General features: G+C 65.2%; 211 protein-coding genes, 1 pseudogene and 1 riboswitch (2 of these 213 cut by a window edge). Of the genes and pseudogenes, 115 read left to right on the top strand and 97 right to left on the bottom strand.

Going from position 1 to position 229053, the window contains the following annotated elements; all coding sequences use genetic code 11:
• On the bottom strand, positions 1 to 324 hold the beginning of the coding sequence (gene uvrA, locus CAL28_RS28775) for an excinuclease ABC subunit UvrA (protein ID WP_094844380.1). The gene continues 2574 nt to the left of window position 1, outside the view; only the first 324 of its 2898 coding nucleotides appear in the window; its start codon is at positions 322 to 324; its stop codon lies beyond the left edge, outside the window.
• A gap of 110 nt (positions 325 to 434) precedes the next feature.
• Between uvrA and CAL28_RS28770 the strand changes: the two genes are divergently transcribed.
• The 4 genes from CAL28_RS28770 (at position 435) to dbpA (ending at position 5978) form a co-directional block, all read left to right on the top strand.
• Positions 435 to 1619, top strand: a complete 1185-nt coding sequence (locus CAL28_RS28770; protein ID WP_094844379.1) for an MFS transporter — start codon at positions 435 to 437, stop codon at positions 1617 to 1619.
• Positions 1620 to 1855: 236 nt separating this feature from the next.
• Positions 1856 to 2368, top strand: a complete 513-nt coding sequence (gene ssb / locus CAL28_RS28765; RefSeq protein ID WP_094844378.1) for a single-stranded DNA-binding protein — start codon at positions 1856 to 1858, stop codon at positions 2366 to 2368.
• A gap of 152 nt (positions 2369 to 2520) precedes the next feature.
• On the top strand, positions 2521 to 4434 hold the full coding sequence (locus tag CAL28_RS28760) for a B12-binding domain-containing radical SAM protein (protein ID WP_254926263.1): 1914 nt from the start codon (positions 2521 to 2523) through the stop codon (positions 4432 to 4434).
• Between the two features lie 155 nt (positions 4435 to 4589).
• Complete coding sequence (gene dbpA, locus CAL28_RS28755; protein ID WP_094844377.1) at positions 4590 to 5978, top strand: ATP-dependent RNA helicase DbpA; 1389 nt, start codon at positions 4590 to 4592, stop codon at positions 5976 to 5978.
• A 72-nt stretch (positions 5979 to 6050) separates the two neighbouring features.
• On the opposite strand, the gene CAL28_RS28750 is transcribed toward dbpA, so the two are convergent.
• From CAL28_RS28750 to CAL28_RS28740, 3 genes are read right to left on the bottom strand one after another with little or no spacing between them, the layout of a single operon-like run.
• Positions 6051 to 7013, bottom strand: coding sequence for a Bug family tripartite tricarboxylate transporter substrate binding protein (locus CAL28_RS28750; RefSeq protein ID WP_176464130.1), 963 nt, complete (start codon positions 7011 to 7013; stop codon positions 6051 to 6053).
• 32 nt (positions 7014 to 7045) lie between these two features.
• On the bottom strand, positions 7046 to 7981 hold the full coding sequence (locus CAL28_RS28745; protein ID WP_094844375.1) for an NAD(P)-dependent oxidoreductase: 936 nt from the start codon (positions 7979 to 7981) through the stop codon (positions 7046 to 7048).
• A gap of 4 nt (positions 7982 to 7985) precedes the next feature.
• The gene (locus tag CAL28_RS28740; RefSeq protein WP_094844916.1) at positions 7986 to 9134 is read right to left on the bottom strand and encodes a mandelate racemase/muconate lactonizing enzyme family protein; all 1149 of its coding nucleotides are present in this window, start codon (positions 9132 to 9134) and stop codon (positions 7986 to 7988) included.
• A gap of 139 nt (positions 9135 to 9273) precedes the next feature.
• On the opposite strand from CAL28_RS28740, the gene CAL28_RS28735 reads away from it, so the two are divergent.
• A complete protein-coding gene (locus CAL28_RS28735; protein WP_094844374.1) occupies positions 9274 to 9999 on the top strand; it encodes a GntR family transcriptional regulator in 726 nt (241 codons plus the stop codon).
• A gap of 210 nt (positions 10000 to 10209) precedes the next feature.
• Complete coding sequence (locus tag CAL28_RS28730) at positions 10210 to 10881, top strand: YrbL family protein (protein WP_094844373.1); 672 nt, start codon at positions 10210 to 10212, stop codon at positions 10879 to 10881.
• On the opposite strand, the gene CAL28_RS28725 is transcribed toward CAL28_RS28730, so the two are convergent.
• Positions 10843 to 12099 (bottom strand): hypothetical protein, encoded by a 1257-nt coding sequence (locus CAL28_RS28725; RefSeq protein ID WP_094844372.1) that lies wholly within the window; start codon positions 12097 to 12099, stop codon positions 10843 to 10845. The two genes, CAL28_RS28730 and CAL28_RS28725, sit on opposite strands and share 39 nt — an antisense overlap.
• 232 nt (positions 12100 to 12331) lie before the next feature.
• Positions 12332 to 12670: a four-helix bundle copper-binding protein gene (locus CAL28_RS28720; RefSeq protein WP_094844371.1), complete on the bottom strand. Its 339-nt coding sequence runs from the start codon at positions 12668 to 12670 to the stop codon at positions 12332 to 12334.
• Positions 12671 to 12881: 211 nt separating this feature from the next.
• On the opposite strand from CAL28_RS28720, the gene CAL28_RS28715 reads away from it, so the two are divergent.
• The 4 genes from CAL28_RS28715 to CAL28_RS28700 all read left to right on the top strand — a co-directional run bounded on the left by CAL28_RS28715 (position 12882) and on the right by CAL28_RS28700 (position 15274).
• Entirely contained in the window at positions 12882 to 13307 is a 426-nt protein-coding gene (locus CAL28_RS28715; protein WP_094844370.1) for a hypothetical protein, read from the top strand.
• A 121-nt stretch (positions 13308 to 13428) separates the two neighbouring features.
• Positions 13429 to 13935, top strand: a complete 507-nt coding sequence (locus CAL28_RS28710) for an AidA/PixA family protein (RefSeq protein WP_094844369.1) — start codon at positions 13429 to 13431, stop codon at positions 13933 to 13935.
• 77 nt (positions 13936 to 14012) lie between these two features.
• Complete coding sequence (locus CAL28_RS28705) at positions 14013 to 14594, top strand: papain-like cysteine protease family protein (protein WP_094844368.1); 582 nt, start codon at positions 14013 to 14015, stop codon at positions 14592 to 14594.
• Between the two features lie 113 nt (positions 14595 to 14707).
• The gene (locus CAL28_RS28700) at positions 14708 to 15274 is read left to right on the top strand and encodes a papain-like cysteine protease family protein (protein WP_094844367.1); all 567 of its coding nucleotides are present in this window, start codon (positions 14708 to 14710) and stop codon (positions 15272 to 15274) included.
• 1 nt (position 15275) lies between these two features.
• Here CAL28_RS28700 and CAL28_RS28695 read toward each other — a convergent pair whose 3' ends face one another.
• From CAL28_RS28695 to gspG, 12 genes are all read right to left on the bottom strand, one after another.
• Positions 15276 to 15686: a GFA family protein gene (locus tag CAL28_RS28695; RefSeq protein ID WP_094844366.1), complete on the bottom strand. Its 411-nt coding sequence runs from the start codon at positions 15684 to 15686 to the stop codon at positions 15276 to 15278.
• A 71-nt stretch (positions 15687 to 15757) separates the two neighbouring features.
• The gene (gene gspF / locus CAL28_RS28690) at positions 15758 to 16969 is read right to left on the bottom strand and encodes a type II secretion system inner membrane protein GspF (RefSeq protein ID WP_094844365.1); all 1212 of its coding nucleotides are present in this window, start codon (positions 16967 to 16969) and stop codon (positions 15758 to 15760) included.
• A 32-nt stretch (positions 16970 to 17001) separates the two neighbouring features.
• On the bottom strand, positions 17002 to 18426 hold the full coding sequence (gene gspE, locus CAL28_RS28685; RefSeq protein ID WP_094844364.1) for a type II secretion system ATPase GspE: 1425 nt from the start codon (positions 18424 to 18426) through the stop codon (positions 17002 to 17004).
• 23 nt (positions 18427 to 18449) lie between these two features.
• The gene (gene gspD / locus CAL28_RS28680) at positions 18450 to 21272 is read right to left on the bottom strand and encodes a type II secretion system secretin GspD (protein WP_094844363.1); all 2823 of its coding nucleotides are present in this window, start codon (positions 21270 to 21272) and stop codon (positions 18450 to 18452) included.
• A gap of 18 nt (positions 21273 to 21290) precedes the next feature.
• A complete protein-coding gene (gspN, locus tag CAL28_RS28675) occupies positions 21291 to 22040 on the bottom strand; it encodes a type II secretion system protein N (RefSeq protein WP_094844362.1) in 750 nt (249 codons plus the stop codon).
• Positions 22037 to 22630, bottom strand: coding sequence for a type II secretion system protein GspM (gene gspM / locus CAL28_RS28670; protein ID WP_176464129.1), 594 nt, complete (start codon positions 22628 to 22630; stop codon positions 22037 to 22039). The genes gspN and gspM overlap by 4 nt, the downstream gene beginning before the upstream one ends.
• The gene (locus CAL28_RS28665) at positions 22627 to 23676 is read right to left on the bottom strand and encodes a GspL/Epsl periplasmic domain-containing protein (RefSeq protein WP_094844361.1); all 1050 of its coding nucleotides are present in this window, start codon (positions 23674 to 23676) and stop codon (positions 22627 to 22629) included. The genes gspM and CAL28_RS28665 overlap by 4 nt, the downstream gene beginning before the upstream one ends.
• Positions 23673 to 24623, bottom strand: a complete 951-nt coding sequence (gene gspK / locus CAL28_RS29875) for a type II secretion system minor pseudopilin GspK (RefSeq protein ID WP_176464128.1) — start codon at positions 24621 to 24623, stop codon at positions 23673 to 23675. The genes CAL28_RS28665 and gspK overlap by 4 nt, the downstream gene beginning before the upstream one ends.
• Positions 24620 to 25288: a PulJ/GspJ family protein gene (locus tag CAL28_RS29870; protein ID WP_094844359.1), complete on the bottom strand. Its 669-nt coding sequence runs from the start codon at positions 25286 to 25288 to the stop codon at positions 24620 to 24622. Before CAL28_RS29870 ends, gspK begins: the two co-directional genes overlap by 4 nt.
• Positions 25285 to 25659: a type II secretion system minor pseudopilin GspI gene (gspI, locus tag CAL28_RS28650; protein WP_094844358.1), complete on the bottom strand. Its 375-nt coding sequence runs from the start codon at positions 25657 to 25659 to the stop codon at positions 25285 to 25287. Before gspI ends, CAL28_RS29870 begins: the two co-directional genes overlap by 4 nt.
• On the bottom strand, positions 25656 to 26192 hold the full coding sequence (gene gspH, locus CAL28_RS28645) for a type II secretion system minor pseudopilin GspH (protein ID WP_176464127.1): 537 nt from the start codon (positions 26190 to 26192) through the stop codon (positions 25656 to 25658). Before gspH ends, gspI begins: the two co-directional genes overlap by 4 nt.
• Positions 26164 to 26622 (bottom strand): type II secretion system major pseudopilin GspG, encoded by a 459-nt coding sequence (gene gspG / locus CAL28_RS28640; RefSeq protein WP_094844914.1) that lies wholly within the window; start codon positions 26620 to 26622, stop codon positions 26164 to 26166. Before gspG ends, gspH begins: the two co-directional genes overlap by 29 nt.
• Positions 26623 to 26789: 167 nt before the next feature.
• Between gspG and CAL28_RS28635 the strand changes: the two genes are divergently transcribed.
• Positions 26790 to 27221, top strand: a complete 432-nt coding sequence (locus CAL28_RS28635; protein ID WP_094844913.1) for a type II secretion system protein N — start codon at positions 26790 to 26792, stop codon at positions 27219 to 27221.
• An 82-nt stretch (positions 27222 to 27303) separates the two neighbouring features.
• On the opposite strand, the gene CAL28_RS28630 is transcribed toward CAL28_RS28635, so the two are convergent.
• On the bottom strand, positions 27304 to 29475 hold the full coding sequence (locus CAL28_RS28630; RefSeq protein ID WP_094844912.1) for a phosphocholine-specific phospholipase C: 2172 nt from the start codon (positions 29473 to 29475) through the stop codon (positions 27304 to 27306).
• 226 nt (positions 29476 to 29701) lie between these two features.
• Between CAL28_RS28630 and CAL28_RS28625 the strand changes: the two genes are divergently transcribed.
• Complete coding sequence (locus CAL28_RS28625) at positions 29702 to 30562, top strand: HAD-IIA family hydrolase (protein WP_094844356.1); 861 nt, start codon at positions 29702 to 29704, stop codon at positions 30560 to 30562.
• Positions 30563 to 30582: 20 nt separating this feature from the next.
• Here the strand turns inward: CAL28_RS28625 and CAL28_RS28620 are convergent, their stop codons facing one another.
• The 4 genes from CAL28_RS28620 to CAL28_RS28605 form a co-directional block, all read right to left on the bottom strand.
• Positions 30583 to 31494, bottom strand: a complete 912-nt coding sequence (locus CAL28_RS28620; RefSeq protein WP_254926262.1) for a MurR/RpiR family transcriptional regulator — start codon at positions 31492 to 31494, stop codon at positions 30583 to 30585.
• A 115-nt stretch (positions 31495 to 31609) separates the two neighbouring features.
• Positions 31610 to 32566 carry a hypothetical protein gene (locus CAL28_RS28615; RefSeq protein ID WP_094844355.1) on the bottom strand — a complete coding sequence of 319 codons (957 nt, stop codon included), beginning with the start codon at positions 32564 to 32566 and terminating at the stop codon, positions 31610 to 31612.
• Positions 32567 to 32701: 135 nt separating this feature from the next.
• Positions 32702 to 33268 (bottom strand): helix-turn-helix domain-containing protein, encoded by a 567-nt coding sequence (locus CAL28_RS28610; RefSeq protein WP_094844354.1) that lies wholly within the window; start codon positions 33266 to 33268, stop codon positions 32702 to 32704.
• A gap of 103 nt (positions 33269 to 33371) precedes the next feature.
• On the bottom strand, positions 33372 to 34325 hold the full coding sequence (locus CAL28_RS28605; RefSeq protein WP_094844910.1) for a LysR family transcriptional regulator: 954 nt from the start codon (positions 34323 to 34325) through the stop codon (positions 33372 to 33374).
• A 183-nt stretch (positions 34326 to 34508) separates the two neighbouring features.
• Here CAL28_RS28605 and CAL28_RS28600 point away from each other — a divergent pair, with 183 nt between their 5' ends.
• From CAL28_RS28600 to CAL28_RS28560, 9 genes are all read left to right on the top strand, one after another.
• The gene (locus CAL28_RS28600) at positions 34509 to 35819 is read left to right on the top strand and encodes a serine hydrolase domain-containing protein (protein WP_094844909.1); all 1311 of its coding nucleotides are present in this window, start codon (positions 34509 to 34511) and stop codon (positions 35817 to 35819) included.
• Positions 35820 to 35887: 68 nt separating this feature from the next.
• Entirely contained in the window at positions 35888 to 36754 is an 867-nt protein-coding gene (locus CAL28_RS28595; protein ID WP_094844353.1) for an NmrA family NAD(P)-binding protein, read from the top strand.
• Positions 36755 to 36983: 229 nt separating this feature from the next.
• Positions 36984 to 38381 (top strand): LLM class flavin-dependent oxidoreductase, encoded by a 1398-nt coding sequence (locus CAL28_RS28590; RefSeq protein WP_094844352.1) that lies wholly within the window; start codon positions 36984 to 36986, stop codon positions 38379 to 38381.
• Entirely contained in the window at positions 38371 to 38874 is a 504-nt protein-coding gene (locus tag CAL28_RS28585) for a flavin reductase (RefSeq protein WP_094844908.1), read from the top strand. The genes CAL28_RS28590 and CAL28_RS28585 overlap by 11 nt, the downstream gene beginning before the upstream one ends.
• Before the next feature lie 4 nt (positions 38875 to 38878).
• Positions 38879 to 40114, top strand: a complete 1236-nt coding sequence (locus tag CAL28_RS28580) for an MFS transporter (protein ID WP_094844351.1) — start codon at positions 38879 to 38881, stop codon at positions 40112 to 40114.
• 100 nt (positions 40115 to 40214) lie between these two features.
• Positions 40215 to 41684: an NAD-dependent succinate-semialdehyde dehydrogenase gene (locus tag CAL28_RS28575; protein ID WP_094844350.1), complete on the top strand. Its 1470-nt coding sequence runs from the start codon at positions 40215 to 40217 to the stop codon at positions 41682 to 41684.
• A gap of 69 nt (positions 41685 to 41753) precedes the next feature.
• Entirely contained in the window at positions 41754 to 42773 is a 1020-nt protein-coding gene (locus tag CAL28_RS28570; RefSeq protein WP_094844349.1) for a methionine ABC transporter ATP-binding protein, read from the top strand.
• Entirely contained in the window at positions 42770 to 43444 is a 675-nt protein-coding gene (locus tag CAL28_RS28565; RefSeq protein ID WP_094844348.1) for a methionine ABC transporter permease, read from the top strand. Before CAL28_RS28570 ends, CAL28_RS28565 begins: the two co-directional genes overlap by 4 nt.
• 105 nt (positions 43445 to 43549) lie before the next feature.
• On the top strand, positions 43550 to 44344 hold the full coding sequence (locus tag CAL28_RS28560) for a MetQ/NlpA family ABC transporter substrate-binding protein (protein ID WP_094844347.1): 795 nt from the start codon (positions 43550 to 43552) through the stop codon (positions 44342 to 44344).
• Between the two features lie 12 nt (positions 44345 to 44356).
• Here the strand turns inward: CAL28_RS28560 and CAL28_RS28555 are convergent, their stop codons facing one another.
• The 9 genes from CAL28_RS28555 to CAL28_RS28510 form a co-directional block, all read right to left on the bottom strand.
• A complete protein-coding gene (locus tag CAL28_RS28555) occupies positions 44357 to 45850 on the bottom strand; it encodes a glucosyltransferase domain-containing protein (RefSeq protein WP_176464126.1) in 1494 nt (497 codons plus the stop codon).
• Positions 45851 to 47115: 1265 nt separating this feature from the next.
• Positions 47116 to 48348, bottom strand: coding sequence for an ABC transporter substrate-binding protein (locus CAL28_RS28550; RefSeq protein WP_094844345.1), 1233 nt, complete (start codon positions 48346 to 48348; stop codon positions 47116 to 47118).
• A gap of 95 nt (positions 48349 to 48443) precedes the next feature.
• Positions 48444 to 49151, bottom strand: coding sequence for an ABC transporter ATP-binding protein (locus CAL28_RS28545; RefSeq protein WP_094844344.1), 708 nt, complete (start codon positions 49149 to 49151; stop codon positions 48444 to 48446).
• The gene (locus CAL28_RS30140) at positions 49144 to 51177 is read right to left on the bottom strand and encodes a branched-chain amino acid ABC transporter ATP-binding protein/permease (RefSeq protein ID WP_254926261.1); all 2034 of its coding nucleotides are present in this window, start codon (positions 51175 to 51177) and stop codon (positions 49144 to 49146) included. Before CAL28_RS30140 ends, CAL28_RS28545 begins: the two co-directional genes overlap by 8 nt.
• On the bottom strand, positions 51174 to 52136 hold the full coding sequence (locus CAL28_RS28530) for a branched-chain amino acid ABC transporter permease (protein WP_176464125.1): 963 nt from the start codon (positions 52134 to 52136) through the stop codon (positions 51174 to 51176). Before CAL28_RS28530 ends, CAL28_RS30140 begins: the two co-directional genes overlap by 4 nt.
• A 123-nt stretch (positions 52137 to 52259) precedes the next feature.
• Complete coding sequence (locus CAL28_RS28525; protein WP_094844343.1) at positions 52260 to 53003, bottom strand: SDR family NAD(P)-dependent oxidoreductase; 744 nt, start codon at positions 53001 to 53003, stop codon at positions 52260 to 52262.
• 182 nt (positions 53004 to 53185) lie between these two features.
• Entirely contained in the window at positions 53186 to 53908 is a 723-nt protein-coding gene (locus tag CAL28_RS28520) for a GntR family transcriptional regulator (protein WP_094844342.1), read from the bottom strand.
• A 114-nt stretch (positions 53909 to 54022) separates the two neighbouring features.
• Positions 54023 to 55501, bottom strand: a complete 1479-nt coding sequence (locus CAL28_RS28515; RefSeq protein ID WP_094844341.1) for an aldehyde dehydrogenase — start codon at positions 55499 to 55501, stop codon at positions 54023 to 54025.
• Positions 55502 to 55564: 63 nt separating this feature from the next.
• Positions 55565 to 56524, bottom strand: a complete 960-nt coding sequence (locus CAL28_RS28510) for a Bug family tripartite tricarboxylate transporter substrate binding protein (protein ID WP_094844340.1) — start codon at positions 56522 to 56524, stop codon at positions 55565 to 55567.
• A gap of 295 nt (positions 56525 to 56819) precedes the next feature.
• Between CAL28_RS28510 and CAL28_RS28505 the strand changes: the two genes are divergently transcribed.
• The 3 genes from CAL28_RS28505 to CAL28_RS28495 all read left to right on the top strand — a co-directional run bounded on the left by CAL28_RS28505 (position 56820) and on the right by CAL28_RS28495 (position 58683).
• Positions 56820 to 57215, top strand: coding sequence for a carboxymuconolactone decarboxylase family protein (locus tag CAL28_RS28505; protein WP_094844905.1), 396 nt, complete (start codon positions 56820 to 56822; stop codon positions 57213 to 57215).
• 86 nt (positions 57216 to 57301) lie between these two features.
• Positions 57302 to 57697: a cupin domain-containing protein gene (locus CAL28_RS28500; RefSeq protein WP_094844339.1), complete on the top strand. Its 396-nt coding sequence runs from the start codon at positions 57302 to 57304 to the stop codon at positions 57695 to 57697.
• A gap of 44 nt (positions 57698 to 57741) precedes the next feature.
• Entirely contained in the window at positions 57742 to 58683 is a 942-nt protein-coding gene (locus CAL28_RS28495; protein ID WP_094844338.1) for a LysR family transcriptional regulator, read from the top strand.
• A gap of 30 nt (positions 58684 to 58713) precedes the next feature.
• Here the strand turns inward: CAL28_RS28495 and CAL28_RS28490 are convergent, their stop codons facing one another.
• From CAL28_RS28490 to CAL28_RS28475, 4 genes are all read right to left on the bottom strand, one after another.
• Positions 58714 to 59625 carry an NAD(P)-dependent oxidoreductase gene (locus CAL28_RS28490; protein WP_094844337.1) on the bottom strand — a complete coding sequence of 304 codons (912 nt, stop codon included), beginning with the start codon at positions 59623 to 59625 and terminating at the stop codon, positions 58714 to 58716.
• Positions 59626 to 59678: 53 nt separating this feature from the next.
• Positions 59679 to 60653: a Bug family tripartite tricarboxylate transporter substrate binding protein gene (locus CAL28_RS28485; protein ID WP_094844336.1), complete on the bottom strand. Its 975-nt coding sequence runs from the start codon at positions 60651 to 60653 to the stop codon at positions 59679 to 59681.
• Positions 60654 to 60886: 233 nt separating this feature from the next.
• Positions 60887 to 62296, bottom strand: coding sequence for an MmgE/PrpD family protein (locus CAL28_RS28480; protein WP_176464124.1), 1410 nt, complete (start codon positions 62294 to 62296; stop codon positions 60887 to 60889).
• Positions 62293 to 63288, bottom strand: a complete 996-nt coding sequence (locus CAL28_RS28475) for a Bug family tripartite tricarboxylate transporter substrate binding protein (RefSeq protein ID WP_094844334.1) — start codon at positions 63286 to 63288, stop codon at positions 62293 to 62295. Before CAL28_RS28475 ends, CAL28_RS28480 begins: the two co-directional genes overlap by 4 nt.
• 143 nt (positions 63289 to 63431) lie before the next feature.
• Here CAL28_RS28475 and CAL28_RS28470 point away from each other — a divergent pair, with 143 nt between their 5' ends.
• Complete coding sequence (locus CAL28_RS28470) at positions 63432 to 64301, top strand: LysR substrate-binding domain-containing protein (RefSeq protein WP_176464123.1); 870 nt, start codon at positions 63432 to 63434, stop codon at positions 64299 to 64301.
• 111 nt (positions 64302 to 64412) lie between these two features.
• On the opposite strand, the gene CAL28_RS28465 is transcribed toward CAL28_RS28470, so the two are convergent.
• From CAL28_RS28465 to CAL28_RS28430, 8 genes are all read right to left on the bottom strand, one after another.
• Entirely contained in the window at positions 64413 to 65405 is a 993-nt protein-coding gene (locus CAL28_RS28465) for a tripartite tricarboxylate transporter substrate binding protein (RefSeq protein ID WP_094844332.1), read from the bottom strand.
• Between the two features lie 123 nt (positions 65406 to 65528).
• Complete coding sequence (locus CAL28_RS28460) at positions 65529 to 66464, bottom strand: SMP-30/gluconolactonase/LRE family protein (protein ID WP_094844331.1); 936 nt, start codon at positions 66462 to 66464, stop codon at positions 65529 to 65531.
• Between the two features lie 55 nt (positions 66465 to 66519).
• Positions 66520 to 67488, bottom strand: coding sequence for a Bug family tripartite tricarboxylate transporter substrate binding protein (locus CAL28_RS28455; RefSeq protein ID WP_094844330.1), 969 nt, complete (start codon positions 67486 to 67488; stop codon positions 66520 to 66522).
• A 108-nt stretch (positions 67489 to 67596) separates the two neighbouring features.
• Positions 67597 to 68667 carry a cyclase family protein gene (locus tag CAL28_RS28450; RefSeq protein ID WP_094844329.1) on the bottom strand — a complete coding sequence of 357 codons (1071 nt, stop codon included), beginning with the start codon at positions 68665 to 68667 and terminating at the stop codon, positions 67597 to 67599.
• 15 nt (positions 68668 to 68682) lie between these two features.
• Positions 68683 to 69639 carry a hydroxyacid dehydrogenase gene (locus CAL28_RS28445; RefSeq protein ID WP_254926260.1) on the bottom strand — a complete coding sequence of 319 codons (957 nt, stop codon included), beginning with the start codon at positions 69637 to 69639 and terminating at the stop codon, positions 68683 to 68685.
• The gene (locus CAL28_RS28440; RefSeq protein WP_176464122.1) at positions 69636 to 70319 is read right to left on the bottom strand and encodes an RraA family protein; all 684 of its coding nucleotides are present in this window, start codon (positions 70317 to 70319) and stop codon (positions 69636 to 69638) included. The genes CAL28_RS28445 and CAL28_RS28440 overlap by 4 nt, the downstream gene beginning before the upstream one ends.
• Positions 70320 to 70375: 56 nt before the next feature.
• Positions 70376 to 71389: a Bug family tripartite tricarboxylate transporter substrate binding protein gene (locus tag CAL28_RS28435; protein ID WP_440588424.1), complete on the bottom strand. Its 1014-nt coding sequence runs from the start codon at positions 71387 to 71389 to the stop codon at positions 70376 to 70378.
• A gap of 13 nt (positions 71390 to 71402) precedes the next feature.
• On the bottom strand, positions 71403 to 72374 hold the full coding sequence (locus CAL28_RS28430) for a Bug family tripartite tricarboxylate transporter substrate binding protein (protein ID WP_254926259.1): 972 nt from the start codon (positions 72372 to 72374) through the stop codon (positions 71403 to 71405).
• Positions 72375 to 72469: 95 nt separating this feature from the next.
• Between CAL28_RS28430 and CAL28_RS28425 the strand changes: the two genes are divergently transcribed.
• On the top strand, positions 72470 to 73216 hold the full coding sequence (locus tag CAL28_RS28425) for an IclR family transcriptional regulator (protein ID WP_094844326.1): 747 nt from the start codon (positions 72470 to 72472) through the stop codon (positions 73214 to 73216).
• An 81-nt stretch (positions 73217 to 73297) separates the two neighbouring features.
• On the opposite strand, the gene CAL28_RS28420 is transcribed toward CAL28_RS28425, so the two are convergent.
• The 4 genes from CAL28_RS28420 to CAL28_RS28405 are packed head-to-tail and all read right to left on the bottom strand — an operon-like array spanning position 73298 to position 77976.
• Positions 73298 to 74218, bottom strand: coding sequence for a 2-hydroxyacid dehydrogenase (locus CAL28_RS28420; protein ID WP_094844325.1), 921 nt, complete (start codon positions 74216 to 74218; stop codon positions 73298 to 73300).
• 14 nt (positions 74219 to 74232) lie between these two features.
• A complete protein-coding gene (locus CAL28_RS28415; RefSeq protein WP_094844324.1) occupies positions 74233 to 75705 on the bottom strand; it encodes an FAD-dependent oxidoreductase in 1473 nt (490 codons plus the stop codon).
• A gap of 22 nt (positions 75706 to 75727) precedes the next feature.
• Complete coding sequence (locus CAL28_RS28410; protein ID WP_094844323.1) at positions 75728 to 77296, bottom strand: ABC transporter substrate-binding protein; 1569 nt, start codon at positions 77294 to 77296, stop codon at positions 75728 to 75730.
• Between the two features lie 44 nt (positions 77297 to 77340).
• Positions 77341 to 77976, bottom strand: coding sequence for a helix-turn-helix domain-containing protein (locus tag CAL28_RS28405; RefSeq protein WP_094844322.1), 636 nt, complete (start codon positions 77974 to 77976; stop codon positions 77341 to 77343).
• Positions 77977 to 78174: 198 nt separating this feature from the next.
• On the opposite strand from CAL28_RS28405, the gene CAL28_RS28400 reads away from it, so the two are divergent.
• Genes CAL28_RS28400 through CAL28_RS28385 form a run of 4 tightly spaced genes read left to right on the top strand, consistent with a single transcriptional unit; the run spans position 78175 to position 81986 of the window.
• Complete coding sequence (locus CAL28_RS28400) at positions 78175 to 79116, top strand: ABC transporter permease (protein ID WP_094844321.1); 942 nt, start codon at positions 78175 to 78177, stop codon at positions 79114 to 79116.
• Positions 79113 to 79979, top strand: coding sequence for an ABC transporter permease (locus CAL28_RS28395; RefSeq protein WP_094844320.1), 867 nt, complete (start codon positions 79113 to 79115; stop codon positions 79977 to 79979). Before CAL28_RS28400 ends, CAL28_RS28395 begins: the two co-directional genes overlap by 4 nt.
• Positions 79972 to 80994 carry an ABC transporter ATP-binding protein gene (locus CAL28_RS28390; RefSeq protein ID WP_094844319.1) on the top strand — a complete coding sequence of 341 codons (1023 nt, stop codon included), beginning with the start codon at positions 79972 to 79974 and terminating at the stop codon, positions 80992 to 80994. Before CAL28_RS28395 ends, CAL28_RS28390 begins: the two co-directional genes overlap by 8 nt.
• Positions 80991 to 81986 (top strand): ABC transporter ATP-binding protein, encoded by a 996-nt coding sequence (locus tag CAL28_RS28385; RefSeq protein ID WP_254926258.1) that lies wholly within the window; start codon positions 80991 to 80993, stop codon positions 81984 to 81986. Before CAL28_RS28390 ends, CAL28_RS28385 begins: the two co-directional genes overlap by 4 nt.
• 13 nt (positions 81987 to 81999) lie before the next feature.
• Here the strand turns inward: CAL28_RS28385 and CAL28_RS28380 are convergent, their stop codons facing one another.
• The 3 genes from CAL28_RS28380 to CAL28_RS28370 form a co-directional block, all read right to left on the bottom strand.
• The gene (locus CAL28_RS28380; protein ID WP_094844317.1) at positions 82000 to 83340 is read right to left on the bottom strand and encodes a type II toxin-antitoxin system HipA family toxin; all 1341 of its coding nucleotides are present in this window, start codon (positions 83338 to 83340) and stop codon (positions 82000 to 82002) included.
• Position 83341: 1 nt separating this feature from the next.
• Positions 83342 to 83593, bottom strand: coding sequence for a helix-turn-helix domain-containing protein (locus tag CAL28_RS28375; protein WP_094844316.1), 252 nt, complete (start codon positions 83591 to 83593; stop codon positions 83342 to 83344).
• A 117-nt stretch (positions 83594 to 83710) separates the two neighbouring features.
• On the bottom strand, positions 83711 to 84574 hold the full coding sequence (locus CAL28_RS28370) for an IclR family transcriptional regulator (protein WP_094844315.1): 864 nt from the start codon (positions 84572 to 84574) through the stop codon (positions 83711 to 83713).
• A 200-nt stretch (positions 84575 to 84774) separates the two neighbouring features.
• Here CAL28_RS28370 and CAL28_RS28365 point away from each other — a divergent pair, with 200 nt between their 5' ends.
• The 8 genes from CAL28_RS28365 (at position 84775) to CAL28_RS28330 (ending at position 92476) form a co-directional block, all read left to right on the top strand.
• Entirely contained in the window at positions 84775 to 85839 is a 1065-nt protein-coding gene (locus CAL28_RS28365) for an ABC transporter ATP-binding protein (protein ID WP_094844314.1), read from the top strand.
• On the top strand, positions 85836 to 86732 hold the full coding sequence (locus tag CAL28_RS28360; RefSeq protein ID WP_094844313.1) for an ABC transporter permease: 897 nt from the start codon (positions 85836 to 85838) through the stop codon (positions 86730 to 86732). Before CAL28_RS28365 ends, CAL28_RS28360 begins: the two co-directional genes overlap by 4 nt.
• A 90-nt stretch (positions 86733 to 86822) precedes the next feature.
• Positions 86823 to 87617, top strand: a complete 795-nt coding sequence (locus tag CAL28_RS28355) for an ABC transporter permease (protein WP_094844312.1) — start codon at positions 86823 to 86825, stop codon at positions 87615 to 87617.
• Entirely contained in the window at positions 87614 to 87931 is a 318-nt protein-coding gene (locus CAL28_RS28350) for a (2Fe-2S)-binding protein (RefSeq protein WP_094844311.1), read from the top strand. Before CAL28_RS28355 ends, CAL28_RS28350 begins: the two co-directional genes overlap by 4 nt.
• On the top strand, positions 87924 to 89384 hold the full coding sequence (locus CAL28_RS28345) for an NAD(P)/FAD-dependent oxidoreductase (protein WP_094844310.1): 1461 nt from the start codon (positions 87924 to 87926) through the stop codon (positions 89382 to 89384). The genes CAL28_RS28350 and CAL28_RS28345 overlap by 8 nt, the downstream gene beginning before the upstream one ends.
• On the top strand, positions 89381 to 90553 hold the full coding sequence (locus CAL28_RS28340) for an NAD(P)/FAD-dependent oxidoreductase (protein ID WP_094844902.1): 1173 nt from the start codon (positions 89381 to 89383) through the stop codon (positions 90551 to 90553). Before CAL28_RS28345 ends, CAL28_RS28340 begins: the two co-directional genes overlap by 4 nt.
• Entirely contained in the window at positions 90550 to 91623 is a 1074-nt protein-coding gene (locus CAL28_RS28335) for an ABC transporter substrate-binding protein (protein ID WP_094844309.1), read from the top strand. The genes CAL28_RS28340 and CAL28_RS28335 overlap by 4 nt, the downstream gene beginning before the upstream one ends.
• Before the next feature lie 73 nt (positions 91624 to 91696).
• Positions 91697 to 92476 (top strand): SDR family NAD(P)-dependent oxidoreductase, encoded by a 780-nt coding sequence (locus CAL28_RS28330; RefSeq protein ID WP_094844308.1) that lies wholly within the window; start codon positions 91697 to 91699, stop codon positions 92474 to 92476.
• Positions 92477 to 92589: 113 nt separating this feature from the next.
• Here the strand turns inward: CAL28_RS28330 and panB are convergent, their stop codons facing one another.
• Positions 92590 to 93432 carry a 3-methyl-2-oxobutanoate hydroxymethyltransferase gene (gene panB, locus CAL28_RS28325; protein ID WP_094844307.1) on the bottom strand — a complete coding sequence of 281 codons (843 nt, stop codon included), beginning with the start codon at positions 93430 to 93432 and terminating at the stop codon, positions 92590 to 92592.
• A gap of 273 nt (positions 93433 to 93705) precedes the next feature.
• Here panB and CAL28_RS28320 point away from each other — a divergent pair, with 273 nt between their 5' ends.
• Positions 93706 to 95115 carry a DUF1254 domain-containing protein gene (locus CAL28_RS28320; RefSeq protein WP_094844306.1) on the top strand — a complete coding sequence of 470 codons (1410 nt, stop codon included), beginning with the start codon at positions 93706 to 93708 and terminating at the stop codon, positions 95113 to 95115.
• Between the two features lie 19 nt (positions 95116 to 95134).
• On the opposite strand, the gene ubiA is transcribed toward CAL28_RS28320, so the two are convergent.
• Positions 95135 to 96064: a 4-hydroxybenzoate octaprenyltransferase gene (gene ubiA, locus CAL28_RS28315; protein WP_094844305.1), complete on the bottom strand. Its 930-nt coding sequence runs from the start codon at positions 96062 to 96064 to the stop codon at positions 95135 to 95137.
• 10 nt (positions 96065 to 96074) lie between these two features.
• A complete protein-coding gene (locus tag CAL28_RS28310) occupies positions 96075 to 97280 on the bottom strand; it encodes an aminotransferase-like domain-containing protein (protein WP_094844304.1) in 1206 nt (401 codons plus the stop codon).
• Positions 97281 to 97558: 278 nt separating this feature from the next.
• On the opposite strand from CAL28_RS28310, the gene CAL28_RS28305 reads away from it, so the two are divergent.
• From CAL28_RS28305 to CAL28_RS28265, 7 genes are all read left to right on the top strand, one after another.
• Positions 97559 to 98047 (top strand): GAF domain-containing protein, encoded by a 489-nt coding sequence (locus CAL28_RS28305; RefSeq protein ID WP_094844303.1) that lies wholly within the window; start codon positions 97559 to 97561, stop codon positions 98045 to 98047.
• Positions 98048 to 98453: 406 nt separating this feature from the next.
• Positions 98454 to 99347 (top strand): 4-hydroxy-tetrahydrodipicolinate synthase, encoded by an 894-nt coding sequence (gene dapA / locus CAL28_RS28300; protein ID WP_176464173.1) that lies wholly within the window; start codon positions 98454 to 98456, stop codon positions 99345 to 99347.
• A gap of 78 nt (positions 99348 to 99425) precedes the next feature.
• Positions 99426 to 101273, top strand: coding sequence for a GMC family oxidoreductase (locus CAL28_RS28295; protein WP_440588423.1), 1848 nt, complete (start codon positions 99426 to 99428; stop codon positions 101271 to 101273).
• Positions 101274 to 101548: 275 nt separating this feature from the next.
• Complete coding sequence (locus tag CAL28_RS28285) at positions 101549 to 103639, top strand: hypothetical protein (protein ID WP_141218259.1); 2091 nt, start codon at positions 101549 to 101551, stop codon at positions 103637 to 103639.
• A gap of 256 nt (positions 103640 to 103895) precedes the next feature.
• Positions 103896 to 104267, top strand: coding sequence for a YciI family protein (locus tag CAL28_RS28275; protein ID WP_094844297.1), 372 nt, complete (start codon positions 103896 to 103898; stop codon positions 104265 to 104267).
• A gap of 204 nt (positions 104268 to 104471) precedes the next feature.
• Positions 104472 to 104606, top strand: coding sequence for a hypothetical protein (locus tag CAL28_RS30135; RefSeq protein WP_254926257.1), 135 nt, complete (start codon positions 104472 to 104474; stop codon positions 104604 to 104606).
• 290 nt (positions 104607 to 104896) lie between these two features.
• The gene (locus CAL28_RS28265) at positions 104897 to 105685 is read left to right on the top strand and encodes a hypothetical protein (RefSeq protein ID WP_094844296.1); all 789 of its coding nucleotides are present in this window, start codon (positions 104897 to 104899) and stop codon (positions 105683 to 105685) included.
• Positions 105686 to 105703: 18 nt separating this feature from the next.
• Here the strand turns inward: CAL28_RS28265 and CAL28_RS28260 are convergent, their stop codons facing one another.
• Genes CAL28_RS28260 through CAL28_RS28250 form a run of 3 tightly spaced genes read right to left on the bottom strand, consistent with a single transcriptional unit; the run spans position 105704 to position 107432 of the window.
• Entirely contained in the window at positions 105704 to 106537 is an 834-nt protein-coding gene (locus CAL28_RS28260) for an MBL fold metallo-hydrolase (RefSeq protein WP_094844295.1), read from the bottom strand.
• 18 nt (positions 106538 to 106555) lie between these two features.
• A complete protein-coding gene (locus CAL28_RS28255; RefSeq protein WP_094844294.1) occupies positions 106556 to 106882 on the bottom strand; it encodes a hypothetical protein in 327 nt (108 codons plus the stop codon).
• Between the two features lie 7 nt (positions 106883 to 106889).
• On the bottom strand, positions 106890 to 107432 hold the full coding sequence (locus tag CAL28_RS28250) for a sugar ABC transporter (protein ID WP_094844901.1): 543 nt from the start codon (positions 107430 to 107432) through the stop codon (positions 106890 to 106892).
• Positions 107433 to 107595: 163 nt separating this feature from the next.
• Between CAL28_RS28250 and CAL28_RS28245 the strand changes: the two genes are divergently transcribed.
• Complete coding sequence (locus CAL28_RS28245) at positions 107596 to 108501, top strand: LysR substrate-binding domain-containing protein (RefSeq protein WP_094844293.1); 906 nt, start codon at positions 107596 to 107598, stop codon at positions 108499 to 108501.
• A gap of 80 nt (positions 108502 to 108581) precedes the next feature.
• Here CAL28_RS28245 and CAL28_RS28240 read toward each other — a convergent pair whose 3' ends face one another.
• A complete protein-coding gene (locus tag CAL28_RS28240; RefSeq protein ID WP_094844292.1) occupies positions 108582 to 109358 on the bottom strand; it encodes an SDR family NAD(P)-dependent oxidoreductase in 777 nt (258 codons plus the stop codon).
• 139 nt (positions 109359 to 109497) lie between these two features.
• Between CAL28_RS28240 and CAL28_RS28235 the strand changes: the two genes are divergently transcribed.
• Positions 109498 to 110394, top strand: a complete 897-nt coding sequence (locus tag CAL28_RS28235; protein WP_094844291.1) for an AraC family transcriptional regulator — start codon at positions 109498 to 109500, stop codon at positions 110392 to 110394.
• On the opposite strand, the gene CAL28_RS28230 is transcribed toward CAL28_RS28235, so the two are convergent.
• The gene (locus CAL28_RS28230; RefSeq protein ID WP_094844900.1) at positions 110391 to 111284 is read right to left on the bottom strand and encodes an AraC family transcriptional regulator; all 894 of its coding nucleotides are present in this window, start codon (positions 111282 to 111284) and stop codon (positions 110391 to 110393) included. The genes CAL28_RS28235 and CAL28_RS28230 overlap by 4 nt on opposite strands.
• Positions 111285 to 111565: 281 nt before the next feature.
• Between CAL28_RS28230 and CAL28_RS28225 the strand changes: the two genes are divergently transcribed.
• The 6 genes and pseudogenes from CAL28_RS28225 (at position 111566) to CAL28_RS28200 (ending at position 122236) form a co-directional block, all read left to right on the top strand.
• A complete protein-coding gene (locus CAL28_RS28225; RefSeq protein WP_094844290.1) occupies positions 111566 to 112306 on the top strand; it encodes an SDR family oxidoreductase in 741 nt (246 codons plus the stop codon).
• 53 nt (positions 112307 to 112359) lie between these two features.
• On the top strand, positions 112360 to 113121 hold the full coding sequence (locus CAL28_RS28220; RefSeq protein ID WP_094844289.1) for an SDR family NAD(P)-dependent oxidoreductase: 762 nt from the start codon (positions 112360 to 112362) through the stop codon (positions 113119 to 113121).
• A 49-nt stretch (positions 113122 to 113170) separates the two neighbouring features.
• The gene (locus CAL28_RS28215; RefSeq protein ID WP_094844288.1) at positions 113171 to 114019 is read left to right on the top strand and encodes an SDR family oxidoreductase; all 849 of its coding nucleotides are present in this window, start codon (positions 113171 to 113173) and stop codon (positions 114017 to 114019) included.
• 306 nt (positions 114020 to 114325) lie between these two features.
• A complete protein-coding gene (locus CAL28_RS28210) occupies positions 114326 to 116521 on the top strand; it encodes a TonB-dependent receptor (RefSeq protein ID WP_254926256.1) in 2196 nt (731 codons plus the stop codon).
• Positions 116518 to 116655, top strand: a pseudogene (locus CAL28_RS28205) (PepSY domain-containing protein); the annotation flags it as partial. The gene CAL28_RS28210 and the pseudogene CAL28_RS28205, both read left to right, overlap by 4 nt.
• Before the next feature lie 379 nt (positions 116656 to 117034).
• On the top strand, positions 117035 to 122236 hold the full coding sequence (locus CAL28_RS28200) for an autotransporter outer membrane beta-barrel domain-containing protein (RefSeq protein ID WP_094844287.1): 5202 nt from the start codon (positions 117035 to 117037) through the stop codon (positions 122234 to 122236).
• Between the two features lie 15 nt (positions 122237 to 122251).
• Here CAL28_RS28200 and CAL28_RS28195 read toward each other — a convergent pair whose 3' ends face one another.
• From CAL28_RS28195 to CAL28_RS28155, 9 genes are all read right to left on the bottom strand, one after another.
• Positions 122252 to 123259 (bottom strand): HpcH/HpaI aldolase/citrate lyase family protein, encoded by a 1008-nt coding sequence (locus CAL28_RS28195; protein ID WP_094844286.1) that lies wholly within the window; start codon positions 123257 to 123259, stop codon positions 122252 to 122254.
• Positions 123256 to 124257, bottom strand: a complete 1002-nt coding sequence (locus CAL28_RS28190; RefSeq protein WP_094844285.1) for an HpcH/HpaI aldolase/citrate lyase family protein — start codon at positions 124255 to 124257, stop codon at positions 123256 to 123258. Before CAL28_RS28190 ends, CAL28_RS28195 begins: the two co-directional genes overlap by 4 nt.
• Positions 124250 to 125038, bottom strand: coding sequence for an ABC transporter ATP-binding protein (locus tag CAL28_RS28185; protein ID WP_094844284.1), 789 nt, complete (start codon positions 125036 to 125038; stop codon positions 124250 to 124252). The genes CAL28_RS28190 and CAL28_RS28185 overlap by 8 nt, the downstream gene beginning before the upstream one ends.
• 53 nt (positions 125039 to 125091) lie before the next feature.
• Positions 125092 to 126330, bottom strand: a complete 1239-nt coding sequence (locus tag CAL28_RS28180; RefSeq protein ID WP_094844283.1) for an amino acid ABC transporter substrate-binding protein — start codon at positions 126328 to 126330, stop codon at positions 125092 to 125094.
• Between the two features lie 78 nt (positions 126331 to 126408).
• Positions 126409 to 127116 carry an ABC transporter ATP-binding protein gene (locus tag CAL28_RS28175; protein ID WP_094844282.1) on the bottom strand — a complete coding sequence of 236 codons (708 nt, stop codon included), beginning with the start codon at positions 127114 to 127116 and terminating at the stop codon, positions 126409 to 126411.
• Positions 127117 to 127144: 28 nt separating this feature from the next.
• Positions 127145 to 128158: a branched-chain amino acid ABC transporter permease gene (locus CAL28_RS28170; RefSeq protein ID WP_094844281.1), complete on the bottom strand. Its 1014-nt coding sequence runs from the start codon at positions 128156 to 128158 to the stop codon at positions 127145 to 127147.
• Positions 128155 to 129018, bottom strand: coding sequence for a branched-chain amino acid ABC transporter permease (locus CAL28_RS28165; protein ID WP_094844280.1), 864 nt, complete (start codon positions 129016 to 129018; stop codon positions 128155 to 128157). The genes CAL28_RS28170 and CAL28_RS28165 overlap by 4 nt, the downstream gene beginning before the upstream one ends.
• Before the next feature lie 134 nt (positions 129019 to 129152).
• Complete coding sequence (locus CAL28_RS28160) at positions 129153 to 130367, bottom strand: CaiB/BaiF CoA transferase family protein (protein ID WP_217906604.1); 1215 nt, start codon at positions 130365 to 130367, stop codon at positions 129153 to 129155.
• A gap of 125 nt (positions 130368 to 130492) precedes the next feature.
• Positions 130493 to 131362 (bottom strand): HpcH/HpaI aldolase/citrate lyase family protein, encoded by an 870-nt coding sequence (locus tag CAL28_RS28155; protein ID WP_094844278.1) that lies wholly within the window; start codon positions 131360 to 131362, stop codon positions 130493 to 130495.
• 128 nt (positions 131363 to 131490) lie between these two features.
• Between CAL28_RS28155 and CAL28_RS28150 the strand changes: the two genes are divergently transcribed.
• Positions 131491 to 132279 carry a GntR family transcriptional regulator gene (locus CAL28_RS28150; protein ID WP_176464121.1) on the top strand — a complete coding sequence of 263 codons (789 nt, stop codon included), beginning with the start codon at positions 131491 to 131493 and terminating at the stop codon, positions 132277 to 132279.
• Positions 132280 to 132355: 76 nt separating this feature from the next.
• Here CAL28_RS28150 and CAL28_RS28145 read toward each other — a convergent pair whose 3' ends face one another.
• Entirely contained in the window at positions 132356 to 133309 is a 954-nt protein-coding gene (locus CAL28_RS28145; protein WP_094844276.1) for a hydroxymethylglutaryl-CoA lyase, read from the bottom strand.
• Positions 133296 to 134588, bottom strand: coding sequence for a CaiB/BaiF CoA transferase family protein (locus CAL28_RS28140; protein ID WP_217906603.1), 1293 nt, complete (start codon positions 134586 to 134588; stop codon positions 133296 to 133298). Before CAL28_RS28140 ends, CAL28_RS28145 begins: the two co-directional genes overlap by 14 nt.
• A 129-nt stretch (positions 134589 to 134717) precedes the next feature.
• Here CAL28_RS28140 and CAL28_RS28135 point away from each other — a divergent pair, with 129 nt between their 5' ends.
• Positions 134718 to 135410: a GntR family transcriptional regulator gene (locus tag CAL28_RS28135; RefSeq protein WP_094844274.1), complete on the top strand. Its 693-nt coding sequence runs from the start codon at positions 134718 to 134720 to the stop codon at positions 135408 to 135410.
• 15 nt (positions 135411 to 135425) lie between these two features.
• Here CAL28_RS28135 and CAL28_RS28130 read toward each other — a convergent pair whose 3' ends face one another.
• Positions 135426 to 136424: a Bug family tripartite tricarboxylate transporter substrate binding protein gene (locus CAL28_RS28130; protein WP_094844273.1), complete on the bottom strand. Its 999-nt coding sequence runs from the start codon at positions 136422 to 136424 to the stop codon at positions 135426 to 135428.
• Positions 136425 to 136491: 67 nt separating this feature from the next.
• Positions 136492 to 137376, bottom strand: a complete 885-nt coding sequence (locus CAL28_RS28125) for an NAD(P)-binding domain-containing protein (protein WP_094844898.1) — start codon at positions 137374 to 137376, stop codon at positions 136492 to 136494.
• A 318-nt stretch (positions 137377 to 137694) separates the two neighbouring features.
• Between CAL28_RS28125 and CAL28_RS28120 the strand changes: the two genes are divergently transcribed.
• From CAL28_RS28120 to CAL28_RS28090, 7 genes are all read left to right on the top strand, one after another.
• Positions 137695 to 138960 (top strand): putative Na+/H+ antiporter, encoded by a 1266-nt coding sequence (locus CAL28_RS28120; RefSeq protein ID WP_094844272.1) that lies wholly within the window; start codon positions 137695 to 137697, stop codon positions 138958 to 138960.
• 193 nt (positions 138961 to 139153) lie between these two features.
• Positions 139154 to 139495 carry an FmdB family zinc ribbon protein gene (locus CAL28_RS28115; RefSeq protein WP_094844271.1) on the top strand — a complete coding sequence of 114 codons (342 nt, stop codon included), beginning with the start codon at positions 139154 to 139156 and terminating at the stop codon, positions 139493 to 139495.
• A 16-nt stretch (positions 139496 to 139511) separates the two neighbouring features.
• Positions 139512 to 140174 (top strand): DUF502 domain-containing protein, encoded by a 663-nt coding sequence (locus CAL28_RS28110; RefSeq protein ID WP_176464172.1) that lies wholly within the window; start codon positions 139512 to 139514, stop codon positions 140172 to 140174.
• Between the two features lie 94 nt (positions 140175 to 140268).
• The gene (gene aspS, locus CAL28_RS28105) at positions 140269 to 142056 is read left to right on the top strand and encodes an aspartate--tRNA ligase (RefSeq protein ID WP_094844269.1); all 1788 of its coding nucleotides are present in this window, start codon (positions 140269 to 140271) and stop codon (positions 142054 to 142056) included.
• Between the two features lie 20 nt (positions 142057 to 142076).
• Entirely contained in the window at positions 142077 to 142937 is an 861-nt protein-coding gene (locus CAL28_RS28100) for an endonuclease/exonuclease/phosphatase family protein (RefSeq protein WP_094844268.1), read from the top strand.
• Positions 142934 to 144151 (top strand): cardiolipin synthase ClsB, encoded by a 1218-nt coding sequence (clsB, locus tag CAL28_RS28095; protein WP_094844267.1) that lies wholly within the window; start codon positions 142934 to 142936, stop codon positions 144149 to 144151. Before CAL28_RS28100 ends, clsB begins: the two co-directional genes overlap by 4 nt.
• Positions 144152 to 144370: 219 nt before the next feature.
• The gene (locus CAL28_RS28090; protein WP_094844266.1) at positions 144371 to 146839 is read left to right on the top strand and encodes a 3-hydroxyacyl-CoA dehydrogenase/enoyl-CoA hydratase family protein; all 2469 of its coding nucleotides are present in this window, start codon (positions 144371 to 144373) and stop codon (positions 146837 to 146839) included.
• A 108-nt stretch (positions 146840 to 146947) separates the two neighbouring features.
• Here the strand turns inward: CAL28_RS28090 and CAL28_RS28085 are convergent, their stop codons facing one another.
• The gene (locus CAL28_RS28085; protein ID WP_094844265.1) at positions 146948 to 147997 is read right to left on the bottom strand and encodes a hypothetical protein; all 1050 of its coding nucleotides are present in this window, start codon (positions 147995 to 147997) and stop codon (positions 146948 to 146950) included.
• Between the two features lie 227 nt (positions 147998 to 148224).
• Between CAL28_RS28085 and CAL28_RS28080 the strand changes: the two genes are divergently transcribed.
• Positions 148225 to 149424 (top strand): acetyl-CoA C-acyltransferase, encoded by a 1200-nt coding sequence (locus CAL28_RS28080; protein WP_094844264.1) that lies wholly within the window; start codon positions 148225 to 148227, stop codon positions 149422 to 149424.
• Between the two features lie 178 nt (positions 149425 to 149602).
• Here CAL28_RS28080 and CAL28_RS28075 read toward each other — a convergent pair whose 3' ends face one another.
• Positions 149603 to 150484, bottom strand: coding sequence for a DMT family transporter (locus CAL28_RS28075; RefSeq protein WP_094844263.1), 882 nt, complete (start codon positions 150482 to 150484; stop codon positions 149603 to 149605).
• A 115-nt stretch (positions 150485 to 150599) separates the two neighbouring features.
• Complete coding sequence (locus CAL28_RS28070; protein ID WP_094844262.1) at positions 150600 to 151169, bottom strand: SRPBCC family protein; 570 nt, start codon at positions 151167 to 151169, stop codon at positions 150600 to 150602.
• A gap of 447 nt (positions 151170 to 151616) precedes the next feature.
• Here CAL28_RS28070 and CAL28_RS28065 point away from each other — a divergent pair, with 447 nt between their 5' ends.
• The 21 genes from CAL28_RS28065 (at position 151617) to CAL28_RS27965 (ending at position 177647) form a co-directional block, all read left to right on the top strand.
• Positions 151617 to 152723, top strand: a complete 1107-nt coding sequence (locus CAL28_RS28065; protein ID WP_094844261.1) for an MraY family glycosyltransferase — start codon at positions 151617 to 151619, stop codon at positions 152721 to 152723.
• Between the two features lie 44 nt (positions 152724 to 152767).
• On the top strand, positions 152768 to 153694 hold the full coding sequence (locus tag CAL28_RS28060) for a glycosyltransferase family 2 protein (protein WP_094844260.1): 927 nt from the start codon (positions 152768 to 152770) through the stop codon (positions 153692 to 153694).
• A 2-nt stretch (positions 153695 to 153696) separates the two neighbouring features.
• Positions 153697 to 154770: a dTDP-glucose 4,6-dehydratase gene (gene rfbB / locus CAL28_RS28055; protein ID WP_094844259.1), complete on the top strand. Its 1074-nt coding sequence runs from the start codon at positions 153697 to 153699 to the stop codon at positions 154768 to 154770.
• On the top strand, positions 154767 to 155666 hold the full coding sequence (gene rfbD, locus CAL28_RS28050; protein WP_094844258.1) for a dTDP-4-dehydrorhamnose reductase: 900 nt from the start codon (positions 154767 to 154769) through the stop codon (positions 155664 to 155666). The genes rfbB and rfbD overlap by 4 nt, the downstream gene beginning before the upstream one ends.
• An 8-nt stretch (positions 155667 to 155674) precedes the next feature.
• Positions 155675 to 156562 (top strand): glucose-1-phosphate thymidylyltransferase RfbA, encoded by an 888-nt coding sequence (gene rfbA / locus CAL28_RS28045; protein WP_094844897.1) that lies wholly within the window; start codon positions 155675 to 155677, stop codon positions 156560 to 156562.
• 1 nt (position 156563) lies between these two features.
• Positions 156564 to 157109 carry a dTDP-4-dehydrorhamnose 3,5-epimerase gene (rfbC, locus tag CAL28_RS28040; protein ID WP_094844257.1) on the top strand — a complete coding sequence of 182 codons (546 nt, stop codon included), beginning with the start codon at positions 156564 to 156566 and terminating at the stop codon, positions 157107 to 157109.
• Positions 157106 to 158104, top strand: coding sequence for a glycosyltransferase family 2 protein (locus tag CAL28_RS28035; protein ID WP_094844256.1), 999 nt, complete (start codon positions 157106 to 157108; stop codon positions 158102 to 158104). Before rfbC ends, CAL28_RS28035 begins: the two co-directional genes overlap by 4 nt.
• Positions 158101 to 159381 carry a glycosyltransferase family 4 protein gene (locus CAL28_RS28030; RefSeq protein ID WP_094844255.1) on the top strand — a complete coding sequence of 427 codons (1281 nt, stop codon included), beginning with the start codon at positions 158101 to 158103 and terminating at the stop codon, positions 159379 to 159381. Before CAL28_RS28035 ends, CAL28_RS28030 begins: the two co-directional genes overlap by 4 nt.
• Complete coding sequence (locus CAL28_RS28025) at positions 159374 to 160312, top strand: NAD-dependent epimerase/dehydratase family protein (RefSeq protein WP_094844254.1); 939 nt, start codon at positions 159374 to 159376, stop codon at positions 160310 to 160312. Before CAL28_RS28030 ends, CAL28_RS28025 begins: the two co-directional genes overlap by 8 nt.
• Positions 160313 to 160458: 146 nt before the next feature.
• Positions 160459 to 161292, top strand: a complete 834-nt coding sequence (locus tag CAL28_RS28020; protein WP_094844253.1) for an ABC transporter permease — start codon at positions 160459 to 160461, stop codon at positions 161290 to 161292.
• A gap of 136 nt (positions 161293 to 161428) precedes the next feature.
• Complete coding sequence (locus tag CAL28_RS28015) at positions 161429 to 162784, top strand: ABC transporter ATP-binding protein (protein WP_254926254.1); 1356 nt, start codon at positions 161429 to 161431, stop codon at positions 162782 to 162784.
• A complete protein-coding gene (locus CAL28_RS28010; RefSeq protein WP_141218257.1) occupies positions 162777 to 167354 on the top strand; it encodes a glycoside hydrolase family 99-like domain-containing protein in 4578 nt (1525 codons plus the stop codon). The genes CAL28_RS28015 and CAL28_RS28010 overlap by 8 nt, the downstream gene beginning before the upstream one ends.
• A gap of 37 nt (positions 167355 to 167391) precedes the next feature.
• On the top strand, positions 167392 to 168825 hold the full coding sequence (locus tag CAL28_RS28005; protein WP_094844250.1) for a UbiA family prenyltransferase: 1434 nt from the start codon (positions 167392 to 167394) through the stop codon (positions 168823 to 168825).
• Positions 168825 to 170132, top strand: a complete 1308-nt coding sequence (locus CAL28_RS28000; protein ID WP_094844249.1) for an FAD-binding oxidoreductase — start codon at positions 168825 to 168827, stop codon at positions 170130 to 170132. The genes CAL28_RS28005 and CAL28_RS28000 overlap by 1 nt, the downstream gene beginning before the upstream one ends.
• Complete coding sequence (locus CAL28_RS27995) at positions 170129 to 170872, top strand: SDR family oxidoreductase (RefSeq protein WP_094844248.1); 744 nt, start codon at positions 170129 to 170131, stop codon at positions 170870 to 170872. The genes CAL28_RS28000 and CAL28_RS27995 overlap by 4 nt, the downstream gene beginning before the upstream one ends.
• A 66-nt stretch (positions 170873 to 170938) precedes the next feature.
• Positions 170939 to 171877 carry an NAD-dependent epimerase/dehydratase family protein gene (locus CAL28_RS27990; protein ID WP_094844247.1) on the top strand — a complete coding sequence of 313 codons (939 nt, stop codon included), beginning with the start codon at positions 170939 to 170941 and terminating at the stop codon, positions 171875 to 171877.
• Position 171878: 1 nt separating this feature from the next.
• Entirely contained in the window at positions 171879 to 173189 is a 1311-nt protein-coding gene (locus CAL28_RS27985) for an NAD(P)/FAD-dependent oxidoreductase (protein WP_094844246.1), read from the top strand.
• Between the two features lie 47 nt (positions 173190 to 173236).
• On the top strand, positions 173237 to 175528 hold the full coding sequence (locus CAL28_RS27980; protein WP_141218256.1) for a hypothetical protein: 2292 nt from the start codon (positions 173237 to 173239) through the stop codon (positions 175526 to 175528).
• A 61-nt stretch (positions 175529 to 175589) separates the two neighbouring features.
• Complete coding sequence (locus CAL28_RS27975; protein WP_176464120.1) at positions 175590 to 175994, top strand: GtrA family protein; 405 nt, start codon at positions 175590 to 175592, stop codon at positions 175992 to 175994.
• 1 nt (position 175995) lies between these two features.
• Positions 175996 to 176664: a class I SAM-dependent methyltransferase gene (locus CAL28_RS27970; protein ID WP_094844243.1), complete on the top strand. Its 669-nt coding sequence runs from the start codon at positions 175996 to 175998 to the stop codon at positions 176662 to 176664.
• A 146-nt stretch (positions 176665 to 176810) separates the two neighbouring features.
• Positions 176811 to 177647, top strand: a complete 837-nt coding sequence (locus CAL28_RS27965) for a class I SAM-dependent methyltransferase (RefSeq protein ID WP_094844242.1) — start codon at positions 176811 to 176813, stop codon at positions 177645 to 177647.
• A 97-nt stretch (positions 177648 to 177744) separates the two neighbouring features.
• Here the strand turns inward: CAL28_RS27965 and CAL28_RS27960 are convergent, their stop codons facing one another.
• Both CAL28_RS27960 and CAL28_RS27955 read right to left on the bottom strand, forming a co-directional pair.
• Positions 177745 to 179649, bottom strand: a complete 1905-nt coding sequence (locus CAL28_RS27960) for a hypothetical protein (RefSeq protein ID WP_141218255.1) — start codon at positions 179647 to 179649, stop codon at positions 177745 to 177747.
• A 287-nt stretch (positions 179650 to 179936) separates the two neighbouring features.
• Positions 179937 to 180788, bottom strand: coding sequence for a class I SAM-dependent methyltransferase (locus tag CAL28_RS27955; protein WP_094844240.1), 852 nt, complete (start codon positions 180786 to 180788; stop codon positions 179937 to 179939).
• 279 nt (positions 180789 to 181067) lie between these two features.
• Here CAL28_RS27955 and CAL28_RS27950 point away from each other — a divergent pair, with 279 nt between their 5' ends.
• Positions 181068 to 182756: an ArnT family glycosyltransferase gene (locus CAL28_RS27950; protein ID WP_094844239.1), complete on the top strand. Its 1689-nt coding sequence runs from the start codon at positions 181068 to 181070 to the stop codon at positions 182754 to 182756.
• 14 nt (positions 182757 to 182770) lie between these two features.
• On the opposite strand, the gene CAL28_RS27945 is transcribed toward CAL28_RS27950, so the two are convergent.
• On the bottom strand, positions 182771 to 184249 hold the full coding sequence (locus tag CAL28_RS27945) for an FAD/NAD(P)-binding protein (protein WP_094844238.1): 1479 nt from the start codon (positions 184247 to 184249) through the stop codon (positions 182771 to 182773).
• A 9-nt stretch (positions 184250 to 184258) separates the two neighbouring features.
• The gene (gene cysQ, locus CAL28_RS27940; protein ID WP_094844237.1) at positions 184259 to 185044 is read right to left on the bottom strand and encodes a 3'(2'),5'-bisphosphate nucleotidase CysQ; all 786 of its coding nucleotides are present in this window, start codon (positions 185042 to 185044) and stop codon (positions 184259 to 184261) included.
• A gap of 550 nt (positions 185045 to 185594) precedes the next feature.
• Between cysQ and cysD the strand changes: the two genes are divergently transcribed.
• From cysD to CAL28_RS27920, 4 genes are all read left to right on the top strand, one after another.
• Positions 185595 to 186590, top strand: coding sequence for a sulfate adenylyltransferase subunit CysD (gene cysD / locus CAL28_RS27935; protein ID WP_217906634.1), 996 nt, complete (start codon positions 185595 to 185597; stop codon positions 186588 to 186590).
• Positions 186591 to 186631: 41 nt separating this feature from the next.
• Positions 186632 to 188509: a sulfate adenylyltransferase subunit CysN gene (gene cysN, locus CAL28_RS27930; RefSeq protein WP_094844896.1), complete on the top strand. Its 1878-nt coding sequence runs from the start codon at positions 186632 to 186634 to the stop codon at positions 188507 to 188509.
• Between the two features lie 148 nt (positions 188510 to 188657).
• The gene (waaC, locus tag CAL28_RS27925; RefSeq protein ID WP_094844235.1) at positions 188658 to 189593 is read left to right on the top strand and encodes a lipopolysaccharide heptosyltransferase I; all 936 of its coding nucleotides are present in this window, start codon (positions 188658 to 188660) and stop codon (positions 189591 to 189593) included.
• 40 nt (positions 189594 to 189633) lie between these two features.
• Entirely contained in the window at positions 189634 to 190962 is a 1329-nt protein-coding gene (locus CAL28_RS27920; protein WP_094844234.1) for a 3-deoxy-D-manno-octulosonic acid transferase, read from the top strand.
• A 10-nt stretch (positions 190963 to 190972) separates the two neighbouring features.
• Here the strand turns inward: CAL28_RS27920 and CAL28_RS29865 are convergent, their stop codons facing one another.
• Genes CAL28_RS29865 through CAL28_RS27905 form a run of 3 tightly spaced genes read right to left on the bottom strand, consistent with a single transcriptional unit; the run spans position 190973 to position 192899 of the window.
• Positions 190973 to 191125, bottom strand: a complete 153-nt coding sequence (locus tag CAL28_RS29865; protein WP_094844233.1) for a hypothetical protein — start codon at positions 191123 to 191125, stop codon at positions 190973 to 190975.
• Complete coding sequence (locus CAL28_RS27910) at positions 191125 to 192033, bottom strand: type III pantothenate kinase (RefSeq protein WP_094844232.1); 909 nt, start codon at positions 192031 to 192033, stop codon at positions 191125 to 191127. The genes CAL28_RS29865 and CAL28_RS27910 overlap by 1 nt, the downstream gene beginning before the upstream one ends.
• On the bottom strand, positions 192030 to 192899 hold the full coding sequence (locus CAL28_RS27905; RefSeq protein ID WP_094844231.1) for a biotin--[acetyl-CoA-carboxylase] ligase: 870 nt from the start codon (positions 192897 to 192899) through the stop codon (positions 192030 to 192032). Before CAL28_RS27905 ends, CAL28_RS27910 begins: the two co-directional genes overlap by 4 nt.
• Positions 192900 to 193216: 317 nt before the next feature.
• Here CAL28_RS27905 and CAL28_RS27900 point away from each other — a divergent pair, with 317 nt between their 5' ends.
• From CAL28_RS27900 to CAL28_RS27880, 5 genes are read left to right on the top strand one after another with little or no spacing between them, the layout of a single operon-like run.
• Positions 193217 to 194353, top strand: coding sequence for an MlaE family ABC transporter permease (locus CAL28_RS27900; protein WP_094844230.1), 1137 nt, complete (start codon positions 193217 to 193219; stop codon positions 194351 to 194353).
• Positions 194350 to 195195, top strand: a complete 846-nt coding sequence (locus CAL28_RS27895) for an ABC transporter ATP-binding protein (protein WP_094844229.1) — start codon at positions 194350 to 194352, stop codon at positions 195193 to 195195. Before CAL28_RS27900 ends, CAL28_RS27895 begins: the two co-directional genes overlap by 4 nt.
• Positions 195182 to 196135 carry an MlaD family protein gene (locus CAL28_RS27890; protein ID WP_094844228.1) on the top strand — a complete coding sequence of 318 codons (954 nt, stop codon included), beginning with the start codon at positions 195182 to 195184 and terminating at the stop codon, positions 196133 to 196135. Before CAL28_RS27895 ends, CAL28_RS27890 begins: the two co-directional genes overlap by 14 nt.
• Before the next feature lie 8 nt (positions 196136 to 196143).
• On the top strand, positions 196144 to 196923 hold the full coding sequence (locus CAL28_RS27885) for an ABC-type transport auxiliary lipoprotein family protein (RefSeq protein ID WP_094844895.1): 780 nt from the start codon (positions 196144 to 196146) through the stop codon (positions 196921 to 196923).
• A 13-nt stretch (positions 196924 to 196936) separates the two neighbouring features.
• Positions 196937 to 197587: an alpha/beta hydrolase gene (locus CAL28_RS27880; RefSeq protein ID WP_094844227.1), complete on the top strand. Its 651-nt coding sequence runs from the start codon at positions 196937 to 196939 to the stop codon at positions 197585 to 197587.
• Here CAL28_RS27880 and CAL28_RS27875 read toward each other — a convergent pair.
• Positions 197543 to 198904, bottom strand: coding sequence for an aminotransferase class III-fold pyridoxal phosphate-dependent enzyme (locus tag CAL28_RS27875; RefSeq protein ID WP_094844226.1), 1362 nt, complete (start codon positions 198902 to 198904; stop codon positions 197543 to 197545). The genes CAL28_RS27880 and CAL28_RS27875 overlap by 45 nt on opposite strands.
• Positions 198905 to 199048: 144 nt before the next feature.
• Complete coding sequence (locus CAL28_RS27870) at positions 199049 to 200542, bottom strand: putative bifunctional diguanylate cyclase/phosphodiesterase (protein WP_094844225.1); 1494 nt, start codon at positions 200540 to 200542, stop codon at positions 199049 to 199051.
• A 363-nt stretch (positions 200543 to 200905) separates the two neighbouring features.
• On the opposite strand from CAL28_RS27870, the gene CAL28_RS27865 reads away from it, so the two are divergent.
• The 7 genes from CAL28_RS27865 (at position 200906) to CAL28_RS27835 (ending at position 206799) form a co-directional block, all read left to right on the top strand.
• Positions 200906 to 202225 carry a D-alanyl-D-alanine carboxypeptidase family protein gene (locus tag CAL28_RS27865; RefSeq protein ID WP_094844224.1) on the top strand — a complete coding sequence of 440 codons (1320 nt, stop codon included), beginning with the start codon at positions 200906 to 200908 and terminating at the stop codon, positions 202223 to 202225.
• Positions 202226 to 202372: 147 nt separating this feature from the next.
• Positions 202373 to 203266 (top strand): D-amino acid aminotransferase, encoded by an 894-nt coding sequence (locus CAL28_RS27860; RefSeq protein ID WP_094844223.1) that lies wholly within the window; start codon positions 202373 to 202375, stop codon positions 203264 to 203266.
• 5 nt (positions 203267 to 203271) lie between these two features.
• Complete coding sequence (locus tag CAL28_RS27855) at positions 203272 to 203547, top strand: YbeD family protein (RefSeq protein WP_094844222.1); 276 nt, start codon at positions 203272 to 203274, stop codon at positions 203545 to 203547.
• 90 nt (positions 203548 to 203637) lie between these two features.
• Complete coding sequence (lipB, locus tag CAL28_RS27850; RefSeq protein ID WP_094844221.1) at positions 203638 to 204276, top strand: lipoyl(octanoyl) transferase LipB; 639 nt, start codon at positions 203638 to 203640, stop codon at positions 204274 to 204276.
• A gap of 172 nt (positions 204277 to 204448) precedes the next feature.
• Positions 204449 to 204892, top strand: coding sequence for a cupin domain-containing protein (locus CAL28_RS27845; RefSeq protein ID WP_094844894.1), 444 nt, complete (start codon positions 204449 to 204451; stop codon positions 204890 to 204892).
• Positions 204893 to 205068: 176 nt separating this feature from the next.
• Positions 205069 to 206118, top strand: a complete 1050-nt coding sequence (gene lipA / locus CAL28_RS27840; RefSeq protein ID WP_176464119.1) for a lipoyl synthase — start codon at positions 205069 to 205071, stop codon at positions 206116 to 206118.
• A 15-nt stretch (positions 206119 to 206133) separates the two neighbouring features.
• A complete protein-coding gene (locus tag CAL28_RS27835) occupies positions 206134 to 206799 on the top strand; it encodes a YoaK family protein (RefSeq protein WP_094844220.1) in 666 nt (221 codons plus the stop codon).
• A gap of 72 nt (positions 206800 to 206871) precedes the next feature.
• On the opposite strand, the gene CAL28_RS27830 is transcribed toward CAL28_RS27835, so the two are convergent.
• The 3 genes from CAL28_RS27830 to CAL28_RS27820 all read right to left on the bottom strand — a co-directional run bounded on the left by CAL28_RS27830 (position 206872) and on the right by CAL28_RS27820 (position 208647).
• On the bottom strand, positions 206872 to 207456 hold the full coding sequence (locus tag CAL28_RS27830; RefSeq protein WP_094844892.1) for a DUF4142 domain-containing protein: 585 nt from the start codon (positions 207454 to 207456) through the stop codon (positions 206872 to 206874).
• 158 nt (positions 207457 to 207614) lie between these two features.
• Positions 207615 to 208184 (bottom strand): cob(I)yrinic acid a,c-diamide adenosyltransferase, encoded by a 570-nt coding sequence (locus CAL28_RS27825; protein WP_094844219.1) that lies wholly within the window; start codon positions 208182 to 208184, stop codon positions 207615 to 207617.
• On the bottom strand, positions 208177 to 208647 hold the full coding sequence (locus CAL28_RS27820) for a GNAT family N-acetyltransferase (protein WP_094844891.1): 471 nt from the start codon (positions 208645 to 208647) through the stop codon (positions 208177 to 208179). Before CAL28_RS27820 ends, CAL28_RS27825 begins: the two co-directional genes overlap by 8 nt.
• 189 nt (positions 208648 to 208836) lie before the next feature.
• Between CAL28_RS27820 and CAL28_RS27815 the strand changes: the two genes are divergently transcribed.
• Positions 208837 to 209166, top strand: coding sequence for a copper-binding protein (locus tag CAL28_RS27815; RefSeq protein ID WP_440588450.1), 330 nt, complete (start codon positions 208837 to 208839; stop codon positions 209164 to 209166).
• A gap of 139 nt (positions 209167 to 209305) precedes the next feature.
• On the opposite strand, the gene hslU is transcribed toward CAL28_RS27815, so the two are convergent.
• From hslU to CAL28_RS27790, 5 genes are all read right to left on the bottom strand, one after another.
• On the bottom strand, positions 209306 to 210640 hold the full coding sequence (hslU, locus tag CAL28_RS27810; protein WP_094844218.1) for an ATP-dependent protease ATPase subunit HslU: 1335 nt from the start codon (positions 210638 to 210640) through the stop codon (positions 209306 to 209308).
• A gap of 62 nt (positions 210641 to 210702) precedes the next feature.
• A complete protein-coding gene (gene hslV / locus CAL28_RS27805) occupies positions 210703 to 211242 on the bottom strand; it encodes an ATP-dependent protease subunit HslV (RefSeq protein ID WP_094844217.1) in 540 nt (179 codons plus the stop codon).
• A 255-nt stretch (positions 211243 to 211497) separates the two neighbouring features.
• Positions 211498 to 211962: an RNA polymerase-binding protein DksA gene (gene dksA / locus CAL28_RS27800; RefSeq protein ID WP_066356861.1), complete on the bottom strand. Its 465-nt coding sequence runs from the start codon at positions 211960 to 211962 to the stop codon at positions 211498 to 211500.
• A gap of 48 nt (positions 211963 to 212010) precedes the next feature.
• Positions 212011 to 213108 carry a CobW family GTP-binding protein gene (locus CAL28_RS27795; protein WP_094844216.1) on the bottom strand — a complete coding sequence of 366 codons (1098 nt, stop codon included), beginning with the start codon at positions 213106 to 213108 and terminating at the stop codon, positions 212011 to 212013.
• A 251-nt stretch (positions 213109 to 213359) separates the two neighbouring features.
• Positions 213360 to 213884 (bottom strand): Fur family transcriptional regulator, encoded by a 525-nt coding sequence (locus tag CAL28_RS27790; protein ID WP_094844215.1) that lies wholly within the window; start codon positions 213882 to 213884, stop codon positions 213360 to 213362.
• A gap of 253 nt (positions 213885 to 214137) precedes the next feature.
• Between CAL28_RS27790 and CAL28_RS27785 the strand changes: the two genes are divergently transcribed.
• The 4 genes from CAL28_RS27785 to CAL28_RS27770 are packed head-to-tail and all read left to right on the top strand — an operon-like array spanning position 214138 to position 217036.
• Positions 214138 to 214365 carry a hypothetical protein gene (locus CAL28_RS27785; protein ID WP_141218254.1) on the top strand — a complete coding sequence of 76 codons (228 nt, stop codon included), beginning with the start codon at positions 214138 to 214140 and terminating at the stop codon, positions 214363 to 214365.
• Complete coding sequence (locus tag CAL28_RS27780) at positions 214356 to 215090, top strand: metal ABC transporter ATP-binding protein (protein ID WP_094844213.1); 735 nt, start codon at positions 214356 to 214358, stop codon at positions 215088 to 215090. Before CAL28_RS27785 ends, CAL28_RS27780 begins: the two co-directional genes overlap by 10 nt.
• A 40-nt stretch (positions 215091 to 215130) precedes the next feature.
• A complete protein-coding gene (locus tag CAL28_RS27775) occupies positions 215131 to 216003 on the top strand; it encodes a metal ABC transporter permease (RefSeq protein ID WP_094844212.1) in 873 nt (290 codons plus the stop codon).
• A 19-nt stretch (positions 216004 to 216022) separates the two neighbouring features.
• Positions 216023 to 217036, top strand: a complete 1014-nt coding sequence (locus CAL28_RS27770) for a metal ABC transporter substrate-binding protein (RefSeq protein ID WP_094844211.1) — start codon at positions 216023 to 216025, stop codon at positions 217034 to 217036.
• Positions 217037 to 217132: 96 nt separating this feature from the next.
• Here the strand turns inward: CAL28_RS27770 and xerC are convergent, their stop codons facing one another.
• The 5 genes from xerC to CAL28_RS27745 form a co-directional block, all read right to left on the bottom strand.
• On the bottom strand, positions 217133 to 218086 hold the full coding sequence (xerC, locus tag CAL28_RS27765; protein ID WP_094844210.1) for a tyrosine recombinase XerC: 954 nt from the start codon (positions 218084 to 218086) through the stop codon (positions 217133 to 217135).
• Between the two features lie 20 nt (positions 218087 to 218106).
• Entirely contained in the window at positions 218107 to 218766 is a 660-nt protein-coding gene (locus CAL28_RS27760) for a DUF484 family protein (protein WP_094844209.1), read from the bottom strand.
• 18 nt (positions 218767 to 218784) lie between these two features.
• A complete protein-coding gene (gene dapF / locus CAL28_RS27755) occupies positions 218785 to 219708 on the bottom strand; it encodes a diaminopimelate epimerase (RefSeq protein ID WP_094844208.1) in 924 nt (307 codons plus the stop codon).
• A 68-nt stretch (positions 219709 to 219776) separates the two neighbouring features.
• Complete coding sequence (locus tag CAL28_RS27750) at positions 219777 to 220667, bottom strand: lysophospholipid acyltransferase family protein (protein WP_094844207.1); 891 nt, start codon at positions 220665 to 220667, stop codon at positions 219777 to 219779.
• The gene (locus CAL28_RS27745) at positions 220664 to 221605 is read right to left on the bottom strand and encodes a lysophospholipid acyltransferase family protein (RefSeq protein ID WP_094844889.1); all 942 of its coding nucleotides are present in this window, start codon (positions 221603 to 221605) and stop codon (positions 220664 to 220666) included. The genes CAL28_RS27750 and CAL28_RS27745 overlap by 4 nt, the downstream gene beginning before the upstream one ends.
• 253 nt (positions 221606 to 221858) lie before the next feature.
• On the opposite strand from CAL28_RS27745, the gene metK reads away from it, so the two are divergent.
• The 8 genes from metK to CAL28_RS27705 all read left to right on the top strand — a co-directional run.
• Positions 221859 to 223022, top strand: a complete 1164-nt coding sequence (gene metK / locus CAL28_RS27740; protein ID WP_094844206.1) for a methionine adenosyltransferase — start codon at positions 221859 to 221861, stop codon at positions 223020 to 223022.
• 239 nt (positions 223023 to 223261) lie between these two features.
• Positions 223262 to 224143 carry an alpha/beta fold hydrolase gene (locus tag CAL28_RS27735; protein ID WP_094844205.1) on the top strand — a complete coding sequence of 294 codons (882 nt, stop codon included), beginning with the start codon at positions 223262 to 223264 and terminating at the stop codon, positions 224141 to 224143.
• 54 nt (positions 224144 to 224197) lie between these two features.
• Positions 224198 to 224425: a DUF1289 domain-containing protein gene (locus CAL28_RS27730; protein ID WP_094844204.1), complete on the top strand. Its 228-nt coding sequence runs from the start codon at positions 224198 to 224200 to the stop codon at positions 224423 to 224425.
• A gap of 145 nt (positions 224426 to 224570) precedes the next feature.
• Complete coding sequence (locus tag CAL28_RS27725) at positions 224571 to 225602, top strand: glycosyltransferase family 4 protein (RefSeq protein WP_094844203.1); 1032 nt, start codon at positions 224571 to 224573, stop codon at positions 225600 to 225602.
• A riboswitch (S-adenosyl-L-homocysteine riboswitch) is annotated at positions 225595 to 225725 on the top strand. (Overlaps the previous gene by 8 nt.)
• A gap of 125 nt (positions 225726 to 225850) precedes the next feature.
• Positions 225851 to 227269, top strand: a complete 1419-nt coding sequence (ahcY, locus tag CAL28_RS27720; RefSeq protein ID WP_094844202.1) for an adenosylhomocysteinase — start codon at positions 225851 to 225853, stop codon at positions 227267 to 227269.
• 72 nt (positions 227270 to 227341) lie between these two features.
• On the top strand, positions 227342 to 227680 hold the full coding sequence (locus CAL28_RS27715) for a phage holin family protein (protein WP_094844201.1): 339 nt from the start codon (positions 227342 to 227344) through the stop codon (positions 227678 to 227680).
• On the top strand, positions 227677 to 228522 hold the full coding sequence (gene metF, locus CAL28_RS27710) for a methylenetetrahydrofolate reductase [NAD(P)H] (RefSeq protein ID WP_094844200.1): 846 nt from the start codon (positions 227677 to 227679) through the stop codon (positions 228520 to 228522). The genes CAL28_RS27715 and metF overlap by 4 nt, the downstream gene beginning before the upstream one ends.
• 120 nt (positions 228523 to 228642) lie before the next feature.
• Positions 228643 to 229053, top strand: partial view of a CDP-diacylglycerol diphosphatase gene (locus CAL28_RS27705; protein WP_094844199.1) — the 5' end (the start) only. Its footprint extends 591 nt past the window's final position; the window shows 411 of its 1002 coding nt (coding positions 1-411); its start codon is at positions 228643 to 228645; its stop codon lies beyond the right edge, outside the window.

Genomic DNA, 229053 nt, shown 5'->3' with positions numbered 1-229053 from the left:
CAGGTAATCGTGGATTTCCGTGATGGTGCCGACCGTCGAGCGCGGGTTGTGGCCCGCCGCCTTTTGCTCGATGGAAATCGCCGGGGACAGGCCCTCGATCAGATCGACATCCGGCTTGTCCATGAGTTGCAGGAACTGCCGCGCGTAGGCCGAAAGGCTTTCAACGTATCGCCGCTGGCCCTCCGCGTATAGTGTGTCGAACGCGAGCGAAGATTTGCCCGAACCGGACAGACCCGTCATCACCACCAGTTTCTGCCGAGGCAGATCCAGCGAGACATTCTTCAGGTTATGGGTGCGTGCACCCCGAATGCGTATCGCGTCCATCGGGTTTAAGCAGTTTCAAAGGCCAACTTGGTACTATAGCGCGCCGAACTCATCCTTGTTCGGGGTCGTGCCAGGCCATTGGCGAACCCCGCCATCCCACGACTCCTCGAATGCCGTCACGTCCCCGACTTCAGCTGACCCCTTCCGAACGACGTACCAGCATCGCCCTGGCCGGGCTTTTTGCCTGTCGTATGTTGGGCCTGTTCCTGCTTTTGCCAGTGTTCGCCGTCGCCGCGCGCGGCTTGCCGGGCGGTACGGACCCGGCCAAGGTCGGCCTGGCGATGGGCATCTACGGGCTGACGCAGGCGATCCTGCAGATCCCCTTCGGCCTGGCTTCCGACCGCTGGGGCCGCCGTCCCGTGGTGTTGCTGGGCCTGGCGCTGTTCGTGGTCGGCAGCGTGATGTGCGCCCTGTCCCCCAATGTTTTCTGGATCACCATCGGCCGTGCCGTCCAGGGCGCGGGGGCGATTTCCGCCGCCATTACGGCCTGGATTGCCGATGCCACCCGCGATGAGGTGCGCACCCGCGCCATGGCGATGGTGGGGGCCTCCATCGGCGTTTCCTTCGCGGTATCCCTGATCGCCGCGCCGCTGCTGGTGGGCTGGTGGGGCTTGCCGGGGCTGTTCTGGACGATCACCTGCCTGGGCGTGCTCAGTTTCGCCGTGGCGCGCTGGTGGGTGCCGGTGGTGCCCTTGAGCAGCAACCGCACCATGCGCGGGGCCAAACCGTCGCAGGTCTTCCTGCACGGCGACCTGCTGCGGCTGAATTTCGGCGTGTTCTGCCTGCACCTTATCCAGGTGTCGCTGTTCGTCGTCGTTCCCTCCCTGCTGGCCAGGCTGGACGGACTGGATGTGCACGACCTTTGGGAGGTCTATCTGCCGGTCATCCTGGTGTCGTTCGTGCTGATGGTGCCGGTGGTCTTCCTGGCCGAAAGGTACCGGGCGCACCGCGCGGCGCTGATCGGCGCGGTGGCAGGGTTGGTCGTGGTGCTGGGGCTGATGGACTGGGGCAAGGGCAGTTTCCACGCCATGCTGGCGCTGCTGACCTTGTTTTTCGTGATGTTCAACGTGCTGGAAGCCCTGCAGCCGTCGCTGGTGTCGCGTGTCGCGCCGGCCGCGTACAAGGGGCTGGCGCTGGGGTTCTACAACACCTCGCAGGCCGCGGGCCTGTTCTGCGGCGGCGCCGTGGGGGGCATACTGGCGTCCCACTCGGGGCCGGGCGCGGTTTTCCTGGCGGTGGCCGGGTTGTCCGTGGCCTGGCTGGCGGTCAGCTGGGGATTGAAGCCGCTGGCCTGAGGGCCCGGGGCACCGCGTCGTTTTTGTCAGCCATCAGTAAAATTCCGGCCCGCAGGTGCGGTAAGCTTGCCGTATCGCAGCCAAGGCCGGACAGCGCGTCCTTTCCGACGTTCCGATCCCGGCCCGCCACGGCGGCGCGCGGGATGGTCCTGATCCTATCCGGCGCTGCGCGCATTCAAACGAAGTCATCTTGCCAGGGACCAATCCGAGTCCCGGCAGCTTAGGGAAATCAGCACATGGCATCTGTCAACAAAGTCATCCTCGTCGGCAACCTCGGGCGCGATCCCGAAGTGCGCTACAGCCCCGAAGGCAGCGCCATCTGCAACCTGTCCGTCGCCACCACGTCGCAGTGGAAGGACAAGAATTCCGGCGAGAAGCGGGAAGAAACCGAATGGCACCGCGTCGTGATGTACAACCGCCTGGCCGAGATCGCCGGCGAATACCTGAAGAAGGGCCGCTCGGTCTACATCGAAGGCCGCCTGAAGACGCGCAAGTGGCAGGACAAGGACACCGGCGCTGACCGCTACAGCACCGAAATCGTCGCCGACCAGATGCAGATGCTGGGCGGCCGCGAAGGCGGTGGCGAGGGTGGCGGCTATGGCGGTGGCGGCGGCGGTTACGAAGACGCGCCGCAACAGCGCCAGCCGCGCCAGCAGGCCCAGCGCCCCGCACCGCAACGCCCGGCCAGCCAGCCGGCGGGCGGTGGGGCCGCGAATCTGACGGATATGGACGACGATATTCCGTTCTAGGCCCGGCCTTATGTGTTTGTAAGAACCCCCAGCAAGCCTGGCGCTTGCTGGGGGTTTGTCATTGTGCCCATCGGCAGGCGCGCGGGCAGGGGGTATGACCGGCTCCCTATAATCACCCTCTCGTTCTCTCGCCGGCCAACCCGCCACGGCCCATGTCCTTTCCGTCCCCACGCGTGCTGTCCGTCATCCCGCCGATGACGCAGCTGAATACGCCTTATCCGTCCACTGCCTACCTGACCGGTTTTCTGCGGTCGCGCGGGGTGGCGTCGTTCCAGGAGGACCTGGCGCTGGCGCTGGTGTTGCGGCTGTTGTCTGTCGACGGCCTGCGTGCGATCGGCGCGCGCGTCGACGCGATGCCGGCGCCCGAGCATAGTCCGGCGATCCAGGCCTTCGTGGCGCAGCGGGCGCGCTATCTGGCGACGATAGGGCCGGTGATTGCCTTTCTGCAGGGACGCGATTCGACGCTGGCGCACCGTATCGTGGGCCGCAGTTTCCTGCCCGAGGGGCCGCGTTTCAGCTCCCTGGATGTGTATGTGGACGAAGAGGGCGGCGATCCGCTGGGTTGGGCGTTCGGCGCACTGGGCTTGCATGATCGCGCCAAGCATCTGGCGACCCTGTACCTGAACGATCTGGCCGATGTGGTGCGCGACGCCGTCGACGCGCGGTTCGAGTTCGTGCGCTATGCGGAGTCGCTGGCCGGCAGCCAGCCTACCTTCGATCCCCTGGCTCAGGCGCTGGCGGCGCCGCCCAACCTGGTGGACGATACGCTGCGCGAGCTGACGCTGGAAGCGCTGGCGCGCCACGCGCCGACGATGGTGCTGTTGTCGGTGCCATTCCCCGGCGCGGTGTACGCGGCCTTCCGTATCGCGCAAACCATCAAGGCGCGGGATCCGCGCATCGTCACGGTGCTGGGCGGCGGCTTCGTCAATACCGAACTGCGCGAGCTGCAGGACCCGCGCGTGTTCGATTACTTCGACTACGTTACGCTGGATGCCGGCGAGCGCCCCTTGCTGGCCTTGCTGGAGCATGTGCAGGGCAAGCGTTCGCGCCAGCGCCTGGTGCGTACCTTCGTGCGCGATGCCGATACGGGCGCGGTGCGGTACGTGAACATGGTGGAGCCCGACATCGCCTTCGCGGAGGTGGGAACGCCCACGTGGGACGGGCTGCCGCTGGATCGCTATCTGTCGCTGCTGGACATGCTGAACCCGATGCACCGGCTGTGGAGCGACGGGCGCTGGAACAAGCTGACGGTGGCGCACGGCTGCTATTGGAAGAAGTGCAGTTTCTGCGATGTCAGCCTGGACTATATCGGCCGTTACGAAGGCGCATCGGCCGCCGTGCTGGCCGATCGCATCGAGGCCATCGTGCGCGAGACGGGGCAGACGGGGTTTCACTTCGTGGACGAGGCCGCGCCCCCCAAATCGCTGAAGGCATTGGCGACCGAACTGATCGAGCGCAACACCGGTATTTCGTGGTGGGGCAACATCCGCTTCGAAAAAACGTTCACGCCGGAGTTGTGCGAGCTGCTGGCCGATAGCGGTTGCATCGCGGTGTCGGGCGGGCTGGAGGTGGCGTCGGACCGCCTGTTGAACCTGATGAAGAAGGGCGTGTCCGTCGACCAGGTGGCGCGGGTGACGCGCGCGTTCACGGATGCCGGCATCCTGGTGCATGCCTATCTGATGTACGGCTTTCCCACGCAGACCGTGCAGGATACCGTCGATGCCCTGGAGTACGTGCGACAGTTGTTCGAGAACGACTGCATTCAGAGCGGCTTTTTCCACCGCTTTGCCTGTACGGTGCATTCGCCGGTCGGGAAGAACCCCGAGGAATACGGCGTGACGCTGCAGCCCCTGCCGCCGGTTTCGTTCGCGAAGAACGATATCGGGTTTCATGACCCGACGGGCGTGGATCACGACAGCCTGGGCAAAGGGTTGAAGAAGGCGATCTACAACTACATGCACGGCATCGGGCTGGATGAGGACGTACGCGGCTGGTTTCCGTTCAAGGTGCCGCGCACGACGGTGGCGCCGAATCGGATCCGGCGCGCCCTGAGCCGGCGCGACTAGCGCGGGCCGGTGGATGGTCCGGTCCCCGCCGCTTGGGTTGCGTGTGGGTTCGTCGGGCCCGTGCGGGGCTTTCGAGGAAACGTCGCATGGCGTAACAACGCGAAGGCATACACTGTCGGTCTAGCCTGTCCACGGCCTTTCCGCGTACCCCTATTGTGACCAACGCTCCCTTTTCGTCATTGCCCCTTGCCCCCTCCTTGCTGGAGAACCTTCAAGGCCTCGGTTTCACGCAGATGACGCCCATCCAGGCGCAGAGCCTGCCGCTTGTCCTGGAAGGACGCGACCTGATCGCGCAAGCCAAGACAGGTAGCGGCAAGACGGCGGCGTTCGGTTTGGGCGTGCTGCAGAACCTGGACGTCGGCCGCCTGGCGCCGCAAGCGCTGGTGTTGTGCCCTACGCGCGAACTGGCCGACCAGGTCGCGCAGGAACTGCGCCGGCTGGCCCGGCTGATTCCCAATGTGAAGGTGCTGACGCTGTGCGGCGGCGCGGCCGCGCGCCCGCAGGCGGAGTCGCTTGCCCGGGGCGCCCATCTGGTGGTGGGTACGCCGGGCCGCGTCCAGGACCACCTGGAGCGTGGCAGCCTGGATTTGTCCGGCTTGAATACGCTGGTGCTGGACGAGGCCGATCGCATGGTGGATATGGGTTTCTACGACGACATCGTGGCGATCGCCGCGCACTGCCCCGCCAAGCGCCAGACGCTGCTGTTCTCGGCGACCTATCCCGACAACATCCGCAAGCTCAGCGCCCGATTCCTGCGCAACCCGGCGGAAATCAAGGTCGAGTCCCAGCATGATGCCAGCCGCATCGAGCAGGTTTTCTACGAGGTCGATGAAGGCGCAAGGCTGGACGCCGTGGCCGCGTTGCTGGCGCATTTCCAGCCGGTGTCCACGCTGGCATTCTGCAATACCAAGGTCCGCAGCCACGACCTGGTGGAACGCCTGCGGACAAAAGGGATCAGCGCCCAGGCGCTGAACGGTGACCTGGAACAGCGGGATCGCGATGAAATCCTGATCCAGTTCGCCAACCAGAGCTGCGCCGTCCTGGTGGCGACCGATGTGGCGGCTCGCGGGTTGGATATCCAGAACCTGGGCGCCGTCATCAATGTGGACGTGACCAAGGATACCGAGGTTCATGTCCACCGCATCGGCCGTAGCGGCCGTGGCGAGCAGAAGGGGCTGGCGCTGAGCCTGGTATCGCCCGAGGAAATGCGCTGGGCCACCCTGATAGAGCAATACCAGGGCGCGCCGTTGAAATGGGCCGATCTGAAGTCGCTGCGACCGGGATCCGATCGCCCCTTGCACGCGCCCATGGTCACCTTGAACATCCAGGGCGGCAAGAAGGACAAGCTGCGTCCCGGCGACCTGCTGGGCGCGCTAACCGGGGATGGCGGCCTGACGCGCGAGCAGGTTGGCAAGATCAACATCACCGAGTTCAACGCCTATGTGGCCCTGGACCGGCGGATCGCCAAGCAGGCGTTCGGGCGCATCTCGAACAGCAATATCAAGGGCCGCCGGTTCCGCATGCGGTTTCTGGAAGAGTTCTGACTGCGCGCCGGTACCGCATGAAGAGCGCAACCGAACCCCGGTCGGAAGCGCCCAGGATAGGCGTCGGAACGCCTACAGATTGCCCGCCTTCACGATATCCGCGAATTTCTTGCGTTCCTTTTCCACGAAGGCGCGGAATTCCGCGGTAGGCATGCCGCTGGGTTCCGCGCCCTGGGCGACCAGTACCTTGCGCACGTCCGGCATCTGCAGAACCGCGGCGACGTCCTGCTGGATGCGCTGGACGACGTCATCCGGCGTGCCCGCCGGCACGAACACGCCAAACCATTGGGTCAGGTCGAATTTTTCCAGTCCCTGTGTCTGGGCAACGGGGGGAATGCTCGGCGCCGCGGCCGCCGCTGTGGCGCCCGATACCGCCAAAGCCTTCAACTGGCCGGATTGGATGTGCGGCAGGCCGGTGGGCAAACCGACGAAACCGATGTTCACTTCGCCGGCCAGCAGCGCGCTGATGGAAGGCGCGACGCCCTTGTAGGGGATATGCGTCAGCTTCACGCCGCCCAGCTGTTCCAGCAGGACCGCGGCAAGATGCTGCGGCGTGCCGTTGCCCGAGGATGCGTAGGTCAGGGTGTTGGGATGCTTTTTGGCGTAAGCCATCAGCTCCGCCACGTTGGAGTAGGGCGCATTGGGTTGCGTTACCAGCACGAACGGCAGACGGACCGCCAAGGTGACCGGAACCAGATCCTTTTCCGGGTCGTAGGGCATCTGCTGCATGATGTACTGGTTTATCACCACTTCGGCGGTCGCCGACATCATGATGGTCAGCCCATCGGGCTTGGACCGCGCGACATAGGCCGCGCCGATGGAACCGCTGGCGCCAGCCTTGTTCTGCACGATGACGGGCTGGCCCCAGCGTTCGGATAGCTTCTGTCCGATCAGGCGGGCGACAGGATCCACACCGCCGCCAGCCGGGTAGGGCACGATCAGGTTGACCGGCTTATCCGGCCAGTCGGCAGCCTGGGCACCGGAAATCGCGCCCAGGGCCAACAGGCAACTGGCAAACCATGCAGCAATCTTCATTTTGTACATCTCCTCTCAGGATGCCGGTAGGCCTATGCGCGCAGTCTTTGCGCGATGGCGTCCGCGACGGCGTATGACACTCGTACGTTGGACTCGGCCGTGACGCCCGCGATATGGGGCGTCAGGACCAAGTTGGGTATGCCCGCGAAGACGGAGTCCGCGGTCAGGGGTTCGGTTTCGAAAACATCGACGGCTGCGCCGGCGATGCCGCCGCGACGCAGCGTTTCGGCCAGCGCGGCTTCATTGACGACGCCGCCGCGAGCGACGTTGACCAATATGGCGTGGCGCGGCATCAGGGCCAGGCGGCGAGCGTCGATCAGATCGCGCGTCGCATCCATTAGCGGCACGTGCACGGATACGACATCGCTCTCGCGCATCAAGGTGTCGAGGTCGGCATGGCGGATGACGTCCCGCCATGCGTCATGCGCGGCGTCCAGTACGGCATCATGGGCGCATACCTGCATGCCCACCGCGCGCGCCAGCGCGGCGGTGATCCGGCCCACCGAGCCCAGGCCGACGATGCCCAGCGTCTTGCCGGCGATTTCTCGGCCCGCCACCAGGCGTGCGCGAGGCCAGGTCCCCCGGGCGACCTCGTCGGTAGAAAGGTAGGCGTCGCCGCGCAGCAGCATCATGGCGGTGCAGATGACGTATTCGGCGACGGCGCTGGCGTTCGCGCCGACCGCGGGGAATACATCGATGCCCTGTTGTCGGCAATGATTCAGATCGATATTTTCCAAGCCTACGCCCAGGCGGCCGACCGCCTTCAGGCGGGTTTGCCCGGCCAGCAGCGCCGCATTGACCTGCGTACGGTTGCGGACGATCAGCGCGTCGGCATCCGCGAGCAGCGCGGCCAGTTCGTCCGGCCGCTCGCACAGGTCGGGCTGATAGGTGGTGTGGAACGTGGCGGACAGGCGCTTTACGGCGCCTTCATCCATGAATTCCGAAATGACGATCTTTTGCGCGGTCATGGTGTCAGGCCCCGTACGCCGCGACGACGTAGGGCGCCAGCCGATCCAGCGGCGGCGCGACTCCCAGTCCGGGGGTGTCCGGCAATGTCACCTTGCCGTTCTTCACGCCATGTCCTTCCGGCATCAGCAGATCGCGCAACGGGTTGGTGTTGGAGTCCACTTCCACATAGCCCGGCCCGCCGACCGCGGCCTTCAGATGCATGGAGGCGGTCAAGCCGATGCCTCCGCCCAGCCAATGCGGGCAGAACCAGCGATCCTGTTCCAGGACGGCGCGGGCCACGGGCAGGCAGGCGCTGAAGCCTCCCCATTTGCCGAGGTCCGGCTGGATGACCGCCAATCCCCCTTGCTTTATGCCCGCATCGAATGCATCGGCGCCGCGCAGGTTCTCGCCGGCGGCGATGCGCAGGGGCGCCTTATCGGTCAAGGCACGCCAGGTGTCCCAAGGCGTATCCGCGGGCAGGGGTTCTTCCAGCCATTCCAGGCGATAGGCGGCCAGCTTTTGCGCCATCGTTTCGGCTTGCGGCTGCGTCCATGCCTGGTTGGCGTCGACCATCAGGGTGGCATCCGGCCCCATGGCATCGCGCAGTGCGCGAACATTGTCTTCATCGCGCCGATCGCCAAAACCCACCTTCAATTTGAACGCGGTATAGCCTTCACGCGCCTTGGCCTCGGCGACCCGCTCCGGATGTTCCGGATTGATGCCGGAGGTGTACACCGAAATCGTCGCGCCGCCCTGCGGATCGAGCAGCTTCCATAAGGGTAGCCCCGCGCGGCGCGCCGCCATGTCCCAGATCGCCGTGTCGACGCCCGCGATGGCATGAGCGAGCGGGCCCGGTTCGCCGGACTGGATCGCTAAAATGCGCACGCTGTCGCTCAGCGACTGGAAGCATTCGAGCGGCGTCGACCAAGTACGGCCGCACAGCAGGGGGCGTATGCAGGTGTCGACCAGACGCGCGCGGTGTTCGGCGCCGACGGCCGGGAAATTGCACCATACTTCGCCCCAGCCATGATGTCCTTCCGTATCGGTGACGCGCACCAGGACCGCGGGGCGATCGTGCATGATGCCGAAAGAGGTACGCACCGGAGGCTCCGCGGGCGCGCGCAGAACGAAGGTTTCCAGCTTGGCGACTTGGAAGGGACGGTCTTGAATCATGTGCGGCGGATTGATCCTGGATGAAGCGCGGTCGATGGGCGGGCGATTGAAACAATCCGTGCCGGCAGACATCGACCGAAGAAAAATGGCGCAAAATCATTGCCATTAAATCTAAAAGTACATAATACTAGACTTATATATGTCTGTACACCGTCAAACCCTCCCGGCCGGCCCGATTCCACGCTATGTTGCCGTCGCGGACCAATTGCGCCGCCGCATCGAAAAAGGCGAGTGGCCCGCGGGGCACGCCTTACCTTCGCTACAGCAGTTGGCGGAGACTTTCGATGTGGCCCGGCTTACTGCCCGGCAGGCCGTGCAACTGCTGGTCGCCGAAGGGTTGCTGGCCAGCCATCGTGGCCAGGGGACATTTGTGGCCGAGACCGTACGACCCATCCGGACCGCGCCGCTGGAAAGCTCTTTGCGTGAATTGGGGGATACCTACCGCAGCCTGGCGCCGGTGATCCTGGCCATCGATGAAACCCCACGTCCCCTGCCGGTGGGCGGTGGCCGGGAAGAGGGCTACGCCTACATGCGCCGTCTGCACATGAACGATGGCCGTGCGTACTGCGTGATCGCCCTGTATGTGGCGCAATCGGTTTTCACCCTGGCGCCGGAGAAATTCCGCTCGCGTGCAGTGATACCGGTCATGTTGGAGCTGCCGGGCGTGCAAATCGCGCGTGCGCACCAGACCTTGACCATCGGCACGGCGGACGCCGAGACCGCGTCGCTGTTGCACATCGCCAAGGATGCTCCGGTGGCGCATGTGGCTCGCATCTTCCACGACGCGGCGGGCGAGGTCATCTATTACGCGGAGGTGATCTATCGCGGCGACGCGATCCGGCTCGAGATCGATCTGAAGGCTTGAGGTCCCCGCCGACGCGAAGCGTCCCCATATCAGGCTGCCCGTCGAAATTTCGTCGAACCTGAGACGCCGAAAGTGCTTTTTCAGGTAAGTCTTTGATCTGTATGGGTTTTAGTCTCTTGCCGTTGCCATGCTGCGACGGCATACTGAAAGACTATTGTCATATAACGCCGAACGCCGTCAAAATTATCAGATCAATTTGACGAAAATTACATGAGCACACTTCCTTCGGGGTGTCTGGCAGACGCGCCCTCCTTGCAGGATGTCGTCCTCGTTCTCACCGAAAAGATCGGCGCCGGCCATGATCGTGAAGTCTGGCGGCATCCTTTGAATCGCGCGCTGGGCGTCAAGGTTTCCAAGCCGGAGCACGAGCGGGCACAGAACGACATCGACCTGCACTACAGCACGCACCTGGAACGCCTGGGTGTGGCGGGGCCTCATATCCCGCGCGTGCATGGCTGGGTCCAGACGGATCGTGGCCGGGGCCTGGTGGTCGACCTGGTCCAACGGCCGGATGGCACGCCCTGTCCGACCTTGTCGCGGGCCTTGCGCAGCGGCATGATCACTGAACTGGAAGCGGTTGGGCTGATCTACGAAGCCGCCGACTGGCTGGCGCGCGCAGGCGTGATCCTGGCCGACTATGGCGTCGATAACTTCCTGGTGCGGGAAGCGGGCGCCCCCGCGCGCGCGCATCTGGTTTTCGTCGATGGGCTGGGCACGCGGCACTTCGACTTCAAGTACTGGGCCCGGTGCACGTTCACGCCGCTGGAGCACTGGACGGCCAGGCAAAAGGCACAGGCTTTCCGCGACAGAACGCTGGGCTTGCTGCGCGATCGTTCAAGCCGGCTATGGGTTCCCAAGGAAATGCAGCACCTGACGGCCTGATAGCTCGGGTCGGGCGCCCGTATAGCAGAACAAGGTCGATGGGACGCGGCTGCGCCGCACCTGGTCCAGGTACATCTCGTACAGCGCCGCGATGGCCTCCTGCGACATCTCCTGCTTGCGCTGGTGGATGATGGCCGGGGTGCAGGATGCGACGATCAGGCGCCGCGGGCGCGGCGCCAGCGCGGTGCACAGGTCGTAGGCCGCGATACGGCGGAAATCGCCCTGGCTGTTCAGGCGGACGTTGCGTACGAAATAGTCGTAGAAGTAGCGATCGAGGATGAGCGGGCGGCGCCAGCCCGTGAAGAGCTGCATGAGCGAAAAAGCCGCCCACGCGACGGGCAATATCAGCCAAAGCCGTTTTTCGTCGCGCACGTTGCGCGGTTCGCTGCCCCAGTAGAACAGCGGTTTGCGGAAAAGGCGCTTGAAGCGCCTGAAGCGGAATCGCTTGCCCAGGGGGCTGGATTCGATGCCGTCCATCAATGCGGTTTTGCCGCTGCCGTCCGGACCGATCACGGCGGTGGTGTCGCCGGCGGGCCAGTGCAGCACGCGGCGCGCGCGCCACGCCAGGCGCTTGAGCGCGATGGCGGTGGGCGACGTAATCGGTATGCCGCGGGCACGCAGGAAGGCCGTGGCCGCCTGGTGCGCGGCATCCATTTCCATGGTGCCCGCCAACAAACCGTTCATGGCATCGCGCAGCCCCGGTACGGCGCCGACGCGGTCGGCGAAGTAGGCCAGCCTGTCTCTTACCAGGGCGTCACGCAAGTCCTTGCCCTTGTGGTGGAGGTGCAGCAGGAATAACGCCGCCAGCAATTCCTCGCGTCCCCGGGCGTCCAATCGCTCGTAGGCGGTATAGGCGACACCGGCGCGGCTGAGGCGGCCGCGTTCGCCGCGCGTGCGCAATTCCGCGTGCGGCCACATTTCTATCGTTACGCGGCGGCCGCTGTCGTCCAGCAGCTCGACCTGGCGCTTGAAAGGCGCCGACTGGCGCAGGACGAAGCTGACGCCGGCTGCCTGGCATAGCGAAAACACCGCACGCAATATTTCGTCGAAACGGGCTTCATCGATGAGAAAGTCGAAGTCGCCCTGGAATATCCCGTCGCCGGCAGTGTCGCGCGGCCGCAGCATGACGCAGGGGATACGGCCGGCCTGGCCCAGCTCGATGAACTCGCGCAGCGCGCGCGCGCAAGCGGATGAATCGAAAACGGGAGGGGAATCCATCAGTGGGCGCTCATGACGAGGCGCCATAAGAGGCGCGGCGGGCGTTCAAGCGCATATCGATTTGGCGAGAGTAAAGTGCAGCGCCGCAGTGTCGGCGGGCCAGCGTGAAATTTCCATCAAATTGTACGGTAGATACCCCCCTTCGCGATGGTGTTGCCCGCCGCAGGCCGGCGCCTGTCGATGCTGACGGCGACCGGCAACGGCGGCAGCGGCGGTCTATGACGCGCATCTCCTAGGCGGGGCCGGCCATTCGCTCGCAGGCGTCGGCGCAGCGCCGGCACATCGTGGCGCAGTCGTCCATGCCGTCCAGCGCATCGCAGCTGTCCGCGCATTGGCGGCAAATGGACGCGCAGTCGGCGCAGGTGTGCCGATGATGCGGCACGCCGATCAGCATGAAGTGCGCCGCGGTGCGGCACATTTCCGCGCAGGCCATCATCAGGCGGAAGTGGCCGGGCTCCACGTGCGGGCCGCCTTCTTCCAGGCAGTGGTTCATGGCCATTGCGGTGCAGGTCTGGTAGCAGCGCAGGCATTCGTCGATGCAAAGCTGCGCCTCGGGGGGGATGGGTTTCATGGCTGAGTGTTCCTTGGTGAGGCCGCGGTAGTCGCGAGCGGATGACAGGGGCAGCAACCGCTGTGCCGCGCGCCGCGGCAGCACGCCGATACAAAAGGTTATGGCGCCCGTGCGGTTCAGCCCACGACAGCTTTGATAGTGTGGCGACATCCTGCACAGCAGCGAAATAACCCGCACCTGGAACGGTGCTGCGCCAATTGGGAGAATCGCCATGGCCGCCAACCCACTCACCACCGACTGCGATATCCAGATCCGGATCCTGGTCGACGATAACAATGTCCAGGACGGCACCGCGTCCGGGGTATACATCGTGGATAACCGCGTGTCCCTGGGCAGTTCGCCGCAAGGCAGCGCGACCTTGAATACGATAGCCAGGAAAAACGAAAAGATCTGCTGGAGGGTGGAGCCCCTGAATCCCAACTCCAAGTCCAGCTTTGTGATCCAGACCATCGGCGAAATCCCTGCATGGGGATTCAGCGGCGGTCCCAGGATGTCCCCCGACATGGGGGACGCCGCCTTTACGGGAACGGTCGAAGCCGCTTGCGGCGCGACGGCGTACAACATCGATATCTATGCGTCGCTCGAAGACGGCGACGAAGCGACTTTGAGCGTGAAGCCCAGTCTTGCCGCGTCCTGAAACGGGCGGGTCAGGCCACAGGCCGTTGGCCGAAGCAGGCCGGCAACATCTTCAGTCAAGCGCCGCGCCGTGAAACGGCGTCGGCAACTTTTTCCGCTTACTACCGCACCGGAGTTGACTCATGGACACCACAAAGCCTTCCACATCATCGACCCCGAATCCCGCGCTGGTGACGGGCGAGGCACAGTACGGCATCGACAACCCTCAAACCGTCGTTCGCATTCTCGTGGATACCGAGTATGTGGGCTCGACGGCACCCACCAACAACGGCGTCGTCGGCAACGGCGTCTTCATGATGGATAACCGGGCGTCGAACGGCAGCACCGCCGAAGGGAATCTTGAACTGCACACTTTTGCGATGAACGGAGATTTCATCGGGTTCTACATCGAGACCGTCGATCCGAATTCGCAAAACACGGTGATCATTGAAGGTTTCGAGCCTCTTAGCGGCGATGTCTTCACCAGTGCGGGTATGCCTGTACAGGTGGATACCGACGGCAAGATATTCGTCGGCCAAGCGTGCGTCACGGGCAATGCGACATATCGAATCAAATGCAAGATGGTGAGAAACGGCCTGACCCAGGTAAGCATACCGTTCATGTGGGACCCGTTCCTGACAGTCAACTAATGAATCGCCGGATACGCCGGTTCGTTCCGGCCTTCGCAACAAAGCGGTAAAGCGCCGATCGCGCACAGGGATGTGCCATGACAGATCAGGATCAAGCTCCGGATTCAGATTCGGATACAGACGACGATGACACCAAAACCGGAAAGACCGTCCTCGCGAATTTTCCGAAGTATTTTCAGAGGTGCGGCAAGAACAACAACTGGGGCTGGATCGCCACGGCGGTGATGATAGGCAACTTCTTCGGCACCGGTCCCTTGGAGAGCCGCCAGAACAAGAGCTGGACACAGAGCTTCCTGGCAAACCGGATCTGCAACGGCCAGAACGTATCAGGCAACCCCGACACTGCATTGAACAATGTTTTCGCCGATAACCCTGCGATCACCAACGATCCGGCCGCGCAAACGTACGGGATGGCGCGTGCGATGATCAAGCAAGGTTTGCCTGTGGTCATAGCGTGGCTGGATCCCCGGACCAGCAAGGCGCTTCCCGGTTTTGTCGTGGCGGTCTACGGCTACGCCGGGGCCAGGTGGTACTTCGGGGACCCTTCCCGAGTGGCTGTGTCGGAGAATTCAGCGCTTCCCTCGCCCGCGAAAGGCGTTAAAGCCAACCTGAGGTTCTTCTACAGCAGAAAGCCGCCCATGGGAACGCCGCCGACCTGAGCGTTTATGTGCGGCTCATACCGCCATGTCTTATCAATGGACTTCCGAATTATCCGGGTTCATCCCATCAGCGCGATCGGAACTGCAACCTCGATTGCGCGCAGGAGCATGCAATGACCGACGAGAATCAAGATCCGGACACGAACGACGACGAAGATAAAGCGGCGGGATTCGTCATAAATGGGTTCCCGCAATATCTGCAGAAGGAAGAACGTGACAATTGGGGCTGGATCACCGTGGCGGTGATGGTAGGCAACTACTACAAAAGCGGTCCGATAGAGAACCCGGCGAACTTGATGTGGAGGCAGAGCGCGCTGGCCATCAAGGTCTGCAACGGCCAGGATGTTTCGGGCAATCCCGATAGTTCACTGAACGCCGTTTTCTGCGCCAACCTCGCAAGTACGAACGACATGAATGCGCAGAACTTTACGGCGCTGCGTACCGCGATCAGGCAAGAGAAGCCCGTGGTCGTGGCCTGGGTGAATAACAGGACAAAACAGGCCGTGCCGGGTTACGTCGTCGCTTGCTATGGCTTCGGTGGAGGCAACTGGTACTACTGCAATCCATCGAAGACGTCCATAACGATAGCCTCAACGTTTCCGACGCCTCCGCCACCGCAGCGGGCCGGTTGCTCCTTGACGATGTTCTACTCGAAGACGCCGTCCATGGGGAGACGGTGATTCAGCCGGGCGGCAGCGTGTCGTACCTGGGAAGCGCGTCCGTGATGTCGTGCCAGGGCGCCTTCGAGCCGACAAAGATGTGCATCGAAGGACGAATCGCCGGCGTGTCCACCATCGTCCCCATGGTGACGTGGGCATAGGCGCCGCCGCGCACGATGGAATAGAGCAGGGATCCGCAGGTGCCGCAATGGACATCGTGCTCGGCGTCCGGATTGCCGTGGATCATGGTGACGTCCGCGCCATGTTCGATCCTGAGGCGATCGGCGGCGATGCCGGCGAAGCTCTTGTACGCGGCGCCGGTCGCGCGCCGGCACTGCGAGCAATGGCAGTTCATGGCGTATTCGAAGCGGTCTTCGACGGCATACCGGACGGCGCCGCACAGGCAGCTGCCTTTCACGTCATTCCTTGACATGCGCACTCCTCGATTTGCGACAACCATTTTAGTGCGGCGCCAGCCTGCGCATGAACCGGCGATGGGAACCCTTACTGCACCATTTGATTGATCTCTATGATCGGCATCATGACGGCCAGCACAATGACCAGTACGACGCCTCCCATGATCAGGATCATCAGCGGTTCCAGCAATGCGGTCATGGCCATGGCGCGGCGTTCGAGGTCGGCAGAGAGCGTGGTGGCCGCGCGGTCCAGCATGGGCGCCAGTTCGCCCGTGCGTTCGCCGCTGCCGATCAGGTGTATCAGCAGCGGCGGAAAGGCCTTCTGGGTTTGCAGGGATGCGGCCAGGGCCGCGCCCTGGCGCACGCGGTCGGTGGCATCGGCGACGGCCGCGCGCAGGCGGTCGTTCGTCAAGGTCTGTGCCGCGGCCTGCAGGGCGCGCAGCAGCGATACGCCGCTGCCCGTCAGGATCGCCAGCGTGGATGCGAAGCGCGCGGCGTTCATTTCGAGGATGAAGCGGCCGGCCATGGGCAGGCGCAATGCGCGCGCGTGCCAGCGCAGCCGCGCGGGCGGCGCGCGCAGGCTCCAGCGCCATGCGGCAAAGGCGGCGCCGCCGGCCGCCAGGCCCGCCGCGCCCCAGTCGCGCACGATGTCGCTCATCGCCACCATGATGCGGGTGATCAGCGGCAACTGCTGGTGGGTTTGGTTGAAGGCGCCGATGACCTGCGGCACCACGAAGCCGAGCAGGAAGAAGATGATGCCCACCGATACGACGCCGACGATGGCGGGATAGATGAAGGCCGTCAGCACCTTGCCGCGCAGCGCGTTGCGCTGTTCCACGTAGGTGGCGAGCCTTTCCATGACGAGCGACAGGTCGCCGGATTCCTCGCCCGCCGCGACCAGCGCCCGGTAGATGTCGGGGAAGTCTTTGGGCCGCGAGGCCAGCGCGTCGGCCAGGCGGTGGCCGGCGCGCACGTCGGCGCGTACGGCGGATAAGGCTTGGGCGACATGGCGCTTTTCGGCCTGCTCCAGGGTGGCCGTCAATGCCGCGTCCAGGGGCAGCCGCGCCGCCAGCAGGCTGGCGATCTGCCGCGTCAGCCACGCCAGTTCGGTATCGCCCAGGTGCTTGCCCAGCCAGCGCGCGGAGCCGGCGCGGTGATGGCCGGATGCATCGCGCACGCTCAGCGGCGTGAGGCCGCGTGCGCGCAGGGCATTGCGCGCGCCGCGCGGCGAGTCGGCGTCGATCATGCCGCGTTCCAGGTGGCCCGCGGCGTCGGAGGCTTCGAAGGTGTAGGAAGGCATGGGCGTATGGGGCTTGCGGTGAGTTCGCGGCGTCAATCGTCGCGGGTGACGCGCAGGATTTCCTCCGGCGAGGTTTCCCCCGTTTCCACCCAACGCTGGCCGTCGTGGCGCATGTTGCGCATGCCGGCGGCCTCGGCGGCGCGGCGCATGGCCTGTTCGCCCGCGTCGGTATGCATCAGCCCGCGTATCTCGTCGTCGATGACGAAGAGTTCGTGGATGCCCGTGCGGCCGCTATAACCGGTGTGGCTGCACGCGGAACAGCCGACGGCGCGCCATGCCTGCCGTCCGTCGGCCGTCGTGGCCGGCTGCCTGCAATGCGCGCACAGGCGGCGCACCAGCCGCTGCGCCAATACGCCCAGCAGCGACGAGGAAAGCAGGAAGGGTTCGACGCCCATATCGGTCAGGCGCGTGATCGCCGACACGGAATCGTTGGTATGCAGCGTGGCCAGCACCAGGTGCCCGGTCAGCGAGGCCTGCACGGCGATCTGCGCGGTTTCCAGGTCGCGGATTTCGCCGATCATGACGACGTCCGGATCCTGGCGCAGGATGGCGCGCAGGGCGGTGGCGAAGCTGAGGTCGATGCGCGAATTCACCTGGGTCTGGCCGATGCCGGGCAGGTCGTATTCGATGGGATCTTCGACCGTCAGGATGTTGGTGGTGGCGGCATCCAGGCGCGCCAGCGACGCGTACAGCGTGGTGGTTTTGCCGCTGCCGGTCGGGCCGGTGACCAGCACGATGCCGTGCGGCTGGTGTATCAGGCGGTCCAGGCGCTGCAGGACGGCGGGCGCCATGCCCAGGGTTTCCAGGCGCAGGCGTCCCGCCTCCTTGTCCAGCAGGCGCAGTACGGCGCGTTCGCCATGGCCGGTGGGCAAGGTGGAGACACGCACGTCGATGGGCCGGCCGCCGACGCGCAGCGCGATGCGGCCGTCCTGGGGCAGGCGTTTTTCCGCGATGTCGAGGTTGGCCATGATCTTGATGCGGGAGATCAGCGCGTGGTGCAGGGCGCGCCGCGGGCTGACGACGTCGCGCAGCGTGCCGTCGACGCGGTAGCGCACCATGGAGTGCGTTTCGAAGGCTTCGAGATGGATATCGCTGGCGCCGTCGCGCGCGGCCTGGGTGAACAGGGCATTGATCATGCGGATCACCGGCGCGTCGTCCTGGGTATCGAGCAGGTCTTCGATCTCCGGGATATCCTGCATCAGGCGATCCAGGTCGATTTCGTTTTCCGACGCCGCCACCACGCTGGCCGCATCGCCGGCATGGGCGTAGGCGGCGGCCAGCAGCGTTTCCAGCTCGTCGTCGGCGATCTCGCGTTCCTGCGCCAGCGGATGGTGGCGCCGCGCCTCGGCGCGCGCCCACTGCGGCGTGCGCGGGCTGAAGGTCAGCTGCGCGCCCTCCGGGCGGATCGTCAGCAGGGCGCGCAGCGCGCGGGCCCAGGCGTATGGCAGGGATGTCATCGTGCGGTCTCCGATGCCTTTGTCTACCGTATCGTCTCCGGCTGGTAGCCCAGCTTGGTCAATAGTTCGGCCGCGGCGCCCGCCGTTGCCGGGTCGCGCGCGACGCGCGTGCGGACCAGCACGCCAGCCCCGCCCGGCGCCACCTGCGTATAAGCCCGCAGGCCCGAGCCGGCGACCCGTTGCACGATCTGCTGCGCTTGTGCCTGCGAATCGGCGCGCGCGATCTGCAGGACGAGGGCTTGGCCGCCGTTTTCCTCCCTGCGGGCCTGGCTGGCGATGGCGGGCAGCCCGTCGAGCGACGCGGCGGGTTGGGGCAGGCGCGGCGTCGAGGGGTACACGCGCGTGTCGGTGGTCGTCGGTGGCGGGTCCTGGCTCAAGGTCTGGCCGGCGGCGTTGGGCCGCAGGTCCAGCGGGCGCGAGGACAGCGGCTGCGCATCGGTGCCCAGCGGCGGCAGCTGTGGCGAATCGACGTCGGGTAGCGGCCAGCTGTGCGGCGTCCTCGCGTTGTCCTGCACGCGCCGCATGTAGTCGTAGCGGTCCAGGGTCAGGCGGCGGCTGTCCTGGCTGCTGCGCACGATATGCGGCCGCAGGAAGATCATCAGGTTGGTCTTGGTGCGATGCCGGCTGGTGTAGCGGAACAGCGAGCCGATAAGGGGGAGGTCGCCCAGTATGGGCACCGATTGCGTGCCGTCCGTGCCGGAGTCCTCCAGCAGCCCGCCCAGCACGATGATCTGCCCGTCGTCGACCAGGACGCTGGTATCCAGCGCGCGCTTGCGGGTGATGATGCCCGCCGTGCTGGTGGCGGTATCGTCGATGCTGCTGACTTCCTGGTAAAGGTCCAGCTTGACCGTGCCGCCTTCGGAGATCTGCGGCCGCAACTTCAGCGTCAGGCCGACGTCCTCGCGCTCGATGGTCTGGAATGGGTTGCTGGAGCCGTCGCCCGAGCTGGTCACATAAGAGCCGGTGACGAAGGGCACGGTCTGGCCCACGATGATGCTGGCCTGTTCGTTGTCCAGTGTCAGCAGGTTCGGCGTGGACAGGATGTTGGTGCCCTGTATGCCCTGCATGGCGCGCGCCAGCGCGCCCAGGTTGATGATCTGGTGGCCCAGCGCGTCGACCGTGCCCTTGACGATGCCCAGGTTCAGGCCCGTGCCCAGGGCGTCGATCGAGGTGGCGGTGCTGCTGCTCAGGTTCAGGCCGCTGCCGTTAAGGTTGGTGCCGCCGAACACCGTGGTGCCGTTGCCGTTCAGGCCGTTGCCGCCGAACATCCATTGGATGCCGAATTGCGCGGCATCGTCGCTGGAGACTTCCACGATCAGGCTTTCGACCAGGACTTGCGCGCGGCGCTGGTCCAGCTCGTCGATGACCTCGCGCAGGCTGCGATAGAGCGGTTCGGGCGCGGAGATGATCAGCGTGTTGGTGGTCGGGTCGGCCGTGATGGTGGCGCCATTGGCCGAGAACGCGTTGCCCTGCGCATCGCGGTCCGCATTGTCGGCGCCCTGGCCGAAGCGCTGCGAACCGCTTGCGCCGTTCGCGCCGCCGCCCATGGTGTTCTGCGTCGCGCTCGCCTGCGAGGTGTTCACGGCGGACGTGCCGCCGCGAAAGGGACTGCCGCCGTAGTCGCCGCCGGCCGCGTTGCCGCCCCCGCCGGCACCGGCGCCGCCGGATGCGCCACGGTTGTCGGACTGCCCCGTCAGCGCGCCGCGCAGCACGCCAGCCAGCTTGACCGCCTGGGCGTTGCGCAGATAGACCACGTGCAGATTGCCGGCCGAGGCCTGCGGATTGTCCAGACGCGTGACGAGTTGGCGCGCCAGCTGCGCGCGCGCCGGGTTGGATGCGCGCACCAGCACGCTATTGCTGCGCGGGTCCGCGGCGACGGTGACCTGCTGGCTGGCATCGTTGCCGCCACGCGTGTCCATCATTCCGCCCACCACAGACGCGATATCGCTGGCGATCCCGTAGCGCACGGGAATGACGTCGGCCGATAGCGAATCGGGATTGTCGATATCGGCGATCACCTTGGCGATGCGCGCCATGTTGTCGGCGTAGTCGGTGACGACCAGCGTGTTGTTGTTGGGATAGGCGTTGATCGGGTTGTTGGGCGCGATCATGGGGCGCAGCACGGGCAGCAGATTGGTGGCGTTCTCGTACCGCAGGTGGAAGACCCGCGTGACCAGGCCGCCGGCCGTGGCGCCGCCGCCATCGGTGACGGGGGCGCCCTGCAGCTTCGCGTCCGCTTCGGGCACGACGCGGCTGACGCCGTTGACTTCGACCACCGCGACGCCCTGCATGCGCAGCGCGCCCAGCAGCATGTCGTAGGCGGTGTTCGGGTCCACGGGTTTTTCGGAGACCAGCGTGAGCTTGCCCTTGACGCGCGGATCGACGACGAAGTTGCGGCTGGTGTAGCGCGCCAGCGCGCGCACGACCGAGGGCAGGTCGGCATCGACGAAGTTCAGGTTGACGCTGTCGGCGCCGCTCGCGCCCGCGCCGGCCTGGGTGGCCGCCGCCGCGAGATTGGCGTCGGCCGGATCCACGTCGCGGCCGTCCACCTTGACGCGCACATGCAAAGGGCCGAGGTCGCGCGGGGCCGCGGCGGGTGCCGCGGTGGCGTTGCGGGCGCGCGCGACTTCCGGATCGGACAGGCTGGCGCCGGCGCTGATCAGCGGATTGTCCGGCACGGGCGGCCGCGCGGGACGCTGGGCCGGCGCCGCGCATCCGCCCAGCAACAGCAGGGCGGCGAGCACGGTGGGAACCAGGCGCTGGCCCGCCGCGCCGTGTGACCCGCGAGCGGGGCGCCGGGCGGGGCGGGCGGTGGAGTCGATGCGAAAAGCGCGTGCTGCGTTCATTGAAGCTTTACTCGGTGATCATGGAAATCGCAATTGGGAAACGCCGTTCCGGTAAGCGCCCAGCACGCCGAGCAGCGGCTCCAGGGCGTCGCGGGTAGCGGCATCGGTGTCGGGCGCGGGCCTGGCCTGGCCTTCGAAGCGCCAGCGGCCGTCGCGGTCCTGGCCATGGCCCTCGACGCGCAGGGCGCCGCGCACGGTATGCACTTGCAGGTCCAGGCCGCCGGCGCCGTCCGCGGCCAGGGCCGCCTGGTAGTCGCCCAGGGGCTGCACGCGCACCCGCGCGGACGAGGCGTTCGACCAGGTCAGTTGCAGCAGCGCGCCCTTGGATGGCGGGTCGCCCAGATCCAGCGCGGGCCAGGACAGTGCCAGTTGTCCGCCCGGCTCGATGGTGTTCAGCGGCGCGCCGGCGGCGGCCAGCGTGGCGGCGGGCAGGGTCAATGTGCCCTGGCCCAGCCGTGTGCCGCCCGGGCGGGGAGCGATTTCCAAGGGTCCGCGTAGCCAGGGATGCGTGACGCGCGCGGCGGGGCCGATGCCCGCCAGCCAGTGCCAGCTCCAGCTCACGGGCTGCGGCAGGGTGCGGCGCATGCCGGGCGGGCCCACCGCCAGCCGCGCCTGGCCGTTCCACAGCGTGCCGGATGCGTCCACCGGGACCAGTAGCGCGTTCGCGGGTACCGCGAGCAGCAGCCAGCGCGCCGGCAGGGTTGCGACGGCCGCAACCAGGGCCACCAGGACGGCCGCCAGGGGCAGCGGCCAGCGGCGTAGCATCATGATCGGCCCCCGGCGGGACCATCGTCGGCGTTTCTCAGCTGCAGCGTGCCGGAAGCGCGGGCGGGGATGGGGCGCCCCAGCGAATCGCGCGGCCGGACGATGCGCACCTGGGCGACGCGCAGCCGCAGCAGCGCCGGCGCATGGGCCAGCCAATCGAAGAGCGCGGCTGGCGATGCATCCTCGAAGGCGACGCTCCAGGCCTTGCCGTTGTCCGTCTTTTCGACCTGCTGGGTGCCGCCCAGGCCGGCGCGCGCCAGGCTGGCGCGCAAGGCTTCTTCCATGTCGGCGGCGGGTATCTGCCGCCCCTGCTCGCGCTTCAGTGCCTGCGCTTCCTGGACCAGGGCGTCGACCGCGGCGGCCTGGGCGCGCAATCGCGGCAGCTCGTCCTGCCAGCGTTCGATATCGCGCCAGGCCGGCCGCAAGCCGGCCGCGAAGAAGGCGGCGGCGGCCAGGACCCCGCCCATGACGCGTACCAGCCGGCGTTCGCGCGGGGTGAGCTGTTGCCAGTATTGCGATGCCTGTTCCGCCGCTTTGCGCCAGCGGGCAAGCCACGCCGGCGGCAGCAAGGTCCGTTGCGTGGCGAGTGTCACGGCCGCGACCCCGCGGCGACCTGCGCGCGTTCGGACGCATGGAGCCGATCGGCCAGCCGCGCCGGCGCGACCTTCCAGCCCGTCGCGCTGGATGCCAATACCGGTCCCGGGCCATTCTGCGGCCGCGCGCCGGCCTCGCGCGGGACCGTGCCTGGCGCGTTGTCGCCGCGATCGATGGCAAGCACGCCATCCTGGTAGGCAAGGGCCGACAGCTCGAAGCTGCCGGCCGGCAACATCTGCGCGGCGGCCTGCGCCAGCGGCATGAAGTCGCTGTCGCTGGCCACGCTGCGGGCGGCGCGCAGCGCGTCCACCCGTTGTTGCGCCTGCTTCAGCGGGTCCACGATGAGGGGCAGTTCCGGAAACGCGGCGGCCACGCGATCGTGTACCGATCGCTGCAGCGCTTCGCCTTCGGCGGCCAGTTGCGCGGCGTGGATGTTCAGGCCGGCGACCCAGACGGTCAGGGCGGCCGCCGACCATGCCAGGGGACCGCGCCAGCGCGAGCGGCCTTGCGCGGCCGGGCGCAGATCGGGCAGCGCCAGCGACCATGCCGGGCCGGGATGCTGCCAGCGCGCATCGGCCGGCAGGGACAGCGGCGCGTCGGTATGGCCTGCCTGCGGGCCCAGCATGGCGTTGGTCGGGTAAAGCGCGGCGATCTCCAGCCCGGCCTGGGCCAGCGTCGCCCATCCCCGCTCCAGCGCGGCGCGGCTGGCCCATGCCACATGCGCCTGCCCGTCGCCGTCGCGCGGACCGAAGGCGATGGCGAGGTCGTCGGTGGCCGACAGGGTCAGGGGCTCGACCAAGGCTATCGCCGCCGCGTGCAGGCGTGCGCCGCGCAAAGGTGGCAGCGCGATGCGCGTCTCGACCGTGTCCTGCGGATGCAGGATGGCTTCGACGCGGCTGGCCGGCACCGCGGAGGCGAGCTCATGCAGTGCGAGTTCGCCGCTGCGTAAGACGCGCCGGTCCCGGTCCAGCAGGACGAAGGGGATTTCCAGATCGGGGTTTAGCGCGCGCAAGGGCGGCAGGGCCAGGCGCAGGATGGTCTTCAATTCACTTCCCTTATCCAGACGATGCTCGTGGACTGGTCGTCGCGTTCCAGCAGCGCGCGCATGGCGGCCGTGGCGCGGCCCAGCCGCACGATTCCGGCCAGGCTGAACCATTGGCTGTCGGTGGATACGCTGTCCTTGTCCAGCTTGATCCGCGGGTCGGCCAAACGATTGACGAAGTCCGCGGCGTCGTTGAAGTAGCGGCCGCGGTCCCGCTCGGCCACCAGCGCCACGGCCTGCCCCAGGGGTAGCTGCGTCACGACCGCGTACAGGACTTCGGCCGGCGCGGTATTGACGTTGACCGGACTCTGGTCCGGCAGGATGGTGGCGCAGCAGTCCAGGCGCTGTATCGCCTGTTCGTCCAGGCCGGCGAGGCCGCGCAGGTCCGCCAGCGATTGCAGGCCGGGCGCGCGAGGCGGCGTCACCGCCTTGGCGGCGGTCCCGTCGCCTGGGGATTGCGCCGTGCCGTCGACGGCCATGGGCTGGCCGGCGGCGATGCGGCGCGCGATGTCGGGCGCGATCGAGGGGCGCAGGTTCAAGGCCTGGAGCAGGCGTTCGAAGGCCACCAGCTGGCGCGGGTCCACCTGGCCCTGGAACGCGAGGTTCTGCAGATTGAATTTGCCCTGCTCGTCTTCGATGCGGCCCGACAGCACGGCGGGATCGGGCTCGCCGGGCGGATCGAGACGCAGATCGACGATGGGCATGGCCCAGGGCTGGTCCGCGCGGGTGATCGGACTGTGGCGGGCGTCGTCGCGCAGGATCTGCCTGGCCCAGTCGATGCCGCCCAGCAACAGCCATTGCGCCTGTACGCGCGACCGTTCGCTCATCACGAGCTGCGCGCGCTCGCTTTGTCCACGCAGCATGGTGCTGGCGATGACCGCCGCGGCGGCCACGACCAGCAAGGCCGCGATCACGGCCATGCCTTTCTGGTGCCGCGCAGGGTGCGTCATGGCAGCGCCACCACCCTGCGATAGACCTGCGCCGGGCCGGCCGCCGGCGCGGCAAGCCGCAGCTCGATGGCAAGGCCGGTGGCCGTGGAGCCGGCGTCGCTGTCGGGCAGCGGAACCCAGCCGCGGCCGGGTATCCAGGCCTGCATGCTGAAGCCGACGACGCCATCCAGCAGGTCCACGCCGGCACCCGGGCGCGGCAGGGGAAAGGCGTCGCCGCCGGTGCCGGCGGCGCGGCGCAGCGCATCGCCGTCGCGCCACCAGCGCACGCGCTGCCAGCGTCCGCCCGGCGCGGGGCCACGCACGATATCGAGCGCCGCGCCTGCGCGTTCGCCCTCGTGCGCGGCATCGACGCGCAATGCCGCGGGCAGGACTCGCTTCACGACCGCATCGGCCGCGCCGCCGTCCAGAACGGTGTCGGGCGCGCGCATCTGCATGTCCAGCTGCAATTGCCCCAATACGCGCAACAGGGCATCGTCCCGATCGGCATCGCGCTGCACGTGATCGCGGGTGCGCACCACGCTGTCCAGTCCGCGCCATGCCAGGACGCTGACGATGGCCAGTAGCGCGACGGCGACCAGCACTTCGATCAGCGTGAATCCGGCCTGGCCGCCGGCGCGTCCGTCCGGGCGTCCCGCATGGCGGGGAAAGCGGGTGTGGCGCTTCATGGCCGCGCGCTCAGCAGGCCGCGCAATTGCGCCAGTTGCGGCCCCTGGCCTTGCGCCAAGACGCGCACCGTCACTTGCCGCATTTCCTTGTAGGCGGTGGACTCGATATGGCTGATACAGACGAATGCCGAAGGGCCTTGCGGGCAAGGCGTGCGCAGATCGCCCAGCGGCGGGAATGCGCGCTGGGCGCGCAGTTCCGCCAGCGTGTTTTCCGCGGACACCAGCGCCAGCGCGCGGTCGCGCAGCTGCGCCTGGCCGGTGGCGATCTGGCCCGCCGCCCGCACGCAGGCCGCCAGCGCGATGGCGATGATGGCCAGCGCGATCAGGATCTCCAGCAGGGAAAAGCCCGTCTGCGCGCTGCGGGGATTCATGGCTGCAGCGCATAGCGTCCGGCCGCGTCGCGCACGATGGCGATGCGTTGGAAATCGTCGCTCAGTTCGATACGCATGGGCGCGGCGATCCATTCGGGCGGGAACACGCCGGCCTGGTCCGAGTCCGCCTGGACATGCACATCGGATGCCTCCCAGCGGCGCGGCCGCAGGCTGTCGTCGTCGCGGAAATCATCGGGCGGCGGGGCCTCCTTGACCGCCGCCGCCGCGTTGCCCGGATTCCACTGCGGACGGCGCGTGAAGCGATAGCCCTGGCCGTCGGCGTGCCAGGTGACGGCGCGGCCGCCGGCGCGGGCTTCGGTCTGCGCCAGCGCGAACAATAGCGACAGGCGCCGGGCGTCGCGCGCCAGCGGCTGGTCATCGTCGCGCTTGGGAAAGGACAGGCCGACGGCCGTGGTGACGATGGCGATGATCGTCACCACCACCATCATCTCGATCAGCGTGAAGCCGTCCTGCCGCCTGGCGCCGTTGCCGGACGCGGCCGGTTCACAGGTTCCAGGAGCCGATATCCGCATCACTGTCTTCCCCACCGGGTTTGTTGTCCGCGCCCAGGGAAAACACATCGATTTCGCCTTTTACGCCGGGATTCAGGTATTGGTACGGGTGGCCCCAGGGATCGCTCGGAAGGCGGTCCAGGTAGCTATGCCAGCCGGGCAGCTTTTCGTCGGCGGGCTGCTGCACCAGGGCCTGCAGGCCCTGCGTGGCGCTGGGATAGTGCCCGTTGTCCAGTCGATAGAGCTTGAGCGCCTGCATGATGCTGGAGACGTCCTGGCGTGCCGCCACGGCGCGGGCCTGATCGGGGCGCCGCAGCAGATTGGGCACGACGAGCCCGGCCAGGATCCCCATGATCACGACGACGACCATGATCTCGATCAGGGAAAAGCCGCGTTGGCGCGCCCGCCTGCCCGCGCGCCTGCCGGGGTGTCCGATACCGCAGTGTTTCATGTGCTTCATCCTCGGTTCCGGTCCTCCTGTTGCGGGCCGGCCGGGACGCTGGGCGTCTTGCGATTCGCTGTCACAACAAGTTCGGAGTTCTGTCATATGCGGGCCCTATCATCGTGGGTCCGAATGACAGCGATATGTCGATCATCCACCGGAGCTCCTGCCGTTACATGCCGCAACGTGTCGACCCCGCGCGATTCGCGCACAGCGTTGCCGTCCTTGTCCTCGCCGCCGGCGTAGGGGTCTGGGGCGCGGTACTGCTGGCCCCGCGCGCGCGTGCCCTGCCGCCCATGCTCGACACGCCGCGGCCGGCCGCGGGCGATACGGCGGCGCTGGCAGCCTGGTTCGGAACCTCCGCCGCGCCGGTGAAGGTGAACGTGCTGGGCTTGATCGCCGCGGGCACCCACGGCGCCGCCATCCTGGCGATAGACGGCGGCGAGCCGCGCGCCTACCGGGTCGGCCAATCCATCGTGGACGGCGTGACCCTGGCCAGCGTGGAGGCCGCCGGCGTGGTGCTGGAGCAGGGCGGGCAGCGCATCCGCGTGGCCGCGCCGGCGCAGGCGCCCCTGGTTTCGCCAGGCTTCGTGCCGGTTCATCGATAGGAACATCGGGCAGTGGCCGCGGCGTACCGGCGCGGCCGGATATGCCGCGGCCGCGCCGGCACTCGCGCGCCGGCCGGCCCGTTTACAGGTGAGCCGCCATCGCGGGATCCGAGACGCTATCGCGGCCCGTTTCCATCCGGCCGGCGAAGCGCCGTTCGAAGCCGTCCTGGCCCGTCACGGTGAAGTCGTACCAGTGCCCGCTGGCGCTCAGGTCCCAATCCAGCGTGCCTTCTTCCTTTACCTTGACGACCCAGGGGCCGTCGGCGCGATAGGCGTTGGCCCGCACGGTCAACGTGTAGTCCTCCTTGTTGCCGCCTTTGCCGCCATGGTGTTTGGCCATGTTCTTCAGCTTCATGGTCACGCGGCCGGCCCTGGGCTGGTAATGGAACCTGATCACTTCCGGCTGGAAGCCGGCATCCTGGTACGCGCTGGCGTCGCCCGCGAAGGTGCGCACGAAGCCGTTGGTGCTGTAGACCCACAGGTTGTACTTGCCGCTGTCCGCGCTCGTGTCCCATTGGTCCTGTAGCGACTTGCCGGGTTCGACCGTATAGCGGCGCGGGATGCGGTCCAAGTGATTGCGGTCGTAGACATGGAAAACGGCTGCCTGCGCGCCGCTGTTCTCGAACTTCAGCTGCACCGTGCGGCCGTCCTCTTCCACGGTTCCATGCACTTCCAGTTCATAGGGCAGCGCGCGCGAAGGGCGCACGCCTTTTTCCTGGTAAAGCGCGTCCGGCGTGGCGGGCGGGTTGGCGGTGGGCAGGTTGCTTTGCGCCGCCAGCACGGCCTTGTAATTGCTGGTGTCGGGCAGCGTCGGGAAGCTCGGATCGTTGGGCGACTTGAAATCGAAGCAGCTGGTCAGGTCGCCGCAAACGGCGCGATGCCAGGCGCTGACCGCATCGACCTTGATATCGAAGCGCTGCTCCAGGAACAGGCTGATCGAGGTGTGATCGAAAACCTGCGAATTCACCCAGCCGCCCTTGCTCCAGGGCGAGACCACGTACATCGGCACGCGCGCGCTCAAGCCCCAGGGACGCAGGCTGCCGCTCAGCGTATCGAGCTTGTTGCGATAGGCGCCGGCCGGGTCCGAGAAGTACTCGCCGTCCAGCGGCAGCGTCGCCTTGCCGGCCAGCGTGCCGTCGGCGTTGTAGGACGGCGGCGCGGGCGCGGGCACGTGATCGAAAAGGCCGTCGTTCTCGTCGTAGGTCAGGAAGAAGGCGGTCTTGGCCCACACTTCGGGATTGGCCGTCAGCGCGTCCAGCACTTGCGCGGTGTAGTTCGCGCCGATGGCCGGATTGCTGTTGCCGGAATGTTCCGAGTTGGCAGCGGTGCACAGCAGCCAGGACACCTGCGGCAGCCGGTTCGCCACCACGTCCTGCTTGAGGTCGTCGATGGTGTACAGCTTCAGGCCCTTTTCGTAGAGCGGATCGCCGGGCTTGGCATTGCGGAAATCCTCGAACGCCAGGCCGCCGTGCATGGCACCCGTCCAGTTGTCGTTCGGATCCTGGTAGATCTTCCAATCGATGCCCGCGTCCTCCAGCACCTTGGGCAGGGTGTGCCATGTCAGGGCGTTGTCGGGGTAGGTATAGCCGGGCGTGGGCATGGTGCCCGTGATCCAGCAGCGGTTGTTGTTCGGCTCGGACGTGCGATCGTCGCTGTTGATGCCCATCTTTGCCAGGCTGGGGTCGAAGCCCGAACCCGAGAAGAAAACCACGCGGTTGGGGTCGGTGCCGCTGGTGGTCGAACAGTGGTAGCCGTCGCAGATCGTGAAGGCTTCCGCCAGCGCGAAATGGAAGGGGATGTCGTTGCGGCCCAGGTAGCCCATCGTGTACTTGGTCTTGAACTGCGGCCAGTAGCCCGATCGCCCCTGGCCCCAGGCGGCCTGCATGTCGGAGAAGCTGTGCGGCGTGCCGGGCGATTGCAGCGCCTTCACCTTGGTGCCGTCCATGTGATACGGCGGGATCTCCAGGCCCGTGGCGTCCTGCTGGTACCAGACGTCCTTGCCGCTGGGCAGCGGCGTGGGGAAGCGGTCGCCGTAGCCGCGCACGCCGCGCAGGGTACCGAAGTAATGGTCGAAGCCCCGGTTTTCCAGCATCAGGATGACGATGTGCTTGATGTCCTTGATGGTGCCGGTCTCGACCTTGGCGTCGATGGAAAGCGCGCGGGCGATGCTGGGGGGCAGCATGTTCAGCGCCAGGGCGGCGCCGGCCGACTTCGCCGTGCCGGTCAGGAATGTGCGTCGATTGAGCTTGGTCATGGCCTTCAGAGGGTTGTTGGTGGGTGGGTCCGCTGCCGCCCTGGCGCGCTCGCCGGGATGGGAGTCGCGGGCAAGTTTGGTTCGCCAACGTGACAGGCCAATGAACATAGCTCAATGAAAATATTTGTGACATTGAATATTTCTCAAATAGAATGACGCATCCGCAGCGCGCCGCGGTGCGCGCGGCCGGCTTCCTTCCCACTTGCCTGCGAGCGATGCATTCGCCATGACGATCTCTGCCTGCCGCCTCCGGCCCGATGGCCTTGCACCTCTTGCGCCGGACCCTGCCTGCGTGCCCTGGGCCGCCGGCCGTCCCGCGCTGATCCTGGACCTGGACGGCACCCTGATGCGCGAGCGCGAGCCCGTGCCAGGCGCGGCCGACCTGCTGCGCGCCTACCACGACCGCTATGTCGTGGTGTCCAACAATTCGACGCACACGGCCGGCCAGATGGCGCGCCGGTTGCGCTCGGTGGGCCTGCGAGTGGAGCCCGACAGGCTGGTGCTGGCAGGAGAAATGACCATCCGGTACCTGCGCGAGCATCATCCCGACGCGCGCGTGATGTTGTGCGCATCGGTCGGGTTGCGGCGCTACGCGACGCAAAGCGGGTGCCGCCTGGTGCACGACGAGGCCGACATCGTCGTGCTCGCGTTGGACAAGCGCTTCAACTATGCCGCGCTGGAACGGGTCACGCGGCAATTGGCGCACGGCGCCAGGCTGGTCGTCAGCAACACCGACGCCAGCCATCCCGGTCCCGAGGGCTGCATCGTGCCGGAGACGGGCGCGTTGATGCAGGCCGTGGTGTCCAGCTCCGGCCGCCAGCCCATGCATGTGGTGGGCAAGCCCGGTCCCGCCATGTTCGAAGAAGGCCTGCGCCGCCTGGGGCGGTCTCGCGATGAAGTGCTGGTGATCGGCGACAACCCCGATACCGACGCGCTGGGCGCGGTGCGGGCGGGTCTGCGCTATCTATTGGTCGGTGACGGCGTGCATGCCGATGCCCCGACCTTGGCCGGCCTGATGGCGAGTCCGGTGCCCGCGCATGCCGCCTTGCCGGACGCGCGCCGGCCGGCGCTGGCAAGCGTCCGGTAACGCGCGGCGCGATGCGGCGATCAGTAGCGCTTCAGCGACAGCACGTCGAAGGTGCTTTTCAGCGTGGCCACCGAGCGGTCGTAGTCGGCCAGCGCCAGGCAGGCGATCAGCGTATCGATGATCGCCAGTTGCGCCAGCCGGCTGGTCATGGCCTCTGTGCGGAAGCGCGTTTCCTGGGCCATGGTGTACAGCAGGACGTCGGCGAAGGGCTGGATGGGCGACTTGCCGAAGTTGGTCACGCAGATCGTGTGCGCGCCGGCTTCCTTGGCCAGGCGCGTCGCCAGCACGGTTTCGTAGGTACTGCCGGAATGTGAAATCGTCAGCGTGGCGACGTCAGGCCCGGTGCGCGACGCGCTGATCGCCTGGATATGCGAATCGGTGACGGCGACGGCATTCAAGCCGATGCGCAGCATGCGGTAGTAGACGTCTTCGGCGATGGTGGCCGAGCTGCCGATGCCGTAGATCTCGATGCGCTTGGCGCGCTTGATCAGCTTGACGGCGCGCGTCAGGGCCTCGGCGTCGAGCACGGACGCCGTCGCCTGCAGGGTCTGTATATTGCTGTTGAAGATCTTTGCGATGACCGCCTGCACATTGTCGCGCGGCGACAGGTCTTCGTGGATGTACTGCACCGGCTGCACGATTTCCTGCGCCAGCAGGATCTTCAACTGCTGGAAGCCCTTGGCGCCCACCATTTTGCAGAACCCGACGACACTGCCTTCGCTGGACCCGGTGCGTTCGGCGACCTCGCTGACCGACATGTGCACGACCTCGTCGGGATGATCGATCACGAACTCCGCGATGCGTTGGGCGGCCGGTCCCATGGCGGGCAGCAAATTCTGGATGCGCGCGCGCATGGTGGGCACCGACGTCGTGGCCGGCGCGGAAGAGGGGCCGTTGGCGGCGTGCTGTTGGGCTTTGCGGGTGCGGGGCATGGAGCGGTGTCCGGTGGGCGGCCTGTGCGCGGCGTGCGCCGCATTGTAAGCGGGGCGGGGTATCGCCGCATCCCGTTGGCACCGGACAAGGGTGAACACCGTTGCGTTAACGAGGTCACTCCAGCAATTGGAATATGGGACGCACAAGATAGGGATACTGCAGGACCCGCCGTCCCTGTGCCAGGAAGGAAGAACACGTAGCGTCGAGCCGGGCGTCCTTGGCGGTGTGGGCCGCCGAGCAGGAAAGGAGCTGCTTGATCGTGTTGGCTTCAATGTCCGAAGGCTGTATGTCGCTGAGTTTCAGCCGATGCTCCGTGGGCGTCGCGTACATGACGTCGAGCAAATTGTCCGGGCTGCCTATCATGATGGGCCCACTGGCGAAAACGCCGCCCGGTAACCATTCCACGGAGTGCGGGGAATACTCGGGCTCGACGTTGTCTCGCGGATTGCCGACCTCCTCTACGGGGTGCGTCAAGCCTAGCGCATGCCCGAATTCATGGACTATGGTCAGCAGGGCCAGCGCGCGCGCGACCTCTTCGCTGCTCATGCTTGCGTCGAACTTGAGCCTGAGCGCCCTGGCCGCCTCCAGGGAATACGTGATGGGATTTGCCTTGTTGACATAGAGGCCGGGCGCCAGCCCCGTCAGGGTTTCATATCCCTTTGGAATCGCCACGGCTATCGCACTGATACCTTTTTCGGAATGATCGCTATTGATGACGAAATTGGCGGAGGTCAGGTTGGCCGCCGCGATGCTGAAGGAACAGGCGTTGGATTGCAGCTTGCTGTTCCAGATCCTGGCGGCGTCCGCCGCAAGGCTATCCAGGGGAAAAGAGTAGCCGTCGGGACCGAGCTGCACGCCCAGAAAGCCGGTCGCCGCATACTTCAGCGCCTTGTTATATCTGGCGCATGTGTCGTACGGATTATGCGAAGAAGGCAGGCCGTCCGGACCGTCAGGGTCGAGGAATACCCGGACGCTGCGATATCGCGCGGGGACAGGGGCGGCAACAGCCGCCGAGGCTATCACCAGCACCGAAACCAAGGCTATCGACGATAGGATGCCACGCGTCTTCACGATTTCCCTTTATTTATCCAGGCACATGAACGCGTGGCCAGTATAGGGACGTGCCAAAGGACGCGCGGAGTAATTTCGTGTATCGCGGGCGGTACAGCCGTGCCGGACCGCCGAATGCGCGGCTAACGGTCGGGCTTATCGTTTTGCCAGGGCGATCAGATAGGCGCAGGGCTGCTTGCCGGGATTGGCGAATGTGCAGGCGGAAGGCCTGCCCAATTGCAGGCAGTCCCCCGCCTTCAGGGTGTGCGTTTCGGCGCCTTCCTGGAAAACCAGCACGCCTTCCAGTACCCACATCTGCTGATGCTGGAAGGTGAAGGCATCCGGCGGATAGGAAACGCGCGCATTGGGCGGCAGGTCGATGCGCAGCAGCTCCAGCACGCCGCCATTGGGCGGCGAGATGCGGCGGCGCACATAACCGGTTTCGGGATCGGTCCAGACCGGCTGGTCTTCCGCGCGCAGCAGGCGGTCGCTGGATTGTTCGGCCAGCGTCAGCAGCGTGGACAACTGCTGCCCGAAGGCCCCTGACAGCCGGCCCAGGATGGTCGCCGTGGGGCTGGCCTCGCCGCGTTCGATCTTGCTGATCATCGCCTTGGACACGCCCGAGCGCTCGGCCAGTTCCGCCAGCGACCAATTGCGGGCATCGCGTTCCTGCTTGATGCGCTGCGCGATGGCGGCGGACGGGTCGTAGAAGGAGGCGGTCATGGTGGGTGCGGTAAGGCCGATGTGTTGCCGGGGGCGCGAATGGAAATTATAGGGGGCGGTCCGGGGCGCGGCTTGATCTGCGTCAGCGGCGGCTTGCCATCCATCACGATCGCGTGCGCCTTTGGCGTTCCGTCCCGGCCGTCGAAAGACCGCTCGTCAACGCGACGATAAAGTCCAGGAACACGCGGGTCTTGACGGGCGTGTGGTGCCGGGACGGATGGTAGGCGTAGAGCGGGAAGCGCTCATCCGGCCAGTCCGGGAAAAGGTTGACCAGCCGCCCTTCGCGTATCAGCGGCTCCGCGACGAGCGCGAGCATTTGCGCGATGCCGGTGCCCGCCACGCATGCGTTGACGAGGGCCGTCGGATCATTGACGGTAAGCCGTCCCTTGGTTTCCACCACCAGCCGCTTGCGCTTGCGATGGAATTCCCACGGGAAAGGCTTCCCCGTTTCCGGATTCCTGAACTCCAGGCAGGTGTGATGGCCAGCGCCCAGCTCCTGGGGCGCTGCCGGACGCCCCCGCGCCGCGAGGTATGACGGCGCGGCGACCGTGACGATTCCGCTTTCCAGCAGTTTGCGGGCCACCAGGCTGGACGAGCGCGGCTCGCCGAATCGCAAGGCAAGGTCGAAGCCGTCCACGATCAGATCGCCCAGATGATCCCGCGCGATGAATTCGAGCGCCAGCTCGGGATGCGCGTCCATGAATTCATTCAACCGGGGGCCCAGGATGATGCGCGAAAACACCGGATCCAGGTTGATGCGCAGCTTGCCGCGCACGGTGCCGGCGCCGCGCGCCGCCGCCGCGGCCGCTTCCTCCATGCCCCTGAGGTGCGGGATGACCTGTTCGTAGAACGCGCGGCCCTCTTCGGTCAGGGACATGGCGCGGGAGGTCCGATCGAACAGCCGTATCTTCAGGCGCGCTTCCAGCCGCGCGATCGCGCGGCTGACGCCGGGCGGGGACAAGCCCAGCTGTTCGGCGGCAGCCGCGAAGGTACCGGCGTCGACGACGACGGCGAATACGTTGACGCCGCTGGAGAGATTGCCGCTGGACGATTTCATGGCCTGTGGGCTTGCGTGGGAATTCGAAAACATCGGGCCGGCCACGGCCATCAGTGACTATATGTCATTTATGCAATGACATGAATGCCATTTTGTTTCCCCGCACATTTGCACAGAATGCGCTTCATGTCGCGGATGGATTGCGATCCCGATTCCTACCGTTCCACTTCCGGGGAGTACCAAATGAGCGTTTTACTTGGCCGGCGCGATCTGCTGAAGAAGGCCACTTTCACGGCCGTCGCGGCGGCAGGCGGCTTGGCCGGCCGGCGCGCCGGGGCAGCGCCCGCCCAACCGATACGCCAGGCGGCGCCGGCCGGCGGAGCCGCCTTTGCGGCGATCGACCATTCCCTGCGCCAGGCGGTCGACAACGGCACGGTGGCCGGCGTGGTCGCCATGGGCGCCACCCGGCAGGGGTTGGTCTATGAAGGGGCCTTTGGCCACGCGAACCGCCAAACCGGGTCGGCCATCACGCCGGACACGGTGTTCTGGCTGTTGTCGATGACCAAGGCGATTACCGCGACGGCGTGCATGCAGCTCATCGAGCAAGGCAAGCTGGGGCTGGACCAGCCGGCGGGCGATATCCTGCCGGAACTGAAGTCGCCCCAGGTACTCGACGGCTTCGATGCCGCGGGGCAGCCGAAGCTGCGGCCGGCCCGCACCGCGATCACGGTGCGCCACCTGCTGACCCATACATCCGGCTTTACATACAGCATCTGGAGCCAGGACCTTACCCGCTACGAGAAAGCGACCGGCATGCCGGATATCGGCTATTCGTTGAACGGCGCCTTCAAGGCGCCGCTGGAGTTCGAGCCGGGCGAGCGCTGGCAGTACGGCATCGGCATGGACTGGGTGGGCAAGCTGGTCGAAGCCGTCTCCGACCAGTCGCTGGAAATCTACTTTCGCGAACGTATTTTCGCGCCGCTGGGCATGCACGACTCGGGTTTCCTGATCGGTAGCGCGCAGAAGCGCCGCGTGGCGACCCTGCATCACCGGCAGCCCGACGGATCGCTCAAGCCCGAGGCCTTCGAGATCAACCAGCGACCCGAGTTTTTCATGGGCGGCGGTGGCGCCTTCAGCACGCCGCGCGACTACATGGCGCTATTGCAGATGTTGTTGAACGGCGGCACGTACCGGGGCAACCGGATCCTGCGCCCCGATACGGTGGCCGCCATGTTCCGCAATCACATTGGGGATCTCCAGGTCACCGAGATGAAAACCGCGCAGCCCGCGTGGTCGAACAGCTTCGATCAATTCCCCGGGACCCCTCACAAGTGGGGGCTGTCCTTCGATATCAACACACAGCCGGGGCCGCATGGCCGCAGCGCCGGCAGCATCAGCTGGGCCGGACTGCTCAATAGCTATTTCTGGGTCGATCCGGTCAAGCAGGTGGCCGGCACGCTGTTCACCCAGGTCCTGCCGTTCTACGACCCGGGCGTCGTCGACCTCTACGGCAAATTCGAGCAAGGCCTCTATGGCGGGCTGCGGCGCGCCTGAATGTCGATCGCCTTCGCGGCGTATCGATGACCGGTGGGAACACCGCTATCCATGCAAGGAGAACAAACATGTACGCAATTACGGGAATAACAGGAAAGGTCGGCGGCGCCGTTGCGCGCGCGCTGCTCGCGGCGGGCCAGCCGGTGCGCGCGGTGGTGCGGGACGCGGCGCGCGGACAGGCGTGGGTGGCGCGTGGCTGCGAAGTCGCGATGGCCGATATGGAAGACGCGGCATCGCTCGGCGCGGCGTTCCAGGGCGCCAAAGGCGTCTTCATCCTGCCGCCTTCCGAGTTCGACCCCGCGCCGGGCTTCCCGGAAGCGCGCGCCGTCATCGACGCGGTGTGCGCGGCCTTGCAGTCCGCCGCGCCGCGCCAGGTAGTGTGCCTTTCGACCATCGGCGCCCAGGCGCACGAATCCAATCTGCTTACGCAGCGCACGCTGCTGGAGCAAGCCCTGCGCAAGCTGCCGATACCGGTGACCTTCCTGCGTCCCGGCTGGTTCATGGAGAACGCCGCATGGGACGTCGCGGCGGCCCGCGATACGGGCGTGATTTCCAGCTTCCTGCAGCCGCTGGACCAGGCATTCCCCATGGTGGCGACCGCCGACGTCGGCCGTGTCGCCGCGCAATTGTTGCAGCGGGCCTGGAGCGGTGTACGTGTCGTCGAGCTTGAAGGCCCGCGTCGCGTCACCCCGAACGACATCGCCGCTGCGTTCGCCGGCATCCTGGGCCATCCCGTGCGCGCCGAGGTCGTCGCGCGCGACACCTGGGAGGCGCTGTTCCGCTCGCAGGGCATGAAGCATCCCGTGCCGCGCATGCGCATGCTCGACGGTTTCAATGAAGGCTGGATCGCCTTCGAAGGCGATCCGGCCGATGTCATCAAGGGCGAAGTGGAACTGGAAACCGTGCTGCGCGCGCTGGTCGCGGGGGGCAGTTGACGCCATCGGCCGTCCTGGGACCTGCCATGAGAGGGGCCCCGCAGCGCGGATCGGCACTTCGTCGTGGCGGTCCGCACATCCTGGATAGGGACAAACCCGCAAACCCCTTCCAGGGCCTTGTCCGCGCTTTCTGTCGTCCACTATAGTAGACGAAACGGCTACAGCCCTGTGGCATGCACCCGCGCCACAGGGCGTCCCGGACCGCCGTATCGCCTAAGGACGACCCCCGATGTCGCGCGAAATCCGTCTCAATGCCTTCGACATGAATTGTGTCGGGCACATCCAGCAGGGCTTGTGGACGCATCCGCGCGACCAGTCCACGCGCTACACGGATATCCATTACTGGATGGAGCTGGCGCGCAAGCTGGAGGCCGGCCTGTTCGACGGCGTGTTCTTCGCCGACGTGCTGGGCGCCTACGACGTCTACGGCGGCGGGGTCGATGCGACACTGCGCGGCGCCGTGCAACTGCCGGTGAACGATCCCAGCCTGGTCATCCCCGCGATGGCGGCCGCCACGCGCCACCTGGGCTTCGGCGTGACCTGCAACTTGACCTACGAGCCGCCTTTCTCGTTCGCGCGGCGCATGTCGACGCTGGACCATTTGACCGGCGGGCGCATCGGCTGGAACATCGTGACGGGTTACCTGGACAGCGCGGCCAGGGCGACCGGCCTGTCCGGCCAGATGGCGCACGACGACCGCTACGACCTGGCGGACGAGTACATGTCGCTGGTCTACAAATTCTGGGAAGGCAGCTGGGAGGACGGCGCGGTGCGCAAGGATCGCGCGGCCCGCGTCTACGCGGATCCGTCCAAGGTCCATCGCGTCGTGCATGACGGCCGGCAGTACAAGGTCGATGCCTTGCACCTGTGCGAGCCCTCGCCGCAGCGCACGCCGGTGCTCTACCAGGCCGGCGCCTCCACGCGCGGCCGCCAGTTCGCCGCGACGCACGCGGAATGCGTGTTCGTGAATGGGCAGAGCATGAGCGGCGTCAAGGCAATTGTTGACGATATCCGCGCGCTGGCCGTCAAATTCGGCAGGCAGGCGCAGGACGTGAAGGTTTTCATGGGGGCGACGGTGGTGACCGGCCGCACGGAGGCCGAGGCCCGCGAGAAATTCGAGGACTACAAGCGGCACGTGGACGTCGAGGCGGCCCTGGCGCACGCGTCCGCCTCGATGGGTATCGATTTCGCGAAATACGGCATGGACGAACCGGTGCAGACGGACAAGAGCCAGGCCATCGTCTCCAACGTGGAAGCCATGACACGCAGCGCGGGGCCGACCTGGACCAAGCGCAAGCTGATCGAACAGATGGTGCTGGGCAGCCGGCAGCAGCCCATGGTGGGATCGCCCGGGCAGATCGCCGACCAGCTGATCGCCTGGAGCGAGCAGGCCGGTGTCGACGGGTTCAATCTTTCGCGCACGGTCACGCCGGAATGCTTCGAGGATTTCATCGAACTGGTGGTGCCCGTGTTGCAGGAGCGCGGTGTGTACAAGACCGCGTACGCCGATGGCGTCTATCGTGAAAAACTTTTCGGGCGCGCGCGCCTGCCGGCGACGCATGCCGCGGCGGCGTATCGCGCGGGCGCCGGTGTCCCGGGATGCGAGCGAGGCGGAAATGATCGATAAGGCGACGTACCGCGATGCCATGGCCCACCTGGGCGCCGCGGTCAATGTGGTGACCAGCGACGGCCCCGCCGGGCGCTGCGGCTGCACGGCATCGGCGGTGTGCGGGGTGACGGACCAGCCGCCCATGCTGTTGGTCTGCATCAATCGCAGCAGCCGCAACAACGCGGCATTCAAGGAAAACGCCCGGCTGTGCGTGAATGTGCTGGACGCCGGCCAGCAGGCCCTGGCGATGCGGTTTTCCGCCAAGGATCTGGCCGTGGAGGACCGCTTCAGCGTGGGCGAATGGCACGTCCTGGAAACCGGCTCGCCGGTGCTGCGCGGCGCCGCGGTGTCGCTGGACTGCGACATCACGTTCACCGCCGAGGTCGGTACCCACACAGTGTTCTATTGCGCGGTGCGGGCCGCGGCGACGCAGCACGATAGCGAAGCGCTGATCTATTTCGGCCGCGGCTTCCATCGCGTGGGCCGCCTGTCGCAGAACCTGGGCTGCTGACGTCATGGCCGAACCCGCGCTGGGCGCGACGGCGCCGCACACCGGCAAGACGGTCTCGCTGGCCATCCTGTTGCTTTGCCAGGTCTGCGCGATGTCGGTGTGGTTCGCCTCGTCGGCCGCCGTGGCCAGCATCAAGCAAACCGTCGCGCTGACCTCCTGGCAGGAGTCGCTGCTGACCAGTTCGGTACAGGCCGGCTTCGTGGCGGGCACCATCGCCAGCGCCGTGCTGGGGCTGGCGGATCGTTTCGATCCGCGCCGGCTGTTCATGGCCTCGGCGTTGACCGCCGCCCTGGCCACGCTGGCATTGCTGGCCTGCGAGCCGGCGGGCGCGGCGGTCTATGCGCTGCGCTTCGTCACGGGCATGTGCATGGCCGGGGTCTATCCCGTGGGCATGCGCCTGGCCGCGACCTGGGCGGACCGCGACCTGGGCCTGCTGATCGGATTGCTGGTGGGCGCGCTGACGCTCGGCTCGGCCAGTCCGCATCTGTTGGCGGCATTCGGCGGCATGCAATGGCCGCAGATCTACCTGGCCGCCGCGGCGCTGGCCGGCGCCGCCGGGCTGGCCATCAATCTGTGCGGCGTCGGCCCCGCCATGCGCCGCGCGACGCGGTTGAACCCGGCCGCGGTCGCGCAGGCCTGGCGCCATCGGCCGTTGCGGCTGGCCAATTTGGGCTACCTGGGCCACATGTGGGAGCTCTACGCGATGTGGGCATGGCTGGCGGTGTTCCTGCACGAAAGCTTCGCCCGTGGCGGCATGGCGGCGCCGGATCGCGCCGCCGAAAGCCTGACCTTCGCCGCGCTGGGCGCCGGCGCGCTCGGCGCCTGGGCGGGCGGCTGGTTCGCCGACCGCTACGGCCGCACCGCCGTCACCGTGGCGGCGATGGCGGCCAGCGGGGGCTGCGCGCTGGCGATGGGGTGGCTGGCCGATGCGCCGCCGCTGATCGTCGGCGCGGTCGCGGTGGCCTGGGGCATTACGGTGATTGCCGATTCGGCCCAGTTCTCGGCCAGCATCGCGGAGTTGAGCGCGCCGGATTCGATAGGCACCCTGCTGACCGCGCAGACCTGTGCCGGCTTTCTATTGACGCTGGTCAGCATCCATCTGGTGCCGCCCGTGCAGCAGGCGCTGGGCTGGCCCGGCGCGTTCAGCATGTTGGCGCTGGGGCCGTTGTTCGGCTGCGCGATGATGCTGCGGCTGCGTGGGGATCCAGCCTCGCTGCGGCTGGCCAACGGCAAGCGCTGAAGGGTTCACCGCAAGAACGCAGGACCGCTGCCCTGGCAGCACGGCAGTTCGTATGCAGTCCCGGCATCACAGGCGTTAACCAACGAAGAGGGGAAACATCATGAGCTCGATATCCGGCGAGCGGACTGGCGCGGCACCCCCGACGGGCGGCTATCCCGCCATTCGCATGTTGATCGGCGGCGAATGGATCGATGCGCCCGGCGCGCCGGTCATCGATCCCGCCACGGGAGCGTCGATAGGCACCGTACCCTGCGCGACGTCCGCGCATCTGGAAAGCGCGGCGGCGGCGGCGGCGCGCGGTTTCGCGATCTGGCGCCGCGTCGCGCCGGCCGAACGCGCGCGCATCATGCTGCGCGCCGTCCAGCTGGTGCGCGAGCGCGTCGATGCCATTGCGCGCGACATCACGCTGGAGCAGGGCAAGCCGCTGGCGCAATCGCGTGCCGAGGTGCTGCGCGGCTGCGACCTGATCGAATGGGATGCGACCGAGGCGCGCCGTCTCTACGGCCGCGTCATCCCGGCCGAGCCGGGCATGCGCCACACCGTGCTGCGCGAGCCGGTCGGCGTGGTGGCGGCCTTCACGCCATGGAACTTTCCCATGAGTTCGCCGGCCCGCAAGATCGGCGGCGCGCTGGCCGCGGGCTGCGCGATCATCCTGAAGGCGTCGGAAGAAACCCCGGCCGGCGCCATGCACCTGGCGCAGGCCTTCTGCGACGCCGGGCTGCCGGCGGGTGCGCTGAACCTGGTGTTCGGTGATCCCGCCGCGATTTCCGGTTTCCTGATTCCGCACCCCGTGGTGAGCCTGGTCACCTTTACCGGATCGACGGCGGTGGGCAAGCAACTGGCCGGCCTGGCCGGCACGCATATGAAGCCGGTCATCATGGAGCTGGGCGGCCATGCGCCCGTGATCGTCTGCGACGATGCGGACGCGCAGGTCGCCGCGGCCGCCGGCGTGAAGGCAAAACTGAACAATGGCGGCCAGGTCTGCGTGGCCCCCACGCGCTTCATCGTGCACAAGGCGGTCTATGACGACTTCGTCCAGGCCTACATGCATATCGGCCGCGCGGTGCGCCAGGGCAGCGGCCTGGATCCGGACAGCGATATCGGCCCGGTCGCCAACAGCCGCCGGCTGCAGGGCCTGCAACGCCTGACGGAGGATGCGCTGCGGCGCGGGGCGCGCCTGTTGTGCGGCGGCGCGCCCACACCGGGACCGGGGTTTCATTTTCCATTCACGGTATTGGCCGATGTGCCCACGGATGCCCTGGCGATGCGGGAGGAACCCTTCGGCCCCTTGTCGCTGATCACGCGCGTGGATGGCCTCGACGACGCCATCGCCCTGGCCAACAGTCTGCCGTACGGCCTGGCCGGCTATGCCTTTACCGGTTCGGCGCGCAACGCGCGGGTGCTGAGCGACGAACTGGAGGTCGGCAATCTGGCGATCAACCACTTCGTGTCGGCGGTATCGGAAACGCCGTTCGGCGGCGTCAAGGATAGCGGCTACGGCCGCGAGGGCGGCACGGAAGGACTGGAGTGCTATACGCACGCGAAGAGCATTTCGCATTTGACGGTTTGACGCGACGTCCCGGGCGCCGGCCCGGGGCCGGTCGGGCCGATAGAAGCAAGACAAGGGGAATACGCAAGCATGATCGAGCTGCGATCGATACACAAAAGCTACCCGGTCCAGGGAACGGCCGTGGTGGCGCTGAAGGATATCGACCTGACGGTCGCGTCCGGCGAGATATTCGGCATCATCGGCCATTCGGGCGCGGGCAAGTCCACGCTGCTGCGCATGATCAATTTCCTGGAAAGGCCCACCCGCGGCACGGTGCACGTGGACGGCGTCGACCTGCAGGGTCTGGACGATACGGCGCTGCGCCGCTTTCGCCAGGGCGTCGGGATGATCTTCCAGCACTTCAATCTGGTCGGCTCGAAAACCGTCGGCGACAACGTCGCCTTCCCGCTGAAGATCGCGGGACAGGCCGACGCCCGCCGCATCGATGCCCGCGTGGACGAGCTGCTGGACCTGGTGGGCCTGCGCCGCCACAAGGACAAGTATCCGCGCCAGCTGTCCGGCGGGGAAAAACAGCGCGTCGGCATCGCCCGCGCACTGGCCAACCATCCCCGCGTGCTGCTGTGCGACGAGGCCACCAGCGCCCTCGATCCGCAGACCACACGCTCCATCCTGCAACTGCTGCGCCAGATCAACGAGAAGCTGGGCCTGACCATCGTGCTGATCACCCATGAAATGGACGTGATCCGTACCGTATGCGACCGCGTCGCGGTGATCGACTCCGGCACCATCGTGGAAAGCGGGCCGGTCAGCACGGTCTTCCTGCATCCGCAGCATGAGACCACGCGGCGCTTCGTGCAGGAGGCCGAGCATATCCAGGACGAGGACGTCGATGCCGCGCTGGTCCAAAGCGGCGCGCGGACCCTGTGCAGGCTGACCTTTATGCAAGACACCGTGCACCAGCCCATCCTGAGCCAGACCGCGCGCGCGTTCGGTATCGATTTTTCCATCCTGAATGGACGGATCGAACGGATCAAGTCCCTGACGTGCGGCCAGATGACGGTGGCCCTGGAGGGGCCGGACGAACAGGTCAGGAACGCCATGACACGCCTGGCGGCGAAGGGCGTGACGGTCGAGGAGCTGCGGGCATGAGCGCGTTGATCGCCGCGTGGTTCAGCAATGTGGACTGGGCCGATATCGGCTGGGCCTCGGTCGACACCCTATCGATGCTGGGCTGGTCGCTGAGCCTGACCCTGGTGCTGGGCCTGCCCCTGGGCGTGCTGCTATTCCTGACCAGCCCGACACAGCTGCACGACGCGCCGCGCGTCTATGGCGGCGTGTCGCTGGCGGTGAATATCCTGCGCTCCTTGCCCTTCGTGATCCTGCTGATCGCCATGATCCCGCTGACCACGCTGCTGACCGGGACGTCGCTGGGCGTGGCCGGATCGGTGCCCGCGCTGGTGGTGGCCGGCATTCCTTTTTTCGGTCGCCTGGTGGAATCGGCACTGCGCGAAGTCGACCGCGGCATCATCGAGGCATCGCTGGCGATGGGCGCGAATACGCGGCAGATCGTCTTCGGCGCGCTGTTGCCGGAGGCCATGCCCGGCATCCTGGCCGCGGCCACGGTGACCGCGATTGCCCTGGTGTCGTATTCCGCGCTGGCCGGCGTGGTCGGCGGCGGCGGCCTGGGCGACCTGGCCATCCGCTACGGCTACCAGCGTTTCCAGCTGGACGTGATGTTCATCACCATCGTGCTGCTGTTGCTGCTGGTGCAGTTGCTGCAAACCGTGGGCAACCGGCTGGTGCTGCATTACACCCGTTAGATGGCAGGGGCCCGCCGTGCCGGCCCCTGCCGTGTTTCGCCGTATCCCGGCATCGTTGCGCCGGGTGCGTTGTACCGCTGCATTTCACTGTCCCAACGAACGGAGATGACGAAGGTGAACAAACTGATCGCAGTGTTGGCCGTGGCTTGCGCCGCGGCTTTGCAACCGGCGGCCCATGCCGCCGACAAGATCGTCGTGGGCGCCAGTCCCACGCCGCATGCCGAGATACTGGAGAACATCAAGCCCATGCTGGCCAAGGAGGGCGTGGACCTGCAGATCGTGGTTTTCACGGACTACATCCAGCCCAATATGCAGCTGGCGCAGAAGCGGATCGATGCCAACTTCTTCCAGCACAAGCCTTTCATGGACGAGTTCAACCGCAGCCGCGGCACCGACATCGTTGCGGTCAGCGACATCTTCGTCGCGCCGTTCGGCGCGTATTCCAGCAAGATCAAGGACATCAAGCAATTGAAGGATGGCGCGGTGGTGGCCATCCCCAATGACGCCGTGAATGGCGGCCGTGCCCTGCAGCTGCTGGACCAGGCCGGCATCGTGCAGCTGACCGATCCGCGCAACACCAAATCCACGGTGAAGGACATCAAGGCCAATCCCCGGCACATCACGATCAAGCAGCTGGAAGCGCCGATGCTGCCGCGCGTGCTGCCCGAAGTGGACCTGGCGGTGATCAACACGACCTTCGCGCTGGAAGCGAAGCTGGATCCGACCAAGGATGCGCTGTTCCTGGAAGGCGGCCAGTCGTCCTACGCGAACCTGTTGGCCGCGCGGCCGGACGACAAGGATACGCCGGCGATGAAGAAGCTGGTGGCGGCGCTGCGTTCGCCGCAGGCCGCGCAGTTCATGCGCGAGCGCTTCAAGGGCAGCATCGTCCCGGTATTCTGACCGGCCGCCGCGTCACGGTGCCGGCGTGAAAGCCACGACGGCCCTGCCGTGGTCCACGTAGACGCGGTAGTCGCGCGACACCACCACGGCGGGGTCGCGCGGCTCGCCGGCCGGCGGCGACATTTCATGCCTGGTGTCGACGCCGAAGTGCCGCATTTCCTCGTAGGCCCATCCCCAACCTTGCGTCAGGTACACCGGGACGAGCGTACCGATCAACGGGTATTTGCGCATGGTGTGCTGGACCAGTACGGCATGGCCCAGGCTGCCTTGCACGACGTATTCCGAGATGCCCTGCTGCGCGGCTATCCGGCCAAGATCGTCGGATAGCCGCGCGGCGACGCGGTTCTCGAATTCCTTTTGCTGCTTGAGCGAATCGCCGTAGACGAAGCAGAAGGTCAGCAAGGCGTAGACGGGCACGGTCAGGACGACGACCTGCCACGAGGATTTCATGCGCGTGGTTTCCAGCGCGGTCCAGGCGAACAGCAGCCCCACCGCCCCCAGCGCGCCGAAACCGATCATGACGCGAGGCGCGTAGACCGGAAATTCGAGTGCCAGCATGGGGCCCCATGGTGCGATCAGCAGGGCCGGCGGAAGGAGGACGATGCCGGCCACCATTGCGACGCGCGTGGCGGTCGATGCGCTGCGCCAGTTAAGCACCAGGTAACGTACGCTCCAGCAGAGCGCGGCAACCACGCCGATGGCGATGAATACGAACAGGGGCTTGGCCCATAGGCCGGGAAGCTGGTCCGCCGCGTAGCGCCAGAAGGCACCGAGGTTGCGCTGGAAGGTGGCGACGCAGGTGTTGAAGGAAGCGATGGCACCATGCGCAAGGGCATAATGACCTTTGACGGTTTTCGCGATGACGGCTTTGTAGGCCAGCAGCGCGGCGAGAAACTGGCCGGCCCGTATGGCCAGGGTGCGCAGCAACTGCCGCATGGGCTGGCGATCGCGCTGGCCAAGTACGAATTCCGCGATGACGAAGACGAGGAAGACGTTCAGCGCGGGCTGGTAAAGGCAAAGGGTGGCCAGCAAGGCGACGGCCCCGAGGACGCCGCGCCATCCCGTCCTGGGTATGGCGGTAACCGCCATGCAGGATAGGGCAGTGGCGAGCGTCATGGGCAGGACGTCGAATTTGTAGGAGAGGTTCTCCAGGAAGAAGGGGTTGGCGACGAGGGGCGCCATGATGAGGGGCGCGCGCCAGGTGCCGGGGATGTTGAACTTCCTGCTCGCGGTGACGGCGAGGTAGGCGAGCAGCATCAGGGCGAGCAGCTGGGGGAGGGGCGATAGATCGGAGATGGGGGTGCCGAGGTTCATGGTCTCGACGACGAGGTTCGATAGCGGCCTGCCATCCGATGTCCATCCCAGATAACCGGTGCGGGCGCGACCGAGGTCGTCGATGTAGAAGCGATCGGCGTGGATGATGGGCCACATTACCAGGGCGTACAGGAGCAGCGCGGCGATGAAGATGTTCTTGCGTGATGCTGGGGGTGGAGCGGGGGGCAGCATATAAGAATCGGGGACTGGCTTTCGGTGACTTGTCATGGAAGGGCAATATTGGAGCAGTCTGACCGTTTAGTTCTCGTCAAGTTTGTTTGGGGTGGGTGGTTTTTTTGGGTGATTTATCTCGTTTTGTTGCTGGGGGGTGCTGTTTGCTCGTGGCGTTTGTTGGGCGTTGCTGTTGGTGGGTATTTTGCTGATGCCGTCCGTCGGGGGTGGTGCCTGTCGGGGCCAGCCCGGAGGAGCCGGTCCGGCGCCTTCGCGCCGGACTCCCGCGTTGTCATCCTCGTACGGCGGCCGAAGTGGCGGTGGGGTTCTTGTGTTTTTTTTGCCCGGCCGTCCTTCCTTCGGATTCCCTCGCGCGGCTCCAACGGGCTGGCCCCGACAGGCACCACCCCCGACGGACTCCGGTTTGCCTTAATTACGGTCGCCGCGACGGGCTGCGTTCTTGCGCTTCGTGGATGGTGAATGCTGCCGCTGGAAGATTTCGCGGCGCACGTCGATCGCTGGCCGCCCAGCGCGGCCAGCGATCACCTACACGGTGCGTCATGCCACGGGTGCTTTCGTGCGACGGTTTTGCATCCGGAGTGGATGCGGTTGCATGCGCACATTCGTTGCCACCACATGGCACACACAGAATTGCTGACGCCCTCGCGGCCGTAGGTGTGAAGATCCTTGCGTCTGCGACATTCGAGCACGTCGCATTCCACCTCCGCCGCCATCCCCACCGCCATTCGCATGCAGCCCGTCGCATTCAACTACAGCGTAGGCGCAGCGGGGCCGCGCTGGGCGGCCTCGATGCGACGTGCAATGCAGAATCTTCCAGGGACAGCATTCGCCACCCACGAAGCGCAAGAACCCAGCTCGTCGCAGCGATCGTAATTAAGGCAAACCGGAGTCCGGCGGGGGTGATGCCTGTCGGGGCCAGCCCGTTGGAGCCGCGCGAGGGAATCCGAAGGGAGGACGGCCGGGCAAAAAAAAACACAAGAACCCCACCGCCACTTCGGCCGCCGTACGAGGATGACAACGCGGGAGTCCGGCGCGAAGGCGCCGGACCGGCTCCTCCGGGCTGGCCCCGACAGGCATCACCCCCGCCGGACGGGATCAGCAAAATACCTGCGGACAGTAGCGGTCAGCGGACGGCATCAGCAAGCCACCCGCCGACAGCAGCCATCAACGGACGGAATGAACAGGAGACCGGCCTCGCGGAAACGGGCGAGAAACCGCATCGGCATCTCCTCGCCACGTCCCCGGAAGCATCACGAAGGCCCCACCTACTTCCCCCCCGGCCAGATCGGCTTCGCAATCGCCAGGTTCTCCGGATACACCGTCACGGGCACGCCGTTCTGCCACTGGATAATCGTCAGCGACGCCCCCAGCCGATGTCCCGCCTCGTCGAACTTCAATTCACCGCCCGGAAAATACGGCGTAGGCCCTTCGTTCAGATTTCGCATCGCTTGTGCCACCGCCTCGCGGTCCGCCTTGCCTGCTTTCTCCAGTGCCGCCTTGATGATCCACATATCGCCGTAGGTCGAAATGGCGTTCTGTGTCATCCACGGTTCCTTGTATTCCGTCTTCATCCGCTGGATCAACGCCTCCTGCCCCTTCGCGCCCCAGTTTGCCACCGCCGACATCACCCCATTCAGCAACTGCGGGCTTACCGTATTCAGCACGTCTGGCTCCGCGATCGCGATCCCGAAGGAAATCACCGGTATCCGAACATTGGTCTCGTTCATCTTCTCCAGTATCAGCTTCGCATCCGAAATCACCGTCGGCAGGAAGAACACCAGATCCGGCCGCCGCGACCGCACCCGCTGGATCAGCGAAGAGGCATCCGACAACGGCGGCGTGAACGTCTCGTCCACCACGAGTTCCAGATTGTTCTTCTGCAGCAGCCCCTCCTTCATCGCCTTCACCGACGACAGCGATGCTGCCGTGTTGTCGGTCAGGATAGCCACCGTCTTCGGCCGCTTGCCCGATGCCTTCTCCGCCAGCTCCAGAATGATCGGCAATGCGATCTCGGCCTGGCGGCCCGCCGTCGCCGATGTCTGGAAGATGTACTTGAAGCCCCGCGCCGTAATCTGGTCGGAATACGACAGCGTCAGCATGGGCAACTTCGCGCGTTCCGTCACCTCCGTCACGGCCAATGTGAAAGAACTCAGGTACGCGCCCGTGCCCGCCACCAGGTCGGGGTAGTCTGCCACCATGCGCTGCGCGGCGCTCTTGGCTTTCTCCGTCGAATCGCCGGAGTCCACCACCACCAGCTTGAGCGGCGCGCCGCCCAGCGACTTGATGCCACCCTGGACGTTGATATCCTTCACCGCCATCTCCGCGCCCATGCGCATCACCTGGCCCGGGCGGGCATAGAGGCCGGACATCGGCGCGATCAGTCCCACGCTGACGGGCGCCGGATCGGCCGCCCGCGCGGGCGCCGGCGCGCCGGCCGACAGCAAAAGGCCGCACAGGGCCGCGGCGCCCAGCGGGCGCGCGATCTTCAAGGTCTTCATCGTCTCCTCCAGTTGGCCCTGTCTGCGGGCCTATCCAAGTGTGCTTCGAACCGCGGGCGGATGCCCGGGCGCCTGGCTGGCGCGCGGATGTCCGTTTACATGCCCAGGTACGCGCGGCGGATGCGGTCGTCCGCCCGCAGGGTCTCGTGCGTGCCGGCCAGTGCCACGCGTCCGGTCTCCAGCACGTAGGCATGGTCGGCGAACTGCAGCGCTTCGGCCACGCGCTGTTCCACCAGCAGTATCGTCAGTCGCGCCTCGCGGCGGATATCGATCAGACGCTCGAAGATGAAATCGGCGATGGCCGGGGACAGGCCCATCGAGGGTTCGTCGAGCATCAGAAGACGCGGCGACGAAGCCAGGCCGCGCCCGATGGCCAGCATCTGCTGCTCGCCGCCGGACAGCGTGCCCGCCAGTTGCCGCGCGCGTTGCGGCAGTATGGGGAACCACTCGTAGATGCGCGCCAGGTTGCGCCGCCAGTCGCGCCGTCCGGCCGCCGTATAGGCGCCCATTTCCAGGTTCTCCTGGACGGTCATCGAGGCGAAGACCTGGCGGCCTTCCGGCACGTGGGCGATGCCCAGGTGCGGCCGCTGCGCCGGCGCGACCGCCAGCAGGTCCTTGCCGTCGAAACGGATGGTGCCGGACATCGCCGCCACCGTGCCGGAGACGGTCTTGAACAGCGTGCTCTTGCCCGCGCCGTTCGGTCCGACGATGGAGACGAACTCGCCGGCCTCGACCTGGATGGAGACGTCATGCAGCACGGGCAGCGCGGCGTAGCCGGCGACGAGGTTCTGTATCTCAAGCATCCTTGGCGCTCCACTTCTTGCCCAGGTAGGCTTCGACGACGCGGCTGTCGCGGGTGATGGAGGCGGGATCGCCCACCACCAGGACCTCGCCGTGATCCAGCACCACGAATTGGTCGACCAGGCGCACCATGGCTTGCATGGTGTGTTCGATGATGACGATGGTCATGCCGTCGCGCGATAGCGAGCGGATCACCGACAGCACGTCGTCGACTTCGCCATGGCCCAGCCCGGCCAGCGTTTCGTCCAGCAGCAGCAGGTCGGGCTGTCCGGCCAGCGCCCGCGCCAGCTCCATCAGCCGCAGCTGGCGCGTGGTCAGCGTCGAGGCGACCTGCTGCGCGCAATCGGACAGGCCGACGCGGGCCACCGCCCGATGCGCCAGCTCGCGGGCGTGGGCCTCGCTGTTGGCCTTGACGTAGGCACCCACTTGCACGTTCTGCAGCACCGTCAGCCGCATGAAGGGGCGCATCACCTGGAAGGTGCGGCCCATGCCGGCGGCGCAAAGCACATGCGGTTTGCGTCCGGCCATGTCGACGCCGTTGACCAGTACCATGCCGGTATCGGGACGCAGGAAGCCGTTAAGCAGGTTGAACAGCGTCGTCTTGCCCGCGCCGTTGGGACCGATGATGCCCAGTATCATGCCGCGCCGCACGCTGAAGCTGACGTCGCGCACGGCCTGCAGGCCGCCGAAGCGGCGCGAGACGTTGCGCACTTCCAGGATGGGCACCGCGCCGCTTGCCGCCGATGCCGCGCTGCCGCGCGTGTCCGGGCCCTCGGCGCGGCCCGGCGCCTGCGTGGCCGCCGCGATGGTGGCCGCGGCCTCGGATGCCGGCATGGTTTCGAAGGCCATGGGAACGAAGGCGGCGGCGCCGTCGGCCATGCCGCGCAGCGTGGAGGCCATGGCATGGCCGCCGGCCGCTTCCGTCAGCGCGTCGGCGCGCGCCGGCTGGGCCGTCATGGCCGGGGCGCGGTTACCCTGCCGGGAAAGCGGGCCGCGCGCACCGGCGGTGGCCGAGCCGAAGTCCGCGCCTTCAGGGGCCTGGCTGGCCGGCGCGGCCGGTGGCGTGGTGGATGTCGTGGCCGGGGCGCGGCGCCGCAGGCGATCGCGTATCTTCCAGTAGACGCCTTCCGGCGCCGCCAGGATGACCGCGATGATGGCGATGCCCAGGATCACGCCCTGTATGCCGGGATATCGCGCCCCCAGTTCGGCGTGCAGGATTTCTCCCAGCGGTACCAGGATGGCCGCGCCGATGATGGGACCCCATACGGTGCCCACGCCGCCGAACATCGCCACGGTCAGCGCCTGTGCCGACACCAGCATGCCGAACACCGATACCGGCGTCACCACCAGCAGTACGACGGCGTAGAAGGCGCCGGTGGCGCCGGCGATGGCACCGCTCAGCGCGATGGCCTTCAGCTTCCAGCGCAGGGTATCGATGCCCGCGGCTTCGGCCGCCGCCTCGTTTTGCTTGATGGCGATCAGCGCCATGCCGAAGCGCGTGCGCTCCACATACCGCGTCAATGCCACGAACAGCACCAGCATGATCATCGCCACCACGGTGTAGACGCCGGGGTTGGAGAATTGCATGTAGGCGGCCGCGTTCTCCCGCTTCATGGGGAAGGTTACCTCCTGGTAGCCCAGCCATTCGAAGACGTAGAGCAGCGCCAGCGGATAGGCCAGCATGGCCAGCGCGAAGTAATGCCCGCGCAGCCGGAAGGTCGGCAGGCCGACCAGCAGGCCGGCGGCCGCGCCGATGGCGGCCGATACGGGAATCATCAGCCACGGCGTCAGGTTCAGGTAGATCTGTCCCAGCACCGCTGCGTAGGCGCCCAAGCCGAAGAACGCGGCGTGACCGAAGGACACCAGGCCGGTGTAGCCGCTGAGCATGTTCCAGGACAGGCCGAAGCAGGCCCACACCAGCACCAGCGTGAAGATCAGCTGGTGATACGAGTTCTGCACCATCAGCGCGATCGCGGGATAGGCGATGGCCAGCGCGCACAACAGCAGGAGATGGCGGCGCCCGTTCATGTCCGCTCCGACAGGCGGCCGAACAGGCCCTGCGGGCGCAGGGTCACGATCAGCAGGAAGAAGACGAAGATGGCGGCGTTCTGCAGCTGCGTGGGCAGCACCAGCGCCGACAGCTGCTGCACCAGGCCGATGACCATGCCGCCCCAGAAGGCGCCGGAGATACTGCCCATGCCGCCCAGCACCACCCCGGCATACATGATGATGACGAATTCCAGGCCGACGAAGGGATGGAAGGGGAAGTTGGTGGCGAGCAGCCCGCCGGACAACGCGGTCACGCAGGTGCCCAGCGCGAAGGCGACGCGGTAGGCGCGATTGACGTCGATGCCCATGTAGGATGCGGCGACCGGATTGTCCGCCGCCGCGCGCAGCGATTTGCCCAGGCGCGTGCGATTGACCAGGGCGATCAGCAGCAGGATGGTGGCGGCCGAAATCACGGCGGCGATGCCGCGCCCCTTGTTGACGAAAATGCTGACGAAGTCGCCCCACAGCGGGCCGATCTCCCAGGCGGTGCTCGATACCGAGGTCCGTATGGAAACCAGCTGCGGACCGAAGACCATCATGCCGCCGTTCTGCAGGATCAGCGCGATGCCCAGCGTCAGGATCAGTTGCGCGTAATGCCCCTCGCCCTCCAGCGCGGCGGTCCTGCCGCCGGTGACGCGGGAGATCAGCAGGCGATGCGCGAGATAGCCGACGGCGAACATGACCGGCACGGTCAGCAGGATGGACAGATAGGCGCCCAGGGGGGAACCGGCCAGTACGTGCGAACCCAGGGCGATGAAGAAGAAGTAGGCGACGTACATGCCGAGCATCATGAAGTCGCCCTGCGCGAAATTGATGACCCGCATGATCCCGAAGATCATGGCCAGGCCGACGCACATCAGTCCATACAGCGCGCCCACCAGCACGCCGGCCGCCAGGGCCTGGAGGAAGGCCTCCAGCTGTATCTGCAGTTCCGTCATCGCGTCTCCTTGGAGCAACGCGTTGTTATCGATGTCTCCACGTTCTTATCGTGGCGTCGAAGTCCCGCAACTTCGTCGTGCCGCGGCGGCCCGTGCGCGGTAGCGTCGCGCGCCGCGTGGCCGTCAATATCCGCTTATCGTGAGCGCTCCATCGACCTTCAGGGTGACGCCCGCCACGGTGGCGCTTTCGTCGCAGGCCAGGAAAACCGCGGCGGCCGCGATGTCGTCGCCGGTAGGCAGGCGCTTGAGCGGCGTTTTCTGGCGCCGCGTTTCCCAGCCTTGCGCGTCGATGACGGAGCTGGCGCCCGGCGTGACGACCGGGCCCGGGGCCAGGGCATTGACGCGTATGCCGTGGGCGCCCAGTTCGACGGCCTGCTGCCGTGTCAGGGTATCCAGCGCGCCCTTGATCGCGCTGTAGACGGCCGCGTTCCGGATGGCGACGGATACCGCCACGGAGGACAGGTTGATGACCGCGCCGCCGCCGCGCGCGATCAGGTGCGGCGTGGCCGCCTGGAGGCTCCACAGGGCGCCTTTGAGGCCGACGTCGATCATTTTGTCGACGATGGCTTCCGGCATGTCGGTCAAGGGCGCGTAGTGGAAGTACGCCGCGTTGTTGACCAGGATGTCCAGCCCCTGCATGCGCTGGGCGTATCCGCCGATGGCGTTGAGGACGGCGGCGCGGTCGGCCACGTCGCAGGCCAGCGCTTCCGCGCCCGGGATCCCTGCCACCGCCTGGTCCAGCAGGTCGGCATTGTTATCCAGCATGCCGACGCGGGCGCCCTCGCGCGCATAGGCCTGCGCGATTGCCTTGCCAAGTCCCCCTGCCGCGCCCGTGACGATCGCGACCTTGCCTTGAAGTCTGGCCATTGTCCCTCCGTTGCCCTCGATGCTGCCTGGCGTATCGTTATCGTATTAGAGAATGATTGTATTATTGCATTCTCGGTTTTACAACGGCTTCGGGGCTGGGGTTTATCAGGAGAGCGAGGCGCAGCTACCCGCGCGATGTACGCGCAGGCAAGCCGAAGGGGACGGGGCGCCGGGTGGCGCGTTCAGGAGGCGGCGGCGGATTCTTCTTCCGCGGCTTCGTTCGCCTGGCGCAGGATCTCGATCGCCACCTTGGCGGCATTGCGCACGTGCAGGCTGCCGGCGCGGCGGGCGGCCTTGCCGTCGCGGGCGGCGACCGCATCGATGACGTCGGAAAGTTCGGCCAGGCTTTTGCGGGAGCGGCCCGGCGCCTGCATGGACGTGGACCGCAACAGCATGACGCGCGAATTCAGCAGGCGCAGGGTGGTGGTCAGGGCTTCGTTGCCCGCGCCGTCCAGCAGCTGCTGGTAGAAGAAATTCTTGGCGGTCAGGCGTTCCAGCGCGGTGCCGTGGGTCATCGCGCGCTTCAGCGCCTGGAAGGCGTCCTGCAGCGCTTTGCGCTGGGCGTCGTTGGCATGTTCGGCGAAAAGCTGGCAGGCCAGGCCTTCGAGTTCCTCGCGTACCTGGTAGATGCCTTCGGCCTGTTCCGGAGACAGGCGGTCGACCACGGGGCCGCGATGGGGAATGACGTGGATCAGGCCTTCGGATTCCAGCTGGCGCAGCGCTTCGCGTACCAGGGTGCGGCTGACGCCGGTCATTTCGCAGAGTTCGCGCTCTGGCAGCCGCTCGCCCGGCCGGAATCGGCCGACCAGGATGGCGTTGCGTATGCTTTCGGTAACGCTGTGCCGCAGTACGGAAGCGGCACGCGGCACTTTGAAATCGCCCTCGGGCGCGGCAACGGCATTCATGCGTGTGGTTTGGAAAATGGCTGGCCGGATAACGGCAATGGGGGGGATTTTAACTGCTCCCAAGCCGTTGGGTGCCGGATCGCAATATCGTCGCGCATGGTGTTGCGTGGATGCCTAACGCATCACGAAAGGATTCGGGACGTCGCCGCCGGTACTGATCCAGACGCTTTTCTCCTGCAGGTACTCGCGGATGGCCGACAGCCCGCTTTCGCGGCCGATGCCGGATCGCTTGTAGCCGCCGAAGGGCGACAGGTAGCTGGTGGCGCGGTAGGTATTGACCCACACTGTGCCCGCCTCCAGGCGGCGCGAAAGATTCAGCGCGCGGCCCATGTCGCGCGTCCACAGGCCGGCCGCCAGGCCGTAGCGGGTATCGTTGGCGATGCCGATGGCCTCGTCGTCGGTGTCGAATGGAATGACGCACAGGACCGGCCCGAAGACTTCTTCCTGGGCGATGCGCATGTCCGGCGTGACGTCGCAGAAGATGGTCGGCTCCACGAACCAGCCGCGCCCGCATTCGGGGCGGCTGCCCGGGGTGCCGCCCAGGACGCAGCGCGCGCCGCCGGCCCGGGCGACTTCGATGTAGTCCAGGATTTTTGCCAATTGCGGCTGGGTGGTGACCGGTCCGATCTGCGTTTCGGGCAGGGACGGGTCGCCCATGCGGGCGGTGCGGGCGTACGCGACCAGCTTGTCGACGAAGGCGTCGTGGATGTCGCGATGGACCAGGGCGCGCGATCCGGCGATGCAGGTTTGCCCGGTGGCGGCGAAGATCCCCGATACGGTCCCTTTGACGGCGTTGTCCAGGTCGGCGTCGGCGCAGACGATATTGGCCGATTTGCCGCCCAGCTCCAGCGTGACGGGCTTGATGCCGCGCGCGGCCATTTCGTACACGTGCTGCCCGGTCTGGTCGCCGCCGGTGAAGGCGACCTTGGCCACATGCGGATGGGTGACCAGGGCTTCGCCGATGTCGCTGCCCAGGCCGCTGACGATGTTGACGACGCCCGGCGGAAAGCCGGCTTCCTCGAAGAGGCGGCCGAAGGCCAGCGCCGATACGGTGGAATGTTCCGAAGGCTTCCATACGACCGTATTGCCCGCGGCCAGCGCCGGCGCGAGCTTCCAGGTGGCCAGCAGCAGCGGGGAATTCCACGGCGTGATGGCGGCCACCACGCCCAGCGGCTCGTCGCGCGTGAAGTTGAAGCAGTCCGGCTTGTCGATGGGGATGACGCGGCCCTCGATTTTGTCGGCCAGGCCGCCGAAGTAGTAATACCACTGCGGCATGTAGCGCAGCTGGCCGCGCATTTCGGAGATCAGTTTGCCGTTGTCGCGCGTTTCGATGGCGGCCAGCGCGTCGGCGTCGCGCGCCACCAGGTCGCCCAGGCGGCGCAGCAGCGCGCCGCGCGCCGTGGGCGTGAGATCGCGCCAGGTCGGATCGAGAAAGGCGCGGCGGGCCGCCTGCACGGCGCGGTCGACGTCCTCGACGCCGGCCCGGGGCACGCGTGCCCACGGTTCGCCGGTATAAGGGTTGAAGGAATCGATCCATCGGCCGTCCTGGGCGTTTACCCATCGGCCACCGCAAAGCATCTGGAAATCCTGCATGGTTGCTCCTTATCGATTCATGCCGAAGGCCGCGCGCGGCCGCCGGCGTGCCGCGCGGCGGCGTTACTGGACGGCCAGGCGGTTATCGCGCACCACGCCGCCCCATTTGCCGGCTTCGGCCTGGATATAGTCGGCGGCCTGCGCGGGCGGGCTGAGTATGGTGGCGATGCCGTTGCGGTCCATGAACTCGACGAGCGCGGGCTGCTGCATGGCGCGCCTGCTGGCGTCGTAAAGCGTGCGGATGCGGTCAGCGGGCGTGCCCGCCGGGGCGGCCAGCACGAACCAGTTGGCCGCGTCGAAGCCGGGCAGGACTTCGGCCACCGTGGGGGCATTGCCCGCGGCGGCCAGGCGCTGCTGGCCCGTGGTGGCGATCAGCTTGAGCCGGCCGGACTGCACGAACGGCAGCGAGGACGCGGGGTTGTCGAACATGACGTCGACCTGTCCGCTGATGAGGTCCGGAAAGGCCGGCCCCGCGCCCTTGTAGGGCACGCTGGTCCACTTGACGCCGGCCACGCTGCCCATGAGTTCCCCCGCCAGGAAATGGATGCCGCTGTTGCCGGGCGCCGCGAAATTGACCGAGCCGGCCTTGGCGCGCGCCATCGCGATCATCTCCTGCACGGTCGATGCCTTGAAATGGGTGGACGCCACCAGGACGAGCGGATTGGAGGCCAGTATGGTGACCGGCGCGAAATCCTTGCGGATGTCGTAGGGCAGGTCGCGATAGAAGGCCGGTGTGATGGCATAGGCGGCGGAGCTCATCACCACCGTGTAGCCGTCCGGTTCCGCGCGCGCGACTTCGGCCATGCCGATCTGGCCATTGGTGCTGGGTTTGTTTTCGACGATCACGCTCTGGCCCAGGATCTGGCTGAGCTCGCGCGCAAGCGGACGGGCCAGGGCATCCACGCCGCCGCCGGCGCCGAAGGGAACCACCATGCGGATGGGCCGTTCGGGATAGTCGGCCACCGCCGCGGCGCCGTACAGCAGGCCGCAGAGCGCGGCGAGCATCGCAACGAGCTTTCTCATGGTGTCTCCGGCGTATTGTTATGATTGTATGACTGTATCATCGAGCATGATCGGCCTCGGCTAGTAATAACCCTAGCGTGGCGGATGCGTCGGGCGCCGGGGCGGTATGCCGTTCGGCGGGGGCGGGCAGCAGCCTCCCGTCTTCCCGCGATACGCATACGCGATGCGCGTTTCGGCATTTACTATATGATTGCCGGATTGTATGATCGACCATGTCGCGCGCGGCCCGGGTGCCGTTGCGCGGGGCATGCGGCAGCGGCGGGCGCGGGCCGCGCCGATCGAAAAGGAACCAGCGATGGCAAACGACGAGCTCTTCCAGAAAGGCTTCCAGAACCGCAAGGACGTACTGGGCGCCGCCCATGTCGAAAAATCCTGGAATGCGGCCGACGACTTCAATCGGCCCATGCAGAAGCTCGTGACCGAATACTGCTGGGGCGAGATCTGGGGCGACGAAACCCTGCCATTCAAGACGCGCAGCCTGCTTAACCTGGGCATGCTGACGGCGATGAGCCAGCACCACGAGCTGGCCTCGCATGTAAAGGGCGCGTTGCGCAACGGCTGCACGCGGGAAGAGGTACGCGCGGTGCTGATGCAGGCGGCCGTCTATTGCGGCGTGCCGCTGGCGCTGGCGGCCTTTCGCGTGGCCAGCGAGGCCATCGCGGCTTACGAAGCGGAAGCCGCGCGCGCTTAGGTCGCGCGGGGCGTCATCATCCTTACTTACCGCGGCCGCCGCGCGGCGGCCCGCGGTTCCAACAGGCAATGCACAGGAGGCAGGCAATGAAGGTATTTCACGGCAGGGTGTCAGGCGTTCCTTCCGAACAGCGCGGCGCGACGTTTACCGGCGTGGTGTGGGCGGATCCGGTGATGCCGACGATGGACAACGTCGGCATCAACAATGTGTTTTTCTCTCCGGGTGCCCGCACCCATTGGCACACCCATGAGTACGGCCAGGTGCTGCATGTGACGGCGGGCCAGGGCTGGATTTGCCTGGAAGGGCAGGAACCGCAGCTGATCCGCCAGGGCGACGTGGTGTGGATAGGGCCGAACGAACGGCACTGGCACGGCGCGGCGTCGGACACGTACATGATCCACATGGCGACGTCGATGGGCAAGGCGACCTGGCAGGAAGCGGTCACGGACGGGCAGTATCCGACGCAGCGCGCCGCGGCCTGACGCCGCCGCCGCTGCCGGCATTCTTCATCGGGGCGGACGGCGCGATGGAACTACGACAGCTGGAAATGTTCATCGGCATCGCGGATGCCGGCGCGTATTCCCGGGCAGCTATGCGCCTGTCCATCAGCCAGCCCATCCTGAGCCGGCGCGTCAAGGCGCTGGAGCAGGAGCTGGGCGTGGCGCTGTTTCACCGCACCGGACGCGGCGTGTTGCTGACCGAGGCCGGCACGCTGCTGGCGCAATATGCGCGCGGTATCGTCGAAAGCACGCGCAGCGCCGTCAGCGCGGTCAAGGCTTCCGGCGCGGTGCCGGGCGGGCCGGTGGTGATCGGGATGCCGGCGTCGATATCCGCCGTGCTGTCGGTACCGCTGATCCAGGCTTTCCGGCGCGCCGTGCCCGGCGTCTCGCTGAAGTTCATGGAGGGCTATAGCGGCCACGTGCTGGAATGGCTGTGCAACGGCCTGACGGACATCTCCATCCTGTACGACGCGCCGCGGCTGAACATCCCCTCGCTAAGGGCCGAATCCCTGCTGACCGACGAGCTGTTCCTGCTGGGCCCGCGCGACGACCCGGCGGGCGTCGGCGCGGGGCCGGTGCAGGCCGCGCGCTTGAGCTGCCTGCCCATGATCCTGCCCGGCCGGCCGCACGGCGTGCGCGTGCTGGTCGACGAGGCGCTGGCGGCGCTGGGGCTGGAACCTAATGTCGAAATGGAAGTCGACGCCATGCATTCCATGCTGCAACTGGTGGAAAGCGGATTGGGCTATGCCGTGCTGTCCTATTCCTGCGTGGCGCCGCAGATCGCGCAGGGCCGCATGCGCATCTGGCGCATCGCCCGGCCCGGCATCACGCGATCGCTGTTGATCGCCGCGTCGACCCAACGGCCCTCCACCAAGGCCGTGCGCATACTGCGCACGATCCTGCGGCGGCAGATCCAGGACATGATCGCGCGCGGAAACTGGGCGCCGGATCCCGCGGTGCTGTCCTGAAGGTGGCGGCCGCAGGGCCGCACAGCCGCTTCAGCCCTTGCCCTCGCCACGCTGGCGGATCTCCACGCCCGCGATCGTTTCGACCATCCTGGCGATGTGCGTGAAGTCGGCGTCCTCGCCGCACATCGCATGCGTCATGACCAGCATCTCGCGCACAGCGGAGCCCACCACCATGGGGACACCGATGGCCTCGGCCTCGTCCACGCACAGGCGCACGTCCTTGTAGGCCAGCCGCGCGGCGAAGCCGATGTCGAAGGTGCCGGTCAGCACCGCGCGCGGAAACTTATCCTGGCTGGCGGTATTGCGCCCCGAACCGGAATTGATAACGTCCAGCATGGTCTTGGGATCGAGCCCGGCTTTCACGCCCATCGCCATGGCTTCGGATGTGATCGCGACCGCGGCGGCCGACATCAGGTTGTTGGCCAGCTTCATGCTCTGGCCCATGCCGGCCTCGCCGCCAAGGTAGAACACCGGACCGAAGTGCTTGAGTACCGGCTGCAGCGCGTCGTAGTCCGCGCGCGGGCAGGCGGCCATGACGGCCAGCGTGCCGGCGCGCGCGCCGCCCACGCCGCCGCTGACGGGCGCGTCCACATACAGGATGTCGCGCGCGGCAAGCGCGCGGCTGACTTCTCGCGCGGTGCGCGGGCCGATGGTGGACAGGTCGACCACGCGCTTGACGCGGCTGCCCGCCATCAGGCCGTTCGGGTCGGTGGCGACGCGCTGCACGATTTCCGGCGTCGGCAGGCTCAGGAAGATCGTCGTGGCCTGGTCGGCGACCTCGCGCGTGCCGGCGCAGGCCGTCGCGCCCTTGCCCGCAAGGGCCTGGACCGCCGCGGCATTGGTGTCGTACACCGCCAGGCCGTGGCCGGCGTCCAGCAGCCGCCCCGCCATGGGGCCGCCCATATTGCCCAGGCCGATGAATCCGTAAGTCTCCGATTGCATGTTCGCTCCTCGTAAAGCGTCGTGTAGGAAATATTGCGCGCGCCGTGCGCGGCCTATTGCTGCGGCGTCAGGCCGATCTGCTTGGCCAGCGAGGCCACTTCCCGGGTGTCCTTGGCCAGCAGCGCGGAAAACGGCGCCGGCCCGCGTTCGGCCTGGCTGGGCCGGGTGGCCGCGAGCTGGTCGATGCGGTTCTTGAATTCCGGGCTGTCGATGGTCTTGGAGAGCGCCGCGGCCAGCTTATCCACCACCGGCTTGGGCGTATTGCGGGGCGCCACCACGCCATTCCATATGGCCAGGTTGAACGCCGGCAGCCCGCCTTCCGCGAAGGTGGGGACGTCCGGCATCTGCGCCAGGCGTTGCGGCGCCGACACCGCGATGGCGCGGATGCGCTTGTCCTTGTGCAGCGGCATCATGGTGACGGTCTGGTCGATGACGGCATCGATGGTGCCCGCCATCAGGTCGGCGATCGCCGGTCCCGAGCCGCGGTACTGGATCAGCTCGCCCTGCGTTTTGGAGATGTGCAGGAACAGGCCTTCCGCGAGATGGGCGGTGGTGCCGGGGCCGCCCGAGCCGAAATTCAGCTTGGGTCCGCCCGAGCGCATGCGCTTGAGCATCTCCGGCAGGCTCGTGATGCCGCTTTTGTTGCTGACGGAAAGCACCATCGGCACGGTCGCCACGGTGCCGATGGGCGAGAGGTCGCGCACCGGGTCGACCTGGGCGGAGGGATACAGCAGGGGGATGATGGCCAGCGACATATTGCTGAACATCAGGGTGTAGCCGTCGGGATCGGATTTCATCAATCGCTGGTAGCCGATCAGGCCGCCCGCGCCGGTGGTGTTTTCCACGACCACGGATTGGCCCAACTGGGTGGTCAGTCCGCTGGCGATCTGGCGCGCCAGCGTATCCAGCGTGCCGCCGGGCGCCACCGCGACCAGCATGACGATGGGGCGGGAAGGAAAGTTGTCGGCGGCCGCGGCGGGCGCGGCCAGTACCAGGGCGGCGGCACAGCCGATAAGGAATCGCAACATGTCTGTCTCCTCGGTGTTGTCGGCAGGGCGGGCCTGCCTTCTTCGGGCGGGGACTGCCCCACCCTCTTTTGCGGAGGGGCCTGCCTACCGCTATCGGAGGCGCCCCGCCGTGACGCGCGCCGGGCCGCGGTCGCGGACCCATGCGCATGTGAGGCAATACTAGTCACGCCGCGCGGCACGACACGCCACGCCGGCGGCATAGCAGAATGCATGTTTTCGGCATAACGACCTTGTCACCTCAGCATGAGGCCGGCGGCCAGCCGGGCGACATCGTCCAGATGGTCCAGGCCGCGGATCAGCGACAGGGTATGCGCGACCTGCGCGTCCTCCAGCCCGGCGCGCGGCGCCAGCTGGCGGTACTTGGCTTCGATGTCGGCCCACGCGATGCCGCGCGAGCCCGCGCCGCGTGGCGCGCGGCAGGTCGCGCGATGGATGGCGCCATCGTCCATGTGGATGGCAACGCTGCCGCCGTGCCGGTGAGGGAAGCGGTCCGGCAGCGGCGGCGGCTCGCTGGCGTATCGCACCTTGTCCTGCAGCGCCGCGATGCGGGGATCGCGCATCTTGTCCGGCGTCAGGTTGTCCCAGCCGAAGCCGCGGTCGACGACGGACGCGGCCACGAAGTAGGCCACGCTGTGCGCGGCCTCCACCAGGTTGCGGGGATGCGGCGCGCCGCCGAAACTGGTGTGCTGCACGCCCGCCGATACGACGATGCATGCGATGCGCGACGGGTCGATGTCGTGCTCGCGCGCGGCGGTGGCCGCCGCTTCGGCCACCGCATGAAAGGGATGGGCGCCCGGCATCAGCTTGATCGCCATGTCGGTGACGATGTCCCAGGACGCGCCCAGGTCGCGCACGATGTCCTCGACGGCCTGGCCGCCCATGGCCTGCAGGAACCCGCGCGGCGCTTCCAGGATGGCGGGATCGCCCTGGAACCCGGCGCGCGCCGCCTGCGCCGCCTGGATGCCGGCCATCGCGGCCAGGCCCGCGTGGTATTCCCGCGAACAGCTGGTATCGGCCGCCAGCGCCATGCCGCCGATGGAGGTCGCGGCCAGGGCGATGGCGTGGGTCATCGCCGCCTCGTCCAGGCGCAGCAGGCGGCCGGCGGCCACCGCCGCGCCGAACACCGTCGACACGGATCCATGGAAGCCGCGCTGCATGCGGCCGGGCGTCAGCGATTCGTCGATGCGGCCGGCCACCTCGTAGCCCAGCACCATGGCCGCCAGTACCTCGCGACCGGGGCGGTTCAGCCATTCGGCAAGGGCCAGCGCGGTCGTGCTGACGATGGTGCCGATATGGGCGATGCTGCGCAGGTCGCTGTCGTCGGAGGCGGCGGCATCGCTGGCCACGGCATTGACGCGCGCCGCGCGGGAGACGGGCAGCCGCGCGCCGTAGAACCAGAGCGTCGCCTGCGGCGCGCCGCCGTCATCGATCTCCAGGCCGCGCAGGATCGCCGCGGACTCGATGCGGTAGCCCATCGAAGCGCTGGCGATGGTGCTGGCCAGGCTCATCTTGGCATGCTCCAGCGCCAATGGCGGGATCGCGGACAGCGGGGTGTGGACGGCGTGCGCGGCCAGGATTTGCGCGACGGTGCGCGCGTCCGCCGCGCGCATGCCGTTCGCGTTATCTTGGGCATGCGTCGTCATTGCGTGCCCCCGCGCAAGGACTTGAGGACGCGCAGCCATTTCTCCAGGTCGCGCCCGATCAGGGCCGTGAAATCCGCGGACGGCGCCAAGGGGGTCGGCGCCACGTCATAGCCCTGTTCCGTCAGCTTGGCCCGCAAGGCGGGTTGCCGCATGACCGCATCCAGCTCCTTGTGCAGCCGCGCCACGCGATCCGCGGGCACGCCGGCGGGCGCGATGATGCCGAACCACAGGGTGACTTCGTAGCCCTTCAGGCCGCTTTCGTCGAGCGAGGGCACGTCGGGCAGCAATGGCGACCGCCCCCGGCTGGTGACGGCCAGCGGCTTGAGCTTGCCGCCCCGGATCAAGCCGATGGCGGCGGGGATGTTGTACAGCCCCAGGTCGACTTCCTTGCTCATGACGGCGACCAGCCCCTGCGGCGCGCCGGTGTAGGCCACATGCATGAGAGGCTTGCCCAGGGACTGGCCCAGCACCACGCCGGCGATGTGATGGCTGGTCCCCACGCCGCTGGACGAGAAGCTGAACTTGTTGGCGGGCGCGGCCTTGATGGCCTGCATCAATTCCGCGACCGAGGCGTAGGGCGAACCGGGCGCGACGACAAGGACGTTGGCCACATCGGCCAGCACGGCGATGGGCGTGAAGTCCTTGACGGAGTCATAGCCGGGTTTGTCGTACAGGGCCTGGTTGGTGATCAGCGTGCCCTGCGCGGCCAGCCCGATGGTGTAGCCGTCGGCGGGAGCGCGGGCGATGTCCACGGTGCCTATCGTGCCGCCCGCGCCGGCCTTGTTTTCGACGACCACCGCCTGGCCCAGCTGGCTGGCCAGCTGCGTGGCGACGACGCGCGAGAGCGTGTCCGCCGCGCTGCCGGCGGCAAAAGGCACGACCATTTTCAGCGGACGCGACGGATAGTCGTCGCGGGCGTGCGCCGGCGCGGCGCCCAGCAATAGCGCCATGGCCGCGGCTGTTGCGGCGCGGCGAAAGATTGCGATACGCATGATGTCTCCTCCTGGATGTTCCCGATACACCGCCGGGTCCTGTATGTTGAGAATTCTTGTTGTCCCGGATCACGACTATAGGAGGCGGTCCGGCGGGCGTCATGCGAATTTCTTTGGCGACCGTTGAGGATCATTCACGCATCATGCATAAGTTGCGCAATATCCTGGGACCGCTGCGCGTCCTGGACGCAGTCAATCGCGCCGGCGGCGTGGCGCGCGCGGCCCAGACCCTGCACGTCACGCCCGGCGCGGTCAGCCACCAGATCCGCGCCCTGGAGGCGGCGCTGGATACCCGCCTGTGCCGCAAGGAAGGGCGCGAGGCCGTGCTGACGCCCAGCGGCATGCAGCTGGCGTCGCGCGTGGCCGAGCTGTTCGACCGTGTGGAGGAAGCGGTGCACGAGGCGACGTCCCTGGGCCGCCCGCGCCGCGTCCGGCTGAAGGTGATCCCCAGCTTCGCGATCAAATGGCTGATGCCCCGCATGGCGGGTTTCTATGCTTCGCACGGGGATATCGACCTGGAAGTCGCGACGGTCGCCCGGGCGGACGACGTGGGGCTGGGCGACGCGGACTTCGTGGTGCGGCGCGGCCACGGCAAGTGGCCGGGCGTTCATGCGCAAGCGCTCTTCGACGACGTGCTGGCGCTGGCCTGCGCGCCGTCGCTGGCGGCGGAAATCCGCCACCCGCGCGACGTGCTGGAACACAAGCTGCTGCATTCGATGATCGCGCCGGTCAGCTGGGATGCGTGGCTGGCGCAGGCCGGATTGCCGTCGGCCGGGGCGCGGCTGGTGCCCCTGGCCAATGCGGCGCTTTGCCTGCAGGCGGCAGTGCAGGGCGCGGGCATCGCGCTGACGCAGCAGGCTTATATGCGGGATGAGCTCGCGCGCGGGATGCTGGTGCAGCCGCTGGATATCGCCTTGCGTAGCGGCGAAGGCTATTTCCTGGTGAGCGCGCCCGGCACGCTGGACATACGGCCGTGCGCCGAATTCGCGGCCTGGGTGGCGTCGGTGGCGTGAAGCCGCGCGGGCGTCCTTCGTCCCGCGTCGAAAGCCGTTGCGGCCGGCCTGCCGCGCGGCCCTATCCGATGCCGCCCGTGCCGGCGCCATGGCGCCGGCACGCCACCGCGATCAATCCAGGTGGATATTGCCCTTGCGGATGACCTCCGCCCACTTGGCGTCTTCCTTCTTCAGGTAATCCGCGAACTCGGCCGGCGTGGAACCGACCGGCTGCACACCCAGGTCGCTGAAGCGCTTCTTCACATCGTCCTCGGCCAGAGTCTGCACCAGGGCATCGCGCAGCTTGTTCGCGATCGCATCGGGTACGCCGGCCGGCAGGAACACGCCGTTCCATTCGTACACTTCGTAGCCGGGGATCACGGTCTCGGCCACGGTGGGGACGTTCGGCAGGCGCGGCGAGCGTTGCGGCGAGGAAATCGCCAGGGCGCGCAAGCGGCCGGCTTCGACCAGCGGCGAGGAAGCCGCCACCGTGCTGAACATGAAGTCCACCTGGCCGGTCATCACGTCGGTGATCGCCGGGCCGCCGCTCTTGTAGGGCACATGGACCATGTCCAGGCCCAGCTTCTGGCGGAACAATTCCGCCGCCAGGCGCTGGACCGTGCCGCTGCCGCCCGAGGCGAAATTGATCTTGCCGGGGTGGGCCTTGGCCTGCGCGATCAGGCCCTGCACATCCTTGTAGGGCGAATCGCTTTTGACGATCAGGATATTGGGTGCCAGGGACACCAGCGACAAGGGTTTCAGCGCGTCGCTGGCATACGGCATCCGGGGGAACAGATGCGGGTTGATCGAATACGGCGTGGCATCGTAGAGCATGGTGTAGCCGTCCGGCGCCGCCTTGGCGGCGTAGGCCGCGCCGATGGTGCCGCTGGCGCCCGGCCGGTTTTCGACCACGACGCTGGTCCCCAGCCTGACGGCCATTTTCTGCGCCAGCAGGCGGGCGAGCGCATCGGCCGAGCCGCCCGGCGCGTAGGAAACGACGATGGTGATCGGACGGTCGGGGAACTCCGCGTGAGCGGCCGCCGCGCCCGTCAGGGCGAGCGTGGCAGCCAGGACGCGCGCCGCGCGCCGGAAGAATGAGGGCCGAACGGCCGTTGCAACGGACATGGATGTCTCCTTCAAGTGATGGCTACGGTCCCCGCGGGAACCGGTGTTTTGCGGGCGCGCCGTCGCGTCCCGATGTGCGATGCGTGCCTGCCGTCGGAACGCATCGCCGAATGTCTGCTGCGTCTAGCGGCCGGGTCCTGCCGTTTGCAGGCGGTAAAGCGGCACGCCGGGCTGCGGCGCGTGGGCCGTGAGAATGGAACCGGAGACCGATTCCGTGCAGAAAACCGTGCGCCGGTCCGGGCCGCCGAAGGCGATGTTGGTGGTCGACATCCCCTTGGGACTGCGCCAGATCGTGATGGGCTCGGCGCGGGGATTGAGCAGCCAGACATAGCCCAGCCCGGGATTGCAGACCAGCAGGTTGCCTTCGGCGTCCACGGCCAGCCCATCCGGGCCGCTGGGCCCGTAGGAAGTAAAGAACTGGCTGACCTTGCTGACGCTGCCGTCGGCCATCAGCGGCACGCGCCAGACGCAATTGCCGCGCGTGACGGCCAGATACAGCACGCGGCCGTCCGGCGACAGGGCCACGCCGTTGGGGCTGGGCACGTTGTCCAGCAGCAGATCGAGCTGGCCGTTGGCGCGCAGGCGATACAGGCGTCCGTTCGGATCGTGCAGGCCGCTCTGGCCCTGGTCCGTGAAGTACAGATTGCCGTCGCGGTCGAATACCAGGTCGTTCACGCCCCGGAAGCGTTCGCTGTTGCGGCGCTCCAGGTACGGCGTCACGGCGCCGGTACCGACGTCCAGCAGTATCAGCCCGTTCTTGTAGTCGGTGATGAGCAGGTGGCTGGCGTCCAGGAATTTCATGCCGTTCGGCTCGCCGTCGTATTCGGCCACCAGCGTCCAGGCGCCGGCCGGATCGACGCGGAATACGCGGCCCCAGGGGATATCGGTCACATAGAGATTGCCGGCATCGTCGAAGACCGGTCCTTCCAGGAAGGAGTCCGTTATCGCGCCGCCGCGATTGGCGTCGGCCCAGGCGCTGCGCGCCGGCTTGCGGTACGTGTCGGGCATGGGGGACCAGACATCGAAGTCGACGACGGCCGGCGGGTGGATCAGGAACATCGAAGGTTCTCCTTCATTCTGGAATCGGCGTGGAATAGCGGCCTGGCGGGCAGGGCTATTCGGCCTTCAGGCCCAGTTCCTTCGCGAGGGCGCTGTATTCGTCGATCTCGTGCGCCATTTGCGCCTGGAATGCATCGCCGCAGGTATGCCGCGGCTGCATGCCCAGCGCGTCCAGGCTTTTGGCCGTGCCGGCCGCGCCGGAATAGCCCGCCGCCACCTGCTCCAGCCGGCTGCGCACGTCGGCGGGAATGCCGGCCGGCGCCAGGACGCCGTACCAGGCGTCGGCGGCGAATCCATGGACGCCCGCCTGCTCGAAAGTCGGCACGTCCGGCAACTGCGGCAGGCGCTGCGGTGCCGCCACCGCCAGCGCGGTGAGCTTGCCGGATTGCACTTGCGGCAGGACCGAACCCAGGGTCGCGAACGAGCTGTCGACCTGGCCGCCCATCAGGTCGGAGATCGCCTGCGCGGCGCCCTTGTACGGGATATGGTTCATCGAAGTGCCCGTCAGCTTCAGGAACTGCGCGGTCACGAAATGGCCGGAACTGCCGGTACCCGGCGTCGCGTAGGTATGCTTGCCCGGTTCGGCCTTCAGCCGGGCCATGAAATCGCCCAGGGTCTTCGCCGCCATGGACGGGCCGACGACCAGTACGGTGGGGCTGGCCGCGACGGCGCAGATCGGCGTGAACGAGCGCAAGGCATCGAACCTGACGCGGTTGCTGTATAGCGCGGGGATCATCGTGTGATTGGTGGCGCCGAACAGCAGCGTATAGCCGTCGGCCGGGGCCTTGGCGACGGCTTCGGCGGCCAGGATGGTGTTGGCCCCAGGCTTGTTCTCCACCACGAAGGACTGGCCGAGCGCCTGCGCGGCGTACGACGCGAATCCCCGCGCGACCACGTCGGTCGGGCCGCCGGGAGAAAAGCCGACGATGATGCGGACCGGGCGGTCCGGATACGCGGCATGCGCCGCGGCGGCCGAAGCGGCCAGGACGATGGCCGCCGCCAGGCGGGCACGGAATCGGGTCATGATGTCTCCTCGGGATCGCCGCTGGCCGGGCTCTGCATTGCCCGGTCTTTCGGGGCGGGATCCGTCTTGTCGTTGAATAGGTTTTGGTCGGGTCGTCTTCGTAAAGCGCTACACGGTCGCGATGGGCGTGGCGGGCGATCCGACGGCGCCCGGCAGCCGCAGCGGCGGCGCGGTCAGAAGGAAGCGGCTGCGGCCGTGTGTCCGCAGCCAGCGAGCCAGTGGCGTCAGCCACCATAGCTCGCCCAGATGGATGCCGTTCTTGAACAGGCAGTGCTCGTGCAAGGGCAGGCGCGGTCCGCGCAGCGGCTGGCCCGGCCCGCCGAACTTGACCGGCTGGACCAGTTCCACGGCGGGGTTGTCGGAGATCAGGCACGCCAGTCGCGTATCGACGATCCACTGCAGCAGCCGTTCGTCGTGGCCGTCCAGTCCGCTGCCGGTCGCGTGCAGGTGTGCGACGTCGGGCTTGCCGCGCATCGACACCAGCATGTCGCCGAAGCCGGTATGCAGGCAGACCATGTCGCCGGGCTCGACGACGATGCCGTCCGCGTCCATCATGCGCATCAGCGCCTCATACCCCACGGCGCGCCGCTCGCGGCCCACGTGATGTTCCAGGTCGATCAACACCGCGCGCCCCTGGGCGCCATGTTCGGCCAGGTTCTCGATGCCCAGGGCGCGTGCCCGCGGTCCGGGAAAGCGCGCCCAATCCGCCACCGCCTTGGGGTCTTCCGGCGCCGCCTGCAGGTCCTCGCCGGCACGAAAGCCGTTGTAGAAAACGGCCTCGGCGACCCCATCGCCATCGGCATCGAAACGGCTGCCCATATGCGCCAGGCTGTCCCACTGCGTGGAGTACTGCGTGTTCATTAGCAGCACGTCATCGCACACCACGTCGGTCAGCGTGGGGTCCTCGCTGGAGTAGGACCAGCAATAGCCCTGGACACCGGCGCTCTTGCCGTCGCGCAGGGTGGCATAGCGGCGCGGGGGCAGCCGGCGCGGATTCAGCGCCATGCCGCCGGGCAGATCCAGGGGCAGGGACAGGCAGAAGGTCAGTCCTTCGCGTACTTCGGCGATACCCTGCATCACCTTGGCGCGGTCCACCAGATTCATCCGGCCGCGCTGGTCATCGTCGCCGAATTCCCCCCAACTGCTGCCGGGTGGCGCGTGCTTCCATCGTTTGCCCATGGCCTTGCTCCCGTATCAATCGCGCGGCGTCGCCTGCCGCAGGACGGCCAGCGCGTTTTCCGCGGCGGCCACGCCCATCTTCACGTAGGCTTCGCGCGTGACGCCGCCGATGTGAGGACTAAGGATGATGTTGGGCTCGGTCTGGAAGGGATGGCCGGCCCGCATGGGTTCGCTGGCGAAGCTGTCCAGGCCCGCGGCCTTGATCTGGCCGTTGCGCACCGCGCGCAGGAGCGCGTCCTCGTCGATCAGTCCGCCGCGCGCGGTGTTGACGATCACCACGCCCGGCTTGCATTGCGCCAGGGTCCGTTCGTTGAGCAGGCCGCGGTTCTCTTCCGTCAGCGGGCAATGCAGCGAGATCGCATCCGACTCGCGCCAGATCGCCTCCAGGCTCACGCTTTCGATGTAGTCGGGCAGGTCGCGGGCATAGGGGTCGAAGCCGATGACCCGCATGTCCATGCTGGCCGCCATCCGCGCCACGCGGCGGCCGATGGCGCCCAGTCCGATCAGGCCCAGCGTCTTGCCGGCCAGTTCGGTGCTCTTGTGCGTGGCCTTGTCCCAGTGGCCGGCGTGCATGCGGCCGTCCAGCGCCACCACCGATTTGACGCAGGCCAGCAGCAGCGCGATGGCCTGTTCGGCGACGGCCGCCGCATTGGCGCCCGCCGCCGCGACCACCGCGATGCCGCGCGCCTGGGCGGCGGCCTTGTCTATCGTGTCGGTGCCGCTGCCGTGCTTGGAGATCACCTTCAGCGACGGCGCCGCCTGCATGGCGTCCGGGCCTACCTTGCTGTAGCGCACGATGATCGCGACCGGATCGTGCTCGCGGCACAACGCTACGACGTCTTCTTCGCTGGGGGTCTTGCCGGCGTAGACGACGTCGTACGCTTCCAGCAGTGCCAGCGCCTGCGGCGCCAGATCGGCCGCGGTGACCAGGATCGCCGGACGGCCCGATCGTTGCGCGGATGCCTGGATCACAGCGTTTCTCCTTCCTTCAGAACGCCCGCCGCGCGCAGGGCCGAGCCCAGCCACTTGGCCGCGGTGTCGCCGCCCTTGATCGCCGCGATGCGCGCGGCCTCGTCCTTGACCTTCTTGTCGGCGGCCGGCAGCAGGCCTTCGATCTTGTCGCGTTCGACCACCACCACGCCGTCGTTGTCGCCGATGATGAAGTCCCCCGGATGCACCGTCACGCCGCCCACCGTCACGGGGTGGCCGATGCGCCCGCCGATATTCTTGGTCGGTCCGTTGGGGTTGGTGCCGGCGGCGAACACCGGGTAATCCATCTCGATGATTTCAAGGCTGTCGCGCGCGGCGCCGTCCATGACCACGCCGGCCAACCCCAGTTGCTTGCAGGCGGTCATCATGATGGTGCCCATCAACGCGGAGCTCAGATCGCCCTTGCCGTCGATCACCAGCACATCGCCCGGCCGCGCCAGCGAAATCGCCGCGTGGATCATCAGGTTGTCGCCCGGCCGGACTTCCACCGTGAACGCGGCGCCGGCCAGTTTCATGGAGGGATGCAGCGGGCGGATGCGGCCGTGCAGGGCACCCCGGCGTCCGGCCACGTCGGCCAGAATGGCGGGCTGGAAGCGCGCGGCCTGCGCGACGATGTTTGCCGGAACGCGCGGGAAGTCTTTGACGATATCGGGAGTGCTCATGGTGATTCCTGTTGCATGGGATAGGGTGCGGGACCCTTGGGGTTGTGCGAGGAAGGTCAGGCCTTGATATGCGCCTCGCGAATCAGCCGGCCCCACTTCTCGTAGTCGGCGCGGCGCAGCGCGTCGAGCTGCTGCGGTGTGCCGCCGGCGAGGGTGATGCCCAGCTTGTCGGCCAGCTCGGCCACGCCGGGGCTGCGCAGGGCCTGGCCTATCGCGCCGTTCAGGCGATCGATGACCGCGGCCGGTGTGCCGGCCGGGGCGAACACGGCCTGCCACTGTTCGACGACGAAATCCTTGAACCCTTCTTCGGTCATCGTGGGCGTGTCCGGCAGGGCGGGCAGCCGTGCGGCCGAGGTCACGGCCAGCGCGCGCAAGGCGCCGCTTTTGACGTGCGGCAGCGCGGCGGCGGCCGGCGCGAACATGAACTGGACCTGTCCGCCCAGCGTGTCCTGCAGCGCGGGCGTGTCGCCCTTGTAGGGGACGTGCAGGAATTTCGCGCCGCTTTGCCGCTGCAGCAGTTCGCCCTGCATTTGCAGGATGGTGCCCGTGCCGCCGGATGCAAACGCCAGTTTCCCGGGCGCGGCCAGGGCCGCCTGGACCAGGTCCTTGACCGACGCATAGGGCTCGCGGGCGCCGACGACCAGGATGTGCGGGATGGTGCCGATGGTGATGACAGGCGCGAAGGACGCGATCGGGTCATAGGGCAGCTTGCCCATGATGTGCGGCGCGATGGCCTGCGGGCCGATGGACGTACCCAGCAGCGTGTATCCGTCGGGCGCGGCGCGCGCGACCAGCGCGGCGCCGATGGTGCCGGTGGCGCCCGGCCTGTTCTCCACGATGACGTTGGTGGCCAATAGCCCATCCAGTTGTTGGGCGATGCTGCGGCCCAATACGTCGGTGCTGCCACCCGGGGGATAGGGCACGACCCAGGTGATGGGCTTGCCGTCGGGCCATGGCGCGGCGGCGGTCGCGGTGCGGGAAATCGTGGCGGCGCTGGCGGCCAGCATCGCGCTACGGGCAAGAAAGCGCCGGCGGCTCGGCCGCGCGCAGGGGGACGGGGTTTTGTTCATGATGTCTCCCGCCTCAATCGATGTGCGCGCCGGATTCCTTGACGATCTGCCCCCAGCGGATGCGGTCGTCATGGATCAATTTGCCGAAGGCGCCGGGTGTGCTGCTGCGCACGGCGGCGCCCTGTGCCTGGAAGAGCTTGCGCGTCGACGGCGCGTCCAGCGCCTGCACCAGGGCCTTGTTCAGGGTGGCGACGACGTCGGCGGGCAGGCCGGCGGGGCCGGCCAGTCCGAACCAGGTCACCGCATCGAAGTCCTTGAAGCCGGATTCCGCGAAGGTGGGGACGTCGGGCAGGTCGTCGCTGCGCCTGGCGGACGTCACCGCCAGCGCGCGCATCGCACCGCTGCGGATGTGGCCGATCAGCGTGGGCACGGAGGACATGTACATGTCGATCTGTCCGCCGATAAGGTCCGTCGCCCCTTGCGCCGCCCCCTTGTAGGGAATGTGCGTCAGCTTGATCCCGGCGGCCTTCTGGAACATCTCGGTCGCCAGGTGGGCCACGGTGCCGTTGCCGGACGTGGCCACGTCGATCGAACCCGGCTTGGACTTGGACGCGGCTACCACATCGGCCAGGGTCCTGTAGGGCGATTTCGTGGCGACGACCAGCACCAGTGGCGCCTCCGCCACCATGCCGATCGGCGTCAGGTCCTTTTCCGGGTCGTAGGGAAGCTTGGAATACAGGGTGGGATTGATCGCCAGATTGCTGGTCTGGCCGATGACCAGCGTATAGCCGTCGGGCGCCGACTTCGCGGCCTGGTCCACGCCCAGGTTGCCGCCCGCGCCGGGGCGGTTCTCGATCACGAAGTTCCAGCCGTTCATCCTGCCCATCTCGCTGGCGACCTGGCGCGCCAGCGCGTCGGTGCCCCCGCCCGGGGGGAAGGGCACGATCAGGCGGATGGGTTTGTCGGGATAGGCCAGGGCGGCCGTGGCGTGCAAGGCGCAGGCGCCCAGGGCGAGGGCGGCGATGGCATGGCGCAGGAATCTCATCGTTGTCTCCATATGTTTTTATCGAATGCGCGCATTGTGGTCCCGTGTTCCACGCAATACAATGCCATTTCACACAACGAGACGTGTTGCGCAGAATGAACGATATGGAAGATGTTCCGGGCCCCGCGGAGGCAGACGGATCCGCCGAGGACGGTGTGGTGGCGGTGCGCCGCGCGATGCGCATCCTGGAGGCCTTCGGCGTCGACGACGCCTATCTATCGCTGGCGGAGCTCAGCCGCCGTACCGGTTGCCACCGCTCCACGGTGCTGCGGCTGGCGCGCACCCTGGCGATGGACGATTACCTGGCGCAGCGGCCGGACGGTAACTGGCGCCTGGCGCGGGCGGCGGGATGGCTGGGCGCCTGTTATCAGGCGACGTTCAATGTGCTGGAAGTGGTCCAGCCGGTGCTGCGCGAACTATCGGGGGCCACCGGCGAAAGCGCCACGTTCTATGTGCGGGAAGGCAAGCAGCGGATCTGCGTGGCGCGTGTGGAAGGCCCTCGCTCGATACGCCATCACGTACGCGTGGGCGCAGCCCTGCCGCTTGAACTGGGCAGCCCGGGGCGCGTGTTGCTGGCGTTTTCGGGCGAGCCCGGCGAACCCTACGAATCGGTGCGGCGGGCCGGCTACATGATGTCCCTCGGCGAGCGGGACCCGGAGGTCTCCAGCATCTCCGCGCCCGTCTACGGGATCAACTGGAGCCTGGTCGGCGCGATTTGTATTTCCGGTCCGTTGTCGCGCCTGACCGAGGAGGTACTGCTCGGGCACAAGGAACACATTCTGTCGGCTGCCAGCCGCCTGTCCCGGGCGATGGTCGGCGTGCGCCAGGGACAGCCGCGCTAGGCCTGTCTACGCTGGCGGAAGGTCTCTCGCACCGGACCCGGCCGGCCTGAAGGTGAGTACGCAAGCCGGCGCGCGGCCGGCTCAATAGCCGCGCAACCGGTCCACCTGGCCGAGCAGCGGTTCTCCGGCGCGCGCCCGCGCGATGTTGGCGGCGACATGGGCGGCGGCGGTCGCCGGGTGCGTCATGCTCGCGTTGTGCGGCGTGATGGCGATTTCGGGCCGCGTCCAGAATGGGTGTCCCGGCGGCAGCGGCTCGACGCGAAACACGTCCAGGGTGGCGCCCGACAGTTGGCCGGCGTCCAGGGCGGCCAGCAGGTCGGTCTCGACCAGGTGTTCGCCCCGTCCCACGTTGATCAGATACGCGCCCCGCGGCAATTTCGCGAAGGTGCCGGCGCACAGGATGTTTTCCAGTTCCGCCGTCAGCGGCAGCAGGTTCACCAGGATGTCCGTGCGGCCCAGGAACGCATCCAGCGCATCCGCGCCCGCATAGGCCGTGACGCCGGGCAGGGATTTCGGTTGGCGGCTCCAGCCCGCGACATCGAAGCCCAGGCCCTGCAAGGCGCGCGCGCAGGCACTGCCCAGTTCGCCCAGCCCCATGATGCCGACACGGCCGCCGCCCGGCTCTGGCCGCCGCCATGCCTGCTCGTGCTGGAAGGCACGCATGGCGTCCCAGCCGCGATGGCGCTGCAGGACCGCCATGCAGACGTATTGCGCCATGCCGGTTGTGAGCGATGGATCCATCATCCGCGCGACCGGCAGATGCCGCGGGACGGTGGCGTCCTTCAGGATGTGGTCCACGCCCGCGCCCAGCGAGAACACCGCGCGCAGGTTCGGAAAACTGGCGATCACGCCCGGGTCGGCGGCCCAGCTCAGCACGAACTCGACCTCTTCGACGGGACCGGTGTCCGGCCATACGCGCACGTCCACATCGGGACAGGTGCGCCGCAAGACTTCCAGCCATTGCGCCGTGGGTGCGGTTTTGCGTATCAATACCAGGCTCATGCGGCGGGCTCCTTTCATCGTACGCCGTACAGATGGCGCGCCATGCGCCGGTAGTCGGAAGCTTCGGTGCCGATGCGTTCCGCGGACCAGCCCATGGCGCGGCCCAACTCGGCCGCGCTGGCCGCGGCATCGTCCAGTCCCAGGTCCGCGTCCCATAAACGTCCACGGCGGCGCGCCAGGTAGTCTTCCAGCGTGACGACGTGTTCGTCGGCCGGTGTGCGGGGCCAGTCGGCGGGCGGTATTGCCGGCGTGCCGGCCGCCGGCAAATCCAGGCCCGCGCGCAAGGTTTGCAGCAGGTCGGCGCCGGTGCGGCGATGCGCGCCCAGCGATCCATTGCTCAGCGCATAGGCGCCCGGCAGGCCGTCCTCCGCCAGATCGTAGATGCGCCGCGACCGGTGGCCCATGGGCAGCGCGGCGTCGTAGGTCAGCGGCCGCACGCCGGCCCACGTCGAGACGATGTCGTGCCGCGCCAATGCCAGGGCGGGAAAGAGATGGTTGACTTCGCCCAGCAGGAAGTCGACGTCCGCGGCGTCGCAATAGACGTCGTCCAGGTCGCCTTCGTACAGGGTTTCCGTGGGGCCGAAAAAATGCAGGTCGCGCCACGGCATGCAATAGAAAGGGCGGTTGCGCGAGGACATCGCGGCAAAGCCCTGGCCATGGCAGGACGGCGGCAGGCGGAAGACCAGGTGGGCGCCCTTGGTGCCGGTGATCTTGCGCGGCACGGCTTGGCCGGCCAGCGCGTTCACCTGGTCCACCCAGACGCCGCCCAGGTTCAGCACGGCGCGCGCGCGCACGGTGGCCCGCGTGTCGTCGAACGCATCGCGCAGCGTTATCGTCCACAGGCCGTCCCGCACGCGCAGGGAGGTCGCCGCGGTGTAGTTGCGCACGGCCGCGCCCATGGCCTGGGCCTGCATCGCCAGGTCCACGACCGTGCGTTCGGGCCAGTCGAACTGGTATTCGGTGTAGGAGGCGATGCTGGCGATGCGTTCGGGCTGGGCCAGGAAGGGCAGGAAGGGATTGCTCGCGCGCGCCTCGGCCGCCGAGGTGCGGCGGTAATCCAGCGGCACCTTGCCGTCCGAAACCGCGCCCAGGATGCCGAAGGCCACGTCCACCATCCAGGGGGCGTAAGGGCCGTCCTTGAACAGCGGGTAGTGCATGCGCAGCGGCTTCAGGCCGGCCTTGCCCGATCGCACCAGCTCGCTGCGCACCGCCATCGAGCGCTTGATGGTCCGCACCGCGTCCAGGAAGCGGCCCGGGTGGCGCAGAAAGGTAGTGACGGGGCCGCCCGGCATCAGGTAGCGCAGGCCGCAATGCAGCAGGCGGCTGGAGCGCGCGCTGGATCCCGAACCGTAGTCCGCCTTGTCGACCAGCAGGACGCGATAGCCGGCCTGCGTGGCGGCGTGGGCGGCCGCCGCGCCATTGATGCCCGCGCCGATGATGGCGACGTCGAAATCCCGGCCTTCCAGGGTCTGTAGTGCTGGACGCATGATGGGGCGCGCGGTGGCGTGCTTACTTGTTCAGGGAGGTCTTTTCGGTGATCAGCGGGCCGTAGGAAAGCGAGCCCTGCAGGTCGTAGCCGTAGTCCAGGGACTTGCGGCTGGCCCACACGATCTTCTGTTCGAACAGCGGGATGGCGCAGACCGCGTCGACGATTTTTTGCTGCGCCTGCTTCCAGAGCACCTTGCGCTTCTCCGGATCCAGCTCCTTGCCGGCCGCGACGATTTCCGCGTCGGCGGCATTGCAGTGCGAGAAGTTGGCTGCCGCGGCGGGCTGCCCGATGGCGCTGGATGACAGGTAGAACTCTTTAAGATAGTTATCGGCGATGGGAAAGCGCGACGAAGCGTAGATCACCAGGTCGCTCAGGTCTTTGCGGATCTGCTGGTGGTAGGTGGCGTGCTCGACGACGTCCATGTCCATCAGCACGTTGACCTTCTTCAGTTGCGCCTGCATGATCTGCGCCGGTCCCAGGGTGGCGGCGTTCTGGGTCTGGATGACCTTGAACGACAGGCCGTTCGGATAGCCGGCTTCCTTCAGCAGCGCCGCCACCTTGGTTGGGTCATAGCCCGGCAGGTGGACGCTGGGGTCCGCGCCCAGCGTGGCGGTGGGGATGACCGTGGGCGATTCCGCGGCAACCAGCTTGCCTTTGAAGGCGACGATGCGGCTGGGGTCGATGGCGTAGGCGATGGCCTGCCGCACGCGCAGGTCGTTGAAGGGCTTGCGCGAGGTGTTCAGGAAGGCCAGGCCCTGGTAGGCGGGTTCGATAATGTCCAGCTTGGTGTCGGCGCGATCCTTCATGCGCTCCGCCCAGCGCTGGTCCTGCCGGCCGTAGACCAGATCCAGTTCGCCCGATTCATAGGCCAGGTCGCGGCTGGCATCGGAACGGATATAGCGGTAGACGATCTGGTCGATCCTGGGCGCGCCGCGGAAGTATTGCTTGTTCGCCTTGAGGGTGACCGACTGGCTGGCCTGGTAGGCCTCGAATTCGAAAGGCCCGGTGCCCACGGGTTGCAGGCGAAAGTCGTCGCCGCGTTGTTCCACGGCCTTCTTGCTGACGATGAAGCCTCCTTGATAGCCCACCAGCGTATACAGCAGGTCGGCGGATGGCTCCTTCAACGTGATGCGCACGGTGCGCGCATCCACGGCTTCGACCTTGTCGATATTGGCGAAATCCGCCGCGAACGAAGAGGTTTTCGGGCTGCGGGCGCGGTCCAGCGAGAAAACGACGTCTTCGGAGGTCATCTTGCCGAAGCCGGCCTGGAACTGCACATCGTCGCGCAGCGTGAAGGTCCATACCTTTTTATCGGCGGACACTTTCCATGACTCGGCCAGGTCGGGCTCGATGCTTTCCAGCGATACGGAGCCCGGCTTGAAGCGGGTCAGGCCGTTGTACAGCCACGGCATCAGGATCTTTTCCTGCGTCGCCGAAGCGCGGTGCGGGTCCAGGGTGGCCAGGTCGGACGCGGCCATGCCGACGTTCAGTACCTGGGCCGCCCGGACGCCTGCGGGCGCCAGCGTGGCGGCCCCCGCGCCCAGCAGGGCGGCGAACAGCGCGGCGTTCTTGATGCGTGTAATCGACATAACGGCTTCCCCTTGCGTTGGTTGATGCGTGGTGACGCGTGTTGTTATCCGGCCGGCGCCGCCGGCGGAGCGGATTCCTGCAGCGGCACCGCCGCCACGACCCACAGCACTTCGGCCTTCTCCTGGCCGGGATTGCGCCAGCGATGCGGCGCCTTGCTGTGATAGCGGAAGCTGTCGCCCGGCTTCAGCGTGAAACTCTTGTCCTCGATCCACAGCTCCAGCGTGCCGGCCAGCACCAGGCCGACCTGTTCGCCGCGTTCGATGGTGAACAGTTCTTCCCCGGTCGAGCCGCCCGGTTCGATATACGCCCGGTACACATTGATGCCCGCCGACGGCTGCGGCGTGATGATGACTTTCTCGATGCCTTTTTCGGGGGCTTTAAGCGAAGGATGGCTGCCGGCGCGCGCCACCACGCCCTTCTCATCCGCCGGTGGCGAGTTGCCGAATTCCAACAGCGTGGAACTCGGAATGTTCAGGGCATCCGAAATCGCCCGCAGCATGCGCACCGAGGGCGAGCTGATGCCGCGCTCTACCTGGCTGAGCAGGCCCACCGAGACTTGGCATATCTCCGACAGCTTGGATATGGACAGGCCCTGGTTCTTGCGCGCGCGGCGGATCTGCTGACCCAGCCACAGGTCGGCGACGCTGCGGGCTTCATAGGAGGCGGAAAAGGGAGGCATGACGCTTCAGCGGTATTGGGACTGGCGAATTCTTCCATCCGTGATGGAATCATGCAAGTGAAGATTTCATATTGACGATGTGTTCACGTGGATGGCAGTATTCATGAATCCCGGCTTCCCCCGTCCGACGGCCGCGCGCACCCCGCCGCGTCCCGCCGGCCAGCCCTAGTACCGCCCCATGAATTCCAGGAAAGAACCGTGTTGCTGTATGTGCTGAAACGGCTGTTGATGGCGGTGCCCACCCTATTGGGCGTCCTGACCATCGTGTTCGTGGTCGTCCGCATCGCGCCGGGGGATCCCGCGCTGGTCATCCTGGGTGAAAACGCCACCCGGCAGGCCATCGAGCAGTTGCACCAACAGCTGGGACTGGACATGCCGCTGTGGCGGCAGTACCTGGAGTTCATGGGGTCCGTGCTGACCGGCGACCTGGGCCGCTCCATGATCACCAACCGCCCGGTGCTGTCCGAAGTGGCGCGGGTGCTGCCCTACACCATCGAACTGACCGTGGCGGCCATCGTCATCGGCGTCGTCGTGGGGTTGCCGCTGGGCGTGATCGCGGCGCGCTACCGCAATCGCGCGCTGGACTTCATCATCCGCTGCCTGTCCCTGCTGGGCTTGTCCTTCCCGGCGTTCATCTCGGCCATCCTGCTGCTGTTGCTGTTTTCCATCCAGCTCAAGTGGCTGCCCGTCATCGGCGAAGCCAGCTATGCGGATCCCGGCAAGCGCGCCGCCGCGCTGGTGCTGCCGGCGCTGAATCTGGGCCTGATCATGGTGGCCTATATCACCCGCGTGACCCGGTCCAGCATGCTGAACGTCATCGGCGAGGACTACATCCGCACGGCGCGCGCCAAGGGAGTGCCGGCGCGCTTCGTGGTATGGCGCCACACGCTGCGCAACGCGCTGATTCCCATCGTCACGGTCATCGGCCTGTACCTGGGCGTACTGATCGGCAATTCCGTGCTGACCGAAATCGTCTTCAATCGTCCGGGACTGGGCAAGCTGATCGTGATCGCCCTGAATTCGCGGGACTATCCCACGCTGCAGGCCATGCTGGTCATCTATGCCTTCGTCATCGTGCTGGCCAATCTGCTGACCGACCTGCTGTATGGGGTCATCGATCCCAAGGTGCGCAACCAATGAGCGCTGTCGCCGTTTCCTCCCCGTCGCGCGCCGCGCGGCTGTTCGGCCTGTGCTGGCGCCGCAAGGCGGCCAGTGTGGGTGCCATCGTCACGCTGCTGGTGGTGCTGGCGGCCATCTTCGCGCCGTGGCTCACGCATCTGGATCCCAACGAGCAGGACATCGCGGCCCAGTTGCTGGGCCCCTCGGCGGAGCACCTTCTGGGCACGGACACATACGGCCGCGACGTCTGGGCGCGCATCCTGTATGGCGCGCGGGTATCGTTGTTCATCGGCGTGGTCTCGATCGCGCTGGCCATGCTGATCGGCGGCCTGCTGGGGCTCGTGGCGGGCTACAAGGGCGGACGTACCGAGCGCGTCATCATGTCGGTGATGGACATGATGCTGTCTTTTCCCAGCCTGGTCATGGGCCTGCTGGTGGTGGCGGTGCTGGGACCATCGATGGCCAACCTGATCATCGCCATTTCCTTCACCGCGATCGCGCCGTTCGCGCGCATTGCGCGCGCCCCCACGCTGGCGGTGCGGCAGCGCGACTTCGTCGAGGCGGGACGGGCGCTGGGCTATTCCGATCTGCGCCTGATGCTGCGGCACATCCTGCCCAACATCCTGGATGAAATCCTGGTGCTGGGCTCTTTGTGGCTGGCGACTGCCATCCGCACGGAAGCGTCGCTCAGCTTCATCGGACTGGGCGTGCGTCCGCCCACGGCCACCTGGGGCGGCATGATACGCGACGGCTTCGAGAACATGCTGGACGCCCCCTGGCTGGTGATTTTTCCCAGTATCGCCATCCTGATCATCATGATTGCGCTGAACCTGCTGGGCGACGGGTTGCGCGATGCCACCGATCCGAAACTGCGCAATGAATGATTCCCCGCAGGTGGGCGCCGCGCCCATTCTTTCGGTCAGCAAGCTGACCACGGAATTCCGCATCCAGGGGCAGTGGCACCCCGCCATACGCGACCTGAGCTTCGAGGTCGGCCGCAACGAAACGCTGGCCATCGTCGGCGAGTCGGGCTGTGGCAAAAGCATTACCGCGCTGTCCGTCATGCGGCTGATCAATCCCGCGCAGGGGCGGGTGGCCGGCGGCGATATCCGCCTGGATGGCCAGGACCTGCTCGCGCTGTCGGAAACGCGGATGGAAAAGGTGCGGGGTAATGCGATGGCCATGATTTTCCAGGAGCCAATGACATCGCTGAATCCCGTGATGACGATCGGCAGCCAGATCGCCGAATCGGTACGCTTTCACCGGAATGCGTCGCGTGAACAGGCGCGCGGCCGCGCGCTGGAGCTGTTGGATTGGGTGCGCATTCCCGCCGCGGCTCAACGCTACGGCGATTACCCGCACCAGTTCAGCGGCGGCATGCGCCAGCGTGTCATGATCGCCATGGCCCTGGCCTGCGAGCCCAGGCTTTTGCTGGCCGACGAGCCCACCACCGCCCTGGACGTGACCATCCAGGTGCAAATCCTGGCCCTGCTGGCCGAACTGAAGGCCGAGCGCAGCATGGGCATGGTGTTCATCACCCACAATCTGGGCGTGGTGGCATCCATCGCCGACCGCGTGGCGGTGATGTACGGCGGCCGCATCATCGAGCAGGCGGACGTGCAATCCCTTTTCGACCGGCCCACCCATCCCTATACCGAGGCGCTGCTGCGTTCCATGCCGCGCGTGGACCGGCCCCGCGCCGACCTGCGCCCCATTCCCGGCCAGGTGCCGCCCATCACGGCAGAAACCCCCGGCTGCCGCTACGCGGACCGCTGCCCCCTGGTGCAGCCGCGCTGCCGACAGGCGGTGCCGCCGCTGGCGCCAGTCGGCGGTAGCAGCCGGCATCTGGCCCGTTGCTGGGTCCGCGCCGACGCCTCCGGCCCGGAGGCCGCCCTATGACCCCACCCCATATGAACCCGCCCTTGCTGGAAGTCCGCAACCTGTCCAAGCAGTTCGTCGTGAAGCAGGGCTACATGGGTGGCAGGAAGACCGTGCTGCAGGCCGTGCACGATGTGTCCTTCGAGGTGGCGCAAGGCGAAGCCTTCGGTATCGTGGGCGAGTCCGGCTGCGGCAAGTCGACCGCGGGACGCAGTCTGCTGCGCCTGATCGAGCCGACCTCCGGCGAAGTGCGCTACAAGGGCGAAGACATCGTCGGCTTCGATCGCCAGCGCCTGCAGGCCCTGCGCCGCGAGATACAGATCATTTTCCAGGATCCCTATGCGTCGCTGAATCCGCGCATGACCATCGGCGCCACGCTGGAAGAGCCGATGCGGCTGCACGGCCTGGCCACGCGGGCCGACGCCCGGGACAAGGTGGAAGCCGCCCTGCTGGAAGTGGGCCTGCCGGCGCAGGCGATGCACAAGTATCCTCACGAGTTCTCCGGCGGCCAGCGCCAGCGCGTGGGCATCGCCCGCGCCCTGGCGCTGAACCCGCGGCTGATCGTCGCGGACGAGCCGGTCTCTGCGCTCGATGTGTCCATCCAGGCGCAGGTGCTGCTGCTGATGGAGTCCCTGCAGCGCAGCCGCGGCCTGAGCTTCGTCTTTATTTCGCACGATCTGGGCGTCGTGCGGCACTTCTGCGACAACGTCGCCGTGATGTACCTGGGCCGCGTGGTGGAAAAGGGCCCGGTCGACCCCTTGTTCGAGGCGCCGCTGCATCCGTACACGCAGGCATTGCGCGCGGCCTCGCCGGTGCCCGATCCGCGCCAGAAGATTTCCATTGCCAAGATCGAGGGGGATATCGCCTCGCCGCTCTCGCCGCCCTCTGGCTGCCACTTCCATCCGCGCTGCCCCAAGGCGATGCCGGTGTGCCGGGCCGAATATCCCGCGCTGCGCACCGTGGAGGCGGGCCGGCAGGTGGCGTGCCATCTTTATCCGGACGGCCTCCGGTAAGCGGGGCCGGTTCTTACCCCGCCTCGTTTTCCTGCCGCGCAAGCTTGTCCCGCTGCGCGCGCAGGCCCGCGAAAATGGATTCCGCGACGTGGTGCGGGAAACGCGGCGGCAGCATCGCCGCGGCCGCATCGATGGCCGGTTCGGTGGCTTCGATAAGTTCCCGGATGATCGCGTCGACGGTTTGCCTGTCCAGGCCGATCTCTGTCGCATGCGAGTACCAATGCCGGCGGCGGATGTCGGCGATGCGGTAATGCAGGCCGCTCGCGCCCTTCACGCCCATTGCCATTTTGGCGCGCTGCGGTGCGAGTTGCGCGCGTTTGCCGCCGATGATGGGATGCGCCGAAAGGATGTCGTACAGCGGCGTCGCGTGATATCGGCCGCCTGCCAGCAGCGCGATGCTGAAGTTCTTGGCATGGCCGTCGGTGGCGGCGAGCATCCAGAAGAAGATCTGTGCCTTGTAGAAATCACGCACGTCGCGCTCGCGTTGGGAATTATCCAGTACCTTGCTGATGATGTCGGTGATGCCGGGGCCGCCATCGGCCTGGTATTTCCGCAGCGGCGAAACGCCCAATGCCTGGCACATGTCTTCCTGCGGCAGGCGCACGATCGCGCCGGCGTCGGTGAAACGGCGGTCGAAGCGTTCGACGACAAGCGCCTTCTGGTCCTGGAAATGGGCGATGTCGCAATGCGCCACGGCGAGGCCGTAGGCGGCCGCGAGTTTGGAACATAGCCATTCGTTTTCGACGGAGGTATGCATATCCGCCTGCATGGCCCCAACCAGGCCCATGGGCAGTTTCAGGATATGGGTGGTTGGCGTGCTGCCGCGCGGTCGCAGCCACTGTCCCTGGTGGCGCAGCAGTGCGGTTTTTTCCTGTGCGCCGGCGATGGACAGGCGCAGGTCGGCCGTGTGGTCATCGTGACCCAGCGGGGTGCCGCTGACGGCGGATCGCAGGATGGCGGCGATATCGGCCTCGCTGAGCGGGTCGGCTTCGATATGGTCCAGTCCCGTCGGGACGTCGTCTGGCCGCAGCAGCTGTATGGCGCCCACGCAGTCGCGGCCAAGCACGGCCAGCAAGTCGAAGGGCGCGACGCTGTTCGCGCGATGATGCTGCGCCAGCCTGCGCCGGATCGCGTCGCTGTCCGGCAGCAGGTTGTCGAAGAAGTCATGGACGACCGGGCCCTTGTAAGGGGCGTTGTCGTAGCGGAAAGGCAAGGATAGCGACAGCGGCCGGCCGGCTGGATGCTCGATCCACGCGGGGTCGTACGCGAGCGAGCTTTCCCCGGCTTCGTTCGCCCAGCGGCCGACCCGCGAACCGTTCATCCAGATATCCAGCTGGTGCATGCGCCGGGCCATGTCACCACTCCAGCCTGGATGCGGCCGGGTCTTCCTGATCGATGGGCCGCAAGGCCAGTTCGACCCGCAGCAGCTGGAGGATCCGGTATATCCGTTCGAAGCTGGCTTTCGCCGGGGCGGCTTCCAGCTTGGCGTAGCTCTGCTGGCTGATGCCCAGGCGGGCGGCCAGCTGGGCCTGGGTCAGGCCCCGGGATTTGCGGAAACCCTGCAGCACGGGGCGCAGCTGTTGCAGGGTTCGGACGGGGTAGTCCACGGCGGGTCTCCACCTGGGAAGGTCATGCAACAGTCTATAGGTTGTATTCCCGGAAAACAACTTTCAGGTAGTATTTCCGATTAACAACCTGAAGGCTGTAATCGAGAAAAACAGCCTTCAGGTTGTGCTCAGCGGCTCGTCCCGGTTGCCTGCGCCCAGAAAGTGGCTGGGGCGGCGCAGGGCGGGGTCGAAGGGATTGATCTGCGCGCCGATCGCGCGCGCTTCCTTGTGCAGCATTTCGACGATCAGCGGCAGGCGTTCGCCGCTCAGGCGTTCCTGCGGGGCAGCGACGCTGAGCGCCGCGACCGTGTCGCCGTTGCGGTCCTCGATGGGAACGGAAAGCCCGGCGATACCGGGGTAAAGCCCCGGTCCGTCGCTGTACGCATAGCGGGATTCCAGGCATTGCTTGATGCGGACCCGCATCGAGATCTCGTCGATGAAGCCCAGGTGATGCAGGCGCGGGATATTGAAGCGGATGACTTCCTCGCGTTCGGCGGCGGGCAGGCTGGCCAGCAGGACCAGCCCGGCCTGGCCCAGGCCCAGCGGAACCCGGCCGCCGATATCGCCGGTGTGCGAGCGGACCGGGAAGGGGCCGTCGATGCGGTCCAGGCAGATGGCGTCGAAGCCCTGGCGCACCAGGATGAAGATCGTGTCGCTGAGCATGCCGCACAGGCGCAGCATGGAGGGGCGGTAGATCTCGCGCAGGTTGGAGCGGTAGCGGCCGGCGGCCGATCCCAGGGCATAGAAGGCGACGCTCAGCTGGTAGGCCTTGCTGCCGCCCGGCTGTTCCACCGCGTCTTCCTGGATCAGCGCCTGCAGCACCCGATGCGCGGTGGCGGGCGCCAGCCCCGTCCGTTTGGCGATATCGGTCAGGCGCAGCGGCTCGCCCTTGGCGTCGGCCAGGGCGCGCAACACGGTGAAGGCCCGTTGCAATACCCCCGGGCCATTCGAGTCGTTTTCCGGCACTTCAGATGCAGCCATTCTTGATTCCATCCAATTGGATAAAACGGGCGACTACAGACATCATAATTCTATTGTCCGGAATAAAACAAAGAAATTATCAGTTCTACGGAAAAACCCCATTGACCCGCGTTCCCGCGCACTCCTAGACTGCCCTTGCGTTGAACGGGTGGGCCTCCCAGGCCGGGCGGCCACCCATCACGGAAACGGCAGGGTGCGGCATGTCATTTCTTCGCCTGGAAAAGCTATCCAAGGACTACGGCGATCTGCGCGTGGTGCGGGATCTCGACCTGTCCGTGGAGCAGGGGGAGTTCGTTTCCCTGCTCGGCCCGTCGGGTTGCGGCAAGACGACCACGCTGCAGATGATCGCCGGCTTCGCCGATGTGACGCGCGGCCGGGTCGTCCTGGACGGCCGCGACATCACGCATGCGGCGCCGAACACGCGGGGCCTGGGCATCGTGTTCCAGACCTATGCCCTGTTTCCCCACCTGACGGTGCGGGACAACGTCGACTTCGGACTGGCCATGCGCAAGGTGGGCCGCGCCGAACGCCGCGACCGCACGTGCGAGGCACTGGCGCTGGTGAAACTGGACCAGCACGGCGACCGCTATCCGCGCGAACTGTCCGGCGGCCAGCGCCAGCGCGTGGCCCTGGCACGCGCGCTGGTGATACGGCCGCCGGTGCTGCTGCTGGACGAACCGCTGTCCAACCTGGATGCCAAGCTGCGCGAGGACATGCAGTTCGAGCTGCGCGCCATCCAGCGCAAGACCGGCACCACCACGCTGATGGTGACGCACGATCAGGCCGAGGCGCTCTCGATCAGCGATCGTGTCGTGGTCATGCAGGAGGGCCGCGCCACGCAGATCGACCCGCCGTACCGCATGTACGAGCATCCCGGCAGCGAGTTCATCTCGCGATTCGTCGGCAAGACCAATCTGCTGCCGGGCACCGTCACGCGCGCCGGCGAGCGCGCCGAGGTGCGCAGCGGCGACCTGAGCCTGGACGTGGACGGGCAAGGCCTGAGCACGGGCGATGCCGTGCGCGTCTGCCTGCGCCCGGAAAAACTGCGGTCCGTGGCCCCCGGGCAGGGCAGGCTGACCGGCACGGTCGCCACGCGCTACTTCCTGGGCAGCCAATGGATGTACGAGCTGGATACGCCGCTGGGCGTGCTGACAATGCTCACCCCCAATGACGGCCGCGCGCCGCATGGCGACGGCGACCGCATCGGCGTGGACTGGCAAGCCGACGTCGCGCGGGTGCTGCCGGCGCTGGAGGCGTCCGCATGAGCGCCCCCGGCCTGGGCGTTTCCCGCGCGGCGGCAGCCACGCCGCGCCGCAGGATGGACGGATTGCCGGCCATCCTGGGCGCCATTCCGATCGGCGTGGTGTTCCTGGCGCTGGTCCTGACGCCGCTGGGCCTGACCTTCGTCCTGACTTTCCGTCCCTTCGACTACAACACCGGCATACAGCCGGGCATGACGCTGCACCATTACGCCACGGTGTTGAGCGACCCGTATTTCCTGGGCATCTTCTGGCGCACGCTATGGATATCGGTGCTGACCACCGCGATCTGCGTGGCCGTTGGCGTGCCCGAGGCCTACATCCTGAGCCGCATGCGCGCGCCCTGGCGTTCGATTTTCCTGCTGGCGGTCCTGTCGCCGCTGCTGATATCGCTGGTCGTGCGGGCCTTCGGCTGGAGCATGCTGCTGGGCCCCGCGGGCCCGCTGGGGCAGGTCGCCCAGGCGCTGGGGTGGGGATCGCTGCTGTACACGCCCACCGCCATCGTGATCGGCCTGGTGCACATCATGCTGCCCTTCATGATCATCCCGGTGTGGACGTCGCTGCAGAAGCTCGACCCATCGGTCGAGCACGCCGCTTATTCGCTGAACGCCTCGCGCCTGCAGACCCTGCTGCGCGTGGTATTGCCCCAATGCATGCCGGGCGTACTGTCCGGCAGCCTGATCGTCTTCGGCCTGAGCGCCAGTTCCTTCGCCATCCCCGCGCTGCTGGGCGGGCGGCGGCTGAAGATGGTCGCCACGATCGTGTACGACGAATTCCTGACCGAACTGAACTGGCCGCTGGGCGCCACGCTGGCGATCCTGCTGCTGGTGGCCAACGTCATCATCATGATGGCCTACAACCGCGTCATCGAGCGGTCGTATCGCCGCAGCCTGGGATAGCAGACCGCATGCGCACGCACACCAACGGACGTCGACGCGGGGCAGGCCGTCATTCCCGCGCCAAGTTCCATACCCGGGAGCCCGGCGGACATGCTTAAGAACGGCCCTCTCGCGCTTGCCTTCAATGCCCTGGTGGTGGCCTTCGTGCTGGCGCCCCTGGTGGTCGTTTGCCTGGTGGCCTTCACGCCGGCCTCGACCCTGAGCATTCCCACCCATGAATTCTCGCTGCGCTGGTTCCACGCCCTGTTCGCGCACGCCGATTTCATGCAGTCCTTCCGCAACAGCCTGCTGCTGGCGACGCTGTCGGCCACGCTGGCGGTATGCCTGGCGCTGCCGGCGGCCAGCGCCATCACGCGCTACCGTTTTCCCGGCCGCGACGCGCTGAACGGGCTGCTGCTGTCGCCGCTGATGATCCCGCACCTGGTGCTGGGCGTCGCGCTGATGCGCTTTTTCGCCCTGATCGGCAGCAGCGGCAGCTTCTCCTGGCTGGTGGCCAGCCACGTCGTCATCGTCACGCCCTACGTGCTGCGCCTGCTGGTGGGCTCGCTGACGGGCTTCGACCGCTCCATCGAGCACGCGGCGCTCTCGCTCAACGCCAATCGCGCGACGGTCTTCTTCAAGATCACTTTGCCGCTGATCGTGCCGGGCGTCTTCGGCGGTTGGCTGCTTGCCTTCATCAATTGCTTCGACGAACTGACCATGTCGGTGTTCATTACCGCGCCATCCACCGTGACGTTGCCGGTGCGCATGTATATGTATGCCACCGAATCCATCGATCCCATGATGGCGGCGGTATCCGCGACGGTCATCGCCCTGACGGCCGTCGCCATGCTATTGCTGGACCGCATATACGGCCTGGACCGCGTTTTGGTGGGACAGCGATGACGGCCGCAAGCATGCAACCGCTGCTGACGCGCCTGGGCGAGCGGGACCGCGCGCCGGTGGACTTCGTGCTGGACGGCAAGGCCGCGCGCGCCCTGGCCGGCGATACCGTACTGACGGCCGTGCTGGTGCATATGGGCCGCCTGCGCGAGACCGAATTCAGCGGCGCGCCGCGCGCCGGTTTCTGCATGATGGGAGCCTGCCAGGACTGCTGGATGCGGCTGGAAGACGGCACGCGGCTGCGCGCCTGCTCCACCTTCATCGCGTCGGGCATGCGTTTGTTGTCATCCGCGCGCAAGGAGGACGGCCATGCGTGAAGTACGTCCCGTCATTGTCGGAGCGGGGCCGGCCGGCATCCGCGCCGCGCAGGCGCTCGTCGCCGCCGGGCTGCGGCCCGTCGTCCTGGACGAGGCGCAACGGGCGGGCGGACAGATCTATCGCCAGCCGCCCTCGGGTTTCCAGCGTCCGGGACGCGAACTCTACGGATTCGAGCATCGCAAGGCCGCGCGGCTGCACGAAACCATGCAGGCGCTGATGCCGTCCATCGACTACCGTCCCGGCTCGCTGGCATGGAATTGCGAACAAGGTGTGCTGGACGTCCTGCGTGACGGTCGCAACGAGACCGTGGAGTACACCCACGTCATCCTGGCCACCGGTGCGACCGATCGCGTGCTGCCTTTTCCCGGCTGGACCCTGCCCGGCGTCTACACCCTGGGAGGCGCGCAGGTGGCGCTGAAGTTCCAGGGCTGCGGCGTGGGCCAACGCGTGGCCTTCATGGGCACCGGCCCGCTGCTGTACCTGGTGGCGTACCAATATGCCAAGGCCGGCGCCGACGTGGCCGCCGTACTCGATACCGCGACCGCCGCGGACAGGCTGGCTGCCTTGCCGGGCATGCTGCGCACACCCGCGCTGGTGGGCAAAGGCCTGTACACCATGGCCTGGCTGCGGCTGCACGGCATCCCCATGTATGCCGGCGTGCTGCCGGATCATGCCATCGGCTATGAAAGGGTCTCCGGCATCGTCTGCCGCCAGGCCGACGGCGCGGGCGGCGGCAAACCGCTGCGCATCGCTTGCGATGCACTGGCCTACGGCCTGGGGCTGCGCGCGGAGACCCAGCTGGCCGCGGTGGCCGGCTGTCGCTTCGCTTATCACGAACGTGATAGGGCATGGCTGCCCGAACGCGACGACGCCGGAAGGGCGTCGGTGCCCGGCGTATACCTGGCCGGGGACGGTGCCGGTATCGCCGGCGCGGACGCGGCGGAACTGACCGGCGAGCGCGCCGCCCTGGCGATGCTCGAAGACCTGGGCATGCTCGCGGAGCCCGCGCGCGCCGAGGTCTTGCAGCGCGGATTGGCGCGGCAGGAACGCATGCGCGACGCGCTTGAACGCGCGTTTCCCTTTCCGGACGATTGGGCGGCGTCGCTGGACGACGACGTCATCCTGTGCCGCTGCGAGGAAATCACGGTGGGAGCGCTGCGCGCCTCGGCGCAGGTCGATGGCGCGTGCGAACTGAATCGCGGCAAGGCCCTGACCCGCGTCGGCATGGGCCGCTGCCAGGGCCGCATGTGCGGTGCCGCGGCCGCCGAGGTACTGGCGCGCGCCAGCGGGGTGGCGCTGCCCCAGGTAGGCTGGCTGCGCGCGCAGCCGCCCATCAAGCCCATTCCCATCCAGCTGTTCTCCACGGACGCGCGATACGACCCGTCCGTATACGCCGGCGGCACGCTGCACGCGGCCGGCGGCTCGGGGCTGTCCGGGCAGGGCAGGTCCTGATGGAGCGCCTGGACACCGAAGTCGCCATCATCGGCGGCGGCATCGTCGGCGCCAGCGCCGCGCTGTTCCTGCGGCGCCGCGGCGTACCGGTGGTGCTGCTGGACGCGGCCGCCTGCGGCGCCAAGGCCAGCGGCGTCAACTACGGCGGCGTGCGCCGCCAGGGCCGTCCGCCGGCGCAGATGCCCTTGACGCAGCGTGCCCATGCGCTGTGGGGGGACCTGCCCGGCCTGATCGGCATCGACGGCGAGTACCAGCGCAGCGGCCATCTGAAACTCGCCTACACCGACGCCGACCTCGCCGAACTCGAACGCTATCGCGCCAGCACGCGGGGCTTCGGCATGCATCTGCAGATGCTGGATCGTGCCGCGCTGGAGCGCCGCTTCGCGTGGCTCGGAAGCAACGTGGTCGGCGGTTCGTTCTGTCCGGATGACGGGCACGCCAACCCGCGCCTGGTGTCTCCGGCATTCGCCCAGGCCGCGCGGCGCGCCGGTGCCTGCGTGCGCGAGCACACCCGCGTCGACAGCGCGGCGCACGACGGCGAACGTTTCGTGCTGCGCGCCGGCGCGGCGCTGGAAGTCCGCGCCCGCCTCCTGCTGAACTGCGCCGGCGCCTGGGCAGGGCGGTTCGCCGCGGCGTTCGGCGAACCCGTGCCGGAGACTTCCATCCATCCCTTGATGATGGTCACCGAGCCGCTGCCGCGCTTCATGACGGCCAGCCTGGGCGTGCAAGGCGGCGGCGTCTATGCGCGGCAGGTGGACCGCGGCAATTGCGTGATCGGCGGCGGCCGTGGCGTATCGGTCGATGCCGATCTTGCCCGGCCCGGCCGCGCGCAGATCGGTACGCTGATGGCGAAGGCGGCGGCGCTGCTGCCCACGCTGCGCGGCGCGCACATCATCCGCTTCTGGTCCGGCGTGGAGGGCAGCATGCCCGACCACAACCCGGTGCTGGGCCCCAGCCGCACCACGCCCGGGCTGTTTCATGCCTTCGGGTTTTCCGGGGCGGGTTTCCAGGTCGGGCCCGCCGCCGGCGAGGTCCTGGCGGACCTGGCCGCCACCGGACGGACCGCAATTCCCATTGATGCATTCCGCATCGACCGATACGCTGCCGACGCTCATGCGGCCGCGGATCGCACGGAACTTGGCCATGGGCATCCGCTGGAGTCGACATGAGCAACCGCAATCACGATCGCAAATCACGCGCCCTTCGACTGGCCGGGGCCGCCATGCTGGCGGCCCTGTCGGTCCTGCCGGCCGGCGCCTGGGCGCAACAGAAAACTTTGTATGTCGGCATGAACGGCGGCGACATGGAGCGCGCGTTCACGCAATACGTCTTCCCCGATTTCGAAAAGGCCAACAACGTCAAGATCGTCGTGGTCCCCGGCACGTCCACCGAAGTCCTGGCCAAGGCGCAGGCCTACAAGGACTCGCCGCAGATGCACGTGATGTTCCTGGACGACGGCGTGATGGCGCGCGCGGTAACCATGGGACTGTGCGAAAAGCTGCACGACGATCCCGTGCTGAAGGATCTCTATCCCACCGCGGTCATGAAGGACGGCATGGCCGCCGGCATCGACATGGGGATGACGGGCCTGGGCTACAACACGCGGCTGTTCAAGAAAAACGGCTGGGCGGCGCCCACGTCATGGATGGACCTGGCCGATCCCAAGTACAAGGGCAAGGTCGTCTTCCAGTCGGCCTCGAACAGCACCTTCGGCCTGCATGCCTTCCTGATGTACAACCGCATCGAAGGCGGCGACGACCAGCACACGGATCCGGGTTTCGCCAAGTGGCGCGACACGATCGGCCCCAACGTGCTGGAGTACATCCCGAATTCGGCCAAGCTGGCGGAAATGATCCAATCCGACGAGGCGGCCATCTTCCCGCTGACGCCGACCGCCATTGCCCGGCTCAAGAAACGCGACATCCCGGTCGAATACGTCCAGCCCAAGGAAGGCTCGGTCATCCTGATGGTGGGCGAGTGCGTCATCGCCAAGAACAGCGAACCGGACCTCTCGCAGAAGCTGGCGCTGTACCTGCTGTCGCCGCAGGCGCAGGCCAATGCCTTGAAGTACGGCGGGCATTTCCCGTCCAACCGCAAGGTGCAGGCCGACCCCGCCAACCAGGACATGCTCAAGCAGTTCCAGACCTATATGGAAACCGCCAAGGTCCTGGACTGGGATGCCATCAATGCCACCCGTCCCGCCTTCAACGCGCGCTGGAACCGCACCGTCGAACGGTAAGCCGGATGCGCTACGATCCTCGCAACGGCGCTTCGACAGGAAGCGCCGCGCGCGCGGGCAGGAGATTCCTTCAATGAGCAATACGACTTTCGATTTCAAGGGCAAGGTCGCCGTGGTGACCGGCGGCTCGCAAGGCATAGGCGAGGCATGCGTGCGCCGCCTCGCGCAGGCCGGCGCCGCCGTCGCGATATGGGACGTCGCCGATGCGCCGGGCCAGGCCCTGGCCGATGCGCTTTCGCGCGACGGCGGCCGTGTCGGCTACATCCATTGCGACGTCGCCAGCAAGGCATCGGTGGACGCCGCCGTGGCCGCGACGCGGCAGGCCTACGGACGCATCGATCAACTGGTCAGCAACGCCGGCATCGTGCGCACCGCCAACTTCCTGGACATCACGGAAGAGGAATGGGACGCGGTGCTGAATATCAACCTGAAGGGCGCTTTCCTGGTCGGCCAGGCGGTCGCGCGCGTCATGGTGGAGCAGGGCGGCGGCGCCATCGTGCACATGAGTTCGGTGAACGCCGTCATGGCGATCCCGACCATTGCTTCGTATAACGTCAGCAAGGGCGGGCTGGCGCAGCTGACGCGCGTCATGGCGCTGTCGCTGGTCGATCACGGTATCCGCGTCAACGCCGTGGGGCCGGGCACCATCGCCACCGAACTGGCACGCAAGGCCGTGCTGGCGGACGAAACCACGCGCGCGCGCCTGATGAGCCGCACGCCGATGCGCCGCCTGGGCGAACCGTCCGAAGTCGCCGACGCCGTGGCGTATCTGCTAAGCGACGCGTCCAGCTACATCACCGGCGAAACGCTGTATATCGACGGCGGTCGCCTGGCATTGAACTACACGGTTTGACAGGCCCGGTGTGACGGGCCCGGGGCGCGGTGCGGCAGTGCGTGCGCCGGCCCGCGGGATCCGGCGGCGTGCGATCCTGCCGGGTACGATCCGGCGTGCCGGCTCGCCATCGCTCAATAGGAATGTTCCGGGGCCGGGAAGCTGCCGTCCTTCACCGCGCGTACATAGGCCTGGACGGCATCCTGGATGCTGCTCGCGCCGTCCATGAAATTGCGCACGAAGCGCGCCTTGCGTCCCGGGAAGACATTCAGCATATCGTGCAGCACCAGCACCTGTCCCGAGCATCCGGCGCCGGCGCCGATGCCGATGGTGGGGATGTTCACATCGGCCGTGATGTCGGCGGCCAGCGCGGCGGGGACCATCTCGTACAGCAGCATGCTGGCGCCGGCATCGCGCATCACGCGCGCCTGCTGCTTCAGGTGCGCCGCGCCCGCATCGTCCTTGCCCTGCACCCGGTAGCCGCCCAGCGCATGCACGAACTGCGGCGTCAGGCCCATGTGGGCGCACACCGGTATGCCGCGTTCCGTCAGGAAGGCCACGATGTCGGACATCCACGGCGTGCGGCCGTCCATGCCTTCCACCTTTACCATCTGCGCGCCGGCCGCCATCAGCCGCGCCGCGCTGGCATAGGCCTGCCGGGGCGATTCGTGATAGCTGCCCCACGGCAGGTCGGCCAGCACCCAGGCGGTCTTGTTGCCGCGCGCGACGCATTCGGTGTGATACACCATGTGCTCCAGCGTGACGGGCAGCGTCGACGATTGCCCCTGCACGACATTGCCCAGCGAATCGCCGATCAACAGGATGTCGACACCGCTCTGGTCCAGCAGCGAGGCGAAGCTGGCGTCATAGCAGGTAAGCATGGCGATTTTTTCGCCGCGCTGGTGCATGGCAACCAGCGTGGCCAAAGTGATGGGCTTGCGAGGCGCTTGCGCGTCGCCTGCGACGGTCGGATACATGGGCGTGCCTGTAGTGGTGGAACATGGGGCGGCGCATCGCCCCGCGGCGATGCACCAATAAGGCGCATTCTATCGGCTGTGGCCGGCCATGGGGACGCCAACGTAGCGGCCGCGGGCGCCGCGCATCCTGTCGGGTACCCGGGCAGACCGGGGATTCCATGTCCGCGTCATCCTTTTATGCATCGTTTCCGGGATGGGTGCTAAGACTTTCGCCCACTAGAATTTTGCCGAGGCGCGCGGAATGTCCGCGCGGCACCCGGGGGGCGATTCCGCATGCGTTTGTGCCGCAGTCTTGCCGTGGTGGTGCTATGCCTGGCCGCCGCCGGGCGCGTGCCCGCGTGGGCGGCGCCGCCGCTGGACGCGGGCCAGGCGCGCGATATTGCCGCCGACGCCTACGTCTACGCATATCCGCTGGTGCTGATGGATGTCGCCCGTCGCGTGCAGACCAACGTGCAGGTGCCGGACATCGCGTTCGGCGCTGGCGCGCCGGTCAACCGCTTCACGCACATGAGCCGGCCCGCGGACCCGCTGCTGCACGGTCTGCCTTACCCCGACGTCGACACGCTGTGGTCGCTGTTGTGGTTCGACGTATCCAAGGAACCGCTGCTGATCGAGGTGCCCGACGCGCGCGGCCGCTATTACTCGATCACCCTGGCCGATATGTGGTCCGATGTGTTCTCGGCACCGGGCAGCCGCACGGCGCAGGACGGCCTGCGCGTGTATGCGATCGTGGCATCCGACTGGCACGGCAAGCTGCCCAAGCCGGCGGAGGCGCTGCGCGCGCCCACGAATGCCGGCCTGCTGCGTTTGCGCGTGGCGTATCGCGACCTGCGGGACCTGGGCGCCGCGCAGGGTTTCCAGATGGCCGTGGAAGCCACGCCATTGTCGCGCTGGGGCAAGAAGACCGTGCCGCCGGAGGGGCATTTCGACGTGGCGTTGTCGCGGCGCGCGCCGGTCGATCAGGTCGGCGAGATGCCGGCGCAGGAGTTCTTTTCGGCGTTCGCGGAACTGGCCTCGCGCTATCCGCCGCATGCCGGCGATGACCCGGTTCTGCAGCGCATGGCCAGGCTGGGCCTGGCGCCCGGCCAACGTTTCGACCCCTCGCGCCTGCCCGCCGACATACGGGCCGCGGTGGAGGCCGGCGCGCTGCGCGGGCAGGCCAGCGTGCGTTCGCCCATGCAGCCACGGCCGCGCCGCGGGGATGCCTGGCGCATGCCCGACCGGCGGCTGGGCAGCTACGGCACCGACTATGCGCTGCGGGCCCGGGCCGCGCGCGTGCAGCTCGCCACGCCTTTGCCGGAAGATGAAATCGTGCTGCGCGCCGCCGCCGATTCGGAGGGGCGGCTGCTGGATGGCAGCTTCCGCTATGAGGTGCGCTTCGATCGCGGCCAGTTGCCGCCCGCGGACGCGCTCTGGTCGATGACGCTGTACAACGACCGGCGCGAACTGTACGACAACGCGGTCAATCTGTACGCCGTCGGTAGCCGCCATCCCTTGACGCCGGCGGCGGATGGCACGTCCACTGTCTACGTGCAGTACGCACCGCCCGCGGGCGAACAGCTGCGCAACTGGCTGCCCGCGCCCCAGAGCGGCCGCTTCACGCTGATGCTGCGCATGTACCAGCCACGCGAGGACGCCGTCGAGGGATTATGGCGGCCGCCGTCGATACGGCGGATCCAGTAGCGAATCGGCGGGGCGCCGTTCAGCCGGCCAGCCCGCCGAACACCGAAGCGGCCACCAGCATCACGCCCACCCACAGATTGGCCCGGAACAAACCCAGCCCCAGTTCGGGGCGGTCCAGGTCCAGCTTCTTCAGCTGCCAGGCGAGGTGGGCGCCGATCAGCACCATGCCGACCGCGTAGGGCCAGCCCAGGCCGACCGCATAACCGCCCCAGGCCCATAGCGCCAGCGTGGCGATGTAGAAGCCGGCGATCCATGTCTTGCCCGCGGCGCCGAAACGCAGGGCGGTGGAATGCAGGCCCAGCCTGCGGTCGTCGCGCACGTCGATGTACGCGTAGATCGTGTCGTAGCCGATTTGCCACAGGATGGTGCCGACGTAGACCGCGATCGCGCCCAGGGGAACTTCGTTGCGGGTGTCCGACCAGGCCATCAGCATGCCCCAGTTGAAGCACACGCCCAGGACCGCCTGCGGCCAGTAGGTGACGCGCTTGCACAGGGGATAGATCACGACGATGGGCAGCAGGGCCACGGCCAGCCAGCGGCTCATGGGATTGATGGCCAGCAGCAGCGAGGCGCATACCGCCAGCTGCGCGAACAGGAACCACAGCGCCTGCCGCAGTGTCAGCTGGCCGCTGGTCAACGGCCGGTAGCGCGTGCGTTCGACGTGCTTGTCGATGTCGCGGTCGAAGATGTCGTTGATGGTGCAGCCGATGCCGCGCATCAGCAGCGCGCCCAGCGAGAACACCACGACCCGCCAGGGCGTCGGCCAGCCGTCGGCCGCCTGGGCCAGCGCGGCCAGCGCCGGCAGCAGGGTCAGCCACGTGCCGATGGGGCGGTCCAGGCGGCACAGCCGCGCATACGGTCCCCACGACCGGGGCAGCCAGCGGGCCACCCAGTCGTCGAACTCGATATCGTTCAGGTCGATGCGGCCGGTGGGGTGCTGCGTGGACATGCGGCCGCCCTCAGCCCAGCTGCGCCTTGATCAGCCGGCCCAGCGTCGCCATGCCGCTGCGGATTTTTTCTTCCGGCACGGTCACGAAGCTCAGCCGCAGCGTATTGCGCGGCGCCGGCGCATTGGCGTAGAAAGGCTGGCCCGGCACGAAGGCGACCTTTTCCTCGATGGCCTGCTGCAGCAGCTGCGTGGTGTCGATGCCTTCGGGCAGCGTCACCCAGATGAACATGCCGCCCTCCGGCCGCGTCCAGGTGGCCGCGGCGGGGAACTCGCGCTGCAGCGCGTCCAGCATGTAGCCGCATTGCTTGCGATAGAGCTCGCGCACGGTGGGCAGGTGCTGTTCCAGGAAGCCGTCCTTGACGATCTCGTACACCGCCATCTGCGTCAGCGTGGATGTGTGCAGGTCGGTGGCCTGCTTGGCCTGCACCATTTTGTCGATCAGCTTGCGCGACGCGGCGATATAGCCCAGGCGCAGGCCGGGGGCCAGCACCTTGGAAAACGAGCCCATGCGGATGATGTGCGCGCCGACCTCGCCGCCCAGCGACAGCAGGCTGGGCTGGGGCTCGCCGGCATAGCGCAGTTCGCCGTAGGGGTCGTCTTCCACGACGGGCAGGTTCAGCCGCGCGGCCTGCTGCACCAGGGCCTCGCGGCGCTGGCGGCTGAGCGTGCGGCCGGTGGGGTTCTGGAAATTCGGCAGCGCGTACAGGAAGCGCGCGCCCTGGGCGTTGGCCGGCGTCAGGGCTTCCGGGATCAGGCCGCCCTCGTCGGAGGCCACGGATTCGTAGCGCGGCTGGTACAGGCTGAAGGATTGCAGCGCGCCCAGATAGCTGGGCGTTTCCACCATGACCTTGCTGTCTTTGTCGATGAGCACCTTGCCCAGCAGGTCCAGCGCCTGCTGCGAGCCGGAAACGATCAGGATCTGATCAGGCGCGACATGGGCGCCTTTGCGGTTCAGGTCGTCGGCGACCCAGGCGCGCAGGGGGCTGTAGCCCTCGGTGGGGCCGTACTGCAGGGCGGCGCGGCCATTCGAGACCAGTACCTTGTCGAACGCCTGGCGGACGACGTCCACCGGGAAGCCGCCGGGAGCCGGCAGGCCGCCCGCGAAGGAGATGACGTCCGGCCGCTCGGTGACTTTGAGGATTTCGCGGATGGCCGAGCTGGTCAGCTGCAGGGCGCGTTCAGAAAAGGTGCATTCGGGTTCGAAGGGCTTGTCCATGGAAGGTAGGCATCAAAGAACGGGGGAAACGGCCACGCCGGGCGGCCGCCGGAACGCCGTGCCCGGCCAGCGCGGCCGGGGAGGGATCCAGGGCTGGAAACCATTGACGGGAGGGCGGAGGCTAACGAGGGACGGCAAAGCGGTATTCTCCCACTTTTTGCCGGAATGCCCGGGCCGCCGCCGGCCATGTGCGCCGAAAAGCAGACGCCTACGGACTGTCCCCGGTTTTTCCGGCCGCGCGCCGCGCCGGCGCGCGATCCGTTTTGGAGCCATTCGCCATGTTTTCCGCCGTTCCTTCCACCGCCGCCACCAAAGCGGATCGCTATGCCGAACTGGTCGAACAGGCGCGCGGCCTGCTGGCCGGCGAACGCGACCGCATCGCCAATGCCGCGAACTTCTCCGCCCTGGTGTACCTGTCCCTGCCCGACCTGAACTGGGCCGGCTTCTATTTCTACGACGGCACCGAACTGGTGGTCGGGCCTTTCCAGGGCAAGCCCGCCTGCGTGCGCATCGCGCTGGACCGCGGCGTCTGCGGCGCGGCCGCCAGCCAGCGGCGCACGCAGGTCGTGCCCGACGTGCATGCCTTCCCGGGCCACATCGCCTGCGACGCCGCGTCACGTTCCGAGATCGTGGTGCCCTTGGTGCACGAGGGCGCGCTGATCGGCGTGTGGGACGTCGACAGCCCCTTGCCCGGGCGCTTCGACGAGGACGACCGCGCCGGCATGGAAGCGCTGTGCGGGGTTTTCCTGGCCAGTTTGCGGGAGTGAGATCGCACCGGCCGGGCGCTCTGCCTTTTAGGGAGCGTGTCGCGGGACATGCGCTTGCGGGCATGCGTCCGCCAGGCCGGATCGCCGCCAGGGCGGCCATGGGATGTTCACCCCTTCGCCATGCAGGTATGATCACGGCCATGACGATCGCCGCCCACCTTTGCGCCCCTGCCCATGCCGCCGGCATGGCCGGCACGTGCGCGCGCATCGTCAAAGCCAAAAAACAGCCGCTCATCTGACCGGAGCAGCTGTTCCGTCAGAAGAGCGACGGAACAGCGGCAGGGCGGGGTCTTCTTCTACATATCGTCCTTCTCCATACGTATCCGACGCGCTTTTAGCGGACTTCCAGCGGTCTTGCATTGGAGTCGATATGGATACGCCTACTCTCGCCACCGAACCCTTGCCGCTGCGCGCGGCCAGCCGCGCGCCCGCATTCCGCGGTATCTGGGTCCCCCTTGTCACGCCTTTCCGCCACGGCGAAGTCGACCGTGCCGCGCTGCGCCGCCTGGTGCGCCACTACCGCGGCGCGGGCGTGCACGGGCTGGTGGCCTGCGGCAGTACCGGCGAAGCCGCCGCGCTGGATGCCGGCGAGCAGCTTCTGGCGCTGGATACCATCCTGTCCGAAGCCGGCGATCTGCCGGTGGCGATGGGCCTGTCGGGCAATCACCTGGGCCAGGCGCGCGACCGCATTCGCCAGTTCGGCGAACGGCCGCTGGCCGGCGTGCTGGTGTCGGCGCCCGCCTATGTGCGGCCGGCGCAGGATGGCCTGCGCCTGTGGTTCGAGACCCTGGCGGACGCCTCGCGCGTGCCGCTGGTGCTGTACGACATTCCCTACCGCACCGGCGCCACCCTGGAAACCGCCACGCTGCTGGCGCTGGCGGCGCATCCGAATATCGCCGCCATCAAGGATTGCGGCGGCTCGCTGGACAAGACCATCGCCCTGATCGCCGACGGCCGGCTGGCCGTCATGGCGGGCGAGGATTTGCAGGCCCTGTCCACGCTGAGCCTGGGCGGGGCGGGCGCCATCGTCGCTTCCGCCCATGTGCGGCCGGACTTGCACGTGGCGATGTTCGAGGCCGCGCAGGCGGGGGCCTGGGATCGCGCGCGGACCTTGTTCCACGCGCTGGCGCCAGTGATCCGCCTGCTGTACGCGCACCCGAATCCCGGGCCGCTGAAGGCGGCGCTGGGTGCGCTGCACGATTGCGAGGACACGCTGCGTCCGCCGATGACGGCGCCCGGCCCGGACCTGCGCGCGGCGCTTGCCGACGCCATCGCGGCCTTGCCGGCGGCATGCAAGTGATCTAAAACCCCATGACCGGCTCCGACGAGCGGGCACGTATAAATACGCACACATAAGCGGATGCATGGGAGACAGGCGATGACGGTGGCGAGAGGCGGGCAGGCGATGGAGCGGCCGCTGGGACAGGCGGCCGCACGGACAGCCCCGGCGGAGGACACGCCCTCCGGCCGAACCGGCGGCCAGGCGGGCACGCAAGAGGGCATCCAAGCGGGCGGCCAGGCTTCCCGCCAGACGGGCGCCGGCGCGATCGACGGCCCGGCGGACCGCCTGGAATTCGACTACGTCATCGTGGGCGCCGGTTCGGCCGGCTGCCTGCTGGCCAATCGCCTGTCGGCCGATCCGGACACGCGCGTGCTGCTGCTGGAGGCGGGCGGCCCGGACAGCTGGCACTGGATCCATATCCCGGTCGGCTACCTGTACTGCATCGGCAATCCGCGCACCGACTGGTGCTACCGCACGCAGGCGGATCCCGGTCTCAACGGCCGCGACCTGGGGTATCCGCGCGGACGCGTGCTGGGGGGCAGTTCATCCATCAACGGGATGATCTATATGCGCGGCCAGCGCCAGGACTACGACGGCTGGGCGGCGGCGGGCAATCCCGGCTGGGGCTGGGACGACGTGCTGCCGCTGTTCAAGCAGACCGAGGACTACCACGGCGACGCCGGTCCCTATCACGGCAAGGGCGGCGAATGGCGCGTGGAGCGCCAGCGCCTGTCCTGGGACCTGCTGGACGCTTTCCGCCGGGCCGCCGCGCAGGCCGGCATTCCGTCCATCGACGATTTCAACCGGGGCGACAACGAAGGCTGCGATTACTTCGACGTGAACCAGCGGCGCGGCGTACGCTGGAACGCGGCCAGCGCCTTCCTGAAGCCCATCATCAAGCGGCCCAACCTGCGCATCGTCACCGGCGCGCACGTTACCCGCCTGGCCTTCGAAGGCCGGCGCGCGGTGGGCGTGCGCTTTCGCGGCGACGCGGGCGGCGAACAGCTGGCGCGGGCGCGTGCCGAAGTGATCCTGTGCGCGGGCGCCATCGGCTCGCCGCAACTGCTGCAGGTGTCCGGCATCGGCCCGGGCGCCTGGCTGCAATCGCGCGGCGTGTCCGTGCTGCACGACCTGCCGGGCGTCGGCGGCAATCTGCAGGATCACCTGCAGCTGCGCCTGATCTACAAGGTGACCGGCGCGAAGACGCTGAACGCCATCGCCGGCACGCTGTGGGGCAAGGGCATGATGGGGCTGCAGTACCTGTTCATGAAGCGCGGGCCCTTGACCATGGCGCCGTCGCAGCTGGGCGCCTTCGCGCGCTCCGGGCCGGAGCACGCGCGCGCCAACGTGGAATACCACGTCCAGCCCTTGTCGCTGGAAAAATTCGGCGAACCGCTGCATGCCTTTCCGGCCTTCACCGCGTCGGTATGCAATCTGCGGCCCACCAGCCGCGGCCACGTGCGTATCGTCAGCCCGGATGCCGCCGACCATCCCGAGATCCTGTGCAACTACCTGTCCACCGATGAAGACCGCCGCGTGGCCGTGCAGAGCGTGCGCCTGACGCGGCGTATCGTGTCACAGCCGGCGCTTGCCGAATACCAGCCGCAGGAATACCGTCCCGGCCCGGAATTCGAAAGCGACGAAGACCTGGCGCGCCTGGCCGGCGATATCGGCACGACGATTTTTCATCCGGTGGGCACATGCAGGATGGGCGCCGACGCGGGGGCGGTGGTCGACGCGCGCCTGCGCGTGCATGGCGTGGAAGGCTTGCGCGTGATCGATGCCTCCATCATGCCGACCATCACGTCGGGCAATACCAATTCACCGACGATCATGATCGCGGAGAAAGGCGCGCGGATGATATTGGAGGATCGCCGCGCGCCGCGGCGTGGGGGCTTGGCCGCTGAGGTAACAGGCGAACACGCCGACGTGGCGTCCGCATAGCGGCTGCCCCAATCACGGGTCGACAAGGGTTGCATCGCCCTTACGGTCTTGTGCGGTCCCTCGCGCCGGGCAGTCGATCCGCGGATCCGGACCGGACGTTTGTCCCGGAACGCAATGGTTGCCTCGCCTACTCAGGGGCTTCACCAATCGTTCTATGTCCCGAGATGCCAGAGATAAACCCCTCCGCCGCTTCCCACGCAGCACATGCTTTTTTCCCACGGCCGTCCGACGGACTCCAAGGCGACCGCGCGAACGCTCAACATCTGCAAGGTCTATTGGAGGCCACCGCCCGGTATGTCGAAGCGGCCAGTACCGGTGCGTTCGATGCGGCCAAAAAGACGGCGATCGATACCCTGGCCCCGAGCATCCTGCGACAGCCAACGATACAAGGCGACGCCGCGCTGCGCGAAAAGATCGGGATGTGCTGGGCGGAACTTCTTAAGGACGCCCGTCCGGACGCAGCGCAACCACCCGCCAAGCCCGGCTTTCATCCGCCCTTCGATCTTCTGGCTGACCTGGTCGGGCCGTTGGGCATCAAGGCCTTGAAGTGCGACATCTGGCCCCCGCCGCCGCCAGCGCCCGATGCTTGCATGGTGGAGCACTGGCGAAAGCATGTTCTCGATCAATTGTCCGAGGACGGCGCGCTCAAGCTTAGTTGGGACCCAACCCACTGTGAGCCGCCCCGGAACCTGCTCAGGGCAGCGCAGGCCTATCTTAAGAAGCACCCGGAGGAAACGCCAGAGACCTTCTTTAAGCCTATTCGCGACCTGGTGGAGAACGAAATCGCCATCCCGCCCGGCTTGGCGCGCGCCCTTGATTGCGAGTTGATCCCCTTCCATATGTTTCGTACCTGGGTCTCCAGCAGCGTAGAAAAGATCGAAAGACTGCGTGAAGCTCGGGATCAGGCGTACGCTCGCGGACGATGGAATGGTCCCGCTTACAGGGCCCTATCCTGGCAGCATAGCTATATGAAGGAGCATTTTGCCGCGGCGTTTTCCCCGCTGGCCCTGGAGCTGCTCGGTGCCGGGAAGCTCACCCCGGACCGTTTGGGGCAATGGGTACGGCTCGATACCGGAAGCGCCGATGGCAATGCACTGCCGGTCAAGGAGACGAGCCTTGTCGGAAAATACCTGTTGCACGAAGAGATTGCGCACGCCGTGCCCAATGCCGGGGAATTGCACGATCCCGAGATACTGGTCAAGCTGGCGAACGCAGGCGTACCGGCGTCGTACGTCGCGAGCCTGCTTTCGGTGGGGAACGTGGTCGCATGGCCTGAAATCCAAGCCGAGGCGGACCGCATGGTGGAACGCTACAAAGCCGCGAATCTGCACCCCTCATACACCCTGGATCGTCACGCCAACATTCGTATAGGCAAGCTGGACTCGCCGGAGCTCAAGCCCCGGTTGGATGCCGTGCTCGAGGAAACCAAAAGCCGCTTGAATCCGCTGCGCGACCAGGCTGAGGCCCGGATGGCGTCATATGAGCGGCTGGCACGCCTGGCGCCCCTCGCCCACGCTTGGATGGTGTCGGGGCCCGCGGACGGCCCGCTGCTGTGGTCATCGCTGCCTTTCAAGGCGCGTGTGGAAAGGTGGGACGCCGCCGGCCTGTCGGTCGACCAGCAATATGCGGCGGGCCGTTTCCTTGTCAACGGCCTGGACGAAGCCGGCGCGCGTGCGATCGTACAGGCCAATGCCGCTTATCCGGAGCGCTTGCAGGCCTGGCAGGGCTGGGATGCCGGGATGGATCTACGTCCCTGGCTGGACGAGGCGATGAAACAGGCTGTGCAGCGATGGCTGACCGACCCGGATCTTCCCGCGGAAGTACTTGCCTTGCTGCCAGGCATGATTCGCTGCGATCTGAGCCTCGACCAGATCGATGGGCTGATACATTCTTCGGCCTCCATTGCGCGCCTGGATGCGGTCTTCGGCCCGCAAGCCCAAACACCGGCGCGCATCGGCGCCGGCTTGCTGACGGCTGCCGCGCTGTACGAACAGGTGAACGATGGCGACATAGACGAAGAGAAATTACAGGAAGAGGCGCACCAGGCCGAGGAAACTTCCCGGCTGCGGCAGGCAGCGTCCCGTGCGCGCGACCAACTGCGGGCCCGGCTTCATGTCATGGAATCCATTCGTGCACAAATACCGCCCGATGCGCCGGAGGCGAGGCAGTGCGATGGCTGGATCCAGGCGTGGCGCGGCGCCAGCGACGGCTTGCGGGAGTTTCTCCAGTCGCCATTGGAAGACCGTTTGCGAGACAATCCCGCCGAGGTCGAAGCCGAGCTATCCAAGGTGTTCAGCACGCTCGCATTCACATCGGTGGCATCGCCGGATCCGAACAAGATGGGAACCCCGGCCCTGCGTGCTTGAACGGTTTGCCGCCCCGCGCCATTGAACACTTCCGCGCTGCCGGTCTCGCGGCCGGCCGCGGCGCGGGGCCGGCCGGCGTCCCGACGCCTGTTTGCCGTAGGCCGAATCGTCCGCTACGCCGTACCGGCCAGCGGCGCGCGCGGCAGCGCCACCATCGTGGCGGACGCGCAGCTGGACATGTTCGGGCCTCCGGTGCATTGTCGATTTCTGGGCATCCGGTTCGTCGTCAATGCATCCCCACTGTAAGGAATCTTCCATGAAATACCTTGGCCTGGCCTACTTTACCCCCGAAAAATTCGCCGCGATGGCGCCCGACGACGTCAAGGCGTTGGTCAGCCAATGTCCGGCACTGGACGAAAAGATGCGCGCCACCGGCAAGGTTCTGGTTTCCGCGTCGCTGGGCGATGCGGAGACGTGGACGACGCTTCGCCCGCGCAATGGCGGGACGCGCGTCACCGATGGACCTTATACCGAGTCGAAGGAAATGGTGGGCGGCCTGTTCATTATCGAGGCGGACAGCCGTGACGAGGCGCTGCGCATCGCTTCCATGCACCCGGCCGCCACCTTGGGCGAAGAAGGCGGATGGGCCATCGAACTCATTCCCATGGATTTCTACCTGGCCCCATGAGGGTGCGGGCGGTTGGCTCAGGAATGCTGATGCGCGCGCGAAGCCGTAGGGCGAAGCAAACGAAATGGAACGCGACCTCAGTGACGCTGTGATTGAAGATTCTTGAGCACAAGCCACGCGGACACCGTAACCCCGTGCTGTGCGGTCAGCGGCAATGCGTATTGGAAGGAACTGATCTCGTGGAGTCCGGTTCGCGGCGCTCACATGACCTGGGCACTCTGTGAAAATGCGGCGCGCTCGCATTCGCAAGCGGTACGCGAAGGGCAGCGGGTCGTACTCGAACTGGTCCACGAAATCATCGACAGCAATACCTGGCGCGGTGCCGAGGGCCTGATGTAAGCCCCCATCGCACTACAAGGACGCGGGCCAAGGATACCCGCAATGTAGGTCCGAAACAGCTGGGTGCCTTTCGATATAAGCGTCTTGAACTGGCTCGGCCAACCTGTTGAATGCACAACCCAAAGCGGAGAGCGCCTGAGTCTCCATTCCGTGTTGTGAGCCAGTTGTACGGCATTTCTAGTCTGCTGGATCGCTCGCGATGGCGGTGACCTTTACGCCGGGGATGGGGAGGGAGCTTGTTCCTCCGGGGTGGGTTGGGTAATCTGAGCCGCTGGCTTGGAGAACGGATTATGCCCAGCACACTTCCTTCGTTGCACAGAGAGTTCGTAGAACGCGTCCGCAATGGCGTAGTGAACGACCGACGGCTTGCGGCGCTGCTTGCCGGCGGCTCATATATCCACGGCGGGTTCGATAACCACTCCGACCTGGATCTCGTCATCGTCGTAGAAGATGAAAACAACACAGAGGTAATGGCCTCCCGGTATGGGTTTGCGGAGAGCCTCGGCAATCTTCTCGCTGCATTCACCGGGGAGCACGTCGGCGAACCCAGACTACTTATATGCCTTTACGGGCCGCCCCTGATACACGTCGATCTGAAGTTCGTAACGCGGTCTGGCCTGGATCGGCTGGTGGAAAGGCCGGCCGTGTTGTTCGCTCGCGATCCGGAAGAAATCGAGTCGCTTCTCGATCAGGCTGCTATCGAATGGCCGAATGCATCGCCGGACTGGTTTGAGCAAAGAGCATGGATCTGGCTTCACTATGGAGCAACGAAGCTCGCAAGAGGCGAACTGTTCGAAGCGATGGGGATGCTCGGCTTCTTTAGGGAACAGGTACTGGGGCCGATGCTGCATCGTCGATCAGGGAGGCCTCAGCGTGGAGTTCGCAGGATCGAGACGCTGAGCGAGCCCTCTGTCGAGCGGCTTTCAGGAACCGTTCCACTCTTCGAACAAGGCTCGGTGCTCGATGCATATCTCGTCGCGGTAGACATGTATCTGGATCTCCGTGAAGACGCCCCTCCGCTACAGATGACCAAGTACATGCCAGAAGCCATACGTGAGTATCTGGGTTCAAGCAGCTGAGTCAGCGACTGCCAGGACTCACACTTCAGCCTCGTAAAGCAGACCATATTTCCCCTTTGTTCGCGTTATGCGCGCGAAGCCGGCTTCGCCCAAATGCATGCCGGCGATCAGAAGCCGCTCGGAGCTAACCTGGTCCAAAAGCCGGGATCGTGTGGTGGCGGCCATGGACGCATCCTGATCGAATGCGATCGATACGTCTGGCCGCTCAATCTGAATGTGAGGAAAGTGAACTATATCCCCCCAAATCAACAAACCCGTATCGCCGGATTCGACGAGATAACCGGTGTGCCCGTCGGTGTGTCCCGGTAGCGACATTGCCCGGATACCGGGAAGCACTTCTCCATCGTCGAAAGTCCGAAGCGTGTCGCTGTAGCCGTCGAACACTTGGCGCGCAACAAGGAAGTTTCCGCGCGCCCGCTCGCTGGCCCGCGCGAGATTGCCATCGTCCTGCCAAAACTTCACCTCTCGCTCGTGAACGACAAGCTGCGCGTTGGGAAATGCCGTTTCTCCGGCGGCATTCAACAGCCCTCCCACGTGGTCAGGATGGGCGTGTGTGAGCAGGATGGTGTCGATCATGGACGGTTCGATTGCGGCAAGTAATAGATTGGATCTCAGGCGACCGCCCCATTGCTTGATCCCGCCAGCGCCGCTGTCGATGAGCACCGTGCGCCCCCCTCCGCGGACCACGTAGCAGTTGATATGCACGGCAGCGGGCTCCTTCTGGCCTGCGTCGCCTTGCATTCTGGCGGCCTCCGTGGTGTCGATATTCGAAAGGACGTCGAGGCTGGCCGTGAGATAGCCATCGCTGATGGCGGTAATCGTGAAGTCACCAACTTGCTGACTCGGAAACATAAGGCTTCTCCAGACCGATCAATTTCGGGCGTGAATGTTCGATGCGGCGTAGCCGAAACAACGGATACGCGCCATGAGACCTGTGCGGAAAGCGATGGCGTTGTCGAGCGCTTCCATGAACTGGTCCATTACCGCGCGCGTGCGAAGCCTCCCGAGGCGATAGTGGACTTCCACGAAAACCGGATGTCCGTGGCCGTGCCGAACGTCAACATAGACGACGTGAACATTTTTCAGTTCTGCATCGAGGGCAATCGTGCAGAGTTGGACACAGTCGTCGGACAGCTCAGCAAGATGTTTGTCGGACGGCATTTGCCTCGCGTCAATGTAAAACGTGATGTTTGGCATCGCTGACCTATTTCTTTTGCGCAGTCGAAGCCTTTCGAGCGCTGGTCAGTTGTTCCGTCATCGGCGCGTAAAGATGGACGCCCTCAAGGCCTTCGAAAGATAGGGCGTTGCTTAGAGGCAGCTTTCCGAGCCAACGACGCTCCGGAAATTTTTCCAGTGCAACAGCTTGCATGGCCAACGGGTCGAGGCCCATGCGGATCAGGGAGTCGGGGCCGCTTGCACACAGCGCGAGCAGTTCGTCGGCGTTGACCGCGGGCGCAGCACCAATATCGCTGTAGAGATTTCGATGCCAGTCGGTGATGTGTTGCTGCCACCTTGCGAAATTGCCGCCGCCCTTCAGGCGATACTCGTCTCCATTCAGAACGTCGAGGCCGTCGATCGTGTGGACGGCCAGGTACATAGGACAACCATCGCTTATCGCCTTGAAGCGCTGCGATGTGTGAAAGCCGGTCACCGAGATTAGAGCCGGCAGCTTTTCGAGGCTATAGAAGTCGTTCCATTCGGGCTCGCTGCGGGGATCGGCGAAGCTGCATTCCACGGTATAGATCATCGGATTGTCCTTCGCGACGGATGCGGCGTTTTGCTGCAAGCGCCACTTTTGTTGCGGTAAAGTAATCCTAGACCCGTGTTTTCCCTCTGAAAATCGAAATAACGTCAGCCTTCAGTGATATTTAGTCAAGCTGACGTCCACCCAATACTTTTGCCAGATTCCAATGCGACGCAAGATCCCAAGCAACTCCGCGCTCCAGGCCTTCGAGGCAGCGGCGCGACACGGAAGTTTCGCCCGCGCCGCAGAGGAATTGGCGCTCACCGAGGGCGCCATAAGCCGTCAGATTGGCCGGTTGGAGGCATTTTTGGGAGTTGCACTATTTGAGCGAGTCGGAAATCGCGTGCGGCTTGCTCCGAACGGTAAGCGATATGCAGTGCAGGTTCGTGAGGGTCTCGATCGGCTGGAACGCGACAGCCTGTATCTGATGGGGCAGCCCATTGAGGGCGCGAGCATCGATATCGCAGCCATTCCGACCTTCGCAACGCGTTGGCTCATCCCCCGGCTAAAGCGCTTTCAGGACAAGCACCCGAACGTCACCATGCATATCGCAGAACGGATGGACCCCTTCCTTCTTGCAGGTAGCGGTTTCGACGCGGCCATTCATTTCGAGCATCCCGCGTGGGCGGGTATGCATCTGCATCACCTGCTCGAGGAGGTGCTGGTACCCGTCTGCAGCCCAGCGCTCCTCGAGGATGCCGGCACGAACACGCCGTTGGATGAACTGCCACGCCTTCACAGGAGGCAAAACCCGGACGCCTGGCGCTTCTATGCCCAGGAGTCCGGCGTCGCGCTGACCAACCCTGCGGTCGGTGCTCGTTACGATCTTCATTCCATGCTGATTGAGGCGGCGCTCGCCGGCTTGGGCGTGGCATTGGTGCCGCGCCTTTACATCGGGACGGAGCTTGACCAAGGCCGTTTGGTTGCGCCTTGGCCGGAGGTTAAAGCGGTCGCCAAAAACTTCTGCCTCATTCTTCCAGAGCCGATCGAATTGAGTGCGGGGCCGCTGCAGGCATTTGCGACATGGATTCTTGACGAAGCGCGAGGTGTGGCGCTTCAGGCCAGCACCTGAAGCTCATTGTCTTCGCGAATTCGCCAAGGGCCGATCGCCGACGGGTCGCTTCTCTTCGGACTGGTCTCCGATGCCGCGCATCAGATCTGGATACCGCCCGCGACCTCGATGCGCTGCGCATTGACCCATCCGAACTCATCCGAAAGCAGCGCGGCGATAACGGGACCCACGTCTTGAGGCAAGCCGGCACGACCGAGCGCCGTGTGGTCGGCGACCGCCTTGTTGACCTGCGGATTGTCGCGGACGATGCCGCCGCTAAAATCCGTGGCGATCGCACCGGGCGCGACGACATTGACTGCGATGCGGCGAGGTCCCAACTCGAGCGCCATATAACGCGTGAGTGCTTCGACGGCGGCCTTCATGGGGCCGTAGACCGCTCTGTTAGGGAAGGAAAATCGGGCAAGTCCGGACGAGATGTTCACAATCCGTCCACCGTCGCGGATGAGCGGAAGGAGCTTCTGCGACAGCAAAAATACCCCCTTGAAATGCACCGCGAACTGCGCGTCGAGTTCGTCTTCCGTACCCTCGGTGAAGCTGGCAGTGGACGAGATGCCTGCGTTATTGACCAGAAAGTCAAAACGATCGACGCCCATCGTGCCGAGCGCTTCGCGAACGCGCGCAACAAAGCCGTCGAATGAACTGGCTACGCCAGTGTCGAGTTCAAGGGCGATGCCGGGCGCACCCGCCTCGGTCGTCAGGGCAACAACCGAATCCGCTTCTGCCTGGTTCGACTTGAATGTGAAGATCGTGCGTACGCCTCGCGCCGCAAGTCGCAACACGGTATCGCGGCCAATACCGCGACTTCCGCCGGTGATAATCGCTACCTTGTTGGCAACGTCCAGGGTGGTTCGTGACATGTTTTCCTCTCACAACATGGGTGTGAACGGATTTTATGGATGTGAGGGCGACGTGTTGAATGCCGAAACTCGCCTCGTTTTTGCCTAATTGTGCTCCGGCGAAGTAAGCTCGGCCCAGCTCATTGAAAGCCTCGAACCTATGCCAAATCCGTTGGCCAAAGCGATTCTGCGTTACACACGCCGTCAGCCGGGCCCGAGTCCATACGCAACGGCAATCGAGGGCGTCTATATTCTGCGTTCCGACAATCCCAAGCCACCGTCCTATCGGCTCGCGAGCCCGGCCATGTGTATCGTCGCTCAAGGCGCAAAGTGGGCGACATTCGGTGGAAGCCGACTTGAGTACAGGGCAGGTCAGGCCCTTGTCGTAGGGGTGGAAGCGCCTTCGCTCGGGCGCGTCTTCGAAGCCAGGCCTGACAAGCCGTGCCTCGTACTGATTGTCGAACTCGATCTGGGCGTGATGCGCAGTGTCGTCGAACAGATGGCAAGTCCGCCCAAAGCCATTGGGGGAAACTGTCGCGGTGTTCTCGTGACCGACTTCAATGGACCGCTAGCGGACTGCGCGCTGCGACTCGTTCGTCTGCTCGACACTCAAAACGCGATCCCGACGATCGCGCCTCTGGTAATCCGCGAGATGTGCTACTGGCTGCTCGCTGGGCCACATGCCGGTGAGATGGCGCGATTCGCCCTCGCAGACAGTCCATCCCAGCGTGTCATGCAAGCAATCCGATCCCTGCGGCAACGCTATGCCGACCCTGTCAGCGTCGACGAGCTTGCCTCGGTCGCGCAGCTTAGTCGCTCGGCCTTTCATCGCCAGTTCAAAGCACTGACTTCGCTGACGCCTGTTCAGTATCAGAAGCAGCTGCGTCTCCTTGAGGCCCGACGGTTGATGTTGTCGCAGTCGATAGGCGTCGAAGCGGCCGCATTTGCAGTCGGCTACGAAAGCGCTTCGCAATTCAGTCGCGAATATGCACGCATGTTCGGTGCGCCACCGAAGCGGGATGCGATGCATATGAGGGCGATGCTTGAAGGCGGCTAGGCACCAAAGCGAACTGCCGGCGAAAGGGTGAACGACTCGCGCATGTCGCGTGCTTCTTCGACCGGTGTCCGGCCAAACAGGCGCTTGAACTCCCGGCTGAACTGCGACGCGCTTTCGTACCCAACGCGTCCGGCCGCCGCCGCTGCTGTCACGCCATCACGGATCATCATGAGGCGCGCCTGATGAAGGCGGGTGGACTTGATGTACTGGATCGGCGATGTCTGGGTCACGGTACGGAAGTTGGCGTGAAACGCAGGCACGCTCATGCCCGCTTCTTCGGCAAGGCGTGCTACGCTGAGCGGCTCCGCATATTCGGTGTGGATCCGCTTGAGTGCCCGCGCGACGCGACCGAAGCGGCCGTGATGTGCCAGCGCGGCACGCATTGCCGCGCCTTGCTCGCCAGTGAGTACGCGATAACAGATCTCACGCACGATCGCCGGCCCCAGTACCTGCGCATCGAGTGAATCCGTCAACGCTTCCAGCAACCGTATCGTCGCACCCGCCAGGTTGCCGTCAAGAGGTGTGGAGACGATGCCCGCTGGCGCCGCTTCGGGATGCTGCCTGGCCGCACCGATCTGCGCGATCAGTTCGGTCAGTTCGAGCAGGTCCAGCCGGATCGATACGGCGAGCATCGGCTCGTCTGGCGAGGCCTGTGTTTCCGTTGAGAACGGTAGCGGGACGGACAGCACAAGATAGTGTTGCGCATCGTAGACGTAGGCTTCGTTGCCCAGGAATCCAAGCTTACGCCCCTGGCAAACGATCACGATGCTCGGCTCGTACAAAACGGGCGTGCGCCCGAGCGGGCGATCGGATCGCATCAGCCGCACGCTATCGAGCGCCGACTGGGTGTACCCCTCGTTGGGTGCAAGTTTCTCCAGTAGCCGGACCATCCGGATGGAAACCGGATTGCGATTGTTCGGCACCACGCTCTCCCGCAATTTCGACAAACGGCATTCTATTCATCCCCGCCGTACACGCCAACGGTTTCAATAGGATTAGGCAACGATGGCATCGCTCCGTGTATTCGCCTGCGCCGCCGTATTTCCTACCATTCATACACCGGCCGATGAACACATGTCGGTTCAACAGGCCGGGCTCCGGCAAGGTCGTCCTCCGCGCAAAGCAGTAAGGCCGCGGCGGCCAATTCGGACCAACAATAGGAGTATGCAAGATGGCAATCCCATCCAACGCGTCCAAAGTTATTCTGATCACCGGCGCAAGCAGCGGCATTGGCGAAGGCGCCGCCCGTTTGCTCGCGACGCAAGGCCATCGGCTTGTCATCGGGGCACGTCGCACCGACCGCCTCGTCGAGCTGGCGGAGTCGCTGCAGTCAGCCGGCGGCATCGTCCTCCACAGCGAACTCGACGTCACCTCATGCGAGGACGTCGCGGCCTTCGCGCGCTTTGCGCTCGATAGGTTCGGCCGCATTGACGTGCTTGTCAACAATGCGGGGGTGATGCCGCTGTCGCGGTTGAATGCGCTGAAGGTGACCGAGTGGAACCGGATGATAGACGTGAACATCCGGGGCGTACTGCACGGCATTGCGGCGGTCCTGCCCGCCATGGAGCAACAGGGCCAAGGCCAGATCATCAATATTTCCTCCATCGGTGGGCTGTCCGTAACGCCGACCGCAGCCGTCTACTGCGCCACCAAGTTTGCCGTGCGCGCCATTTCCGATGGGCTGCGTCAGGAGACCGACAAGGTCCGCGTGACGGTGATCTGCCCGGGCGTCGTGGAGTCCGAACTGGCCGATTCGATTTCCGACGACACCGCGCGGTCGGCCATGCAAGAGTTCCGCCGCATCGCCATCAGACCCGACGCCATCGCGCGGGCCATCGCCTACGCCATAGAGCAGCCGGCGGATGTCGACGTCAGCGAAATAGTCGTGCGCCCTACCGCAAGCCCGTTCTGAAAGTTGGACACCTATTACTCGATCGATCTGGCAAACCATTAAGGGAAACCATCATGACATCACGCAATCGAGAAACCGGGGCCTTCGCTGGAAAAGTCGCTATCGTTACCGGCGCGGCTAGCGGCATTGGGCTGGCGACCACGGAACTGCTCTATGCCGAGGGAGCAAATGTAATCGCGGTGGGGCGCAGCGCCAATGTCGAGGCGCTTGCCCGCCCCGGTATCGTGCCCCTTATCGCCGACGTGGCGCGCGAGGAAAGCGCCGTGCGGGCCGTCGCAGCCGCGATGGATAAGTTCGGCAAGCTCGACATCCTGGTCAACAATGCCGCGATCATCATCAATAAGCCCGTCGTCGAAATGACGCTTGAAGACTGGAACAGCATTCAGGCAGTCAATTCCACAGGCGCTTTCCTGTTCTCACGGGAAGCCATGCGCGTGATGGTGCCGGCAAAGACCGGCGCTATCGTCAACGTGGGTTCGTACGCGTGCTATCAGGCATTCCCGACGATCGCCGCCTATGCGGCCTCAAAGGGCGCGCTGGCGCAGCTGACGCGCGCCTTGTCGCTGGAAGCCATCGAGCATGGCATTCGCGTCAATGCGGTCGGCTCGGGCGACGTCATTACCAACATCACCAATCACATTCACGCTGACGGTCAGGCATTCCTGGCCGAGCATGGCAAAAAGGCGCCGATCCGCCGCGCGGCCCAGCCGAAGGAAATTGCGGAGGTAATTGCCTTCCTGGCATCGGAAAAGGCCAGCTTCATGGTTGGCGCCGTGGTAATGGCCGACGGCGGCATGAGCGTCGCACTCCCGTAAAGACATAGACATCGCACACCCAAGCTTCAGCTAGTCAAGGACTATCATCATGGAATCAGCATCCCGTACCTGGTTTATCACCGGGGCATCGAAAGGCGTCGGCCAGAAGCTCGTCCATCATCTGCTTGAACAAGGCCACCGCGTGGCCGCGACGTCGCGCACCGCGGCTTCGCTGACGGAAGCGTTCGGCCAGGCATCCGACAACTTCCTTCCGCTAGAAGTGGACCTCACCAACGAGCAGAGCATCCGACATGCTATCGAGAAGTCCCTGCAGACGTTCGGCGCTATCGACGTGGTCGTGAATAACGCCGGTTATGCGCAGCAGGGAACGGTCGAGGCACTGTCCGAAGGCGAGCTTCGTCAGAATTTCGACGTTAACTTCTTTGCCCCGGTGGCTGTACTGCGGCACGCGTTGCCGCATCTGCGCAGGCAGCGCAGCGGACACATCATCAACATCTCGTCAATTGTCGGCTACCAGGGCGGATATGCCGGCTGGGGCAGCTACGTTGCGAGCAAGTTCGCGCTGGCAGGTTTGACGGAGTCGCTAGCCGCCGAAGTTGCCGAGCTCGGCATTCGCGCCACGGTGGTGTATCCGGGCCCGGTTCGCACCGACTTCCTGTCGAGCGGGGCGCTGGCGGTGGCAAAGCGGCAGATCGACGACTATTCGGAGGCGAAGGCGTCGCTGGATCTGCACCTGGACACGCTGCACGGCCATCAAGCGGGGGACCCGGACAAGCTGGCACTTCTGATCATCCAGGCAGCCAGTGTCGAGACGCCGCCCCTGCATCTGTTCGCCGGCCGGATCGCCAATGACCTCGCAGCAGAGAAGGCCAAAGCAGTCGCTCGGGATCTGGACGCGTGGAGAGGCTCCTCCGAAGCCACCGACTTCGCGGAGTGAGTTCTGGCGAAAGCCTCCGGGACTGAAGGAAATGCACTCGCACAATGCCCGGACTTGGCGGCGACATTGTGCGACGACCTGGCGATGAAATCCGCGAGCCAATTCTCGATGCCACCCGCCTGTGCCGGGCCTGCGCCTCGGCCAGTTCTGTCATCGCGATCGCCAACGGCACGATCTTGATTCCCAGGCGAATACGCGCCAATGCTGTCAGCAGCCTTGATGCGCGGATGCCACACCTCCCGTAGCAAAAACAAATAAGAATGATTATCATGCGCGTTTTTACAAAAAAACACGCGGGGTGGGGTTGTGGGTAAAGCAGGGCGAGGCCGTGATGGCGGGCAGAAGGGCGTCGGCAAGGCTGTAAGGCAGGCACTGGCGGGAAGCGCGGCGCTCTATGTCGCGTCGGTTTCGGCGCAGACAGAGACATCGGTTCCGACCGCCATCACTGTCCTGCCCACCGTGACGGTGACCGGTGCGCCGGTCGCCCTGGATGAAGCGCCCGCGCCCATCGCGGGCGGCCTGATCGGTGGGGGCGCGCGCATGGGCATCCTGGGCAACACGTCTGTCATGGACACGCCCTTCAGCGTGACCAGCTATACCGCCCAGACCATCCAGAACGAGCAGGCGCGTTCCGTCGCCGACGTGGCTACCATGGATCCGTCGGTCCGCATGAGCAGCGCACGCTCAAACATCAACGAAGACCTGACCATCCGCGGCTTCAATGTGCCGACCGCGGACTTCGCGTTCAACGGCATGTTCGGGCTGACGCCGTACTGGCGCGCGCCGGTTGAAACCCTGGAACGTGTGGAGATCATCAAAGGGCCGTCGGCTGCGCTCTTCGGCATGACGCCGGGCGGCAGCGTCGGCGGCGTCGTCAACCTGGTGCCCAAGCGCGCCACCGACGACCCCATCACCCGCGTGACCGGCTCCGTCATGTCGGATTCCGTCTTCGGCGTGCACGCCGACGTCGGCCGCCGCTTTGGCCCGGACAATGCGTTCGGCATCCGCGTGAATGCGATGCTGCGCGATGGCGACACGCCCATCAAGGACCAGTCCACGCGCGAAGCGTTAGGATCGGTCGCGCTGGACTATCGCGGTGAAAAACTGCGATCGTCCCTGGACCTGACCTGGCAGAAGGAACGCATCGACAACGTAGTGCGGCAGTTCCAGCTGGGTTCGGACCTGGATTCGATTCCCGAGGCGCCCAGCAACAAGAATCCGTATCCCGGCCTGGGCTGGAGCGACGGCCGCAATACCGCCGGCGTCTTCAAGGTCGAATACGACATCACCGACAACCTCACCGCCTACGCCGGCTATGGCCAGAGCAAGCTCGACTGGGACGCCTTCGCCGCGAACCCCGTGCTGCAGAACACGCAGGGCGACTACTCCTTCTTCGGCGGGTGGCAACGGATGACGGTGGACAGCAAGTCCACTGAAGCCGGCCTGCGCGGCAACTTCAACACCGGCCCCGTCAGCCACAAGGTCGCCCTTGGCTACACCATGCTGGACCAGAAGTCCGATCTGGGCTTCTACACCGGGTTTCCGCCCGGCACCTCGAACATCTACGCGGGCAACATCTTCGACACGCCGTCCATCTCCGGCATCCGCAATCCCTTGAACCGCTATCAGCGCACCAAACTGACCAGCTATGCGCTGGCCGATACCCTGGGATTCGTGGACGACCGGCTGCAGCTGACGGTGGGCGCGCGCCACCAGAACGTGCAGGGCCAGAACTACAACTTTGCCAACGGTGAACCCAGCGGCCCGCGCTACGACAAGAGCGCCATCACACCGCTGGCCGGTGTGGTCTTCAAGATCCTGCCTGACGTGTCGGTCTACGCCAGCTACGTCGAAGGCCTGTCCCAAGGCGATACGGCGCCCACCAGCGCGGCCATCACCAACCCGGGCGAGACCCTGTCGCCGTTCAAATCCAAGCAGAAGGAAATCGGGGTTAAGTACAACCTGAACGACGATATGCTGGCCACCGTCGCGCTCTTCGAGTTGACGCGCCCCAGCTCCGGCATCTCGGGCAACACCTTCGGGGAATTCGGCGAACAGCGCAACCGCGGCGTCGAAGCCAGCTTCGCCGGCGAAGTCACCAGGGGCGTGCGGCTCTTGGGAGGCATCAGCTACATCGACGCCATTATCAACAAGGCCACCACGCCCGACCTGCAGGGCAACCAGGCCGTTGGCGTCCCCGACTGGCAGTTCAACCTGGGCGCCGAGTGGGATACCCCCTTCGTTCCCGGCCTGACGCTGCTTGGCCGCGTCATCTACACCGGCAGGACGTACGCCGACGCCGACAACACCCTGTCGGTGCCAAGCTGGACCCGCGTCGATGCTGGCGCCCGCTACGAGACGAAGATCAGCGGCACCCCCGTCACCTTCCGCTTCAACGTCGAGAACCTGTTCAACCGGAATTACTGGGGCACCGCCACGGCTGGCTATCTGTTCGTAGGCTCGCCGCGCACCTACACGTTGTCGACCAGCATCGCCTTCTGAGAAGGCCACGATGTTGGGTGCACAAGTGGAGCAGCCTGGTCTGCACGGTCTTCATACTGCTGCTGTGCCTGACCGGGCTGCCCCTGATCTTTCACAAAGACATCGAGCACCTGTCGGGCGCGGTCGAAGCCCCGCTCAATGACTGACCCGGGCGCGCGAGCGCCATGCCACGCGCCTGCGGCGCGACACCGCAACAACACACGTGCATCCAACCGCTTTGCTTAGGGCGGACGCACATTCTCTCGCCTATGCCCTAGGGCGTTTGCCCTGACCGCTGGCTGATGCGCGTGCCCCGGGTGGGTCTGCCACCGGGGACGGGCCGCGCCGCCTTCATCCCTCTCTACATCCCGAGTCATGCGGCGCGCGCTCAGCCGCCTTCCCGACGCCTGTTCGCCGTAGGCCGAATCGTCAATTGGTTACGAGTCGATTCAGCCGAATCATGGGCCAGCGCCTCCGCTTGCGCCGCACTACGCCAAGCGGAGGTCCTCCACCGTAGATATGGCAGGCCCGTATATGAATCTGTTCCATAAGACAGTCTGGAACCCGGCCAGGCAGCAATACATCGTCACTTCGGAGATCGCCCGTGGGCGCGGCAAATCGGCGTCCACGTCATCCAGCCGCGCGCGTCGCGCCTTGTCCTCCGTATCCGTGCTATCCCTGGTGACCGCCGGCATGCTGGTCCCCGCGCTTGCGTCGGCATCCAGCTGCAAGACCGGCACGCCCGACCAATCCGCGCCCGCCGGCGGGCAGTGCGCGGTTGCCGACTACAACCCGCCGGGCAGCAACGGCGGCGTGGGCGAGGCCGTGGTGAACAACGGCCAGACCGTGACGCTGCACGGCACGTCGGTCGTGGGTACCGGCTACAACGGAAACACGACCGTGCCGGCCAACACGGTAAACGTCATCTCCGGCACCTTTGGCTCCAGTGCGCTGGTGACCGGGCCGCAGAACGTCGCCGTCAGCGCGCGCAATCCCGCCACGGGTACCAACGTCGTCTTCCGGACCTTCGATTCCGCCGCCATCGCCGACCAGTCGAACCTGGCCACGCCGATCAACCAGTTCGAGGACGTGAACGGCGACATGTACTACAAAGCCTCGCTGGGACGCGTGGAGAACAGCGGCGGTACCTTGGACGTCAACCTCGGCGCGACGCCAACGGCCTCGCCGTCGTCGAACGCCATCCTGATGGTGTCCAAGCAGACCTATCTGACTTCCGCCGACGGTAGCGGCAACGCGGACAGCCGTGTCGTCTGGCGCTCGCGCAACCAGATCGACATGGGCATCGATCCCGGGCTGCCCACGCCCGACGCCAACGGCCGGCTGACGGTGACGGTGCCCGTGACCACCTACGCCGGCACGGTCAACTTCAACGGCGTGGACTATGCGGTCACCAATGCGGCGCAGCTCGCGGCCTATAACAACGTACTGGTGGACGCGCTGAAGAACGGTGTGCTGACGTCGCAGCTGGCCTACGACACGGCCTTCGCGCAGGCTTTCACCACGGTGGATACGCCGGTCACCTACATGACCAACACATCGGACGGCGACCTGACGCGCGTGCCCAACGGCGACCGCTACGCCATACTGGCCAGCGGCGCGCGCGGCAGCGCCACCATCGCCGCGGGCGCGCAGCTGGACATGGTGCGGGCCTCCGGCGCGGTCAAGGCGACGGATGGCGCCACCGTGACCAACCACGGCATCCTGTCCGGCAACGTCATCCAGCAGGTCGCCCAGGTGGAAAGCGGTTCGCATTTCATCAATGCCGCCAACGGCGTGGTGTCCGCGGGCTACCTGGCCGGCGATAAGGCCAACACGGCCACCGATGCCCTGTTCTATTACACCGGCTCCGGCATCATGGCCACCGGGGCCGGCACCACCGTCGAGAACAACGGCGTGGTCAACGTATCGGGGATGAGCTTCAACGGCTACACCACCACCGGTATCGGCCTGGCCAACGGCGCGGCCGGCACCAACAACGGCATGGTCAACGTCGGCGTCAATCCGGGCTATACGGCCAGGGCGGTCGGCGTGAACGTCAGCGGCGGCAGTGCCTTCACCAACAGCGCGACGGGCACCATCTATATCGGCCGGGCCGCCCAGTACGCCACGACGGATGCCGTGCCCGATGTGGAAATCGCCGGGCCTACCTATGGCGTGCGCATCATGGATACCGGCGATACCGCCGTCAACAACGGCCGGATCGTGGTGGGTTCGCAGGCGCAGAATGCGGTCGCCATGTTCTCGACCGCGCCGCTGAATTCGCTATTGCTGAACAACGGCACCATCGATATCAACGGCGCGGCCGGCGGCACGCCCATGGCCAACATCGGCATGCTCGCTGACGATAATGGCGCCGCGGGTACCGGGGCTGTCGTCCGCAACGCCGGCACGATCAACGTCAATGGCGTCAATGGCATCGGCGTGATGGTCAACGCGGATCCCGGCATCGCCGCGAATGCCGAATCCACCGGTACCATCAATGTCAACGGCAATGCCGACCCGGCCAGCGGTACGCGCAACTTCGGCGTCTGGGTGGATGGCGCGCAGGGCGTCGCGTCGGTGAGCGGCGCGATCAACCTGGGCGGCAATGGGGCCATTGGCGTCTTCGCGCAGAACGGCGGCACGGTCAACGTGGCCGCGGGTTCGGTACCGCAATTCGTGGGGGGCAGCGACCAGATCGGCTTCTTTGCGGCCGGAGCCGGTTCCACCATCAACGTGTCGGCCAGCACGATGGCCGTAAGCACCGAACGTGGCACGCTGTTCCGCGTGGCGGATGGCGCGCGCTTCACGGGCGCGTCCGTCGCGGGCGCCTTCGACACGACGGTCTCGGGCACCGATGCGCGCGGCGTGGTCGCCACGGGCGTGGGTACCACGCTGTCCACGGACAGCTCGACGTTCCGCGTCACCGGTGCGGCGGGTTCGGCGGGGGGCGCCGTCGCCATCGTCAACGAGGGCGGCGCCACCGGCACCATCGACGCCGGTACCACCATCCTGCTCTCCAGCGCGGGCGCGACGGCCGGCATCGTCGATGGCCAGGGCCATGACCTGACGGGCGCGGCCTGGGGCGATCTCATCGCCACTACGCTGACCAATAATGCGGCGATCCAGTCCGCCACCGACGGCGCGGTAGGGTTCGTCGCGCGCAACCTGGGCACGCTGGTCAACAACAATGCCGTCACCCTGGCCGGAAGGTCGTCCATCGGCGTGGTCGTCGGCGCGCAGGGCACCGTGCGGAACAACGCCACGATCCAGGTCGCGCACGGCGACGGCGCGCTGGTCCAGGGCGCCAACGCCACCCTGGTCAACAACGGCGTGATACGCGCCGACGACGGCAACGCGGCCGTGCACCTGACGGGCGCCGGCGCATCGGTGGCCTTCTCCGGCACCGGATCGATCCAGGCGCAGGGGACGGCGGACGGCATTCTGCTGGACGAGACCGCGGTCGGCGGCAGCGTGGTCGGCACGGCGGGCAGCATCGTGGTGACCGGCACGGGAATGGCGCTGGATAACCGGGCGCCCGGGGGCGTCATCGCGCTGACGGACACCACCCTGACGACCAGCGGCGCGGGCTCCGCGGGTATCAGCTCATCGGGGGCGAACGGCGACGTAATCGTCACGGGCGGGCGCATCGACACCAGCGCCGCGGGCGCGGCCGGCATCCATATCAGCAGCGCCGGTACGCTGCAGTTGTCCAACGCCACCATCGTCACGGCGGGGGATCTCGCGCCGGGCATCATGCTGGACAGCGGCGCGACGGCAGCCCTGATGGGCGGCTCCGTATCGGCCAGCGGCGCGAACGCCGCCGCCTTGCAGGTGGAAGGGCCGGCGGGGGCCGCCACCGTCAACGGAACGCTGCTGCGCAGCGCGGCCGGCCCGGGGGTCGTGGCCAATGCCGGCGGCACCGTGGCCTTGAGCAACGCCACGGTGCAGGGTGGATCCGCCGCCATCGCGGTAACGGACACGGCGGGCACCGGCAACACCTCCACGATTACCGTGGACGGTGGAACGCTGGCCGCGCAGTTGGGCCATGCCATCGATGTGACGGGCGCCAAGGCCAACATCAGCGTACGCGCGGGTACCGTTATCACCGCGGCCTCCGGCACGCTGCTGAACCTGAGCAACGCCAGCGTCGTCAACCTGGACGCCCAGGGCGTGACCCTGAATGGCGACCTGATCGCGGACGCCAGCAGCACCGGCTCGGTCGCCCTGCGCAACGGCACCCGCCTGACGGGCCGCATCGACCCGCTGTCGGTCAGTATCGACGCCAGCAGCACATGGAACGTCACGGCCAGTTCCGAGGTCGCGGCGCTGTCGAACGCCGGCACCATCGCCTACATGGCGCCGGCAGGGGATCCGACCCAGGCCGGCAGCTACAAGACGATCACGGCCAATAGCTACGTCGGCAACAACGGCACCATTGCGCTCAACACCTATGTGGCCGGCGACGGCGCGCCATCGGACCGCCTTGTGATCGATGGCGGCAGCGCCACGGGGACGACGGGGCTGCGCATCGCCAACACCGGCGGCAAGGGCGCGCGCACCACGGGCGACGGGATCAACCTGGTGGCCGTGACGGGCGGCGGAACGACGGCGCCAGGGGCCTTCCAGCTTGCCGCGCCCGTCCAGGCCGGCGCCTATCAGTACCTGCTGTATCGAGGCGGCAGCACGAGCGCCGACGACTACTTCCTGCGCTCCGCGCTGGGCGGGCCGACGTCGCCGGGCGATACCACGCCCGCCGGCCCGGCGGCCTATCGCCCCGCGGTCTCGGGGTATGCCCAGATGCCCGCCTTGAACCTGGACTACGGCTTCTCCATGCTGGGCCGGCTGCATGAGCGCGTCGGCGATGTGTATGCCGTCGAGCAGACGCAGAAGGGCAACAAGAACGGCTTCTGGGGGCGCATTGGGGGCGACGGCCTGAATGCCGATTCGGGTGACCGCTTCTCGGTGGACCAGCACACCTTCTTCATGCAGTTCGGCAAGGATTGGACCTTGTCGCGGTCGGAGGATGGCGGCAGCACGCATGCGGGCGTGACCGCGACGCTGGGCGTTTCCAGCGCCGACTTCAAGGACAGCAAGCGGGACCTGAACCCGACCCTCTCGGACAAGGCGGGCAGCGCGACGACCCAGGCGCAAAGCCTGGGCGGCTATTACACCAAGTACTGGCGCGATGGCAGCTACTGGGATTCGGTGGCGCAGGTCACCCACTACCGCAACAAGTACGACGACGTGTATGGCAGCGGCGGCAACCAGAACGGCTTCGGCATCGCGCTGTCGCAGGAAGTCGGCAAGCCCTTCACGCTGATGCCCAAGCTGGCCATCGAACCGCAGGCGCAACTGGTCTACCAGTACTTGAAGCTGGACAGCTTCAACGATGGCGTCTCGCGGGTGTCGGGCAATAGCAGCAACGGATTGCGCGGCCGCCTGGGATTCCGGTTGTTCGCGCCCAACGTCAAGACCGAGGACGGGGCGGGGTCCGGGACGCCTTACCTGACCTTCGATGTCCTGCACGATTTCGTGCCGCCGCGCGCCGTGACGGTGGGCGGGACCTCGGTCAACTCCAACTACGGGCGGACGTGGGGGGAAGTGGGCTTCGGGATCACCGAGGCGGTGGGCAAGGGCGGACAGCTGTATGCCAACATCAAACTGGCCAAGAACTTCGGCGGAGAGGAACGCAAGGGGGTGTTCGGGCAGGTTGGGTACCGGTATAGCTGGTAGCGGGTCCGGTACGCTTCAACCGGCCGCTGATGCGAATCGTTCAATCAAGGCCCGGCGGCGGCGCAAATGTTCCGCCTGCTTCAGGTGCGCCATATCCACCAGCACGCCGCCGTCGCCGACCGCTCCCTGGCCGGAACGATTGGTGTCTTCGATAAGGCGGGTGATCCGCGCGGCCCAGTCCAGCTGGGCCTGCGTGGGCGAGAACGCTTCGTTCGCCAGTTCGATCTGGCTGGGATGGATGGCCCATTTGCCTTCGAATCCCAGCGCGGCGGCACGGGATGCCGATGCGCGATAGCCTTCGGCATCGCGGAAGTCGGTGTAGGGGCCATCGATGGGACGCAGCCCATGCGCGCGGCAGGCGTTGGCGATGCGCGCCATGGCGAAGTGCCATTGGTCGTTCCAATGCCGCTGGCGGGGCGCCGCATCGGATGCGCCGGTCAGTACGGCGTACCGTTCGCTGGGCGCGCCGAAGACGTCGTCGTAGGTTCGCATGTCGACGGTGTAGTCGCCGACGCCGAAGATCATCGCCTCCAGCCGTGCCGACGATTGCGCGATCGCTTCGGCGTTGGCGACGCCCAGCGCCGTTTCGATCAGTACTTCGATGCCGGTGCGTTTGGTCCGGCCCGTCTCGCGCTCGATCAGCGTGAGCAGCTGATCGACGAACTGCACGTCGAAGGCGGAGCCCGCCTTGGGAAGCAGGATCAGGTCCAGCCGCGGCGCCAGGCGCGCCACGTCCAGGATGTCGCGGTGCGCCCAGGGCGTGTCCAGCCCGTTGACGCGCACGGCCATGGTCCTGTGACCCCAGTCGATGTCGTTCAGTGCCGCCACCGCGCGCGCCCGCGCCTCGTCCTTCGCCGCGGGCGCGACGGCATCCTCCAGGTCCAGGAAGATCACGTCCGCGCTGCTGGCGGCAGCCTTGGCGAAAAAGCGCGGGTTGGTGGCGGGCACCGCCAGTTCGGAACGCTGCAGCCGTTCCGGCCGGGTGGGTTGCGCGGCCGGCGCGTGGCAGGGATGCGTGGTCATGATCGGTTTCCTGTAGGGGTATCGGCCCGCGTCGCGGATGTCGGAGCGCCTGCCCGTGCGGTGCCTTGCGCGCGCCGCTGTACGGCCTCGGTCAGGCGCAGCAGCCGCCGCGCGGGGGCCACCAGGTCGACGGCCACGAAGACGCCATCGACGACGCCGGTGCCGTGTCCGAGCGCCAGCTGCGCTTCGTATGCCGCCACCAGTTGCCGGGCGTGCGCGATTTCCGCGGGCGAGGGCGAGAACACGTCGTTGACGACGCCAACCTGGTTGGGATGAAACACCACCTTGCCGGAGAACCCCATGGCGCGCGCCACCAGGGCGTCCTCCCGCGTCGCCCCGGCATCCTTCACATCGCGGAAGAACGCCGCGTCGATCGCCTGCAGGCCTGCCGCCGCGGCGGCGGCCGAGATAACCGAGCGTGGGTAATGCAGGGTGGTTTCCGTGACGTCCGCCCCCAGGGCGGCGGTGTAGTCCCCCGAGCCGAAGAACAAGGCGCCCGTGCGCGGCACGGCGTCGGCGATGTCCAGGGCACGCAGCACCCCGCGTGGCGTTTCGATCAGGGCGATCAGTTCGATGGGGCGCGCACGGCCGCGGTCGGCGTGCAGGGCGGCCAGGCGGGCATCGATGTCGCGCAGCATGTCGGCGGACTCGACCTTGGGGACCATGATGGTATCGATGCAATCCAAGGGCAGGGCAGCCAGGTCATCCAGGCCGTAGGGGGTGTCCAGCGCGTTGATACGCACGCAGCGCTCGCATTCGTCGGCATGCCGCCAGCGATGGTGGGGAGCAGCACCCGGGGCAGTATCCATGCGCCCTCCCATCGACGCACGCAGCGCCTTCGCCACGCAGTCGCGGGCGTTGGCCTTCTCCGCCGGGGGCACGCTATCTTCCAGATCGAAAACCACCGCGTCCGCCCCGTAGGCCGCCGCCTTGCTCAGGCGGTCCTCGCGGTTGCCCGGCGTCATCAGCAGCGTGCGGCGCAGGCGTGGATCAGGCATCGAGCGCCTCCGCGTCGTGGGCCGCGGCGACCAGGCGGTCGATTTCCTCCTGGACTTCGCCCAGGAACAGGCGCTGCACGTTGGGGTTGTCCAGGAGCTCGCGCGCCGGGCCGGCATAGACCACCTGGCCGGTGTGCATGACGTAGCCGCTGTCGGCGATCTGCAGGGCGCGCGAGGCTTTCTGCTCGACCATGATGATGGTCAGGCCGGAGGTCGCCAGTTCCACGAGCTTGTCGAAGACGGCATTGACGAACTTCGGCGACAACCCCAGCGACGGTTCGTCCAGGATGATGGCGGTGGGGGTGGTCATCAGCGCGCGGGCGATGGCCAGCATCTGCTGTTCGCCGCCGCTCATCGTGCCGGCCGGCTGCCGCATGCGCTGGCCGATCACCGGGAAGGCGGCCACCACGCGTTCGACGGCCTGCTCGATGCGGGCGCGGTCCTTGCCCAGGATGTAGGCGCCTATGTCCAGGTTCTCGCGGACCGTCATCTCGGGCAGGACGATGCGGCCCTGCGGCACGAAGGCCAGGCCGCGCGACAACCGCTTGTGCGGGGCTTCGGCGGTGACGTCGGCGTCGCCGATCAGCACGCGGCCCTTCCATGCCGGCAATAGGCCGGCCGCTGCCTTGATGGCGGTGGACTTGCCCGCGCCGTTGGATCCGATGACGGCGGTGATGCCGCCACGGACAAAGCGCAGGTTGGCGTTGCGCACCACGGGTACGTCGCCGTAGCCGGTGGTAACGCCCTGCATTTCCAGGAAGACGTTGTCTTGCGCGTTCATGCGGTGCTCCCAAGGCGGACGGGCGGCGGCCGGTGCCGCCGTCCCGCGCCGCGTCAGCGCTTGTTCCAGGGTGGCATGGGGATGACCGCGTCGGTGGTTTTCACATCCAGCGGCATGACGATCTCGCGCTTGCCATCGCGCACCTGCACGAGCAGGCCGGTCACGCCCACCTGCTTGCCGGTCTTGGGGTCGACCTTGTGGTGGCCCATCACCGTGTCGACTTCCAGCGTGGTAAGCACATCGCGCAACTTGTCCTGGTCCAGCGAACCGGCGGCCTTGACCGCCGCTTCCATGACCGTGGCGCCGGCGTAGGAGAAGGCCGAGTAATAGCCGGGCTCGCTCTTGTACGTCTGCTGGTAGGCCTTGACGAACTCCGGATTGCCCTTGGTCTTGAGGGAGGGTTCGTACAGCGACATGCCGAAGGCGTACTCGCCGTCCTTGCCCGATGCCTTCAGGAAGTCGTCGATCGACACGCCGTTATGGATAAAGACCTTGGGCAGGTAATTCGACGCCTTGAACTGGCGCACCATCTCGATGGCCTCGTTGGGGTAGCCGACCGATACCCAGATATCCGGCTGCAGCTGGCGCGCCTGCGCGATCATGGACGAAAAATCGGTGGTGCCGGCGGGGAAAAATTCCGAAGCCACGACTTTCAAATGGCGCTTTTCGGCGATGGTCTTGATGGATTTCTCCATATCGCGCGCCGCCGGATAGTCTCGCCCGAAGAAGGCGATGGTCTTCATCTGGTGCGCCTCGGCCAGCGGACCGATGCTGGCGACGTAGGCGCTGATGGGCGCGGCGGTCTGGAATACGTACTTGTAGCCGCGTTCCTGTATCTGTTCGGAGGCGCCGCCGGAGTTAAAAAACACACGCTTGTGGCGGTTGGCCACGCCCGATGCCGTGGCGGCGGATGCCGAGCCCCACGGGCCGAACAGCAGGTCCACGTTATCGTCGGTGATCAGTTTTTCGTACAGGCGCGCGGCCGTCGCGGGGTCGCTGCGATCGTCATAGACGATCAATTCCACCTTGCGTCCCAGCAGGCCGCCGCGCGCATTGACCTGGTCGCGCCACAGGGCCACGCCCTCCCAATAGTGCTTGGCGCTGTCGGCCAGATTGCCCGATTGCGATAGGGCGACGCCCACGCGTATCGGCTTGCCTTCCTGGGCCAGGGCGGTGCCCGCCACAACGGTCGCGGCCGTCATCGCCAGCATGGCGGCGGCCCTGGCGGCGCGCGGAGCGCGCAGGCGTCGCAGCACGGGCGCCAGGCACATATCCAGCAGCTGTTTTTTCATGTGTTGTCTCCTCCGGTGGGTAGGCCGCCCCTCCGATACGGGCGGCGCGGGCGGACCGAAACCGGTCCTGGCGTGCGGTCAGAAGTACGCCTCCTTGACGCGTTCGTCCGCGCGTATGGCAGCCGCATCGCCGTGCGCGATGACCTGGCCTTCGGCCAGCACATACAGGTCGTCGCAGATCTCCAGCACGATGCGCATTTCATGGTCGATGAAGAACACCGTCATGCCCTGCGCGCGCAGGGCCTGCAAATGTTCGACGATGCGGTTCTGCAGGCGCGGGTTGATGCCGGCGAAGGGTTCGTCCAGCAGCATGACGCGCGGCGCCAGCATCAGGGCGCGGGCGATTTCCACCAGCTTGCGCTGGCCGTAGGAAAGCTCGGCACCCCATTTGTCGCGCAATGCGCCGATCTCCAGGAAGTCCAGCAGTTCGAGCGCGCGCTGCACGGCCTGGGCGTCGGACAGTCCGTGCGCCACGGCGACCAGGTTTTCCAATACCGTCAGTTCGCCGAACAGCCGCGATATCTGGAAGGTGCGCCCCAGGCCGCGCCGGCAGATCTCGGCGGGCGAGGTGTGCGCCAGGTCCTTGCCATCGAACAGGACGCGTCCCGCATCGGGCGGCAACGTGCCGGCAACGATATTGAACAGCGTGGACTTACCCGATCCATTGGGACCGATCACGCCGGTGATCGAGCCGCGCGGGATGCGCAGGCTGGCGCCATCCAGCGCAACCCGGCCGCCGAAGCTCTTGCGTACGTCCTCTACCACCAGGATATCTTCCTGCGTCATGCGAGGCTCCTTCCAGCGTTGACGTGCTCTAGCCCGGCCGCTTGCGCGGCATGCGCGGCGGATCGACGATGGCTTTGCGCGCCGGCCTGGCCGGGGCCGCGCGCCGTTGCGCCAGCCGCCGCAAGTGGCCGCGCGCCACCGGCACCCACCACCACGCGCGCCGCTGCGCGTAGTTGACGATGCCGCGCGGCATGAACAGCACCGCGACCAGGATGATCGCCCCCACCAGGGCCAGGTAGATCTCCGGCAGCCGCGCCCATAGCACTTCGTTGACCACCGACAGCGCCAGGGCACCCACCAGCGGCCCCAGCACCGTGCCCATGCCGCCCAGCAGCACCATGGCGATCACGGTCAGCTCGGTCATGGGCGCGAAGGCGGTGGTGGGGTCGATGAAGCCCAGGTAGCAGGCGTACAGGCAGCCCAGCGCGCCGGGCATGAAGGCCGACGCGATGAAGGTGCAGATTTTCAGGCGGGTGGTGCGCACGCCCAGCGCCGCGGCGGCGGTCTCGTCTTCGCGGATGGTCAGCAGCTGCAGGCCGAGCCGGGAATTGTCCAGGCGCCAGGTGGCCGCCAGCAGGATCAACAGCACCGCGCCGGCCGCGTAGTACACCAGTTCCAGGTCCACGGCCGTCAGGTACAGTCCCGTACCGCCCTGCGTGATGCCGTCCAGGCCCAGCGCCAGCGACTCGCACACGCGGGCGATGCCGAACATGCCGATGGCGAAGAAGGGGCCTTTCAGGCGCAGCATGATGGCACCCAGCAGCGCGGCGCACAGCGCGGCGAATACCGCGGCCATCAGCGTCGCCCACAGCCAGGGAATGTCCTTGCCGATGGCGATCGCGCCGACATAGGCGCCCAGGCCGAAGAACGCGACCTGGCCGAAATGCGTATAGCCGGCATAGCCGCCGATCAGATTCCAGGAATAGGCCAGCCCGACGAAAATGAAGGTCTGCACCAGGAAGGACATCGCATACGATCCGGCGTAGAGCGGCGCGGTCGCGGCGGCCAGCAGAACGATGGCGAGCAGCAGCGTCGATTTCATGCGCGTGCCCCCATGCCGAAGATACCGCGCGGCCGGAAGACCAGCACCACCAGCATCGCCAGGAAAACGGTGGCCGCGCCCAGCACCTGCCCGTACAGATAGCCGGCGAATACCTCCAGCACGCCCATCATCAGGGCGGCCAGCATGGCGCCGGGATAGCTGCCCATGCCGCCGACAATGATGACGGCGAAGGCCTTGATGCCGAAGCGGGCGCCCAGCTGCGCATCGGAGGCGAAGGTGGGCGCCAGCAGCACGCCGGCCAGGCCGGCCATCGCCGCGCCCAGGGCGAAGGTCGCATTGCGCACCTGGTTGATGGAAATGCCCGATATCACCGCCAGTTCCGGTGCCTGCGAAACGGACCGGATGGCCTTGCCGTAGCGCGTGGCCTGCAGGAACCACCACACGCCCAGCGTCGCGGCCATCGCCACCAGGAAGGACACCAGGCGCGACAGCGGGATGTCCATGCCGGCGACGGCGACCGAGCCCCCCAGCACCGTGGGCAGGCCGCGGTAGCCGCCGCCCCAGATCAGGATGGAAATGTTGACGATGATGGTCGACAGGGCGAAGGTGGCCAGCAGCGACATGATCATCGGGCCGTCGGCGATGCGGCGGATGACGATCCATTGCATGGCCAGGCCGAGCGCGGCCGTCAGCAGCGGCACGAGTATCAGCGCGGCGATGTAGGGCAGGTGCATGCCCGCCACCAGCGATACCGTGGTCAGTGCGCCCACCGCCAGCAGGTCGCCATGGGCGAAATTGATGACCCGCATGACGCCGAACACCAGGTTCAGGCCGCAGGCCATCAGCGCGTAGAGTCCGCCCAGCAGGATGCCGGCCACGAACAATTCGATGAAAGGCACGATGACGTCTCCTCCATTGCACCGCCGGCCGCGGCGCTTTCAGGCGTGTCTGCCGCGCTTTGCCGGCGGGGGCCCGGTCGACAGCCGGGTTCGTACGCGGCTTGCCGCGTTCCGCTTGCCGTATCGGCGAACCTTTAGATCACGCCCGCGCGCGTCAGCGCCTCGATGCGTTCCGCCGATAGCCCCAGGCGCTGGCGGTATACCTCGTCGTTATGTTCGCCCAGCGAAGGGCCCAGCCTGTCTATGCCGCCCGGGGTGTCGGTCAGCCGCGGCACCACATTGGGCACCGCGTATTCCCCCACGCGCGGGTCCTGGAAGCGGACGATGTTGCCGCGCGCGGCGTATTGCGGATCCTCGAAGATCTCGTCGATGGCGTACACCGGCCCGCAGGGCACCTGGTGTTCCTCGCAGCGCCGCAGCACCTCGTCGCGGGTGTATTGCGAACTCCAGGCGCCGACGTAGTCGTCGACCTGCGCGCGCTCGGCCTCGCGCTGGGTGATGGTGCCCCACTTGCCCGTGCCGCCGAATTCCGGCACGCCCATGGCGTGCGCCAGGCGTTCGAATATCTTGTCGCTGGTGCAGGCGATGGCCACCCAGCGGCCGTCCTTGGTGGGATAGTGGCTGTGCGGCACCACGTTGACGGTGCCCGGCCCCATGCGCTGGCGTACATAGCCTTTCATCGCATAGGCGGGCGCCAGTTCGTCCAGGATGCGGAATATGGGCTCGTACAGGCCGATATCGACCACCTGCCCGCGGCCGGTCTTGGCCAGGGATTGCAGGGCCAGCAGCACGCCCAGCGCGCCGTACAGGCCGGCCATGTAATCCGGAATGGTGGCCGAGCCCGGCGTCACGGGCGGCCGGTCGGGGTAGCCCGCCAGGTAGGACAGCCCGCCGAAGGCGTTGCCGATCCGGCCGAAGCCGGGGCGTCCGCTGTAGGGGCCGGTCTGGCCGTAGCCGGAAATCCGCACCATGATCAGGCGCGGATTCACTTCCTTCAGCACATCCCAGCCCAGGTTCCACTTTTCCAGGGTGCCGGGCTGGAAGTTTTCCACCAGCACATCGGCATCCTTGATCAGCGCTTTCAGCAGCTCCGCGCCTTCCGGCTTGCGCAGGTCCAGCGTGGCCGATTTCTTGTTGCGGCATTCGGATAGCCAGGGCAGCGAGTCGCCGCTGGGCGTGATGGTGCCGAAGCGCCGCAGCGCATCGCCCACGCCGGGCAGCTCCAGCTTGATGACTTCTGCGCCGAACTCGGCCAGTTGGGTCGAGCAGAACGGTCCGGCCAGGAAACTCGATACGTCGATCACCTTAAGGTGATCCAGGGGCCGGACGGCGGCCGCGGCGTTGTCCATGGATATCTCCTCCCTACCTTTGCGCATGCGCGCGCTGCGTGGCGCGTGCTTTATGGTTGCATCGGGCCGGTGCTCCGGCCCGGGGATATCGATCCGCTGACTTCGATGCTGCGACTTCGGGTCGATTACTTCGATTGCGTCCTTTCCGCCAGCGCCATCACGCGTTGCGCGGCATAGACGATGGGATAGTCGATGAATTGGCCGTCCAGCTGGATGGCCGAAGAACCCTGCGCCTCGGCCTGCGCGAAGGCATCCAGCACCCGCCGGGCGCGTTCGATCTGCGCCGCGGAAGGCGAGAAGGCGGCGTTCACGACGGGGATCTGGTCCGGATGGATGCACAGCTTGCCCTGGAAGCCCAGTTCGCGTGCCTTGCGCGCCGATGCCGCGCAGCCTTCCGGATCCTGCAGGTTCACCCATACGGTGTCCAGCGGCGCCTCGATGCCCGCCGCGCGCGAATGCAGCACGACCTGCGCGCGATAGGCGTTCAGTTCGTCTTCGCCGCGGGTCCAAGTCAGGTCCAGGTCCAGCGTGAAGTCGCCGGCGCCGAAGGCGGCGCGCTTGACGCGCGGGGTGGCGGCCAGGATCGCCGGCAGGGCGGCCAGTCCGCGGGCGGTCTCGATGATGGGGATGAGGTCTACCCCGCCTTCGGGCATGCCGTGTTCGCGCTCCATCTGGCGGATCAGCCAATCCGCGGTATGCAGATCGCTGGCCGACTCCACCTTGGGCAGCACCACGCCATCCAGGCCGGGCCGTACCGTCGCGGTGAGATCCCCGTAGGCGAATTCCGTGGAAAGCGGATTGACCCGCACATAGCCCAGGCAACGCCGCGGCCGCGCCATGGCTTCGTTTACCTTGGGCCGGCTGGCGGCCTTTTCGGAAATGGCGCAGGCGTCTTCCAAATCCAGGATGACCGCGTCGGCCTCCAGCGCCAGGGCTTTTTCGACCCTGCGCGGGTGGTTGGCCGGCGCGAACAGGAATGATCTGAATACCGTCATGCGAACTCCGTCCCTGGCTTCATCCTGATCCGCATCGTCTGTCATAAATGTGCGTTTGTACGTACAATACGTGCCATGCTGGCGCCTGTCAACACGGGACGTCTACCCTCCACCATTTTGCCGATCCGATGCGCTCGACACCTTCATCCGCGGATGCCTTTCCCTATACCGGCGCGCTCACGGGCGGCCGCAATCCGCTGTATGTCTCGCTGGCCAGGACGCTGGCCGACGACATCCATGGCGGCCGCTACGCCATCGGCAGTACCTTGCCCACCGAAGGCGAGCTGGCGCTGCGCTACGGCGTCAGCCGGCATACGGTGCGCCAGGCGCTGCGCGAACTCAAGGACGAAGGCCTGCTGTGGTCGCGGCCCGGCATCGGCACCAAGGTGCGCGCGCGGCCGGAATCGCCGCGCTTTTTCAGCGGCATCCACAATATTTCGGATCTGCTGCAATTCGTCGACGCCACCGAAATGCACGTGAAGTCGCGGCGCGAGATCGTCGCCGACGCCAGCTTCGCGGAACTGCTGCACTGCCCGCCGGGGCAGGCCTGGTCCGAAACCAACATCGTGCGCAAGGTACCCGGCGGGACCACGCCGCTGTGCTATCTGCAGGCGTATCTGCGTCCCGAGTACGCCGGCGCCATCGGGCGCGCGCGCGTGATCAAGCGTCCCATCTATTCGCTGGTGGAAGAACGCTGCGGCGTGCGCATTGTCGAAGTCGTCCAGGAAATCACCGCCGCGCAGCTGACGCCGGAGATGGCGCTTGCCCTGAAGGCCGAAGCCGGCCAGGCCGCGATGCGCATCTCGCGGTACTACCTGGATAAACAGGGCGTCATCGTCGAGGTCGGCATCGGTCATTACCCCAGCGGCCGCTATACCCAGACCACGCGCTTTCGCGCGCACAGCGCCGAAGACTGAAACGCCGGCCCGCGCGCGTGGCGGCCTCGCTGCCTTCGCGGCCATCGCCGCGTTCGCCGTCCCGCCGCCGCCGGCGTTATTCCGGGTGTTCATGCGGATGCTCGCGTCCCCATCGCATGACGGCCTCGCGTGTGCTGCCATGCATGGAATGGCTGCGCGGCGGGATGTCCAGCAGCCCGGCGATGTCGCGCGCGGCCGCCAGGACGGCTTCCGGGTCCAGTCCGGTGTACACGTCCATCAGCGTCATCATGCGTACCATGTCCTCGCTGGGAAAATTGCCCACCGCGCCCAGTGCATCGGGCATGGCGATTCCGCCGCCGATGCCGCAGATCGCGCCTTCCAGCCAGGCCGCGCCGCCGTCCAGCGCCGCGAGCATATTGGCCGTGGCCATGCCTCCCAGGTTATGCACGTGAAAGCCCAGCTCCAGGTCGGGATAGCGGTCGCGCAGGCGCATGAACAGTTCGTTCACGTGCCGGGGGTCTTCCAGGCCGACGGACCCGGCCAGGTACATGCGCCGGATGCCTGCGTCCCGGAACTGCCCCACCAGGGCCGCCACGCGTTCCTGCGGGATCACGCCCTCATACGGGCACCAGAACGCCATGCCGATCGCCAGCACGTAGCGCAGGCCCTTGCCGTCCGCGATGCGAAACGCCTCGATCGCCTGCGCGCCCGCCTGTTCCGGCGTCATGTTCTGGTTCTTCTTCAGGTAGCTGGCGCTGGCGATGGTCAACCCCACGATCTCGTCCACCCGCGCCGCGGCGGCGCGCTCCGCGCCCCGCGCGTTCGGTGCCAGGCCACGGTAGATCACGCCCGGCCGCCGCGCGATGCGTTCGCATACGGCTTCCGCGTCCTGCAGGTTCGGGATGACGCGCGGGTGCACGAAACCCGTGACCTCGATGACGGGAAAGCCCGCTTGCGACAGGCGGTCCACCATCCGTACCTTGTCTTCGGTCGGTATCCATTTGCGCAGGCTTTGCAAGCCGTCGCGCGGGCCGACCTCGACGATATCGATCTGTTCAGGCAGCCGCATCGTCGTCTCCTTCCAGGTGTGGGGCGGCGGGCCCGGTGCCCGCCGAGGTGCGCGTCCGTGTATCGCCGGGGTCGTCCAGGACGATGCCCGCCCGGGCCAGCTCCGCTTCGTCGTAGCCCAGGCGTTCCACCAGGATCTCCCGGTTGTGCTGCCCCAGGCGCGGGCCCGGATGGCGGATCGCGCCCGGCGAGGCCGACAGCTTGCCGACCACGTCCTGCATGCGCAGCTCGCAGCCCAGTTCGTCGTCGTACACCGCGCGGATATTGCCGCGCTCGCGAATATGCGGATCGGCGAAGATCTGCGCCACATCGTTGACCGGCGACATGGTGCAGCGCCGCGCCGCCGAACGCGCCAGCAGATCGTCCAGGTCGAAGCGCGCGATCGCCGCCTGCAGCGCCTCGTCCAATGCCTGCACGTGGCGCAGGCGCTGCCGGTTGTCGGAGAAGCGCGGGTCCCGGACCAGCTCCGGGATCTCCAGCGTCTCGCAGATATTGATGAACGCGGATTGCGCGCTGCCCCCAACGGTGACCCATTTATCGTCGCGCGTGCGGTAGGTATTGCGCGGCGCCGTGAAGGGCAGCCGGCTGCCTTCGCGGCGCTGCACCAGGCCCAGCTGATCGAAGTTGATCACGTGCGGCCCGATCAGCGTCAGCAGCGTTTCATAGATCGCCAGATCGATGTACTGCCCGCGGCCGCTGCGGCGCTTTTCCGCCAGGGCCACCATGGCGAGAAAGGCGGCCATCACTCCGGTCGTGGAATCCGCCAGCCCGAAGCCCGGCAGCAGGGGCGGTCCATCGGGATGGCCGCTGATCTGCGCGTAGCCGGCATAGGCCTCGGCCAGCGTGCCGAAGCCGGGCCGGTCGCGATACGGGCCGGTCTGGCCGAATCCGGTGATGCGCAACATGATCAGGCCGGGATTGAGGTCCTTCAGCGTGTCATAGCCCAGGCCCCATTTCTCCAGCGTGCCGGTGCGGTAGTTTTCGATGACGATGTCCACATCGGCCGCCAGCCGCTTCACCGCCTCGACGCCCAGCGGCGTGTGCAAGTCCAGGGTCACCGATTTCTTGTTGCGGTTGATGACCTTGTAGTAAAGGCCCACCCCCTCTTTGTTCTCGCCCCAGTAGCGCACCTCGTCGCCCTTGCCGGGACGCTCCACTTTCAGCACATCCGCGCCGAAATCCGCCAGGAACATCGCGCTCATGGGCGCCGCGAGAAAGTTGGAAAGATCCAGCACCTTCACGCCCGCCAGCGCGCCTTCCATGTCTGCCAAGCCAGCCATGGTGTCTCCTTAATGTGCGTTTGTACGTACATTATGGCAGTGCGCATGCCGCGTCAATAGGGCGGGCGGCGGACATGCGCGCTTGCGGTATAGTCGGCAGCTTCATGACCTTTCACGAGTCACCACGACATGTCCAGCGCCCGCGATCTGGTGTACGGGGAGTTGCGCCGCCGCCTGATGGCCGGCGCCTTCCTGCCGGGCCAGCGCCTGCGTGAAGAGCACATCGCCAGCGAGTTGTCCGTCAGCCGCACACCGGTGCGCAACGCCATCGAGCGCCTGGCCGCCGACGGGCTGGTCAAGCGCGACGGCCGGCGCGGCACGGTGGTGCTGGGATGGCTGGATCGCGATATCGACGAAGCATTCGAATTGCGGCTCTTGCTCGAACCCTATGCCGCGCGCGCGGCCGCCGCGCGGGCCACGCCGGAACAGATGGACGAGCTGGAGCGGATCAACGACGCCATGCGCGTGGCGGTCGAATCGGACGACCCCGACCGCGTGGAGCGGGTCCAGCAGCACAACAACTGCTTCCACCATGCGCTGATCGACGCGGCGCAGTCCGCGCGCGTGCGCGCGCTGGTGGAACACCTGCTCGATATGCCGATCATCATCGGCTCGTTCTATTTCTATGGCAGGGAGGACATGCTGGCCAGCGTGGAACACCATCGCCAGATCATCGCGGCGCTGCGCGCGCGCGATCCCGCCTGCGCGGAGGCCGCGATGCGGCTGCATCTGGCGGCCACCCATCTGCTGTTCCGCAACCATCGCAAGACGGCCGGCGGCCCGGCGCCGGGCCGCGCCGCCGGGCCGGATGCCGGCGCATGACGCCGGCCGCTTCCCTTATTGTTTCGGGATGCCGGCTTCCTGTACGACCTTGCCGAATACCTCATAGTCGGTGCGATAGCGCCGGGCCAGGTCCTGCGGCGTTCCACCCATGACGCTGTAGCCGGCTTCCTCCAGCTTGCGCACCAGCTCCGGTTTCTGCAGGCTGCGATTCAGCGCGGCGTTCAGGGCGGCGACCACGTCGTCGGGCGTCTTGCCCGGCGCCATCACGCCCCACCAGATGGTCTGGTTGATGGTGGGAAAGCCGCTTTCGGCAAAGGTGGGGACCTGGGGCAGGGCGGGCGAACGTTGGTCCGCCACGACCGCCAGCGCGCGAACCTGGCCGCCTTTTATCTGCGGCAGCAGGGTCGCCACCGATCCCGTGTACAAGGCGATCCGTCCGCTCATCAGGTCCGGAAACGCCTGCCCCCAGCCCCGATAGGGCACATGCATCAGTTCCATGCCGGCCGCCTTGCGCCACAGGTGGCCGATCAAATCGCCGCTGCCGCCGATCCCGGGGATACCCAGCGATACCTGGCCGGGCTTGGCCCGCGCGGCCTTCACGACATCGTCCAGCGTCTTGAACGGCGAGTCGGGCAGCACCACGAAGACGCTGGGCGACGAAGCCACCAGGCCCACCGGCTTGAAGTCCTTGAACGTGTCGTAGGTCAGCTTGCTGTACAGCCAGGGGTTCAGGACGATGTTGTCGGTCTGCGCCATGACCAGCGTATGGCCGTCGGGACGGGCGCGCGCGGTCGCGTCCAGCGCAAGATTGCCGCCGGCGCCGGGTTTGTTTTCCACCACGACGTTCCAGCCGGTGTCCTGGCTGATGGACGTGCCGATCATGCGCGTCAGGGTATCGGTACCGCCGCCGGGCGGGAACGGCGAGATGATGGTGATGGGGGCGCCGCCCAGGTCGGCCGCGCCTGCTGCGGTCGCCGCACCCGGCGCTGCCAGCGCGGCGGCGCCTGTGGCCAGGACCGCCGCGGCGGTCATACGCTTGAACATATTTCGCATTGTCTTCCTCACGATCTTGTTATGGGTGCCGCCCCGGGCGCCGCGTGGCGCCCGCTAGCGACGGGAATCAGGGCTGGCGGGCCAGCGTGGTCAGCCAGGCCAGCCGCGCCGGCAGGGTGTCGGGGATCTCCGGCGGCGCACCGCCGTTGGCCGCGCGCGCGGCTTCGATGCCGCGCGTCGTGCGCGCGAACAGGCGCTCCACGCCATCCAGCACCAGGGGTTGCAGGCCGGCCTTGATCAGCTGTTCGCGGGCTTCCCCGACCTCGGCCAGCCGGCGCGGGGCGTGCAGCACGTGCGAACGCGCGAAAGAATCCATGAAGGCCGTCAGCGGTGTCCGGTCGATATCGGCCAAGACCTCGTACAAGGCGTCGCGCAGGCCCATGCGCTCGGCCGCCACCAGGCATTCGACGGTCAGGCTTTCCATGCCCTTGGTCATGATGCTGCGCAACAGTTTCAGGCGGACCGCGTCGCCGGCTTGTCCGGCAATGGCCCGCGCGGGCGCGCCGCTGTCGCTGGCGAAAGCCGCCGCCGCGGCGGCGCCGGTGCCGGCGCATAGCAAGGGCGTGCGATCGCCCAGCAGCGCGATGGCACCCATGATGGCCACATCGGCGAAGGCGATGGCGCGACCGGCGGCGATCTCCGCCGCGGCGCGCATATCCGCGGCGCTGGCCGTGGTGAAGTCGGCGTACAGGGCATCCGGGCGCAAGTGCGGCAGGGCCTGGCTTGCCACCGCCAGCGCCGCATGTCCGTAGACCGCCGAAACGACGATGTCGGCGTCGGCCAGCCACGGGCCCGGCGCCGCGTGCAGGGCGGCGCCATAGCCGCCCACGGTGGCCTGCATTTCGGCGTCGTCGCGCAGCTCGCCGACGGCGTATATCTCGTGTCCCCGGCCGCGCCACGCCTGCGCGTAGCAACGCCCCACCTCGCCACAACCTATCAGTGCGATTTTCATGTTTATGTACATTAAAAATACAAAATGACTTTATAACCGGCGCTACGCCGGGCATATTACCAGTGTAAACCCGGCAACAGAATACATAATTAGTACATTCCAGGTGCCGTCCGTGGCGGTGGGGGCGCCCTGGACGGTGCCGGTCCAGACGGCGCCGCCGCGGCGGACGGCCCGTGTCCGGGATAGGCAAATTCAACGCGATGCCGTCGAAACCAGCGGGACAAATTATGTATAGTCGCCCAACGCCCGCGCACGAGCACCGGCGACCCCGCGCATCTGGCCGGCCGTCGCAGAACAATACATAAGGGACCCCAACGCATGCCCACCACGATCGAGTTGATCGCCACACTGCTGTTCGCCATCGCCGTCCTGCATACCTTTTCGGTTCCCTTCTTCGCGCGGCTGGCCCATCGCAACGGCCCGCACGCCGGCGTCTGGCATCTGCTGGCCGAAGTCGAGGCCGTGTTCGGCGTGTGGGCCGTGGCGCTGATCGTCAGCATGGCCTTGCTGGGGGGTTCCGGCAAGGCGATCGAGTACATGGACACGCGCAACTTCACCGAGCCGCTGTTCGTGTTCGCCATCATGGTGGTGGCCGCCAGCCGCCCCATCCTGGAATTCGTCGACGCCGTGGTCCGCGGCATCGCCCGCGTCCTGCCGATACGGAATGAACTGAGCACCTATCTCGTGGTGCTGTCGGTGGTCCCGCTGTGCGGCTCCTTCATCACCGAGCCGGCCGCCATGACGCTGGCCGCTATTCTGCTTCGCGATGCCTATTTCCGGGTCAGCGGGCGCGCCGGTTTCAAGTACCTGACGCTCGGCGTCCTGTTCGTCAATGTGTCCATCGGCGGGGTACTGACTTCCTACGCCGCCCCGCCGGTCCTGATGGTGGCCTCCACCTTCGGCTGGGATGCCGCCCACATGGCGGCGCATTTCGGCTGGCGCGCCGCGGTCGCGGTCTTCATCAACGCCGGCGTGCTGACTTTCGTCTGCCGCGACGTGCTGCGCACCGCCGGCCGGGACGCGCCGGCCCGTGACACCGCCCGCCCGCCCGTCCCCCTGCCGGTCATCGCCGTCCATCTGGTCTTCCTGGTCGGCGTCGTGCTCAACGCCCATCATCCCGCCATCTTCCTGGGCCTGCTGATGCTGTTCATCGGCTTCACGGAAGCCTACAAGCGGCACCAGAACCGCCTGATGATCAAGGAAGGCCTGATGGTCGGCTTTTTCCTGGCCGGCCTGGTGGTGCTGGGCGGTCTGCAGCAATGGTGGCTGCAGGATCTGCTGGGCGGCCTGTCCCCCACCGTGCTCTTCTGGGGCGCCACCGCCCTGACGGCCATCACCGACAATGCGGCGCTGACTTATCTGGGCTCCCTGGTGCAGGGCACCAGCGATGTGTGGCGGTACATGCTGGTGGCCGGCGCGGTCACCGGCGGCGGCCTCACCGTCATCGCCAACGCACCCAATCCGGCGGGATTCTCCATCCTGAAGAACCATTTCCCGGACGGCAGCATTGCCGCCGGGCGGCTGTTCGTGTCGGCATTGCTGCCAACGCTCGTGGCGGCCGGCATGTTCCTGTTGCCGATATAGCCAGGCGTCGCCGGCGGTATCCGGACCGGGCAAGCGCCGGCCGGCGCCCGGCCTTCATGGGCCGGCGGCAAAAACCCGCTAAAATTCAAGACTTTCCCATACTTTTGCCGGCCCCGCTCCTGCTGCGTTCCGTTTGTCCTGAACGGCGCCCGTGGGCGGGTTCTTTCGTGCCGGCGGCCAGGGAGTGGATTGAATGCCTATCTACGCTTACAAGTGCAGCAGCTGCGGACACGCCAAGGATGTGCTGCAGAAGATCTCCGACGCTCCGCTCACGGTATGCCCCGAGTGCGGCGCCAGCGCGTTCACCAAGCAAGTGACCGCGGCCGGCTTCCAATTGAAGGGCTCCGGCTGGTACGTCACGGATTTCCGCAACAACGGCAACAGCGCATCGTCCGGCGGTGCCAAGAGCGACGCCAAGAGCGACGCCAAGACGGGCAGCGCCGCCGCCGATAGCGGCGCGGCCAAGACCGGCGACGCGGCGCCCGCGGCGACGCCCGCCGCCACACCCGCCGCGCCCCCCGCGGCGACTTCCTGACGCGGCCGCCATGGCGATGCGAATTTTCAAGAAGTACTTCATCACCGGCCTGCTGATCTGGGTGCCGCTGGTGATCACCGTCTGGGTGCTGGGCGTCCTGATCGCCACCCTGGAAGGCTTCGTCCCGGGTTTCCTGTCCGCCGAATCCCTGTTCGGCATCGATATCCCGGGTTTCCGCTTCGTGCTGGTCATCCTGGTCGTGCTGCTGACCGGCGTCTTTGCCGCCAACCTGCTGGGCCGCACCATGCTCGAGCAGTGGGAAAAGCTGCTCGGCCGCATCCCGCTGGTGCGTTCCATCTACAACTCGGTCAAGCAGGTCAGCGACACCGTGCTGGCGCCGAACGGCCAGGCTTTCCGCCAGGCCGTGCTGGTGCAGTATCCGCGCCAGGGTTCCTGGACGATCGCCTTCCTGACGGGCACGCCCAGCGGCGAAGTGGCGACTCACCTTCCCGGCGACCACGTCAGCGTCTACGTCCCGACCACGCCCAATCCGACCTCAGGGTTCTTTTTGATGATGCCCCGCGCCGAAGTCGTGGACCTGCACATGAGTGTGGATTCCGCTTTGAAGTATGTCGTCTCCATGGGCGTGGTCGGGCCGCCGCCTCCGGCCCCCCCGGACCGGACTACCGAAATCCCCACCGCGCCCGGCGTGCGCCAGCGCAGCGACACCACCCCCTGAAAGAACAATCCGGGCGGGCATGCAGCCCGCTCCTCGATCCATTATCGTGACGCTCCAAGGCGCCCCAACAAAGTAGAAACGGAGTCATCCCGCAATGCGTACCTGCTACACCGGCCAGGTTTGCCGTGACCACCTCGGTCAGACCGTTACCCTGTACGGCTGGGTAAACCGCCGCCGCGACCACGGCGGGGTCATCTTCATCGACCTGCGCGATCGCGCGGGCCTGGCGCAGATCGTTTTCGACCCCGACAACGCCGCCTTCGCGACCGCCGAGCGCCTGCGCAACGAGTTCTGCATCCGCGTCACCGGCCTGGTGCGCCTGCGCCCCGAAGGCACGGCCAATGCCGAACTGGCATCCGGCGAAGTCGAAGTGCTGTGCAAGGAAGTGGAAATCCTCAACCCGTCCGTCACGCCGCCCTTCCAGCTGGATGACGACAACCTGTCGGAAACCACGCGCCTCACGCACCGCGTGCTGGACCTGCGCCGTCCGCAGATGCAGCGCAACCTGATGCTGCGTTATCGCGTCTCCATCGAAGTGCGCAAGTTCCTGGATTCGCTGGGCTTCATCGATATCGAAACGCCGATGCTGACCAAGAGCACGCCCGAAGGCGCGCGCGACTATCTGGTGCCTTCGCGCGTGAACGCCGGCCAGTTCTTCGCGCTGCCGCAGTCGCCGCAGCTGTTCAAGCAGATGCTGATGGTGTCGGGTTTCGACCGCTACTACCAGATCACCAAGTGCTTCCGCGACGAGGACCTGCGCGCCGATCGCCAGCCCGAGTTCACCCAGATCGATTGCGAAACTTCCTTCCTGAACGAAGTGGAGATCCGCGAGATCTTCGAAAGCATGATCCGCCATGTCTTCAAGGTGGTGCAGAACGTCGACCTGCCGCAGCCGTTCCCCAGCATGACCTGGACCGAAGCCATGCGCCGTTATGGGTCGGACAAGCCCGACCTGCGCGTGTCGCTGGAATTCACCGACATCAGCGACATCATGCGCGATGTGGATTTCAAGGTCTTCGCGACCGCCGCGGCCACCCCGGGCAGCCGTGTGGTGGCCCTGCGCGTGCCGGGCGGCGGCTCCCTGTCGCGCAGCGAAATCGACAGCTATACCCAGTTCGTCGGTATCTACGGCGCCAAGGGCCTGGCCTGGATCAAGGTCAACGAAGCCGGCAAGGGCCGCGACGGCCTGCAATCGCCCATCGTCAAGAACATCCACGACGCGGCGCTGGCCGAGCTGATCAAGCGCACGGGCGCCCAGGACGGCGACATCATTTTCTTCGGCGCGGACAAGGAAAAGGTCGTCAACGATTCCATCGGCGCGCTGCGCGTCAAGATCGGCCACAGCGAATTCGGCAAGACCTCCGGGCTGTTCACGCCCGGTTGGCGTCCGCTGTGGGTCATCGACTTCCCGATGTTCGAATACGACGAGGAAGAAGGCCGCTACACCGCCGCCCACCATCCCTTCACCAGCCCCAAGGACGGCCACGAGGACTTCCTCGAAACCGATCCCAGCAAGGCCTACGCCAAGGCCTACGACATGGTGCTGAACGGCTGGGAAATCGGCGGCGGCTCGGTGCGTATCCATCGCGAGGAAGTGCAGAGCAAGGTCTTCCGCGCCCTGAAGATCAACGCGGAAGAAGCGCGGCAGAAGTTCGGCTTCCTGCTGGACGCGCTGCAGTACGGCGCGCCCCCGCACGGCGGCATCGCCTTCGGCCTGGACCGCATCGTCACCATGATGACCGGCGCCGACTCTATCCGCGACGTCATCGCCTTCCCGAAGACGCAGCGCGCGCAGGATCTGCTGACGCAGGCGCCTTCGCCGGTGGACGAAAAGCAATTGCGCGAACTGCACATCCGTTTGCGCAACGCCGAAGCGAAATGACGATGCGGTAAGGTAGGGCCATGTCCATCCTGCGCGTCGTCAGCTACAACATCCACAAGGGCCGTTCCGCGCTCGGCGCGCGGGACTCCCTTAAAGAGCTGCGCCTGGGGTTGTACGGACTGCGCCCGGACCTGGTCTTCCTGCAGGAAGTCCAGGGCCGCAACGAAAGCCGCAACGTGCTGGATGCCCAGCACATGTCGCTGGCCGCGGCGCTGCACATGGACATGTGCTACGGCCGCAACGCCATCCGCAACCAGACCGACCACGGCAACGCGCTGCTATCGCGGTATCCGATCCTCGAACACGAAAACCAGGACATCTCCGATCACCGGCTGGAACAGCGCGGGCTGCTGCACGCCACGGTCGAAGTCGCCGGCCGCGAGGTCCATTGCTTCGTGGTGCACCTGGGCCTGTTTTCCGGCAGCCGCACGCGGCAGATCCAGGCCCTGGTCGACCGCATCGACCGCGTGGTGCCGGCCGGCGCGCCCATGGTGATCGCGGGCGACTTCAACGATTGGGGCGACAGGCTGGCGCCCTTGTTCGTCCAGCGCCTGGGCGTCTACGAAGTGTTTTCCCATGCGCCCAAGCTGGTCGGCGGCGAAGGCCCGCGCCTGCGCGAGAGCATGCGGCGGCTCAGCAACGTGCTGCGCGGCGTGCCGAACAGCCTGGCCATGCTGGAGCGCACCAACCAGCTGACGATGCAGGGCGGTCTGCGCGACGCGCCGCCGCCGCGCACCTTTCCCGCGGTGTTCCCCTGGTTTCGCCTGGACCGCATCTACCAGCGCGGTTTCGGCGTGCGCAGCGCGCGCGTGTTGCGGGGGCGCGCCTGGTCCAAGTTGTCGGACCATTCTCCTTTGCTGGCGGAGCTCGAATTGCCGTGAAGTCCAGGCCGCTGCGATTGCACTGGTCGGAAGGCAATGCGATCCGGCTGCTCAAGAACGGCGCGGAATTCTTCCCCGCCCTGTGCCAGGCCATCGATGCCGCCCGCACGGTGGTCCACCTCGAAACCTATATCTTTACGCTGGACCGCACGGCGCAACAGGTACTGGCCGCGCTGCAGCGCGCCTGCGCGCGCGGCGTGAAGGTGCGCGTGGTCATCGATGGCTTCGGCAGCTGGGAATGGGTGCATGAGGTGCAGCGGCGCTTATTGGAGGCCGGCGCCCAGTGCCGCATCTTCCGGCCGGAACCGGGCTGGCCGCGGCGGCTGCTGTTTTCGCGCAGCCGGCTGCGCCGCCTGCATCGCAAGGTCACGGTGGTCGACGGACGCGTCGCCTTCGTCGGGGGTATCAATATCGTCGACGACTATGACGATCTGGATCCGACCGATGGCATCGACGCCAACCCGCGTTTCGATTTCGCGGTAGAGGTGCAGGGGCCGCTGGTCGCCCACGCCATCCATGCGCAGGATCTGCTCTGGATACGCCTGAACCCGGCCGTCCTGCGCCGCGGCGAAATGGCCGCCGAGCGCCGGCGGCTGCGACGCCCCGAATTCCAGCCGCTGGCCGAGCCGCCCGGACACCTGCGCGCGGCCCTGGTGCTGCGCGACAACCTGCGCTGGCGGCAGACCTTCGAGCGCGCCTATCTCTACGGCATCGCGCGCGCCAACCGCGAAATCCTTATCGCCAACGCCTACTTCTTTCCCGGCCTGCGCTTTCGCCGCGCGCTCAAGCGCGCCGCCGCCCGCGGGGTACGGGTGCGGCTGCTGTTGCAGGGCAAGGTGGAATACCGCCTGCAGTACTACGCCACCCATGTCTTGTACGCTGACCTGCTGAACGCCGGCATCGAGATCTACGAGTACATGCCCGGCTATCTGCACGCCAAGGTGGCGGTGATCGACGACGTCGCCACCGTCGGCTCGTCCAACCTGGACCCTTTCAGCCTGCTGCTGGCGCGCGAGGCCAACGTGGTCGTCGACGATGCCGGTTTCGCGCGCGAGCTGTACGGCAGGCTCGAAGAAGAAATCGCCAAAGGGGGCAGGCTGGTCCGCACGGCCGACCATCAACGGCGCGGCCTGCTGCGGCGGCTGGGCGATAACGTCGCGTACACCTTGCTGCGCCTGGGCGTGGCCCTGACCGGCCAGTCCTCGGGATATTGACCCGCCTCGCTCCTCCAGGGCGCATCGCTCGGCGGCTGGCGGGATGGCGCGAATCGCTACGCATGTGTACGGGGCGATCCGCGAGTCGCGCGGCGCACGCCGGCCCCACGCCGCGGGCCGCGATTGTCGCCTTGCCGCGCATCCCCCACAATCTCGATGGATCCGTCCTGAACGTATAAGCTGGCCAAGGTCGCCCCTTCTCTTAAGGAGACGCTCGTCATGAACACCGCTGCAGAGACCCAACCCGGGCCACATGCCCCCGCGGCGGGACATGCCGCCCCCCCTCGATCCGCCCCGCGCATCCGCCGTGTCGCCATCCTGGGCGCCGGCGTCATGGGCGCGCAGATCGCGGCCCATTGCGTGAACGCGCGCATTCCCGCGGTGCTGTTCGATCTGCCCGCCGATGGCCCCGACCGCAGCGCCACGGCACGGAAGGCCATCGAAGGGCTGGCGCGCCTGAATCCGGCGCCGTTGGCCGCGGCCGAGCTCGCGGCGCACATCCGACCCGCCAACTACGACGAAAACCTGGACCTCCTGGCCGGCTGCGACCTGGTACTGGAGGCCATCGCGGAACGCCTGGACTGGAAGCAGGACCTCTACCGGCGCATCGTTCCCGCGCTCGCCCCGCACGCCATACTGGCAACCAACACGTCCGGCCTGTCCATCGATGCATTGGCCGCGACATTGCCCGAAGCCATGCGCGACCGATTCTGCGGCGTCCACTTCTTCAATCCGCCGCGCTACATGCCGCTGGTCGAATTGATCCCGGCGTCGCGCACGGACGCCGCCCTGCTGGACCGCCTGGAAACCTTCCTGACGACCGACATGGGCAAGCGTGTCGTTCGCGCCAAGGACACGCCGAATTTCATCGGCAATCGCATAGGCGTATTCGGCATCCTGGCCGCCATGATAGAAGCCGAACGCCACGGCCTGGCCTACGATGTCGTCGACGAGTTGACGGGTTCCCGCCTGGGCCGCGCCAAATCCGGCACCTTCCGCACGGCGGACGTGGTCGGCCTGGACACGCTGGCCCACGTCATCCATACGATGCAGACCGGCCTGCCGGACGACCCCTTCCACGCGGCCTTCGCCACCCCGCCCGTGCTGGCGGCGCTGCTGGAGCAGGGCGCGCTCGGGCAGAAGACCGGGGCCGGGTTCTATCGCAAAGAGGGCAAGACCATCCTGCGCCTGGATCCCGCCACCCGCCAATACGTAGCGTCCGATGCACGGCTGGAGGAAGCTACCGTCGCCGCGCTGGCCGAGCGCGACCCGGCGCTCCGGCTGCGCGCCTTGCACGACTCCACCGAGCCCCAGGGCCGATTCCTGTGGGCCTTGCTGCGTGACACCTTCCACTATTCCGCCGTCCATCTCGCCGAGATCGCCCACACCGCGCGCGATGTCGACTTCGCCTTGCGCTGGGGCTTCGGGCACGCGAAAGGGCCTTTCGATATCTGGCAGGCGGCCGGCTGGACCACGGTCGCGGAATGGATACAGGAAGACATCGCCCAAGGCCGCGCCCTGTCGCCGGTGCCGCTGCCCGATTGGGCCATGCGCGGCCCGGTGCCCGAACACGGCGGCGTCCATACCGCCGGCGGCTCCTGGAACGCGGAGGTAAAGGCATTCCAGCCGCGCCGCGAATTGCCCGTCTATCGACGCCAGCTGGCGCCCCCGCGCCTGGTGGGAGAAACGCACGAGGCGCCGGGCCGCACGGTGTACGAGGACGCAGCGATCTGCCTCTGGACCCTGGCGCGGGACGGCCACGACGATATCCTGATCGCATCGTTCAAAACCAAGATGCACACCATCAGCCCTGCCGTCACGCAGGGTCTGCTGCGTGCCGTCGACCTGGCGGAAGAGCGCTACCGCGGCCTCGTGGTGTGGCAGACCGGCCAGCCGTTCTCCGCCGGCGCGGACCTGCAGGCCATGCTGCCTGCCTTCATGCAGGGCGGACCGGCCGCGATCGAACCGATGGAACGCGACCTGCAGCGCGTCGCCCAGCGCTTCCGCAGCGCGCTCGTGCCTACCGTCGTCGCGCTGTCCGGGCTGGCCCTGGGCGGCGGCTGCGAGATCGCCGTGCATGCCTCTGCCCGCGTCGCGCACCTGGAAACCCATATCGGCCTGGTCGAGGTCGGCGTCGGCCTGGTCCCGGGCGCCGGCGGGCTGGCCTATTGCGCCCGGCGCGCCGCCGAACAACGCGCCGCCTGCGCGCCGGACGCGCCCTTGCTGCCGTTCCTGCAGAAATTCGCCGAGGCCGTCGCCACCGCCAAAGTCTCGCGTTCGGCCCTGGAGGCGCGACAGATCGGCTACCTGCGCGAAACCGACCCCATCGTCATGAACGAAGACGAGTTGCTGCACGTCGCCATCGGCCACGCCGCCGCGCTGGCCGATGCCGGGTGGCGGCCGGCGCTGGACGCGCCATTCCCCGTGGCCGGCAGGGACGGCGCCGCCACCTTGTCGGCACAGCTGGTCAACATGCGGGATGGCGGATTCATCTCGGAGTACGACTACGAACTGGGCCGTACCGTCGCCCATGTGATCTGCGGCGGCGACGTGGATCCCGGCACCCTGGTCGACGAGGAATGGATGCTGGCCCTGGAGCGGCGCGCTTTCCTGGGCTTGCTGGAAAATCCCAAGACGCACGAGCGCATCATGGGCATGCTCAAGACAGGCAAGCCGGTACGGAATTAGGCCTGCGGACCGGCGGCCGCCGCGTGCCGGAGCCCGCCGCGGCCGCAAACGAGCGCGCTCCAGGCCGCTGCCTTCGGCGTTGCCGCCTTGGCATGCCGCGAACGGCGATCACTTCAACATAATGATCAGATCGCCGTTCGGCTCGTACAGTTGGTTGAACATGCTCGCGTCCGCTTCCTGGTCGTCGACGTACAGCAGCTGCTGCTTCAGCATGTTGGCGTACTGGAAGGCATTGCCGCATTTGGCGATAAGCAGCGATCCGCGATTTTCAGGGACTGTTTTCCTGGCGAATCGGAACAGTCCCGGCGAATAGATGTTCTTGATGAAGTCCAGGGCTTGCGTGCCGGGCGTGGCGCCATAGAACTTGATCGTGCAAGCGCCCGGGCCCGCAATTTCGAAACGCGTAGGATCGGCGGCGGGAAATGCGAGATTGTCCGCGTAGATTTCGACAGCGGCGGAGTCCCGTACGCTAACGGTCGAATCGAGGAAAACGAGCGGCTGCGCAGTCTGCATCCTGATTTGCATCGTGGACGCATTGGCGCACTGGATGGTGGCGTCTGTCATGCGTACGAGAGGAAAATCGCTCTGCACCGTCTGGGGGATGCATTCCATGAACACGGATGCGCCCGGGGACATGGCATCGGAAGATAGCGATACTTTGCAACTCTCCACCTTCATCACGGGGCTTTTCACCTCCATCCGGGCCGAGTCGATATTGATGAATCCGGCGGCCGCATAGCTTTCGGCGCAATATATCTCTACCGCGCTGCCCGCCTTCAGATTCATCTGATTGGGATGGAGGAACGCACTGGAGTCGTATACCCACAGGTTCGCATTGAAGCGCGCCGCTTGTTGCAGGGTTATATCGGTGCCAACCAGGGACAGTCGGCCATATGCGGTCTCCGGAGCGGGCGCCCCGAAAGTCAGGGTGCCCTCATCGAGCGCGATAGAGGTCCAGCTGTTGCAGGTACCTCCCCAGACATTTGTCCCGTTGCTGCTCACCAGCAGGGATAACTGCTGATTAAGCGCCTGCATGGTGAAAGACTTGCCGCATGTCTTATTGAAGACGCCGGTCAGCTGCTGGCTGCCATCGCTCTCGGTATAGGTCTGGTTCTCATCGGGATTCCACTGGAATGGCGGGTTTGTCATGGCAGGCATCCTTTTCTCGTTGTGTGCCGGGGGCAGGTCCTCAGCACATCGTTACGTCATCACGTTGCTCGCGTCGCGGCCATACGGCAGTGGGATGCTCCAGCCATAGTCAACGGGTATAGGCGTTACGATGGTACCGTCGCGAATATTCCGCCGAACGCGCCGCACCGTACTTTTTCGTGTCGCTTTACTTCGCCCGCGGTACCGCAACGTCCTATCAAGTCCAGGAGATGCCCATGGCCCTACATCAACAAGACGCCTACATCGTGGCGGCCACGCGCGCCCCGGTGGGCAAAGCGCCCAACGGGGCGCTGCGCCATATGCGTCCCGACGATCTGCTCGCGGCCGTCATCAGGGCCGCGCTGGCGCAAGTGCCCACATTGGACCCCGCCTCGATCGAGGACGCGATCATCGGTTGTGCCCGGCCGGAGGCATCGCAGGGCTTGAACGTCGCCCGCATCGCCGTGCTGCTGGCCGGCCTGCCCAATAGTGTCGCGGGCATTACGGTCAACCGGTTCTGCGCGTCCGGCTTAAGCGCCATCGCCATGGCGGCCGATCGCATCCGCCTGGGCGAGGCCGACGTCATGATCGCCGGCGGCACCGAATCGCTCAGCCAGGTGCCGATGATGGGCTACACGCCAACGTTTTCGCCGCAGATATTCGCGGGCGATCAGGACGTGGGCATCGCGTACGGCATGGGCCTGACCGCGGAACGCGTCGCCATTCAATGGAAGGTCTCGCGGGAAGCGCAGGACGCCTTCGCCCTGCGTTCGCATCAGCGCGCCATCGCCGCGCAGGACGCGGGGGAATTCGACGACGAGATATCCCCGCTCGCCCTGGTCGCGCGGCAGGCCGACCTGCGTTCGCGGGAAACCGACGTGCTGCAGCGTGATTTCGCGCGCGACGAGGGACCGCGCCGCGATACCTCCATGCAGGCGCTGGCGCGCCTGAAGCCGGTCTTCGCGGCGCGCGGCAGCGTCACCGCGGGCAACAGCTCGCAGACCTCGGATGGTGCCGGCGTAATCATCCTGGCGTCCGAGCGTGCCGTGCGCGATCACGGCCTGACGCCGCTGGCACGCTTCGTCTCCTTTGCCGTGCGGGGCGTCGCGCCGGAGCTGATGGGTATCGGGCCGAAGGAGGCGATTCCCGCCGCGCTGCGGCAGGCTGGATTGAACCAGCAGGATATGGACTGGATAGAACTGAACGAAGCCTTCGCCGCGCAATCGCTGGCGGTCATCGAAGACCTGGGGTTGGATCCAGATAAAGTGAACCCGCTGGGCGGCGCCATCGCGCTGGGCCATCCGCTGGGCGCCACCGGCGCCATCCGCGCCGCGACGCTCGTGCATGGCCTGCGCCGCCGTCAGGGCAAGTACGGGATGGTGACGATGTGCGTCGGCACCGGGATGGGCGCGGCCGGCGTGTTTGAAAGGGTGTGAGCGCGCGGCGGTGGCCGGTTCTGGCCAACGCGCATGGTGATGGTTTCAAGGGAGCGAAACGCGGCCCGCATGAACGTTCGCCGGACTTCGCCGAACGGGCCTGGAGGCGCCCCGAACGCGGAAGCCGGCGATTTTCCTTCGGAAGGTGCCCTGGTCCGGGCATCTTCCCCGCCGGGGTTTAGGCATTGATCGTCTTTCGCCCCCTGACCAGCCCCAATGACAGCGCCGTGCCCACCAGGATAATCGCGGCGCCCAGCAATATCGTCCCGGTGATCGCTTCGTCCAGCAGCAGCGTGCCCCACAGCACCCCGAACACCGGCACGAGGAACGTCACACTGACAGCCGCCGTGGGCCCCACGCTGGCGATCAGCCGGAAAAACATCACATAGGCGATGGCCGTGCACACCAGCGCAAGCGTGATCGTCGCCCCCCAGGCTTGCATCGATACCGGCTCGACCGGCCAGGTCCAGATCGCGAAGGGCATCAGCAGCAGCGACGCGCTGACCATGCTGCCGGTCGCGCCGCTCAATGCGTCGACGCCGCCCAGATAGCGCTTCGTGCTGTTGGCCGCAATGCCGTAGCACAAGGGCGCCACCAGCGCGGCCAGCACCGGCAGGCCGGTCCCGCCATCGCTGAAATCGAACTTGTCCCACACCAGCACCACAATGCCGGCGAACCCGATGGCCAGACCCAGCACGCGCAGGGCAGGCAGGCGGTCGCGCAGCCACACCCAGCCGATAACGGCACCCCACATCGGGGTCACGGCATTCGATACGGACAGGAAACCGGCGCCCAGCTCTTGGGCGGCATATCCGTACAGCAGGAAGGGCAGCGCCGCGTTGAACGCGCCGACCCAGAGAATGGGTTTCCAATGGCGCAGAATCACGCCCATGCCGCCGCGCCATGCCAGCACCGCCAGCAGGGCCAGCGCGGCCAGGCCCACCCGCAATTCCATCAGGGGAGCGGGTCCCAGCTCCGGCACCGCAATGCGCATGAAGAGGAAAGATCCGCCCCAAACGGCGGACAGCACCAGCAGGTCGGCGAGGTCGCGGCTGCGCATGGATAAACGCGTGTATGCCAATAAGGCGGAGGAGCATACACCGGCCAGCCGCCATGCCACTCCGATTCTTGCGACGCGCAGAGGGGTATGCCGTCCGGCGAACGCGGATATCGCTTCAGGTGAAGAAGGTGTGATAGCCCACGAAGACAAGAATCAGCATTGTCACCACCGCCCAGGACCAGCGGGAATTCCGCAGCCCGTGCGGCTCCGGCGGCGGCGGGGGAGGCGGGGGTGCGAGATGCGGCTGGGCCGCCATGTGGTCGATGAAAGCGGCGAAGAACTTCTGCACGATCTTATCGGCCGCCTTCAGCAGGGTGCCTTCGCCCACCTCGGCCAGTTTGCCGCCGGCCATGGCGGCCAGCGTATAGGAGAGCCGCGTGCCTTCGTCCTTGGGCGTCAGGTTCACCTGGGCCGTACCGATGGCCAACCCCGCGGCGCTGCCCTTGCCTTCGAACACCAGCGTACAGCCGTGAGGGGGGTTGACGTCCGATAGCAGGACTTCCCCCTCGTAGTCCGCCCCCAAGCCGGCGACCTTGGCGCGGACGGTAAAGGCGTACTCGGTCGGCGACCTGCACTCGACGTCCACACAGCCCGGGATGCATTTGCGCAGCACAGCGCAATCGGTCAGCGCTTCCCAGGTCTGATGCTGGGTAGAAGGAATCCATTGGGCATCGGAAATGCGCATGGCTGTCTCCTTTATTTGGACTTCTTTGGACTTATTCTGGACCTGATTGCTGCGAAAGGCTACGGGGTGGATTACCGCATGCGTGGCCATTTGCAACTGACGAATGGCTGAGCGGCAATGCCGCCGGGAAATCGGGTGTTTTTGGACAAACCGACTGCCCGGTAAAGTGTTACGAATTGCTCTTGGCCGGCCGGTGTGGGATGAGCCCCGGGGCGGCGCTGCGTGGTCCGGGATCCGCTTCAACGCGCCGCGCCGAAACTTTGCATTAGATCAGTGACATACGGAAAGCTGCCGCCTCCGGAAGGTCTCATGGAAAAGCAGTAAAATCGGTGCGCCATCAAGTGGGGTAATGATGAGCTGCGCCCGGAAGGTACTTCCGTCCGCATCGACTTAATTTCGTGCAGCCGACCCTAGAAACCGGAAAAGAGTCAAAGGGTAGGTAATCTAATGCTTTATGTGTCCATCGCCTTTATAGCGTCTGCTATATGCACGCTTCTGACGCTCAGGTTCGGACATTGGCATCTGCGTTATACCGGCGATACCGATATGACGGGCGTGCAAAAATATCACGTCCGTCCGGTGCCGAGGGTGGGGGGCATGGCGTTAGTAGTCGGCATGCTGGTGGTGGCCGGTGCCGCCGCATGGCGCGAGCCGAATCTGGTCAAACCCCTCCTGTTGTTGATGCTCTGTGGCATGCCGGCCTTCCTTGGCGGATTGGCGGAGGATGTTACAAAACGCGTCCGAGCGGTCGTACGCTTGCTTCTCGCTATGCTGGCGGGGGGACTGGCCTACTATTTCCTCGGGGCTGCCGTACTGCGCCTGAACATCATTGGGGTGGACTGGCTATTGCAGTTTTGGGTTATTTCCCTCATCTGTACGATGATCGCCGTCGGGGGGGCCTCCAACGCCATTAACATCATTGACGGTTATAACGGCCTGGCGGCGGTGGTATCAGTCATGATTTTGGCGGGTATGGCCTACGTGTCGTACTACCTCGGCGACCGCCTCTTGGTGGTGGCTTCGGTGGGAATGATGGGTGCGATCGGCGGCTTTCTGATCTGGAACTACCCGCGTGGACTGATATTCCTGGGCGATGGTGGGGCCTATTTTATCGGCTACATGATTGGCGAATTGTCCGTGCTGATGCTTTATCGGCATCCGAACGTTTCCGCGTGGTTTCCCTTGTTGCTTTGCATTTATCCCGTATTCGAAACGCTTTTTTCGATATATCGAAAGCGCTGGCTGCGGGGTCGCTCCCCAGGCATGCCGGACGGCGTCCACCTGCATATGCTTGTTTACAAGCGGCTGGTGCGTTGGGCGATTGGATCGACAGAGGTACGCCATAAGATCCAGCGCAACGCTATGACGTCGCCGTATTTGTGGGTGCTGTCTTCACTGGCTGTCATTCCCGCCGTGCTTTTCTGGCAGTACCAGTACGTGCTGATGGGTTTTGTGGCACTGTTCTCCGTTGTGTATCTGACCCTGTACCGCACCTTGGTGCGTTTCGCCACGCCGCGCTGGCTCATGGTAAAGAAAGAGGCTGACGACGTTTGAGTACCGAGTTTTCAAATACGCCGGCGACTCCGCCTGGACCTGTTTTGGCCCTTCCCAAAGTCGCCATATTGCTCTGCTCTTATAACGGGGCTCGGTTTATTCGGGAGCATCTGGATTCCATCCGCGCTCAAACCTACGGCAACTGGAAGGTTTGGGTGTCGGATGACGGATCGCGTGACGGCACGTTGGAAATTCTCTCGGAATATCGCCGCGAGTGGGGGGCAGATCGCCTGGAAATCCTGCACGGCCCCTCACGCGGGTTTGCCGCCAACTTCCTTTCCTTGGTGTGCCGCCCGGAGATCGAGGCAGACTACTTCTCCTACGCGGATCAAGACGATGTCTGGGAGAAGCAGAAGTTGGAACGTGCCGTTGCTCAACTGCAAGTATTGGGGACCGATTTGCCAGCCCTCTACTGCTCACGGACCCAGCTAGTGGACGAGGTTGGCACGCAGCTCGGCCTATCACCTCTCTTTACACAAAAGCCAGACTTCCGAAACGCCCTTGTGCAGAATGTCGGGGGGGGCAACACCATGGTTTTCAATGCGGAGGGGCGCCGCGTATTGCTGAGTGCCGGTCCGGATCTGGATGTTGTCGCACACGATTGGTGGACCTACGTAGCCATTAGCGCCGCAGGCGGCCGAATCGTCTACGATCCCGAGCCTACCTTGCTGTACCGCCAGCATGGTGGCAATCTCATTGGATCCAATCAGGGATTCTCAGCGCGCTTCGTACGCATCCGGTTGCTCATGCAAGGCCAACTGCGGCGCTGGATCGACGCCAACGTCGCGGGTCTGCGCCGGATCGGCGCGCGTCTGCCGGCGCCTCAACGCAGGATTTTCCTGGAATTCGATTCTTCGCGGCAGGGGGGTATTGTCCGCCGCCTTGTGGGTTTGAAGCGTTCCGGAGTCTACCGGCAGACAATTGCCGGAAATATCGGCCTTATTGTGGCGGCCTTTTTCAAGAAGCTATAGCTATGACGATTTTGGTAACGGGTGGTGCGGGTTTTATCGGGGGAAACTTTGTGCTGGATTGGTTCGCCCAAGCCGGCGACGAAGCGCTGGTCAACGTCGACAAATTGACCTATGCAGGCAATTTGGAAACGGTCGCCTCGGTTGCCCAGCGGCCGGGCTACACCTTCGTCAAGGCGGATATCGGTGATCGCACGGTTATCTCCGCGCTGTTGAAAGAACACAAGCCGCGAGCTGTGGTGAATTTCGCCGCCGAATCCCACGTGGACCGATCGATCGACGGCCCGGGGGAATTTATTCATACCAACGTCGTCGGCACCTTCAATCTGCTCGAAAGCGTTCGAGGATATTGGTCGGAACTTCCCGAAGCGGAAAAAGGGGCATTTCGTTTCCTGCATGTGTCTACGGATGAAGTCTACGGTTCGCTCGAAGCCAATGACCCGCCTTTCGCGGAAACCAACGCTTATGAGCCCAACAGTCCCTATTCGGCCAGCAAGGCCGCATCCGATCACTTGGTCCGCGCATGGCACCATACCTACGGCTTGCCGGTAGTCACCACGAACTGCAGCAACAACTACGGTCCGTATCATTTTCCGGAAAAGCTGATTCCGCTCGTCATACTGAACGCGATCAATGGGAAGCCCCTGCCCATCTACGGTGATGGCCAGCAGGTCCGCGATTGGCTGTACGTGAAGGATCACTGTGCCGCGATTCGCACCGTCCTTGCTTCGGGCAAGGTGGGCCAGACCTATAACGTCGGGGGCTGGAACGAAAAGCCCAATATCGACGTTGTCAGGACCATCTGCGCCATCCTGGATGAACTAAAACCTCGCGCCGATGGCCGTTCCTATGCCGAACAAATCACGTTTGTGCGGGATCGCCCCGGGCATGACCGGCGCTACGCGATCGACGCGCGCAAGATAGAGCGCGAGCTCGGCTGGAAGCCCGCCGAAACATTCGACTCGGGTATCCGCAAGACGGTGGCGTGGTACCTGCAAAACACCGGATGGACATCCAACGTCCAGAGCGGTGCCTATAAGCAATGGCTGGAAAAGAACTACACGGGCCGAGACCAGTGAAAATACTCCTGCTAGGCAAGAACGGCCAGGTCGGCTGGGAGCTGCAGCGGTCTTTGGCGCCGTTGGGCGAAATCGTCGCATTGGACAGGACCGGTGCGCCTGGACTGTGCGGCGACCTGGCCGATGCCGCCGGTATCGCGAAGACCGTAGCAACGGTAGCGCCGGACGTTATCGTCAATGCCGCCGCGTATACCGCCGTGGACAAGGCGGAAAGCGAGCCGGACGCCGCGTATGCGATCAATGCGGCCGGGCCTGGCGCATTGGCTGTGGCCGCCGCTGCCAGGGGCACGCTGCTCGTCCACTACTCCACGGACTACGTCTTCGACGGCAGCGGTTCCCGCCCTTGGACGGAGGACGATGCAACCAACCCATTGAGCATCTACGGGCGCACCAAACTGGAAGGGGAACAACGCATACGTGAAAGCGGCTGCGCCCATCTGATCTTCCGCACCAGCTGGGTCTATGCGGCGCGAGGCGGAAACTTCGCCAAGACGATGCTGCGGCTTGCGCGTGAACGCGAAAGTTTGTCCGTCATTGACGACCAGGTCGGAGCGCCGACAGGCGCGGAGCTGATTGCCGATGTGACCGCCCATGCCATCGCGCGGACACGTGCCGCCGCCTCACTGTCAGGCACTTACAACTTGGTCGCCGCCGGCGAGACATCATGGTTCGCCTACGCACGATACGTGCTGGAGACAGCCGCCGCGCACGGTCTGCAATTGAAGGCAGGTCCCGATGCGGTATCGGCTATTCCGTCAAGCGCGTACAAGGTCGCGGCGCAACGGCCGCTGAATTCACGGCTCGATACTACGTCCCTGCGTCGGACATTCGGATTGTTTTTACCTGTGTGGCAATCGGGTGTCGCGCGCATGCTGAACGAAATACTGGAAAGATGAGCACAAACATGCAACGTCAACGTAAAGGGATCATCTTGGCGGGCGGGTCCGGGACCCGGCTCCATCCGGCGACGCTAGCCATTAGCAAGCAGTTGCTGCCGGTTTTCGACAAGCCCATGATCTATTACCCGCTTAGCACCCTGATGCTCGCGGGTATCCGGCAAATCCTGATCATTTCCACGCCACAGGACACGCCGCGGTTCCAGCAACTGCTAGGCGACGGATCGCAGTGGGGCGTTGAACTCGAGTACGCGGTACAGCCGTCGCCCGATGGCCTGGCTCAGGCGTTCGTCATCGGCGAGCACTTCGTTGGGGACCATCCTTCGGCGCTGGTGCTGGGCGACAATATTTTCTACGGTAACGATTTCCATGAGCTCCTGCAGCATGCCGACGCCAGCACGGACGGCGCAACCGTTTTTGCCTATCACGTGCACGACCCCGAGCGTTACGGCGTTGTCGAGTTCGACGAGCGAGGCACTGTGCTGTCGCTGGAAGAAAAGCCGCCCGCACCTAAATCCAATTACGCGGTGACGGGGCTCTATTTCTACGACGCGCAGGTAGTCGAAATTGCCAAGAGCATCAGGCCGTCCGCGAGGGGTGAGTATGAAATCACCGACGTGAACCGTACGTACCTGGAGCAGGGCGGGCTTTCAGTAGAGATCATGGGCCGTGGGTATGCCTGGTTGGATACCGGTACCCACGATTCCCTCCTTGAGGCCAGCCAGTTCATATCGACGCTGGAGAATCGCCAAGGCCTGAAAGTGGCCTGTCCCGAAGAGATTGCATTCCGGCAGAAATGGATCTCCGCCGCGGACCTGGAAAGGCTGGCACAACCGTTGTTGAAGAACGGCTATGGAAAATACCTGCAGCGCATCTTGACGGAGCGTGTTTACTAAAATGAAAGCGACCCGCTTGGCAATCCCTGATGTGATCCTGTTCGAACCCCGCGTGTTCGGCGATGCCCGAGGCTTCTTCTATGAAAGCTTCAATAGGAAGTTATTCAATGAAGCGACGGGACGCGAGGTCGATTTCGTCCAGGACAATCATTCCCGTTCCTCGCGTGGCGTATTGCGTGGCCTGCATTACCAGGTTGCGAATACCCAGGGGAAACTGGTGCGGGTAGTGTCCGGTGCGGTATTCGATGTGGCGGTTGATATCCGGCGGTCTTCTCCCACGTTCGGTCGCTGGGTTGGCGCCACGATCAGCGAGGAAAACAAAGCCCAGCTCTGGGTGCCTGAGGGGTTCGCGCACGGTTTCGTTGTCCTGACTGAAACCGCGGATTTTCTCTACAAGACGACGGACTACTATGCGCCGCAGCACGAGCGCTGTATCCGTTGGAACGATCCCGATCTGGCCATCGAATGGCCGGACGTCGGCACCCCGACGCTATCCGCGAAAGACCTGCAGGGTGCCGCTTTCAAGGACGCGGAAGTATTTGCATGATCAGAGCTTCCGTCATCATACCGACCAAGAACCCGGGGCCTCTATTTCGGAAAGTGCTCGAGACAGTCTGCGCTCAATCTACGGACTTCGACTTTGACGTCCTGGTCGTGGATTCCGGTTCGACGGATGGGACGGTGGACTTTGTTCGCTCGTATCCTGACCCGCGTATCCGCCTGCATCAGATCCCTGCTGGCGAATTCGGGCATGGAAAGACGCGCAACCTTGCCGTTTCCATGTGCCGGGCACCATATGCCGTACTGATCACGCATGACGCCTTGCCGGCCGACAACGGGTGGTTGGCTGCCATGGTACGGGCCGCGGAAAGCGACGACTCGATCGCAGGCGTCTTCGGGCGGCATTTGGCCTACCCGACCGCGAGCCCATTCACCAAGCGCGATCTCGAAGCGCACTTTGCTTCATTCCTTCAACGGCCTGTCGTGTGGCTTGACGACGAGACGCGGTATCGGGCCGATCCCGGGTATCGGCAAATGCTGCATTTCTTCTCGGATAACAACGCTCTTATCCGGCGCAGCGTATGGGAACGGATTCCCTACCCCGACGTCGATTTTGCGGAAGACCAGATCTGGGCGCAACGGGCCATAGAAGCCGGTTGGAAGAAGGCATATTCGCATGAAGGTGCCGTGTATCACTCGCATGACTATGCAGTCGTCGAACGCTTGCAGCGCAGTTTCGACGAGTCCTATGCCTTGCATCGGCTATTCGGTTATGTTTTGTCGCCCACCCTACGCCACGTTGCGCGCTCCTGGGCCGGCCGCACCGTGAATGATTTCCGCTATGCCAGACGGGAGCACCTATTGCGCAATGACTGGCGCGCGGTCGTGCGGGCCCCATTCGATAACCTGATGTTGCCGCTGGGGCACTACCTGGGTGCCCGCGGCGACGCGCTCCCCGCGGCTGTGCGCCGGAGTCTGTCGCGGGACCGGCGCATGATGCTTGGGCTGGCCACTTCTTCCAGCGGAGGGGCAAAACGATGAGCATCCAGGCGTGGAAAAATCGTTTCAGTCGGGCCGTGGCGTTCTCTCGGGACCGTGGTCTCAAGGCCCTGTTCGTCAGGGTTTTTCAAGTCGTCCTGAATCCTGCTGCACTCGATCGGGAGCTCCGCCAAAGCCTTGTCCAGGACGTCAGGAAGCACTATTGGTTTGTCCAGAAGCAGGCGATCGGGCAGACACTGCCGGCGGATGCGATCCGGCCCAACACCGTCAACTGGTTCGTGCCGGATGTCGGACGCGGGTCGGGCGGCCATCTGAACATTTTCCGTTTCATCAGCTACCTGGAAGAACAGGGATTCGAATGCCGGATTGTCGCGATCGGCGATAACTTTCCGAACCTTGCGCCGGAGCAGTTGAAAAAGGACATTGCCAATTGGTACTTCCCGCTGAAGGCGGAAACTTATGTCGGTGCGCACACCGCGCCGCCCGCGGCCATGTCCTTCGCTACCGCATGGCAAACCGCCTACATCGTCCGGAATTTCCAACCGACCTTGCACAAGTGCTACTTCGTGCAGGACTTCGAACCGTGGTTCGCGGCCGCCGGCTCGCAAAGCGCGCTGGCGGAAGAAACCTATCGCTTCGGCTTCATGGGTATTACGGCAGGCTCATGGCTGGCGGACAGGCTCAAGCGGGATTACGGGATGACAACGTACCCCCTGGGATTTTCCTACGCCAGGGATCTGTACGTCCCCCCTCCGGACGAATCCGCCCAGCTGGCAAGCAGGAGGATATTCTTTTATGCCAGGCCGTCTACCCCGCGTCGGGGCTTCGAGCTTGGCATCCTGGTGCTGAGCGAGGTCGCCCGACGCATGCCGGATGTGACCATGGTGATGGCGGGCGGCAGTCTGCGTGCCTACCAGTTTCCTTTCAAGTTTGAGAGCAGGGACATCGTCAAGCTATCCGACTTGCCCCAACTCTACGGCACTTGCTCGGCCGCCCTCGTTCTCTCTTTTTCAAACCTTTCATTGCTGCCCCTGGAGCTTATGGCCTGTGGTGTACCCGTTGTCAGTAACCGAGGGCCAAACACCGAATGGCTGTTGAATGAAAGTAACGCGCGCTTGGAGCCACCCACGGTCGAGGCCCTGGCCGACGCAATATGCGACGTCCTGCAGAATCCTGCGGAAGCGAAGCGTTTGCGGGAAGGTGGGCTGAAGGCTGCCGGCGCAACCGACTGGGCGACCGAAGGGCTCAAGCTGGGGCAAATCCTACAGGCATTGCAGGCGTCGTCCGTGCCGAATTGCGGGGTGGAGCAGCATGGTTGATCTGGCGAATGCCCGATGTGTGGTCCTTGGCGGGGGCGGGTTTCTGGGAACCAATCTATGTGTGGCGCTTTCCGGAAGAGTGGCGTCGCTACGTGCCTTTGGGCGGCGGCAGTCATTCCCGCAAGCGATCCGTCACGTGGAATGGATGCAGGGGGATTTTTCCGATCCGACCAGCGTAGCGTCGGCAATTGCCGATTGCGATGTGGTGTTCCATCTGGTCAATGCCACCACGCCTGCCAGCGCCAATATCGATAAGGTCGCGGACCTGGAAGCCAATGTCGTGCCGACGCTGCGCTTGCTGGAAGCCTGCCGCGCCGAAGGCGTGCAACGTGTCGTGTTCGTATCGTCGGGGGGAACCATTTACGGTGTGCCGGATCAGATACCCACGCCGGAAATAGCTCCGAATGAACCCATCACGGCGTACGGCATATCGAAACTTGCCATTGAAAAGTACCTGGCCTTGTACCGGCGTGCCCACGGCATCGATTACCGCATCCTGCGGGTCGCCAACCCCTATGGTCCGTACCAGACCGCGCTGAAGAGCCAAGGTGTAATTGCGGCATTCCTGCGCAAGGCCCTGGCAGACCAGCCTATCGAGGTCTGGGGGAATGGCTCGGTCGTTCGCGATTACGTGTACGTAGACGATGTGTCCAGAGCGCTTGTCGCGGCGGTAATTCACGAAGGCAAGGAAAGAATTTTCAATATCGGCAGCGGTGAGGGGCAGAGCCTTTTGGCGATTGCCGGTGTCATCGAAGATCTGCTCGGCGCTAAGCTGAATTTGCGGTTCGCCAATGCCCGGCCGGTGGATGTGCCGAAAAGCGTGTTGGATTGCAGCCGCGCCGCGGCCGAACTGGGTTGGCGGCCGGAAATCGAGCTTCGTGAAGGCATTAGAAGAACAATGGCTTGGATGAAGAGCACCGCATTGTCCTGAGCCGCGGCCTATATGCCGCATCGGGCGCAGGATAGCGTACAACCTAGAGCAGATATGAATTCAGCGATTGGCAGTGTTCCTGCCTTAGTAATGGCGCCGGGACAGCACGGCGCTATCGGCGTTACCAATCATGGCGAGGATCATCAATGAATCCCCACGCTACGCAGTCCGCATCATTGCCTCAAATGTGTCGCAGCATATGGGGCCACCGGGGCTTGATCCTGCAAATGACCGTGCGGGAGGTCGCTGGACGATATCGCGGTTCTTTTTTCGGCTTGGCCTGGTCTCTCTTCAATCCTATCCTGATGCTTTCCGTCTATACCTTCGTATTCTCGGTGGTATTCAAGTCCCGCTGGGGGACCAATCCGGCAGGGGAGAACAAGAGCGAATTTGCCGTCATACTGTTCGTCGGTCTGATCGTCTATGGTTTTTTCGCCGAGGTCATCAATCGCGCCCCGGCATTGATCGTCTCGAACGTCAATTACGTAAAGAAAGTGGTTTTCCCGCTGGAGATTCTGCCCGTCGTCACGATGGCCGCCGCACTATTCCATAGCCTGGTCAGTACTTTCGTGCTGCTGGTGGCCTTTGTCCTGTTGAACGGCTTTCTCCATTGGACGGTCATTCTTATCCCTCTCGTCGTATTGCCCCTTATCATCCTGGTGGTCGGCCTGGCGTGGTTGTTGGCCTCTCTGGGCGTTTTCCTGCGTGACCTTGCACAGACCATCAGCATCATCACGATGGTCTTCATGTTCTTGTCCCCGATCTTCTACCCGGTTACCGCATTGCCGGAGAGGTTTCGCACCTGGTTCATGATCAACCCGCTTACCTTCGTTATCGAAGAAACACGCGCGGTGGCGATTTTCGGCCAGATGCCGAATTGGACCGGGCTGGCTTTGTATTTTGTGGGGTCCTGCCTGGTGGCATGGTTCGGGTATGCGTGGTTCCAGAAAACCCGGAAAGGTTTCGCCGATGTCATCTAGTGCTGAATTGAAGGGTGTGGAAGTCGCCGAGCCTTGGACCGGCACATCGTCCCAGCGAGGGAAAGGCGACGTCGCGATACGCGTTTCCGGCCTGGGTAAATGCTTCCACATCTACGATCGCCCACGCGACCGCCTAATGCAGTTCGTCCTGCCCCGGCTGCAGTCGGCTACGGGGCGTCAGCCGCGGCAGTACTTCCGTGAATTCTGGGCGCTGCGGGATGTTTCTTTCGAAATCAGGCGGGGCGAAGCGGTCGGTATCATCGGCCGCAATGGTTCGGGTAAGTCGACCATTCTGCAGATCATTTGCGGCACCTTGTCTCCCACGACGGGCAGTGTCGAAACCTATGGGCGGATCGCGGCGTTGCTTGAACTCGGGTCGGGGTTCAATCCCGAGTTCACAGGGCGTGAGAACGTCTACATGAACGCCGCTGTACTTGGCTTGACGCGGGCCGAGGTCGATCGTCGATTCGACGACATCCTCGACTTCGCGGAAATCGGCGATTTTATCGACCAGCCAACCAAGAATTATTCCAGCGGCATGCAGCTGCGCCTCGCCTTTGCCGTCGCGATCAATGTCGACCCTGAAATACTGGTGGTCGACGAGGCGCTATCCGTTGGCGACGAGCGTTTCCAAAGAAAATGCTTTTCGCGCATAGAAGAGATACGGTCCAGAGGCGCGACGATCCTGTTCGTATCCCATTCGGGAAACACGATAGTGGAATTGTGCGACCGGGCCATCCTGCTGGACAGCGGCGACTGCCTGGTCGTCGGCGAGCCCAAGACGGTCGTAGGGCGCTATCAAAGGCTGCTGTATGCCGCCGATGATGTCCGGGCAAAGATCAGGGTAGAGATCGCGAGCGCGGATGCCGAGTCCGATAGGGACACCAGTTTCCCTCTTGTGGAGGCCGGCCGCGGCGGCTCGGAAGATACCGCCACGTCGGGCAAACCCGTAGAAGAAGTCAAAAACCGGGAACAGGATGAGGGGCCTGAAGAAAGTTATGATCCCGCTTTGCTGCCGTCCAGCACCATAGAGTATGAGATCAACGGCGCGACGATCGAAAACCCGATGGTGTTGACTCCGGATGGACATCAGGTCAACAACGTTCGCCGGGGCCGCCGCTATCAGTACGTTTACACGGTGCGGTTTCACAAAGGAGCGGGCAGCGTCGCCTTCGGCATGCTGATCAAGACTATCAACGGTCTGGAGCTCGGCGGTGCTATTTCCGCCTCCCAGCCGTCGTTGGGCATTGAATATGTGGCAGCCGGATCCGTGATTCGCGTGAGATTCGATTTCCAATGTAACCTTGCGCCCGGTGTCTATTTTCTCAATGCCGGGGTGCAGGGGGATATAGACGGTATGTACACCTATATGCACCGTTTGCTGGACGTCGCCATGTTCCGGGTGCTTCCCGAGCGCAGGCTTGCCATGACGGGGCATATCGACTTCGGCTGCGAGCCGAGCGTGGAATTTTTGAGAGATATAAATGAGTGACGCCATAGAGCGGCCCATGTCTTCCCATAGAAAGATGGCCGTCATTGTCCTAGGGATGCACAGAAGCGGAACCAGCGCGATCACTCGTGGTTTGGAAGTGCTAGGAGTCCAACTGGGGGATAACCTTCATCCGTCAGGTGCTGATAACCCCAAGGGGTTCTGGGAAGATAAGGACTGCCTCGCGCTGAATGAGCACCTGCTTGCCTCCGTGGGCTCTGCCTACGACCGCCTGGGGTTGGTTAACTGGGATTTCCCGACTGACGACCCCATCATTGCGCGATATGCCGCCGAAGCGGAAGCCCTGGTCCGTGCCAAGCTTGGTACTGGCAACTACTGGGGGTTCAAGGACCCACGTACGGCTCGGTTGCTGCCTTTCTGGCTCCGTGTATTGGAACGGGTGGGCTGCGACATTGGCTTCATTATTGCGATCCGTAATCCGCTCAGCGTTATGCAGTCCCTGCAGAAACGCAATGCTTTCGAACCGGAAAAATCCTTCTATCTATGGCTTGAGCACGTCGTACCGGCGGTAATCGGTACACGCGGCAGGAAGCGGATAGTGGTCGATTACGACACGCTGCTGGCGGCTCCGGAGCCTCAACTGGCGCGCATCGCGCGGGCGCTGCAACTGCCTGAGCCGGACGCTGCCGCGCTGCGCGTTTACGAGAGCGAGTTCCTGGAAAGCGGGTTGCGACACACGCATTACACAGCGGAAGACTTGCGGGAAAATCCTGCGGTGCCGATACAGGTACGTATCGCCTATGAGCTTCTGCAGCGTGTCGCTATGGAGGAGCTGTCCGTTGACGATCACGAAGTCGAAGACACGTTTGTGGAGCTGGCCTCGGAACTTGTATCCATCTTGCCCGCGCTGAGTCTTATCGCACGGCAGGAAAGCAAACTCTGGGAACTAGGCACCTCTCTGCGCGATGCGCAGGAAACTGTGAGCGCCAATACCGGCAAGCTTCTAGAGGTCAACCACGCCATATTCGAGAATTCGAAGACGGTGCAGGCGCTGCGGAGCCTGCTCGCGGATTTCTCCAGGCAAAACGCAGAATCGATCAGCGAACTGACCACTTCATTGCAGGAAAGTGCGAAGCTGATCGCTGCGCACGGCGTGACCATCCAGGCTGGCGAACAGCGCCTGGAGAGTCTGGCTCATACGGTGCAAGTGCTGGCGGATCGCGTCGAGGCGATGCGCCGAAGCAGTGCCCGATACTTCGCCAGCCGTATCTATTGGACGGCGCGACGCTTGGCAATGCGGTCGTTCAGGGCTCTATGGCGGCTTATCCCTCTATCCGACCGGCGGAAGGAGGCGATCAAGGGCTATGCATTCACGCGACTCGGGTTCGCCCTGAAGCGCACGTACGCCTATCGCGTATGGCAAGATCACTTGAAGTTCGTGGAAGAGGCCGGGAAGTTCGCGCGCTACCCGGACCAACTGCCGCCTTTTCATGCGCGGTTGCCGGATTATGTGCCGTTGATCGCGGCCCCCCCGCTGCAAAAAAAGGAAGCGCGGCTGATCTGCTTTTATCTTCCGCAGTTCCATCCTATTCCCGAAAATGATGAATGGTGGGGAAAAGGGTTCACTGAGTGGACCAACGTGGTGCCTGCTCGGCCCCAATTTGAAGGACACTATCAGCCACACGTACCTGGTGAACTGGGATACTACGATTTGCGTGATCGTGCGGTACAGCGCCGGCAAGTCGACCTGGCCAAGCTTTACGGCATTGAAGGTTTTTGCTTTTACTTCTATTGGTTCGGCGGAAAGCGCCTGCTCGAAACACCGATAGCGAATTATCTCAATGATTCCAGCCTGGATCTGCCGTTCTGCCTGTGCTGGGCGAATGAGAACTGGAGCCGACGCTGGGATGGCCTGGACAGCGAGATACTGATCGCCCAGGATCATTCGCCTGCTGACGACCTTGCGTTTATTGCCTATATCGCAAAATACCTGCGAGATCCGCGTTATATCCGAATCGACGGTAAACCCCTGCTACTGGTCTATCGGCCCGGCATCCTGCCAGAGCCGGCGGAAACCGTCCAGCGGTGGCGGAAGTGGTGCCGGCAGAACGGCATCGGCGAGATCTACCTGGCGTACACGCAGTCGTTCGAGTCGGTCGACCCGCGCCGCTACGGTTTCGATGCCGCAATCGAGTTTCCCCCCAATAACTCGTCGCTGTTGCCGGCGCGGGATCAGGTCGCGCCACTGCACTCTGATTTCGCGTCCACCGTCTACGACTGGCGTACCTTGGTCAGAAGGTCCAGGCAATATCCCAAGCCCGACTACACATTGTTCCGCGGCGTGTGTCCCTCGTGGGACAACACGGCCAGAAAGAAAACCCGGGGCACCGTGCTGTTGAACAGTTCGCCGCGTGGCTACGAAGAATGGCTTGGAAACGCCATCGCCGACACCGTTACGCGAATCACGTCAAAAGAGGAGCGGCTGGTATTCATCAACGCGTGGAACGAATGGGCGGAAGGCGCGCATCTTGAGCCGGATACCAAATACGGGTATGCCTTCCTGGACGCGACGCGCCGGGCGCTGGAAAACAACGCTGAATCGCAAGGGCTTGGCAGTATCGTTGTCGTGACCCACGACGCGTACCTCCATGGAGCCCAGTATCTTGCCCTGAATATGACCAGGGCGTTGAAAGAGGATTTCCACCTGGACGTCGAAGTCGTCTGCCTTGGCGGCGGCCCTTTGAAATCCGAGTTCGCGAAGTACGGTCAGCTGCATGACATGGAAGGCCAGGACCAACGAGGCGAAAAGGCGGCCCAAATTGCCGCCGACTTGGCCGCACGGGGATATCGCTTCGCGATCGTCAATAGTACGGTGAGCGGCCTTTTCCTGGAAACTTTGGCAGCGCATGGCATCCGGTGCGTTGCGCTGGTGCATGAGCTTAGCGGCATCCTGGCTCATTACAAGCTGGAGGAGCACGCGAGCGTCATCGCGAGGCATGCGGAAAAGGTGATTTTCCCGGCCAACTTGGTCAAGGAGAGCTTCCGAGCCGTCGCGCCGCTGCGAGAAGACGCATTCATCATCCGGCCCCAGGGCCTGCACAAGCGAAACCGGTATCGCGCCAATTTCGCACAGGCACGCCAGGAACTTCGCACGCTGCTCAAACTGCCCAAGGACGCACACATCGTCCTGGGCGCGGGCTACGCCGATCGCCGCAAGGGCGTGGACATGTTCATCGAAGCGGGCCTGGAGGTACTCAAGACCACGCCGGATGCCTATATGGTGTGGTTGGGCCATTGGGAAGCCGAGATGCAGGCGACAGTCGCGTCCATGCTGGACGCCTGCAGCGCCGATATACGCAAGCACTTCGTGTTTCCAGGGCGCAAGGATGACACGGATGTGTTCTACGCCGGCGCGGATGTGCTGGCGTTGACCTCGCGCGAGGATCCCTTCCCCACGGTGGCTCTGGATGCGATGGGGGGCGGTTTGCCGATCGTCTGCTTTGGCGCCACGGGTGGGATTCCCGAACTGGTCCGGCGCGCCGAAAGCGGCCTGGTCGTTCCCGCGTTCAATGTTTCCGCCTATGCCGAAGCGTTGAACAGCATACTGGCGGACAAGACATTTCGGGAAACGTTCGCCGCCAATGCCCTTGCCATTGTCGAATCGGAATTCTCGTTCAGGCGCTATCTTTTCACGGTACTCGAGGCACTCCGGTTCCCCATCCGTCGGGTATCCGTTGTCGTTCCCAACTACAACTATGCGCATTACCTGAAGGAAAGGCTGGACTCCATAGTGCAGCAGCGCTATCCCATCTACGAGCTTATCCTGCTGGACGATTGTTCAACGGATGGCAGCGCACAGATCATCAGGGAGATCGCCGCTGACTTGAACGTCGACACTCGGCTGGAGTGCTCGGAAGCCAATTCGGGCTGCGTCTTTGCCCAATGGGACAAAGGGGTACGGCAAGCCAGCGGTGAGCTCGTCTGGATTGCCGAGGCCGACGATTTGAGCGATCCGGATTTCCTTCTGGAGGTGATGCGGGGTTTCGACTATCCAGACGTGGTCATGAGTTACTGCGAAAGCCGGCAGATCGACTCGGCAGGGCTGGCTATAGGAAAGAATTATCTAGATTATGTGTCGGACGTTGACCCCAATCGTTGGCTTACGCGCTATATCGCTGACGGTACGGAAGAAATCACGGAGGCCTTGAGTGTCAAGAATACGATACCCAACGTAAGCGCGGTCGTCTTCGATCGTACTGCCATGATCAAGGCTTTGGACGCCGCGGGGAGCCTGGCGTCTCATTTCCGCGTGGCGGGAGACTGGCGTGTTTACGTTGAAATATTGTCGCAGGGGCGCATCGCCTATTCGCCGCGCTCGGCCAATCTGCATCGCAGGCATCAACGCAGTGTCACGAACTCGGGCTTGAATATCAGTCAGCTGACCGAGATCGTCCGAATGCAGGCGCTTGTGGCGAGCCGATACAATGTCAGGCCGGAAAAGCAGGCCGACGCGCGCCGATATGCCGAAAGAATATATCTTCAAGTGGGAGCAGGTGGTACTGACGCTCCGTCCATCGAACAAATCCTCAATGCGGCGAAAACCGCGGTCTGAAAGCTATTGGCCTTCGGCCAATCTGTAAACTTTTCGCATGGCCAAGATTGACAATTGCATCGTCGTTGACCTCGATGGCACCCTCGTTATGACGGATATGCTGGTGGAGAATCTATTTCTCTTCCTGCGGACGTACCCGTGGCGGGTGTTCAGCCTGTTCGCCTGGCTGCTGAAGGGCAAAGCCTATTTCAAAAGCAGGCTGGCTGATGCGGTATTGCCGCCTACGGAAAGACTGCCGTATAACGAAGCGCTGTTGGTCTGGCTGGATCAGCGCCGTCGCGCTGGGGCGAGACTGGTATTGGCGACTGCATCTGACCACCGTATCGCCCAAAGGGTGGCAGACCATCTTCGTATCTTCGATACGGTCCTGGGCAGCCAGCCACACGTGAACCTGTCGGCGCGCCGAAAGCGAGAGGCTCTTGTAGGGCTGTATGGCGAGCGTGGCTTCGAGTACATCGGCAATTCGGCCGCGGATCTCAAGGTCTGGGACGCGGCCTCGTTGATCCATGTCGTCAATCCGGAGCGCGGCGTATTGAGCGCCGCCCGCAAGCTGGGTGACATCGGCGAAGTTTTCGATAGTCGGCCTGGATACCTTAAGGCCGTGCTAAAAGCTCTGCGGGTACATCAGTGGGCGAAGAATCTACTTTTGTTTGTCCCGCTGTTGGCGTCGCATCGATTGTTCGAAATGGCTTTGACCATGCGCGGTGCGCTTGGCTTTCTCGCATTTAGTCTATGCGCGTCCAGCGTTTATTTGCTCAATGATCTGCTGGATCTGCAGGATGACCGGCAGCATCGCACCAAACGCTTCCGCCCCCTTGCCGCGGGGACATTGCCCATTGTTCACGGCCTGGTCTTGATGCCTGCGCTGCTAGCCGCGGCGCTGTTGATCGCGCTTCTGTGGTTGCCACTCTCTTTCCTTGCGGTACTTGCAGGCTATTATTTGCTCACCTTGGCATATTCGCTGCGTCTGAAGCGGGTCGTCATGCTGGATGTGGTCACGCTGGCCATGTTGTATACCGTGCGGGTGTTTGCCGGCGCGGCGGCGATGTCGCTGGTTACGACTTTTTGGATTCTGGCGTTTTGCATTTTCATTTTTCTAAGTTTGGCTTTTGTCAAAAGGTATACCGAACTGCGTGAAGCACGCCAGAAGGGAAAGATGGATAAATCGGCTGGGCGCGGCTATTACCCCAGCGATTTCGAACTGCTCGCGTCCTTGGGTGGATCGTCCGGTTATATATCCGTGCTGGTGCTGGCGCTATACATCAACGATGCATCGTTCGGTTCCCTGTACCGCCGTCCGGAATGGATGTGGGCTGCGTGCCCCCTGCTGTTGTACTGGTTGAGCCGAGTTTGGCTGCTTGCGCACCGAGGTGAAATGCACGACGACCCTATCGTATTCGCATTGCGCGACCGAACCAGCCGGTGGGTATGCGTGCTGTTTCTCTTGGCCTTTGCCTTGGCCTCCTTCTGATGCCAAAGCAATTGTCGTGGGGCCGTTATCCGAGACGCCCGCAAACCTTGCATCCGGTCGCTTGGCCGGGTGATGTAACCGCCACGCTGCGGGATTGGAAGGACGGGCCTACCTTGGCTTTCGGCTGCGGCCGCAGCTACGGCGATTCCTGCCTGGCCGCGTCCAACCACGTCATTGCGATGCGCGGCCTGGACCGCTTTGAACATGTGGATTGGGACAGCGGCTTGATTCGCGCCCAAGCGGGTATCACGATCGGTGAGGTGATTGCGCAAGCGTTACGGCGAGGCTGGTTCGTGCCGGTGACGCCAGGGACCAAATTCGTCACGCTGGGCGGGGCGGTCGCCAACGATGTCCATGGAAAGAACCACCATGTCATGGGTACCTTCGGCAGGCATGTGCGGCGCATTGTCCTGTATCGCACCGATGAGGGCGTGGTGGCGTGTTCACCTACCGACCGGCCGGAACTGTTCGCCGCGACGATAGGTGGGCTGGGCCTGACCGGCGTGATATTGAGTGTCGAATTGCAGCTGCGGCCAGTGGCTTCCGGCCTGATCGCGCAGCGCTCTATCCGGTTTGGCGATCTCGATGAGTTTTTCGCCTTGAGCCGCGAACATGACCATGCCCACGAATATACGGTTGCGTGGGTCGATTGCCTTGCGACGGGAAGGAGTGCCGGGCGCGGCCATTACATCTTCGGCGACCACACGGAAGGCGACGATAGGCGGGCTGCTGCGCCAGGTCGTTTGGCCATGCCCATTGACCCGCCGTTCTCGTTGGTCAACGGTCTTTCGCTGCGGATGTTCAATACGCTCTATTACCATCGCCAGCGGGCGCGAGAGGTCAAGCGGGTGGTGGGTTATGACCCCTTCTTCTACCCGTTGGACAAGCTGTGCGCCTGGAACCGAATGTATGGCCGCAAAGGGTTCCAGCAGTACCAGTGCGTTGTGCCTGCCGCCGTGGCAAAAGATGCGATAGGGGCCATGATGGCCGAGATAGCGCGCAGCGGCATGGGTTCTTTTCTGGCCGTGCTCAAGCATTGCGGGGACATCTCGTCGCCGGGCAAGATGTCATTCCCGATGCCCGGTGCGTCGCTGGCATTGGATTTCCCGCAACGCGAACCGGCGATCACGCGGTTGTTCTCCCGCTTGGACAACATCGTCCACGAGTCAGGTGGACGCCTATATCCCGCGAAGGATGCGCACATGAGCGCGTCGCATTTCCGCAGCGCGTACCCCGGTTGGATAGAGGTCGAAGCGTTGCGGGATCCACTCTTGATGTCCCATTTCTGGAAGCGTGTTGCGCTATGAGTCTGCATATTGTCATTTTCGGCGCCACATCCGGTATCGCGCAGGCGGTTGCCCGGCGTTATGCCACCGAGCAGGCTGCCCTGTTCCTGGTCGCTCGCGACTCCGAAAAACTGGCCTTAGTGTCGGCGGACCTGAAGGCGAGGGGGGCAAGCCAGGTTCATGCCTTCAGCATGGACGCGACGGACTATGCGCGCCTCGATGAGCTATGCGACAGCGCGTGGTCGAGTTTGCATCATGTCGACGTCGTGCTTATCGCGCACGGTACGCTACCCGATCAAAAACGCACACAGACCGACCTGGATTATGGTGTGCACGAGTTTCGCGTAAATGGCGAAAGTGCTATTGCCTGCATGACCGTACTCGGCCGGCGTCTCCAGGAACAGGGGCGCGGCGTGCTTGCGGTGATCGGATCGGTGGCGGGAGATCGTGGGCGCGGCAGTAATTATCTTTACGGTGCGGCAAAGGCCGCCGTGGATGCCTTTGCCTCGGGCTTGCGGGCGCGATTATTCAAGGCCGGAGTGCATGTCCTGACCATCAAGCCCGGATTCGTGGCGACCCCGATGACTGCGGGCCTGGACCTCCCGCCGCGACTGACCGCCCAGCCCGACGAGGTGGCCGGCGACATCATCCGCGCTATCTCCAGGCGGAAGGATATGCTGTATACCCCTGGCTTCTGGCGGCTCATCATGGCCATCATCCGGCTGGTGCCCAATTTTATTTTCAAACGCAGCAAGCTCTGAAGCACCATACGCCGCTGCGAACCGCCAGTCGGTTCGCGCAATACAAGTAAGCAAGGAAGCTGAATCATGATCAACGACAAGATCGTCCTCCCTGGCGGTGCGGGACTGGTAGGCCAGAATCTAGTCGCCCGGCTGAAAGCCCGTGGGTATAACAACATCGTCGTGCTGGACAAGCATCGAGCGAACATGAAGGTGCTGCAGGCGGTGCAACCAGACATCACCGTGGAATACGCCGACCTTGCCGAACCGGGAGACTGGCGCCGGCATTTTGATGGCGCGGCAGTCGTGGTGATGCTCCAGGCGCAGATCGGCGGCAACTATTACGAGGAATTCGTTCGCAACAATGTCGAATCGACGCGGGTCATCCTGGATGCCATAAAAGCGCATCACGTATCGTACCTCGTGCATATCAGTTCATCGGTGGTGGAGTCGGTCGCCGACGACTTTTACACGAATACCAAAAAGGAACAGGAAAAGATCGTTTTGGAGAGCGGAATTTCCTGCCCCATCCTTCGCCCGACCTTGATGTTCGGATGGTTCGATCGCAAGCACCTTGGCTGGCTGGCACGCTTCATGAAGCGCGTGCCAGTGTTTCCGATCCCGGGCAATGGCAAATACATGCGCCAACCTTTGTATTCGGGAGACTTCTGCAATGTGATCATCAGCTGCATCGAGCGGCGGATTCCCGGTGGCATCTTCAACATTTCCGGCCAGGAACGCATCGACTATATCGATATCATCCGCGTCATCAAGCGTGCTACCTCCGCGCGTGCCGCCATCGTCAAAATTCCTTATGGTCTTTTTCATTTCCTCTTGAGAATCTGGGGGAGCCTGGACCGTAATCCGCCGTTTACCACGCAGCAGTTGGAAGCCCTGGTTGCGAAGGACGAGTTCGAGGTGATCGACTGGCCAGGGCTCTTCGGCGTGCAGTACACGCCCTTTGCCAAGGCCATCGACGAAACCTTCAACGACCCCAAGTACGGTCGTATCGAACTGGAGTTTTGACATGGTCGATCAGGCGAAAGATCGAATAGCTGTACTGGGCGCGGGTCCCATGGGGCTCGCCGTGGCCTATCAGCTGGCGAAGGACGGCTATAACCCCGTCGTTTTCGAGGCCGATGATCGGGTCGGCGGGATGACCGCGACCTTCGATTTCGGCGGGCTCTCCATCGAGCGCTATTACCACTTCCATTGCATTTCCGACACGGCTTTTCTGGAGATGCTGGAAGAGCTCGGTCTTGCCGACAAGATGCGTTGGACCGAGACCAAGATGGGCTATTACTACCAGCAGCGCCTGCAGCCATGGGGCAACCCCTTGGCTCTGCTGCGGTTCAAGGGACTGGGCATGATGGCTAAGTTCCGTTATGGACTTCATGCCTTCCTATCCACGCGCCGGAAAGACTGGCGCCCGTTGGACAATGTCGAGGCAACCAGCTGGATAAAGAAATGGGTCGGCAAAGAAGCCTATGAGGTCCTTTGGCGCAAGCTGTTCGATCTGAAGTTCTATGACTACGCCGAAGGCCTGTCCGCGGCATGGATCTGGAGCCGCATCCGACGCATTGGTCGATCGCGCTATGACCTGTTCCGGGAAAAGCTGGGTTACCTCGAGGGCGGATCGGACACGCTGTTGCAAGGCATGCGGCGCGCGATCGAGGCGCGTGGCGGTGAGTTCAAGCTGAGCACTCCCGTGTCGAAGGTCGTTATCGCGGACGGCCAGGTACAAGGTATTGAGAGCAAGGGAGAGTTGCATTCCTTCAGCAAGGTCGTTAGCACGGTGCCTTTGCCTTATGTGCCGCGCATCATGCCCGACCTACCGAGGGAAATACTCGAGAAATTCCAGGCGCTGCGGAATATCGCAGTGGTATGCGTGATCGCCAAGCTGCGGAAGCCGGTTACCGAGAACTTCTGGCTGAACACGAATGATCCCGATATGGACATTCCGGGAGTGGTTGAATACACCAACCTGCGCCCCTTGGACTGCCATGTGGTCTACGTGCCTTTCTATATGCCGGGCGAACACCCCAAGTACCAAGAGCCGGATCAGGTCTTTCTCGATAAGGTACGGCGCTACTTGAAGTCGATCAATCCCGTCCTCACGGACGATGATTTCATTGATGTGCGCGCCAGTCGCTATCGTCATGCTCAGCCCATCTGCGGGCCGGGATACTTGGACGGGCTGCCCCCCGTATCCCTGCCGGTACAGGGCTTGTGGGTCGCGGACACCTCGTATTACTACCCGGAAGATCGGGGCATCTCGGAGAGCATTGGCTTCGGCCGCCGCATCGCCAGGATGGCCGAAGGCGTGGAGAGGGCGTGAAGCGCTGGGCGACTGCGGCGGGCATCCGGTGTGTAGTCGGAACTGCAGTGCTGCTTTCCGTGGTTTGCAGGATAGTCCCACTGTCGCCGCACATGCCGGAAGGTGGCCTTGATCCGTCGTGGCGCTATGCACTGAACCAAGCCATGTCGCAAGGGCTTGTCTTCGGAAGAGACATCATCTTCACCTTGGGGCCTTACGCACCCGTTTATACGGCCGCCTACCATCCGGCTACTGATGGGCTGATGGTTGGTGCCGCCCTCTATTTCGCGTTATCGACTGGACTACTGCTCGTCTTCCTGGGCATCCGCCACAGATTATGGATGCCGGTGCTAGTGACGATCGCACTGATGATTTCCGCTTCGTACGCGGGAGATGTTCCTTACCTACTGTATGGGCTATTGGTCGCCCTGGCCGTTACGGAGATTGATGACACTTGCCCTGATCGCCCAATCGCTAGGCGGCGACTCCTGGCGCTAGGCGGAATCTTTCTCCCACTTGGCCTACTGCCGCTAATAAAGGGATCGTTCTTCATTATCAGTGCAGTTGCCGTGCTCCTGACAGCGGGCCTATGGTGTTACCGGGCTCGCTACGTCGAGGCGGTGGCTGTTGTTCTCCTTCCGATAGGAGGATCAATCGCCTTCTGGCTGATCGCGGGACAGCCGATTGGTGGTTTACCCGACTACTTGCGCGCCATTTTCCTCGGTATCTCCGGATATACGGAGGCCATGTCGGTCGAGGGACAAGTACGTGAAATAGCTTTTTACCTGGGCATGGGTGTGATTCTCCTGCTGAGTTTGATTGGAGCCCAGATTGGCCGGACGGCAGTCAAGGTGTATCTGGTGGTCATGCTTGGGATGATTCTTTTCCTGGCATTCAAAATTGGATTTGTGCGTCACGATGGACACGCGAGGGCGGCAACTTCCTTCCTCTTGTTAACCTCGCTTTGCCTAGCGCCGATTATCAAGTTACCTCTGCGTCTCGCCTCTGTTGCCGGAGCTCTTGGATTGGCTGTGCTGTCCGCCAACATTTATTCGCGACTTGACCTGCCTGTGGTCGTTGGAATTTTTTCTGACACCTACACGCGCGCCTTTGCGGGCTTGAAAACCCGGTTATCCGACGGAAATGAGCTGGTGTCCCGATTTAAGGCTGCAAATGGCCGGATAGCCCAGGACTCGACGCTGCCGAAACTGGAGGGTACCGCTGACATATACTCCTATAACCAATCCAGCATCTTTGCTGTCGACAATGATTGGGACCCTCGTCCGGTGTTTCAGAGCTACGCAGCCTATACACCGGCTATGTTGAAATTGAATGCGCGGCATCTACAGGGTGACAAAGCGCCAGATAATATAATTTTCAATATTGAGCCAATTGACGGCCGGATGCCGTCCATGGAGGACGGCGCTAGCTGGCCCGCAATATTGACAAATTATCGGCCAGTAAAGCTGACCGATCGTCTTCTGCTCCTCAAGAAAGTTGCAAGTCCAACCGACATTCGGGAAGGACTTATAAGCACGGGCCGCTACTCTATGGGCGAGAAAGTTGACGTTCCGAAAAATGGCCGGCTGGTCTTTGCGGAAATCGACATCTCCCAAAGCCTTATCGGTCGGGCCGCCAATTTTCTGTTCAAGCCGAGCCCACTGCGCATCGAATTCACCCTGGCAAACGGCCAGACACGCACATACAGACTTATTTCAGGTATGGTCAGAACCGGAATTTTGGTGTCGCCATTGGTTGAGAATACGATGGAATTTTCGCTATTGTATGATCGCCAGAACTTTATGATTAACAACAATGTGCGATCGTTTCGCATATTCCCCGCGTCGCTTGCGGGCGAATGGAACGAGCATTACGATGTCAAATTTAAGGCTCTGTACACGCCTGAGTACGATGGCATAAAAAAGCTGATAAAATTCGATCCCGTATTTTCTGTCCCGGAAAATATTTCCACGAACGAGTACGCCGAGTGCGACGGTGGCATCGACACGGTCAATGGCGTTGCTCCTCAGGCCGGACAGAATCTTGGTCCGCTAGGGTGGTTGGACCTCAAGGGATGGCTGGCCGAGTCTTCAGCCCGGGGGATAGTCCCCCAGGAGAAACTGGTTGTTCTCACAGATAGCACAGGCCGGCGCAGTTTTTTCCAAACCCGATCAGTGACACGCCCGGATGTTGGAGCTTACTTCCATAAGCCTCAGCTTAGTGCTGCGGGCTACGCTGCTATGATCGATATGACCGGTGTGGCTGACAAGTACACTATCGGATTGGCATACATTAAAAAGAACGTTCTGCGGATATGCTCAGGAGTCCGGATATCGGTGCAAGGGGCGAGAGCCCCGTAACTTCAGAATCGTTCAATTATGTGTATTGACTTGACGTGAGAAAATTTGGCGGATTTCGACAGTGTTGAAGCTTTTGTTCACCAAGCAGTTTCTCGGGTTTCTTGCGGCAGGTGCGTTAGCGGCCTTTCTGCATTGGCTCGCCCGGTTAGTGTTGAGCGAATGGTTTTCATTTCCCGTCGCGGTGGCGGTGGCTTACGCGGTTGGTATGTCAGTGGCATTTACGCTGAATAGTATTTTCGTGTTCCCGCATTCAGTCAAGCCTCGCCGAAAACAGGCCCGGGACTTTGTGATTGTTAACGCCCTTTTTTTTCCGGTGGTTTGGGGTGCGTCTGTGAGTATGGACCATTTGTTTAGGAAAGTTGGTGTGGGAGTCTATTCCGAGGCAGCCGCGCACGCGATCGCAGTTGCATTGCCTACATTCCTCACATTCTTTATTTATAAATTCTTTGCATTCAAGGACGCCTAGCATGGACGGTAAGGACCTGGCCGAACTATACCGTGTGCGGTTTTCGCAGGATCAGCTGCCCAGAAAGCGAGCAATCTGGGGTGTGATATGTCGGGATTGGCTGCAGAAGTTTGTCCAGCCTGGCGCGACAGTCGTCGATGTTGCGTGCGGCTATGGCGAGTTCATTAACAATATCGAAGCCAAGCGTAAAATTGCCATCGACCTGAATCCGGATGCCCGAAGTTTCCTCGGTGACGAGGTCGAGTTCCATCAGTGCCTGGCAACGGAGCTAGGATCAGCCGTGAGGGGGGAAGCCGACGTGATATTCACGTCCAACTTCCTCGAGCATTTGCCCGATAAACAGGTACTGAACGCGTTTCTGGATCAGGTAATGCTGGCCCTAAAGCCCGGTGGGAAATACATTATTCTTGGGCCAAATCTACGTTATTTGCCTGGCGAATATTGGGATTTTTTCGATCATCATCTGGGCTTGACTCACTTGTCTCTAAGCGAGGCCCTGCAATTGAAGGGGTTCAGTATAGACACGTGCATCGATCGTTTCCTGCCGTATACGACGCAGGGGGCCTTGCCGACACATCCCGGACTGGTAAAGGCTTACCTAAAATTACCCTTTGCGTGGCGGTTCCTGGGCAAACAATTCTTTATTATCGCTAAAAAGCCCTTAGCTTGACCGTTGACTGCCCTTTTCATAGTCAGCGGTTTAATTTCTACCAAGGGTATATCCCGTAATTACGAAGCGTGACAATGCATTGAAAGGAGTAGACGACAAGCGTGAGTACCTCACGCCCAGTATGCAACTAACTTACGAGATAGGTGATGCTGATGTCAGAAAACTTGAGCTTGTCCACACACCCTGAGTACGTAGCATGGCATGCGGGTACGCATCGTCTTCAGTATCTGAACAAGTGCATCGAGCATTACTATTCGACGCCGTTGATTCCCGATATTTCGACAGCGGATACCATGTATAACGAGTGGTATTTGCAAGTCGGCCACAGCGCGGCTGCGAATGTAATGCACGCCTTCCAATGCAGTTGGCTCATGCGGGTCAATCGGGCGCTTGACATGGCGTGCGGCCATGGCAGGGTGTTGCGGCATCTCGTTAATTTGTTCCCCGATGCCGAGTTTCATGCTTGCGACTTGGATCGAGAAGGAGTGGACTTCTGTCAGGAGACTTTCGGGATTAAGGGCATTTATTCCGTGGAGGATTTAACGAAAGTCGACTTCGTAACCAAATACGATCTGATTTGGGTCGGCTCGCTTTTTACCCATACGTCACAGGAAATCACTAAAAAGTGGTTGTCGCACCTGACACAGTTCCTCACCGAAACCGGAATCATGATCGCGACCTTCCATGGGCGTTGGAGCGAAACTGTTGCAGCGCAGGCGCCCTATATAAATCCCCAGGCGTGGTCCGAAATTCTCTCCGAGTATCGGGCTACAGGGTATGGATACCGGGACTATGAGCGGTCGGAGAACCACCAGTATATTCAAGGAAGCTACGGGATCTCTCTGTCCAGCGCCTCCGCAATTGCGAAGATCGTCGAGGCTGTGGAAGGAGTCAGGATTTTTTCATATCAAGAGCGGGCCTGGGCAGACCATCAGGACGTGATGGTCATTGGAAAGCCTGCACACAATATGGCGTGGAAGTAGCCGTCTTCCAGCGAGTATTACGTTATAGGCTCTCAGACGAGAGCCGCGATAGCGCCTCCGAGCGCTTTGTGGGTGAATGCAGGAATCAGCGGCAGCGTCAGCTCGTTGGGCGTAGCGTCACCTGTGCAGGTTTGTTAAGTTCACATTGTTTGACGCCATCATCCTCGCGAGATAACACGACCGCATCATAAGTGCCCGCCAATCCAGTTGTGTCAAGCATCGCGGAAAATCCCTGCCTTGGTATTCCCGTAATGGCAGGTGGGATGATCAACGCTCTTCCCGAGCGTACGATCACGCCGTTGCGGGCAAGTGCTAAAAGTACCCTGGGGATGTCTCGGGGGGCCGTAGCCGTCCTGCTTATCGAACCGTTCGCAATGACTATCCGCTCGGAGCCATCCGTCGCGCTATGCGGAAAGGCGTCCGTTGCGTCAATCCGGGCCTGGCAATCTCCCACGGGTGGAACTGGGTCGCCCCGCTTTATCGTCGCTGAGTCGGTTCCGTCGTCTCGCACCAAGACCGTACAAGATTCCGTTCTGCCGGCATAATAGCCTTGGTGCGCAAGAAACCTGTTTGCCACTTGGTGCGGGGTGGGCGTGTCAATGTTGTTGCACACCGCAATGGCACCGAGTGGGCTTGTGCCCAGGAAGCGCTGGGGATCATTCCAAACCTCGGTAAGCTTCCCCGGCCACTTTGGAACAGTGAATGTCCGCCGCTGGGTTAGATAAGCCATCTGGGAGGACCAATCATAGCCGTAAAGGACAAGCGCAGCATTACTGCTGGTGGATGCCTCAAGGGTACGTGCGACGGTTAGTTCTGGCAGGCGGGCCACACGGTCACGATATTGAGCTTCGGATTGATATACTTTCCGAAATTGGTATACCCCATGGCCTACGAAGGCCATGAGTAACACCAGTGATGTCAAGCGGGCTACATTGCCGGCCCTGGCCCACTGGCCAATCGCGAGTGCCAAGGCGGCGATCAGGAAGATAACACAGGCAGTAGGATAGTAGTCGTGAACGATATATAGATTGGTGAAGGTGAAGAAGGGCAACAACCCAAGAAGGAGCGTGACTAGCATTAGCTTGCGACGCACACCGAGCCTGCCAATACACAGGGCTGCTGCAATTACCCCCACTCCGAGAACGCCGGCAAGGTTTCGTTCGAATAGTCGTCCCCAGAGCACCTCTCGCCAGAATTGAGCGGAAACACGTTGGTGCATGGTGCCCCAATTCCATGTTGTCAATCCTGCGTTGGTTAAGTAGGCGCCCAGCGTGTTCTCCATGCGTACTTGGTTGGTGTATTCGGTCCACGCGAAGGCTAGAATGACAGGTGCGGCGAAAGCCAGTGCGTCGACCCAGTTGCCACGTAAAATGGAACGAAACCCGTGGCCGCGCCACACTCGCCCTGCGTTAATCAGCCAAACGGTTCCCAGGATCGCGACGACAGGCAACCCCGTTGTGACTTTTTGGAGCAGACTGAGACAGGTCCATAGCGAAAAGAATATCGCTGCCTTCGTTTTTCCCGGACCTTGTAGCATGTCTACAAAGTGCGGAAGTGAAGCAAATACAAAGAATAGTGCCGCAGTTTCGATCATGAATGTGCGCCCCCAATACATGTAGATAGGCGCGGAGAACAGCAAGCAGCAAAATACGAAAAATGCTTCCGGCGACAGCTGGAGTCGCCGTTGCAGCTTCAGCGCGGGGACAACACAGGCGGTTAGGAATCCAAAGGTCACCATCCGTCCGACGGGATCCATGGGCCAGTTGAACGCCCATGATATGCCGGCCACGATAGCTTGATAGACCGGGAATTCGAACGGAATCGCCCACGGCGCGCCCCCAATCGGGGTCTCGTATGCAAGTCGCCAACCATCCTGAATCATCCAATACGATGTGAGAGCGGTCTGCGCTTGCCGGAAATTAAAAAGATCTACAAGAGGCTGCGAGCGGTAGTGAATTGCATAGGTGGCCGCGATGCCATAGATGACGATGGCAGTGAACATCAACACTGCCTTGAGGGCTCTACTCGTTAGCATAGGAAGGGATATAAATTCATAGCCGGACGGCGTCGTCCGGCTATCTTAGTAAAAATGCCCAGCTTGTATCGGCATCAAAATTGGCGGACTGGCTTCGGCGTCCGGCCACCGAGCGGCCCCGCGATAGGAAGTGCTTCCGACCTGCTGTGTGGAGGCGTCTGCGGGGCGTCCGGACGCCGGGTGTACACATATATAGTTGTATCGAAGATGCGCGTACTACACGAAGAAACCGCCGTGCGTACCGCTCATGGCCGCTATTTTGGCCGGAGGAAGACCATGGTTTGATAGGCGTCTTGCAACAGAACATCCTGACCAATTACTTCCCACTCCGTCCAATTGCGCTGGATGTAATCCAAGGAGATTGAAGTGTCGCCGTATGTAATATCGCCATCCACGGATTCCCGCTTATGAGGGCGAAACGCGATACCCTTCTCATGATGGTCAGCATGAAGGCGGGACACGTCGATAGGGTTTATGTTCGCATGATGGTATTCCCAGTACGACAACGGCCGGATGGTCACCATCATTATGCCGTCACTTTTAATGGATTTTCTGCAGGCAGCCATGGCCGCTGATGCGGCGCGTTCCGACAAGTGTGTGAAGACCGAGAACGCGTAGATGAAGTCGAAATTTCCATCCTCGAAAGGCAGAGCCGATGGTAAATAGTCCGACTGCGCCAGATTCGCGCGGAGGCCTGCCTGTTTGCATAGTTCCAGTGACTTGTCCCAAGGATCGCAGCCATATATTTCGGATGGGTCGGTAAATCTATACATTAGTCGAATCAGACGTCCCCACCCGCATCCAAAATCCAGCACCCGAGCGCCGTCTAACCGCTTATTGGCAAACCGATACAGTCCGTTTTCCATGGCCCGTGCAATAGCACAAGTTTGAAAAAGCAGCGGATAACCGCTTGCCCCTGTCCATTGGATCTGGGTTTCTTCCGACGCCATGGCGGGTAGCGCCGCGCGCAGCTCGCTGTATTCGGGAGGGATGTGGAACAAGACGTCGGCGACGACGTCCGTAGGCAGGCTTCGCAACTTGCGGTACAGGGTCTCTCGGTCATGCGCAACTTCGGCCAATGCAATGTAAACCGCGTTTCGATCCATTTTGCACTCCGTTGACTGAACCAATATTCAGGGGAAGATTGAGCGCCATACGGCGCCGTGCCTATTTTTGTCTGCTGGGCCGCGGCAGGCTAGAGGGGCACGTGAGGCTGCCGGGTAATGTTACCCTACGCGGAACCGGTTTATATGTACCACCACTTTCATAGCCGTGAGTCCCTTTGAGTCTATAATTCTGCGCCTATCGATTTATAGTTCGTGCGGAGTCACCGCATCGTCGATCGCGCTGTCAATGGGTCTCGCTACGATGTCCTGTCTGTCAGCATGGGCGTTCTGACGGCTTCATACTGGATCCCGCAATTGAATACTGGCGCGTTCAACGAAAATTCTTCGCCCTCCGGCTCTCCGGATCGTGGTCAGCTAGGCGGTTCGTCTCGATCGGTCTCCGCAGCTGACGGCATTGCGTGGGTCATATTCGCCTTCGCCTTATGCCAATTTCTGTTCTTCACGATGAGGACACTCAACCAGCCCATCGTGGATATGTGGGGTTTTCGGCCTGCACAGACTGCGATCAGCGTTCAATACATGCTGAAGGGCTTGGGCTGGTTTGACAACATCGTGCCAGTGTTCGGCGAGCCCTGGAGCGTGCCTCTGGAGTTCCCGCTCTATCAGTGGTGCGTGACCGGGCTCGTGTGGTTAACCGGCAGCTCCATCGACGCGTGCGGAAGGGTCATCAGTGCCTTCTTCACTATCGTGGTTCTATGGCCGATTTGGATGTTTGCGAAGGACACGTTGGGCCAAAAGGGGCGACGCGTCGCGCTGCTTGTTGGCGCCATTTGGCTCTTATCGCCGGTAGTCGTGTTCTGGGGACGCTCATTTCTTATGGAGACGATGAGCGTCTTCCTGGCGGCTTGCTGGCTCGTTTTTTATGTCCGGTTCCTCCGCACACGCCGGCTGTCATGCTATGTCGCTTGCGCGGCGTTCGGCATGCTGGCAGCAGCCGTGAAGGTAACGACCTTTGCCGGGTTCGCGGTTGCAGGTTTCATGTATACCTGTGTATACCTGTGGGAAGTAAGACACGATATTAGCCGGCACATAGTGAAAGTCCTGATAGCCGGATCAAGTGTTGCCCTTTCCGCGATAGCGCTATTCGCATGGAATTCGCACACCAACTCCATTCTCGTGCAAAACCCGATTTCGGCGACGATCACTGTCTCGAGTAATCCCGGATGGTATTTCGGCTCCTGGCACGATCGGGTAAGCAAAGAGCTGTGGGACTGGACGATTCGTCTTCGGGAGCTGCCGGAAGCATTGGGCAATGGCTGGTGGGTCCTTGGAATTCCGCTGCTTTATCTAACCTTCACTAGCGTGAGGTTCGCTGTCGTTGCGGCTATGGCGCTTATCTCGTATCTCAGCGTCTATCTGATGTTCCCGCGGCTGCATATGTACAACGGGTACTACCAAGTCGAGAATGTGATTTTTCTTTGTGTGGCGGCAGTTGCCGTCATAGAGGCTTTTCTCCGGAGAAAACAAACCTTTCTCGCCTGCGCTGCTTTGGTGGTGGTCGTAGGCAGTCAGATTTCAGGACTATACGGGGGCCACTACGGTCCATTGCTGTTCGATGACCTTCACAAGCACCCTTATTACGAAGCCGGGCTAGAAGTCAAAGAGGTAACACCGCCCGATTCCGTAATTGTCGTTTTTGGAACGGGATGGGGGGCTGACCTGCCATATTTCGCAGAACGGCGGGGGCTTGTATTGACAAGCCCATTCGCGTCGCCCGCCCTGGTTCGCCGCATGCTATTCGAGGAGAGAAGCCGATGGTTGGGCGGAAGAAAAATAGGCGCGGTCATTGACTGCGCCGTCTTCGAGAATCAACGGATCGACCCGGGGCTAAAGCCGATTCTTGAGGAGCTGAAGCAAGAGATGGGGGGGCGGGTGATCCAGGTCTCCGGCTCCTTCCATGGGGCGTCGGTGAATCCGCCGGAGTGCACTATCTATCTGCCGCGCTAAGTGCTTAATTCAGATCAACAGCGCTTTTGGTCGACATTGGTCCTGTCCCGGCTTTGCAAACGTTCCGCAAGCGCCACGGCATCCCGTCGGCACTCCGGTACCGCGGTGCATTCCCAGAAGCTGCCTTTCACCGGAGGGCCGAGGGAAAAGAATTCCTTGGCCTGATCGGCGCCTACGGTCAACGCCAACTCAGAATCGGCTCCCAGCCCCATGCCGAGTAAGTCCAGTGGGATGGTCTCGTCGGCGGACATATGCTTTACAAGGCGCGAAGCACCGTCAAGATGCCCAGGACCTATGCAATTGACCACGTCCCGCGCCGCAATGGGCCCGCTTTGCCGGGCCTGATCCCGTAGCCATAGTTGGATCTCGCCTTCGGCATGCTGGGGCGGCACACATCGCTCTATCCGGCCTTTGTGGACGATAACCTGTCCCGAAGCCGCCATGCCGTCGAATATGTCCCGTACGACGGGCGCAACCCTGTGCCGGTGGTGGTCCCAGTAGGGGCGGACGTGTCGGAGAAAACGCCGGCGCTCGAAGGTGCCCAGTTGCTGCCACACCTTGGCTGTATGGGGCCGCAACAGGTCAAACAAACTTTGCCAGTCGATTCCTCGCTCCGCGGCCGATCGGGCGGCCTGCCGGAACTCGCGCATCGCTGTTCGTACATCCGCGGCCGCTAGCGTTATCGCTTCGGGCGACACCGCTGGCGGCATAGATTGCCCATTGTGCGCTAGGGGCACCAGCCCGCGCCGCGATATTACATGTATGGTTCCCGCATAATTTCGGTGGTGGAGCGCCATAACAATGTCGAGCATAGTCAGGCCTGACCCGACCAGGACGCAGGAATCGCCCTGCAGCAATGTGGAGACTACCCCTTCGGACCAAGGGTTGGCGTGGTAGCCCGGTGCTCCAATCAAGTCCCTTGCCCATGGGCCGGGCGATTCCGGCGGCGTATTGCCCAACGCCAGTACACAGGCCCGGCTATGCCAGTGGATCCCTGATTTGGTGCGTATGCGGATACCGTCAGCGTCCCGTTCCGCCGCGATGGCTTCGTCGGCGATGATTTCCACGTCGTGCCAAGAGGCTTCCCGTATCGTGTCCTGCAGAAGCTCGGCCAGGTAATCGCCATAGCAACCGCGCGGCAGATAGGCCTGCGCTCCTACCGAGTGAACCCAGGGTGGCTCTATGATCTGCGCTTCATGCCGTCTTGCCCACCGCACGAAATGGTCCGGGTCTTCGGGCAGCGCACTCATTCGGCCCGCTGGAACATTCAATAAATGGCAGGGCTCCGTGGTGCTATAAGCGATGCCGCGAGCAAGGCGCTGCCACGACTGCTCCACGAGCCTTAAGCGCATCGGCTGTTTGGCTCGCCGCAATAGTTGTACAGCGGTCATCGCGCCGCAGAAGCCGCCGCCGATGATCGTGATGTCGTCACACCCGTGGAATTCTGGCTGGGGGTGAGCTGATGCCGAAGTCGACTGCGATCTTGCCGTCATGGTGCGCTCCTACACCGAGACGTGCCCGTTGCTGGCGATAAAGGGTGGATTCAGCACGCCTGCTTTGCCATAGCGCAGGGGCGTGCCATCCAGGCACAGCACCTGTCCTCCGGCCGCCTCGAGAATCGCGTGTGCCGCGGCGACATCCCATTCGCAGGTCGGACCGAACCGTGGATAAAGATCCGCCGCGCCCTCGGCGATGCGGCAGAATTTCAACGAGCTGCCTGCTTGCACGAGCGAATGAGGGCCCAGCCGTCGAAGATAATCCTGGGTGGCGCTGTCCAGATGGCTGCGGCTGGCGATCACACGGGGCAAGGAAGCGGCGCAGGGGGTGCAAACGCTTAATTGCGACGGTCCCGTGCCTGTATCGCGCCAGGCTCCCAGGCCAGTCGCCCCCCAATATTCCAGGCCTAATGCGGGGGCGACGACGACGCCGGCAACCGCGGTCCCGTTGTCGATCAGGGCGATGTTGACCGTGAATTCGCCATTGCGATCCAGGAATTCCTTTGTGCCGTCCAAGGGATCCACCAGCCAGTAGCGCCCTTTGCGCGTGCGATGGGCATGCGAATCGGTGTCCTCTTCCGAAACCACGGGCAAGGCCTCGTCCAGCGCCGCCAATCCCGCGACGATGATACGGTGCGAGTCCATATCGGCTTCGGTCACCGGGCTGTCGTCGGCTTTCCGGGACACCTCAGGGGAAGCGCCGCGCGAGCATGCGTCGTAGACGGCCATGACCGCATGGCCGGCGTCACGTGCTACCTGGAGAACCGACGTGAGTTGTGAAGCGCTCAGCATTGTCGCAATTTATTAATGTGGTGATGAATTCACGCAATGCTACCTGAAACGTTCAGGCGTTGATGTAAAATTCAGCCATAACTGCAAATTGCGACACGCTTACATGGATGAATCCCCCTTGCATGGCCTGGACGCGTCTCGCGTCTGGGATACATCGACTGCTTTCGAGCACCTGCAGCGCGTAGCCGACGTAGGCACCAAGCGCACGGCGGAGCGCCGCCTGCAGGAGCTACTTGCCTTTCCTGCCCCCCTGGATGAGGACACTCTGGAGGATGACGGGGGACGCAAGCCCGTCACCCAGGTCATACAGCAAGTGGCGGAAGACGCGCGGTCGAAGCGGCACTTGGTTGTATTCGCGCAACTGGCGCCCTTGCCCGGAGGCCGTCCCTGCCTGCATTTGAATGACGCACGCGGCGGCCGCTATTGGATGCCGCTGTCCGATGACCTAAATGGACCGGTCGTCGCCCAGGCCCTGGGCGCCATGCAGAAGCATATCGGCAAACCCTTGACGGTGTTTCCGCATGGTGCGCTGGTCCCTCTGGTGCAATCCATGGAAGCCATTCCGCAAGTCGAGGCGCCTACCTTCGGCTATCCGCCCCGGCTGTCGTTCGCAGGGGCCACGGCCCGCGCCGCGGCGGGCCGGCACACCAGGACGCCGCACCTGGACCGCCTGGAGGCCGAAAGCATCCATATCATCCGGGAAGCCGTCGCGGAAGCCGACAACCCGGCGATGCTTTATTCGGTGGGGAAGGACAGTTCGGTCATGCTGCACCTGGCCAGGAAGGCGTTTTATCCCGCGCCGCCGCCGTTTCCGCTCGTCCATGTGGATACCCGGTGGAAGTTCCAGGAAATGTATCTGTTCCGCGACCGTATGGCACGGGACAGTGGCATGGATCTGCTCGTCCATGTGAACCCGGAGGCGATTGCACGGAACATCAATCCATTCGACCACGGTTCCTCGCTGCATACCGACATCACCAAAACCCAGGGTTTGAAGCAGGTCCTGGATGAGCGCCGCTTCGATATCGTCTTCGGCGGCGCGCGGCGCGACGAGGAAAAATCCCGTGCAAAGGAACGCATATTTTCTTTTCGGACGGCGGCGCATCGTTGGGATCCGAAGAACCAGCGACCGGAGCTCTGGAACCTTTACAACGCCCGTAAACGGCCCGGCGAAAGTATTCGCGCCTTTCCCTTGTCCAACTGGACGGAGCTGGATATCTGGCAATACATCTACAGCGAAGACATCCCGGTCGTGCCGCTGTATTTCGCCAAGGAGCGGCCGGTTATCGTGCGCGACGGCATGATCCTCATGGTGGACGATGACCGGATGCGGTTGGCTCCAGGCGAACGTATCCAGTTTCGCAAGGTCAGATTCAGGACGCTAGGGTGCTATCCATTGACGGGCGCGGTCGAATCCAATGCCGCGACGGTTCCGGAGATCATCCTGGAACTGATCGGCGCTCGCAGTTCGGAACGGCAGGGGCGTGCGATAGACACCGACGCCGCCGGCAGCATGGAAAAGAAGAAGCAAGAGGGTTATTTCTGATGGTTCGCAAGCAGAAAGCGGTGGTTGATCAGCACGGCGCCATGACGCGCGCGGTGCCCCCCGCGAGCATTGAAGCATTCATCGAGCAGCAGCAACAGCAAGATCTGCTGCGTTTCATCACCTGTGGCAGCGTGGACGATGGCAAAAGCACGCTGATCGGACGCATGCTCTGGGATGCCCAGACGTTGTTCGACGACCAGCTCGCCTCGTTGAAGGTGGAGTCGCGCAAGTACGGTACGCAGGGCGACGATATCGATTTCGCCCTTCTTGTCGACGGCCTGGCCGCCGAACGGGAACAGGGCATAACCATCGACGTGGCTTACCGGTTTTTCGCGACAAGCCGGCGCAAGTTCATCGTGGCGGATACGCCGGGCCATGAGCAGTACACCCGCAATATGGTCACGGGCGCCTCCACGGCGGATGTCGCCGTTTTGCTGGTCGATGCGCGGCAGGGCATCCTCACGCAAACGCGGCGGCACGCCTTCCTGGTATCGCTGGTGGGTATACGGCATGTGGTGGTAGCCGTGAACAAGATGGACCTCGTCGGCTATGACAAAGAAACGTTCAAGCGCATCGACGAGGCATTCCGGGCTTTCGCGGCGCCTCTTGGTTTCAAATCGATCACGGTCATCCCGGTGTCGGCGCTGAAGGGGGATAACATTACGTCCCGCTCGGCCCATACGCATTGGTATAGCGGTCCGACCCTGATGGCGTATCTGGAAACCGTGCAACCCGCGGCTGCCGTATCGAACCGTTTTATTTTCCCGGTCCAGTGGGTCAATCGCCCCGATTCGTCGTTCAGGGGGTTTGCCGGCACGGTGGCGGAGGGCGGTATTGCCGTGGGTGAAGAGATCAGGGTCACCTTGTCTGGACAGACAGCCAAGGTTGCCGACATCGTGACGATGGACGGTTCCCTGCAAGAAGCCACGGCAGGGCAGGCCGTTACCTTGCGGCTGGACCGTGAAATCGATGTTTCGCGCGGTGACGTCCTGGCGCGTTCCGCCCAGCCCCTGGATACCACGGACCAGCTGGAAGCCACCCTGGTATGGATGCACGAGGACACGGGACTGACCGGCCGCACGTATGACATCAAGCTCGCGACGCAGTGGGCTACCTGCACGTTGACCACCATCAAGTACAGGACGGACGTCAATACCCTTGCGCACGAGGCGACGAGGTCGCTGGGCCTGAACGACATCGGGGTATGCAATATCGCGATCAGCCGGCCGATGGCCTACGACACCTACGAGCATTCGCGCAGCCTGGGCAGCTTTATCCTGGTTGACCGATATACCAAGGCCACGGTCGCCGCCGGTATGATCCGCCATACCTTGCGGCGGGCGGAAAACGTACATCGCCAGGCGTTGACCGTGGACCGCGCCGCGCGCGAACGCCTGAACGGACACAAAGGCAGGGTGGTGTGGTTTACGGGGCTGTCGGGATCCGGCAAGTCGACCATCGCGAACGCGCTGGAATTCGCGTTGCACGCGCGAGGCCAGCGCACTTATCTGCTGGACGGCGATAACTTGCGGCAGGGGCTGAACAAGGATCTGGGATTCACGGATGCCGATCGGGTTGAAAATATCCGTCGCGTCGCGGAGGTGGCCCGCTTGATGATGGATGCCGGCCTGGTGGTGTTGACTGCCTTCATATCGCCCTTCCAACGGGAACGGCAAATGGCGCGCGAAGTCATCGGTGAGGAAAATTTTGTCGAGGTTTACGTCAGCACGCCGCTCGAAGTATGCGAATCCCGTGATCCCAAGGGACTGTACAAAAAGGCACGCGCGGGTAAGCTCCCCAATATGTCGGGAATCGGCAGTGCGTACGAGGCCCCGGAGACCCCGGATATTGTTGTCGACGCTTCCACCGAGCCGGTCAACGAGCTGGTCGATAAATTGTTGGCGAAGATAAGCACCTAAGGGCAGGCCGAGTCGCTTGACGCCAAGGGTGGAAAGCCTCCGGGGCCGAACTGTTTAGGCTTTAGAATACGGCGGCACATCCATCTTTGCGGTCCGTAACTTGCAAATTCTTATTGTTCGCACCTCGTCGCTAGGCGATCTTGTCCACATGCTGCCGGCCATTTCGGATATCGCGCGGCATGTGCCGGATGCTCATATCGACTGGATCGCCGAAGAGGCATTCGCGGAAATTCCCTCCTGGCATCCGGCCGTGGAAAGTGTTATCAAGGTCGCGCACCGGCGCTGGCGCAAGGCATGGTGGTCCGCGCAGGTCAGGGCCGAGCGCCGGGCGTTGCACGAAAGTTTGCGCGAAAAGCGATACGACGTGGTGCTCGATATGCAGGCTTTGCTGAAGTCCGCGTGGCTGGTCCGGCAGGCCCGGGGTGTACGCCATGGCCTGGATTGGAAGTCCGCGCGCGAGCCGCTGGCTTCGCTTTTCTATGACGTGCGGCACCGGGTGGAATTCTGGCAGCCGGCGGTGATCCGGCAGCGTACCCTGGCGGCATTGACCTTTGGTTATACGCCTGCTGGGCGCCCTGATTTTGGCCTTCAAGATTTTGTCCGGCAGGCCCAGACCGGTGCAAAAGATCGCGGTGCGGCGGCCGGCAACGGTGCCGACTATGCGGTGATCATGCCCAGCGCAAGCCGGCCGGACAAGTTGTGGCCCGACGAGGACTGGCGCGCGGTCTTCGGCCGTCTGCGCGACGCGGGATGCCGGCTGCGCCTGCTCGCGGGAAATGACGAAGAAGCCAAGCGGGCGGACACCCTGATCGCCGGGTTGGATGGTGCGGAAGTGGTGCCCCGTATGAATCTGACGTCCATTGCCCAGATGCTGGCGGGCGCAAGGTTGATGGTAGGCCTGGATAGTGGCCTGACGCATTTATCGGCCGCGCTTGGTCGCCCCACGGTAGGGATATACCGCGCATCGACACCGGTGCGCACGCCCTTGGTCGGGGACTCGTATACGGCCAGTCTTGGCGACCGCGGGGCGCCGCCTTCGCGAGACGTTGTCCTGGCCGCCGTCGAGCAGGCATTGGCGGCATAGCGCGCTTCATAAACGGAATTGGCGGCCGGCTTGCGACTCTATGACGAGATTTTTTTATACCCTTTTGCTACGTCTGTTTGCGCCGGTTATCTGGCTCTGGATGTACCTACGCGCCGGCGCGGGTAGGGAGGATTGGGAGATTTTTGCGCCGGCCCGTTTCGGCCGGTACCAGGATAAAGACTCACGTCCAGGGGTGGCGGGGCGTGTCTGGATACATGCGGTCAGCCTGGGTGAAACGCGCGCGGCGCAGCCCTTGATCAAGGCTGTGCTGGATCGGGGCCTGGCGGTCCTGCTGACCCACACAACCCCAACGGGCCGCGCGGAAGGCGCGCGTCTGTTTGCCGAAGCGATCGCCAGCGGGCAACTGCGGCAAACCTGGCTGCCCTATGATTTTCCCGGTTCGACAAGGCGGTTCCTCAGATTCTTCAAGCCGCGTTGCGGGATACTGATCGAACGGGAGGTCTGGCCCAACTTGATCCATGAGGCGGTGCGGGAAGGCGTGTCTGTCATCCTCGTCAGTGCGCGTTTGTCCGAAGGCGGGCTGCATCGGTCTCGGTGGGCCAGACGGGCGCTATTTCGAGCCTACTCGGCACTGGACCTGGTACTTGCTCAAACCCCGGCTGATGCCGACCGTTTGCGTAAGGTGGGCGCTTTCGGTCCGCATGTCGTCGGCAATCTGAAGTTCGATGTCAACTTGTCCCAGGCACAGCTGGCGGATGGGCGTCGATGGAAGGACGCGCTAGCGCGTCCGGTGATCGCCATCGCCAGTACACGGGATGGAGAGGAAGACTTGTTCGCTGCTGCCATCCAGCAGGCGGCAGCAGAGCTCGCTCCGGCCGGTGTGCTGCACATGCTGATTCCGCGCCATCCACAGCGGTTCGGCGATGTGGCAGCCGTTCTGCAGAAGTATCGTCTGGACTTCACGCGGCGGTCTATCGATGTGGAAATTCCGCCGCCACGTATGGCCGTGCTGTTGGGCGATACGCTGGGCGAGATGGCTTTTTATTACGCGGCAGCCGATGTCGCGATCATCGGTGGCGGGTTCGCGCCGTTCGGTGGCCAGAACCTGATCGAAGCCTGTGCGGCCGGGACGCCAGTGATTGTCGGGCCGCACATGCAGAATTTTTCTCAGGCGACTCAGGATGCCATTGCGGCGGGGGCGGCAATACAGGCCACCGATCCGGGCGATGCGCTGCGTATCGCCTATGCATTGTTGCGCGATCGTCGGCGTCTGGAAGCCATGCGGCAGGCAGCGCTGGACTGGACGGCCGCCCATACGGGTGCGACGAAGCGCATGATGGAAGCAATGCGGCCCTGGCTTGGCGCGGAGCTGGCAACCGACCGGGCCGGAATCCAAGGCGGTCGTTGACGGTTCTGGGCTACTTACCCACCACCACCTTATCCGCATTCAACTGCTGCTGCAGCTTCAGCGGGTCCCTGCCTTCGTCCTCCGGCTGCACGCCGAGCCAGCCCTGGCCCATCCCGTAGACGACGATATTTGCCAGCACGATCAGGATGAAAAGTATGCGCATTACGTCTGGTCCAGGTTTGCGGTTGCGGCGATACGTGCCAGGCCATGCAGAACGGGATTCTCGATCACGGAGATGATCGGCGGCAAGCGTCCCATGGCGGTGGCCGCATCGGCCAGTAAACGCCGGGTTTCCGCCTCGACTTCCGGCCATCCGCCGCCGGCCACGTAGAGGTGCGGTGCATCGCCGTAGCGCCGCAAACCCGCCAGCCATTGTCGCAGCACTGCACCGGCCTGCGCGGCCGCGATGCCGGAGGCAATCGCGTGCCGGGTGTCGGTGGGGTAGGCCATCGCATCGCCGTGGGCCAGGGGCAGGTTGGCGGTGCCGGAAGCCAGGGAGTCGCGCATCAGTGCGGGGCCAGGCAAAATCAAACCGCCTTCGAAGACATTGTCCCCGCTGACCGTGTCCAGCGTGGTCGCGGTGCCGAAGCTGGCAAGTAGAAAAGGCGGAACCGGACTCGCCGCAGCCGGGCGGCCTTTCATGCCGTGCCCCGCGTCGCCGGGACCGGCAGCAGCCGGGTCCGATGCGTGAGATGCGTCGGATGACCCGTTCTTAACGGCATCGCGTCTGGCCAGCACGCCCAGCATCGACACCCATCGGTCCGCGCCCAGTTGTCCTGGCTGCGTATAGCGCGAGGTCAATCCATAGGCGTGTGCCTGCGGCACGATCCAGCGCACGGGGCAGTGGATGTCGCCCAAGGCCGCTTCGATAGCGGCGGCGCGCGCCGGGCCCGCGACGTTGGTGCCCAACGCGGCGACAGGCGCGCCGGATAGCGTGCCGAGCCAGTTCTTCAAGCCGCGGATGTCGTCGTTGTCCAGCGCGTGGGCGTGGAGGTTCGCGTCGCAAGTACCTCCGACAACCCCCACCTTCAGCCGCGTATTCCCCGAGTCGATTAAGACGATGGTTTTCATGCCGGCCGCACCGAAATCTCGCCCACCGACACCGGCAGTTCGCCTTCCCACGTGCGGATCCGCAGGCGTCCTTGCGCGTCCACGCCGCACCCCAGGCCGTGGTGCAGGACAGTTCCCTTGTCCAGCACCTGGATGTCGCGCCCCTCCAGGGCATCCAATCGCCTGAATCGCCCGACGAATCCCGCGAATCCGTCGCGTTCGACTTCGGCCAGGGCGTCGCGCCACGCCAGGGCGACTTCGCAGACGACGTCGCTAAGCGCGACGTCGCTGCCCGTCGAGGTCCAGTCCGCGATCTGGCGCTCCAGCGTACGGGACAATTCTTCGGCGTCGCACAGGTTCATGCCCATGCCGATGACCACGGTGTGGCCGGCGTGCCGGCCAGCCGGATTGCGCGTGGTTTCAACCAATACGCCCGCGAGCTTGGCGTCGCCCCATTGCACGTCATTGGGCCATTTGACGCACAGGCGTTCGCCGACCGCCCCGGCGATGGCGCGCAGGGCTTCGCACGCCACCAGGCCGGCCAGTGGAGAGAGAACTGGCAGGTGGGAAGGGGACAGGACGGTATCGAACGCGCAGGAAAACATCAGCGCCGCGCCCGGCCGGTTCTGCCATGCCCGTCCAGCGCGGCCGCGTCCGGTTTGTTGCAAATGGGCGCCGAGAAGCCACGGTTTGGGGGTGTCGGAGCCGTGGACGGCGTCCGCGCCGGGGCCGCGTTGGCGCGCGCGCGCCAGCAGATCGGCATTGGTCGAGCCGGTCTGCGCTGTCCAGTCGACCTGGCCGAAGGGCGTGCGGGCGCCGTCCATCAACCGTGCACGCAAGGCGGCGGCCATATGGTCTGGCGAAGGAAGTCCGGGCAAATCGGGCATGAGGAACGTCGAGGGCTGGGACAGCGCAGGGTGTAGAGAATGTTCGCGGGGCGGCAATGGCCGGATTTCGGCGTGCGATGAGCGGATTTTATAGCCCTCCGTTGCGTGGCGCGTTCCCGCGCCCGGCTTGGCGCACGGTGAATCGGGGCATAAGGGGGCTTAAGGCCGGTCCGAACCGTCGGGCGGCGCAAACTTTGGGGAATGGCGGCGAAAGGCCGTCGAGTCGCGGTGGACCCGTCCGGACGGGCTACTCCGCGTATCATTACTCCTGTTCGCGTCCAGGAGGGCCGGCGCCAGACCGGTCCCATCGATACTCCATGGTCCAGACCCACCCGAATCCGCCGACCGCCGCCGTGTCGCCTTTCCGGCTTTCCGGCGGCGTTTGCTATGTGAGCGGCGACTGGAGCGTTCATGCCCTGGCGCGGCCGGGCGAGGTCCAGTCCCGCTGCCGCGCCCTGGAGCAGGCCGCGCGCGATGCGCGCTGGGACCTGACCGGCATCGTCCGCCTGGATACCGTCGGTGCCAACCTGATCTGGCATGCCTGGGGCGACAGGATGCCGGAACGGCTGCGGGTGTCCGCCGGGTTGAAGGAAGTGTTCGACGCCCTGGCTGCCCATCCGCACGAAGTCGTCGCGCCACCCCCGCCGCCGGAAGACCGCCTGGCTCCGCTCGTGACACTGGGCGAGGCCATTCTGGTGGGCGCGCGCCATGGCTACGCGATGATCATCATGCTGGGCCAGCTGATACTGGATCTGGGCGCGATGCTGCGCAATCCCGCCCGCGCGCCGTGGCGCGAGATCTCCGCGCAGATCTATCGCGCGGGCGCGCAGGCGCTGGGCATTACCGCGTTGGTGGGGTTCCTGATCGGGGTGGTGATTTCGTATCTGTCGTCGCAGCAGTTGCAGACCTACGGCGCCGAGCGCTTTATCGTGCGCTTGCTGGGGACGTCCATCGTGCGCGAGCTGGGGCCGGTGCTGGCGGCCATCCTGGTCGCCGGCCGGTCGGGGTCCGCCTTCACGGCGCAGATCGGCGTGATGCGCGTCACGCAGGAGCTGGACGCCATGGCGGTGATGGGCATTTCGTATAGCCAGCGGCTGATCCTGCCGCGCGTGGTCGCGCTGGCGGTGTCGATGCCGCTGCTGGTGGTGTGGACGGATGCGATGGCGCTGCTGGGCGGCATGCTGGCCGCGCGCGCGCAGTTGGGCGTGTCGCTGGGCTGGTTCCTGAATACGCTGCCGGACGCGGTGAGCCTGTCGAACTACGGCATCGGCTTGGTCAAAGGGGCGACCTTCGGTGTGGTGATCGCGCTGGTCGCGTGCTATTTCGGGCTGAACATCGAACCGAATACGGAAAGCCTCGGCCGCCGCACGACGACGTCCGTGGTGACTTCCATCACCGGTGTGATCCTGGTCGACGCCTTGTACGCCGTGATGCTGAGCGGGGTGGCTTTATGAAAGACGATATCTCTCAACAGCGGCATTTGTTCAAGGATGAAGCGCTGACCGTGGCGCCCATCATCTCGGTGGTGGGCCTGAAGACGGCGTTCGGCGACCATGTCGTGCACGAGGACCTGGACCTGACGGTCTATCCCGGCGAGATCCTGACGCTGGTGGGCGGGTCCGGCTCCGGCAAGACGGTGTTGCTGCGGCAGATCATGGGCCTGGAAACGCCGGCCGCGGGCAAGGTTACCGTCATGGGCATGCCGGTCTCGGAAATGAGCTCGATGGAATGCGGCAAGCTGGCGCGGCGATGGGGCGTGCTTTTCCAGGCCGGCGCCTTGTTCTCGGCGTTGTCGGTGTTCGACAACGTCGCCCTGCCGCTGCGCGAATTGCGCACGATCCCGGAAGCGCTGGTGCAGGACGTGGTGATGTGCCGGCTGGAGATGGTGGGTCTGTCGGCCGACGATGCGCACAAGCGGCCCGCCGATCTTTCCGGCGGGATGGTCAAGCGCGTGGCGCTGGCGCGTGCCTTGTCGCTGGATCCGCAGTTGCTGTTCCTGGACGAGCCGACGGCCGGCCTGGATCCGCAGCGGTCCGATGAGTTCGTCGACCTGGTGCGCAATCTGCACAAGCAGCTGCATTTCACGGTACTGATGGTGACCCATGACCTCGATACGCTGGTGGAGCTGTCCTCGCGCGTCGCGGTCCTGGCCGACAAGCATGTCATTGCCTGCGATACCTTGCAGGAAATCCTGCAAGTGAATCATCCCTTTATCCAAGCTTTCTTCCTGGGCGAGCGAGGCCGCCGGGCGCTTGGTGACCTGGCTCCAAAGGAGTTGATGTATGGAAAGCCGTAGCCATGCGCTGCTGGCGGGTGCGTTTACGCTGGTGCTGCTGGCGGCCGTGCTGTTGATTGCCCTGGTGATCAACCGTGATCGCGCCACCTTGACCGAGTACGAGATCATTTCCAATACGGCGGTGAGCGGGCTGTCGGCGCAATCGCCGGTGCGCTACCAGGGCGTGCCCGCGGGCAAGGTCCAGGGGTTGAGCTTCGATCCCAACGTGCCGGGCCGTGTGCGCATCCGCATCGGCGTGGCGCCCAGTGTGCCGATTACCGAGGCGACCTGGGCGGAGCTGGGCGTGCAGGGGATTACGGGCCTGGCCAATATCGATCTGCGCGACGACGGCAGTTCGCGGGTGCGGCTGGAGCGCCAGGGCGATGCCTTGCCAGTCATTCCGCTGCGTCCTGGCCTGTTCGAGCGGCTTTCGCTCGGCGGCGGCAATATCGTCGGCAACCTGGAAAAGATCTCGGGCCAGCTGGCTGTCCTCCTTAACGACCAGAACCTGCAGGCCTTGCAGTCCGCCTTGCGGGATGCGGCCACGGTGTCGGCCTCGCTGAAGGACGCGAGCGCGCAGCTGCGTCCGCTGGTGGCGAAGGTCGGGCCCCTGATCGACAACCTGGGCGAAACGTCGAGGCAGGCGCAAGGGGCGGCGCGCGATATTTCGGCGCTGGCGCAGCAGGCGCGCGTCGCGGTTGCGCGCCTGGATGCGCCGGATGGGCCGCTGGTGATGGCCACGCGCAGCCTGCGCGAGATCGCCTATGCCGCTTCGCGCCTGTCCAACGACACCCTGCCGGCCGTCAGCGGCATGGCGAACCAGGTCAGCGCCACCGCGCGCGGCGTGTCCACCACCGTGCGGCGCGTCGGCGATACGCCGCAGTCGATTATTTTCGGGGCGCCGCCGCCGCGGCCCGGACCGGGCGAGGCCGGCTTCGAAGGATTTGGGAGAGGACAATGAACCCGCAGATGACCCGCCATGCCCGACGATGGGGTGCCTGGCGTTCGCTGCCCGCGGTGCTGGGCCTGGCCGTGGCGCTGGGCGGATGCAGCCTGGGGCGCACGAGCCCGCCGGCGCAGTTGTTCGATCTGGGTCCGGCGCCAGGCGCGTCCGCGGCGCTGCCGTCCGGGGCCTCGGCGTCGGCGGGCGGCGCGATGCCGCCAGGCAGCCTGGCGGGATCGTCAGGCACTTCCACGGAGTCGTCCGGCGGCCAGGCCACGCGCCGCGAGGCCGTGGCGGTCAGTTTTTCCGCCGCGCAGATGCTGACGGATACCGGTGTGATCTGGCGCGTCGGCGATAGCGCCAGTCCGCATTCCTATGCGACGTATCGCTGGGCCGCGCCGCCGTCGCAGCTCGTGCAGCAGCGTGTGATCGACCGGCTGTCCGCGGTGGGGCCGGTGGTGCAGGATGGCGTCGATCCCCGCGCGCCCGTGCTGCAGGTGACGTTGACCCGCTTCGAGCAGGTCTACACGCCGGACGGCAAGTCCAGTTCGGGACAGGTCGCGCTTCAGGCGGTCCTGGTGCGGGACCGGCGCGTAGTCGATTCTCTTCGCTTGGCACGCGCGGCGACCGCGCCCAGCCAGGACGCGCAAGGGGGCGTGCAAGCCCTGCGTACCGCGACGGACATGGCGGCGGGCGATCTTTCCGTCTGGCTGGAACGAAGCCTGGCGGCATCGACCTCGACCTCGACATCGGCCCTGGCGCCGGCGGCCGGTGCGGCCGGTTTAACATCGCGTTCTTTGCCCTGACGAGTGCCCCGCAATGTCCGCCCGTACCGAGATTGTCCAGTTCAATGGCCTGGCCGGCCCCATCGATTGCGCCGTGGATTGGCCGGACGGCGCGCCGTCCGGCTGGGCGCTGGTGCTGCACCCGCATCCGTTGCACGAGGGCACGCGCGATAACAAGGTCGTGACGACGATTGCGCGGGCGTGCGTGCAGCAGGGATTGGTGGCGCTACGGCCGGATTTTCGCGGCGTGCGCGCGTCGGCGGGGGAATTCGACAAGGCGCGCGGCGAAACCGAAGATATGCGCGAGCTGGTCGCGCAATGGCTGGAACGGGAGCCCGGGCTGGCCGCCGCGCCCTGGGCCCTGGCCGGCTTTTCCTTCGGTACCGCGGTTGCCGCGCAGTTGGATGCCGCATTGGCCGATAGCGGCATGGCGCGGCCGTCGGCGCTGGTTTTGGCGGGCGCCGCGGTGTGGCGCTTCCAATTCCGCGACGTGGCGCTGCCGGACGACACGCTGATCGTCCATGGGGAGCAGGACGAGGTCGTGCCCCTGGTCGAGCTCTTCGATTGGACGCGGGACCGTTCCGTGCCGGTGGTGGTCATCCCGGGCGCCACGCACTTCTTCCACGGCAAGCTGCTGCTATTACGACAGCTGGTGCTGACCCGGCTCGCGCGCGCCTGGCCGTGAGGCCGCGGACGCACGGGGTGCGGCGGCGATATCGCGCAGGACGCGGTCGAGGATATCCAGTCCTTCATCGAGTTGTGTTTCGGTGCTGACCATGGGCGGGGCCACGCGGACGATGCGGTCCGAATCGTCGCCGGCCGGCTCGCGCAGCAGCAATCCCTTGTCGCGGCATGCCTGTACCACTTCCTGGCCGAGCTGGTGCACGTGGTTTCCGGCGGCCCAGCCGGCCGATAGCTCGATCGCATACATCGCTCCCCGGCCGTGGACCGCGGCGATCATCGGCTTATCGGCCGCCATCGTGCCCAGGCGTGTCTTCAGGTATTCGCCTATCGCCGCCGCGCGCGAGACCAGTTCCTCTTCCCGCACGATGTCGATCGTCGTGACGGCCGCGATGCAGGCAACGGGATCGTGCCACGCAAGGTCCAGTACCCCGTTGTCGCAGGCGCGTACCTGTTCCGCGATATCGGGTGCGGTGCAGACCACATCGATGGACTGGCCTGCCCCGAAGCGCGCCGATGCGATAAGGATGTCCGGGACGACATCGTCATGCTGGTGCCCCCACATTCGCCCTGTCCTGCCGTAGCCCGTCGCGGTCTCGTCGACGATCAACAGCATGCCGTACTGATGGCAAAGGCGCCGCAGGACGGGCGCCCAGCCAGCCCCCGCACCGAACGCGCCGCCGGCGAAGGATTTCATAAGCAGCGCGGCGGGGCGCCGTTCGCACGCGGCCACCGTGGCCTCGAATGCCGCCCACGGGCACGGTTGCAGGCCACCTTGCGCGCCGCAGGCGCATTGCGCGGGGTCGGGACAGACGCCAGCCGTGCCATGCGCTTCGGATACGCCCGTAACCGGGAGGTTGCCCGGATGCGATGCAGCCGTGGCCGGCCGCGTGAAGCACACCGCGCCGTCATGCGTGGCGGATACCGCGATGATATCGGCGCCTCCGGTGACGGCGCGGGCCATGCCGGCCGCGACGCGCAAAGCGGCGTCCCCATGCGGGACAAGCAGCGATTTCTGCAGCGGCGGTGTCAGGATTTCTCCCAGGCGGCAGTGCAGCAGCAATGCGTCCTGGTCGAGGAAGGTATCGTCGCCGACTGTATGCAGGCGCCGTCGCACCGCCTCGATATAACGGGGATGGTTGTGGCCGAGGATCGCGCCCGTCGGGTTGGAGCCGAAGTCCAGATAGCGTGCACCGGCGGTGTCGTGAATGATCGGGCCCTGCGCGTGCGCGATCGGCGGGCGTGCCGTCCGGCGCGCTGCCCCCGGCGGATAGCGTATCGTCCAGCGATCGATCGCATCCTGCACGTCATACGCGTCCATAGGGCCCCTCCCGGTCAGGTCCGTGGTGCGTTTGTTTCTTTGTCCTCGCAATCGTACAAATAAATTGACGCAGCGTCCCTTAAGGAGAAACCCGTGGAATGGAATTCCCCGCCGCCTCGCGACGGGCAATGCCCCCGAACGATGTCAGGGGCGAGCGGGCAGGCCGCCTTCCAGCGATGTACCGAGCGCCGGGACAGGGTTGCACAGGCTTTCGAGGAAAAATTCAAAAGCCGCGAGCGGCATGGGGCGCTTCAGGAGATAGCCTTGCATTTGGTCGCAAGAGAGTGCCCGCAGGGCGTTCAATTGCGTCGTGGTTTCGACGCCTTCCGCGACGACTTCCATGTTCAGCGTGTGCGCCATGGCCAGAATGGCCGCCACGATGGCGCGCCCTTCCTCGCCGTGGGTGTCCAGCCCTTGCGTGAAGAATCGGTCGATCTTCAATTGCTGCGCGCGGAACTGCTGTAGATAGGCCAGGCTGGAATAGCCGGTGCCGAAATCGTCGATGGCGATGCCGAAGCCGTGTCCGCGGAAAGCGCGGATGACGCGCGAACTGAGCTCCGCATCCTGCATGGCGACGGATTCCGTGATCTCGAAGACCAGGCGGGTCGGCGGTACGCCTTCCTCGTGCGCGATGGCGACCATGCGCTCGACGAAGTCTGGATGCGACAACTGCTTGGTCGATAGATTGATCGACACCTTCAAGGAGGGCAGGCCGCGGGCGTCCCAGCGCTTCATATGCCGACATACCGTGCGCATGACCCAGAATCCGATTTCGATGATTTGGCCCGAGCGTTCCGCGACGGGAATGAATTCGCCCGGCGGCACGGCGCCCAGGCGCGGATGGCTCCAGCGCAGCAGCGCTTCGGCGGCGGTCACGCGGTGGCCGCCGTCGGCGAATTCCGGCTGGTAGTCCAGGCTGAGCTGTTCGCTGATAAGCGCATCGTTCAGCCCCTGCTGCATCATCAGCATGCGCCGGTAGCTTTCGCCCATGTGCGGTTCGTAGAAGCGAAAGCCGTTGCGGCCATGTTCCTTCGCGCCGTACATCGCGATGTCGGCGTTCTTCATCAGCGTTTCGACGTCTTCGCCGTCGTGCGGGAACATGGCGATGCCGATGCTGGCGGTAAGCCGCAGCGTCATGCCCTGGAATGTCAGATCGTCGCGCATGGCCGTATTGACGGCCTGCGCCACGCGGGCGGCGCCCTCGCGGCTGTTCAGGCCTTCGACGAGGACGACGAACTCGTCACCGCCCAGGCGCCCGACGGTGTCTTCGCCCCGCACGCAGGCACGCAGCCGCCGCGCGAAGGATTGCAGCATGCCATCGCCGATGCTGTGGCCCAGCGAATCGTTGATGTGCTTGAAGCCATCCAGGTCCATCAGCAGCAGCGCGAATTCATTGCCCGTATGGCGCGCGCGCGTAATGGCCATGTCGGTGGACCCGGCCAGCGCGGTGCGGTTGGGCAGTTCGGTCAGCATGTCCGTGGTGGCCAGGCGCTGCAAGGCGATGCTGACCTCGCGCAGCGAGCCGTCCAGCGAACGCCGCGATGCCGCGTACCGCGAGGCCAATACGGCGGTATACGCGGCCAGCGCCACGACGATAAGGGACAAAAGAACCGTCCCAACGAGATAGGTGCCGCTCATGAATGGTCGACTGCAGGATGTGAAACTGCACTGGGGCCGAAGTCGGCCGGCTGACGGAAACGGCTTAGGTCGGTTGGCTCAGCATAGTAACAAGAATGTATCTATTCCAATACAAGTGTCGCGCGCCGCACACGCGCGCGTTTCTTGCGCGCGACACCCCGCTACCTTCTTCCGGCAGTGTCGCGCGCCGCCGCACGGGCGATCGTACTGTAAGGCTTCCGGTTGTAAATGTTTGTTTTGGAAGTTGCATGGCGTTGCATGTTCGACGGCATGCAGACAGGCTTTCCCGGGTATTCCGTTTACCCGGCCTGCCTATAATTGTGCGGTTTCCACGCCCATCCCCCGACCCTCCCGACTTTGCCGATGACGATTCCGCGTTTGCCCCGTTTTTCCTCTTCAACCGTTGGACGGCGCCTCGTCGCCGGCACGTTGACCGCGGCGCTGGCGATGGGAGCGCCGGCAACCTGGGCGCAGACAGCGGGCAAACCGGCGGCCAAGGCGGCGGCGCCTGCCCCGGCAACCAATCCCACCCAGGCGGCGACGACGCCATCGGGGGCGTCCCCCTCGCAGGTGGCCAACGCGGACGCCAATGGCATCTCGCCGGTCTCCGCGGTGTCTCCGGTGCCCGCCCCGGCAATCGCCGCGCGGGCCTGGATTTCCGTGGACGTCAATAGCGGCCAGGTGCTGGCGGGGTCCAACCCCGACCAGCAAGTCGAACCGGCATCCCTGACCAAGATCATGACCGCGTATGTGGTCTTCAATGCCCTCGACGAAAAGCGCCTGACGCTGGACCAGCAGGTGCCGGTGTCCGAGCATGCCTGGCGCACGGGCGGTTCGCGCATGTTCATCGAGCCGCGCAAGCCCGTCACGGTGGACGAGCTGCTGCAGGGCGTGATCGTCCAGTCCGGCAACGATGCCTCGGTGGCACTGGCCGAGGCCGTGGCCGGCAGCGAAAGCGCCTTCGCGACCTTGATGAACCAGGAAGCCGAACGCCTGGGCATGAAGGGCTCGCATTTCGTCAACGCCACCGGCCTGCCGGATCCCCAGCACACCACGACGGTACGCGACCTGGCGACGATCGCCACGCACCTGATCACCGATCATCCCGATTACTTCCACTACTACAAGCAGCGGGCCTTCACCTACAACAAGATCAACCAGCCCAATCGCAACCGGCTGTTGTGGGCCGATCCCTCGGTGGACGGCATGAAGACCGGGCACACCGAATCGGCGGGCTATTGCCTGGTCGCCACCGCCCTGCGCGGCGACCGCCGCGTGCTGACGGTGATGGTCGGGGCCGATAGCGAGTCCACGCGGGCGGAGGAAAGCCTCAAGCTGCTGAACTGGAGCTTCCAGAACTTCGATACCGTCAAGCTGTTCGACAACAACCAGCCGGCGCTGGACGCGCGCGTCTGGGAAGGCAAGGTCGAGACCGCCAAGCTGGGTCCTCCGGCCCCGGTCTGGATCGCCGTGCCGCGCGGCAAGGCCGCGGACGTCAAGCCGGTGGCCGAGCGCACCGATCCGCTCGTCGCGCCGCTGGAAAAAGGCCAGCGCGTGGGCACGCTGCGCCTGACCCTGGACGGCAAGACCCTGCGCACCGAGCCGCTGGTCGTGCGCGAATCCGTGGAACGCGCGGGCTTTTTCGGCCGCATGGTCGATATCGTGAAGCGCTGGCTGCAGTAGGCGGCCCAGGCGGTGTAAGCTGGCGGCCATCCCGCGGACGGCCGCCGGGCCGGCTGGACAGGGCGGACGGAGGTCCGCCTTTTTCATTGCGGCGCGGTTTCTCATGGCGGTCGGCCGCGTGCCAATTCTTCCTTGCAAGGAGCACTCATGATTCCGGGCGTGCCGGGCGATAGCCTGGCGTATCTGAATGGCGAATTCCTGCGGTTGCAGGACGCGAAAATCTCGGTCCTGGACCGCGGGTTCATTTTCGGCGATGGCATTTATGAAGTCGTGCCGGTGTACGAAGGCCGTCCTTTCCGCATGGCCGAACACCTCGCGCGGCTGGAGCGCAGCCTGGCCAGCATCCGCATCGAATCGCCCTTCGATCGCGCCGGCTGGAATGAAGTCGTCCAGGGGCTGATCGAGCGGTCATTGACGCCTTCCTGCGTGGTGTACCTGCAGGTTACGCGTGGCGTGGCCAAGCGCGACCACGGGTTTCCGGCGGAACGCCTGACGCCCACGGTGTTCGGCATGACTTCGCCTTTCACCCGGCCCGGGGCCGAGCTGCGCGAGCAGGGCGTATCGCTGGTGTCGATTTCCGACGAGCGTTGGCTGCACTGCGATATCAAGTCGGTTTCCCTGCTGGGCAATGTGCTGGCCAAGCAGCGCGCGGTGGACGAGGGCGCCGATGAAGTCGTGCAGTTTCGCGACGGCATCCTTACCGAAGGCGCGACCTGCAATGTCTGGGCGGTGGCGGGCGGCAAGCTGCTGGGCGCGCCCAAGAACCATCTGGTGCTGGAGGGCATACGCTACGGGTTGATGGCCGAGCTCGCGCAGGAAGCCGGCATCCCCTTCGAGATGCGCCCCATCGCGCGCGCCGAAGTCGAGAATGCCGACGAGTTGCTGGTCTCTTCCGCTACCCGGGAGATCCTGCCGGTCGCGGCGCTGGACGGCAAACCGGTGGGCGCGGGCCGACCCGGCCCGGTTTATGCGGCCCTGCGCCGGGGGTATGATGCCCGTATCGCCGCGCTGCTTGGAAAAGCCCCTGGCGTCCCCATGTAATACGCATGATGAATATCCCGCCCGAACAATCCCTGATCGAATACCCCAGCGATTTCCCCATCAAGGTGATGGGGAAGCGTCATCCGGATTTCGCCCAGGTATTGACCGAAGTCGTATTGCAGTTCGATCCCGGCTTCGATCCCGCCACCGTCGAAATGCGGCCGAGCAAGGGCGGCAATTACATCGGCCTGACCTTCACGGTGCGCGCCACCTCGCGCGAGCAGCTGGACGGGCTATACCGTGCGCTGCACGGCCATCCGCTGGTCGCCGTCGTGCTCTAGGGCCTGTCAACGCCGGAACACCCCTCGCATGAGTACGCAAACAGGCCCTGGGCGGGCGCCATACGGCCCACCGGGAAGGGGCGCCCGCGCATGATCAAGTGGTTGAACCGGCCCGCCGACTATGCGGCGGTATGGCAGGCAATGCAGGCCTTCACGGAGGCCCGCACGCCCGCCACCGCCGACGAGATCTGGCTGTGCGAGCATGGGCCGGTCTATACCCTGGGGCAGGCGGGCAAGCCTGAGCATGTGCTGAATCCCCACGATATCCCCGTGGTGCGTACCGATCGCGGCGGCCAGGTCACCTATCACGGTCCCGGCCAGGTGGTGGCCTATGCCCTGATCGACCTGCGGCGCGCCGGGATCTATGTGAAGGAATACGTGGCCTTCCTGGAAGACGCCGTCATCGCCACCCTGGCCGGCTACGGTATCCAGGCCTGCCGCAAGCCCGGCGCCCCGGGCGTCTATGTGCCCGTCCCGTCCGCCGATGGCGAACTGGCCAAGATCGCCGCGCTGGGCATCAAGATCCGCTCTGGCTGCGCCTATCACGGCGTGGCCTTGAACGTCGACATGGACCTCGCGCCTTTCCTGGGCATCAATCCATGCGGGTACGAGAACCTGGCGACCACGGACATGGCATCGTGTGGCGTGGCGGCCAGCCTGCGGGATGTGGGCGAAAGCCTGGCGTCGCGCATCGCGCGCATCGCGGCGCGAGACGCTGGCGCCGCATGAGGCCTGGTGCCGGTCGCGCGCACTGGCCGCCGGATTCGGCCGGATGGCCGACATGCCGGCGCGCACCGTGCGTTCAGCCAACTGTTGGCATATCCTCCGCGTAGGGACTGCGATCCCGGGCACCGTCCCGTTGGCGGCCGCCATTCCGCGCGAACAAGAGGGGGATTCCATCATGAGCGACAGCACCGCGCCCGTGGGCGACGCCATTCACATCGGCCAATTGACCATTCGATACCTGATCGATGGCGCCGCCAGCGGCGGCATGGGTGTTTTCGAACTGACCGTGGCACCGGGCTCGCAGGTGCCTCCGCCGCACAGCCATACGCATAACGAAGAGTGCGCGTATGTCCTGGAAGGGGTGCTTCGTTATTCGGTGGATGGCATCGCGCGCGATCTCAAGCCCGGCGAGTGGATGCACACGCCGCCAGGATCGGTGCATCACTTCAGCAACCCGCACGCCGAGACGGCCCGCGCCCTGATCGTTTTGACCCCCGACATCGGCGCCCAGTATTTCCGCGATGTGCGGGAGGTCGTCAGTGCCGGCGGGCCACCGGATCGGGCCAGGCTGATGGAAGTCATGTCCCGGTATGGGCTGGTGCCCGCACCGCCCCGGTAAGCACCTGCCTTTCCATGCCGATCGGGCCGCGAACCGCGGTATGAACGCGGATCGCCCTTCCGGAACGGCGCGAGGCCCCCGCGCCATCGGGGTCTTGCGCCGGCCGTGCCGCCGGCCGGGAGTAAACTAGGGTTTTTCCCGAAGACGGCGCCTCGGGCGCCGCGCGCAGCCGACTCATGTCCACGCCCGCAGATCATTCCTTCGCCGAGGCCACCCAGGCCGACGGCTCCCGTACCCAGCCCGTGCCGGCCGTCCCGCACGCCGCGCCAGCCGATTCCGTCCAGCCTTACGATCCGACCGCGAAGCAGAAGTCGCAGGCCAAGACGGCCCGCATTCCGATCAAGGTGGTGCAGGCCGAGCGGCTGAAGAAGCCGGAATGGATACGCGTGCGCGCCGCCGCGCCAGGCTCGCGCTTCTACGACATCAAGCGCATTCTGCGCGAACATAATCTGCATACCGTTTGCGAAGAGGCGTCGTGTCCGAATATCGGCGAGTGCTTCGGCAAGGGCACGGCGACCTTCATGATCATGGGCGACAAGTGCACTCGCCGTTGCCCGTTCTGTGATGTGGGGCATGGCCGCCCGGACCCGCTGGATGCCGACGAGCCGCAGAACCTGGCACGCACGATCGCGGCGCTGAAGCTGTCCTATGTGGTGATCACTTCCGTGGACCGCGACGACCTGCGCGATGGCGGCGCCGGCCATTTCGTCGAGTGCATCCGGCAGGTGCGCGAGCAGTCGCCGTCCACTCGCATCGAAGTCCTGGTTCCGGATTTCCGTGGCCGCCTGGACCGTGCGCTGGAAATCCTCAACGCCGGTCCGCCGGATGTCATGAATCACAACCTGGAAACGGTGCCGCGCTTGTACAAGCAGGCCCGTCCCGGTTCCGATTACGCGCATTCGCTGAAGCTGCTGCAGGAGTTCAAGCGCCTGCACCCGGATGTTCCGACCAAATCCGGCCTGATGCTGGGCCTGGGCGAAACGGACGACGAAATCCTGCAGGTGATGCGCGACATGCGCGCGCACGGCGTCGACATGCTGACCATCGGCCAGTATCTGCAACCTTCGGAGCACCATCTGCCGGTGCTGCGCTACGTCCATCCCGATACCTTCGCGATGTTCGAGCGCGAAGCCTATGAAATGGGTTTCTCGCACGCGGCGGTGGGCGCGATGGTGCGTTCCTCCTACCACGCGGACCAGCAGGCGCACGCGGCCGGCGTGAACTGATACGACAGCGCCGCCATGCGGACGCTGTTCGTCGCCGCGCTGTCCTGCCTGGCGGGGATGACGGATGCGATCGGCCTGATCGCGGCGGGCAGCTTCGTATCGTTCATGAGCGGCAACACCACCAACCTGGGGCTGGCCGTGGCCGCCCTGGACACGCGGCACGCCGGCCGGCTGGCGGCCGTGCTGCTGCTGTTCGTGCTGGGAAGCGCGCTGGGCGAGGCCCTCGCGCAGCGCGCCCGGCATCCGCGCCCGGCCGTGCTGGGCGCCGTCGCGATGCTGCTGACGGCCGCCTGCGCCGGGCTTTACCTGGCCGATCATGGCCTGGGTCCTGCGGAGGCATGGCGCCAGGCGGCGCGCCTGGTTGCGGTGCTGGCGATGGGCGTCCTGAATGCCGCATTCGAAAAAGTCGACGGCCAGTCCGTGGGCCTGACCTACGTGACGGGCGCGCTGGCGCGTCTGGGGCAGGCCCTGGGCCGTTACGCCGCCACCCGCCAGACGCAGCGCGCGGGGCCACATCTCGCGGCTTTTTTCGGGCTGCTTGCGGGCGCGGTCGGCGGCGCGCTATTGCAGTACCGCTGGCCGGCGCAGGCCTTGTTCGCGCCGGCCGCGGCTGCGTGGTTGCTTTGCCTTGCAGCGTGGCGGCTGTCCGCGCGGCTTGCGGGCGATCGGACGTCCGCATGAAGCCATCGCGCGGATGCGGCCGGCGCGGCCGATGACCGCGCCGATGCCTGCTTACGCTTACTCGATGCCCGCTTACTTCTTGGCCTTGGTCTCGGTATCGACCTTCTGGTGCAGCGCGTTGGCCATGTCCAGGTGATGCTGCAGCGTGGGCAGCGTCTTGGCGGCCCAGGCCTTGATGTCCGGGTCCTTGGCTTCGGCGGCGGCCTTCTTGAAGAGCTTGACGGTGTCCTCGTGCGCGGCCACGCCGATCCGGCTTACATACATCTTGTCGAAGGTTTCGCCGCTGGTGGCGCTAAGCGCCTTCAGCTCGGTGCGCTGCATGATCGACGGCTTATCGGGCGGCGTGTAGCCCTTCTGCGCGGCCAGCGCCATCAGTTCCTCGTTCGCCTTCGTATGGTCCTGGACCATCTGGTCCGCGAACTGCTTCACATCGGCATTGCTGCTCTTGGTCTGGGCCATTTTGCTGCCTTCGATCTCGGCATGTCCGCCCTGCGCGGCGTTCTCCAGAAAATCCTTGTCGGCACTGGCGAGCGTGCTGCGCTGTTCCGTTTTCTTGTTCGGGGCAGGCGAGGTGGGGGCGGGCTGGGCCCAGGCGCCTGTCGTGAAGGCAAGGACTCCGGCGGCCAAAAGCCCGCGGGTGATGGATCGTGCAGTCATGGAATTCTCCTTGGAATTGCGCCAATTCGGCGTCATCCAAGCAAGAGCAATTTGCGCGCCCGGCAATGTCGCCAGGCGATCCCTTCTGCAGGGAAACTTCGCTATCCTGGGCGAGGTGCTGCTGAGCAGGGTCGCGAACCTCGTTCAAGCACAGCGCATCACGGCTTGCCGGGTGCGTCCCTGGACGGGTTGCGCCAGTACACGTCGCCCGTTCCGGCGGAACGGTTGACCGCCCGCGCCATGACGAAGAGCAGGTCTGAGAGCCGGTTCAAGTACTGCACGACCGGTTTATTGACCGTTTCCATGCGCTGCAGCGCGACCACGGCGCGTTCCGCGCGGCGGCACACCGTGCGGGCGACGTGCAGCAGCGCCGCCGCCCGCGAGCCGCCGGGCAGGATGAATTCGCGCAGCGGCGGCAGCGTGGCGTTGTAGTGGGCGAGCCGGCCGTCGAGGTGGGTGACGTGGTTGCCGTCCAGCTTGGCGTAGCCCGGTATGCAGAGCTCCGCCCCCATGTCGAAGAGTGCATGCTGCACATCGCGCAGGTCGGCCGCCACGCCGGCATCCAGCTGCGGTTCGGCCAGTACCACCCCCAGCGCGCTGTTGAGTTCGTCGACGTCGCCCAGCGCCGCGACGCGCGCGCTGTCTTTCGCGACCCGGCTGCCGTCGCCCAGCCCGGTGGTGCCGTCGTCGCCGGCACGCGTGGCGATGACGGTCAGGCGGTTAGCCATGCTGGCCGGCTCCGGCCTGCGCCGCAATCGAAGCCCGCCCCATTTTGTCCAGCGCGTCGCCGGTGACCCGGACGATGCGCCATTCCGGTAGGATTTCGGCGCCCAGGCTTTCATAGAAATCGATGGCCGGCTGGTTCCAATCCAGCACCGTCCATTCGAATCGTCCGCAACCGCGTTCGACCGCGATGCCGGCGAGTTGCCGCAGCAGCGCGCGCCCGATACCGTTGCCGCGCTGGTCGGCGCGGACGTAAACGTCTTCCAGGTACAGGCCGCGCCGGCACAGGAAGGTCGAATAGTTGTGAAACCAGACCGCATACGCGAGCAGCGCGGGGTCCTGCTCATCGGTGCGCTGGGCGACCAGGCATTCGGCCGCCGGGGTGCGGCCGAACAGCGAGGCGCGCAGGCTGTCCTCGGTGGCGGCGAAGATGGCCGTCAGCTTCTCGTACTCGGCCAATTCGCGCATCAGCGCCAGGATGCCAGGGATGTCGCGCGGCGTCGCGGGACGGATGATGTAGGGGGTGGTAGCGGACAATGTCGTCTTCCGTGGAGCGAGTGGCGCTATGCTAGTTGCAGGCCGAAACGGCCGCAAGGAGCAGCGATGTTGGAAGACGGGCAAGGGTCGGCCTCGCCACGGGCGTCGGGCGACCTGGCGATGGATGGGCGCAGGCGCGCGACGCTGCGGGCGGCCGCCATGTTGGGTATGGCCATCGCCGCGGGCATCGCCGGGACGGCGGGCGCGGAGCAGGGCAAAGGCCCGGCCACCGCCACGGGCGAGGTGCGGCGCATCGACATCCAGCAGGGGACGGTGGTGTTGCGCCACGGGGAGATCAAGGAACTGGGGTTGCCTGCCGCGACGCTGGTGTATCACGTGGCGCCGGCCTTGCTGCGGGATATCAAGCCTGGCGACAAGGTCCGCTTCACCGCCATCCGGCAGGACGGCAGGTATGTGGTGACCGCGATCGACAAGAACATGCTTCCCTAGCGGAATGGGGCGGCCGCCCTGGACACAAGGCCAGCGCGCCCTTCCGCAAGGACGGGCGACGCTTCGCCAGCGCAGCGGACGTGCCGGGGCAGCAAGCGGGCCGCGGCTCGCGGCATGTCGCCCCCTTAATGCATCGGGCCTACAACACGTAGCGCGCCAGGTCCTGGCTGCCCGCCACTTCAGCCAGTTTGTCGTTCACATAGGCGGCGTCGATGCGCACCACGTCGCCCGAACTGGCGGTTGCATCGAAGGACAAGTCCTCCAGCAGTTTTTCCATGACGGTGTACAGGCGCCGCGCGCCGATGTTCTCGGTCTTTTCGTTGACGGTGAACGCCAGCTCGGCCAGGCGCTCGATGCCATCGTCGGTGAACTCCAGCTTGACGTCCTCCGTGGCCATCAGGGCGGTGTACTGCTTGGTCAGCGAGGCGTCGGTATCCGACAGGATGCGCACGAAGTCCGCGGCGGTCAGGGAATCGAGCTCTACCCGGATGGGAAAGCGCCCCTGCAATTCAGGAATCAGGTCGGACGGCTTGGCCAGGTGAAAGGCCCCGGAGGCGATGAACAGGATATGGTCGGTGCGGACCATTCCGTAGCGCGTATTGACCGTCGTGCCTTCGACCAGCGGCAGCAGGTCGCGCTGTACGCCCTGGCGGGAGACTTCGGCCCCGCCGGTCTCCTGGCGCGCGGCGATCTTGTCGATCTCGTCCAGGAATACGATGCCGTTCTGTTCGACGTTGGCGATGGCCGCGCTGCGCAGATCGTCTTCGTTGACGCGCTTGGCGGCTTCTTCCTCGACCAGCAGCTTGAAGGCTTCCTTGACCTTGAGCTTGCGCGATTTCTTTTTGTCGCGGCTCAGGCCGGCGAACATGCCGCGCAGCTGTTCCGTCATTTCTTCCATGCCGGGCGGGCCCATGATGTCCATCTGGGGCACGGGCTGCGCGACTTCGATTTCCACTTCCAGGTCGTCGATCTTCCCTTCGCGCAGGCGCTTGCGGAAAGTCTGGCGGGCGCTGCTTTCGTCGTTGCGGTCCGGCTCGCCGCTGGCGGTGCGCGGCGGGGGCACCAGCGCATCCAGGATCAGGTCTTCCGCCGCGTCCTCGGCTTGCGACCGGACCCGCCGCATTTCCAGCTCGCGGGTCTGCTTGATCGAATATTCGGTAAGGTCGCGGATGATGGTGTCGACGTCGCGGCCGACATAGCCGACCTCGGTGAACTTGGTGGCTTCGATCTTGATGAAAGGCGCATTGGCCAGCTTGGCCAGGCGGCGCGCGATCTCGGTCTTGCCCACGCCGGTCGGCCCGATCATCAGGATATTCTTGGGATGGATCTCGTTGCGCAGCGGCTCGGCGACTTGCTGGCGGCGCCAGCGGTTGCGCAGGGCGACCGCGACGGATCGCTTGGCGCGATTCTGGCCGACGATGTATTTGTCGAGTTCGGAGACGATTTCCCCGGGGGTCATGGTGGAGGCGGACATGCTTGGATCCTTGGGCACACGGAGGCGGGCGGACGGTACGCGGCGCACATGGGCGCGGGCGCTTATTCGCCCAGCGTTTCGATCAGGTGGTTCTGGTTGGTGTAGATGCACAGGTCGCCGGCGATCTCCAGCGACTTCTTGACGATGTCTTCGGGCGACAGGTCGGTGTGGTCCAGCAGGGCGCGCGCCGCCGATTGCGCATAGGCGCCGCCCGAACCGATGGCGGCCAGGCCATGTTCCGGCTCCAGGACGTCACCGTTGCCGGTCAGGACCAGCGTGTGGTCGCGGTCGGCGACGATAAGCATTGCCTCCAGGCGGCGCAGCACGCGGTCGGTGCGCCAGTCGCGGGTCAGCTCGACCGCCGCGCGCATCAGATGGCCCTGGTGCTTTTCCAGCTTGGCCTCGAAGCGTTCCTGCAGGGTGAAGGCATCGGCCGTCGCGCCGGCAAAGCCGGCCAGGATCCTGTCGTGATAAAGGCGGCGGATTTTGCGCGCCGTGCCCTTGATGATGATGTTGCCGAGCGTGACCTGGCCATCGCCGCCCAGCGCGACGCGGTTGCCGCGCCGCACGCTGACGATGGTGGTGCCGTGATATTGATCCATGATGCTTTTCCTTCGCGCCGACGCGGGCAGCTCCCATTCCTGTAAGCGGGGAGCCTGTAACCATGGCATATGGGGGCGCCGGCGTGGAGATCAAGATCGGGCGGGCTACCGCGCCGGTCCCTGCCCGGCGCCGGCCCGCGTGCATGGCGATCCGGCCCGCGCGGATATCGATGTAACCGCGCGCGGCGCAAAGAAAAAGGGCCGGACCTGTGCCGGTCCGGCCCTGCTTGCGGACTTGCGCGCCTTGCGGGCGTATCAGTCGCCGTAGAGCTTTTGGCGCATCTCGCGGCGTTCCTGCGCTTCCAGCGACAGGGTGGCCGTGGGGCGCGCCAGCAGGCGGGGGATGCCGATGGGCTCGCCCGTTTCCTCGCACCAGCCGTATTCGCCGCTGTCGATGCGGGCGATGGACTGCTGCACCTTTTTCAGCAGCTTGCGCTCGCGGTCGCGCGTGCGCAGCTCGAGCGCGTGTTCTTCTTCGATCGTGGCGCGGTCGGCGGGGTCGGGAACGAACTGCGTTTCGCGCAGATGCTCCGTGGTTTCACCCGCGTTGTTCAGGATGTCCTGCTCCAGCTGCTTCAACCGATCCTTGAAGAACGCCAGCTGGCGTTCGTTCATGTAGTCGGATTCGGGCATGGCCAGCAATTCCTCTTCGCTGGGCAGATCAACCGGCGTCTCGTTTGTCGACTTGCTTGATTTTTTCGTTGCTGCCTTGGTAGCCATGAAAGTACTCCACACTATGAATCGGACCTGGCGATGGTGTCCCGTGCTTCAGGACGCCCCCGCCAGGCACTGCTCCAGTCCCCGGGTAAATATCTCCTGGGGCAGTTTGCGGCCGATGAAGACCATTTTGGTGGCCGGCTTTTCGCTGGCCGTCCAGGGTTTGCCCGGCTCGGCTCCCATCATCATGTGCACACCCTGGAAGAGCATGCGCCGGTTTACCCCTTTCATGTAGAGGATGCCTTTGTAGCGCAGCAGATCCGGGCCGTATACCTGCACCACGCCGCCGAGGAATTCTTCCAGGCGGACGGGATCGAACGGTTTGCTGGACCGGAACACGAAGGCGCCGATCTCGTCGCTGTGATGCGCGTGATGATGGTGGTGATGGCCGTGGCCGCATTCCGGCCCGCAGTCGCCTTCGTGATCATGGTCGTGGTCATGATCATGATCGTGCTGGGCGTCGGGATGCTCGTCCGCGAGGAAGTCGGGGTCGATGTCCAGGATCGAATTCAGGTTGAACCCGCTGATGTCGATGATGGACTTGAGGTCGACTTCGCCGAAGTTGACCGGCGTGACGGGCGCGCGCGGATTGATGCGCACGATGCGGGCGCGCAGCGCTTCGTAGTCGGCCTCGTTCACGAGGTCGCGCTTGGAAATCAGGATGCGGTCGGCGAAGCCGATCTGCTTCTGGGATTCTTCCTGGGCGTCCAGGGTGGCCATGCCATGCTTGGCGTCGACGACCGTGATGACGGCATCCAGCCGATAGTATTCGGCGATGTCGTCGTCCATGAAAAAGGTCTGGCACACCGGGCCGGGGTTGGCCATGCCGGTGGTTTCCAGGATGACGCGTTCGAAGTTCAGCTGGCCGTTCTGGCGCTTGGCCTTCAGTTCGCCCAGCGTGCGCATCAGATCGCCGCGCACGGTGCAGCAGACGCAGCCGTTGCTGAGTTCGACGATTTCTTCATCGCTGTCCTGCACCAGCAGATCGTTGTCGATGCTCTCGGGGCCGAATTCGTTTTCGATGACCGCGACGCGGCGGCCATGGTATTCGGATAGGACGCGTTTGAGCAGTGTAGTCTTGCCCGCACCGAGGAAGCCGGTGAGGATCGTGACGGGGACCATTTCGTCCAGACTGCGCGAGGTATTCATAATGACTGCCGAATAGAGGCCTCGGCGAAATGCCCCGGCGTGTTTGCCTGGGCGTTGCGCGAAGCGCGGGGGGCAAGGATATGTCGGGCCGCCATCTCAAGGGCCGCGTTCCCGCCCGGACGCAGGATTACAGCACAGTCGGCGACGCCGGGCAAACCCCGGGCCTACCCTGGTTTAAAGGGGAGATTGCGGCCAAATGGGGGCAGATACGGGGATTTCAATACCCGGCTCGGAATATTCCGACATACGTATTAGTGCGCATGGGCGGGTCCGTGGCCGCCATGGCCCGCGGGCGCGCCCGCAGCCGCACGTTTTTGCTGGCAGGCCGGACACAGCGCGCGGATTTCCGTTTCGTGGGAGTTCAGGGCGAAGCCCGTGCGCGCGACGCGTTCTTCCAGCTGGCGGCTCATCGCCGGATCGCTGACCTCCGCCACGGCCCCGCAGCCGGTGCAGACCACGAGCAGGTCGTGATGCGCGCCACCGGCGTCGTGGCATGCGATCCAGGCATTGACCGCGTCCAGGCGATGGACCAGCCCTTCATCCATCAGGAAGTCCAGTGCCCGGTACACCGTCGGCGGCGCCGCGCCGGGGTGGACGGCCCGCATGGCTTCGAGCAGGTCATAGGCCTTCAGGCTGCGGCCATGCCGCAACAGCAGTTCCAGGACCTTGCGGCGTATCGGCGTCAGCCGGCGACCGCGTTGCGCGCACAGCGCTTCGGCGACGTCCAGTTGGGCGCCGATGCCATCGGGTCGGGCGGATCGGGGGGAGGTGGGCATAACGCGAGCGGGGCCGGCAGGCTTGCGGACGTAGGATGGGGTAGAGGATACCCGACCGGGCCCGCGCGCGGCGGGCGTCAGGTCAGCCTCAGTTTGTTATGATATAACAATGCGCGGCCGGGGGACGTCGCCGGCTCCGGTCCTGCCCATCCGTGGCGCGCGCCCAGCGCGTGGCGGTGGCGCGCGGAATGGCGGGATGTTTCCGCCGCCGATGCTGTCCCGCCGTGCCCCGCGCTGCATTTCTTCCTTTTCCATGACTTCCGATCCCTTCCACGCCAACTCGTCCGACCCGGCCGGTGCGCCCGTGTCCCCACCCGCCGCCGGGCATCGCGATGTCGCCCACGCCGAAGCGCGCGCGCGGCGGTACGGCGCCGGTCAAGGTTCGTGGTTGCTCGCGTCGGCGGCGCAACGCATGGGGGCTGCCGCATTGGTATGCGCGGCGCTGTGGGGCTTGACCGGATGGGCCATGGGATGGTGGTAGATGGCCAGCGCGCGCCGGCGCGCATTTCATTGGAGCAGGCGTCGTTCGGCTGGCGCGGCCGGCGCGCGGTCAGCGATGTCAGCGGGGTTTTCCTGCCAGGATCCATGACGGCCATCGTCGGCCCGAACGGCGCCGGCAAATCGACGCTGATCAAAGGGGTGATGGGCGTGCTGCGGCCCATGGCGGGCCGGGTGGTCCTGGACGGCACGGGCCGCCGCGGCCTGGCCTGGCTGCCGCAGGCGGCCGAACTGGATCGGGGATTTCCCATCACCGTGCATGAATTGGTGGCGATGGGGGCCTGGCGGCGGGTCGGTGCCTGGCGGCGCTATAGCGCATCGGAACGCGAACGCGTGCGTCAGGCCCTGGAAGCGGTAGGGCTGGCAGGAGCGGGCGACCGCATCGTCGGCACGTTGTCGGGCGGGCAATTGCAGCGCGCGCTGTTCGCGCGCCTGCTGTTGCAGGACGCGGATGCGTTGTTGCTGGACGAACCGTTCGCCGCCGTGGATTCCCACACGGTCGAAGACCTGATGCGCCTGCTGGGCCAGTGCCACGGCGAGGGCCGCACGGTGATCGCCGTGCTGCACGACCTGGATCTGGTTCGCGCGCATTTCCCGCGCACCCTGCTGCTGTCCGGCCACGTCGTGGCCTGGGGCGACACCGCCGACGTCCTGACCGACGCCAATCTGCGTGCCGCCCGCCAGCTGCGTGACCGGGAGCTCGCATGAATACCGGATCGCGCAACGACAGGACGAGGACGCGACGGCCATGAGCATGATGGAGTGGGTGGTGTCGCCCTTTATGGACTACGGCTTTATGCGCCGGGCGCTTGCCGGCGCGTTCGCCTTGTCCTTCGGCGCGGCGCCGCTGGGTGTCTTCCTGGTCCTGCGGCGCATGAGCCTGATGGGCGACGCCATGTCGCACGCGATCCTGCCCGGTGTCGCGGCGGGCTTCCTGTTATCGGGGCTGTCGCTGACCGCGATGCTGTTGGGCGGCATCATCACCGGCCTGGCGGTGGCGCTGCTGGCGGGGCTGGTGTCGCGCCTGACGCCGTTGCGCGAAGACGCCAGTTTCGCCGCTTTCTACCTGATCTCCCTGGGCCTGGGCGTGCTCCTGGTGTCCCTGCGCGGGTCGAACATGGACCTGCTGCATGTGTTGTTCGGCACGGTGCTGGGCCTGGACGACAACGCGCTGCTGCTGGTGACGGCCTGCGCCACCATTACCCTGCTGTCGCTGGGCGCCCTGCACCGGCTGCTGGTGGCCGAATGCATGGACCCGGGATTCCTGCGCGCCGCGGGCGGTGGCGGATCGCGCGTGCACATGGCTTTCCTGATGCTGGTTGTATTCAACCTGGTGTCGGGATTCCAGGTCCTGGGAACATTGATGGTCGTGGGCATCATGATGCTGCCGGCCGCGTCCGCGCGGTTCTGGTCGCGGAGCGCCGCGGGGCAGATTCCGCTGGCGGCGCTGTTCGGCGCGCTGGCTTCGCTGTCGGGCCTGCTGGTTTCGTACCACGGCAACGTGCCCGCCTCGCCGGCCATCATCCTTAGCGCGGGCGTCATCTATCTGGTTTCGGTGGCATGCGGCCCGCAGGGCGGCTTGCTGGATCTGTCGCGCCGCGCCCGTGGCGCGGCGCATTGAGCTGTCTGGGGGTTCAGGTATGGCAATCGGGATATCACCCCGCCGTGGGTCGTCGAGGCTGGCCGTCTGGCTGGGAGCGCTGTCGCTGGCCGTCTGCGCGCCACTGGCCAGGGCGGCCGATGCGCCGCCCGCCGGTCCCTTGCGCGTCGTCGCGAGTTTTTCCATTCTGGGCGATATGGTCAGGCAGATCGGCGGCGGTGACGTAAAGGTCGATACGCTGGTGGGCCCGGATGGCGATGCGCATGAATACGAGCCGACACCGGGCGACGCGCGGGCACTCAACGCGGCACGGCTTTTGGTGGTGAACGGTTTGAACTTCGAAACCTGGATGAACCGCCTGGTGAAGACGGCCAACTTCAAGGGCACCATCGCGGTTGCTTCCGATGGGGTGACGCCGCGCCATTTCGATGACGATGACATCGGCGGCGTGGTCGGTTCGGATGCCGGGCAGCACGCTTCGGCCCATGCCGGCCACGGCGCGGCGGCGCACGCGGGCCATGCGACGAGCCTGGATCCCCATGCATGGCAGAGCCTGGCCAATGGCGTCCTGTACGCGCGCAATATCGGCGCGGCGCTGGCCAAGGCGGATCCGGCCCATGCCGACGCGTATCGCCAGCGCACGGATGCCTACGTCGCCAAAATCGAAGCGCTGGACCAGCGTGTCAAGCAGGCATTCGCGGCCTTGCCGCCCGACCGCAAGCGCGTGGTGACGTCGCATGATGCCTTCGGGTATTTCGGCCAGGCGTATGGCGTCACTTTCATTTCCACCATGGGCATTTCCACGGACGCCGAGCCTTCGGCCGCGGATGTGGCGCGCATCATCGACCAGGTCAAGCGCGAAAAGGTGCCCGCCGTGTTTCTGGAGAATGTCAGCAACCCGCGATTGGGCCAGCGTATTGCCCATGACACCGGCGCCAAGCTGGGCGGGACGCTGTATTCGGACGCGCTGGCCAAGCCCGGCCTGCCGGCCTCGACCTATCTTGGCATGTTCGAATGGAACCTGTCCGCCTTCATGGCCGCACTGAAGCCTTGAAGCCTTGAAGCCTTGAGGTTTTGAGGCCTTGAAGGTGTCGCCGGGCGCGGGCGGCAAGGCCTGGCATCGCCGGCGCTTTGCCGGGCCGGCGGAATATCAGGACTTGCGGCCGGCGCGCGGGTGCGCCTTGTCGTAGACCTGCGCCAGATGCTGGAAATCCAGCCGCGTGTAGACCTGGGTGGTCGAGATGTTGGCGTGGCCCAGCATTTCCTGTACGGCGCGCAGGTCTTGCGCGGACTGCAGTACGTGGCTGGCGAAGCTGTGGCGCAGCACGTGCGGGTGCACGTGTACCGGCAGCCCCGCGCCGCGCGCCAGCCGCGCCAGCTGCGATTGCACCACGCGCGGCGAGATGCGGTGGCCGCGCGCGCCCAGGAACAGGGCGGCGGCGTCGGCCGGCGTGGAACGCGGCCCCAGCAGCGCCTCGCGCGCCGGCAGCCATTCGCGCAAGGCTTTCACCGCGGCGGCACCGACGGGCACGGAGCGCTGCTTGCCGCCCTTGCCCAGCACCACCACTTCGCGTTCATCCAGGTTGAGCCAGCTTGCCGAGGTATGGTCGGACCCGCGTTCATAGCGCCAGTCCAGGCTGGTGAGCTCTGATAGCCGCAGTCCGCTGGAATACAGCAATTCCACCATGGCCTGGTCGCGCAGGGCGACGGGGTCATGCCCGCCGCCAGCGGCGGGGCGGTCCAGCAGCGCCTGCGCCTGTTCCACCGACAGCGCCTTGGGCAGCGGGCGCGGCGCCTTGGGCGCGCGCACGCCGGCTACCGGGTTGCCGGCCAAACCGGCCTGCGGCGCCCACCATTGATAGAAGCCGCGCCATGCCGCCAAGGCCCGCGCCAGGCTGCGCGGGCCCAGGTCGCGCGCGTGCAGGCGCGCCACGAATTGCCGTATATGGCCATTGGCCAGGCGGTCGAGCGGGATATCGCCCGCCAGTTCCGCCAGGTGGCGCAGGTCGCGCCCGTAGCCGTCCAGGGTGTGCGCGGAGTAGCGGCGGTTGGCGGCCAGGTGCGCCAGCCACGCTTGCATCGGCGCGGGCAGCGGGCGATCCATGGCGCGCGCCTCCGCTTGTCTCAGGCCAGCCGCCGCAGCGCTGCCGATGCCAGCTTGCCGACGGTATCCAGGAAGGTCGTCGACATATCGGGCGCGAAGCGTTCCGGGTCGTTGGACCCCAGCACCAGCAGGCCCACCGTGGGCGCATCGGCGCCCGGACGCAGCGGGATCAGGGCCAGCGAGCGTGGCTTGGCGCTAAGCCAGCTGGCGGCTTCGAATTCCGTGTCGGTGCCGCAGTAAGGGGATTTCAGGCTATCCGCGAAGGTACGCACGTCGTCGGAAACAGGCTCCCCGTAGCCGGTTTGCGGCACCTGGGCCAGGCGCCACAGGCGCAGGCCGACCTCGTTCAGATCGAATTCGCGAGCCAGCCCCAGCGCGATCTCGCCGGGGATGCGGTCGACCTGGGTTTCCGCCAGCAGCCGGGCGCACCATTGCCCCAGCCGGGTGCTGATGCCTTCGTTGGCGTTCGCGTTGTGGATCAGCTCGTTCAGCCGCCATTCCTGTTCGCGATTGCGTTCGCGCAGCATCAGGATTTGCCGTTCTCCCAGCGATATCGTGCCCATGCCGTGAGGATGCGGCACCTGCATGGCGGCGAAGACATCGGCGTGCGAGGTGAAGAAATCCGGATTGTCACGCAGGAAATCGGCGACATGCTGCGGACTGAGGGCGTTATCGGTCATGTGTGGGGTACGGTGCGCTTAACGGTTCAGGGCCATGGAAAAGACGAGCTTGTCGATATCGACCGTGCCGGTGTAGACGGACGTCGCGGGGCCGGTCATGCGCAGCGCCTGGCCGTCCCAGTCCACCGTCAGCATGCCGCCGCGTGCCTGGACGCGGACCGGCGTGTCCAGCAGGCCGCGGCGGATGCCGGCGGCGACCGCCGCGCAGGCGCCGGTGCCGCAGGCCAGGGTTTCGCCCGCGCCGCGTTCGTAGACGCGCAGGCGGATGTCGTGGCGGTCGATGACCTGCATGAAGCCGGCGTTCACGCGGCGCGCGAAGCGCGGATGCGATTCGACGGCCGGTCCGACCAGGTGTACGGGTGCGCGGTCGACGTCTTCCACCAATTGCACCGCATGTGGATTCGAGATCGCGACCACGGAAATTTCCACGCTGGCCGGCAATCCGGCCGGGGCATCGTCCCCGGCCGCGAGGGGCAGCGTATAGAGGGTGTCCTGGCCTTGCGTGCGCGATGCCAGGCCGGCGGCATCGAAAGGCAGGTCGGCGGGACTGAAGCGGGTGCTGCCCATGTCCACCGTGACCTGTTCGTCGTCGCCTTCGTCCAGGACCAGGATGCCGGTGGCAATCTGGGCGCGCAGCGGATTGCGGTCGGACAGGCCGTTTTCGTGCACGAAGCGCACGAAGCAGCGGGCGCCGTTGCCGCAGTGTTCGACTTCGCTGCCGTCGGAATTGAAGATGCGATAGCGGAAATCGGCGTCCGGTACCGTGGCGGGCTCGACCAGGAGGATCTGATCCGCGCCGATGCCGAAGTGACGGTCGCCCAGCGCCCGGGCGCGTTCGGGCGTCATGTCGATGGACTGCCGCACACCGTCAAGGACGACGAAGTCGTTGCCGGCGCCGTGCATTTTGGTGAAGTGCCAGATCATCGTCGCATTATCGCCCAATCCGGAAGCCCACGCGTCGATGGCCCCTGGACGGACATTGGCGGCGATCCCGCCGTCGCCGGGAGTCGCTAGTAGAACTTTTTTTCGCCGGCCGGCCGCGTCTTGAACCGCCGATGCACCCAATAGTATTGGCTGGGGCAGCGGCGCACCCATTGCTCCAGTTCGCGATTCAGGCGCGCGGTCGCCTCTTCCAGCGTGTCCTCGCCCGGAAAGTCCTTCAGCGCGGGCAGGACCTCGACGTGATAGCGCCCGGTGCGCGGGTCCCAGAATTCGATGACCGGGATGACCGGCGTATTCCACTTGCGCGCGATCTGGGCGGTGGCCGGAATGGTGGCCGCCTGCACCCCGAAGAAGGGCACGAAGATGGCGCCGTCGCGCCCGAAATCCATGTCCGGCAGGTAGTAGACCGGCCGGGCCTCGCGCAGGTGCCGGATCAGGCCACGGACGCCATCCTTGCGGCTGACCAGGTGGACCTCGTTGAATCGCGTGCGCCCCGCGCGCACGATGGCGTCGACGGCCGGATCGCGCTGGGGCGTGTACATGGTCGCGCCGGTGGGGGATTCCATGGTCAGCCGGGTGGCCGCCACGTCCAGCCCGATGAAATGCGGCGCCAGGAGGATCAGCGGCTGCTTTTCCCGACCCAGGCGCAGGAATTCCTCATGGCCGGAGACCGTGACCATGTCGCGGATGGCCTCGGGCGTGCCGTACCACAGCACGCCGCGGTCCACCACCGACTGGCACAGCGCGCGGAAGTGCTCGCGCAGCCAGCGTTCGCGCGTTTCCCTGCTTTCCTCGGGAAAGCAGAGGTCCAGGTTGATGCGGACGATGCGGCGCCGGCGGCGCGCGAACACCAGCGTGAACCAGGTCAGGATGGCGCCGGCGCGCAGGCGCGTGGCGGGCCGGACGCGGCCGAACCAGGAGAACAGGGCGACCAGGGCGCGATGCTTGATGCTGCTCATCCGGCGCGATCCCCGGCGGTGCTGCCCAGGTTGCCGCCCAGGGCGCCGCTTTCCTTGCCCGCGTCGTTGCCCCGGACCGGCGCCGCGACGTCAAGCGTGTCGGGCGCCGGCGGCGCTCCGCGCGGGGCCTTGTAGCGGTTGTAGCTCCACAGGTATTGCTCGGGGAAGCGGCGGATCAGGGTTTCCATGGTCGCATTGAAGAGCGCGGCTTGCGCCTCGGCCGTGGCGGGCAGGGGGCCCGGCACGCGGATATAGTGGACGCGCCAGCCGCGTCCGCGCGGCAGGCGTTCGCCCGCGGTCAGGATGACCGGCACATCGTTGGCCGCGGCCAGCTTGCCGGGAAGGGTCACGGTGTAGGCCATGCGGCCGAAGAAGGGCGCCCATACGCCGTCGCCTTCCTTCGGTGCCTGGTCCGGCAGCATGCCGACGCCTTCGCCGCGCCGCAGGGCGCGCACGAATTCCCGCACGCCCTGCATCGTGGCGGGCACCGCGCGCAGCCTGGAGGTGTTGCGCGCGGCGTCGAGCAGGGGCGCGAGGGCCGGTTTGCGGGGCGGGCGGAACATCACCGTCAGCGGCAACTGGCGGGTCAGATGCCGGGCCATGATCTCGAAGCACCCCAGGTGGGGCGTCATGAACAGGACGCCGCGCTGCTCGGCGCGCGCGGCGTCCACGATGGCTTCGTCGTCCGAGTGCACGCGCCCCAGGCAGCGCTCGGTCTGGAACCAGACCTTGGGCATTTCGAAAATCATGGCGCCCGCCTGGGCGGCGGCTTCCCGGGCGAAGGCGGCGTCGGGATAGCCCGCCTGCGCGGCATTGGCGCGCAGGCGCTGGCGGTATTTGCCCGGCCAGAGATAGGCCAGTACGCCGAAAAAGCGCCCCATGCCATGCAGCACGGATAGCGGCAGGCGGGCCAACAGGCGGAACAGGGCGACGAGCAGCATGCGACGGGGACGAATGAAAGCCGCCATTTTCGCTTAAAATAGGAAAGGTCGCCGAGTTAACCGACAACTTGCGGGGCGACGCGCGCCGGGTCCGACGGTATCCAAACCGACGGCTCCGCGCACGCAAAATCCGCTAAAGCGTCGCGCCATGGTCAAGGTCTTGCCGATTGCGATCCCAGGTGCAACGCACCTTTCGTCAATCCGGCCGCGGGTCGTTCGCGTCCCGCCGGCCCAGCAAGGAAGCCTAACCGTGGCACATAGCGATTATCTTTTCACCTCCGAATCCGTCTCCGAAGGCCATCCGGACAAGGTCGCCGACCAGATCTCCGATGCCGTCCTGGACGCCATCTTCACGCAGGACCCCAATGCCCGTGTCGCCGCGGAAACGCTGTGCAATACCGGCCTGGTGGTGCTCGCCGGTGAAATCAGCACTTCCGCCACCGTCGACTACATCCAGGTCGCGCGCGACACGATCCGGCGCATCGGCTACGACAATACCGAATACGGCATCGACTACAAGGGCTGCGCGGTCCTGGTCGCATACGACAAGCAATCGCCGGATATCGCGCAGGGCGTGGACCGTACCTCGGAAGACTATCTGAACCAGGGCGCCGGCGACCAGGGCCTGATGTTCGGCTACGCGTGCGACGAAACGCCCGACCTGATGCCCGCGCCGATCTGGTATTCGCACCGCCTGGTGCAGCGCCAGAGCGAACTGCGCAAGGACGGCCGCCTGCCGTGGCTGCGTCCGGACGCCAAGTCCCAGGTGACCTTCCGCTACGTCGACGGCCGTCCCGTCGAAGTCGACACGGTGGTGCTGTCCACCCAGCATGCGCCTGAAGTGTCGCAGGAAACCATCCGTGAAGCGGTCATCGAAGACATCATCAAGCCGTCCTTCCCGGCCGGCCTGATCACCTCCAAGACCCGTTTCCTCGTCAACCCGACCGGGCGCTTCGTCATCGGCGGTCCGCAGGGCGATTGCGGGCTGACCGGCCGCAAGATCATCGTCGACACCTACGGCGGCGCCTGCCGCCACGGCGGCGGCGCGTTCTCGGGCAAGGACCCGTCCAAGGTCGACCGTTCCGCCGCCTATGGCGCGCGCTACGTGGCCAAGAACATCGTCGCGGCCGGCCTGGCGCGGCAGTGCGAAGTGCAGGTCAGCTACGCCATCGGCGTGGCCGAACCCATCAACATCACGGTCTACACCGCCGGTACCGGCGTGATCCCGGACGAGCAGCTGTCCAAGCTGGTCCGCGAGCACTTCGACCTGCGGCCCAAGGGCATCGTGAACATGCTGGACCTGTTGCGTCCGATCTATTCGAAGACGGCCGCCTACGGCCACTTCGGCCGCTCGGAGCCCGAGTTCACGTGGGAAGCCACGGACAAGGCCGCGGCGCTGAAAAAGGCCGCTTGACGAACACGGATGCCGGGACGGTTGCCGTCCCGGCCCGGTTCGCGTGAAGCCGCGACGGCAACGTTCGCGGCTTTTATTTCGCCCGCGGTCTCGGGTGGTGGACCGCGGCATGCCCGTGGAGGCCGGGTGCTGCACGCGCCTGGCTGGGAGATCCGCCGCGCGGTATGCTGGCCTCGCCCATGGGCGAGGCCAGGGCACCGCCAGGACGCAGTGTCCGAGGGCATGAAGGAGAATCATCGATGACATCGCTTTTCGACGTGCCGGTGCGCCGGTTCGAGGTCCCGGGTACGCATATCGCCGCACGGGTTGCGGGCGAGGGGCCGCCATTGCTGCTGTTGCACGGCCATCCGCAGACGAATGCGATATGGCATCGGCTGTGGCCGGCGTTGACGGCGCGCTATACCTGCGTGGCGGCCGATCTGCGCGGCTACGGCGACAGCGGCAAGCCGGAGGCGACGCCGGACCACGCCGCGCACTCCAAGCGCGTCATGGCCGCCGACATGGTCGAGGTGATGCGCCAGCTGGGGCACGAGCGTTTCCAGGTGCTGGCGCACGACCGCGGGGCGCGCGTGGCCCATCGCCTGGCTCTGGACCACGAGGATCGCGTGACCCGCATGATGCTGCTGGATATCGCGCCCACGCTGGACATGTACGAGAACACGACGCGCGCCTTCGCGCAGGCCTATTACCACTGGTTCTGGCTGATCCAGCCGGCACCGATGCCGGAAACCATGATCGGCCGCGACCCGGTGTTCTACGTGCGTTCCATCATGGGCGGGCGCCCTGGCGGCCTGGCGATTTTCGATCCGCGCGCCCTGGCGGAGTACGAACGCTGCGCCGCCTTGCCGGGCCTGCCGACAGGCATATGCGAGGACTACCGCGCCTCGGCCACGATAGACCTGGAACACGACCGCGAGGACCGCGCCGCCGGCCGGCGGCTGCGCTGCCCGGTGCTGGCCCTGTGGGGCGCGCGCGGCGCGGTGGGACGCAACTTCGACGTCCTGGCCTTGTGGCAAAACGTGGCGCAGGATGTCCGGGGCCACGCCGTGGACGGCGCCCATTATCTGGCGGAAGAGCTGCCCGAGGAAATCGGCCAAGAGGCGCTGCGCTTCCTGGCCTAGGCAGGGGGCCTGGGCCGTCCAGCCGAGGCGCATGCCGGATGCTATTCTCCGATCATGCCTGACCCGATACCCGATCTTTGCCCCCCGTCCGCCACGCAAACCGACCGTGTCTTCGCCGCCACCGACTCCCCCTGCGTGGCGGTGTGCTCGACGCTGTTCGACGAGGTCTGCCGCGGTTGCGGCCGGACCGCCATGGAAGTGGCGAATTGGGTATCCATGAGCGATGAAGAAAAACAGGCCGTCTGGCGCCGCATCAAGGCGCAGGGGTACCCGCGCCGATAGGGCGTCGTAGGGTGTCATTCCCGCCTGGCCGCGCGGTGTCCCCACACCCCCTCCCGCCCGGCATCCGTACCGCTTCATGACTGTCTCGCTGGTGTCATAAACCCGGTGCCAAATAGGGGCTTTCTGGCTACTCCTGGAAAAGCCCATGCTGATCGCGCTGGTAACGGATGCGTGGCATCCGCAAGTGAACGGGGTCGTCCGCACCTGGACGACCATGCTGAAGATCCTGGCCGGATGGGGGCACGAAGTAATCGTCATCAGCCCCGAGGGCAGCCGCACGGTACCGGCCCCTTCAGAGCCGGACCTTAGGTTGTGCATCCAGCCCGCCAGGCAACTGAAGCGCCTGCTCGGCGACGTGGTGCCGGACGCCCTGCATATCGCCACGGAAGGCCCGCTGGGCCTGGCCGCGCGCCGCATGGCGCTGCGCCGCGGATGGCGCTTCACCACCTCGTTCCACACGATGTTTCCCGATTACCTGCAGGCAAGGATGGGCATACCCGCCTGGCTGCCCTGGCGCTACATGCAGTGGTTCCACAAGCCCTCGCAGCGGGTGCTGGTGCCCACCCCCACGGTGCGCGATACCGTGGGCCGCCACGGCCTGAAGAACCTGCAGGTCTGGTCGCGCGGCGTGGACGCCCAGCGCTTCCAGCCCGGCGCCGACGAGGTCTTCGCCGACCTGCCCCGGCCGGTGTTCCTGAGCGTGGGCCGCGTGGCGCGCGAGAAAAACCTGGACGCCTTCCTGTCGCTGGACCTGCCGGGCAGCAAGGTCGTCGTGGGCGGTGGACCGGATGAGGACAGGCTGCGCCGGAAGTACCCGGACGCGCGCTTCACCGGCATGCAGTCGGACGACGTTCTGCCCGGCTACTACGCCGCGGCCGATGTCTTCGTCTTCCCCAGCCTGACCGACACCTTCGGCCTGGTCATGCTGGAGGCGCTGGCCTGCGGTACGCCGGTGGCGGCTTTCCGCACCGATGCGCCGATGGCGGTGATCGAGGACGGCGTCACCGGCTGCCTGCGCGACGACCTGCGCCAGGCCTGCCTGCAGGCGCGTGCCCTGGATCGCGCCGTGGTGCGCCAGCACGCGCTGACCCGGACCTGGGACGCCATCGCCACGGATCTGCTGAATGCGCTGGTTCCGCTGACTCCGGCGACCCGCTACAATATCGCCCACGCCTGAGGAGCGTTGCGACGGGAAGGCAGCCGATGTGCAGACGAATGCGCATGGCATGCCCCGCCAGGCTCAGGCTCAAGTTCGGCTGCCCGCGTATCGCGTGGCGGCATGCAACGGCGCTCACCTTTGTCGCATACGTGGCAGAGGCGGGCGCGCCAAATCATCTGGTGTCATTCCGGCCAAGGAGCGGCCAGGATGTTGCGCACGTTTCGGGCCGCGGTGTGGCGCCGTCCGTTTATACGTGGAGCCAACCCATGAACACCGTTTCCGATAAATCCGTTTCCGACTACATCGTCGCCGATATCGGCCTGGCCGGCTGGGGCCGCCGCGAAATCGCCATCGCGGAAACCGAAATGCCCGGCCTGATGGCCACGCGTGAAGAATACGCCGCCGCGCAGCCGCTCAAGGGCGCGCGCATCGCCGGCAGCCTGCACATGACCATCCAGACGGCCGTGCTGATCGAAACGCTGAAGGCCCTGGGCGCCGACGTGCGCTGGGCCTCGTGCAACATCTTCTCGACGCAGGATCATGCCGCCGCCGCCATCGCGCAAGGCGGCACGCCGGTCTTCGCGGTCAAGGGCGAAACCCTGACCGAGTACTGGGACTACACCCACAAGATTTTCGAATGGCCCAACGGCCAGCACGCCAACATGATCCTGGACGACGGCGGCGATGCCACGCTGCTGCTGCACCTGGGCGCCAAGGCCGAGTCCGATCTTTCCGTCCTGGCCAAGCCGGCCAGCGAGGAAGAACGCGTGCTGTTCGCCGCCATCAAGGCCACCCTGGCGCGCGATCCGAAGTGGTATTCGACCCGCCTGGCGCAGATCCGCGGCGTGACCGAGGAAACCACCACCGGCGTGCACCGCCTGTACCAGATGTCCCAGCGCGGCGAACTCGCCTTCGCGGCCATCAACGTCAACGACTCGGTCACCAAGTCCAAGTTCGACAACCTGTACGGCTGCCGCGAGTCGCTGGTGGACGGCATCAAGCGCGCGACCGACGTGATGGTGGCGGGCAAGATCGCCGTCGTGGCCGGCTACGGCGACGTCGGCAAGGGCTGCGCGCAGGCCCTGCAAGCGCTGCGTGCCCAGGTCTGGGTCACGGAAATCGATCCCATCTGCGCCCTGCAGGCGGCGATGGAAGGCTACAAGGTCGTGACCATGGAAGAGGCCGTCGACAAGGCCGATATCTTCGTCACCGCGACCGGCAACTACAACGTCATCACGCGTGCCCACATGGACCGCATGAAGGACCAGGCCATCGTTTGCAACATCGGCCACTTCGACAACGAAATCGATGTCGCGTCGCTGGAAGGCTGCAAGTGGGAAGAAATCAAGCCGCAGGTCGACCACGTGATCTTCCCGGACGGCAAGCGCATCATCCTGCTGGCCAAGGGCCGCCTGGTGAACCTGGGCTGCGCGACGGGCCATCCGTCCTTCGTGATGTCCTCGTCGTTCACCAACCAGACGATCGCGCAGATCGAGCTGTTCACGCGCAACGATGCCTACGAAAAGGGCCAGGTCTACGTCCTGCCCAAGCAGCTGGACGAAAAAGTCGCCCGCCTGCACCTGAAGAAGCTCGGCGCCAACCTGACGACGCTGCGTCCCGACCAGGCGGACTACATCGGCGTGCCGGTGGACGGCCCCTTCAAGAGCAATCACTACCGCTATTGATGGTGTAGTCTTGCGGGGACGGCCACGCCGCGTGGCCGTCCCTTTCAACCAATCGATGCGGGAGATTCCAACATGACCTTGATCCTCGTCTGGATCCTGAATGCGGTGGCCTTGCTGGTGGTGGCATACCTGCTGCCGGGGATTGCCGTGGCCAGTTTCGGATCGGCCTTGATCGCCGCCCTGGTCCTGGGCCTGTTGAACATGCTGGTCAAGCCGGTGCTGGTGTTGCTGACCCTGCCGATCACCATCGTCACGCTCGGTCTCTTTCTCATCGTCCTTAACGCGCTGTTGTTCTGGTTCGCCGGGTCCATCCTGAAGGGCTTCCAGGTCAATGGCTTCTGGTGGGCGGTAATCGGTGCGATTCTCTACAGCATCATCTCCTACCTGCTGTCTTCGCTGCTTGTCTCATGACCGATACCTCTACGCCGGCGTATAGCCTGGAATTCTTTCCTCCGCGCGATATCGCCGCGCAGGAACGCCTGCTGCGCGCGGCCAAGCAGATGCTGGCCATCCATCCGCGCTATGTCAGCGTGACCTTCGGCGCGGGCGGTTCGACGCGCGAAGGCACCGCCGGCACCGTGCGCATGCTGCGCAACCTGGGCGTGGACGCCGCGCCGCATCTTTCCTGCGTGGGCGCCACGCGCGAGAACCTGCGCGCCATCCTGGCGTCCTATCGCGACGAGGGCGTGCGACAGGTGGTTGCCTTGCGTGGCGACCTGCCGTCCGGCATGGGCGGCGATGCCGGCGAACTGAAGTACGCGCGCGATCTGGTCGCTTTCATCCGCCAGGAAACCGGCGACTGGTTCCACATCGAGGTCGCCGCCTATCCCGAAATGCATCCGCAGGCGGACAGCCCGTCCAGCGACCTGGACCATTTCATCGAGAAAGTACGCGCGGGCGCCGACAGCGCGATCACCCAGTATTTCTTCAATCCCGACGCGTATTTCGATTTCATCGAACGCGTGGCGGCCAAGGGCGTTTCCGTACCGGTCGTGCCGGGCATCATGCCCATCACCAACCATACGCAGCTGGCCAGGTTTTCGCAGATGTGCGGCGCGGAAATCCCGCGCTGGATCCGCCTGCGCCTGGCCGAATTCGGCGACGACAAGGCGTCCATCCGCGCTTTCGGCGTGGACGTGGTGACCGACCTTTGCCGCAAGCTGCTGGAGGGCGGCGCGCCTGGCCTGCATTTCTACACGCTGAACAGCGCCGAAGCCCCGATGGCCATCTGGAAGAACCTGGCCGGGGCCTGATCTTCATCCCCCGGAAAGCGGCCCGCCGCGCACCGGCGCCCGCGGGATTGCCGCGCAAAGAATCGCGTGGCGCGAAGATTCCGACCGGATTCCATCATCCGGTCATTTCCCCCCGATACCATGGCGCCCGGCATCCTTTGCGGATGGTGGGCGATAGCGATGGGACGGACGGTGCGGCCGCGCAATATTTCAATCGTGCTGGCGTTGGCGTTGGCGTTGGCATTGACGCTCGCTGCTGCCATGGACCTCGCCGTGGCGGGAGCATCGGCGCCGCGCGCCGAGGCGCGTCCCTTGCCGGGCGCGACGTGGACGGTGACGGAACGGCGCGGCATCTTGTGGGAAGTTGTCCGGCACTGCCTTCGGGCCGCGTTGACGCGGCGTGGCGCGGGCGGCGCTGAGGGCAGCGATCGGCCGGGCGCGACCGGCGCCGATGACGACGTGTCGCGGCCCAATGCCTGCGCCCGTGTCGATGTGGACGGCGGCTATGTGGTCCTGAAGGACAACAGCCCGGCCAAGCCCTATGCCTTTCTG

The organism is Bordetella genomosp. 11 (genome assembly GCF_002261215.1).
In the GTDB taxonomy this organism is placed as follows: Bacteria; Pseudomonadota; Gammaproteobacteria; order Burkholderiales; family Burkholderiaceae_B; genus Bordetella_C.
Note: the sequence above shows the minus strand (reverse complement) of the source record. Positions and strands in the feature narration are given on the sequence as shown.

Coding starts and splice junctions, on each gene's coding strand:
- CAL28_RS28770 (WP_094844379.1), top strand. CDS start 435: ATGCCGTCACGTCCCCGACTTCAGCTGACCCCTTCCGAACGACGTACC.
- ssb (WP_094844378.1), top strand. CDS start 1,856: ATGGCATCTGTCAACAAAGTCATCCTCGTCGGCAACCTCGGGCGCGAT.
- CAL28_RS28760 (WP_254926263.1), top strand. CDS start 2,521: ATGTCCTTTCCGTCCCCACGCGTGCTGTCCGTCATCCCGCCGATGACG.
- CAL28_RS28750 (WP_176464130.1), bottom strand. CDS start 7,013: ATGAAGATTGCTGCATGGTTTGCCAGTTGCCTGTTGGCCCTGGGCGCG.
- CAL28_RS28745 (WP_094844375.1), bottom strand. CDS start 7,981: ATGACCGCGCAAAAGATCGTCATTTCGGAATTCATGGATGAAGGCGCC.
- CAL28_RS28740 (WP_094844916.1), bottom strand. CDS start 9,134: ATGATTCAAGACCGTCCCTTCCAAGTCGCCAAGCTGGAAACCTTCGTT.
- CAL28_RS28735 (WP_094844374.1), top strand. CDS start 9,274: ATGTCTGTACACCGTCAAACCCTCCCGGCCGGCCCGATTCCACGCTAT.
- CAL28_RS28730 (WP_094844373.1), top strand. CDS start 10,210: ATGAGCACACTTCCTTCGGGGTGTCTGGCAGACGCGCCCTCCTTGCAG.
- CAL28_RS28725 (WP_094844372.1), bottom strand. CDS start 12,099: ATGGATTCCCCTCCCGTTTTCGATTCATCCGCTTGCGCGCGCGCGCTG.
- CAL28_RS28720 (WP_094844371.1), bottom strand. CDS start 12,670: ATGAAACCCATCCCCCCCGAGGCGCAGCTTTGCATCGACGAATGCCTG.
- CAL28_RS28715 (WP_094844370.1), top strand. CDS start 12,882: ATGGCCGCCAACCCACTCACCACCGACTGCGATATCCAGATCCGGATC.
- CAL28_RS28710 (WP_094844369.1), top strand. CDS start 13,429: ATGGACACCACAAAGCCTTCCACATCATCGACCCCGAATCCCGCGCTG.
- CAL28_RS28705 (WP_094844368.1), top strand. CDS start 14,013: ATGACAGATCAGGATCAAGCTCCGGATTCAGATTCGGATACAGACGAC.
- CAL28_RS28700 (WP_094844367.1), top strand. CDS start 14,708: ATGACCGACGAGAATCAAGATCCGGACACGAACGACGACGAAGATAAA.
- CAL28_RS28695 (WP_094844366.1), bottom strand. CDS start 15,686: ATGTCAAGGAATGACGTGAAAGGCAGCTGCCTGTGCGGCGCCGTCCGG.
- gspF (WP_094844365.1), bottom strand. CDS start 16,969: ATGCCTTCCTACACCTTCGAAGCCTCCGACGCCGCGGGCCACCTGGAA.
- gspE (WP_094844364.1), bottom strand. CDS start 18,426: ATGACATCCCTGCCATACGCCTGGGCCCGCGCGCTGCGCGCCCTGCTG.
- gspD (WP_094844363.1), bottom strand. CDS start 21,272: ATGAACGCAGCACGCGCTTTTCGCATCGACTCCACCGCCCGCCCCGCC.
- gspN (WP_094844362.1), bottom strand. CDS start 22,040: ATGATGCTACGCCGCTGGCCGCTGCCCCTGGCGGCCGTCCTGGTGGCC.
- gspK (WP_176464128.1), bottom strand. CDS start 24,623: ATGACGCACCCTGCGCGGCACCAGAAAGGCATGGCCGTGATCGCGGCC.
- CAL28_RS29870 (WP_094844359.1), bottom strand. CDS start 25,288: ATGAAGCGCCACACCCGCTTTCCCCGCCATGCGGGACGCCCGGACGGA.
- gspI (WP_094844358.1), bottom strand. CDS start 25,659: ATGAATCCCCGCAGCGCGCAGACGGGCTTTTCCCTGCTGGAGATCCTG.
- gspH (WP_176464127.1), bottom strand. CDS start 26,192: ATGCGGATATCGGCTCCTGGAACCTGTGAACCGGCCGCGTCCGGCAAC.
- gspG (WP_094844914.1), bottom strand. CDS start 26,622: ATGAAACACTGCGGTATCGGACACCCCGGCAGGCGCGCGGGCAGGCGG.
- CAL28_RS28635 (WP_094844913.1), top strand. CDS start 26,790: ATGCCGCAACGTGTCGACCCCGCGCGATTCGCGCACAGCGTTGCCGTC.
- CAL28_RS28630 (WP_094844912.1), bottom strand. CDS start 29,475: ATGACCAAGCTCAATCGACGCACATTCCTGACCGGCACGGCGAAGTCG.
- CAL28_RS28625 (WP_094844356.1), top strand. CDS start 29,702: ATGACGATCTCTGCCTGCCGCCTCCGGCCCGATGGCCTTGCACCTCTT.
- CAL28_RS28620 (WP_254926262.1), bottom strand. CDS start 31,494: ATGCCCCGCACCCGCAAAGCCCAACAGCACGCCGCCAACGGCCCCTCT.
- CAL28_RS28610 (WP_094844354.1), bottom strand. CDS start 33,268: ATGACCGCCTCCTTCTACGACCCGTCCGCCGCCATCGCGCAGCGCATC.
- CAL28_RS28605 (WP_094844910.1), bottom strand. CDS start 34,325: ATGAAATCGTCCAGCGGCAATCTCTCCAGCGGCGTCAACGTATTCGCC.
- CAL28_RS28600 (WP_094844909.1), top strand. CDS start 34,509: ATGAGCGTTTTACTTGGCCGGCGCGATCTGCTGAAGAAGGCCACTTTC.
- CAL28_RS28595 (WP_094844353.1), top strand. CDS start 35,888: ATGTACGCAATTACGGGAATAACAGGAAAGGTCGGCGGCGCCGTTGCG.
- CAL28_RS28590 (WP_094844352.1), top strand. CDS start 36,984: ATGTCGCGCGAAATCCGTCTCAATGCCTTCGACATGAATTGTGTCGGG.
- CAL28_RS28585 (WP_094844908.1), top strand. CDS start 38,371: ATGATCGATAAGGCGACGTACCGCGATGCCATGGCCCACCTGGGCGCC.
- CAL28_RS28580 (WP_094844351.1), top strand. CDS start 38,879: ATGGCCGAACCCGCGCTGGGCGCGACGGCGCCGCACACCGGCAAGACG.
- CAL28_RS28575 (WP_094844350.1), top strand. CDS start 40,215: ATGAGCTCGATATCCGGCGAGCGGACTGGCGCGGCACCCCCGACGGGC.
- CAL28_RS28570 (WP_094844349.1), top strand. CDS start 41,754: ATGATCGAGCTGCGATCGATACACAAAAGCTACCCGGTCCAGGGAACG.
- CAL28_RS28565 (WP_094844348.1), top strand. CDS start 42,770: ATGAGCGCGTTGATCGCCGCGTGGTTCAGCAATGTGGACTGGGCCGAT.
- CAL28_RS28560 (WP_094844347.1), top strand. CDS start 43,550: ATGACGAAGGTGAACAAACTGATCGCAGTGTTGGCCGTGGCTTGCGCC.
- CAL28_RS28555 (WP_176464126.1), bottom strand. CDS start 45,850: ATGCTGCCCCCCGCTCCACCCCCAGCATCACGCAAGAACATCTTCATC.
- CAL28_RS28550 (WP_094844345.1), bottom strand. CDS start 48,348: ATGAAGACCTTGAAGATCGCGCGCCCGCTGGGCGCCGCGGCCCTGTGC.
- CAL28_RS28545 (WP_094844344.1), bottom strand. CDS start 49,151: ATGCTTGAGATACAGAACCTCGTCGCCGGCTACGCCGCGCTGCCCGTG.
- CAL28_RS30140 (WP_254926261.1), bottom strand. CDS start 51,177: ATGAACGGGCGCCGCCATCTCCTGCTGTTGTGCGCGCTGGCCATCGCC.
- CAL28_RS28530 (WP_176464125.1), bottom strand. CDS start 52,136: ATGACGGAACTGCAGATACAGCTGGAGGCCTTCCTCCAGGCCCTGGCG.
- CAL28_RS28525 (WP_094844343.1), bottom strand. CDS start 53,003: ATGGCCAGACTTCAAGGCAAGGTCGCGATCGTCACGGGCGCGGCAGGG.
- CAL28_RS28520 (WP_094844342.1), bottom strand. CDS start 53,908: ATGAATGCCGTTGCCGCGCCCGAGGGCGATTTCAAAGTGCCGCGTGCC.
- CAL28_RS28515 (WP_094844341.1), bottom strand. CDS start 55,501: ATGCAGGATTTCCAGATGCTTTGCGGTGGCCGATGGGTAAACGCCCAG.
- CAL28_RS28510 (WP_094844340.1), bottom strand. CDS start 56,524: ATGAGAAAGCTCGTTGCGATGCTCGCCGCGCTCTGCGGCCTGCTGTAC.
- CAL28_RS28505 (WP_094844905.1), top strand. CDS start 56,820: ATGGCAAACGACGAGCTCTTCCAGAAAGGCTTCCAGAACCGCAAGGAC.
- CAL28_RS28500 (WP_094844339.1), top strand. CDS start 57,302: ATGAAGGTATTTCACGGCAGGGTGTCAGGCGTTCCTTCCGAACAGCGC.
- CAL28_RS28495 (WP_094844338.1), top strand. CDS start 57,742: ATGGAACTACGACAGCTGGAAATGTTCATCGGCATCGCGGATGCCGGC.
- CAL28_RS28490 (WP_094844337.1), bottom strand. CDS start 59,625: ATGCAATCGGAGACTTACGGATTCATCGGCCTGGGCAATATGGGCGGC.
- CAL28_RS28485 (WP_094844336.1), bottom strand. CDS start 60,653: ATGTTGCGATTCCTTATCGGCTGTGCCGCCGCCCTGGTACTGGCCGCG.
- CAL28_RS28480 (WP_176464124.1), bottom strand. CDS start 62,296: ATGACGACGCATGCCCAAGATAACGCGAACGGCATGCGCGCGGCGGAC.
- CAL28_RS28475 (WP_094844334.1), bottom strand. CDS start 63,288: ATGCGTATCGCAATCTTTCGCCGCGCCGCAACAGCCGCGGCCATGGCG.
- CAL28_RS28470 (WP_176464123.1), top strand. CDS start 63,432: ATGCATAAGTTGCGCAATATCCTGGGACCGCTGCGCGTCCTGGACGCA.
- CAL28_RS28465 (WP_094844332.1), bottom strand. CDS start 65,405: ATGTCCGTTGCAACGGCCGTTCGGCCCTCATTCTTCCGGCGCGCGGCG.
- CAL28_RS28460 (WP_094844331.1), bottom strand. CDS start 66,464: ATGTTCCTGATCCACCCGCCGGCCGTCGTCGACTTCGATGTCTGGTCC.
- CAL28_RS28455 (WP_094844330.1), bottom strand. CDS start 67,488: ATGACCCGATTCCGTGCCCGCCTGGCGGCGGCCATCGTCCTGGCCGCT.
- CAL28_RS28450 (WP_094844329.1), bottom strand. CDS start 68,667: ATGGGCAAACGATGGAAGCACGCGCCACCCGGCAGCAGTTGGGGGGAA.
- CAL28_RS28440 (WP_176464122.1), bottom strand. CDS start 70,319: ATGAGCACTCCCGATATCGTCAAAGACTTCCCGCGCGTTCCGGCAAAC.
- CAL28_RS28435 (WP_440588424.1), bottom strand. CDS start 71,389: ATGAACAAAACCCCGTCCCCCTGCGCGCGGCCGAGCCGCCGGCGCTTT.
- CAL28_RS28430 (WP_254926259.1), bottom strand. CDS start 72,374: ATGAGATTCCTGCGCCATGCCATCGCCGCCCTCGCCCTGGGCGCCTGC.
- CAL28_RS28425 (WP_094844326.1), top strand. CDS start 72,470: ATGAACGATATGGAAGATGTTCCGGGCCCCGCGGAGGCAGACGGATCC.
- CAL28_RS28420 (WP_094844325.1), bottom strand. CDS start 74,218: ATGAGCCTGGTATTGATACGCAAAACCGCACCCACGGCGCAATGGCTG.
- CAL28_RS28415 (WP_094844324.1), bottom strand. CDS start 75,705: ATGCGTCCAGCACTACAGACCCTGGAAGGCCGGGATTTCGACGTCGCC.
- CAL28_RS28410 (WP_094844323.1), bottom strand. CDS start 77,296: ATGTCGATTACACGCATCAAGAACGCCGCGCTGTTCGCCGCCCTGCTG.
- CAL28_RS28405 (WP_094844322.1), bottom strand. CDS start 77,976: ATGCCTCCCTTTTCCGCCTCCTATGAAGCCCGCAGCGTCGCCGACCTG.
- CAL28_RS28395 (WP_094844320.1), top strand. CDS start 79,113: ATGAGCGCTGTCGCCGTTTCCTCCCCGTCGCGCGCCGCGCGGCTGTTC.
- CAL28_RS28390 (WP_094844319.1), top strand. CDS start 79,972: ATGAATGATTCCCCGCAGGTGGGCGCCGCGCCCATTCTTTCGGTCAGC.
- CAL28_RS28385 (WP_254926258.1), top strand. CDS start 80,991: ATGACCCCACCCCATATGAACCCGCCCTTGCTGGAAGTCCGCAACCTG.
- CAL28_RS28380 (WP_094844317.1), bottom strand. CDS start 83,340: ATGGCCCGGCGCATGCACCAGCTGGATATCTGGATGAACGGTTCGCGG.
- CAL28_RS28370 (WP_094844315.1), bottom strand. CDS start 84,574: ATGGCTGCATCTGAAGTGCCGGAAAACGACTCGAATGGCCCGGGGGTA.
- CAL28_RS28365 (WP_094844314.1), top strand. CDS start 84,775: ATGTCATTTCTTCGCCTGGAAAAGCTATCCAAGGACTACGGCGATCTG.
- CAL28_RS28360 (WP_094844313.1), top strand. CDS start 85,836: ATGAGCGCCCCCGGCCTGGGCGTTTCCCGCGCGGCGGCAGCCACGCCG.
- CAL28_RS28355 (WP_094844312.1), top strand. CDS start 86,823: ATGCTTAAGAACGGCCCTCTCGCGCTTGCCTTCAATGCCCTGGTGGTG.
- CAL28_RS28350 (WP_094844311.1), top strand. CDS start 87,614: ATGACGGCCGCAAGCATGCAACCGCTGCTGACGCGCCTGGGCGAGCGG.
- CAL28_RS28345 (WP_094844310.1), top strand. CDS start 87,924: ATGCGTGAAGTACGTCCCGTCATTGTCGGAGCGGGGCCGGCCGGCATC.
- CAL28_RS28335 (WP_094844309.1), top strand. CDS start 90,550: ATGAGCAACCGCAATCACGATCGCAAATCACGCGCCCTTCGACTGGCC.
- CAL28_RS28330 (WP_094844308.1), top strand. CDS start 91,697: ATGAGCAATACGACTTTCGATTTCAAGGGCAAGGTCGCCGTGGTGACC.
- panB (WP_094844307.1), bottom strand. CDS start 93,432: ATGTATCCGACCGTCGCAGGCGACGCGCAAGCGCCTCGCAAGCCCATC.
- CAL28_RS28320 (WP_094844306.1), top strand. CDS start 93,706: ATGCGTTTGTGCCGCAGTCTTGCCGTGGTGGTGCTATGCCTGGCCGCC.
- ubiA (WP_094844305.1), bottom strand. CDS start 96,064: ATGTCCACGCAGCACCCCACCGGCCGCATCGACCTGAACGATATCGAG.
- CAL28_RS28310 (WP_094844304.1), bottom strand. CDS start 97,280: ATGGACAAGCCCTTCGAACCCGAATGCACCTTTTCTGAACGCGCCCTG.
- CAL28_RS28305 (WP_094844303.1), top strand. CDS start 97,559: ATGTTTTCCGCCGTTCCTTCCACCGCCGCCACCAAAGCGGATCGCTAT.
- CAL28_RS28295 (WP_440588423.1), top strand. CDS start 99,426: ATGACGGTGGCGAGAGGCGGGCAGGCGATGGAGCGGCCGCTGGGACAG.
- CAL28_RS28275 (WP_094844297.1), top strand. CDS start 103,896: ATGAAATACCTTGGCCTGGCCTACTTTACCCCCGAAAAATTCGCCGCG.
- CAL28_RS30135 (WP_254926257.1), top strand. CDS start 104,472: ATGACCTGGGCACTCTGTGAAAATGCGGCGCGCTCGCATTCGCAAGCG.
- CAL28_RS28265 (WP_094844296.1), top strand. CDS start 104,897: ATGCCCAGCACACTTCCTTCGTTGCACAGAGAGTTCGTAGAACGCGTC.
- CAL28_RS28260 (WP_094844295.1), bottom strand. CDS start 106,537: ATGTTTCCGAGTCAGCAAGTTGGTGACTTCACGATTACCGCCATCAGC.
- CAL28_RS28255 (WP_094844294.1), bottom strand. CDS start 106,882: ATGCCAAACATCACGTTTTACATTGACGCGAGGCAAATGCCGTCCGAC.
- CAL28_RS28250 (WP_094844901.1), bottom strand. CDS start 107,432: ATGATCTATACCGTGGAATGCAGCTTCGCCGATCCCCGCAGCGAGCCC.
- CAL28_RS28245 (WP_094844293.1), top strand. CDS start 107,596: ATGCGACGCAAGATCCCAAGCAACTCCGCGCTCCAGGCCTTCGAGGCA.
- CAL28_RS28240 (WP_094844292.1), bottom strand. CDS start 109,358: ATGTCACGAACCACCCTGGACGTTGCCAACAAGGTAGCGATTATCACC.
- CAL28_RS28235 (WP_094844291.1), top strand. CDS start 109,498: ATGCCAAATCCGTTGGCCAAAGCGATTCTGCGTTACACACGCCGTCAG.
- CAL28_RS28230 (WP_094844900.1), bottom strand. CDS start 111,284: ATGGTCCGGCTACTGGAGAAACTTGCACCCAACGAGGGGTACACCCAG.
- CAL28_RS28225 (WP_094844290.1), top strand. CDS start 111,566: ATGGCAATCCCATCCAACGCGTCCAAAGTTATTCTGATCACCGGCGCA.
- CAL28_RS28220 (WP_094844289.1), top strand. CDS start 112,360: ATGACATCACGCAATCGAGAAACCGGGGCCTTCGCTGGAAAAGTCGCT.
- CAL28_RS28215 (WP_094844288.1), top strand. CDS start 113,171: ATGGAATCAGCATCCCGTACCTGGTTTATCACCGGGGCATCGAAAGGC.
- CAL28_RS28200 (WP_094844287.1), top strand. CDS start 117,035: ATGAATCTGTTCCATAAGACAGTCTGGAACCCGGCCAGGCAGCAATAC.
- CAL28_RS28195 (WP_094844286.1), bottom strand. CDS start 123,259: ATGACCACGCATCCCTGCCACGCGCCGGCCGCGCAACCCACCCGGCCG.
- CAL28_RS28190 (WP_094844285.1), bottom strand. CDS start 124,257: ATGCCTGATCCACGCCTGCGCCGCACGCTGCTGATGACGCCGGGCAAC.
- CAL28_RS28185 (WP_094844284.1), bottom strand. CDS start 125,038: ATGAACGCGCAAGACAACGTCTTCCTGGAAATGCAGGGCGTTACCACC.
- CAL28_RS28180 (WP_094844283.1), bottom strand. CDS start 126,330: ATGAAAAAACAGCTGCTGGATATGTGCCTGGCGCCCGTGCTGCGACGC.
- CAL28_RS28175 (WP_094844282.1), bottom strand. CDS start 127,116: ATGACGCAGGAAGATATCCTGGTGGTAGAGGACGTACGCAAGAGCTTC.
- CAL28_RS28170 (WP_094844281.1), bottom strand. CDS start 128,158: ATGAAATCGACGCTGCTGCTCGCCATCGTTCTGCTGGCCGCCGCGACC.
- CAL28_RS28160 (WP_217906604.1), bottom strand. CDS start 130,367: ATGGACAACGCCGCGGCCGCCGTCCGGCCCCTGGATCACCTTAAGGTG.
- CAL28_RS28155 (WP_094844278.1), bottom strand. CDS start 131,362: ATGACGGTATTCAGATCATTCCTGTTCGCGCCGGCCAACCACCCGCGC.
- CAL28_RS28150 (WP_176464121.1), top strand. CDS start 131,491: ATGCGCTCGACACCTTCATCCGCGGATGCCTTTCCCTATACCGGCGCG.
- CAL28_RS28145 (WP_094844276.1), bottom strand. CDS start 133,309: ATGCGGCTGCCTGAACAGATCGATATCGTCGAGGTCGGCCCGCGCGAC.
- CAL28_RS28140 (WP_217906603.1), bottom strand. CDS start 134,588: ATGGCTGGCTTGGCAGACATGGAAGGCGCGCTGGCGGGCGTGAAGGTG.
- CAL28_RS28135 (WP_094844274.1), top strand. CDS start 134,718: ATGTCCAGCGCCCGCGATCTGGTGTACGGGGAGTTGCGCCGCCGCCTG.
- CAL28_RS28130 (WP_094844273.1), bottom strand. CDS start 136,424: ATGCGAAATATGTTCAAGCGTATGACCGCCGCGGCGGTCCTGGCCACA.
- CAL28_RS28125 (WP_094844898.1), bottom strand. CDS start 137,376: ATGAAAATCGCACTGATAGGTTGTGGCGAGGTGGGGCGTTGCTACGCG.
- CAL28_RS28120 (WP_094844272.1), top strand. CDS start 137,695: ATGCCCACCACGATCGAGTTGATCGCCACACTGCTGTTCGCCATCGCC.
- CAL28_RS28115 (WP_094844271.1), top strand. CDS start 139,154: ATGCCTATCTACGCTTACAAGTGCAGCAGCTGCGGACACGCCAAGGAT.
- CAL28_RS28110 (WP_176464172.1), top strand. CDS start 139,512: ATGCGAATTTTCAAGAAGTACTTCATCACCGGCCTGCTGATCTGGGTG.
- aspS (WP_094844269.1), top strand. CDS start 140,269: ATGCGTACCTGCTACACCGGCCAGGTTTGCCGTGACCACCTCGGTCAG.
- CAL28_RS28100 (WP_094844268.1), top strand. CDS start 142,077: ATGTCCATCCTGCGCGTCGTCAGCTACAACATCCACAAGGGCCGTTCC.
- CAL28_RS28090 (WP_094844266.1), top strand. CDS start 144,371: ATGAACACCGCTGCAGAGACCCAACCCGGGCCACATGCCCCCGCGGCG.
- CAL28_RS28085 (WP_094844265.1), bottom strand. CDS start 147,997: ATGCCTGCCATGACAAACCCGCCATTCCAGTGGAATCCCGATGAGAAC.
- CAL28_RS28080 (WP_094844264.1), top strand. CDS start 148,225: ATGGCCCTACATCAACAAGACGCCTACATCGTGGCGGCCACGCGCGCC.
- CAL28_RS28075 (WP_094844263.1), bottom strand. CDS start 150,484: ATGCGCAGCCGCGACCTCGCCGACCTGCTGGTGCTGTCCGCCGTTTGG.
- CAL28_RS28070 (WP_094844262.1), bottom strand. CDS start 151,169: ATGCGCATTTCCGATGCCCAATGGATTCCTTCTACCCAGCATCAGACC.
- CAL28_RS28065 (WP_094844261.1), top strand. CDS start 151,617: ATGCTTTATGTGTCCATCGCCTTTATAGCGTCTGCTATATGCACGCTT.
- rfbB (WP_094844259.1), top strand. CDS start 153,697: ATGACGATTTTGGTAACGGGTGGTGCGGGTTTTATCGGGGGAAACTTT.
- rfbA (WP_094844897.1), top strand. CDS start 155,675: ATGCAACGTCAACGTAAAGGGATCATCTTGGCGGGCGGGTCCGGGACC.
- rfbC (WP_094844257.1), top strand. CDS start 156,564: ATGAAAGCGACCCGCTTGGCAATCCCTGATGTGATCCTGTTCGAACCC.
- CAL28_RS28035 (WP_094844256.1), top strand. CDS start 157,106: ATGATCAGAGCTTCCGTCATCATACCGACCAAGAACCCGGGGCCTCTA.
- CAL28_RS28030 (WP_094844255.1), top strand. CDS start 158,101: ATGAGCATCCAGGCGTGGAAAAATCGTTTCAGTCGGGCCGTGGCGTTC.
- CAL28_RS28025 (WP_094844254.1), top strand. CDS start 159,374: ATGGTTGATCTGGCGAATGCCCGATGTGTGGTCCTTGGCGGGGGCGGG.
- CAL28_RS28020 (WP_094844253.1), top strand. CDS start 160,459: ATGAATCCCCACGCTACGCAGTCCGCATCATTGCCTCAAATGTGTCGC.
- CAL28_RS28015 (WP_254926254.1), top strand. CDS start 161,429: ATGCAGTTCGTCCTGCCCCGGCTGCAGTCGGCTACGGGGCGTCAGCCG.
- CAL28_RS28010 (WP_141218257.1), top strand. CDS start 162,777: ATGAGTGACGCCATAGAGCGGCCCATGTCTTCCCATAGAAAGATGGCC.
- CAL28_RS28005 (WP_094844250.1), top strand. CDS start 167,392: ATGGCCAAGATTGACAATTGCATCGTCGTTGACCTCGATGGCACCCTC.
- CAL28_RS28000 (WP_094844249.1), top strand. CDS start 168,825: ATGCCAAAGCAATTGTCGTGGGGCCGTTATCCGAGACGCCCGCAAACC.
- CAL28_RS27995 (WP_094844248.1), top strand. CDS start 170,129: ATGAGTCTGCATATTGTCATTTTCGGCGCCACATCCGGTATCGCGCAG.
- CAL28_RS27990 (WP_094844247.1), top strand. CDS start 170,939: ATGATCAACGACAAGATCGTCCTCCCTGGCGGTGCGGGACTGGTAGGC.
- CAL28_RS27985 (WP_094844246.1), top strand. CDS start 171,879: ATGGTCGATCAGGCGAAAGATCGAATAGCTGTACTGGGCGCGGGTCCC.
- CAL28_RS27970 (WP_094844243.1), top strand. CDS start 175,996: ATGGACGGTAAGGACCTGGCCGAACTATACCGTGTGCGGTTTTCGCAG.
- CAL28_RS27965 (WP_094844242.1), top strand. CDS start 176,811: ATGCTGATGTCAGAAAACTTGAGCTTGTCCACACACCCTGAGTACGTA.
- CAL28_RS27960 (WP_141218255.1), bottom strand. CDS start 179,649: ATGTTCACTGCCATCGTCATCTATGGCATCGCGGCCACCTATGCAATT.
- CAL28_RS27955 (WP_094844240.1), bottom strand. CDS start 180,788: ATGGATCGAAACGCGGTTTACATTGCATTGGCCGAAGTTGCGCATGAC.
- CAL28_RS27950 (WP_094844239.1), top strand. CDS start 181,068: ATGGGCGTTCTGACGGCTTCATACTGGATCCCGCAATTGAATACTGGC.
- CAL28_RS27945 (WP_094844238.1), bottom strand. CDS start 184,249: ATGACGGCAAGATCGCAGTCGACTTCGGCATCAGCTCACCCCCAGCCA.
- cysQ (WP_094844237.1), bottom strand. CDS start 185,044: ATGCTGAGCGCTTCACAACTCACGTCGGTTCTCCAGGTAGCACGTGAC.
- cysD (WP_217906634.1), top strand. CDS start 185,595: ATGGAAGCCATTCCGCAAGTCGAGGCGCCTACCTTCGGCTATCCGCCC.
- cysN (WP_094844896.1), top strand. CDS start 186,632: ATGACGCGCGCGGTGCCCCCCGCGAGCATTGAAGCATTCATCGAGCAG.
- waaC (WP_094844235.1), top strand. CDS start 188,658: ATGCTGCCGGCCATTTCGGATATCGCGCGGCATGTGCCGGATGCTCAT.
- CAL28_RS27920 (WP_094844234.1), top strand. CDS start 189,634: ATGACGAGATTTTTTTATACCCTTTTGCTACGTCTGTTTGCGCCGGTT.
- CAL28_RS29865 (WP_094844233.1), bottom strand. CDS start 191,125: ATGCGCATACTTTTCATCCTGATCGTGCTGGCAAATATCGTCGTCTAC.
- CAL28_RS27910 (WP_094844232.1), bottom strand. CDS start 192,033: ATGAAAACCATCGTCTTAATCGACTCGGGGAATACGCGGCTGAAGGTG.
- CAL28_RS27905 (WP_094844231.1), bottom strand. CDS start 192,899: ATGCCCGATTTGCCCGGACTTCCTTCGCCAGACCATATGGCCGCCGCC.
- CAL28_RS27900 (WP_094844230.1), top strand. CDS start 193,217: ATGGTCCAGACCCACCCGAATCCGCCGACCGCCGCCGTGTCGCCTTTC.
- CAL28_RS27895 (WP_094844229.1), top strand. CDS start 194,350: ATGAAAGACGATATCTCTCAACAGCGGCATTTGTTCAAGGATGAAGCG.
- CAL28_RS27890 (WP_094844228.1), top strand. CDS start 195,182: ATGGAAAGCCGTAGCCATGCGCTGCTGGCGGGTGCGTTTACGCTGGTG.
- CAL28_RS27885 (WP_094844895.1), top strand. CDS start 196,144: ATGACCCGCCATGCCCGACGATGGGGTGCCTGGCGTTCGCTGCCCGCG.
- CAL28_RS27880 (WP_094844227.1), top strand. CDS start 196,937: ATGTCCGCCCGTACCGAGATTGTCCAGTTCAATGGCCTGGCCGGCCCC.
- CAL28_RS27875 (WP_094844226.1), bottom strand. CDS start 198,904: ATGGACGCGTATGACGTGCAGGATGCGATCGATCGCTGGACGATACGC.
- CAL28_RS27870 (WP_094844225.1), bottom strand. CDS start 200,542: ATGAGCGGCACCTATCTCGTTGGGACGGTTCTTTTGTCCCTTATCGTC.
- CAL28_RS27865 (WP_094844224.1), top strand. CDS start 200,906: ATGACGATTCCGCGTTTGCCCCGTTTTTCCTCTTCAACCGTTGGACGG.
- CAL28_RS27860 (WP_094844223.1), top strand. CDS start 202,373: ATGATTCCGGGCGTGCCGGGCGATAGCCTGGCGTATCTGAATGGCGAA.
- CAL28_RS27855 (WP_094844222.1), top strand. CDS start 203,272: ATGATGAATATCCCGCCCGAACAATCCCTGATCGAATACCCCAGCGAT.
- lipB (WP_094844221.1), top strand. CDS start 203,638: ATGATCAAGTGGTTGAACCGGCCCGCCGACTATGCGGCGGTATGGCAG.
- CAL28_RS27845 (WP_094844894.1), top strand. CDS start 204,449: ATGAGCGACAGCACCGCGCCCGTGGGCGACGCCATTCACATCGGCCAA.
- lipA (WP_176464119.1), top strand. CDS start 205,069: ATGTCCACGCCCGCAGATCATTCCTTCGCCGAGGCCACCCAGGCCGAC.
- CAL28_RS27835 (WP_094844220.1), top strand. CDS start 206,134: ATGCGGACGCTGTTCGTCGCCGCGCTGTCCTGCCTGGCGGGGATGACG.
- CAL28_RS27830 (WP_094844892.1), bottom strand. CDS start 207,456: ATGACTGCACGATCCATCACCCGCGGGCTTTTGGCCGCCGGAGTCCTT.
- CAL28_RS27825 (WP_094844219.1), bottom strand. CDS start 208,184: ATGGCTAACCGCCTGACCGTCATCGCCACGCGTGCCGGCGACGACGGC.
- CAL28_RS27820 (WP_094844891.1), bottom strand. CDS start 208,647: ATGCGCGAATTGGCCGAGTACGAGAAGCTGACGGCCATCTTCGCCGCC.
- CAL28_RS27815 (WP_440588450.1), top strand. CDS start 208,837: ATGGATGGGCGCAGGCGCGCGACGCTGCGGGCGGCCGCCATGTTGGGT.
- hslU (WP_094844218.1), bottom strand. CDS start 210,640: ATGTCCGCCTCCACCATGACCCCCGGGGAAATCGTCTCCGAACTCGAC.
- hslV (WP_094844217.1), bottom strand. CDS start 211,242: ATGGATCAATATCACGGCACCACCATCGTCAGCGTGCGGCGCGGCAAC.
- dksA (WP_066356861.1), bottom strand. CDS start 211,962: ATGGCTACCAAGGCAGCAACGAAAAAATCAAGCAAGTCGACAAACGAG.
- CAL28_RS27795 (WP_094844216.1), bottom strand. CDS start 213,108: ATGAATACCTCGCGCAGTCTGGACGAAATGGTCCCCGTCACGATCCTC.
- CAL28_RS27790 (WP_094844215.1), bottom strand. CDS start 213,884: ATGCCCACCTCCCCCCGATCCGCCCGACCCGATGGCATCGGCGCCCAA.
- CAL28_RS27785 (WP_141218254.1), top strand. CDS start 214,138: ATGACTTCCGATCCCTTCCACGCCAACTCGTCCGACCCGGCCGGTGCG.
- CAL28_RS27780 (WP_094844213.1), top strand. CDS start 214,356: ATGGTGGTAGATGGCCAGCGCGCGCCGGCGCGCATTTCATTGGAGCAG.
- CAL28_RS27775 (WP_094844212.1), top strand. CDS start 215,131: ATGAGCATGATGGAGTGGGTGGTGTCGCCCTTTATGGACTACGGCTTT.
- CAL28_RS27770 (WP_094844211.1), top strand. CDS start 216,023: ATGGCAATCGGGATATCACCCCGCCGTGGGTCGTCGAGGCTGGCCGTC.
- xerC (WP_094844210.1), bottom strand. CDS start 218,086: ATGGATCGCCCGCTGCCCGCGCCGATGCAAGCGTGGCTGGCGCACCTG.
- CAL28_RS27760 (WP_094844209.1), bottom strand. CDS start 218,766: ATGACCGATAACGCCCTCAGTCCGCAGCATGTCGCCGATTTCCTGCGT.
- CAL28_RS27750 (WP_094844207.1), bottom strand. CDS start 220,667: ATGAGCAGCATCAAGCATCGCGCCCTGGTCGCCCTGTTCTCCTGGTTC.
- CAL28_RS27735 (WP_094844205.1), top strand. CDS start 223,262: ATGACATCGCTTTTCGACGTGCCGGTGCGCCGGTTCGAGGTCCCGGGT.
- CAL28_RS27730 (WP_094844204.1), top strand. CDS start 224,198: ATGCCTGACCCGATACCCGATCTTTGCCCCCCGTCCGCCACGCAAACC.
- CAL28_RS27725 (WP_094844203.1), top strand. CDS start 224,571: ATGCTGATCGCGCTGGTAACGGATGCGTGGCATCCGCAAGTGAACGGG.
- ahcY (WP_094844202.1), top strand. CDS start 225,851: ATGAACACCGTTTCCGATAAATCCGTTTCCGACTACATCGTCGCCGAT.
- CAL28_RS27715 (WP_094844201.1), top strand. CDS start 227,342: ATGACCTTGATCCTCGTCTGGATCCTGAATGCGGTGGCCTTGCTGGTG.
- metF (WP_094844200.1), top strand. CDS start 227,677: ATGACCGATACCTCTACGCCGGCGTATAGCCTGGAATTCTTTCCTCCG.